Origin of the sequence: Janthinobacterium sp. GMG1 (assembly GCF_034427795.1) — a bacterium.
GTDB lineage: Bacteria > Pseudomonadota > Gammaproteobacteria > Burkholderiales > Burkholderiaceae_D > Janthinobacterium.
Genome location: NZ_JAXQNT010000004.1, coordinates 170,028 through 397,179 on the forward strand (window position 1 = coordinate 170,028; position 227,152 = coordinate 397,179).

The 227,152-nt window shown below is 61.1% G+C and carries 216 protein-coding genes, 2 tRNA genes and 2 pseudogenes (2 of these 220 only partly in view); 126 read left to right on the forward strand and 94 right to left on the reverse strand.

Going from position 1 to position 227,152, the window contains the following annotated elements; genetic code table 11:
- From rluB to SJI03_RS12645, 13 genes are all read left to right on the forward strand, one after another.
- Positions 1–1,372 carry the 3' portion of a 23S rRNA pseudouridine(2605) synthase RluB gene (gene rluB / locus SJI03_RS12585; protein ID WP_322427410.1) on the forward strand. It extends 719 nt beyond the left edge of the window, so the window shows 1,372 of its 2,091 coding nt (coding positions 720–2,091); the start codon falls outside the window, past its left edge; it ends in the stop codon at positions 1,370–1,372.
- 343 nt (positions 1,373–1,715) lie between these two features.
- A complete protein-coding gene (gene rimP, locus SJI03_RS12590) occupies positions 1,716–2,204 on the forward strand; it encodes a ribosome maturation factor RimP (RefSeq protein ID WP_034782527.1) in 489 nt (162 codons plus the stop codon).
- A complete protein-coding gene (nusA, locus tag SJI03_RS12595; protein ID WP_035825194.1) occupies positions 2,201–3,766 on the forward strand; it encodes a transcription termination factor NusA in 1,566 nt (521 codons plus the stop codon). Before rimP ends, nusA begins: the two co-directional genes overlap by 4 nt.
- Before the next feature lie 46 nt (positions 3,767–3,812).
- Positions 3,813–6,671, forward strand: a complete 2,859-nt coding sequence (infB, locus tag SJI03_RS12600; protein ID WP_034760145.1) for a translation initiation factor IF-2 — start codon at positions 3,813–3,815, stop codon at positions 6,669–6,671.
- Between the two features lie 114 nt (positions 6,672–6,785).
- On the forward strand, positions 6,786–7,202 hold the full coding sequence (rbfA, locus tag SJI03_RS12605; protein WP_035825200.1) for a 30S ribosome-binding factor RbfA: 417 nt from the start codon (positions 6,786–6,788) through the stop codon (positions 7,200–7,202).
- 2 nt (positions 7,203–7,204) lie between these two features.
- The gene (gene truB / locus SJI03_RS12610; protein WP_322427411.1) at positions 7,205–8,140 is read left to right on the forward strand and encodes a tRNA pseudouridine(55) synthase TruB; all 936 of its coding nucleotides are present in this window, start codon (positions 7,205–7,207) and stop codon (positions 8,138–8,140) included.
- Positions 8,141–8,347: 207 nt separating this feature from the next.
- On the forward strand, positions 8,348–10,180 hold the full coding sequence (gene typA / locus SJI03_RS12615; RefSeq protein WP_035825203.1) for a translational GTPase TypA: 1,833 nt from the start codon (positions 8,348–8,350) through the stop codon (positions 10,178–10,180).
- A gap of 119 nt (positions 10,181–10,299) precedes the next feature.
- Positions 10,300–11,295: a tRNA dihydrouridine(20/20a) synthase DusA gene (dusA, locus tag SJI03_RS12620; protein WP_322427412.1), complete on the forward strand. Its 996-nt coding sequence runs from the start codon at positions 10,300–10,302 to the stop codon at positions 11,293–11,295.
- Positions 11,295–11,759 (forward strand): hypothetical protein, encoded by a 465-nt coding sequence (locus SJI03_RS12625; protein ID WP_322427413.1) that lies wholly within the window; start codon positions 11,295–11,297, stop codon positions 11,757–11,759. The genes dusA and SJI03_RS12625 overlap by 1 nt, the downstream gene beginning before the upstream one ends.
- Positions 11,760–12,293: 534 nt before the next feature.
- A complete protein-coding gene (locus tag SJI03_RS12630) occupies positions 12,294–14,033 on the forward strand; it encodes a methyl-accepting chemotaxis protein (RefSeq protein WP_416208748.1) in 1,740 nt (579 codons plus the stop codon).
- Between the two features lie 60 nt (positions 14,034–14,093).
- Positions 14,094–14,441 (forward strand): energy transducer TonB, encoded by a 348-nt coding sequence (locus SJI03_RS12635; protein ID WP_233516259.1) that lies wholly within the window; start codon positions 14,094–14,096, stop codon positions 14,439–14,441.
- A 168-nt stretch (positions 14,442–14,609) separates the two neighbouring features.
- Complete coding sequence (locus SJI03_RS12640) at positions 14,610–15,182, forward strand: hypothetical protein (protein ID WP_322427415.1); 573 nt, start codon at positions 14,610–14,612, stop codon at positions 15,180–15,182.
- Positions 15,183–15,332: 150 nt separating this feature from the next.
- On the forward strand, positions 15,333–15,695 hold the full coding sequence (locus tag SJI03_RS12645; protein ID WP_322427416.1) for a hypothetical protein: 363 nt from the start codon (positions 15,333–15,335) through the stop codon (positions 15,693–15,695).
- A gap of 316 nt (positions 15,696–16,011) precedes the next feature.
- On the opposite strand, the gene SJI03_RS12650 is transcribed toward SJI03_RS12645, so the two are convergent.
- From SJI03_RS12650 to SJI03_RS12660, 3 genes are all read right to left on the reverse strand, one after another.
- The gene (locus SJI03_RS12650; RefSeq protein WP_322427417.1) at positions 16,012–16,461 is read right to left on the reverse strand and encodes a hypothetical protein; all 450 of its coding nucleotides are present in this window, start codon (positions 16,459–16,461) and stop codon (positions 16,012–16,014) included.
- 259 nt (positions 16,462–16,720) lie between these two features.
- Positions 16,721–17,380: an FxDxF family PEP-CTERM protein gene (locus SJI03_RS12655; RefSeq protein WP_099379544.1), complete on the reverse strand. Its 660-nt coding sequence runs from the start codon at positions 17,378–17,380 to the stop codon at positions 16,721–16,723.
- A 299-nt stretch (positions 17,381–17,679) separates the two neighbouring features.
- Positions 17,680–19,791 (reverse strand): TonB-dependent siderophore receptor, encoded by a 2,112-nt coding sequence (locus SJI03_RS12660; RefSeq protein ID WP_322427418.1) that lies wholly within the window; start codon positions 19,789–19,791, stop codon positions 17,680–17,682.
- A 288-nt stretch (positions 19,792–20,079) separates the two neighbouring features.
- On the opposite strand from SJI03_RS12660, the gene SJI03_RS12665 reads away from it, so the two are divergent.
- Positions 20,080–20,526, forward strand: coding sequence for a response regulator (locus SJI03_RS12665; protein ID WP_099379542.1), 447 nt, complete (start codon positions 20,080–20,082; stop codon positions 20,524–20,526).
- Between the two features lie 28 nt (positions 20,527–20,554).
- On the opposite strand, the gene SJI03_RS12670 is transcribed toward SJI03_RS12665, so the two are convergent.
- The 6 genes from SJI03_RS12670 to SJI03_RS12695 all read right to left on the reverse strand — a co-directional run bounded on the left by SJI03_RS12670 (position 20,555) and on the right by SJI03_RS12695 (position 24,724).
- Positions 20,555–20,851 carry an addiction module antidote protein gene (locus tag SJI03_RS12670; protein ID WP_322427419.1) on the reverse strand — a complete coding sequence of 99 codons (297 nt, stop codon included), beginning with the start codon at positions 20,849–20,851 and terminating at the stop codon, positions 20,555–20,557.
- Positions 20,851–21,150 carry a type II toxin-antitoxin system RelE/ParE family toxin gene (locus tag SJI03_RS12675; protein ID WP_322427420.1) on the reverse strand — a complete coding sequence of 100 codons (300 nt, stop codon included), beginning with the start codon at positions 21,148–21,150 and terminating at the stop codon, positions 20,851–20,853. Before SJI03_RS12675 ends, SJI03_RS12670 begins: the two co-directional genes overlap by 1 nt.
- A 206-nt stretch (positions 21,151–21,356) precedes the next feature.
- Positions 21,357–21,432, reverse strand: a tRNA-His gene (locus SJI03_RS12680).
- 142 nt (positions 21,433–21,574) lie between these two features.
- Positions 21,575–22,420 carry a glutamate racemase gene (gene murI, locus SJI03_RS12685; protein ID WP_322427421.1) on the reverse strand — a complete coding sequence of 282 codons (846 nt, stop codon included), beginning with the start codon at positions 22,418–22,420 and terminating at the stop codon, positions 21,575–21,577.
- Between the two features lie 67 nt (positions 22,421–22,487).
- A complete protein-coding gene (locus SJI03_RS12690) occupies positions 22,488–24,029 on the reverse strand; it encodes a fumarate hydratase (protein ID WP_086144995.1) in 1,542 nt (513 codons plus the stop codon).
- 77 nt (positions 24,030–24,106) lie between these two features.
- Positions 24,107–24,724, reverse strand: a complete 618-nt coding sequence (locus SJI03_RS12695) for a YqhA family protein (RefSeq protein ID WP_035825234.1) — start codon at positions 24,722–24,724, stop codon at positions 24,107–24,109.
- A gap of 308 nt (positions 24,725–25,032) precedes the next feature.
- Here SJI03_RS12695 and acs point away from each other — a divergent pair, with 308 nt between their 5' ends.
- The 5 genes from acs to SJI03_RS12720 all read left to right on the forward strand — a co-directional run bounded on the left by acs (position 25,033) and on the right by SJI03_RS12720 (position 31,182).
- Complete coding sequence (acs, locus tag SJI03_RS12700; RefSeq protein WP_322427422.1) at positions 25,033–27,039, forward strand: acetate--CoA ligase; 2,007 nt, start codon at positions 25,033–25,035, stop codon at positions 27,037–27,039.
- Positions 27,040–27,229: 190 nt separating this feature from the next.
- Positions 27,230–27,320: transfer RNA gene (locus SJI03_RS12705), tRNA-Ser, on the forward strand.
- A gap of 231 nt (positions 27,321–27,551) precedes the next feature.
- A complete protein-coding gene (locus SJI03_RS12710; protein ID WP_099379538.1) occupies positions 27,552–28,862 on the forward strand; it encodes a tyrosine-type recombinase/integrase in 1,311 nt (436 codons plus the stop codon).
- Positions 28,863–29,978: 1,116 nt separating this feature from the next.
- Positions 29,979–30,845 carry a phage integrase N-terminal domain-containing protein gene (locus SJI03_RS12715; protein WP_099379537.1) on the forward strand — a complete coding sequence of 289 codons (867 nt, stop codon included), beginning with the start codon at positions 29,979–29,981 and terminating at the stop codon, positions 30,843–30,845.
- Positions 30,846–30,981: 136 nt separating this feature from the next.
- Positions 30,982–31,182, forward strand: coding sequence for a helix-turn-helix transcriptional regulator (locus SJI03_RS12720; RefSeq protein WP_099379536.1), 201 nt, complete (start codon positions 30,982–30,984; stop codon positions 31,180–31,182).
- 169 nt (positions 31,183–31,351) lie between these two features.
- Here the strand turns inward: SJI03_RS12720 and SJI03_RS12725 are convergent, their stop codons facing one another.
- Positions 31,352–32,275 carry an AAA family ATPase gene (locus SJI03_RS12725; RefSeq protein WP_322427423.1) on the reverse strand — a complete coding sequence of 308 codons (924 nt, stop codon included), beginning with the start codon at positions 32,273–32,275 and terminating at the stop codon, positions 31,352–31,354.
- A 444-nt stretch (positions 32,276–32,719) separates the two neighbouring features.
- On the opposite strand from SJI03_RS12725, the gene SJI03_RS12730 reads away from it, so the two are divergent.
- On the forward strand, positions 32,720–33,724 hold the full coding sequence (locus tag SJI03_RS12730; protein WP_099379535.1) for a hypothetical protein: 1,005 nt from the start codon (positions 32,720–32,722) through the stop codon (positions 33,722–33,724).
- Between the two features lie 364 nt (positions 33,725–34,088).
- A complete protein-coding gene (locus SJI03_RS12735) occupies positions 34,089–34,808 on the forward strand; it encodes a hypothetical protein (protein ID WP_099379534.1) in 720 nt (239 codons plus the stop codon).
- A gap of 112 nt (positions 34,809–34,920) precedes the next feature.
- On the opposite strand, the gene SJI03_RS12740 is transcribed toward SJI03_RS12735, so the two are convergent.
- Both SJI03_RS12740 and SJI03_RS12745 read right to left on the reverse strand, forming a co-directional pair.
- Positions 34,921–36,318: a UvrD-helicase domain-containing protein gene (locus SJI03_RS12740; RefSeq protein ID WP_070291178.1), complete on the reverse strand. Its 1,398-nt coding sequence runs from the start codon at positions 36,316–36,318 to the stop codon at positions 34,921–34,923.
- Complete coding sequence (locus SJI03_RS12745) at positions 36,311–38,038, reverse strand: ATP-dependent nuclease (protein ID WP_099379533.1); 1,728 nt, start codon at positions 38,036–38,038, stop codon at positions 36,311–36,313. Before SJI03_RS12745 ends, SJI03_RS12740 begins: the two co-directional genes overlap by 8 nt.
- A 176-nt stretch (positions 38,039–38,214) precedes the next feature.
- Here SJI03_RS12745 and SJI03_RS12750 point away from each other — a divergent pair, with 176 nt between their 5' ends.
- Entirely contained in the window at positions 38,215–39,372 is a 1,158-nt protein-coding gene (locus tag SJI03_RS12750) for a hypothetical protein (RefSeq protein ID WP_233516270.1), read from the forward strand.
- Here the strand turns inward: SJI03_RS12750 and SJI03_RS12755 are convergent.
- The 9 genes and pseudogenes from SJI03_RS12755 to SJI03_RS12795 all read right to left on the reverse strand — a co-directional run bounded on the left by SJI03_RS12755 (position 39,346) and on the right by SJI03_RS12795 (position 51,320).
- A complete protein-coding gene (locus tag SJI03_RS12755) occupies positions 39,346–39,864 on the reverse strand; it encodes a hypothetical protein (RefSeq protein WP_099379532.1) in 519 nt (172 codons plus the stop codon). The two genes, SJI03_RS12750 and SJI03_RS12755, sit on opposite strands and share 27 nt — an antisense overlap.
- Positions 39,861–41,006 (reverse strand): ImmA/IrrE family metallo-endopeptidase, encoded by a 1,146-nt coding sequence (locus SJI03_RS12760; protein WP_099379531.1) that lies wholly within the window; start codon positions 41,004–41,006, stop codon positions 39,861–39,863. The genes SJI03_RS12755 and SJI03_RS12760 overlap by 4 nt, the downstream gene beginning before the upstream one ends.
- Positions 41,003–41,587, reverse strand: coding sequence for a hypothetical protein (locus SJI03_RS12765; RefSeq protein WP_070291182.1), 585 nt, complete (start codon positions 41,585–41,587; stop codon positions 41,003–41,005). The genes SJI03_RS12760 and SJI03_RS12765 overlap by 4 nt, the downstream gene beginning before the upstream one ends.
- Positions 41,588–43,504: 1,917 nt before the next feature.
- Positions 43,505–44,653, reverse strand: a complete 1,149-nt coding sequence (locus SJI03_RS12770; RefSeq protein WP_322427424.1) for a hypothetical protein — start codon at positions 44,651–44,653, stop codon at positions 43,505–43,507.
- An 857-nt stretch (positions 44,654–45,510) separates the two neighbouring features.
- Positions 45,511–46,914 carry a hypothetical protein gene (locus SJI03_RS12775; protein ID WP_322427425.1) on the reverse strand — a complete coding sequence of 468 codons (1,404 nt, stop codon included), beginning with the start codon at positions 46,912–46,914 and terminating at the stop codon, positions 45,511–45,513.
- Complete coding sequence (locus SJI03_RS12780) at positions 46,914–47,372, reverse strand: hypothetical protein (RefSeq protein ID WP_322427426.1); 459 nt, start codon at positions 47,370–47,372, stop codon at positions 46,914–46,916. Before SJI03_RS12780 ends, SJI03_RS12775 begins: the two co-directional genes overlap by 1 nt.
- A 274-nt stretch (positions 47,373–47,646) precedes the next feature.
- A pseudogene (locus SJI03_RS12785) lies at positions 47,647–47,871 on the reverse strand (integrase core domain-containing protein); the annotation flags it as partial.
- A gap of 117 nt (positions 47,872–47,988) precedes the next feature.
- Positions 47,989–49,569, reverse strand: a complete 1,581-nt coding sequence (locus tag SJI03_RS12790) for an isocitrate lyase (RefSeq protein ID WP_099379526.1) — start codon at positions 49,567–49,569, stop codon at positions 47,989–47,991.
- A gap of 443 nt (positions 49,570–50,012) precedes the next feature.
- Entirely contained in the window at positions 50,013–51,320 is a 1,308-nt protein-coding gene (locus tag SJI03_RS12795; RefSeq protein ID WP_322427427.1) for an MFS transporter, read from the reverse strand.
- A 151-nt stretch (positions 51,321–51,471) separates the two neighbouring features.
- On the opposite strand from SJI03_RS12795, the gene SJI03_RS12800 reads away from it, so the two are divergent.
- On the forward strand, positions 51,472–52,188 hold the full coding sequence (locus tag SJI03_RS12800; protein WP_322427428.1) for an SDR family oxidoreductase: 717 nt from the start codon (positions 51,472–51,474) through the stop codon (positions 52,186–52,188).
- A gap of 25 nt (positions 52,189–52,213) precedes the next feature.
- Here SJI03_RS12800 and SJI03_RS12805 read toward each other — a convergent pair whose 3' ends face one another.
- Together SJI03_RS12805 and SJI03_RS12810 are read right to left on the reverse strand one after the other, a co-directional pair.
- A complete protein-coding gene (locus tag SJI03_RS12805; protein WP_322427429.1) occupies positions 52,214–52,945 on the reverse strand; it encodes a hypothetical protein in 732 nt (243 codons plus the stop codon).
- Complete coding sequence (locus tag SJI03_RS12810; RefSeq protein WP_099379521.1) at positions 52,929–53,450, reverse strand: DUF1993 domain-containing protein; 522 nt, start codon at positions 53,448–53,450, stop codon at positions 52,929–52,931. The genes SJI03_RS12805 and SJI03_RS12810 overlap by 17 nt, the downstream gene beginning before the upstream one ends.
- A 134-nt stretch (positions 53,451–53,584) precedes the next feature.
- Between SJI03_RS12810 and SJI03_RS12815 the strand changes: the two genes are divergently transcribed.
- The 13 genes from SJI03_RS12815 (at position 53,585) to SJI03_RS12875 (ending at position 69,116) form a co-directional block, all read left to right on the forward strand.
- Entirely contained in the window at positions 53,585–54,010 is a 426-nt protein-coding gene (locus SJI03_RS12815; protein WP_099379520.1) for a hypothetical protein, read from the forward strand.
- Positions 54,011–54,037: 27 nt separating this feature from the next.
- The gene (locus SJI03_RS12820; protein WP_322427430.1) at positions 54,038–54,463 is read left to right on the forward strand and encodes a hypothetical protein; all 426 of its coding nucleotides are present in this window, start codon (positions 54,038–54,040) and stop codon (positions 54,461–54,463) included.
- 97 nt (positions 54,464–54,560) lie between these two features.
- The gene (locus SJI03_RS12825; protein ID WP_322427431.1) at positions 54,561–55,517 is read left to right on the forward strand and encodes a bifunctional helix-turn-helix transcriptional regulator/GNAT family N-acetyltransferase; all 957 of its coding nucleotides are present in this window, start codon (positions 54,561–54,563) and stop codon (positions 55,515–55,517) included.
- Between the two features lie 107 nt (positions 55,518–55,624).
- Complete coding sequence (locus tag SJI03_RS12830; protein WP_199534461.1) at positions 55,625–56,263, forward strand: TetR/AcrR family transcriptional regulator; 639 nt, start codon at positions 55,625–55,627, stop codon at positions 56,261–56,263.
- Between the two features lie 116 nt (positions 56,264–56,379).
- Positions 56,380–57,186, forward strand: coding sequence for an alpha/beta hydrolase (locus SJI03_RS12835; protein ID WP_322427432.1), 807 nt, complete (start codon positions 56,380–56,382; stop codon positions 57,184–57,186).
- A 148-nt stretch (positions 57,187–57,334) separates the two neighbouring features.
- The gene (locus tag SJI03_RS12840; RefSeq protein WP_199534460.1) at positions 57,335–59,545 is read left to right on the forward strand and encodes a TonB-dependent receptor; all 2,211 of its coding nucleotides are present in this window, start codon (positions 57,335–57,337) and stop codon (positions 59,543–59,545) included.
- 84 nt (positions 59,546–59,629) lie between these two features.
- Positions 59,630–60,625, forward strand: coding sequence for a PHB depolymerase family esterase (locus SJI03_RS12845; protein ID WP_322427433.1), 996 nt, complete (start codon positions 59,630–59,632; stop codon positions 60,623–60,625).
- Between the two features lie 199 nt (positions 60,626–60,824).
- Positions 60,825–63,620, forward strand: a complete 2,796-nt coding sequence (locus tag SJI03_RS12850; RefSeq protein WP_322427434.1) for a type VI secretion system Vgr family protein — start codon at positions 60,825–60,827, stop codon at positions 63,618–63,620.
- Positions 63,621–63,638: 18 nt separating this feature from the next.
- On the forward strand, positions 63,639–65,939 hold the full coding sequence (locus SJI03_RS12855) for an effector protein Tle3 domain-containing protein (protein ID WP_322427435.1): 2,301 nt from the start codon (positions 63,639–63,641) through the stop codon (positions 65,937–65,939).
- Positions 65,940–65,948: 9 nt separating this feature from the next.
- Positions 65,949–67,613, forward strand: coding sequence for a type VI lipase adapter Tla3 domain-containing protein (locus tag SJI03_RS12860; RefSeq protein WP_322427436.1), 1,665 nt, complete (start codon positions 65,949–65,951; stop codon positions 67,611–67,613).
- A 13-nt stretch (positions 67,614–67,626) separates the two neighbouring features.
- Positions 67,627–67,893, forward strand: coding sequence for a PAAR domain-containing protein (locus SJI03_RS12865; protein ID WP_099379511.1), 267 nt, complete (start codon positions 67,627–67,629; stop codon positions 67,891–67,893).
- Positions 67,894–67,977: 84 nt separating this feature from the next.
- Positions 67,978–68,637 (forward strand): hypothetical protein, encoded by a 660-nt coding sequence (locus tag SJI03_RS12870; protein ID WP_322427437.1) that lies wholly within the window; start codon positions 67,978–67,980, stop codon positions 68,635–68,637.
- A gap of 44 nt (positions 68,638–68,681) precedes the next feature.
- A complete protein-coding gene (locus tag SJI03_RS12875) occupies positions 68,682–69,116 on the forward strand; it encodes a DUF695 domain-containing protein (protein WP_099379509.1) in 435 nt (144 codons plus the stop codon).
- Here the strand turns inward: SJI03_RS12875 and bla are convergent, their stop codons facing one another.
- Positions 69,117–70,010, reverse strand: coding sequence for a class A beta-lactamase (gene bla / locus SJI03_RS12880; RefSeq protein ID WP_322427438.1), 894 nt, complete (start codon positions 70,008–70,010; stop codon positions 69,117–69,119). It abuts the gene before it with no gap.
- Positions 70,003–72,678, reverse strand: a complete 2,676-nt coding sequence (locus SJI03_RS12885; protein WP_322427439.1) for a PAS domain-containing protein — start codon at positions 72,676–72,678, stop codon at positions 70,003–70,005. Before SJI03_RS12885 ends, bla begins: the two co-directional genes overlap by 8 nt.
- A gap of 517 nt (positions 72,679–73,195) precedes the next feature.
- On the opposite strand from SJI03_RS12885, the gene SJI03_RS12890 reads away from it, so the two are divergent.
- Positions 73,196–75,421 (forward strand): TonB-dependent receptor, encoded by a 2,226-nt coding sequence (locus SJI03_RS12890; RefSeq protein WP_322427440.1) that lies wholly within the window; start codon positions 73,196–73,198, stop codon positions 75,419–75,421.
- A 206-nt stretch (positions 75,422–75,627) separates the two neighbouring features.
- On the opposite strand, the gene gluQRS is transcribed toward SJI03_RS12890, so the two are convergent.
- From gluQRS to SJI03_RS12955, 13 genes are all read right to left on the reverse strand, one after another.
- On the reverse strand, positions 75,628–76,557 hold the full coding sequence (gene gluQRS, locus SJI03_RS12895) for a tRNA glutamyl-Q(34) synthetase GluQRS (RefSeq protein WP_322427441.1): 930 nt from the start codon (positions 76,555–76,557) through the stop codon (positions 75,628–75,630).
- Positions 76,558–76,683: 126 nt separating this feature from the next.
- Positions 76,684–77,538 (reverse strand): hypothetical protein, encoded by an 855-nt coding sequence (locus SJI03_RS12900; RefSeq protein ID WP_322427442.1) that lies wholly within the window; start codon positions 77,536–77,538, stop codon positions 76,684–76,686.
- Between the two features lie 52 nt (positions 77,539–77,590).
- Complete coding sequence (locus SJI03_RS12905) at positions 77,591–77,980, reverse strand: VOC family protein (protein ID WP_099379504.1); 390 nt, start codon at positions 77,978–77,980, stop codon at positions 77,591–77,593.
- A 67-nt stretch (positions 77,981–78,047) separates the two neighbouring features.
- Complete coding sequence (locus SJI03_RS12910) at positions 78,048–78,275, reverse strand: hypothetical protein (protein ID WP_199534459.1); 228 nt, start codon at positions 78,273–78,275, stop codon at positions 78,048–78,050.
- A gap of 41 nt (positions 78,276–78,316) precedes the next feature.
- Positions 78,317–78,640 (reverse strand): hypothetical protein, encoded by a 324-nt coding sequence (locus SJI03_RS12915; protein ID WP_322427443.1) that lies wholly within the window; start codon positions 78,638–78,640, stop codon positions 78,317–78,319.
- Positions 78,641–79,057: 417 nt separating this feature from the next.
- Complete coding sequence (locus tag SJI03_RS12920; RefSeq protein WP_322427444.1) at positions 79,058–79,534, reverse strand: hypothetical protein; 477 nt, start codon at positions 79,532–79,534, stop codon at positions 79,058–79,060.
- Between the two features lie 76 nt (positions 79,535–79,610).
- Positions 79,611–80,219, reverse strand: a complete 609-nt coding sequence (locus SJI03_RS12925; protein WP_099379502.1) for a hypothetical protein — start codon at positions 80,217–80,219, stop codon at positions 79,611–79,613.
- Between the two features lie 37 nt (positions 80,220–80,256).
- Entirely contained in the window at positions 80,257–80,541 is a 285-nt protein-coding gene (locus SJI03_RS12930) for a hypothetical protein (RefSeq protein ID WP_158301293.1), read from the reverse strand.
- 514 nt (positions 80,542–81,055) lie between these two features.
- Entirely contained in the window at positions 81,056–81,193 is a 138-nt protein-coding gene (locus SJI03_RS12935; RefSeq protein ID WP_158301291.1) for a hypothetical protein, read from the reverse strand.
- 330 nt (positions 81,194–81,523) lie between these two features.
- Positions 81,524–81,874 carry a hypothetical protein gene (locus SJI03_RS12940; protein ID WP_199534458.1) on the reverse strand — a complete coding sequence of 117 codons (351 nt, stop codon included), beginning with the start codon at positions 81,872–81,874 and terminating at the stop codon, positions 81,524–81,526.
- 77 nt (positions 81,875–81,951) lie between these two features.
- Positions 81,952–82,998 (reverse strand): type VI secretion system baseplate subunit TssG, encoded by a 1,047-nt coding sequence (gene tssG / locus SJI03_RS12945; protein ID WP_099379500.1) that lies wholly within the window; start codon positions 82,996–82,998, stop codon positions 81,952–81,954.
- The gene (gene tssF, locus SJI03_RS12950) at positions 82,962–84,815 is read right to left on the reverse strand and encodes a type VI secretion system baseplate subunit TssF (RefSeq protein ID WP_322427445.1); all 1,854 of its coding nucleotides are present in this window, start codon (positions 84,813–84,815) and stop codon (positions 82,962–82,964) included. Before tssF ends, tssG begins: the two co-directional genes overlap by 37 nt.
- Positions 84,816–84,893: 78 nt before the next feature.
- Entirely contained in the window at positions 84,894–85,706 is an 813-nt protein-coding gene (locus tag SJI03_RS12955) for an outer envelope protein (protein ID WP_322427680.1), read from the reverse strand.
- Between the two features lie 440 nt (positions 85,707–86,146).
- Here SJI03_RS12955 and SJI03_RS12960 point away from each other — a divergent pair, with 440 nt between their 5' ends.
- From SJI03_RS12960 to SJI03_RS12985, 6 genes are all read left to right on the forward strand, one after another.
- The gene (locus SJI03_RS12960; RefSeq protein WP_322427446.1) at positions 86,147–87,661 is read left to right on the forward strand and encodes an ABC transporter ATP-binding protein; all 1,515 of its coding nucleotides are present in this window, start codon (positions 86,147–86,149) and stop codon (positions 87,659–87,661) included.
- Positions 87,654–88,730 (forward strand): ABC transporter permease, encoded by a 1,077-nt coding sequence (locus tag SJI03_RS12965; RefSeq protein ID WP_322427447.1) that lies wholly within the window; start codon positions 87,654–87,656, stop codon positions 88,728–88,730. The genes SJI03_RS12960 and SJI03_RS12965 overlap by 8 nt, the downstream gene beginning before the upstream one ends.
- Positions 88,723–89,652 (forward strand): ABC transporter permease, encoded by a 930-nt coding sequence (locus SJI03_RS12970; protein WP_322427448.1) that lies wholly within the window; start codon positions 88,723–88,725, stop codon positions 89,650–89,652. The genes SJI03_RS12965 and SJI03_RS12970 overlap by 8 nt, the downstream gene beginning before the upstream one ends.
- Positions 89,653–89,673: 21 nt before the next feature.
- Positions 89,674–90,750 (forward strand): BMP family ABC transporter substrate-binding protein, encoded by a 1,077-nt coding sequence (locus SJI03_RS12975; protein ID WP_322427449.1) that lies wholly within the window; start codon positions 89,674–89,676, stop codon positions 90,748–90,750.
- Between the two features lie 121 nt (positions 90,751–90,871).
- A complete protein-coding gene (locus SJI03_RS12980; protein WP_099379493.1) occupies positions 90,872–91,708 on the forward strand; it encodes an HDOD domain-containing protein in 837 nt (278 codons plus the stop codon).
- 137 nt (positions 91,709–91,845) lie between these two features.
- A complete protein-coding gene (locus SJI03_RS12985; RefSeq protein WP_322427450.1) occupies positions 91,846–93,474 on the forward strand; it encodes a M28 family peptidase in 1,629 nt (542 codons plus the stop codon).
- 50 nt (positions 93,475–93,524) lie between these two features.
- On the opposite strand, the gene SJI03_RS12990 is transcribed toward SJI03_RS12985, so the two are convergent.
- Both SJI03_RS12990 and SJI03_RS12995 read right to left on the reverse strand, forming a co-directional pair.
- Complete coding sequence (locus tag SJI03_RS12990; RefSeq protein ID WP_099379491.1) at positions 93,525–94,739, reverse strand: MFS transporter; 1,215 nt, start codon at positions 94,737–94,739, stop codon at positions 93,525–93,527.
- 316 nt (positions 94,740–95,055) lie between these two features.
- Positions 95,056–96,066: an LLM class flavin-dependent oxidoreductase gene (locus SJI03_RS12995; protein ID WP_322427451.1), complete on the reverse strand. Its 1,011-nt coding sequence runs from the start codon at positions 96,064–96,066 to the stop codon at positions 95,056–95,058.
- A gap of 214 nt (positions 96,067–96,280) precedes the next feature.
- Here SJI03_RS12995 and SJI03_RS13000 point away from each other — a divergent pair, with 214 nt between their 5' ends.
- Together SJI03_RS13000 and SJI03_RS13005 are read left to right on the forward strand one after the other, a co-directional pair.
- Positions 96,281–97,786, forward strand: a complete 1,506-nt coding sequence (locus SJI03_RS13000; RefSeq protein ID WP_322427452.1) for a dipeptidase — start codon at positions 96,281–96,283, stop codon at positions 97,784–97,786.
- A gap of 194 nt (positions 97,787–97,980) precedes the next feature.
- Entirely contained in the window at positions 97,981–99,108 is a 1,128-nt protein-coding gene (locus tag SJI03_RS13005; protein ID WP_322427453.1) for a peptidase M24, read from the forward strand.
- Between the two features lie 41 nt (positions 99,109–99,149).
- On the opposite strand, the gene SJI03_RS13010 is transcribed toward SJI03_RS13005, so the two are convergent.
- On the reverse strand, positions 99,150–99,632 hold the full coding sequence (locus tag SJI03_RS13010) for a hypothetical protein (RefSeq protein WP_322427454.1): 483 nt from the start codon (positions 99,630–99,632) through the stop codon (positions 99,150–99,152).
- Between the two features lie 221 nt (positions 99,633–99,853).
- Here SJI03_RS13010 and SJI03_RS13015 point away from each other — a divergent pair, with 221 nt between their 5' ends.
- Positions 99,854–100,132, forward strand: coding sequence for a hypothetical protein (locus SJI03_RS13015; protein ID WP_158301289.1), 279 nt, complete (start codon positions 99,854–99,856; stop codon positions 100,130–100,132).
- 19 nt (positions 100,133–100,151) lie between these two features.
- Here SJI03_RS13015 and SJI03_RS13020 read toward each other — a convergent pair whose 3' ends face one another.
- The 5 genes from SJI03_RS13020 to SJI03_RS13040 all read right to left on the reverse strand — a co-directional run bounded on the left by SJI03_RS13020 (position 100,152) and on the right by SJI03_RS13040 (position 103,950).
- Positions 100,152–100,577, reverse strand: a complete 426-nt coding sequence (locus SJI03_RS13020; RefSeq protein WP_233516266.1) for a VanZ family protein — start codon at positions 100,575–100,577, stop codon at positions 100,152–100,154.
- 548 nt (positions 100,578–101,125) lie between these two features.
- Positions 101,126–101,890 (reverse strand): SDR family oxidoreductase, encoded by a 765-nt coding sequence (locus tag SJI03_RS13025; protein ID WP_322427455.1) that lies wholly within the window; start codon positions 101,888–101,890, stop codon positions 101,126–101,128.
- 86 nt (positions 101,891–101,976) lie between these two features.
- Positions 101,977–102,498, reverse strand: coding sequence for a TPM domain-containing protein (locus tag SJI03_RS13030; RefSeq protein WP_099379483.1), 522 nt, complete (start codon positions 102,496–102,498; stop codon positions 101,977–101,979).
- Positions 102,498–103,334, reverse strand: coding sequence for a TPM domain-containing protein (locus tag SJI03_RS13035; protein ID WP_099379482.1), 837 nt, complete (start codon positions 103,332–103,334; stop codon positions 102,498–102,500). The genes SJI03_RS13030 and SJI03_RS13035 overlap by 1 nt, the downstream gene beginning before the upstream one ends.
- Before the next feature lies 1 nt (position 103,335).
- The gene (locus SJI03_RS13040; RefSeq protein ID WP_099379481.1) at positions 103,336–103,950 is read right to left on the reverse strand and encodes a LemA family protein; all 615 of its coding nucleotides are present in this window, start codon (positions 103,948–103,950) and stop codon (positions 103,336–103,338) included.
- A 156-nt stretch (positions 103,951–104,106) separates the two neighbouring features.
- On the opposite strand from SJI03_RS13040, the gene pyrF reads away from it, so the two are divergent.
- Positions 104,107–104,931: an orotidine-5'-phosphate decarboxylase gene (pyrF, locus tag SJI03_RS13045; RefSeq protein WP_322427456.1), complete on the forward strand. Its 825-nt coding sequence runs from the start codon at positions 104,107–104,109 to the stop codon at positions 104,929–104,931.
- 66 nt (positions 104,932–104,997) lie between these two features.
- Here pyrF and sbcB read toward each other — a convergent pair whose 3' ends face one another.
- Entirely contained in the window at positions 104,998–106,446 is a 1,449-nt protein-coding gene (sbcB, locus tag SJI03_RS13050) for an exodeoxyribonuclease I (protein ID WP_322427457.1), read from the reverse strand.
- A 147-nt stretch (positions 106,447–106,593) separates the two neighbouring features.
- Here sbcB and SJI03_RS13055 point away from each other — a divergent pair, with 147 nt between their 5' ends.
- Positions 106,594–107,223: a DUF5610 domain-containing protein gene (locus SJI03_RS13055; protein ID WP_322427458.1), complete on the forward strand. Its 630-nt coding sequence runs from the start codon at positions 106,594–106,596 to the stop codon at positions 107,221–107,223.
- A gap of 1 nt (position 107,224) precedes the next feature.
- Here SJI03_RS13055 and SJI03_RS13060 read toward each other — a convergent pair whose 3' ends face one another.
- The 5 genes from SJI03_RS13060 to SJI03_RS13080 all read right to left on the reverse strand — a co-directional run bounded on the left by SJI03_RS13060 (position 107,225) and on the right by SJI03_RS13080 (position 112,102).
- Positions 107,225–108,190, reverse strand: a complete 966-nt coding sequence (locus SJI03_RS13060; RefSeq protein ID WP_099379550.1) for a GGDEF domain-containing protein — start codon at positions 108,188–108,190, stop codon at positions 107,225–107,227.
- Between the two features lie 259 nt (positions 108,191–108,449).
- Positions 108,450–108,827 carry an HPF/RaiA family ribosome-associated protein gene (locus SJI03_RS13065; RefSeq protein ID WP_034781728.1) on the reverse strand — a complete coding sequence of 126 codons (378 nt, stop codon included), beginning with the start codon at positions 108,825–108,827 and terminating at the stop codon, positions 108,450–108,452.
- Between the two features lie 187 nt (positions 108,828–109,014).
- Positions 109,015–109,680 carry a DUF1345 domain-containing protein gene (locus SJI03_RS13070; protein WP_099379478.1) on the reverse strand — a complete coding sequence of 222 codons (666 nt, stop codon included), beginning with the start codon at positions 109,678–109,680 and terminating at the stop codon, positions 109,015–109,017.
- 38 nt (positions 109,681–109,718) lie between these two features.
- Complete coding sequence (locus SJI03_RS13075) at positions 109,719–110,990, reverse strand: MFS transporter (protein WP_322427459.1); 1,272 nt, start codon at positions 110,988–110,990, stop codon at positions 109,719–109,721.
- A gap of 86 nt (positions 110,991–111,076) precedes the next feature.
- Positions 111,077–112,102 (reverse strand): CDP-6-deoxy-delta-3,4-glucoseen reductase, encoded by a 1,026-nt coding sequence (locus SJI03_RS13080; RefSeq protein ID WP_322427460.1) that lies wholly within the window; start codon positions 112,100–112,102, stop codon positions 111,077–111,079.
- Between the two features lie 12 nt (positions 112,103–112,114).
- Here SJI03_RS13080 and SJI03_RS13085 point away from each other — a divergent pair, with 12 nt between their 5' ends.
- The 4 genes from SJI03_RS13085 to SJI03_RS13100 all read left to right on the forward strand — a co-directional run bounded on the left by SJI03_RS13085 (position 112,115) and on the right by SJI03_RS13100 (position 114,317).
- The gene (locus SJI03_RS13085) at positions 112,115–113,032 is read left to right on the forward strand and encodes an SDR family oxidoreductase (RefSeq protein ID WP_322427461.1); all 918 of its coding nucleotides are present in this window, start codon (positions 112,115–112,117) and stop codon (positions 113,030–113,032) included.
- An 83-nt stretch (positions 113,033–113,115) separates the two neighbouring features.
- Positions 113,116–113,376, forward strand: a complete 261-nt coding sequence (locus tag SJI03_RS13090) for a hypothetical protein (protein WP_035825355.1) — start codon at positions 113,116–113,118, stop codon at positions 113,374–113,376.
- A 189-nt stretch (positions 113,377–113,565) separates the two neighbouring features.
- Positions 113,566–113,835, forward strand: coding sequence for a hypothetical protein (locus SJI03_RS13095; protein ID WP_099379474.1), 270 nt, complete (start codon positions 113,566–113,568; stop codon positions 113,833–113,835).
- 242 nt (positions 113,836–114,077) lie between these two features.
- Complete coding sequence (locus SJI03_RS13100; RefSeq protein WP_029496207.1) at positions 114,078–114,317, forward strand: hypothetical protein; 240 nt, start codon at positions 114,078–114,080, stop codon at positions 114,315–114,317.
- An 87-nt stretch (positions 114,318–114,404) separates the two neighbouring features.
- Here SJI03_RS13100 and SJI03_RS13105 read toward each other — a convergent pair whose 3' ends face one another.
- The 3 genes from SJI03_RS13105 to SJI03_RS13115 form a co-directional block, all read right to left on the reverse strand.
- A complete protein-coding gene (locus tag SJI03_RS13105; protein ID WP_099379473.1) occupies positions 114,405–115,145 on the reverse strand; it encodes a glycine-rich domain-containing protein in 741 nt (246 codons plus the stop codon).
- A gap of 188 nt (positions 115,146–115,333) precedes the next feature.
- Positions 115,334–117,193, reverse strand: coding sequence for a CHASE domain-containing protein (locus SJI03_RS13110; RefSeq protein ID WP_233516264.1), 1,860 nt, complete (start codon positions 117,191–117,193; stop codon positions 115,334–115,336).
- 201 nt (positions 117,194–117,394) lie between these two features.
- Positions 117,395–119,161, reverse strand: coding sequence for a glutamine--tRNA ligase/YqeY domain fusion protein (locus tag SJI03_RS13115; protein ID WP_322427462.1), 1,767 nt, complete (start codon positions 119,159–119,161; stop codon positions 117,395–117,397).
- Positions 119,162–119,323: 162 nt separating this feature from the next.
- Between SJI03_RS13115 and SJI03_RS13120 the strand changes: the two genes are divergently transcribed.
- The 4 genes from SJI03_RS13120 to SJI03_RS13135 all read left to right on the forward strand — a co-directional run bounded on the left by SJI03_RS13120 (position 119,324) and on the right by SJI03_RS13135 (position 121,905).
- Positions 119,324–119,617: a DnaJ domain-containing protein gene (locus tag SJI03_RS13120; protein ID WP_010395442.1), complete on the forward strand. Its 294-nt coding sequence runs from the start codon at positions 119,324–119,326 to the stop codon at positions 119,615–119,617.
- Between the two features lie 105 nt (positions 119,618–119,722).
- A complete protein-coding gene (locus SJI03_RS13125; protein ID WP_034781751.1) occupies positions 119,723–120,235 on the forward strand; it encodes a hypothetical protein in 513 nt (170 codons plus the stop codon).
- A complete protein-coding gene (locus SJI03_RS13130; protein WP_099379471.1) occupies positions 120,225–121,013 on the forward strand; it encodes a hypothetical protein in 789 nt (262 codons plus the stop codon). Before SJI03_RS13125 ends, SJI03_RS13130 begins: the two co-directional genes overlap by 11 nt.
- A 19-nt stretch (positions 121,014–121,032) precedes the next feature.
- Positions 121,033–121,905 (forward strand): hypothetical protein, encoded by an 873-nt coding sequence (locus SJI03_RS13135; protein ID WP_099379470.1) that lies wholly within the window; start codon positions 121,033–121,035, stop codon positions 121,903–121,905.
- Between the two features lie 30 nt (positions 121,906–121,935).
- On the opposite strand, the gene SJI03_RS13140 is transcribed toward SJI03_RS13135, so the two are convergent.
- Positions 121,936–122,838 (reverse strand): LysR substrate-binding domain-containing protein, encoded by a 903-nt coding sequence (locus SJI03_RS13140; protein ID WP_322427463.1) that lies wholly within the window; start codon positions 122,836–122,838, stop codon positions 121,936–121,938.
- 103 nt (positions 122,839–122,941) lie between these two features.
- Here SJI03_RS13140 and SJI03_RS13145 point away from each other — a divergent pair, with 103 nt between their 5' ends.
- Positions 122,942–124,216 (forward strand): MFS transporter, encoded by a 1,275-nt coding sequence (locus SJI03_RS13145; RefSeq protein ID WP_322427464.1) that lies wholly within the window; start codon positions 122,942–122,944, stop codon positions 124,214–124,216.
- Between the two features lie 6 nt (positions 124,217–124,222).
- On the opposite strand, the gene SJI03_RS13150 is transcribed toward SJI03_RS13145, so the two are convergent.
- Entirely contained in the window at positions 124,223–124,876 is a 654-nt protein-coding gene (locus tag SJI03_RS13150) for a hypothetical protein (protein WP_322427465.1), read from the reverse strand.
- Between the two features lie 168 nt (positions 124,877–125,044).
- Here SJI03_RS13150 and SJI03_RS13155 point away from each other — a divergent pair, with 168 nt between their 5' ends.
- Positions 125,045–125,371: a hypothetical protein gene (locus tag SJI03_RS13155; RefSeq protein ID WP_070257487.1), complete on the forward strand. Its 327-nt coding sequence runs from the start codon at positions 125,045–125,047 to the stop codon at positions 125,369–125,371.
- Here the strand turns inward: SJI03_RS13155 and SJI03_RS13160 are convergent, their stop codons facing one another.
- The gene (locus tag SJI03_RS13160; protein ID WP_322427466.1) at positions 125,372–126,247 is read right to left on the reverse strand and encodes a LytTR family DNA-binding domain-containing protein; all 876 of its coding nucleotides are present in this window, start codon (positions 126,245–126,247) and stop codon (positions 125,372–125,374) included.
- Positions 126,244–127,347, reverse strand: coding sequence for a sensor histidine kinase (locus SJI03_RS13165; protein ID WP_322427467.1), 1,104 nt, complete (start codon positions 127,345–127,347; stop codon positions 126,244–126,246). The genes SJI03_RS13160 and SJI03_RS13165 overlap by 4 nt, the downstream gene beginning before the upstream one ends.
- 198 nt (positions 127,348–127,545) lie before the next feature.
- On the opposite strand from SJI03_RS13165, the gene ugpQ reads away from it, so the two are divergent.
- Positions 127,546–128,286 carry a glycerophosphodiester phosphodiesterase gene (gene ugpQ, locus SJI03_RS13170; protein ID WP_322427468.1) on the forward strand — a complete coding sequence of 247 codons (741 nt, stop codon included), beginning with the start codon at positions 127,546–127,548 and terminating at the stop codon, positions 128,284–128,286.
- Positions 128,287–128,424: 138 nt separating this feature from the next.
- On the opposite strand, the gene SJI03_RS13175 is transcribed toward ugpQ, so the two are convergent.
- Positions 128,425–130,482, reverse strand: a complete 2,058-nt coding sequence (locus SJI03_RS13175; protein WP_322427469.1) for a TonB-dependent receptor domain-containing protein — start codon at positions 130,480–130,482, stop codon at positions 128,425–128,427.
- A gap of 157 nt (positions 130,483–130,639) precedes the next feature.
- Here SJI03_RS13175 and SJI03_RS13180 point away from each other — a divergent pair, with 157 nt between their 5' ends.
- From SJI03_RS13180 to SJI03_RS13205, 6 genes are all read left to right on the forward strand, one after another.
- Positions 130,640–131,098: a Fur family transcriptional regulator gene (locus tag SJI03_RS13180; protein WP_099379462.1), complete on the forward strand. Its 459-nt coding sequence runs from the start codon at positions 130,640–130,642 to the stop codon at positions 131,096–131,098.
- A gap of 119 nt (positions 131,099–131,217) precedes the next feature.
- Entirely contained in the window at positions 131,218–133,830 is a 2,613-nt protein-coding gene (alaS, locus tag SJI03_RS13185) for an alanine--tRNA ligase (protein WP_322427471.1), read from the forward strand.
- 235 nt (positions 133,831–134,065) lie between these two features.
- A complete protein-coding gene (locus SJI03_RS13190) occupies positions 134,066–134,293 on the forward strand; it encodes a sulfurtransferase TusA family protein (protein WP_010395510.1) in 228 nt (75 codons plus the stop codon).
- A 243-nt stretch (positions 134,294–134,536) separates the two neighbouring features.
- Positions 134,537–135,286: an electron transfer flavoprotein subunit beta/FixA family protein gene (locus SJI03_RS13195; RefSeq protein WP_322427472.1), complete on the forward strand. Its 750-nt coding sequence runs from the start codon at positions 134,537–134,539 to the stop codon at positions 135,284–135,286.
- 40 nt (positions 135,287–135,326) lie between these two features.
- Positions 135,327–136,259, forward strand: coding sequence for an electron transfer flavoprotein subunit alpha/FixB family protein (locus SJI03_RS13200; RefSeq protein WP_086145064.1), 933 nt, complete (start codon positions 135,327–135,329; stop codon positions 136,257–136,259).
- 92 nt (positions 136,260–136,351) lie between these two features.
- Positions 136,352–138,142, forward strand: coding sequence for an acyl-CoA dehydrogenase (locus tag SJI03_RS13205; protein WP_322427473.1), 1,791 nt, complete (start codon positions 136,352–136,354; stop codon positions 138,140–138,142).
- An 87-nt stretch (positions 138,143–138,229) separates the two neighbouring features.
- On the opposite strand, the gene SJI03_RS13210 is transcribed toward SJI03_RS13205, so the two are convergent.
- Together SJI03_RS13210 and SJI03_RS13215 are read right to left on the reverse strand one after the other, a co-directional pair.
- Positions 138,230–138,856: a glycine zipper 2TM domain-containing protein gene (locus SJI03_RS13210; protein ID WP_099379458.1), complete on the reverse strand. Its 627-nt coding sequence runs from the start codon at positions 138,854–138,856 to the stop codon at positions 138,230–138,232.
- Between the two features lie 136 nt (positions 138,857–138,992).
- Positions 138,993–139,427, reverse strand: coding sequence for an NINE protein (locus tag SJI03_RS13215; protein WP_322427474.1), 435 nt, complete (start codon positions 139,425–139,427; stop codon positions 138,993–138,995).
- A 277-nt stretch (positions 139,428–139,704) separates the two neighbouring features.
- Here SJI03_RS13215 and rpsP point away from each other — a divergent pair, with 277 nt between their 5' ends.
- The 10 genes and pseudogenes from rpsP (at position 139,705) to SJI03_RS13260 (ending at position 146,840) form a co-directional block, all read left to right on the forward strand.
- Positions 139,705–139,956: a 30S ribosomal protein S16 gene (gene rpsP / locus SJI03_RS13220; RefSeq protein ID WP_010395524.1), complete on the forward strand. Its 252-nt coding sequence runs from the start codon at positions 139,705–139,707 to the stop codon at positions 139,954–139,956.
- 13 nt (positions 139,957–139,969) lie between these two features.
- A complete protein-coding gene (gene rimM / locus SJI03_RS13225; protein WP_058051091.1) occupies positions 139,970–140,527 on the forward strand; it encodes a ribosome maturation factor RimM in 558 nt (185 codons plus the stop codon).
- Positions 140,528–140,577: 50 nt separating this feature from the next.
- Positions 140,578–141,324, forward strand: coding sequence for a tRNA (guanosine(37)-N1)-methyltransferase TrmD (gene trmD, locus SJI03_RS13230; RefSeq protein WP_099379456.1), 747 nt, complete (start codon positions 140,578–140,580; stop codon positions 141,322–141,324).
- Between the two features lie 132 nt (positions 141,325–141,456).
- Complete coding sequence (gene rplS / locus SJI03_RS13235; protein ID WP_035825414.1) at positions 141,457–141,840, forward strand: 50S ribosomal protein L19; 384 nt, start codon at positions 141,457–141,459, stop codon at positions 141,838–141,840.
- 81 nt (positions 141,841–141,921) lie between these two features.
- Positions 141,922–142,581 carry a CoA pyrophosphatase gene (locus SJI03_RS13240; RefSeq protein WP_099379455.1) on the forward strand — a complete coding sequence of 220 codons (660 nt, stop codon included), beginning with the start codon at positions 141,922–141,924 and terminating at the stop codon, positions 142,579–142,581.
- Positions 142,582–142,678: 97 nt separating this feature from the next.
- Complete coding sequence (locus SJI03_RS13245; RefSeq protein WP_099379454.1) at positions 142,679–143,638, forward strand: CobD/CbiB family protein; 960 nt, start codon at positions 142,679–142,681, stop codon at positions 143,636–143,638.
- Between the two features lie 225 nt (positions 143,639–143,863).
- Positions 143,864–144,199, forward strand: a complete 336-nt coding sequence (locus SJI03_RS13250) for a DUF3579 domain-containing protein (RefSeq protein WP_029496213.1) — start codon at positions 143,864–143,866, stop codon at positions 144,197–144,199.
- 53 nt (positions 144,200–144,252) lie between these two features.
- Positions 144,253–144,402: pseudogene (locus tag SJI03_RS28945) on the forward strand (CBS domain-containing protein); the annotation flags it as partial.
- 159 nt (positions 144,403–144,561) lie between these two features.
- Entirely contained in the window at positions 144,562–145,380 is an 819-nt protein-coding gene (locus SJI03_RS13255; protein ID WP_416208749.1) for a GyrI-like domain-containing protein, read from the forward strand.
- A complete protein-coding gene (locus tag SJI03_RS13260) occupies positions 145,377–146,840 on the forward strand; it encodes a nitrilase-related carbon-nitrogen hydrolase (protein WP_322427476.1) in 1,464 nt (487 codons plus the stop codon). Before SJI03_RS13255 ends, SJI03_RS13260 begins: the two co-directional genes overlap by 4 nt.
- Positions 146,841–147,033: 193 nt before the next feature.
- Here SJI03_RS13260 and SJI03_RS13265 read toward each other — a convergent pair whose 3' ends face one another.
- A complete protein-coding gene (locus SJI03_RS13265) occupies positions 147,034–147,774 on the reverse strand; it encodes a GntR family transcriptional regulator (protein ID WP_077400572.1) in 741 nt (246 codons plus the stop codon).
- Positions 147,775–148,162: 388 nt separating this feature from the next.
- Between SJI03_RS13265 and SJI03_RS13270 the strand changes: the two genes are divergently transcribed.
- The 3 genes from SJI03_RS13270 (at position 148,163) to SJI03_RS13280 (ending at position 153,383) form a co-directional block, all read left to right on the forward strand.
- A complete protein-coding gene (locus tag SJI03_RS13270) occupies positions 148,163–150,838 on the forward strand; it encodes a TonB-dependent receptor (protein WP_322427477.1) in 2,676 nt (891 codons plus the stop codon).
- A 122-nt stretch (positions 150,839–150,960) separates the two neighbouring features.
- The gene (locus SJI03_RS13275; protein WP_322427478.1) at positions 150,961–152,274 is read left to right on the forward strand and encodes a glycoside hydrolase family 18 protein; all 1,314 of its coding nucleotides are present in this window, start codon (positions 150,961–150,963) and stop codon (positions 152,272–152,274) included.
- On the forward strand, positions 152,271–153,383 hold the full coding sequence (locus tag SJI03_RS13280; RefSeq protein WP_322427479.1) for an acyltransferase family protein: 1,113 nt from the start codon (positions 152,271–152,273) through the stop codon (positions 153,381–153,383). The genes SJI03_RS13275 and SJI03_RS13280 overlap by 4 nt, the downstream gene beginning before the upstream one ends.
- Here the strand turns inward: SJI03_RS13280 and SJI03_RS13285 are convergent.
- The 11 genes from SJI03_RS13285 to SJI03_RS13335 all read right to left on the reverse strand — a co-directional run bounded on the left by SJI03_RS13285 (position 153,380) and on the right by SJI03_RS13335 (position 165,484).
- A complete protein-coding gene (locus tag SJI03_RS13285) occupies positions 153,380–154,579 on the reverse strand; it encodes a DUF5009 domain-containing protein (RefSeq protein ID WP_322427480.1) in 1,200 nt (399 codons plus the stop codon). The two genes, SJI03_RS13280 and SJI03_RS13285, sit on opposite strands and share 4 nt — an antisense overlap.
- A gap of 81 nt (positions 154,580–154,660) precedes the next feature.
- A complete protein-coding gene (locus SJI03_RS13290; RefSeq protein ID WP_099379449.1) occupies positions 154,661–155,965 on the reverse strand; it encodes a hypothetical protein in 1,305 nt (434 codons plus the stop codon).
- A 160-nt stretch (positions 155,966–156,125) separates the two neighbouring features.
- Positions 156,126–157,259, reverse strand: a complete 1,134-nt coding sequence (locus tag SJI03_RS13295; RefSeq protein WP_099379448.1) for an ABC transporter ATP-binding protein — start codon at positions 157,257–157,259, stop codon at positions 156,126–156,128.
- Between the two features lie 14 nt (positions 157,260–157,273).
- On the reverse strand, positions 157,274–158,602 hold the full coding sequence (locus SJI03_RS13300; RefSeq protein ID WP_099379447.1) for an MFS transporter: 1,329 nt from the start codon (positions 158,600–158,602) through the stop codon (positions 157,274–157,276).
- Positions 158,603–158,628: 26 nt separating this feature from the next.
- Positions 158,629–159,477 (reverse strand): carbohydrate ABC transporter permease, encoded by an 849-nt coding sequence (locus tag SJI03_RS13305; protein WP_322427481.1) that lies wholly within the window; start codon positions 159,475–159,477, stop codon positions 158,629–158,631.
- Between the two features lie 13 nt (positions 159,478–159,490).
- Entirely contained in the window at positions 159,491–160,363 is an 873-nt protein-coding gene (locus tag SJI03_RS13310) for a carbohydrate ABC transporter permease (RefSeq protein ID WP_233516261.1), read from the reverse strand.
- A gap of 4 nt (positions 160,364–160,367) precedes the next feature.
- Positions 160,368–161,627, reverse strand: a complete 1,260-nt coding sequence (locus SJI03_RS13315; protein WP_322427482.1) for an ABC transporter substrate-binding protein — start codon at positions 161,625–161,627, stop codon at positions 160,368–160,370.
- A 135-nt stretch (positions 161,628–161,762) separates the two neighbouring features.
- Positions 161,763–162,776 carry an SIS domain-containing protein gene (locus tag SJI03_RS13320; protein WP_322427483.1) on the reverse strand — a complete coding sequence of 338 codons (1,014 nt, stop codon included), beginning with the start codon at positions 162,774–162,776 and terminating at the stop codon, positions 161,763–161,765.
- On the reverse strand, positions 162,766–163,878 hold the full coding sequence (nagA, locus tag SJI03_RS13325) for an N-acetylglucosamine-6-phosphate deacetylase (protein WP_322427484.1): 1,113 nt from the start codon (positions 163,876–163,878) through the stop codon (positions 162,766–162,768). Before nagA ends, SJI03_RS13320 begins: the two co-directional genes overlap by 11 nt.
- Positions 163,875–164,609 carry a GntR family transcriptional regulator gene (locus SJI03_RS13330; protein ID WP_070282815.1) on the reverse strand — a complete coding sequence of 245 codons (735 nt, stop codon included), beginning with the start codon at positions 164,607–164,609 and terminating at the stop codon, positions 163,875–163,877. Before SJI03_RS13330 ends, nagA begins: the two co-directional genes overlap by 4 nt.
- A gap of 2 nt (positions 164,610–164,611) precedes the next feature.
- A complete protein-coding gene (locus tag SJI03_RS13335) occupies positions 164,612–165,484 on the reverse strand; it encodes a BadF/BadG/BcrA/BcrD ATPase family protein (RefSeq protein ID WP_322427485.1) in 873 nt (290 codons plus the stop codon).
- Between the two features lie 348 nt (positions 165,485–165,832).
- Between SJI03_RS13335 and SJI03_RS13340 the strand changes: the two genes are divergently transcribed.
- The 9 genes from SJI03_RS13340 to SJI03_RS13380 all read left to right on the forward strand — a co-directional run bounded on the left by SJI03_RS13340 (position 165,833) and on the right by SJI03_RS13380 (position 173,930).
- Positions 165,833–166,120, forward strand: a complete 288-nt coding sequence (locus SJI03_RS13340) for a hypothetical protein (RefSeq protein ID WP_099379441.1) — start codon at positions 165,833–165,835, stop codon at positions 166,118–166,120.
- Positions 166,121–166,350: 230 nt separating this feature from the next.
- The gene (locus SJI03_RS13345; RefSeq protein ID WP_322427486.1) at positions 166,351–166,875 is read left to right on the forward strand and encodes a hypothetical protein; all 525 of its coding nucleotides are present in this window, start codon (positions 166,351–166,353) and stop codon (positions 166,873–166,875) included.
- A gap of 51 nt (positions 166,876–166,926) precedes the next feature.
- Positions 166,927–168,561, forward strand: a complete 1,635-nt coding sequence (locus SJI03_RS13350) for an AAA family ATPase (RefSeq protein ID WP_322427487.1) — start codon at positions 166,927–166,929, stop codon at positions 168,559–168,561.
- A gap of 1 nt (position 168,562) precedes the next feature.
- Positions 168,563–169,258, forward strand: coding sequence for a general secretion pathway protein GspB (locus SJI03_RS13355; protein ID WP_322427488.1), 696 nt, complete (start codon positions 168,563–168,565; stop codon positions 169,256–169,258).
- A gap of 100 nt (positions 169,259–169,358) precedes the next feature.
- A complete protein-coding gene (locus SJI03_RS13360) occupies positions 169,359–170,834 on the forward strand; it encodes an alkaline phosphatase family protein (RefSeq protein ID WP_322427489.1) in 1,476 nt (491 codons plus the stop codon).
- Positions 170,835–170,928: 94 nt separating this feature from the next.
- Complete coding sequence (gene mobB / locus SJI03_RS13365; protein WP_219133216.1) at positions 170,929–171,465, forward strand: molybdopterin-guanine dinucleotide biosynthesis protein B; 537 nt, start codon at positions 170,929–170,931, stop codon at positions 171,463–171,465.
- A 57-nt stretch (positions 171,466–171,522) separates the two neighbouring features.
- Positions 171,523–171,723 (forward strand): YjfB family protein, encoded by a 201-nt coding sequence (locus SJI03_RS13370; RefSeq protein WP_034781856.1) that lies wholly within the window; start codon positions 171,523–171,525, stop codon positions 171,721–171,723.
- A gap of 264 nt (positions 171,724–171,987) precedes the next feature.
- On the forward strand, positions 171,988–172,290 hold the full coding sequence (locus tag SJI03_RS13375) for a DUF2282 domain-containing protein (RefSeq protein WP_099379435.1): 303 nt from the start codon (positions 171,988–171,990) through the stop codon (positions 172,288–172,290).
- Between the two features lie 17 nt (positions 172,291–172,307).
- Entirely contained in the window at positions 172,308–173,930 is a 1,623-nt protein-coding gene (locus tag SJI03_RS13380; protein ID WP_322427490.1) for a DUF692 family multinuclear iron-containing protein, read from the forward strand.
- Positions 173,931–173,934: 4 nt separating this feature from the next.
- Here SJI03_RS13380 and SJI03_RS13385 read toward each other — a convergent pair whose 3' ends face one another.
- The 3 genes from SJI03_RS13385 to fumC all read right to left on the reverse strand — a co-directional run bounded on the left by SJI03_RS13385 (position 173,935) and on the right by fumC (position 176,055).
- On the reverse strand, positions 173,935–174,219 hold the full coding sequence (locus SJI03_RS13385; RefSeq protein WP_035825472.1) for a hypothetical protein: 285 nt from the start codon (positions 174,217–174,219) through the stop codon (positions 173,935–173,937).
- Between the two features lie 124 nt (positions 174,220–174,343).
- Positions 174,344–174,565 (reverse strand): RNA-binding S4 domain-containing protein, encoded by a 222-nt coding sequence (locus tag SJI03_RS13390; RefSeq protein ID WP_035825476.1) that lies wholly within the window; start codon positions 174,563–174,565, stop codon positions 174,344–174,346.
- Between the two features lie 95 nt (positions 174,566–174,660).
- Positions 174,661–176,055 carry a class II fumarate hydratase gene (gene fumC / locus SJI03_RS13395; RefSeq protein ID WP_322427492.1) on the reverse strand — a complete coding sequence of 465 codons (1,395 nt, stop codon included), beginning with the start codon at positions 176,053–176,055 and terminating at the stop codon, positions 174,661–174,663.
- Positions 176,056–176,227: 172 nt separating this feature from the next.
- On the opposite strand from fumC, the gene SJI03_RS13400 reads away from it, so the two are divergent.
- Positions 176,228–177,352: a hypothetical protein gene (locus tag SJI03_RS13400; RefSeq protein WP_322427493.1), complete on the forward strand. Its 1,125-nt coding sequence runs from the start codon at positions 176,228–176,230 to the stop codon at positions 177,350–177,352.
- 415 nt (positions 177,353–177,767) lie between these two features.
- On the opposite strand, the gene SJI03_RS13405 is transcribed toward SJI03_RS13400, so the two are convergent.
- Together SJI03_RS13405 and SJI03_RS13410 are read right to left on the reverse strand one after the other, a co-directional pair.
- Positions 177,768–178,019 carry a flagellar protein FliT gene (locus tag SJI03_RS13405; protein ID WP_322427494.1) on the reverse strand — a complete coding sequence of 84 codons (252 nt, stop codon included), beginning with the start codon at positions 178,017–178,019 and terminating at the stop codon, positions 177,768–177,770.
- A gap of 223 nt (positions 178,020–178,242) precedes the next feature.
- On the reverse strand, positions 178,243–179,070 hold the full coding sequence (locus tag SJI03_RS13410; RefSeq protein ID WP_322427681.1) for an HDOD domain-containing protein: 828 nt from the start codon (positions 179,068–179,070) through the stop codon (positions 178,243–178,245).
- 138 nt (positions 179,071–179,208) lie between these two features.
- Here SJI03_RS13410 and SJI03_RS13415 point away from each other — a divergent pair, with 138 nt between their 5' ends.
- The 3 genes from SJI03_RS13415 to SJI03_RS13425 all read left to right on the forward strand — a co-directional run bounded on the left by SJI03_RS13415 (position 179,209) and on the right by SJI03_RS13425 (position 182,329).
- Positions 179,209–181,269 carry a M13 family metallopeptidase gene (locus SJI03_RS13415; RefSeq protein WP_322427495.1) on the forward strand — a complete coding sequence of 687 codons (2,061 nt, stop codon included), beginning with the start codon at positions 179,209–179,211 and terminating at the stop codon, positions 181,267–181,269.
- Between the two features lie 69 nt (positions 181,270–181,338).
- Complete coding sequence (locus SJI03_RS13420; RefSeq protein ID WP_322427496.1) at positions 181,339–181,989, forward strand: class I SAM-dependent methyltransferase; 651 nt, start codon at positions 181,339–181,341, stop codon at positions 181,987–181,989.
- Positions 181,990–182,143: 154 nt separating this feature from the next.
- Positions 182,144–182,329 carry a CsbD family protein gene (locus tag SJI03_RS13425; RefSeq protein WP_035825486.1) on the forward strand — a complete coding sequence of 62 codons (186 nt, stop codon included), beginning with the start codon at positions 182,144–182,146 and terminating at the stop codon, positions 182,327–182,329.
- A gap of 78 nt (positions 182,330–182,407) precedes the next feature.
- Here the strand turns inward: SJI03_RS13425 and SJI03_RS13430 are convergent, their stop codons facing one another.
- Together SJI03_RS13430 and SJI03_RS13435 are read right to left on the reverse strand one after the other, a co-directional pair.
- Entirely contained in the window at positions 182,408–184,618 is a 2,211-nt protein-coding gene (locus tag SJI03_RS13430; RefSeq protein ID WP_322427497.1) for an alpha/beta fold hydrolase, read from the reverse strand.
- A gap of 215 nt (positions 184,619–184,833) precedes the next feature.
- Positions 184,834–186,228: an MATE family efflux transporter gene (locus SJI03_RS13435; RefSeq protein ID WP_099379427.1), complete on the reverse strand. Its 1,395-nt coding sequence runs from the start codon at positions 186,226–186,228 to the stop codon at positions 184,834–184,836.
- 190 nt (positions 186,229–186,418) lie between these two features.
- On the opposite strand from SJI03_RS13435, the gene SJI03_RS13440 reads away from it, so the two are divergent.
- The 7 genes from SJI03_RS13440 to SJI03_RS13470 all read left to right on the forward strand — a co-directional run bounded on the left by SJI03_RS13440 (position 186,419) and on the right by SJI03_RS13470 (position 192,456).
- Positions 186,419–187,072 carry a beta/gamma crystallin family protein gene (locus SJI03_RS13440; protein ID WP_099379426.1) on the forward strand — a complete coding sequence of 218 codons (654 nt, stop codon included), beginning with the start codon at positions 186,419–186,421 and terminating at the stop codon, positions 187,070–187,072.
- Positions 187,073–187,251: 179 nt separating this feature from the next.
- Positions 187,252–188,124: a beta/gamma crystallin-related protein gene (locus tag SJI03_RS13445; protein WP_158301288.1), complete on the forward strand. Its 873-nt coding sequence runs from the start codon at positions 187,252–187,254 to the stop codon at positions 188,122–188,124.
- Positions 188,125–188,225: 101 nt separating this feature from the next.
- Positions 188,226–189,215 (forward strand): beta/gamma crystallin-related protein, encoded by a 990-nt coding sequence (locus SJI03_RS13450; RefSeq protein WP_158301287.1) that lies wholly within the window; start codon positions 188,226–188,228, stop codon positions 189,213–189,215.
- Positions 189,216–189,370: 155 nt separating this feature from the next.
- Positions 189,371–190,339, forward strand: a complete 969-nt coding sequence (locus SJI03_RS13455) for an IS1595 family transposase (protein ID WP_322427498.1) — start codon at positions 189,371–189,373, stop codon at positions 190,337–190,339.
- 104 nt (positions 190,340–190,443) lie between these two features.
- Positions 190,444–191,124, forward strand: a complete 681-nt coding sequence (locus SJI03_RS13460) for a beta/gamma crystallin-related protein (RefSeq protein ID WP_322427499.1) — start codon at positions 190,444–190,446, stop codon at positions 191,122–191,124.
- 96 nt (positions 191,125–191,220) lie between these two features.
- The gene (locus SJI03_RS13465; RefSeq protein WP_322427500.1) at positions 191,221–192,141 is read left to right on the forward strand and encodes a DnaJ C-terminal domain-containing protein; all 921 of its coding nucleotides are present in this window, start codon (positions 191,221–191,223) and stop codon (positions 192,139–192,141) included.
- A 3-nt stretch (positions 192,142–192,144) separates the two neighbouring features.
- Positions 192,145–192,456: a MerR family transcriptional regulator gene (locus SJI03_RS13470; protein ID WP_034759737.1), complete on the forward strand. Its 312-nt coding sequence runs from the start codon at positions 192,145–192,147 to the stop codon at positions 192,454–192,456.
- Between the two features lie 13 nt (positions 192,457–192,469).
- Here SJI03_RS13470 and SJI03_RS13475 read toward each other — a convergent pair whose 3' ends face one another.
- A complete protein-coding gene (locus SJI03_RS13475) occupies positions 192,470–192,697 on the reverse strand; it encodes a hypothetical protein (RefSeq protein WP_099378844.1) in 228 nt (75 codons plus the stop codon).
- Between the two features lie 59 nt (positions 192,698–192,756).
- The gene (locus tag SJI03_RS13480) at positions 192,757–193,671 is read right to left on the reverse strand and encodes a LysR family transcriptional regulator (protein WP_322427501.1); all 915 of its coding nucleotides are present in this window, start codon (positions 193,669–193,671) and stop codon (positions 192,757–192,759) included.
- A 133-nt stretch (positions 193,672–193,804) separates the two neighbouring features.
- On the opposite strand from SJI03_RS13480, the gene SJI03_RS13485 reads away from it, so the two are divergent.
- Together SJI03_RS13485 and SJI03_RS13490 are read left to right on the forward strand one after the other, a co-directional pair.
- Positions 193,805–194,410: an FMN-dependent NADH-azoreductase gene (locus SJI03_RS13485; RefSeq protein WP_322427502.1), complete on the forward strand. Its 606-nt coding sequence runs from the start codon at positions 193,805–193,807 to the stop codon at positions 194,408–194,410.
- Between the two features lie 114 nt (positions 194,411–194,524).
- Entirely contained in the window at positions 194,525–195,079 is a 555-nt protein-coding gene (locus SJI03_RS13490; RefSeq protein WP_322427503.1) for a hypothetical protein, read from the forward strand.
- 17 nt (positions 195,080–195,096) lie between these two features.
- Here SJI03_RS13490 and SJI03_RS13495 read toward each other — a convergent pair whose 3' ends face one another.
- Positions 195,097–195,396: a hypothetical protein gene (locus SJI03_RS13495; RefSeq protein ID WP_322427504.1), complete on the reverse strand. Its 300-nt coding sequence runs from the start codon at positions 195,394–195,396 to the stop codon at positions 195,097–195,099.
- Between the two features lie 141 nt (positions 195,397–195,537).
- On the opposite strand from SJI03_RS13495, the gene SJI03_RS13500 reads away from it, so the two are divergent.
- From SJI03_RS13500 to pncB, 3 genes are all read left to right on the forward strand, one after another.
- On the forward strand, positions 195,538–195,792 hold the full coding sequence (locus SJI03_RS13500; protein ID WP_099378849.1) for a hypothetical protein: 255 nt from the start codon (positions 195,538–195,540) through the stop codon (positions 195,790–195,792).
- A gap of 128 nt (positions 195,793–195,920) precedes the next feature.
- Entirely contained in the window at positions 195,921–196,784 is an 864-nt protein-coding gene (locus SJI03_RS13505) for a cysteine hydrolase (protein WP_322427505.1), read from the forward strand.
- A gap of 78 nt (positions 196,785–196,862) precedes the next feature.
- Positions 196,863–198,053: a nicotinate phosphoribosyltransferase gene (pncB, locus tag SJI03_RS13510; protein ID WP_099378851.1), complete on the forward strand. Its 1,191-nt coding sequence runs from the start codon at positions 196,863–196,865 to the stop codon at positions 198,051–198,053.
- Between the two features lie 42 nt (positions 198,054–198,095).
- On the opposite strand, the gene SJI03_RS13515 is transcribed toward pncB, so the two are convergent.
- The gene (locus SJI03_RS13515) at positions 198,096–198,395 is read right to left on the reverse strand and encodes an antibiotic biosynthesis monooxygenase family protein (protein WP_099378852.1); all 300 of its coding nucleotides are present in this window, start codon (positions 198,393–198,395) and stop codon (positions 198,096–198,098) included.
- A gap of 66 nt (positions 198,396–198,461) precedes the next feature.
- Entirely contained in the window at positions 198,462–198,815 is a 354-nt protein-coding gene (locus SJI03_RS13520; RefSeq protein ID WP_322427506.1) for a hypothetical protein, read from the reverse strand.
- Positions 198,816–198,962: 147 nt separating this feature from the next.
- On the opposite strand from SJI03_RS13520, the gene SJI03_RS13525 reads away from it, so the two are divergent.
- The 4 genes from SJI03_RS13525 to SJI03_RS13540 all read left to right on the forward strand — a co-directional run bounded on the left by SJI03_RS13525 (position 198,963) and on the right by SJI03_RS13540 (position 202,372).
- Positions 198,963–199,544 carry a DJ-1/PfpI family protein gene (locus tag SJI03_RS13525; RefSeq protein WP_099378854.1) on the forward strand — a complete coding sequence of 194 codons (582 nt, stop codon included), beginning with the start codon at positions 198,963–198,965 and terminating at the stop codon, positions 199,542–199,544.
- A gap of 64 nt (positions 199,545–199,608) precedes the next feature.
- Positions 199,609–200,841: a GAF domain-containing sensor histidine kinase gene (locus SJI03_RS13530; RefSeq protein WP_322427507.1), complete on the forward strand. Its 1,233-nt coding sequence runs from the start codon at positions 199,609–199,611 to the stop codon at positions 200,839–200,841.
- 32 nt (positions 200,842–200,873) lie between these two features.
- A complete protein-coding gene (locus SJI03_RS13535; RefSeq protein ID WP_099378856.1) occupies positions 200,874–201,521 on the forward strand; it encodes a response regulator in 648 nt (215 codons plus the stop codon).
- Positions 201,522–201,676: 155 nt separating this feature from the next.
- Positions 201,677–202,372, forward strand: a complete 696-nt coding sequence (locus SJI03_RS13540) for a Crp/Fnr family transcriptional regulator (RefSeq protein ID WP_034781930.1) — start codon at positions 201,677–201,679, stop codon at positions 202,370–202,372.
- Positions 202,373–202,379: 7 nt separating this feature from the next.
- Here the strand turns inward: SJI03_RS13540 and SJI03_RS13545 are convergent, their stop codons facing one another.
- Positions 202,380–203,573, reverse strand: a complete 1,194-nt coding sequence (locus tag SJI03_RS13545; RefSeq protein ID WP_322427682.1) for an MFS transporter — start codon at positions 203,571–203,573, stop codon at positions 202,380–202,382.
- Positions 203,574–203,664: 91 nt separating this feature from the next.
- On the opposite strand from SJI03_RS13545, the gene SJI03_RS13550 reads away from it, so the two are divergent.
- The 4 genes from SJI03_RS13550 (at position 203,665) to SJI03_RS13565 (ending at position 207,121) form a co-directional block, all read left to right on the forward strand.
- Positions 203,665–204,117: a helix-turn-helix domain-containing protein gene (locus tag SJI03_RS13550; RefSeq protein WP_322427508.1), complete on the forward strand. Its 453-nt coding sequence runs from the start codon at positions 203,665–203,667 to the stop codon at positions 204,115–204,117.
- Complete coding sequence (locus SJI03_RS13555; protein ID WP_322427509.1) at positions 204,114–205,328, forward strand: D-amino acid dehydrogenase; 1,215 nt, start codon at positions 204,114–204,116, stop codon at positions 205,326–205,328. The genes SJI03_RS13550 and SJI03_RS13555 overlap by 4 nt, the downstream gene beginning before the upstream one ends.
- A gap of 3 nt (positions 205,329–205,331) precedes the next feature.
- Entirely contained in the window at positions 205,332–206,294 is a 963-nt protein-coding gene (locus tag SJI03_RS13560) for a GlxA family transcriptional regulator (protein WP_322427510.1), read from the forward strand.
- A 137-nt stretch (positions 206,295–206,431) separates the two neighbouring features.
- Positions 206,432–207,121 carry a M24 family metallopeptidase gene (locus tag SJI03_RS13565; RefSeq protein WP_322427511.1) on the forward strand — a complete coding sequence of 230 codons (690 nt, stop codon included), beginning with the start codon at positions 206,432–206,434 and terminating at the stop codon, positions 207,119–207,121.
- Here the strand turns inward: SJI03_RS13565 and SJI03_RS13570 are convergent.
- Both SJI03_RS13570 and SJI03_RS13575 read right to left on the reverse strand, forming a co-directional pair.
- Positions 207,118–208,197 carry a hypothetical protein gene (locus SJI03_RS13570; protein ID WP_322427512.1) on the reverse strand — a complete coding sequence of 360 codons (1,080 nt, stop codon included), beginning with the start codon at positions 208,195–208,197 and terminating at the stop codon, positions 207,118–207,120. The genes SJI03_RS13565 and SJI03_RS13570 overlap by 4 nt on opposite strands.
- A 66-nt stretch (positions 208,198–208,263) precedes the next feature.
- Positions 208,264–209,298, reverse strand: a complete 1,035-nt coding sequence (locus SJI03_RS13575) for a MerR family transcriptional regulator (RefSeq protein ID WP_322427513.1) — start codon at positions 209,296–209,298, stop codon at positions 208,264–208,266.
- A gap of 338 nt (positions 209,299–209,636) precedes the next feature.
- On the opposite strand from SJI03_RS13575, the gene SJI03_RS13580 reads away from it, so the two are divergent.
- The 13 genes from SJI03_RS13580 (at position 209,637) to SJI03_RS13640 (ending at position 221,875) form a co-directional block, all read left to right on the forward strand.
- Positions 209,637–210,647 carry a zinc-binding alcohol dehydrogenase family protein gene (locus tag SJI03_RS13580; RefSeq protein WP_322427683.1) on the forward strand — a complete coding sequence of 337 codons (1,011 nt, stop codon included), beginning with the start codon at positions 209,637–209,639 and terminating at the stop codon, positions 210,645–210,647.
- 1 nt (position 210,648) lies between these two features.
- Positions 210,649–211,785, forward strand: a complete 1,137-nt coding sequence (locus tag SJI03_RS13585) for a mannitol dehydrogenase family protein (RefSeq protein ID WP_322427514.1) — start codon at positions 210,649–210,651, stop codon at positions 211,783–211,785.
- A gap of 114 nt (positions 211,786–211,899) precedes the next feature.
- Positions 211,900–212,817: a GntR family transcriptional regulator gene (locus tag SJI03_RS13590; protein WP_099378864.1), complete on the forward strand. Its 918-nt coding sequence runs from the start codon at positions 211,900–211,902 to the stop codon at positions 212,815–212,817.
- A gap of 25 nt (positions 212,818–212,842) precedes the next feature.
- A complete protein-coding gene (locus tag SJI03_RS13595; RefSeq protein ID WP_322427515.1) occupies positions 212,843–213,178 on the forward strand; it encodes a UxaA family hydrolase in 336 nt (111 codons plus the stop codon).
- Positions 213,175–214,398: a UxaA family hydrolase gene (locus tag SJI03_RS13600; protein WP_322427516.1), complete on the forward strand. Its 1,224-nt coding sequence runs from the start codon at positions 213,175–213,177 to the stop codon at positions 214,396–214,398. Before SJI03_RS13595 ends, SJI03_RS13600 begins: the two co-directional genes overlap by 4 nt.
- An 11-nt stretch (positions 214,399–214,409) precedes the next feature.
- Positions 214,410–215,429: an aldo/keto reductase gene (locus SJI03_RS13605; RefSeq protein WP_322427517.1), complete on the forward strand. Its 1,020-nt coding sequence runs from the start codon at positions 214,410–214,412 to the stop codon at positions 215,427–215,429.
- Positions 215,426–216,268: an amidohydrolase family protein gene (locus SJI03_RS13610; protein WP_199534427.1), complete on the forward strand. Its 843-nt coding sequence runs from the start codon at positions 215,426–215,428 to the stop codon at positions 216,266–216,268. The genes SJI03_RS13605 and SJI03_RS13610 overlap by 4 nt, the downstream gene beginning before the upstream one ends.
- A complete protein-coding gene (locus tag SJI03_RS13615; protein WP_099378868.1) occupies positions 216,265–216,594 on the forward strand; it encodes an L-rhamnose mutarotase in 330 nt (109 codons plus the stop codon). Before SJI03_RS13610 ends, SJI03_RS13615 begins: the two co-directional genes overlap by 4 nt.
- 21 nt (positions 216,595–216,615) lie before the next feature.
- A complete protein-coding gene (locus SJI03_RS13620; RefSeq protein ID WP_322427518.1) occupies positions 216,616–217,371 on the forward strand; it encodes an SDR family oxidoreductase in 756 nt (251 codons plus the stop codon).
- A 21-nt stretch (positions 217,372–217,392) separates the two neighbouring features.
- Positions 217,393–218,259 (forward strand): fumarylacetoacetate hydrolase family protein, encoded by an 867-nt coding sequence (locus tag SJI03_RS13625; RefSeq protein WP_322427519.1) that lies wholly within the window; start codon positions 217,393–217,395, stop codon positions 218,257–218,259.
- An 81-nt stretch (positions 218,260–218,340) separates the two neighbouring features.
- A complete protein-coding gene (locus tag SJI03_RS13630) occupies positions 218,341–219,873 on the forward strand; it encodes a sugar ABC transporter ATP-binding protein (RefSeq protein WP_322427520.1) in 1,533 nt (510 codons plus the stop codon).
- A 19-nt stretch (positions 219,874–219,892) separates the two neighbouring features.
- Positions 219,893–220,867 carry an ABC transporter permease gene (locus tag SJI03_RS13635; RefSeq protein ID WP_070257549.1) on the forward strand — a complete coding sequence of 325 codons (975 nt, stop codon included), beginning with the start codon at positions 219,893–219,895 and terminating at the stop codon, positions 220,865–220,867.
- A gap of 54 nt (positions 220,868–220,921) precedes the next feature.
- Positions 220,922–221,875: an ABC transporter substrate-binding protein gene (locus SJI03_RS13640; protein WP_035825547.1), complete on the forward strand. Its 954-nt coding sequence runs from the start codon at positions 220,922–220,924 to the stop codon at positions 221,873–221,875.
- A 15-nt stretch (positions 221,876–221,890) separates the two neighbouring features.
- On the opposite strand, the gene SJI03_RS13645 is transcribed toward SJI03_RS13640, so the two are convergent.
- The gene (locus tag SJI03_RS13645; protein WP_322427521.1) at positions 221,891–222,790 is read right to left on the reverse strand and encodes a LysR family transcriptional regulator; all 900 of its coding nucleotides are present in this window, start codon (positions 222,788–222,790) and stop codon (positions 221,891–221,893) included.
- Between the two features lie 98 nt (positions 222,791–222,888).
- Here SJI03_RS13645 and SJI03_RS13650 point away from each other — a divergent pair, with 98 nt between their 5' ends.
- Positions 222,889–223,956, forward strand: a complete 1,068-nt coding sequence (locus SJI03_RS13650) for an SDR family oxidoreductase (RefSeq protein WP_322427522.1) — start codon at positions 222,889–222,891, stop codon at positions 223,954–223,956.
- Here the strand turns inward: SJI03_RS13650 and SJI03_RS13655 are convergent.
- The 3 genes from SJI03_RS13655 to SJI03_RS13665 form a co-directional block, all read right to left on the reverse strand.
- Entirely contained in the window at positions 223,943–224,959 is a 1,017-nt protein-coding gene (locus SJI03_RS13655) for an SMP-30/gluconolactonase/LRE family protein (RefSeq protein ID WP_322427523.1), read from the reverse strand. The genes SJI03_RS13650 and SJI03_RS13655 overlap by 14 nt on opposite strands.
- Positions 224,960–225,035: 76 nt before the next feature.
- Positions 225,036–225,278, reverse strand: a complete 243-nt coding sequence (locus SJI03_RS13660; protein WP_322427524.1) for a hypothetical protein — start codon at positions 225,276–225,278, stop codon at positions 225,036–225,038.
- Positions 225,279–225,283: 5 nt separating this feature from the next.
- Positions 225,284–226,033 (reverse strand): hypothetical protein, encoded by a 750-nt coding sequence (locus SJI03_RS13665; RefSeq protein WP_322427525.1) that lies wholly within the window; start codon positions 226,031–226,033, stop codon positions 225,284–225,286.
- Between the two features lie 274 nt (positions 226,034–226,307).
- On the opposite strand from SJI03_RS13665, the gene SJI03_RS13670 reads away from it, so the two are divergent.
- Complete coding sequence (locus tag SJI03_RS13670; protein WP_322427526.1) at positions 226,308–226,550, forward strand: hypothetical protein; 243 nt, start codon at positions 226,308–226,310, stop codon at positions 226,548–226,550.
- Positions 226,551–226,597: 47 nt separating this feature from the next.
- Here SJI03_RS13670 and SJI03_RS13675 read toward each other — a convergent pair whose 3' ends face one another.
- Positions 226,598–227,152 carry the final stretch of a sensor histidine kinase gene (locus tag SJI03_RS13675; protein ID WP_099400910.1) on the reverse strand. The gene runs 600 nt beyond the window's last position, so 555 of the gene's 1,155 nt are visible here — the last part of the coding sequence; the start codon falls outside the window, past its right edge; its stop codon occupies positions 226,598–226,600.

Sequence of the window (227,152 nt, forward strand, 5' to 3'; positions counted from 1 at the left end):
CGACAGCGAAGAGGGCGGCACGGGCCGCGTGCAGAAAGTGGCCGTGCGCCGCGACCTGACGTCCGACGACGACGCGCCGAAGCTGCACAAGGTGCTGGCAGAAGCCGGTCTCGGTTCGCGCCGCGACATGGAAGACCTGATCATTTCGGGCCGCGTGTCCGTGAATGGCGAGCCGGCCCACATCGGCCAGCGTATCTTGCCGAGCGACCACGTGCGCATCAACGGCAAACTGATCCAGCGCCGCGTCAGCAAGAAGCCGCCACGCGTATTGGTCTACCACAAGCCGGCAGGTGAAATCGTCAGCCATAATGACCCGGACGGCCGTCCATCCGTGTTCGACCGCCTGCCGACCATGAAAGCGGGCAAATGGCTGGCCGTTGGCCGCCTTGACTTCAACACGGAAGGCTTGTTGCTGTTTACTACCTCCGGTGACCTGGCCAACCGCCTGATGCACCCACGCTACGGCATCGACCGCGAGTACGCCGTGCGTACCCTGGGCGAGCTGGAAGAGGGCATGCGCCAGAAACTGCTGGCCGGCGTCGAGCTGGAAGACGGCCTGGCGCAGTTCTCGAAGATCGCCGATGGCGGCGGCGAAGGCATCAACAAGTGGTACCGCGTGGTGATCGGCGAAGGCCGTAACCGCGAAGTGCGCCGCATGTTCGAAGCGATCGGCCTGACCGTCTCGCGCCTGATCCGTACCCGCTACGGCGCCATGACCCTGCCGAGTGGCCTGAAACGCGGCCGCTGGGAAGAGATGGATGAAAACACTGTGCGCGACTTGCTGACCGCCTACGGTATCGAAAAGAAAATGCCGACATCGGGCGACCCCCGTGCCGCTGGCGCCGCCAAGGGCCGCGAAGCGCGCAAGGTCGAACGCAAGGACCGCGATGACGAGCCGAATGGCAACCGCATCGATGTGAGCAACCGCAACGCCGATCCGTTCCCGGTCGCGCCGCGCCGTGGCCAGCCGCAAGGCCAGTTTGCCCGTCCGCAAGGTCAGGGTCGTCCAGGCGGCGCCGGTCGTCCAGGCGAAGCGCGTGGTCCTGGCCGTGGTCAGCCGCAAGGTCCGTTTCAGGGTGGTCAGCCGCGCTCGTCGGCATCGTTCGAAGGCGCGCCGCAAGGCCAGGGCCGTCCGCCGCGTGCGGCAGGTCAGGGCCAGGGTCGTCCGGCCGGTGGCGGCGAAGGCCGCGCGCCGCAACGCGGTCCGCGCCAGCCTGATCCGCTGCAAACGGCCTTCGGCTTCGCCAACACGGGTCCGCGCCGCAATACGGGCGGTGGTGCCGGTGGGCAAGCGCGTTCCGGTGGCCAGCCGCGTGGCGGCATGGATCGTGGCGGCATGGATGGCATGCCGCGCCGCCGCAGCAAAGGTTAATCGAGAAGAGTTTCTTCTTGCCCGCCCGCCGATCTGCCGCGGGTGCGCGCTCTTGTAACTGTTGTAAGCCGGGCCGCTCCTTGTGTGCGGCATTGCGGCGAAGTTAATAAGAGGTTATAATCTGCAGCCTAATAAAAGTTCTCCGCAGGGTTGTTTGGTGGGGAGTGCTTTCATCTGGTTGGGAAAATACAAGAAGATGGGCAGATGCCCATTTTTTTTTTGTTGAACCGTTTGTAATGGCTCCGCAAGGGGCCATATATGACTTGAATGCGTGTTTTTGCATGTTGTCGGCGCTCAAATGGCGCTGTCATGCCGAAAACGGGCCTTATTTCTGGAGAATTTCTTGCAGCAGTTGGGATTAATTGAAAAGACAGTTATTGGTCTGGGCTATGAGCTCGTTGATGTCGAACGTGCCGAGCGCGGACTGCTGCGCGTCTTTATTGATTTCAGCGCCGCCGATGCCGCTGAAAAAGGTCCGATCACGGTCGAAGACTGTGCCACGGTGAGTCACCAGTTATCGCATGTGTTGACGGTAGAGAACGTTCCTTACGAGCGTCTCGAGATTTCTTCCCCGGGTCTTGATCGTCCGGTGCGCAAGCTGGAAGACTTTGTCCGTTTCGCAGGTCAGGAAATCATCGTCAAGCTGATGGTGGCGATGCCGGGTACGAACAACCGGAAATCGTTCCAGGGGATCTTGCAAGAACCCGTGGGCGATAAATTGTCGTTGGAATTTGAAGGTAAGGATGGTCCGGCGATGTTGGAGTTTACGCTCGCGGATGTGGATAAGGCACGCTTGGTGCCGCAGGTGGTTTTTAAGGGACGCAAAGCATGAGCCGCGAAGTTTTATTATTGGTTGACGCGCTGGCGCGCGAAAAAAACGTCGATAAAGATGTCGTCTTCGGCGCCCTCGAATTCGCGTTGGCGCAAGCCACGAAGAAACGGTATGAGGGTGAGGTAGACATCCGCGTTTCGATCGACCGCGAAACGGGCGAATTCGAATCGTTCCGCCGCTGGCACGTTGTGCCCGATGAAGCGGGCCTGCAATTGCCGGATCAGGAGATCCTGCATTTCGAGGCAAAAGAACAGATTTCCGATATCGAAGTCGATGACCACATCGAAGAACCGATCGAATCCGTCGAATTCGGCCGCCGTTTCGCCCAGGATACCAAACAGGTTGTCCTGCAGCGCGTGCGTGATGCCGAACGCGAACAGATCCTGGTCGACTTCCTGGAACGCGGCGACTCGCTCGTCACCGGCACCATCAAGCGCATGGAGCGCGGCGACGCCATCGTCGAATCGGGCAAGATCGAAGCACGTCTGCCACGCGACCAGATGATCCCGAAAGAGAATCTGCGTATCGGCGACCGTGTGCGTGCTTTCATCTTACGCATCGACCGCAATATGCGCGGCCCACAAGTGATTCTGTCGCGCACCGCGCCAGACTTCATCATGAAGCTGTTTGAGCTGGAAGTGCCGGAAATCGAGCAAGGCATGCTGGAAATCAAATCCGCGGCCCGCGATGCCGGCGTACGCGCCAAGATCGCCGTCTACACGGCCGACAAGCGCATCGACCCGATCGGTACTTGCGTCGGCATGCGCGGTTCGCGCGTGCAGGCTGTCACCGGTGAACTCGGTGGTGAACGTGTCGACATCGTGCTGTGGTCGGAAGATCCGGCGCAGTTCGTCATCGGCGCCCTGGCACCGGCGAACGTGTCGTCGATCATGGTCGATGAAGAAAAACACGCGATGGATGTCGTCGTGGACGAAGAAAACCTGGCAATCGCGATCGGCCGTTCCGGCCAGAACGTGCGCCTGGCCTCTGACCTGACCGGCTGGAAGATCAACATCATGACGGCCGAAGAATCGGCTGACAAAGCTGCCCAGGAAACGGCTGCCGTGCGCATCCTGTTCATGGAAAAGCTCGATGTCGACCAGGAAGTGGCCGATATTCTGGTGGAAGAAGGTTTCGCCAGTCTGGAAGAAATCGCTTACGTGCCAATTTCCGAAATGCTGGAAATCGAATCGTTTGACGAAGATACCGTCAATGAACTCCGTACCCGTGCGCGTGATGCGCTGGTTACCGAAGCGATTGCTTCGGAAGAGGGTCTGGAAGGCATGGACGAGGCGTTGGTGGGTCTGGAAGGCATGGACCGCATTACCGCCGGCAAGCTGGGTCTGGCTGGTATCAAGACCGTTGAAGCATTTGCAGCACTGGCATACGACGAATTTGGCGCAATCCTGGCCTTGTCTGCGGACCGTGCGCGTGAACTGATTACAAGTGAATTTAAAGATGTGACCGACGATGAGATGAAGTTGGTTGACTCGAAATACGACGATCGTGCCAAGGCGTTGCAAGCCAAGGCATGGAGTCTGGCCGAATCCGCAAAGGCTTAATTTGAGTATCTTTATCATCTCCGCGACACATAGAAAAGAGGACTGAATGGCGAGTAACAACGTAGCCCAATTTGCCACCGAACTGAAGATGCCTGCAGATTTGCTGCTGACGCAGCTGCGTTCTGCCGGCGTCGAGAAAAGTTCGACGTCAGATCCATTGTCGAAAGATGATAAGGACAAGCTTTTGGATCATCTGCGCCGCACACACGGCGCAGCGGCTGACACAGAAAAGAAAAAAATCACCGTGACCCGCAAGGAAACGACTGAAATCAAGCAAGCTGACGCAACCGGCAAATCGCGCACCATCCAGGTGGAAGTGCGCAAGAAACGCACTTTCGTTCAGCGTGACGAAGCTGCGCCGGTCGCAGCAGAACCGGTCGCGCCTGCCGCACCGGTGATCGATCCTGCCGACGTGGCGCGCCGTGAAGAAGAAGCCCGTAAACAGGCTGAACTGATCGCCCGCCAGGAAGCCGATCTGCGCGAAAAGCAAGAACGTCTGGCCAAGCTCGACGCGGAAAAAGAAGCCCAGGCGAAAGCCACGCAACAGGCTGAACTGGCTGCGAAGAAGGAAGCTGAAGCGGAAGCGAAGAAAGCCGCTGCCAAGGCTGCTGCCGCACCTGCCGCCAGCGCCGCTGCGCCTGTCGTTGACGACGCCGCCGCCGAAGCGAAAAAAGCTGCTGCCGCTGAAGAAGCGAAGAAGAAAGCGGCTGCCGCTGCTGTTGCCGCCAAGGAAGCCGCTGACAAAGCGGAAGCCACCGAGCGTGCACGCAAGGCCGTTGCCGACGAAGTCGCCCAGATCAAGGCCATGATGAATGCGCCACGCCGCGCCATCAAGGCACCGGAACCCGTACCGGTTCCCGTCAAGCCGAAGGCGCCGGAAGGCACCCTGCACAAGCCAGCTGACAAGAAACCTGGCGACAAGCCGGGCGACAAGAAGCCTGCTGTTGCAGACAAGAAATCCATCAAGTCGGCGAATGTGTCGTCCACCTGGTCCGATGACGCGAAAAAACGCGGCACCACCGGTGGTCCTAAGCCACGCGGCAACAGCGGCCCAGGCGGCCGTGACAGCTGGCGCGGTGGCGCGAAGGGCCGTCGCCCGACGCACCATGACGACCGTGAATCGAACTTCCAGGCTCCTACGGAAGCCGTCGTCAAAGACGTGCACGTACCGGAAACGATCACCGTGGCCGAATTGGCGCACAAAATGTCCGTCAAGGCATCCGAAGTCATCAAGCATTTGATGAAATTGGGCCAGATGTGCACGATCAACCAGGTGCTGGACCAGGAAACCGCCATGATTCTGGTGGAAGAAATGGGCCACAAGGCGTTCGCCGCCGAACTGGACGATCCGGAAGCGTTGCTGGCCGATGTGGGCGAACACGCGCACTTCGAAACCAAGCCACGCGCACCGGTGGTCACCGTCATGGGTCACGTCGATCACGGCAAGACCTCGTTGCTCGATTACATCCGTCGCGCCAAGGTTGCTTCCGGCGAAGCGGGCGGCATTACGCAGCATATCGGTGCTTACCACGTCGATACGCCACGCGGCATGATCACCTTCCTCGACACCCCGGGTCACGAAGCGTTTACCGCGATGCGTGCCCGTGGCGCCAAGGCAACCGACATCGTCATTCTGGTGGTTGCCGCCGACGATGGCGTGATGCCGCAAACGAAAGAAGCGATTGCCCATGCGAAAGCAGCCGGCGTACCGCTGGTAGTGGCGATCAACAAGGTCGACAAACCAGGCGGCAACGTTGACCGCGTGACGCAGGAACTGGTCGCCGAACAAGTCGTGCCGGAAGAATACGGTGGCGAATCGCCATTCGTGCCGGTCTCGGCCAAAACGGGTCAAGGTATCGACGACCTGCTGGAACAAGTGCTGTTGCAAGCCGAAGTGCTGGAACTGACGGCACCGGTCGATGCGCCTGCGCGCGGCCTGGTCGTCGAGGCACGTCTGGACAAGGGCCGTGGTCCTGTCGCGACGATCCTGGTGCAGTCCGGTACCTTGAAGCGCGGCGACGTGATTCTGGCGGGCTCTTCGTATGGCCGTGTTCGCGCCATGCTGGATGAGAACGGCAAATCCATCGCTGAAGCCGGTCCTTCGATTCCGGTCGAAATCCAGGGCTTGACGGAAGTGCCGGTTGCCGGTGAAGAAGTCGTCGTCATGGCTGACGAGCGCAAGGCGCGTGAAATCGGTCTGTTCCGTCAAGGTAAGTTCCGCGACGTGAAACTGGCGAAACAGCAAGCTGCGAAACTGGAAAACATGTTCGACCAGATGGCCGAAGGCGAAGTGAAAAACTTGCCGCTGATCATCAAAACCGACGTGCAAGGTTCGCAAGAAGCGCTGGTCGGTTCGTTGCAGAAACTGTCGACCTCCGAAGTGCGCGTACAAGTTGTTCACGCAGCCGTCGGCGGCATCACGGAATCGGACGTCAACCTGGCAGTCGCCTCGAAAGCGGTCATCATCGGCTTCAACGCCCGTGCTGATGCCCAGGCGCGCAAGCTGGCCGAGTCGAATGGCGTGGATATTCGCTACTACAACATCATTTACGATGCGATCGACGAGATCAAATCGGCGTTGTCGGGCATGTTGGCACCAGAGAAACGCGAAACCGTCATCGGCCAGGTCGAGATCCGCCAGGTTATCCTGGTCTCGAAAGTGGGCGCGATTGCCGGTTGCCTGGTCACCGATGGCGTGGTCAAGCGTGCTTCTTCCGTCCGCCTGTTGCGCAACAACATCGTGGTGTGGAGTGGCGAGATCGACTCCCTGAAACGCTTCAAGGACGATGCGAAAGAAGTTCGCGCCGGTCTGGAGTGCGGCCTGTCGCTGAAGAACTACAACGACATTCAGGTTGGCGACACCCTGGAAGTGTTCGAAGTCCAGGAAATCGCTCGTACCCTGTAATCACAGCAGTAATGGCGCGGACATATCGTTGTCCGCGCAAACACGTGGGGCGCATTGGTCAACGGGCAACCGTTTGACTCATGCGCCCTGCGGCACTTAGGACAGCATAAAATCATGGCTAAACATAGCAAAACCATGCCAGCGCGCGGCTTGCGCGTGGCCGACCAGATCCAACGCGATCTGGCTGAAATCGTCGCCTACGAATTGAAGGATCCACGCGTCGGCACGATGATCACCATCACCGAAGTGCAGATCACCCCCGATTACGCGCATGCCAAGGTGTTTTTCACGATGTTGAAAGACAGCAAGGAAGCCATCAAGAACACCACCGAAGGCCTGATGGCCGCATCTGGCTTCATCCGTGGCTTGCTGGGCAAGCGCCTGCACATCCACACCCTGCCGATGCTGCATTTCGTGCACGACAGCTCGACTTCGCGCGGCATGGAAATGTCGCTCCTGATCGACAAAGCCAACGCCACGCGCGCGGCTGACGCCGAGCCGGATGTCAAACCAGAAGCGGACGAGCAATAACAGTGGCGGGTCCGAAGAAACCGCCCGGCATCAAGCGGGTGCGCGACCTGGTCGACGGCGTCTTGCTGTTGGATAAGCCCGTGGGCTGGTCCAGCAATGACGCCCTGATCAAGGCCAAGCGCGTCCTGAACGCGAAAAAAGCGGGCCATACGGGCACGCTGGATCCGTTCGCCACGGGCTTGTTGCCGCTGTGCTTTGGCGAAGCGACGAAGTTCTCGCAGGACTTGCTGGAAGCCGATAAAACCTACGAAACCCTGGTACACCTGGGGCAGACGACGGATACGGGCGATACCGAGGGCGAAGTGCTGGAAACGCGCGATGTCAACGTCACGCAAGAGCAGATCGAAGCCGTGCTGGCGCAGTTCCGCGGGCCGATTTTGCAGACGCCGCCCATGTACTCGGCCTTGAAACGGGACGGCAAGCCCTTATATGAGTATGCAAGGGCAGGCATCACGCTGGAGCGCGAAGCGCGCCCGGTGACCATCCACAAGCTCGAGTTCCTCGGCTATGACGCCCCGTTCCTGAAATTGTCCGTGATGTGCAGCAAGGGCACTTATATCCGCGTGCTGGGCGAAGACATCGGCCATGCCCTTGGTTGCGGCGGCCATCTGAACGCCTTGCGCCGCACTCAGGTGGGCAACCTGACGCTGGACGGCGTCGTCACGCTCGATGAGTTGACGGCGCATGCCGCGCCGCTGAGCCTGCTGGCGCCCGTCGATGCATTATTGTCGAGTTTCCCCGCCGTCCAGCTGACGGAAGAATTGGCCAAGCGTTTCCTGCATGGCCAGCGCATCGCGCTGGGCAAGGAAGACGTTGCCGTGCCAGCCGAGCCGGGCAGGGTGCGCGTGTATCACGACAGCAAGCTGCTGGGCACGGGCCAGTTGCAGGAATACAGCATCCTGGCGCCGGAACGCTTGATTGCCACGGCGCATCAATAAGTCACAGCAACGTCATATTACCCAGCGACACTCGTTAAACAGTGTCGCTTTTTTAAACAAACCGTCCCCGACTGCGGGAGCCGCCAGCATTTTTAGATAGCGTTGCAACGCAACATGCTATACTACGCGGTTCCGGAAATAGATTAGCATTCGGGTATCTCGTACACCTTGTACGCACTCCGCAGTTTTTCAGTAACTACTACGACCATGTCAAATACAAAACGCGCAATTCGTAATATCGCCATTATCGCCCACGTTGACCACGGCAAAACCACGCTGGTGGATCAGCTGCTGCGCCAGTCCGGCACCTTCCGTGAAAACCAAGCGGTCGACACCCGAGTCATGGACTCGAACGACCTGGAAAAGGAGCGCGGCATTACGATTCTGTCGAAGAACTGCGCTGTTGAGTACGAAGGCACCCACATCAATATCGTCGACACCCCAGGCCACGCCGACTTCGGCGGCGAAGTGGAGCGTGTTCTGTCGATGGTGGACTCGGTTCTGCTGCTGGTCGATGCACAAGAAGGCCCGATGCCGCAAACCCGTTTCGTCACGCGCAAAGCGCTGGCACTGGGTCTGAAGCCTATCGTTATCGTCAACAAGGTCGACCGTCCAGGCGCGCGCCCGGACTGGGCCATCAACCAGACGTTCGAACTGTTCGACAAGCTGGGTGCGACCGACGAGCAACTGGATTTCCCTATCATTTACGCTTCGGGCCTGAACGGCTATGCCGGCCTGACCGAAGACGTGCGCAGCGGCGACATGAAGCCAATGTTTGACGCCATCCTGGAACACGTTCCAGTACGCGACGACAATCCTGAAGGCCCGCTGCAAATGCAGATCACCTCGCTGGACTACTCGTCGTACGTCGGCAAGATCGGCATTGGCCGCGTCAACCGCGGTACCGTCAAAGTTGGTCAAGACGTGCTGGTCATCAATGGTCCAGGCGCCACGCCTATCAAAGGCCGCATCAACCAGGTGCTGAACTTCAAGGGCCTGGAGCGCGTGCTGGTTGACGAAGCTGTTGCCGGCGACATCTGCCTGATCAACGGTATCGACGAAATCGGCATCGGTTCGACCCTGTGCGCAGTCGATACCCCGGACCCGCTGCCGATGCTGACCGTCGACGAGCCGACCCTGACCATGAACTTCATGGTCAACAACTCGCCACTGGCTGGCCGCGAAGGCAAGTTCGTTACCTCGCGCCAACTGCGTGACCGTCTGGACCGCGAACTGAAAGCCAACGTTGCTCTGCGCGTTTCGCCAACCGACGACGACACGATCTTTGAAGTGTCGGGCCGCGGCGAGCTGCACCTGACGATTCTGATCGAAAACATGCGTCGCGAAGGCTTCGAGCTGGCCGTATCGCGTCCACGCGTGGTCTTCAAAATGGTCGATGGCGTGCGCCACGAGCCGTTTGAAAACCTGTCGGTTGACGTTGAAGAAGTCAACCAGGGCGGCGTCATGGAAGAACTGGGCCGTCGTCGTGGCGACCTGCAAAACATGGAATCGGATGGCAAGGGCCGCGTGCGTCTCGAGTACCTGATCCCGGCGCGTGGCCTGATCGGCTTCCAGGGCGAATTCATGACCCTGACCCGCGGCACCGGCTTGATGAGCCACGTATTCCATGAATACGCGCCAGTCGACAACACCCGTGGCGAAATGGCTGGCCGTCGTAACGGCGTGCTGATCTCGCAAGATGACGGCGCCGCTGTTGCCTACGCGATCTGGAAACTGCAAGACCGCGGCCGCATGTTCGTGTCGCACAATGACCCAGTCTACGAAGGCATGGTCATCGGTATCCACTCGCGCGACAACGACCTGGTCGTCAACCCGATCAAGGGCAAGCAGCTGACCAACGTGCGTTCGTCGGGTACCGACGAAGCGGTGCGCCTGGTACCACCAATTCAGATGTCGCTGGAATACGCAGTCGAATTCATCGAGGACGACGAACTGGTGGAGATCACGCCTAAATCGATCCGTCTGCGCAAGCGCTTCCTGAAAGAGCACGAGCGTAAAAAAGCGTCGCGTGATGCGTAATCTGTTGTAGCGCATGGCCTGCGGGCCATGCCACGCTCAAGCCCGTTGCTCCGCCTTTCCTTCACCGGTGAGGCGCGCAGCGGGTTTGTCATTTGCAGCTCCTGTTTTTTGTAGACACCATGACTTCCTCTTCTTTGCCTTCCCGCCGCCTGTCCGTCGCCCCGATGATGGACTGGACCGACCGCCATTGCCGCAAGTTCCACCGCGAAATCACGCGCCATACCTGGCTCTACACCGAGATGGTGACGACGGGCGCGCTGGTCTACGGCGACGTGGAGCGCCATTTGCGCTTCAACGAGGAAGAGCATCCGGTGGCGCTGCAGCTGGGCGGCAGCGATCCGAAGGATCTGGCCACCAGCGCCAAGCTGGGCCAGCAGTGGGGCTACGACGAGGTCAACCTCAATTGCGGTTGCCCCTCCGAGCGCGTGCAAAAGGGTGCATTCGGCGCCTGCCTGATGGCCGAGCCGCAGCTGGTGGCCGACTGCGTGAAAGCCATGCGCGACGTGGTCGACATCGACGTCACAGTGAAACACCGCATCGGCATCGATGACAGCGAATCGTATGACTTCGTGCGCGATTTCGTCGGCACCGTGGCCGACGCCGGCTGCAAGACGTTTATCGTGCATGCGCGCAATGCCATCCTGAAAGGCCTGAGCCCGAAGGAAAACCGCGAAGTGCCGCCCCTGAAGTATGACTATGCCTACCGCTTGAAGCGTGATTTTCCGCAATTCGAGTTCATTATCAACGGCGGCATCAAGACGCTGGATGAAATCGACCTGCACCTGCAGCACCTCGATGGCGTCATGCTGGGCCGCGAGGCGTACCACAACCCGTATGTGATGGCGCAGTTCGACCAGCGCTATTACGGCGACGACACGCCTGTCAAAACGCGCGATCAGGTGCTCGAAGCGATGATTCCGTACATCAGCGCGCAGCTGGAGAAGGAAGCGGGGCGCTTGAAACTGAACAGCGTCACGCGCCACATGCTGGGCCTGATGCAAAACCTGCCCGGCGCGCGCGGCTTCCGCCAGACCTTGTCCGATTCCAAGAAGCTGGCGTCGGGTGATCCGCGCCTGCTGCTGGAAGCGGCGGCGCGCTTGTCGCTGCCTGCCTGATGCGCGGCGACGTCCACGTCCATGCACAGCAGTTGCATGGCTACCTGCAGGCCGTCACAGCATTGAAGGATGATGGCAGCCTGTTTCTGTGCGAGTATCTGGGGCCCGTCGCGCCGCAGGCATCGCTCGACGCGCTGTGCCGCACGCTGAAGCTGCAGCCGGATGGCATGCGCCTGCAGCCGATCGAGAGCATGGACTGCAGCGGCGCCTTGTGCACGCCGCGCCAGTGGCTGCTCGAGCGCCTGCTGCCGATGAGCGAGGCGGACCGCGAGCCGCTCGACGCCCGTTTATATGATGGTTTCGAGGCCGAACTGGCCGAAATGTTCGGTAGCGAGCCGCACTGGTATCAATTGGTGTCATCGAGTCAGGGCAGCCTGGCTGGTCGATTGGGTGCCATCTGGAGCATCTTTGTCTTCGGCACAGACGGCCACGCCTATGTGATGCGTTGCAGCTGGGACCGCTAATCCAACTTGTCTATACCGGTGCCCTTGCGCATTGGTATTGTCCGCACTACCCCCTCCTCTGAGTACCTCTCCAAAAACGATGCAATATGGCTACGCCATGTGTTGTAAATGCGCTGTTTCGGCGCACGCCCGCACTGTCGTGGGGCATTTCTATGGGGCAAGAAACGGCGTTGTTGCCATTTCCCCGAAGAAAGTTAATCAGCCATTTATTCAAGTACTTATTGCTTGCTTTGAGGCAAAATTTACACCTATAATTGATTATAGACAAATATTTCTCATATGAATGTTTGATGTTGATCTCGCATCATCGGTGTCAAAAATTCAGTATGTGGAACAAATTTGCATTCGCAGTCACTGGCGTTTTCAGGGCTGTTGTAGATCAGGAAGTATCCCAGGCTGCGTGCGGCCGGAGACCGCCAGCATACCAATGGGTAAGGGCGGATGCCGGTGTTGCGCAGCCTTCGTCTTGTCGTGCCGGGCAAAAATCCTTATCAATAGTTTCATTTACGAAGAGCCGAAATGAATTTAGCAAAAATGAAGGTTGGTACCCGCCTGGGCCTGGGTTTCGCCCTGGTACTGGTTCTGCTGGTGGCCGTGACCGTCCTCGGCATCGCGCGCATGGCGCAAATCCAGGAACGTCTCGATCACGTGATCAATGTCAACAACGTCGTCACCCGCCTGGTGATCGACATGCGTGGCAACGTCAGCGACCGCATCACCTCGCTGCGCATTCTGACCCTGATGACTGACGCGGGCGATATGGAACCTGAAATGGCGCGTATCAAGACGCAGACCAGTACCTATCAGGAAACGCAGAAGAAGCTCGAAGAGAAATTCGCCGTCGAGTCGACTCCTGAAGAAAAAGCCCTGCTGACCTCGATCAAGGAATACGAAGCGGCCGCCATGCCAGCCATCGCCAAGGCGTCCGCGCTGTGGATGGCCAACGATGCGGAAGGCGCCACGCGCGTGATGATCAAGGAAATCCGCCCGGTACAGAAAAAATGGATGGAAGCGCTGGAGCAACTGGCCGTGCTGGAAGACAAGCTTAACGAGCAGATGCAATCGGACGCCCGCAAGGCCTTCGACAGCGCGCGCCTGTTCATGATCATCCTCGGCGTACTGGCCGTGGCGATGGGCGTGGCGGCGGCACTGGTGATTACCCGCGGCTTGCTGAAACAGCTGGGCGGCGAGCCTGACTACACGGCATCGATCGCCGGCAGCATCGCCAATGGCGACCTGTCGATCGGCATCCACACGCAGCCTTCCGATACGTCCAGCCTGCTGGCGGAAATGAAGGAAATGCGCAACAGCCTGGTGGGCATCGTCGGCCAGGTGCGTGTCGGTACGGAAACCATCGGCACGGCCTCGCGCGAAATTGCCGACGGCAATATCGACCTGTCGTCGCGCACGGAAATGCAGGCCAGCGCGCTGGAAAAAACGGCGTCGGCCATGGAAGAGCTGACCTCGACCGTGAAACAGAATGCGGACAATGCGCGTGAAGCCAACAAGCTGGCCGCCACCGCTTCGGACGTGGCCCTGAAGGGCGGCTCCGTGGTGTCGCAAGTGGTTGACACCATGAGCTCGATCAATGAATCGGCGAAGAAGATTGTCGACATCATCGGCGTGATCGATGGCATCGCCTTCCAGACCAACATCCTGGCGCTGAACGCAGCTGTGGAAGCGGCACGTGCCGGCGAACAAGGCCGCGGCTTTGCCGTGGTGGCGTCGGAAGTGCGCAATCTGGCCCAGCGCTCCGCTGGCGCGGCGAAAGAAATCAAGATCCTCATCGACGATTCGGCCGAGAAGACGGAACGCGGTACGCGTCTGGTCGGCCAGGCTGGCGTGACGATGGGCGAAGTGGTCGACAGCGTGCGCCGCGTCACCGACATCATGAGCGAGATTGCCAGTGCCAGCCAGGAACAAAGTGCCGGCATCGAACAGGTCAACCTGTCGATCATCGAGATGGATGGCATGACGCAGCAAAATGCGGCCCTGGTCGAACAGGCAGCCGCCGCGGCGCAAAGCTTGCAGGACCAGGCGGCCGAACTGGCCCACGTGGTCAGCATCTTCAAACTGGTCGAAGGCGAAGAGAAGCCGGCGGCGTATGTGCCGGCCCCTGTTGCCGCCGCACCCGTTGCCGTGCGCAAGCCGGCACCGGCATTGCGTCCGGTCAAGTCGCTGACACGCAAGACCGAAGCGGCCGCTCCAGTGGCGGCTGCAGCGCCACGCAAGGCGGCAGGCGCCGGCAGCAATGACGAGTGGGAAGAGTTTTAAGCGCGGCCAACAGCGCACAGGAAGTTGTAATTACCGTATCTGATAATCATGGGGAAGCACATGTTTGAGAATAAGCGTTTGATGAGTGTTGCAGCAGCCTTGCTGGTGTCCGTTTCTTCCGCCGCCTTCGCGGCCGAGGTACCGGCATCGTTCGATGCCAAGAACTGCAAGGCCGACTATCCGAAAGCCTCGCTGATGAACGAAGAGCAGGGCACCGTGTCGATGTCCTTCCTGGTCAATGCCGATGGTAGCGTTGCCGATTCGAAAGTCGACAAGAGCAGCGGCTTCAAGAACCTGGACAAGGCCGCCATCAAGGCCCTGTCCGCATGCAAGTTCAAGCCGGGCACGAAGGATGGCGCCGCGGCGCAAACCTGGACCAAAGTCGATTACGCCTGGAAGCTGGACTGATCCACGTATCGCCGGGAGCCTGGCTCCCGGCATGGCCGACTCCGCTACGGGCGGCGCCTGCAAGGGTGCCGCCCGTACTGTTATGTGCGCCAGCCAACGGCACTGTCGCCGCCGATTCTGTTACCCTCGAAACATACCTTCGGGATCTCCCATTACAAGAGGCCTACCATGCAGCGCATCCTGACACTTTCCTTCCTGGCCGCCAGCGGCTTGCTGCTTTCCGCCTGCGCCTCGCTGGGCACGCCCGTGGGCTTGCAGGCGGGGCAGACAGTGGCCGTCGTGAATAGCCTGAGCTGGGACAATCCCCTGACGGGTAAGCGCGATGGCGTGCGCACCAGCTGGCCGATCAAGGATGGCAAGATTGCTCCTGAATATTTTCCGCTGGCGCAGCTGAAGCAATGCGAAGCGGGCGGCAAGCCTTGCGCCTGGGGCGTGATGCGGGCACAGCGCGGCGCGCCCACGCTGAGCTATGCGGACGGCGGCATCGATCTGGCCGTGAGCGTGGCCATTGACGTGGCGCGGCGGCAGGATGCACGCCAGGGAGAAACGCAAACGGCGATGGCGATTCCGCAGGATGTGGCCGCGCTGGCTGGCCGGCAACAGGTGCAATCCAGCTGGAAATTGAAGTATGGAAAGGTCGAGCAGGTCGAGCTCGATTACGGCGTGCGCTACCAGGTGTGCGTGCAGCGCTACGATGCGGCCGGCAAGGCCATCGATACCTGCGCGGTTCCGTTTATTTGAAGAAACATGCCATGCGGGCCGTTTGTGGCGGCCTTGCGACATTTCATGTTGCAGCGTGCGTCGGCGTGTAACAATCGGTAAAAGCACAGCAAAGCACCGCGTAATTTCTTATAGTACTTAATTAAGGTAGTACACATTAGGAGAATTGCGATGAAAACCCTGTTGGCAGTAATCTCGCTGGCCGCCCTGGGTGGCTGCGTCGTGGCGCCCCCCGGTCCTGCGTATTACGGTTCGCGCGCGCCGCAGGGAGCCTACAATCCATACGACTGGCATACGGTCTCGTCCGAGCCGGTGCAGTCGAGCCGCGTGATGAGCGCACCGCGCGTGGAATACACGAATGAACCCGTCTACGTGCAGCAGCCCGTGTATGTGCCGGCGCCCGTCTACGCGCCGCAACCGTATTATTACAATCCGCCCGTATCGATCGGGCTGGACTTCATGTTCGGCTTTGGGCGCTACGGTGGACACCGCGGCGGTTGGGGCGGGCATGGCCGTTACCACGGCCGCCGCTAGTATATTGTGCTTGCGTGCAGGACAAAGCCGGACAAGCGTTGCTTGCCCGGCTTTGTCATTTTACTAGTGGAAATAGACCGAACCCTGGTGCAGTACGTCCGCCGAGCACAGGATATACATCGCCGCCGCTGCCAGACCTATTTGCAAGGCGCCAAAGCTGATCGGGATGAGGCGGGACATGTCGTACTCCTGAGTGGTGTGAAATGTGGTCAGGCTTTCATCATAGGATGAGTTGATGCCTTTGGGCATCGGATGAATGTCCGCCACCGTGTAGGACAACACCTCGTGCCTGGCGCCCCGCCTCGCTCTGCGCCGCTTAGCGGTTTTTCCAGCGCACGACAGGCTCTTCCGGCGCTGTATCCGGCACGTTCGAGATCGCCAGCCAGTGCGTCAGGCGTTCCGGATGCTTGAGGTTGATGCCCATGCCATCGATGATGCCGATTTGTTCCAGCATGCGCGCATCGATTTTCGCCTTCGACACCGTGGGCGCGCCCATGACCATGCGGTCATACGCCTTGCGCGCCTTGTGTTCCCATTTGTACAGATTGCTTTCGTCGAAGCGGTTCGCTTCGAAATACACGGTCAGGGTGCCATCGAGGTTGCCGAAGCCGACAATGCCCGCGCCCTTGCGGATGGTGGTGGTGTTGTTGATGTCAAATTCCGCCGTGGGCACGAAAATGCCGGCGCGGCCGTCGACGTCGGGACGTCCCACGGGCGTTTCCTTGCCGTAGGAACTCGTTTCGGTAATGGTTTTTTCTGCGGACATGGTGCATGTGGTGGCCATGCCGGGAGCGCAATCGGGCCCGGCAGCGCCAGTCATCCTGTTCAAAAAATGCGTGCTGATGATCAGGGCGGGGTAGGGGCCCTGGCGGAGCGATGCTTGGCATTGCTTGATACCCCGCTATTGTAGCGTCAATTTAATTCTTCTTGGCAACATTTCCTGAAAATTATGCTCCCGTTTTGGCCGTGAAAAAAGCCGCCCGGCCATGGCGGCGGGGCGGCTGATGCGCGATGCTAGGTCAGGCTCAGGCGGCGTTCTTGCGGCGCGCCACGAAACCCAGCAAACCCAGGCCCAGCAGCATCATGGCGTAGGTTTCCGGTTCCGGCACGGCAGCCATCACCGAGACATTATCCAGGTAGGAACCATAGGTCGGCGCGGAGACGGGGCCGATCGATTCGAAGCGCAGCAGGCTCGACGAGCCGAGCGCCGTCACGTTCTGGCTGTAAGTTTGCCACACGCCGGTGGTGGTGCCGACCAGGGCCGTTGGCGTCAGCAGGGTCGAACCCCAGTAGACGTTCATCAGGCTGCTCGCGCCGCCTGGCGTATTCGGGCGGCCCGAGTAGGCGAACGACAGTGCATACGTGCCGCCGGCCGTGGTGGCGATCGATTGCGAGACGGAGGTCAGGCGCTCGGCATTGAGTTCCAGGTATTGCGTGCCAGCAGCGGCGACGGGGTTGAAACCGCTCTGGCCGCCTTGCGTGGCACCCTTCTGGATTTCAAAGGCCGTGTTGCCGCTGACGGACGAGGTCCAGCCCGTTACGGCGCTCAATTGCGCGAACGGCGTGCTGATGGCGTTGCTTTCGAAGCTGCCGTTGATGACCAGTTCGGTCGCGGCATTGGCGGCGCCGGCAGTGATCAGGGAGGTGAGTGCGGCGATCTTGAAGAAGGTGGCAGGCATGTTCATGTAAGGTCCGTTTTCTTATCTAATGATTAATTTAATTTCCTAAATGATATTAAAGAATATCACTAAAACTCACCGGAAGTAGAAGTTTTTCGCTAAAAATTTTGTAATTGTGAAATCATTTGTGTTTAAAATGAAAATAATTTCCGCTGTGAACTAATTGCGCGGCCTTCCACGGGGGCGCGGCCATGCTTCTGCTTGCATCACAGCATCTTTGTGACATCAGGGGCGAAAAAAAACCTGCATCGAAAACACAACGGTGCAGGTTTTTACAGGGGGCGCGCACCAGGCGCGCTGCCGGATCAGAATGCCAGGCGGCCCTGCAGGTAGACCATGCGCGGCGCGCCCACCAGCTTGCCCAGATTGCCGTCCGAGGTGCGCGTGAAGTAGCGCTTGTCGGCGAGGTTGTTGACGCCGGCGACCAGTTCCAGGCCGTTCTGGCCCGGTACTTTCCATTTCACTTGCGTGTTCCAGGTACGGAAGCCGGGAATCACGCCCAGGCTGCCTGCCGCGTTTTCCGCCACAGTGTTGGCTTCATCGGCGAACTGGCGGCTCTGGTGGCTGCTCGACAGGTCGAAGCCCCAGGCGCCCAGCTGGTAGTGGGCGCCGACGGTGTCCGTGGTGCGCGAATAGAAGGGCACGTCATTGCCCGCGTTCACACCATCCTGCAAGGTCGCCTTGGTGTAGGTGTAGGTGGCGTAGGCATTCAAGCCGGCCAGCGGGCCGGACTGGTCGAAGTGGTAATCGATGGCCGATTCCAGGCCCCGGTGGTGCGTGGCACCCACGTTGTAGAAGACGACGTTTTCGCCGCTGCCGACGGACTGGATCTGGTTGTCGAACTTGATGTTGAACAAGGTCGCCTCGGCCGACAACTGGCCGCTCTTCCAGCGCGCGCCCAGCTCGGCCGTCTTGGCCAGTTCCGGCTGCAGCGGGTTCTTGCTCGATTGCGCATTGAGCTGCGTATTTTGCACGGCGCCAAACGAGCTGTTGTAGTTGCCGAACAGGGTTACATTATTGTTGAGCAAGTAGGCCACGTTCAGCGAGGGCAGGGCCTTGTTGTTGAGCAACTCGATCTTTTGGTCGGTCGGCAAGTGGTTGAAGCGCACCGTCTTGATGTGTTCGTAGCGCACGCCCGGCGTGATGCGCCACGCGTCGATGGCGATCTTGTCATCGATATACACGGCTTGCGCATCGGTCGAATTGTCGGCGAAGCGCGTCGGCGCCTGCTGCACGCCGCTGGCGATGACGACGTTGTAGATGCTTTCATCGGCCCGTTCGACCAGGTAGCGGTAGCCGACGGTGACGTCCTGCGATACCTTGCCCGTGATGAAGCGCTGCGTGTAGCGCGGCTCGATGGCCGTCGTTTCATAGTTGCGCGGCTGGCGGCCCAGGCCCGTGCGGCCGGCGTTGATCAGGGTGCTTTCGCGCGAACTCTTGTTGTAATAGGCGCGCACCTCGAATTCCTGCGTGCTGGACAGGGCGTTCAGGTAGCCGATGTCGAAGGCCTTGCGCTCGCCGCTCCAGAAGTCTGTCGGGCGCGTGTTCTGGAACGGGTCCTGCTTGTATTGCGCGGCGGTCAGGCCGCCCGGCGTGCGCGACGTCACGTCGTAGTAGGACAGCTTGGCGTACACCTCGGCCGTCGGGCTCAGGTCGTAGCGGAATTTGAGGGCGAAGTCGTTGACCTTTTCATCGCTGCCCACGCGCCAGTCGCTGCCGCGAATGCCCGAGTACAGCACCGCCAGGCCCAGGCCGCTATCGAGCTGGGTGCCGGCAAAGACGCTGGCCTGCGTGTTGTGGCCCACTTCGCTGTACGAGTTGTAGCGCACGGTGGCGTCGCCCGTGATGCCTGCCGTGGTGGGCACGCGGCGCGTCTTGAAGTTGATGATGCCGCCCACGTTTTGCGGACCGAAGCGCACGGCGCCGCCGCCGCGCACCACGTCGACCGTCTCGACATTGGCCAGGCTGACGGGCGCGAACGACAGTTGCGGCTGGCCATATGGCGCCACCGACATCGGGATGCCATCGAGCAACACCGTGCTGCGCGGCGAATAGCGTCCGGCCAGGCCGCGCACGCCGATATTCAGGGAGATGGCGCTGCCGGCGCTGCCCGAGTTGTCGCTGATCTGCACGCCGGGAATGCGGCGCATCACGTCGCTGAGGCTGGTCGCGCCCGAGTTCTCGATGTCGTCCTTTTGCACTACCGTGCGCGCGCCGGCAAAATTTTTCGTGCTGGCGGCCATGCTGGTGCCCAGCAGGTTGCTGCTGACCTGGATGGATTCCAGGATGGGACCTGCGTTATCGGCAGTATTGGCTTGCTGTGCCTGCGCGGCGATGGGTGCGTTCAGGCAGGCGAGGGCGATGGCCAGCGCGCACGGGCGCAGCGAAAAGGGCAATGTGAAATGTGTGGCAGCCATGCATGGATCTCCGTAATGATAATGTTTGCGCGGGCAATCGGGCGGCGCGACAACATCGTGGCGTGGACATCCAGCGCAAGGGGATGGTAATGATAATGATTCTCATTTTATCCGTCAATTGCGCAAACTGCGTAGGGCCGGCTTTCGCCGAGAGAGAGCGGGGAAGTGTTGCTGGCGCGGTACAGCGGGCGGCTTCGATTGCTGCTAGGCACCATTGCTCGGGTGCGGCGGCATTGCGCGCGCTTCTTGTATACTCGCGTTTTTGCAGCCGTCAGATGTGAACGTACAATGAGCCAGACAACTGAAACGACACCAGGCAATCCCCCCGTGGAACGCCGCCAGGGCGACAAGCCAGTCACTGCGGCGCGCAAGCTCAACTTGCTGGTGGTCGACGACAACCAGGAAGTGGGCGAATCGCTGGCCATGCTGCTCGAAGCGCTGGGCCACCACGCCGTGGTGGTGCGCAACTGGCAGATGGCCGTCGAGCAAGTCAAGCTGTGCGTGCCCGACGCCGTCTACCTCGACATCGAAATGCCCGGCATCAGCGGCATCGAAATCGGCCGCCGCCTGCACCACCATCCCGAAACGGCCAACGCCGTGCTGATCGCCGTCACCGGCCACAGCCTGCCCATGTACATGGACGACGCGCTGGCCGTAGGCTTCCGCCACTTCCTCGTCAAGCCCGTGCGGCTGGAAGACCTGGCGACGACGGTGCAGTCGGTGCTGGCGGGGTAGGTTTTCCGCTGCCCTGGCTGATGGGTGGTCAGATGTTCAGTGCTGCGGCGCGGAACTGCAAGCCGAGTGCATGCGTCACCTTCAAAATGGTGTCGAAGCTTGGATTGCCTTCGCCGGACAAGGCCTTGTACAAGCTTTCCCGTCCCAGTCCGGTATCTTTGGCTAGCTGCGTCATGCCGCGCACCTTGGCAATGTTGCCGAGCGCTTTGGCGATGAAGGATGCGTCGTCGCCGGCTTCTTCCAGGCAAGCTTCAAAGTAGGCGACGATATCCTCTTCGGTTTTGAGGTGCTGCGCGCTATCCCACTTGCTGAGTTTTTGTACCATCAGACCTCCTGGAGTGTCTGCGCGAGCCGCTGCGCCGTTTTGATATCTTTCGCTTGCGTTGATTTGTCGCCGCCAGCGAGCAGGATGATTATTTCCATACCACGCTGGGTGAAATAAACGCGGTAACCGGGACCACAATCAATTCGCATTTCCGAAACGCCGCCACCGACAGGTTTGCAATCGCCAAAGTTGCCATCTTCGGCGCGATCAATGCGGGCCAGGATGCGGAAAAAAGCTTTCCGATCCTTCAGCTCGCTGAACCAGGCATCGAACGTGGCTGTGGTATGGATGCTTTTCACGCATACAAGTGTATTCTTTGGGATACGATAAATCAAGCGTATGCATCAAGTTTCATTGTTGTGCACCGACCAGTTTCGTTCGCTGATGCATTCGCCTGTCATGTGGCGGAAGGGGGAGGGCTGATGTTGCCTCATGCATCTGCGCGGGAATGAAAAAAGGGTTACAAGCCGAAGCATGTAACCCTATTTATTTACTGCTAATTCTGTGGGGTGGCTGATGGGGCTCGAACCCACGACAACAGGAATCACAATCCTGGACTCTACCAACTGAGCTACAGCCACCACTGTCTTACTTGCCTGTTTAGCTGTTTTGCTGAACAGGTGCCGAATTATACAAAGAACTCGGCAAAGTGGCAAATCTAAATGCAGTCTTTTTTAAAGAATCGAAAGATTGCATGAAAACGGTCGCTTTTGCTCACGCCGCTTACACGGACAGGTGTTCGACAGGCGGCTGCAAGTCCAGCAAGCCGGCGAAGGCTTGCGCCAGGGAGTCGACTTTGGCCGTCGTGTAGCCCTGCAGTCGTGGCACGTCATTGTTGATGCGGCGCAAGCCGGCCGCGTCGAGCAGACGGGCCAGCTGGCGTGCCACGGCTTCCCCGGTGTCAACCAGGGTGATGGGTTCTTGCGTATGCGCGCGTACCGTGCGTTCGATGGCGTCCTGCACGAAGGGGTAGTGGGTGCAGCCGAGCACCAGGGTGTCGACGCCTTGCGCCAGCATGGGGGCGATGTAGCGTTCCAGCATGGCGCTGGTGGCGTCCAGCGGGTCGTGGCCCAGCTCGCACTGTTCGATGCGGTCGGCCAGGCCGATGCAGGGCTGCAAGATGAACGTGGCGCCCGTGGCGGCGCTCACCTGTTCGCGCAGGGCCAGCAGCTTGTCGCCGCGCAAGGCGCGTTCCGTGGCCAGCACGGCGATCTTGCCATTGCGGCTGATGCTTGCCGCCGGTTTCAGGCCCGGTTCGACGCCGACGATGGGCAAGTCGGGATAGCGCGCGCGCAGCGCCTTGATGGCGGCGATGGTGGCCGTGTTGCACGCCACCACCAGTGCCTTCGCGCCTTGCTGCAATAAAAAGGCGGTGATCGCCAGCGAACGGTCGACCACTTGCTGTTCCGTCTTGTCGCCATACGGCGCATGGGCGGAATCGGCAAAGTAAATCAGGTCTTCCTGCGGCAGCTGCGCGCGGATATGGCGCAGCACCGAGAGGCCACCCACGCCGGAGTCAAAAATGCCGATGGGCGCGTCTGGGCGGGCTGTGCTTGCAGTAAAAGTCATAGGGAACCGTTGAAGATAAAAAAACGCCGCGCTGATGTTGCCGCGCGGCGTCCATGGTAGAGCTTGTTTAAGCAACCGTCACGGGAATCTTGCTGACGCTATTGAGTTGCTCGATCTTCGCCTGCCACTCTTTCGGACCCGTGTTGTGCACCGAAGTGCCTTTCGCATCCACGGCCACCGTCACCGGCATGTCGACCACGTCGAATTCGTAGATCGCTTCCATGCCCATGTCGGCAAAGCCCAGCACCTTGGCGTGTTTGATGGCTTTTGACACCAGGTAGGCGGCGCCGCCGACAGCCATCAGGTAGGCCGACTGGTGCTTCTGGATCGATTCGATGGCGACCGGGCCGCGCTCGGCCTTGCCGATCATGGCGATCAGACCCGTTTTTTCCAGCATCATGTCGGTGAATTTATCCATGCGCGTGGCGGTCGTCGGACCGGCCGGGCCGACGGCTTCGTCGCGCACCGGGTCGACCGGGCCGACGTAGTAGATCACGCGGTTCTTGAAATCGACCGGCAATTCTTCGCCCTTGGCCAGCATGTCCTGGATGCGCTTGTGCGCTGCGTCGCGGCCCGTCAGCATCTTGCCGTTCAACAGCAAGGTCTGCCCCGGCGTCCACGAAGCGACTTCTTCTTTCGTCAGGGTATTCAGGTCGACGCGCTTGGATTTTTCCGTGTCCGGCGTCCAGTGCACTTCCGGCCACGACGACAGCGATGGCGGCGTCATGTAGGCAGGGCCCGAGCCGTCGAGCACGAAGTGGCCGTGGCGCGTGGCGGCGCAGTTCGGGATCATGGCGACAGGCTTCGACGCGGCGTGCGTCGGGTGCATCATGATTTTCACGTCGAGCACGGTCGTCAGGCCACCCAGGCCTTGCGCGCCGATGCCCAGCGAGTTGATCTTGTCGCACAGCTCGATACGCAATTCTTCCAGCTTGTTCTGCGGGCCGCGTTGTTTCAGCTCAAACATGTCGATGTCTTCCATCAACACTTCCTTGGCCATCAGCATGGCTTTCTCGGCCGTGCCGCCGATGCCGATACCCAGCATGCCAGGCGGGCACCAGCCGGCGCCCATGGTTGGCACGGTTTTCATGACCCAGTCCACCAGCGAATCGGACGGATTCATCATGATCATCTTGGATTTGTTTTCCGAGCCGCCGCCCTTGGCTGCCACTTTCACGTCGACGGTATTGCCTTCGACCAATTCCATGTGCACGACGGCTGGCGTGTTGTCCTTGGTGTTCTTGCGGTCGAAATGCGGGTCGGCCACGATGGAGGCGCGCAGCTTGTTGTCGTCGAAGTTGTATGCGCGGCGCACGCCTTCGTTGACGGCGTCGGTGACGGTGCCGCTGAAGCCCTCGAAGCGCACGCCCATGCCGATTTTCAGGAAGACGTTGACGATACCCGTGTCCTGGCAGATAGGACGCTTGCCTTCCGCGCACATGCGCGAGTTGGTCAGGATTTGCGCGATCGCATCTTTTGCCGCCGGGCTTTGCTCGGCCGCGTAAGCGCGCGCCAGGTGCTCGATGTAATCAGCAGGGTGGTAGTAGCTAATGTACTGCAACGCTGCGGCGACGGATTCGATCAGGTCTTCTTGCTTTATGACAGTCATGGTGTTCTCGCGGTGGATAAGAAGGGTAAGACTTTGATGCTGTTTGCTGTTACTAATCAGTATAGGAGCGCCAGAACTTAGTGAGGCGCCCTGGCTTGGTTCTGCGTCACCGTCATGATGCGGTCGGTGTACGCAATGGCCATGGCCGAAATGATGAAGACCATGTGGATTACCGTTTGCGCAATGATCACTTCCATCTTGTAGGAATTGGCATTGATAAATGTCTTCAACAGGTGGATGGACGAGATGCCGATGATGGCCATCGCCAGTTTCGTCTTCAGCACGGACGCATTGACGTGCGACAACCATTCCGGCTGGTCTGGGTGGTCATCGAGGTGCATGCGCGAAACGAAGGTTTCGTAGCCGCCAATAATGACCATGATCAGCAGGTTCGAAATCATCACCACGTCGATCAGGCCTAATACCACCAGCATGATGGTCGCTTCGTTCAGCTTGGTCGGCAGGGCGCTGCCCGGCACGGCAACGGCCGTCAGCACGTGCTGCAGGGCTGCATCATTGCCGAACACGGCGCCGATCAGGTCGGACAATTCCACCCAGAAATGGAAGACATACACGCATTGTGCGAGGATCAGGCCCAGGTACAGCGGCAACTGCAGCCAGCGCGACATGAAGATGAAGGAGGACAGCGGGTGCAGCTTGGTATGTTTGGATGACGGTGGTAGGTGGTCGATCATGTGGGGTTTCCTGGGGGAGTAAATACCAATTTTTGGTATGCCCGACATTTTACACTTGCTGCTGATTACTGCGCATGGCCTTGCTTCTGATTATTAGGTTTGATGAAACACGAAGTGGTATTGAACCTTCGGTGCAGCGTGCATTTTCCCAGTGAAAATACTGTACGGCGTCCCCTTGACTCCTGTTGCCGAAGGCGCTTATGGTTAGCCTTGATAGGGGTAAATCGCTGCATAAACGCGACATGTAAGGCGTCCGTAAGACATGGGGCCTATCGTGTTAGCAAACAATTACTACACTGGAGACAAGCATGAGCGCTACAGAAAACCAAGGGCAGGGCACGGAACAGCAGGGACCAGGAGAGTCGCGCGTATTTGACCCATCGGCAGCGTTTGCCGCACAGGCAACGATTTCCGGCATGGACGCCTACCGCGCCATGGTGGCCGACGCCGAACGCGACTACGAAGGCTTCTGGGCCAAGCTGGCGCGCGAAAACCTGAGCTGGAAAAAGCCGTTCACCCGCACCCTGAACGAAGACAACGCGCCATTCTACAAATGGTTCGAAGACGGCCAGCTGAACGTGTCGTACAACTGCCTGGACCGCAATATCGAAAATGGCCTGGGCGACAAGACGGCCATCATCTTCGAAGCGGACGACGGCACCGTTACCAAGGCAACATATAAAGAGCTGCACGAAAAAGTCTGCAAGTTTGCCAATGGCCTGAAGGCCAAGGGCATCGCCAAGGGCGACCGCGTGATCATCTATATGTCGATGTCCGTCGAAGGCGTTGCCGCAATGCAAGCCTGCGCGCGCATCGGCGCCACGCACTCCGTCGTGTTCGGCGGCTTCTCGGCGAAATCGCTGCAGGAACGCATCATCGACGCGGGCGCCGTGGCCGTCATCACGGGCGACGAACAATTGCGCGGTGGCAAGAAGCTGCCATTGAAATCCATCGTCGACGAAGCGTTGGCGCTGGGCGGTTGCGACTGCGTGAAAAACGTCATCGTCTACAAACGCACGGGCAGCGACTTGCCGATGGTGGCCGGCCGCGACACATGGCTGCACGACCTGGTCGAAGGCCAGTCGGCGCAATGCGAGCCGGAATGGGTCGATGCCGAGCATCCATTGTTTATCTTGTACACCTCGGGTTCGACGGGCACGCCGAAGGGCGTGCAGCATTCGAGCGGCGGCTACCTGCTGTGGGCCGCGCTGACGATGAAGTGGAGCTTCGACATCAAGCCGGACGACGTATTCTGGTGCACGGCCGACATCGGCTGGGTGACGGGCCACAGCTACATCGCGTATGGCCCGATGGCCGTGGGCGCCACGCAAGTGGTGTTCGAAGGCATCCCGACCTATCCGAACGCGGGCCGTTTCTGGGAAACCATCAAGAAGCACAACGTCAGCATCTTCTACACGGCGCCGACGGCCATCCGTTCGCTGATCAAGGCCGCTGACGTGGACCCGAAAGTCCATCCAAGCAACTACGACCTGACCAGCTTGCGCCTGCTGGGCACGGTCGGCGAGCCGATCAATCCAGAAGCGTGGATGTGGTACTACAAAAACATCGGCGGCGAGAAATGCCCGATCGTCGACACCTTCTGGCAAACGGAAACGGGCGGTCACATGATCACCCCATTGCCAGGCGCCACGCCGATGGTGCCAGGTTCCTGCACCCTGCCATTGCCGGGCATCATGGCCGCCATCGTCGACGAAGCGGGCCAGGACGTGCCGAACGGCCAGGGCGGCATTCTGGTGGTGAAACGCCCATGGCCATCGATGATCCGCACGATCTGGAACAACCCCGAGCGTTTCAAGTCCAGCTATTTCCCGGAAGAACTGGGCGGCAAGATGTACCTGGCAGGCGACGGCGCCATCCGCAACAAGGACACGGGCTACTTCACGATCACGGGCCGCATCGATGACGTGCTGAACGTGTCGGGCCACCGCATGGGCACGATGGAAATCGAATCGGCCCTGGTGGCCAACCCGCTGGTGGCCGAGGCGGCCGTGGTGGGCCGTCCGGACGACACGACCGGCGAATCGATCTGCGCCTTTGTGGTGCTGAAGCAAGCGCGTCCGACCGGCGAGGAAGCCAAGAAGCTGGCGCTGGAGCTGCGCAACTGGGTCGGCAAGGAAATTGGCCCGATCGCGAAACCGAAGGAAATCCGTTTCGGTGACAACCTGCCAAAAACCCGCTCCGGCAAAATCATGCGCCGCCTGCTGCGCGTGCTGGCCAAGGGCGAGACGATCACGCAAGACGTATCGACCCTGGAAAACCCGGCCATCCTGGATCAGTTGAAGGAAGCGTCGTAATAGAGCTGCCAGCCCCTGCGGAAGGGGAGTGCGCGCCACCGGGGCGCATCCTTCCGCCGGGCCGGGCCAAACTTTTACCCCTGGGTAAATAACTTTGGCAGTCCGTGGATTCTTTGCTATAATCTGCGGCTTCGCGACAAGCGATATGCAGTACACAATGTGAGCAAGCAAGACGCGCGCATTGCCTTCAGGAGAGATGGCTGAGCGGCTGAAGGCGCACGCCTGGAAAGCGTGTATAGGGTAATACTCTATCGGGGGTTCGAATCCCCCTCTCTCCGCCACGGATAGTAATTAAGTAAGATCAGGACGTCTCAGGAAGTCCCTCAAAAACCGCTTAGAGCCTTGATTCTAAGCGGTTTTTTCGTTTTTCGGCGTCTCGAAATGTGCCAAGACGTTTCAGTACGTCTAACTTTTTTGAGGGAAGGCGTCGGGCCGCATTCCCCCATCCTTGACTACCATTCCCGCATAACTGTCCTATAGTGGTTTCAGACGCATTTGCGAAGGAGGCCACCATGGCAAAGCTCATCGTACCGCTGTCCGAACTTCAGGTCAAAAACGCCAAACCAAAGGATAAACCATACAAGCTATCCGACGGCGGCGGCCTGTTCGTAGAAGTCATGCCGAGCGGGTCTCGCATCTGGCGCTGGAAGTTTCGCCAGGCCAACGGCAAGGAGAACGCACTGACGTTTGGTCCTTATCCGGAAATTACGTTGCAGGATGCGCGTGAAAAGCGCTTGGCAGCGCGGCGCCTGGTGCTGCAAGGGATCGACCCGGCCAAGCATCGCGACGACGCCAAACGACTGTTGAAAGAGCGCGCCGCCAACACATTTGAAAAGATTGCCCGCGAGTGGCACGCCAACAAGGTGCCGACCTGGAGCGAGCGCACCGCCAAGAACGTCCTGCAACGGCTGGAGGCAGATATCTTCCCGGCCATCGGCCGCAGGCCCATCGATGAACTCAAGCACCTCGATGTAATCGCTGCACTGCGCAAGATCGAGGAGCGCGGCGCAAGCGAAATCGCCCATCGCCAGAAAGCGGTATGTGCGTCAATTTTCAGCTACGCGATTCAATGCGGATTCACAGAGAGTAATCTGGTCACCGATATGAAGGATGTGTTGAAGACCGTCCGCGCCGGACACTTCGCCGCCATCAATGCCGACGAACTGCCGCAGTTTCTCACCATTCTGGACCGCAACGAAGCACGCATGTTCGCGCCGACCCGCATTGCGCTGCGTCTGATGCTGCTGTGCTTTGTGCGCACCAGCGAGTTGATCGAGACGCCCTGGAGTGAAATCGACCTGGAGCGCGGCGAGTGGATCATTCCATGGCAGCGCATGAAGCGCGGCAAGCTGACCGTCAATCCGGATATGACCAACCATCACGTTTGCCTGTCGCGCCAGGCGCTGGAGCTGCTGCGCGAACTGCACGCGATTACGGGCCGCAGCAAGTACCTGTTCCCGAATCAGCGCGACCACGAAAAACCGATCAGCAATAACACGATACTGGTGGCGCTTGGACGCATGGGATACAAGGGCAAGATGACCGGTCACGGCTTCCGGGCGCTGGCCATGAGCACCATCAAGGAGCGCCTGGGCTACCGGCATGAAGTCGTGGACCGGCAACTTGCACATGCGCCGAAGGACAAGGTGGCCAGCGCCTATGACCGCGCCCAGTTCCTGGCGGAACGGCGCCGGATGATGCAGGATTGGGCCGACTATATCGATGCCGTCAGCGGCAAGGGAGCGCCGCCGCAGACGCCCAGATTAACGCTGGTCAGCGGCGAATTCAGCCGGGATGGCGGAACAGGAGGGCACCATGTCTGAGTATGTATTGCGCCTCACGGATGCGCTTATCAAGCAAGCCGCCCCCAAGGAAAAATTGCATAAACTAGCAATTTGAGCCTTTGTCCGGGCTGCAACGCTACCGGTCAATGCCAGTAACACCAGCCCAGTCCGCGCCGGTCGCAAATCTGTGTACTACGAAAAGCGCACTTGACGAAACGAACCGCTTGCAAACGTCAATATCAGGCATAGAATGAAGCTCTCTTATGTGGGAATCGCTCCCACGAGGGCATGCTTCGAGCATGTCCCTATGCTTAGCGGCATAGGCGTTGCGGTCGTTACCCGCCACCATGATACATAGCAGTTTCTGCTAGATATATCGCCGGGCCATGCAGAAGCATGCACATCTCGGCACGATAAAGCGCTGCCTTCAGCGCCTACATATCCCACAATCCGCAAGACGGATTGCCTGGATGATTGCGCCCGGTGGGCGCTTCTTCAAACAGGAGCAAGACTCCTGCCCCGATTGGTTCGCATACCCCGCGAGGTAGCGCACCCTATGAAGCACAGCATGGCTTTGCCGCAAGCCGCACCGTCAGCAGAAATGCCAGCGATGCGATGCCATCGCGGCCGCCGCCAGCGCATGTGCTTCAGAGCCGCCAGTATCGTCACCGCGAGTGCGATGCTGGCATGTATGCCGTCACATGCCATGGCTACGTGCGCGCGTCGTTACTGGCGGCGTGCTGCCAGTGACGACGCGCCGCCGACGGCATAGGCCCAGGCGGCAAGCACAGAGCGTCCGCGTGACGGTGCTCAGTGACGAGGCCAGATGCCTCTTCATCGCAGGCTAGCCTTGCGATTTCCTTTGCCCGCTACGGGCTGATTAGTAGAAGTTGATCCGTGCACGATGTGCACTCCATGGACCCTGGGTGATTGGTCCCCGCTGCGGCAGCTTCCCCCGGGAGCGCGCAGCGGTGCCACACGCGCATGCGGCGCGGGCAGGCAGTAACAGCAACCGCATACACGGGAGTGGTGTCCCGAGGCCCTTGATTCAACCTTTTCTGCCGAGGCAGTGAGGGTGGCCAGAAACACTTACCAGACAGGATTACACCACGCAACATCGATGTGGAAACCCAAGATCGAAGGGATGACTTTGCCATGCGCGACCTGAACTACCAGCTCAAGCAACTGTGTCACCGCAACCGGGATGGCAGCTTTGCGACGCAGGCCGACCGCGAGCGCCTATTAAACCTGTGCGCCAACGACCTGGCGGAGCGGGGCTTCCAGCATATGAGCGTGGACAGCCTGAAACCAAAGCATGTGGCGGCGCTGCTCGACAAGTGGAAGCAGGATGGCGTCAGTACCGGAACGATCAAGAATCGCATGAGCGCCCTGCGCTGGTGGGCCGAGAAGATCGGCAAGGAGAACATCATTGCGCGCACCAACGGCGAATACGGCATCGCGGAGCGGGTGTTTGTCACCAATGTCTCGAAGGCGAAGGTGCTCGACGCCGACACGCTCGCCCGCGTGAACGATCCTTGTACGCGCATGTCCCTGCAACTGCAGGCGGCGTTTGGTTTGCGGCGCGAGGAAAGCATCAAGATCAAGCCGGGATGGGCCGATGGCGGGAACATCCTGCGGCTGCAGGATAGCTGGACCAAGGGTGGCAAATACCGGGAGGTGCCGATTGCCACCATGCAGCAGCGCGCCGTACTTGATGCGGCCAAGGTGCTGGCGGGCAAAGGCAGCTTGATTCCGGCGCAGTTGCGCTATCGGGACCAGTTGAACCGCTTTCGTGCGCAGTGCGACAAGGCGGGTATCCATGGCGTGCATGGGCTGCGCCATGAGTACGCGCAGCGGCGCTATGCCGAGTTGACTGGCCGACCTAGTCCAGCCAGTGGCGGCGCGACCTCCAGACAGCTGGATGCTTCGCAAAAACTCGCAGATCAAGCTGCGCGGCTGAAGATTTCGACGGAGATGGGACATGGACGTGAGCAGGTCACTTCCATCTATCTGGGCAGATGACCGCCCGCTGGTATGAGGGCTGTAGCGCATGGAATAGACGAGATGCACAAGCGGCAGCCCTGGGGCTGCCGGAATGATCGCGGAGAGTCGGCATGACTCTCCATTGTTTGCTGTTCATCAATCGAAGGAGAATCGTATGACCACGACTAAAAAATTCCTCCGCTTGCCTGCGGTCATCGAGGCTACCGGCTGGTCCCGCGCCACAATCTGGCGCAAGGTGAAGGCGGGTGTGTTACCAGCGCCGATTCCCATCGGCCCCAAGTCCGTCGCCTGGGATGCAGAGGAGATCGCTCAATGGCAACAACGCTGTATTGACGCTAGGCGTGGAATCGCTTGAGTGGGAGTTAATAGTGGCTGAATTAGAAGCGCCCCACCTCGTAAAACGTCACGGGGTGGGCCTACCGGCCCTCCCCGAATCGTCCAACTGCTACCGCTGCGCGGCAGCACCGCGCGTTCGTGGTTCTAATTAGGTATCTACTGAGTATGCTTTTACGGCGTCCAATGCATCAGTCTGTGTCCGAATGGCGGATCTGACCCTGGCGGTGGCTGCTGCGGGCTTGGAGCTTGGCGGCGACGCCATCGAGCGCGGCTTGCTCCGTGCGGGCCGCTTCAAAGCCATTTAAAAGCTCCAGGCGCGTCAAACCAACGACAGCGGGCGACACGGCGTTGAGGATGCCTTCCAGCTCCTGCAGACGGCCTGGCGCATCGGCCGATCCAATGAGCGCTTTGAGTCCGGCGTAAGTCTTTCCCTCGGAATGTGTAAGAGCGAGCGCTTCCTCATCGTTCGCCAGGTCCAGCAAGGTTTGCGCCTCGCCATTGACCGTGGCTTGGTCGGAGGCCAGAGCGGTTCGTTTTCCCGTCAACGCAAGTTGCTTGGCGCCGGTCAGCGTGAGTTGCTGGTCGATGGACTCGTTGAAATGACCCACGAACTCGTTGAATTTCTCCATGCCGAATAGCGTGGCGATCAACTCCGTCCGTTGGCCCGGTGGCTTGGCCGCTATTCGGGAGAACGCGTCGATGCGATTTTTCTCTATGAAGCAGAATCGGAAGGTGTCAATGTTGGCTGCGACGGGCACCTCTCGATTATCGTGGCTGGTCGCTCGAAGAGCTGGCGGATCGAATCGGCGCGCGTGCGTATTGGTCAAGTAGACGCGAGCTTCGATGCGTTTGGTGTCTGCTTCCTCCACTGAGCCCAACAGGGCATATTCCAAGCCTTCGCAGAAGCTGGTTTTGCCACTCCCGTTGGGCCCATAGAATAGGATCACTCTCTTTTGAAGGTCGAACGGTTCGGGCGTTCGGAAGCCTCGGAACGGGCCGAGCGTCAAGCTCCGCAATCGGCGCCACGGCCATGCGCCATCGGCTACCGCTTGTTGGATGTCCGGTGGCCCGTCGGGTGTCTGCGCCCACGATTTGCGCGCGTAGTCGACCAAATAGAGGGAGCGCTGACTGCGTTGGCGCTATGTCTGCGCCAGGCCATCAAACTGGCTGAGCGCAAGGTTGGCCAAGCGGCGAACGTCTTGCGGGGCTTGTGTTTCTGGCCGATGGAGCCATGCCACGAACTGCTCGAAATCTCGCTTCAAAGACGCCATGCTGCTCCTTAGTGTGTTCATTGCCTGCGATAGCATCGCGAGCGTGTCACGCGAGGCATGAAGTTTAAATTTATTTTTAAACAATAGTAGTTTATAGTCGTGCTTTTGCGCAACAATTATTGAGCGCCGCACATTGGCTACCAAGAAGCAAGCTGCCTTGGGCGGGGCCAAAGCACGAATGGACGACGATGACCGATGCATGGCCTTCGTTGGAGCGCCGGAGGGCGCGGATTGCTGCAAGTTTCTGCACGAGCTGCTCAGCCATGCGTTGAGTCAGTCGTAGTGATGTTCAATCCAGAAAGGGGCAAAATGATACGGTGCGCAATTGTCGAACAGAAGGACTTTGAACCAAAAGGTCGTCCGAGGAAAACAAGCGACGAAATGAATGCGCGCTTTTCCTTTGAAGGAAGCGCTCAATTTGGTCCGGCGCTCACGCAGGCCGTTCGCCACTTATTCGGGAAAGAGGCGCATGATTCGGCGGAGAACGTGGTCAACTTGTTGGTCATACGCGCGCACGGAGAGGAGAGGACAGGAACCGAGTTAATCGCTGGAAATGGCGAAAGGATCAGCCTAGACTTATTCAGAGACCATTTCAAAACACTTCCGGAAAATCTTGTGATTTATTTGGATGTTTGCTGGGGGGCTTTCCCGGCGGCGGCATCAATGGTTGGCGGCATCGTCAGCAAAGGCCAAACGGGAGTCCCGATTGTGGTCGGCCCATTGGTCGCAGTTCGTGTCGACCACTCCGAAAAAATTCTAGCCGAGCTTCGAAGGACATTGGAAAATGGCGTCTCGTTGATTGCTATTCGTGCCCTTGCCCATACTTACAATGACAATCAACGCTACCGGGATTGTTATGGCGTGGATTTCATCATTGGCATCCATCAGCCAGATGGAACGTTTTATCCTCCGGACGCTATGAACCAGTTGGCTGCTCCTGTCCAGGCCAAGGAGTTTTTCGTTATTGAGTCCTTTCGCTCGCACAACGGATTGGCGAACGTCCACTGCGTTTTGCGAAGCCAAAAAAACCAAATTGAATATATCACCTCAACAGCTTGCTTGCTCATTCCCGGCGAGCTCAATATCAGTTTGAGTGAGTTCGACACTATCCCCTATATGCAACGTGTGGTTGGCAGCAAATATCAAATTGTTGATGAATCGCCGGAGAGGATGGGATATCGGGTGATAGTTCTCAACAATCCAAAATTTGAAAAGCCTCGTAATCAGGATGGAACGGTTGCGTTTAGGTCGCCTGCCGTCAACGTGGCTGCAGCCGACACGGAAACGTAGTTTCGAGGGCTGTTTCACCATCGCGGCGACTTTGGACACGCCTCCGATGTGATGAGCGTCCTTCACAAATTTTGTTGAACACCATGAGCAGCCATGACGATTGACTCTGCTCGCTCTGCCTGCCGTGATCTGCTCTAGTGATAGTCTCTTGCTGGCTGCGTAGTTCTTGCAAGACCTTTGCCAGCATCGCCGTGGCATGCCGAAAGCAATCGCTGACCTCAATCCAGCTAGATTTTGTTCAGGGGCCACCCGGCGATATTTCGTGAACGCATATTTTAAATTTGCCGAATGCTGGATTGTTTCATTGGCCGGCCTACGTCGTTGGGCCGTCCGCTTCATACAACGCTTTTTATTAAGGAATTCGATGACCTTCACCGACAAACTCTTCGATGCATTGGGCGCCTGGCAAAAAGGCTGGCGCGATGACAGGGTCCTGCGCTCAACGCTCGCAGCGAACCTTCAGTCATGCGCGGCGCAACTGCCCATGGAGTTCAGGTCGGTTGCTGAGGTCTGCTATCGGAAGCGATTCCTCCACAAGGGCGAGCTGGCCGAGATTATCTTGGCGGATAGCAAGGGTGAAGGTTTGGTAAGCTGGACGACAAAACGTCAGTTTGCTGAGCGCTTCAACGGAAAGTTCATGCCGGGGGCTGTCTCGGGCGCGATTTTTCGACATCGTCCGGAACCATCCGAGGTTGTATTGAACGTGTCTGCCCTTTGGGAGTGTGAGGCTTTTCGGATTGCCGCCGAGTCCTACCGCGATCGGTCTGGTGAGCATGCCTACGCCCTTTTCAACTTTACAGATGGGCAAGGGGAGGTGATGCTTGAAGCGCCGTTGCGAGGCTCGGAAATCGTTGCGCTCACTGGAGCGTCAAGCCCGTTCGATGAATTATGTGAGCAGGCTGGCATCCCGGAGTCGCAACGCGATGAACTATTCAAGAAAATGGTGAAGCAAGGGACCTACTTTGAGGAAGCTCGATATATTGATGAAGATGGCGCGCAGCGTGCTATTTACAATACATTGGTTTCGCTCCACAAAAGAATCAAGGAAGAGAAAGCAAAAAGGCTCTCAGAGAAGGCTATCTAGCAGGGCCTGCGCAATAATCGAGCCTCTTGTCTGGAACGTCCGGGCCTATGCGAACGGCGGCCTTTGCGTAGAGACTATTTTTTTACCAACTCTCATTTTAAAGTCGCCTTAATCAAACTTTTGGCTTAGGAAATTTCAAGAGCCGATTGGAGGACGCGATCGTTAGTGTTCTTGTTGCTCGTGAGATCGCCACGTAGAAAAGCTTTGCTTGGGCGGTGTCCTCGTTCGCAAAATGTGCTGCGTTCGGGATTACAACATGATCAAATTCCAGCCCTTTCAGCAGGAGTGGCGTGGAGACTGTTCGAGTTGGCAAGCGCCTGCCTGAATTGGTCATTCGTTGTCGAATATTGGCGGCGGCCTCGGCCATGGTTTCGCAGCGACTAGATTCCAGTTCGGCGATCGCTCGCTCTGTATCTCGCCAGATTTCACCGCGGAAGATTCTCCAGAGTGAACGCTTGCGCGCCAATCCGAACAACTTCCTCAGCGATACCGCTCCAGTTCCATCGCCGAGCGTTTTGGCGATGGCGTTCATCTCTGCGGCGACGGCTTCGTCTTCGAGATCGGGCGCATCTCCTTCCTTGGCTTGTTTTTTGTGGACGCATTCGTTGATCAAACTTTTGACTGCGGCCAGTCGTCCGGCGTTGTCTGGCGACGAATCCCAAGCCTCGGCGAAGCTTTGCAGCCTACCGGCCGCCATTTCTTCGATGGCTTGGAAGCCACCACTGGTCGCTCTAGCCAATTGGTAGCAGGTCCCTTTCCTGCAATGGATGGCGGCCTGCGTGCCGTCCCTGGCGTCGATGCCATCGAAGAACAGGCCCATGTCAAAGACATCGTCCGTTTGCCGGAATGTGATGGGGCCATCGGCCAGATCGATGGGCTCGCCCGCCATGAGCTTTTCACGAGTCTCCGCGATCCAAATGCCCAACTCAGGATTCTTTTCGTTCCAGCGGTGCGGAGTTTCCAAACTTCCGGCAAAGGGAAAGCTCCCATGGATTTGGCCTTCCCAGCTCAGCGTGGCGCCGGCAAACTCGAAAATCCCCTGCATCGGATCGCCAAAGATGAGCGTAGGGACGATGTCCGATAAGGCGACGGCGAGCTCATGCTGCAACAAATTGCAGTCTTGATACTCGTCGATCAGGATCTTGTCGTATGAGGAGGCAACGACGTCCCGCACCGCTTGCACCATGAGCGCCAAAATGGTCCCGCGATAAAGCTGATCCCATTCGCCTCCATTCTTTGGCATGCCTTCCGGTGGCTTTGCCACTCCAGGAAAGGCGTTGGCATACCGCATGCACCAGCCAGCGATGGTGTCGACCGCCATCGCATGATGGGAGATGCCCAGCCGCTTTAGGCGGCTGCGTATGGCATGCACGCCCGCATGGGTGTGCGTCAGGATCAAGGCGCGCCGGCCCAACGCCGCGACCTTGGCGATGATTTCTGTTTTTCCATGCCCGGCCGGCGCCACGACAGCGCCGATCTTCATGGCTGCCAGTTCGACCGGCTCAGGCATACAGCCAAGCCTCGACGGCCGCCAACGTCTTTGCGAGAGGAGACTCGGGATTGGCGACGGCGATGCCCCAAGCATGCGGAGCCAGTCCCCGGCCAATGCGTTGATCCTTGAACCATTTCTTGCGCGACGTGACCTCGGCGATGATCTCGCGCAGCTCCTGGCCTGACTTTCCGAATGTATCTTCCCACTCGCCAAAATCGATGCCGGCGTTGGTGCGGTCAAGGCCCGGGATCTTCGCAGCCAAGTTGTCGTTGACTGTATCGTCTCCTCGCTGCAGCCTGGCGTAGCCTAGCAAAGCCTGCACTGCGTCATCGTTGGCCACGCTGAATATGGCTTGCTCCGTGTTGAGCATGTCCCCATATTCAAATACTGGCACATCGGCATTCTCCAAGTCCGCGATGTTGTCGGCATTTAGAGCGACGTCGGAGTCGCGGAAGAGCGCGGTGGGATAGCCAAGGTTCGCCAACGCCAACGCGAGCGCGCAGGCTTGATTTCCATTGCCATCGGTGATTGCGGCGCCGAGCTGCTCGATCGGCTTGTTCTTATGGCGCGGCGGCCATTTCTCACGGATGCCCGTCATCATGCCCACCTCGGTCATGCCCTCGGTAACGAGAATGCGCCGTGCGAACATCGCGCGCGGCGTGTGGCGGAGCAGGGCATTGATCGGATCGGGCGTTCCAGGTGAAAGTAGAATGGTTTGGCGACCAGGGCGGGACATGTTGACTACATAAAGTCCAGAGCCGCCGGTTTCGCCCAACGCGATGTCGGAGTGGGTTGTCATCAGGACTTGGCCAATTGGATCTCCGAACACCATGGCGCTATCCTGATCTGACTTGAGTTGAGATATGGCGCCGATGATCCGGTGGGGCTCGAGGCCGTGCTCGATCTCGTCGATGAGGATGATCCCGCCTTCGGTAATGGCTGACCGTTGGATGCCCAAGGTCGCCAAGCGGCGCGTGCCCAACCCTGCCAAGCGCAACGGAACACCGTCATCGTGCAACGCGATCGATCCCGATGAGAGGCCCGAGCGTCCCAGCTCCAAACCGGGCTGGTATGCTCCATCGACATAGGCGCCCAACGCTTTGGCGTGGCGCTCGGCGGCGGCGGCTGTGTCGGCCAGCGATTTGATCTGGTCGAGTTGCGCGCTGTCGCGAGCCGCCCGATATGCCTCGGACAGTCGCGCCGCCGCTTCGCTGTTGTCGCCGGTGAGACGCGAAAGCACGGACCCTTGTCCCCATGCCAAATGGCGGGCGTCGTCGCCTGCGAGCCGCACCAAACCGAAAAGAGCGCGGTCGCGATTGGAAATCGTCCGGGGCGTCTCCATACGGTCGCAAACCATCTCCCATACAGGCTCAAGCGTGGCGTCGACAGTGAGCCGGACGGTGAGCACGGCCTCGTCACCGTCTTCCGGTTCGTCGCGCAGCGCTCCTTCTTCTGTCCAGCCGCGAATATATAGACCGAAGCGCTCATCGGATTTGAGTGCCTTCGACAGTTCGCCGACCGTCACTTCAATTTCGATAGTGTTGCTTGTATCGCACGCGAAAAAGTCAGATTCCGAAAATGAGAACCATCTGGAGTTCAGTGCTGCCTCGGCCGCGTCCAAGATCGTGGATTTGCCAGAGTCGCCTGCGCCAATGAGGCAGCAAAAGGGATCGCGCGGAGTCCAGAGCATGCGGGATACGCCGCGAAAATTATTGATTTTGAGATGCCTGATCTGCATGGCTGCTTTCAATGGATTTCGTCGATGTTTCTTTATAAACAATAGTAGTTTATATTGATGACAATCGGCAAGGACTGTTGAAAATGCCTAGAATTTTTAGAGTCCATCGGTGCGCTCCAGGTCGACGGAATTGTGGAGTTGGCATTTGGAGAATCGCGATGGGAAGGAATGACCATATGAACGATGACGACGAGGCTGGCAATCTTCATCCCGAGGCCTATAAGCGCGCCTACACCGGCCAACAGTGTGAGATCGTAAGTGTTGGCAAGCGGCGCGATGGCGGAACACGATACTGGTGTGTCGAACATCATGCCAACGCCACCGCAAAATACGGCAAGCCAGCGGAGAAATGTGTCGCGGCGGACGATGAACCGATCAGCAAAGAGGACACGCTTGATTTGAATCTGAGCGAGTTTCCCGGGGGCGTGGCCTTGTGGGGCTCAGTGCCGTCGGTGTTCGACACGACCGTGAAGCCAGTCGACCGTGGCATCCACGTGCATGCTCGATATGATCTCGATGGCGAGAAAATGATTGACTGGACTTATCGAAAGCTGAGGATACCGTTGGCGAGGGATTTGATATCGGGAAGCTGGACGGAGGTCGACGAGATCGATGCGATTAATTTTATGGTGTCGGGGGTATTCGGATTCAAGACGATTCCCGTGGAGTGTGGGCATTGTGGATTTGCGCACTTGGATCGCGATTGGTTCGCGGTGCACTATCATCAGCGCCATCAATGCCACGGTTGCGGAAAGCAGTTTTCGGACAAGGTTCCCGGGGTTGGAAACCCGGTGGCCTATTTGAAGATGATGATCGAGAAGGGGCCTTCCGTTCAGATTCCGGCGCCGCGAGAAATTCAGATAGATCAGCGCGATTTCCCCGGAGGCATTCAAATATGGGGCTCGAATGCCGCCATCCTTTGGACCTCCGACAAGCCGGAGGAGACCGGCGTTCATCTCCATTGCTTCAAGTCGCTCGACGCCGCCGTCCCGCAGATCGACAATACTTATTCCAAAGTGACGATCGATGGCAGGGAACTCAACGCCGAGCATGTTCGGACATACATGGCGCAGAGCGCGATGCCGCACCTGGACGGGAGGATTATATCAATCTGCTGTCCGGCATGTTCGATGGAACATTTCGATTCTGGGGCAGACGCCTATACTCCCCACGTCGAACATGTTTGCCACGGATGCGGCGCCATGTTCAAAACAAAGGGACAGCTGAAAAAAACCATCTGCAACCCGTTTGTCGCGCTGAGAGCCCAATTGGCTTCAAACTCGCCGAACCCCCTGCGCAATGACTCGCTAGGTTTGCGACCTGAGACAATCTAGGCCGGCAAACTCGTTAAAATGATCGGACGGCAATGGCGGAAGGTATCCGCCATGGGCGATCATCTTTGTGTAAGCGGCCATTGCCTCGTCCGACCTCAGAACGGCCGCCTTAACCGTCATCTGCAACAGCCCAATAGAGCCCATCACCTTGGCGGAGTCGAGCCGCTTCTTGGCGCAGTTCCGCGCGGCCCTATCGTCGCATGCGAAGTGGCAAGGAATGGCCTCTGCCGCCAAGATGCACTCTGTCTCTCCATCGCCCAAGTTCAATTCCGCCTTTGCTTTGGTGAAATCCGACATGGAGATCATTTCGCCATCCAAGAGATCTAAGAAGCCGGCCTTGATGGCGCCCTTTACAACCGATGCGATCGTCTTCGATTCGTCGACGACCATGCCGCTGATCAAAAAACGCGTCCCAGGCAAATGGAAGACGCGCAACAGCACTTCGCCGTTGACGAGGTTGATCAGCGTTGAGGCGTCGATGATTATTATCACGCCAAGTAGCCTCTGCTCGGGGAGGAAAAGCTTTCGTGGGCGGCGAATAGGACAGTGGCGGGCATGTTGAGCAACTCTGCGGCTTTGCCCATCGACATCGAACCGGATCTAATTTTTTTCACGGCATGCCGAAGCAAAACGGGAGACGGATCGATTCGAAGTTGATCCCTCGGCGGCAGCTCCAAAGCATCTGCCCGCTTTTCGGGGTTTCCAAATTCAGCGGTGAGTTTCTGATAGAGCGCTCTGGCTCCGTTTCGTGGGAGCAAGCCGAGTTGCTCGCATCGCCTAGCGGTGACTTCGAAGCCGAGATTGTAGAACCTGGCCAACCAAAGAATTTCGATGTCTCCTAGCGGGCCGGTGCTTTGTAGTTCGGACCTGACTGCGCTTAGGAAGCGTATGACTCCCTCCTTGGGAAGAAGCAGCGAGGAGGCGAAAGCGTCAGCGAATTTCTCCTCCTCCCTGCCCGACACACCCTCGATGGTGTTGCCATCGACCTCGGAGTCGAAAAGAGCGAAATTCTCGCCGGCCCGCGAATGATGAGCGACGAGATGGCCGAGCTCGTGACCAAGCGTGAACAGCATTCGGGGAGCAAAAGTTCTTGCGCCAATGAAAATGAACGCTCGGTTGTCAACGATGGCGGAGACGCCCTCGATGGTGGAGTCGCGACAAAAAAGAATGAAAATGCCAAGTTCAGCTGCGATCTGCGAGAGGTTCTGCAGCGGTTCGAGAGCGTCGGCCCGCGAGAAGAGCTTCCTAAAAACGGTGGCGAAGCTTTCCGCTGATGAGGTTCTGGGGTCCATTCCCCGAAACGCGTCCAACCAGCGCAAATCAGTGGGCAGGTCCGATGCGAAAGCCAGCACGTCCCTGATTTGAGCCGAAAGCAGCTCAACGGATGTCTGCTTGGCGACGTCCTGTTGCGCGAGGGTCTGCCGAAAAAGCATTTTGATGGGCTCTGGGGGAGCTTGCTCAGTGAACGCCGACAGGGGAACGCGGAGCACCTTTGCGATCAGCCTCATTTCTCCGAGCGTGGCCTGGGCGCCAGAGTCGACCTGCCGCAGCCGCTCGGACGACAGGCCGGATTTTTTGGCAGCAGCATCCCAAGTCATGCGACGGCTCGATAGATGCTCTGCGATGCTAATCACGATCGCGCCTCCCGTTTGAGATCGTCGAGGGCGGACCTGATGCGGTAGGCTTGGTCATCTGAAAGCTTTCTGAATCGCCCGATGATTTGTCGGATTGTGGTGGCCTCGGGCTTGTCAAAGACATTCGACAGTATTGAGACCGATCGCTCGCGGCCAAGTTCAATCTCTCGCGGAGTCTCCAATGCCACCGGATTTTTCCCGACCAAGTAATTTCTGATCCGCTTGTCAAAATTCCCGTGGCTATCGCGCGGGTCATGCAACCCTTCGGCGGTAACGATGATGTTGCCATGCCTCTGGCCGGACTCATCGAAGGTCAGGCGGTTCTCAGGAAACGCATCAAAGGCCGCGATCTGGTCTTCGAGCTTGCTGTCAATTTCAAGACCGCCAATGACATACTGATTGACACGCTTTCCCATGCTGCCGCTGATGACAAAGATATGGTCGCCCAGTTTCACCAATCGGCGCAGGTCAGGTCGGCAAGTCCCCATGGTGGGCCTGGCGCCGGCGCGCAAAATCGGGTCCGCCAGTGGCCGCCCCATGCCCGGATCAGAACCTGGCGAAATGAAAATGTAGCTGGACATGGCATCTCTCACTTTAACGAATAAGTGCTGTTATTTTGAACAGTATTCAAAATATTGCAAGCAAGCCGTCGAGAAAGTTGTCTATTGGCTACATGGGCATATTTAGCTTGGGATATTTCTCACCTAGTTGCCGGGAAACGGAGCAGCGCCGTCAGGTCAACATCCGGGTGGAGTGAACACTTGGATTTGTCCGATAGTCGCCTGAATGAGATTAATGCCGTACTCGCAGATGCCATTTGGGATACGGGGAAACGCGCTTGAAGTTCCAGAATGGTGACCGCCAATGTCGAGGTGTCGCGAAACCATTTGGGACCAGAAGGCCACTCAATATCGACAAGAAGGTGCCTTGGTCCGTTATGCTGCCCGACATTGGCATCCTTAAAGCTTCAGTTTGCGTACTTAGCGTGAACAAGTTTCGGTTCTAGCCAGGCGGCCAATATTTCGACTGCACATATGGCTTCTTCCAGCGACTGCCGGGTTATGTGCAGTGATGGGTTTATCAAATAGCCTCTATTCCAATCATCGTTGGACGGAAGCAACCATCTTAGCTCTTCCGGATTGATGAACAAGGGCCTCGGATATTTGTCCAACGTATTTTGGTCGTGCTGAATCGAAAGTGTCCCTATCATTTCTGGATGTTGCTCGCGATTGCGGGCAAATATCATCTGCTCAATGATTCCAGCGTCGGCGGGACATTCAACCCAGTTGAGATGGACCCCGTGTATCGAAAGGACACGACGAAATCGATCCAAGGGGCTCTCTCCCTTTTTGCCTTTGTCTTGGATGCCTAACTGCGCACTCCACGTGTTGAGGTACAGTTTAAAGGTATTGGACAGTAACGAAATGCAGGTCCGGCCGACGACCTGTATCGCTGTCTCTGCTTCAGACCATTTTGCCAAAAATGCTGGTTCCCCATCCTCACTATAAGGCGGAATAAAAGGATCTTCTTGAGCTCGTATTTTTCCCTGCTCTCAAATGGCGCGATTGCGACGTTGTGAAAGTTGCGAATGAACTTCGTATGGTCTTGCAGAAAGTACAGTACATCCATAGACACCTCCGCTTCAAGTGAGAGATGCATACCGATTGTGGAAAAGGCATCGGTTCAGAAATCGCCACATTCATACCAGCGCGAAATCAACGATGCCAATAGGGACAGTTAAGCTATCCTAGCAAGAATCATCGTCTACGTGGGTATTTGTGGCCGCTTGTGACACGGATCAGTGGCATGAGCAGGAGTCGGCGGCTTGCGGTATGAAGCAGGGACTAGAGTCGAGGCTTGAGTAGAAATTGGTGGCTCACGCAGGACTCGGTGCTAGCCGCATTGATATAGGAGCTAGTGGCCGTACTGGAGCAAGAATCGGTGGCCGTTCTGATGAGAATACGCACCGAACTGGCGAGCAAGAGCCCGCTTGAGGGACCACCGAGGAACATTTTGTGTCCCGCGAGAGATCGTCATAGAGCATTCCATTCCGGCGAGCACGATTTGCTGTACAGGCAGGACAACTAGTAGTGAGGAGTGCCATCCATTGTCTTTACTCTGGTTTTGGCCGAAGGGGCATGGTTGGGGGCATTCCGAAGTTCTGGACGATTGAGACGCGGTATTGGTGGGGCCTTTCCCGGATGATAGGAATCCCCCTCTCCCGCCAAAGACGAAAAAGAAAAAGCTACCCTCGGGTAGCTTTTTTTTCGTCTGTAGGCGGAGAGAAGCACGCCCCCTGCGGGGCGTGCGCCGGGGATTCGAAGGGTCGGGCCTACCGGCCCGGCCCTCTCCGAATCGACTGACTGCTGCCGCTGCGCGGCAGCCTCGCGCGCCTGCGGCGCGCGTTCGTGGCTCTAATTAGGTTTCGGCTGAGCTAGCTTCTACGGCGCCCAATGCATCAGCCCGTGTCCGAATAGCGGACCTGACCCTGCGCGTGATCAGTTAGAAATTTTCTTATATCTTTTCAAAAATAATCGCTTGATTTCGCGTCCGGTCGCTGGGACGGTTTCGATGCGTTCCTCGCAAGTAAACTCATAGATCGCATTTGTGATCACCATACCGCTCAGACTCAGGGAACTTTCTGGCAAAATTTCGCCGGAATAAGTTTCCAGATCATCTTCACTTATAATCTTCCAGTTTCCAGCTTTATCAGCGGCGAGATCAACGCGGCCATGTATCACCACTTCTTGAAACGTTAAATCAGTACGCTGGCGACACACGTCATAAAGTTGTCTAATTTCATCGATGTCTAAACGAGATTTGCTGGCTGAACTCATGGAGGGATTAGCCCACTCCATGTGAATTCCGGCCGAGTGTTCTGAGAGAAATCCCAGCATTTTTATCAATGAGGATGCTGTATGACCTTTAACGGTTTGTAGATATTCGATCGCAGCGGCTGTATTCAACGCAGATGCCAGGAACTTTTGCATCTGTGTCATTGCAGCGGTAAAAACGGGACTTTCACCATTAATATCACTGGGATAAGCGCTGCGAAACTTTATCTTGAATGAGCCTTGCGCAAAACCAAAAACATCGGCTGCGAAAGAGTCATCATCTCGCTTCAATGGTCTTTTAGCTGTACGGGCAGCTCCACGGGATAGATTTTTAACGATGGCTTGAAAAATAAAAAGGAAGCCTCCCAATGTTGCAGAGCGAATACGAGCGGAATGAGCAGCCTCGGGAACTTCGAGGGAGACGAAGGAAACGGTTGTGTTAAGTTCAGCCGCAGTTTGAGCTACTTCGTCGAAGTCAGTAAAGATCAGTCCGAGACCGGGCAGTGAGTCGACAGGAAACGTGGTGTAGTCTGCACGTTCCGTTACCATTACGCTGGCATCTTCGGCACAGATTTGAGCCAAGTGAAATTCCGGCATCTCAGGTGATTCAAATACAGTACGAAGCTCAATTTCCCCTGTTGTTAACATCATGGCACGTGTTGGTGAGACGGCCACACACGAATATATTGGACCACGTTTGGTGTCCTCGTCACTTATCATGCACACGTACATGCAGCCGACCTGATCCTTCGCAAGGAAGACCTGCGGGATGTCATAAAACAATAGAACGAGGTCTTGGGTGAGTATTTTCATCGTCAGCCTATACCACTTTTTCTAGAACTGGGTAGTCTGTGGCACGCCACCAAGAAAAATGGCTGGGAGCACCGTTCTTCTCGATCAATCCCGCCGTCGACTCAAGCTTTACAGGAGTGACGGCCTTGTGACGATGTCTAGGGAGTAGGAGCAATTTCTGAGCGGCCTGGAAGTCGTCAAATACCGATATAGCCATAGCCCGGCATTCAGAGGTATTGTATTTTTGGCTCGGATTCAGCTTACGATGCGACCAAAAATCTTCGCACGTCACGACTGAGCTATCCGTTACACGGTAATAGATGCCATTCGGGAGGCAGGCATTTGCTGGTGGGCACTGTTCAGGTAATGGTTCAAACCACATAGTAAAGGCAGGGGCGCTAATCTTGTCATCATAATACAGCGGGATTTACTAAAATGTAATGCAAATATCGCAGTTGAACCTAGTGTTGGATCTGCAACTATCACAACATTGTCGCGGGCGGCCTGCCACAAGGCTAAGCGTGGACGGCAGCAATAGGTCGAACACGAATGATCTCGGTTGTGTGGCTTCCTATTGCGATGCGGGGTCACGACGCGGGGTCCGGTTTGCCATTCGGACACGGGCTGATTCATTCAGCGCCGCAAAAGCCAGCTCAGTCAGAACCACGAAACCACGCCCTCGGCGGGCTGAGCTGCCTGTACCCGCACAGTGGGCAGGGTCGATTTGACGAGGACAGGGCTAGTAGATCAGACCCTTTGATTCCCCCTGAGGGCTATGCACTCATGTCGCTAAAGGCTTCTGCGGCACCCAAAGCATCAATCCGTGTCCAAATGACGGACCTGATCCAGGCGCCCGCCGGCGCCCGGCACGTACCAAGTCAAATGATGGGATCAAGGTTCATTGGTATCGCCTGAAACGCAATCCGGCGCAAGAGATCCGAAGCGTCGGCTGTACCAATCTGCATTTGCTTTTCGGTAGCGGCGAAACCCATGCGTGAAAGTTCAATGGCCGCAACACCAGACACTTCAGCAGGAACGATTCGTAAGAGACGGGCCATACCAGCACCAGCAATTGATGGTCGCTGTAGCAATCCAGTCAGCCATCTGTTGAGCCCATAGGCCTTCATACTATATGTGCATTGATCAACGAGTTGGATTTCAAGATCGACTTTGCGAACAACTTTAGCATACCAATTTGCGATCTCATTAGGCGCTATTTCAAGCAGTTTATCTATTTCTCGCTGATACAGTTGTTCCAATTCTTTGTACACGCACTGTTCTGTATAACCCCACATGAGAGTGCGGACTGCCTGATCTTCCGCAGACTGAATGCGGCCACACATTTGCGACCACCAGGCTTCGTGCCCGCTCACTGCCAAAATATTTCGGAGTTCGCTGATACATCGGTGGAGGTCATGCCAGGCATCGTCTAGAACAAATCGCAGCGCCTCCTGAAGTCCACCGTCGCCGGCACCAATAATGCGAACAACGCGGTTGCCTGAGAGAGCTTTGCTAATATCTACCTCCAGACCAGAATATGAAAAAAAATCTCTTGCCGCAGCGGTTTGTGCGCTACTCTTGTCTAAACCAAAACCAAGTGCGAAGACAACGATTTGTGATTTTAAATATTTCGCACTGAACTCATTGGTGACCTTGACTAGTACAGTCTTGCTCGCTGTATTCGAGCTGATGTCGCCCATGTCATCGATACGATGGTTGCATAAAACGTCGAGAGAACCAGCATACTTAACTTTATAGTTGCTAAGCTGATCAAGAAACGTTTTCCTTAGATCGCTTCCAACCATAGCTTTAGCCGGGAATCGTAATGCTGCTGCCGTTGACCGCAGATGGGCCGCCGTTACCTTGTCTCGCAGAGGGTCCATATAGGGAAATGCATGGTTTCCACTATGCTCGTGTGGCCAATCGTAAACTGTAGCGCTGAATAACCGATCACTGCCCAGGCCCAGTAGCGAAAAGCACTCGGAAGCGGCGTCCACAAGCTTTACTGATAACCCTAATTCACAGGCCATTAGGGCGGCAGAGACACCGCCGATTCCCCCGCCAATGACTATCACATTGGCTTCATCCGTTTTTGTCATCATTTTAGGACTGATGAGACCTGCGTGATGAGCTGCAAGGATGAGTGTTCGCCCCCTAATTAGCTGATCCTTCATACTGATGAATTTCATGTCGCGGTTCAGATCGAACTGAAGCGCTTGAACCTTGAATGCGAGGATTGCAAGCCCATCCTCGTCATCATTCATTGCATTGATAATAGTCATTAGAAACTTAACCCCTGCAACGCTTCCAAATCTACTTCAGCCAAACTGCGCTGGATCAAGAACTCGTCGCTAAGGGACAACGAAGCAACACTGTCAAATGGCAACGGAATATTCCGAGGTGCGACTGGAGATAGCACAGAAATATCGGACCCTCGCGGAATCGGTGATAAATCGACCGTACGCAGACGCTCAACCAGTGGGATTCGATTCGCTTGCTCAATTTGGGACCGCCCATCCGGCCAATACAGGTAGATGCCTGGACGCACTCGCTGGAGAATCTTCTCGTTGGCCAGTCGCCGGATGAATCGCCGAATTCCGTCCAGAATGTCCGATAAGAGGTTTCCACGTGACAGGAAGCCGGGTACCACGTCATTACGCAGCTTTTTTATTGTAACTATATTTCCTTCCCCGATTTGCGTCTTTAAATATTCTTTTACTGCCATTTCGAGTTCGTCCATGAAACCTCCATCTTCCGCGTTGGTCAAAGTACGAACCATAACGCCGCACGAGCCCTCCTAAAGGGAGGGCACACCATGTGAATCATCAATTCCAAGTATAAAGGCTTCCGAACCCTTCGACGATGTTTTTGCATGGGCTCAGTAAGTTGTTGAAATGTATCGATTCGAGCAAGACAGCATTTCAACTCTGCTTTATACGAAGATGATATTGAAATCGCCGATGATTTTGCCCCCATATTTAGACACAGCCAATCGTTTAGTTAGCGTCTCTTTCCTAAGCCCGGCGCGCCAGCTCCCTCCTTAAAATGCGAGGCGATTTCCATTTCAGCGAGGAATGCGAATGGACCTCGTTGAAGTGCATAAAGGAGTCTGGCAGCTGAGCCAGAAATATTTCTGCGCTGCTGCGCTCCATCAAGTTCAGATAGTCTCGTTTAAACGTGTTCACGAAGCTCTCAGCAATGCCGTTCGACTGTGAGTTGCCTATCGGCGTGTGCACCGGTCAATCCCATACGCATAATGTGTATCAATGTGTGTTCCAGGTCTGGCGATACGCAAGGTTCAGACGCAAAAAAGCCCGCCGAAGCGGGCTTTCTCACTCTACAGCCAAACCAAAATCTCAGAACTGGTTCATGGTGTTGTCTTTGCCAGCCGCCTTCAGCGCCGCTTCGCCGCTGAAGTAATCCTTGTGATCGTCGCCGATGTCCGAGCCGGACATGTTTTGATGTTTCACGCAGGCGATGCCCTGGCGGATTTCCTTGCGCTGCACGCCGGCCACGTAGCCCAGCATGCCTTGGTCGCCGAAGTATTCCTTGGCCAGGTTGTCGGTCGACAAGGCTGCCGTGTGGTAGGTCGGCAGGGTGATCAGGTGGTGGAAGATGCCGGCTTCGCGGGCCGAGTCGGCCTGGAAGGTGCGGATCTTCTCGTCGGCGGCGATCGCCAGTTCCGTCTGGTCATATTCCACGCTCATCAGCTGGGCGCGGTCGTAGGCGGACACGTCCTTGCCTGCCGCTTTCATGCCGTCAAAGATTTGCTGGCGGAAGTTCAGGGTCCAGTTGAACGACGGGCTGTTGTTGTACACCAGCTTGGCGTTCGGGATGACCTTGCGGATTTCGCTGACCATGCCGCCGATTTGCGCGATATGCGGTTTTTCCGTTTCGATCCACAGCAGGTCGGCGCCGTTTTGCAGCGAGGTGATGCAGTCGAGCACGCAACGCTCTTCGCCGGAACCGGCGCGGAACTGGAACAGGTTGCTCGGCAGGCGTTTTGGACGCAGCAGCTTGCCTTCGCGCTTGAGGATGACGTCGCCATTGCCCAGCGCGTCGGCCGACACTTCTTCGCAGTCGAGGAAGGAATTGTATTGGTCGCCCAGGTCGCCTGGTTCATTGGTGACGGCGATCTGCTTGGTCAGGCCGGCGCCCAAGGAGTCCGTGCGGGCGACGATGATGCCGTCGTCCACGCCCAGCTCCAGGAAGGCGTAGCGGATGGCGCGGATCTTGGCCAGGAAGTCTTCGTGCGGCACCGTGACTTTACCGTCCTGGTGGCCGCATTGTTTCTCGTCGGACACCTGGTTTTCGATCTGGATGCAGCAGGCGCCCGCTTCGATGAACTGTTTCGCCAGCAAATAGGTGGCTTCCGCATTGCCGAAACCGGCGTCGATGTCGGCGATGATGGGCACGACGTGGGTGACGTGGCCATCGATCTTGGCCTGGATGGCTTGCTTGGCATCACCTTGGGCTGCGTCCAGTTGGCGGAACAGGCCGCCCAGTTCGCGTGCATCGGCCTGGCGCAGGAAGGTGTACAGCTCGCGGATCAGGCTGGTGACGGCGGTTTTCTCGTGCATCGACTGGTCTGGCAGCGGGCCGAACTCGGAGCGCAGGGCGGCGACCATCCAGCCGGACAGGTAGAGGTAGCGGCGGTCGGTGCTGTTGAAGTGCTTCTTGATCGAGATCATCTTCTGTTGACCGATGAAACCGTGCCAGCAGCCCAGCGACTGGGTGTACTTGGATGGGTCCGCATCGTAGGCGGCCATGTCGTTGCGCATGATCTTCGCCGTGTAGCGGGCGATGTCCAGGCCCGTCTTGAACTTGTTCTGGGCGCGCATGCGGGCGGCGGACTCGGGATTGATGGCGTTCCAGGCGCTACCTTGTTGGTCTTTCAAACCGGCAACAGCCTTGATGTCGTCTTGATATTGGGACATGTGTATCTCCTAAAGAAAAACTAAGTTTGAGAAAATCGTCGAGTGCGCCGCCACGTCTTGTCGAAGCAAACTGCATGACTAAATAGTAGGCCGATTGGCGCTGATGTTCAAGTCTTATATAAGACATATAACTTAAATTAAGTCTTTGTTTTGCAAGGGATTAATTTATATTTTTCATGATATGAAATGAATTTTCAAAAAGTGAGAGAAGTAATTGCTGAGTCCGTCGCTTGAAATTCCGCGATGTGAAACGTCTTTTCAGAATTTGGTGCAGCGCGACAAATCGGGGCGAAAAAAAAGCCACCCGAAGGTGGCTTGGTATTCAAACACCTGACAAAACCGTAGCGAGCGGATGGGAGTTGTGGCTGAGAAGCGGAGCTGTGCTGTAGCACAGTGAGCATCGGAGGCCGCAAATCGCGACGCGCAGTAGGTTTTTTCAGGTGTTATTCACGGCCTACGGTTTGCCGCTGATCCCTGATAAACAGCGCCGTCAGCATGCCGACCACGCACACGCCGATCACGTAATAGGCGGGGCCCAGCACGTTGTTCTTCAACATCAGGGTCACGACCACGGGTGTCAGGCCACCGAAAATCGCGTACGACAAGTTGTAGGAAAACGACAGTCCCGAGAAGCGCACCTGCGCCGGAAACGCTTGCACCAGCACGTATGGCACGGCGCCGACGACTCCAACGAACAGGCCCGTCATTGCGTACAGGGGCAGCAGCAGGTCGGGACGGGTGCCGACGGTGGTGTAGAAGAGATACGTGGAAATGGCCAGCAGCACGGAACCGACAAAGATCACGCGCTTGCCGCCCAGGCGGTCGGCCAGCATGCCGGCGATGATGCAGCCGAAGGCCAGGCAGAGTGTTGCCACGGTATTGGCGACCAGGGTGGTGCGCGGCGCTATGTGGTGGATCTTTTGCAGCAGGGCCGGCGTCATCAGGATGACGACGACGATGCCGGCCGACAGCATCCACGTCAGCAGCATCGATACTACGACGGCGCCGCGGTGGCTGCGCAGCACGGATTTCAAAGGCATTTCCGTCGCCAGCGCCTTGCGCTGCTGCATTTCCGCAAACACCGGGGTTTCATGCAGCCAGCGGCGCAGATACATGGCGCCAAAACCAAAGATACCGCCCAGCAGGAACGGGTAGCGCCAGGCGCCCTCGGTGATTTCTGCCGGCGTATAGACGGTGTTCAAGCCCGTCGCGACGAGCGAACCGAGCAGGATACCGACCGTGAGGCCGGCCGTCAGCACGCCGCAGGCAAAGCCCGTGAAACGGCTCGGTACGTGTTCGGACACAAACACCCAGGCGCCCGGCACTTCGCCGCCCACGGCCGCGCCCTGGAAGATGCGCATCAACAGCAGCAGCAGCGGGGCGGCCAGGCCGATGGTGGCATACGTCGGCAGCAGGCCGATCAGCAAGGTCGGCACGGCCATCATCAGGATGGACAGCGTGAACATGCGCTTGCGGCCGAGCAAATCGCCGAAGTGGGCCATGACGATGCCGCCCAACGGACGCACCACGTAACCGGCGGCAAAGATGCCGAAGGTTTGCAGCAAGCGCAGCCATTCCGGCATTTCCGGCGGGAAGAACAACTGGCCGATGGCGTTGGCAAAGAAGACGAAGATGATGAAATCGTAGAACTCCAGCGCGCCGCCGAGGGCGGCCAGCGACAGGGTTTTATAGTCTTGTTGGGTGAGGGGGCGTGTTGCAGCGTTGCTTGCGGCGGTGTCGGAAGTAGGCATGTGTCTCGTTCTTGTGTGTTATCGGAGATTGCCAGACCTAGCATACGCATTTCCGCCGCGTGAGTAAATGCGGGGGGATGGGCAGTCGCCTCAGCTGTGCTTAATACAACGCCGCTATCATCAGCGTTGACTTCATTGGAAAGGACACAGTATGCACATCATGATCGTGGGCGCCAGCCGGGGCCTAGGACGCGCGCTGGTGGACGGTTTGCTCGCTGACGGTCATGCCGTCATCGGCGTATCGCGCCAGCAACCTGCCGACTTGCCTGCCGGCCAGGGTACCCAGCTGCAATGGATCGCGGCGGACCTGGCTGCACCGGCCGAGGCCGTCGAACGCATCGCGCGCGAAGCACCCGCCGCGCTGGACGCCGTGATCTACAACCTGGGCGTGTGGGAAGAAAAGGCCTTCAGCGACGACTACGCTTTCCTCTGCGATGCGGACGACACCATCGTCGACATGGTCAATACCAACATCACGGCGACGATATTGCTGCTCAAGCGCCTGGTGCCGCGCTTGCTGGCCAGCAGCAAGCCGCAGCTGATACTCACGGGGTCGACGTCCGGCCTGCGCCAGAGCGGTCGTCCGGAAGTGACGTTCAGCGCCTCGAAATTCGCCTTGAACGGCATCGCCGACGCCTTGCGCGAAGGTTTCCGTGTACAGGGGCTGGCCGTGACGGCGCTGCAGCTGGGCTACCTGAATACCTACGATGGCTTGTCCGTGCCGCTGGCGGATGCCGCCGCGCGGGGCGAAGGCGAGCTGATTCCCGTGCATGACGTCGTTGCCGTCGTGCGCATGCTGCTGAGCCTGTCGAATGCCTCGTTCGTGCGCGAACTGGTGATGCCGGCGCTGCGCGACGAGCGTTTCTAGAGTTTATGTGTCTTTGCCGTAGGCTTCAGGCAAACACTCTGCGCACGCAGCGTGCATAACCGTCAAACTCGCGCGCATTCTGATAGGCAACGCCCGTGTCAAAATCCTTGCACCAGGTTTCGCCGTCGATGTCGCCCGGCTCGCTCGACCAGTGCCAGTTGGGCCGGAATGCGTCTTTCAATGTCGCATACAGCAAGGTCTGCTCGCGCCGATCCGGCAGGCTGTGGCCGAGGCTGGCTGCCCAGGCCGATGCGGCTTGCCAAGAATGGTTCTCCAGCTCGCACTCGTCCGGTTGCAGCACCAGGTGGTAATCGGGCGCGCCATCCGTGCCGAGGATCAGGCCGGCGTAGCGTTCGCCCGGCTGCAGGGGGACGGGCGCCGCGGCCGCTGGCGCCAAGTTGACCCGTCGCACGGCGCAGGCGCGGCCTGGGTAAGTCTTGCGAAAGTTGTACTGGGTGCCGTTGTCGAAATCGTGGCTCCAGGCCATGCGGGGCAGGATGGCGTCCGCTTCCGACGACCAGTACCAGGCATCCGGGAAGGCGTGGCGCAAGTTGGCGTGCAGCAAGGCTAGTTCGCTGCGCGTCGGCAGGCAGGCGTCGCGCTCCGCGGCCCAGGCTAGCGCGTCTTGCCAGGGCAGGGCGCCGGCCTCGCCGGGCAGCAGGAACAGCTGGTAGCTGGCGCCGCCATCCTGGCCAGGCATGATGCCCGCGTAGAGTTCGCCGGCAACGGCGTCCTGGTCCTTATACCTGGCGTGCATAGGCAAACATATGTTGTACATACTCGGCCTTGCCGAGCGGCACGCCGTTATGGCGCAGGATGTTGTAGGCTGTCACCAGGTGAAAATAGAATTGCGGCGTGGCCCAGTTGACCGCGTATTCCTGGCCCGTCATGTCGAAGGTCAAGCCGCCGGCCAGGGTGATCGACACTGGCTGCTCTGCACCCGCGTCGATGGCTGCGCGGTCCGCCGCAGCGAGCAGTTCCAGGGTGTTCTCGATCAGCACCTTGGCTTCTCGCATGCTGGCGGGCGTGGCGAGCCGGGGCAGCGCCTGCTGCGTCAGCCGGCACACGGCTTCCTGCGCCTGGGTGCACGTGAATTCCACCTGCCGCGCCAGGGTGTGCATGTCGGGCGCCAGGCGCGCATCGAGCAGGTTTTGCGGATCGAAACCCAGCGCCTGGGCGCGTTCTTCGCCTTTAATTAACAGCGTCGTCAGGGAGCGCAGCATCTGCGCAAAGCAGGGGATGGTGATGGCGTAGACCGACATGGATTTCCTCAAGTAAAAAGGCGAGAGCAATACCGGCATTATGCCTATGCCAGCCGTGTTTCAGCGTGCCGCTTGAACATGCTACAGTCCGCCATTGCCGCCAAGCAGGAGCGGCGCCCTCTGGATCATGCTTGATGCCCACCTGGACTTCCCCGCCACAACTCGTCGTCCTTGCCGCCTTCTATGCGCAAGCGCAAGTCCATCCGGAAACGCTCAGTGATGCTGTCTTCCTGGAAAATGTGAAAAACGCCCACTGGCCCACCAATTGCTGGAGTTATGCGGAAGCATCGTTCGCCATCATCGCGCCCGCCTGTCTGCTTCGTCCGCATTTGACCGCTGAGCTGATCGCCATGCCCATCGCCGCCATGGTTGCGGGCGGGCTGGAAGATGCGGGACAAGTCATCGCGATTGGCCTGGCCTGCGCCACGCGCGACGCACCATATGTGGAGGTAAGCGCAGAGGGCAAGCGCTGGCTGACGCAGGTGTGGCCGGGACTGGGGGAGATGATCGAGGCCGTGTTTCAGGCCAGCTTGCAAGCGGCGCTGGCCGATGAAGATTAATGTAAATATAAACTGATAGGAATACACATGATTGCAGGAAATTTCTTCCCGCCCGACTATAAGACTTTTCCTTTCAAGCAAGGAGATCTGCTGCTTTCCCAAGACGAGGGCGGCAAATTTTCTGTTTCCAAGGTATTGATGATCGATGCGATCGAAGTCGGGTGCGGCGAGGCGATTTACTTGGGCGGCAAGGACATCGTAGCAACGGAGGACGATTACCTGCTGATCATCGGCTGTGCATACGGCGAATACGAGTTCGACACGGCCGAGGAGGCGCAGGCCGCTGCGCTGGATGGCAGCTGGACGGTCAGGATAGGCCACGCTCCAAATCGCAGTCCGGGCGCGGCGGAGGGGCAGTCATTGATTGGCCATGAACCCGTTCATGAAAGCGAACTGGAGGGCTACCATCTGTGGAAGCAAGCGTTTGATGCGGGCAAGGCTGGCGTGTTCTGACATCGACGTGGCCTGTTGCAGGGCGGTCGCTGCCTCTTGACCTGGAATGCAGGTTTGCGTTAGGGTATACGTAACTACTTACATATATCCCGATCTCATGTCCTCCAACTTGCAAACCTACGGCTCCCTGATGCTGGCCAGCCGCCTGCGCCGTCTTTCCGATCAACTGTATGCCGGCGTCGATACCAGCTATCTGGCGGCCGGCGTCGAGCTGACGTCGCGCTGCTTCCCCTTGTTATTGCTGCTGCGCGACAACGGTCCCACGGCGATCACGGCCCTGGCCGCGCAGATCGGCCAGACGCATCCGGTGGTGGTGCAACTGGGGCGCAAGCTGATCGATGCTGGCGTGGTGGTGGAGATGCCGGACGCCAAGGATGAGCGCCGCCGCCTGCTGGCGCTGTCCGACGCCGGGCAAGCGTTGCTGCGCAATATGGCACCCCTGTGGGACGATGTGCGCGCGGCCGTCGATAGCGTGTTCGAGCAGGGCACGCCGCAGCTGATGGCCAGTCTGGACCGGGCCGAAGCGCGCTTGCAGGCGCAAGGTTTCGGCGAGACGATCGCCGCCTGCCGGCGCCAGCGCGAGCGGGCCGCCGTGGAGATCATCGATTACGCCGCGCACTACGCGGCCGATTTCAAGCGCCTGAATATCGAATGGCTGGAACGCTATTTCTATGTCGAGGCGCTGGACGACAAGGTGCTGTCCGATCCGCAACGCTCGATTCTCGATGACGGCGGGCAGATTTTCCTCGCGCGCCTCGATGGCAAGATCGTTGGTACCTGCGCCCTGATCCGCGCCGGCGACGCCAGCATCGAGTTATCGAAGATGGCCGTCACGCCTGAGTGCCAGGGCTTGGGCATTGCGCGCCGGCTGATCGAACGCGCTTTCGATGCTTTCAAGGCCAGCGGTGCGCAACTGCTGTTCCTGGAGTCGAACAGCAAGCTGGCGCCGGCCCTCCGCCTGTATGAAAGCAGCGGTTTCAAGCACGTGGCGCGGCCGGCCGGCGATGCGCATTACCAGCGCGCCGACGTCTACATGGAGTGGCAGGGCAGGTAGCGCACGCCAGGGCGCCACGCGGTGCTCCCCATCGGCCGTCTCCCGCGTTACAATACGCGCACCCATAACGGAACTTAGGTTCCACTATTTCGAGACGCCGACGCCGCATGCCTTCCTTCCCGATGCCCTTCCCGCAGTTGATCGTTCCACCGGAGCCCACCCAGGCGCGCAGCAAGCTGGCCTTCGAGCGCTTGCTGCTGGTGGGTGAGCAGTTGCTGGCGGAAAACCGTTTCGATGAAATCGGCGTGGCCGACCTGGCCAGGCTGGCGGAAACCTCGGTGGGCACGTTTTACCGTTTGTTGGGCGACAAGGATACGTTGAGCCGCTTGCTGCTGCAGCGCTTTTTTTCCGACATGGTGGAGAAGGTCGAGACTCTGACGGAGCTGCGTCAGTGGGAAGGGCGTAGCCTGGAAGAGTTCATCCGCGCCATGGTGGCCATGTTCGTGGCCGTCAACACTGGCCGGCGCGGCGTGCTGCGCGCCCTGATCACGCGTTGCTCGCAGGATGCGCAATTCCGCGACAAGGTACACCAGATCAATCATCTGATCTCGCAACGCACGGTTGCCGTGCTGGCCAGCAAGTCGTCCAGCATCCGCCACCCGAACCCTACGCAGGCGATGATGGTGGTGCCGCCCGTGCTGCTGGGCATCCTGAACCAGCACGTGTTGTCGGGCTCGCTGTCCTTCCTGTCGGCGGCCGCACTCGAGGATGAGCTGGTGCGTGTTGCATTAAATTACCTGACTTGAACTATTTAGCGATTTAACTTGAAATCGGAATTCGGATTCCGTATTATGTTTTCCAACAGCAGGAAAATATATTCCTGCACCTGAACACAAAGCATGTTCAACAGCAAGGAGACAGAATGCGGCGTCACACGACATCCGATGTTCCATTGCATTACCTCGACCTGGGTTCCGGCACAGAGACGGGGCAGGGCGAGCCCGTGTTTCTGTTGCACGGCCTCGGCTCCTGCGCCGAGGACTGGCGTCCGCAGATTGACGCTCTCGGCAGCAGCTATCGCCTGATCGTGCCCGACCTGCGCGGCCATGGCGCCAGTCCGGCGCCCAACGGCGACTGGCAGATCGGCGACTTCGCCAATGACCTTTTCAATTTGATGGACCAGCTCGACGTGCCGCGCGCGCGCATCGTCGGCTTTTCCCTGGGCGGCATGGTGGGCCTGGAAATGGCCAACCGCGCGCCGGGCAGGGTGGCCAGCTTGTGCCTGATCAATTCCCAGCCATTCCAGGGCAGCAAACCGGCCGCGCTGCTGTTTGCCTACTGGCTGCGTCGCACGGTGATCGCCACCTTTGGTCTGAAAGCCATGGGCAAGATCATCGGCAAGAAACTGTTTCCCGATCCTGCACAGCAAGCGCTCGTCGAGCGCTTCGCCACGCAGATGGCGGGCATGGACAAGCGCGCCTACCTGGCCGCGCTGGACGCCATTTTCCACTGGGATATCGATATTCACTTCCAGGCCCTGGCCATGCCCGTCCTCATCATGGCGGCCGACCAGGATTACACGCCCGTCGCCAGCAAGCGGGCCTTTGCCGCACAGTTTCAGCAGTGCGAGATCGAGATCATCGCGAACTCGCGCCACGCCACGCCCCTGGACCAGGCGCAGCGTGTGAATACCTTGTTGCAGTCCTTCCTTACCATAAATTCAAAATAAACAGGCCACTCGCCGCACGGGCCGGGGGCCGGGAAACAGTCATCGCAGGGCAGGTGCTCGCATTGCGCGCGCGGGTACCGTTACGTCTTGCGATTCTGGAATCCGGCCGTCTTCCCTGGCGGTAAGCAAGCCTGACATTGGAGACGCTATGAAACTTGCTTTGAAATTGATGCCCGCCGCCCTCGCCGTTGCCGGCGCGTTTGCCACCCAGGCCCAGGCGCAGGAAACCAGCCCCGCTGCTGCCAATGCTGTCAGCGCCCAGGAAGCCAGCGATGCGAAAGAACGCATGGAAACCGTAACGGTCTCTGCCCGCCGCCGCGAAGAGCGCTTGCAGGACGTGCCGCTGGCCGTCACGGCGTTTTCCGCCAAGGCCCTGGAACGGGCGAATATCCAGAACCTGGCCGACTTGCAGGAGCGCGTGCCGAACCTGACCGTGTACGCCTCGCGCGGCACGAATACGACATTGACGGCCTTCATTCGCGGCGTGGGCCAGGCCGACCCTGTCTGGGGCGTGGACCCGGGTGTGGGCATTTATTTTGACGACGTCTACATGGCCAGGCCGCAAGGCGCGCTGCTCGACGTGTTCGACGTGCAGCGCATCGAAGTGCTGCGCGGTCCGCAAGGCACCCTGTACGGCAAGAACACCATCGGCGGCGCCATCAAATACATTTCGCGTCCGCTGGCGAAGGAAAACGGCGCGTCGGCGGAAGTGGGCATCGGTAACTATAACCAGCGCAACTTCAAGGCCGCCTTCAACCTGGCCAACGAAAGCGGCACCTGGCGCGCGCGCCTGGCCGCCGCCAAGCTGGACCGCGACGGTTTCGGCCGCAACACGTTTAATGGCGAACAGGTCAGCGACCAGGACAGCACGGCCGCGCGCCTGTCCGTCGGTTACTTTCCGCAGGATATCCCTTTGACCGTCGTGCTGAGCCTGGACGCCACGGACGACAAGTCGGGCGTGCGCGGTTTCCAGCGCATGGGCGTGAGCGCCTTCGATCCGCTCAAGCGGCCGGCCAGCAAGGATGCGTATGATATCCAGAGCGGCATGCCGGGCAACAATTTCACGCACAACCGGGGCGGCTCGCTGGTGGCCAATTACACCTTGTCGAATGACTGGTCTGTCAAAGTGATCGGCGCCAAGCGGCGCAGCACGTCCGAGCAAACCATTGACTTCGACGGCTTGCCGCAGCCCATCGCCGACGTGTTCGGCGACTCGCGCGACGAGCAGAAGAGCCTGGAATTGCAGGCGTCATACAGCGGCGACTATGGCGCCGGCGTGATCGGCCTGTACCGCTTCGAAGGCACGGCGGGCGGCGGCATCTACAACAACTTCCTGGGGCGCCAGTTCACGGCCGCCGTCAGCACGGTGGAAACGGACAGCACGGCGCTGTACACGGACTGGACCTGGCCGCTGGGCAAGGTGTGGAGCATTAATGCGGGCTTGCGCCATACGCGCGAGGAGAAACGCGCCATCGTGCTGAACCGCGCCTTTGCCGACGTGGGCTTTACGCGGCCCATCCAGACGGCGGCCGACTTCGACAAGTCCTTGTCGGTCAGCAATACCTCGCCGAAATTGTCCGTGCGCTACGAAGCGTCGAAGACGACGAATTTCTACAGCAACCTGTCGCGCGGCTTCAAGTCGGGCGGCTACAACGTACGTGCCAACAACCTGGTGGTGCCGGACTCGGCTCGGCCATACAAGGATGAAAAACTCGACGCGCTGGAAGTGGGCATGAAGTACGCGGCGCCAGACGACACGTTTGACGCCAACGTGGCCCTGTTCTACAACCGCTACAAGGATATCCAGTTGTCGGTATTCACCAGCTATGTGCAGCCGGGCGGCGTGCCGGGCTTCTATGGCGACTTCACGAACGCGGGCAAGGCGACCGTGAAAGGCGCCGAGTTCGAATTTTCGTGGCGGCCGAACCGCCAGTGGGAAGTCAACGGCTTCCTCGCGCTGCTCAATGCCCATTATGACGAGTTCATGAGCGGCGGCAAGAACATTGCGGATACGCAAAAGTTCAGCAATACGCCAGCCCGGCAAGTGGGCTTGAACCTGACGCGCACGGACCGCGACGTGTTCGGCGGCGCCTTGCGCAGCATGGTCGGCTATGGCTACCGCAGCAAGGTTTACCCGACCACGGACTTGAGCGAAACGCTGGCGCAGGGCGGCTACAGCATCTGGACGGCAGGCGTCGTGTGGGAAGCGCCGAAGAACTGGACCTTCAGCCTGCATGGCAGCAATCTGGGTAATAAGCGCTATCGCACGGATGGCTACAACATTCCGGCCGTGTTCATCCTCGACGGTTTCTATGGCCCGCCGCGCCAGATCATCGCCAAGGCAGGCTACAAATTTTAAGGGGTTGTAGAAGTGCCGGCTTGACGGGCGTCAAGCCGGTTCGTTGTCGCTGTTTTCGTCGTTAATAATAATCAGGAGACTGGCATGGCACATCTGAATCAGCAACTGCGTCACTTGTTATCTGCACTGATCGCCGCCTGCGGCTTGCTGGCCGCGCTGCCGGCCGCCGCCGGCCAATGGGACTTCGGCCTGTACGCGAGCCTGTGGGGCACGCGCGAATACCAGGTCTGGCTACCGAGCAATTACAATCCGAATACACCGCTGCCCGTCGTGCTGATGCTGCACGGCTGCGGTTCCGAGCCCAACAGCATGGCGGCCGTCAGCCGCTACAACCAGCTGGCCGACAGCGAAAACTTCATCGTCGTCTATCCGCGCCAGAACGCCACGGCCAACCCCATGCGCTGCTGGAATTTCATGTTGCCGCTGAACCAGGAACGGGGCACGGGCGAGCCGGCCGTGCTGATGGGCATCTTGAACAGGGTCAAGAGCAAGTATGCGGTGCAGGACAGCCGCGTGTACGTGACGGGCATCTCGGCCGGCGGCGCCATGGCCTCCATCATGGCCGCCTGTTATTCCGACGTGTTCGCCGCCGTGATGGTGCATTCGGGCGGCATGTACAAGGGCGCCATCGGCATGCTCACGGCCGCCGATTCGCTGTTCAACGGCAGCTCGTTCGACCCGAAAGTACGGGGCAAGGATGCCTGGCGCTGCTCCGGTTCGCCGCGCCGGCTGATGCCGACGATGGTGTTTCACGGCACTTCCGACATCGTCGTCAATCCCGTCAACGGCGAGCAAACCATCGAGCAATTCCTGCAGACCAGCGACTATGGCGACGATGGCCTCGACAATGACAGCGTGCGTTACCGTGCCGACAGCATCGTGCGCCAGACGGTGCCGTATGGCCGCAGTTACTCCATCGACACGTATCTGCACAACGGCGCCGTCATCGCGCAAAAGTACACCGTCGAGGGCATGAACCACGCGTGGAGCGGTGGCCCTCCGGGCTGGCCATTCAGCGATGAGCTGGGCCCGGACGCCACCGTGATCAGCTGGAATTTCTTCAAGAATTACCAGCGCTGATGGCGTGAGGAACTTGCAGCTTGGACAATGCACCCATTGTGCTGCTCAAGCCTCCGCCCTGCTGGCCAGGCGGCAAAGGTTGATGCAAGTAGTGGGAACCTTGGCGGGTTCTTACTAAATATCAAGTATTTCCCTGCCATCCCATGGCATTGTCGGTTCTCCAGCTTGATTCGATGCAAGTGCGAATGAGGAGAACGCCATGGACGGTGACGAGTCGATATCGGGTGCCGAGCGACCGCTGCGCCTGCGCCTGGGTGTTTCGCCCAAGGTGCCTGCCGGCGTGCTGATACCGCAGCGTATCGCCGGCAGCGAGGCCATCTGTGGCGGCATCGAATACCGCATCTTGTGTGTCTCGACGCATGCCGACTTGCCGCTCAGTAGTTTGATTGCCTTGCCTGCCGCTATCGATATTGTCACCGACCAGGGCCAGCTGCGCAGTATCTGCGGCCTGGTCACGCAAGCAAGTGCCGGCGACAGCGATGGCGCGCTGGTCAGCTACCAGCTGGTGCTGACGGACGCTTTCGCCATCATGGAAAAGCGCTGCAATACGCGTATCTTCCGGCGTTTATCCGATATCGAGATCGTCAAGACCTTGCTCGATGAATGGATACGCAGCAATACCGTGCTGGCGCATGCTTTCCAGTATGCGTTTGCCGATTTTTTCGAGGCGCAAACGTATCCGCAGCGTGAATTTGTCATGCAGCACAATGAGTCCGATGCAGCCTTCGTACGGCGCCTGCTCAAGCGTAGCGGCGTCGCCTGGTTTTTTCGTGCCGAGGGCAATACGGATGCACATGCCGAGCCGGCGCATACCCTGGTGCTATTCAACCATGCCGATGGCTTGCGGAAAAACATGGCTGATACCGTGCGTTATCACGCGGACCGCGCGACGGAACAGCGGGATACCCTGACGTCGTGGAGCGAAGTGCGCAAGCTGCAGGCGGGCAAGGTGACGCGCCATAGCTGGAATGAAGAACACCCGCGCGCGCGGCCGTTCATGACCGCCGATGCCTTGGGACGGGGGCAGCAGGGCATGCATGGCAATGCGATTGCCGCCACGCTTGATGATTACCGCGTGCTGCCGCCGCGCGCGGGCAACGATCATGAGGCCTTGTGCCAGCTGGGCATGCTGGCCATGCAGCAGCATGATTACGAGAGCCATTGCTTTCACGCCGAAGGCAGCGTGCGCGACCTGTGCCCGGGCGAGTACTTCGGTTTGGCCGAGCACCCGGACATCGGCGCCCTGCCAGCGGCCGAGCGCGACTTTGTCGTCACATCGCTGCAGGTGGCGGCGCAGAATAATTTACCCAGGGAGCTTGCCGCCAGGGTGGCCCGCCTGTTTGCGCGTAACCGCTGGCTGGCCGATGACGCATCGCTGCCGCAGCGCGAGCTGGCGGCGACAGTGGACGACGGCCCCTTGCGCATGCATATTGCACTGACTGCCGTGCGGCGCGGCGTGCCCATCGTTCCAGCCTATGACACGCGCATCGACCTGCCGCCAGTCACCATGCAAAGCGCCGTGGTGGTGGGGCCGGCGAATGAGGAAGTCCATTGCGACGCGATGGGTAGGGTCAAGGTCCGCTTTCCCGCCACGCGCAAGCTGGACCACGAGCATGCAGGCGGCACGGGCGCCTCCGACACGGATGCCGATTCGGCCTGGGTGCGGGTTGCGTCGAGCTGGGCGGGAAACGGTCACGGCAGCATGCAGCAATGCGGCTATCTGGGCTTGCCCCGCGTGGGCAGCGAAGTCTTGCTGGCCTTTCTTGGAGGTGACCCGGACCGGCCCATTATCGTGGGCCAGTTGTATAACGACAACGCGCAGCCGGTCGCCCTGAGCAAGGCAGGCGACTTGCCCGGCAACCGTTATTTGTCCGGCATGAAGAGCCGCGAAATCAAGGGCACGCGTGGCAACCAGCTGCGTTTTGACGATGTCCATGGGCAAATCAATGCCCAGCTTGCCAGCGATCACGGTTCCACACAGCTCAACCTGGGCTGGCTGACGCAGGACCGGCGCAACGGCCAGGGCGATGCGCGCGGCGAGGGCGCTGAATTGCGCACCGACGAGCAGTTGGCCATGCGGGCGGGTAAGGGCATGCTGATTTCGGCCTGGAAGCGCCTGAATGGCGATGGCGGCCATATGGCGCGCAGCGAATATCTGGGTCTGATGGAAAACTGTCTGGACTTGTTTCGCTCGCTGGGCAGCTATGCGGCGACGCATCAGGCGCTGGAGCAGGAAGACCAGGCGCAGCAGGAATTGCAACAAAGCTTGAAAGGCTGGGAGGGCGGCAGCAATACGCAGCCCCGTGCCGAACTGGGCGGTGCGGCGGCGATTGCCGTGACGGCGCCCGCCGGCATCAGCTTTGCCAGTTCGAAAGCCATCGTCAGTTATGCCGTCAGCAATATCGATACGGTCGCGCAGCAGCACTTGCAAGCCGTGGCAGGCCAGCGCTACAGCGTGAACGCGGGCAAGGGCATTTCGCTGTTTGCCCATGCGGATGGCATCCGTGCCATCGCCCACCATGGCAAGTTCCTGCTGCAAAGCCAGCATGACGACATGGACCTCAACGCGGCAAAAAACCTGAAGCTCACGGCCAGCGACGGCAAGCTGACGGGCATGGCCGATGAAATCGTGTTGATTTCCAAACATGGCGCTTTCATCCGCATCGCCGATGGCATCACCTTTGGCAGCAAGTCGCCGCTGAACTTCAATGCGCCCAACTTTGTATTCAACGACCCGCAAAGCATGGAGGTGCAATTGCCAAGCTTTGCCGAGGGCAAGGCCGACCAGCAATTCATCTTTCAGTACGAAGGCGATGACAGTCTCGTTGATGGCGTGTCGCCAACACCACAGCTGGCGCCGCAAGCGCACTTTGCCGTGAAACTGGGCGATGGTTCAGCGGCCGATGGACGCAGTGATGGGAGCGGCAAGACGGACGTGCTCGAGCGCGCCGCGATGCACCTGGCCGCCATCGAAGTATTCAATAACAAGGATTGATGACGCCAGGAGAGTGCGATGGGCAGCTATCCGAAAGTACCGTACGTCGTGGGCGAGGATGTTGCGATCCTGCATTGCGAACGCAGCGTGTGCAAAAAGGTGAAGGTACGCCGCAATCTGCCGGGCAATATCATCGTCATCCATGGCGTTAATGATGTGGGTGTCAGCTACAAGGCGGTGGAACATGGCTTGTGCGAAGGCTTGACGCAAAGGCTGGGGCGCGGCTTTACGCCAGCTTCTTACCGCATGCCCGTGGCGGCGGACAAGGACAAGCTGGAAGATGACCCAGATGCCGTCTTCTTCAAGCGCACGATAGCCAAGGATACCGATAGCCCCGTGATTCCGTTTTACTGGGGCTACCGTGAAGTGGAAGGTAAGAGTAGCACCATCAATGGTCAGTTTGTCGATCGCTACGGTAATCGCTTGGACAAGGATTTATCCAAGGAAGGCGGGCCGTTTGGCAACGCCACCAGCAGCTTGCCCGACATGTGGCGTCCGGGCATGTATGCGCCTGCGGACCCCATGGGCGATGCCTTGCGTCCGCTGAAGACGGCGCCCGGGCGCATGTATATGGTACTGGCGGCGCAGCGGCTGGCCGCGCTCATTTCCATGATCCGCGATTATGAAGCCCAGGACACCGTCAGCATCGTTGCGCACAGTCAGGGCTGTCTGTTGTCGTTGCTGGCGCAGGCCATGTTGATGGAAAAAGGGCTGGCACCGGCCGACAATTTGATACTCACGCATCCGCCATACAGCCTGGTGGACAGCCTGCCTCTGTTGATGCGAGGAGCCGCCTGGTTCGACGGCGGCGAAGATGCAGCGATGAAGCCCTATTACCATTTGCTCAGTGGCGCGCAGACGCTGGGTGCGCGCCTGAAGACCTTGGTGAATATCGTGGCCGGTGTGGCGAAAGGCAACGGCCAGGCTTGCCAGCCGCCGTTTGCCGACTTGAAAAAGGATGAGCATCGCGGCATGGTTGGCAGCCGTTGGCAGGGCGCCGAAGACCGCGACAACCGCCGCAAGGTTTATCTGTATTTTTGCCCTGAAGACATGACGGTGGCGCTCGATAACATCCAGGGAATAGGATGGGATGGCGTGCCCGATCATGCATTGGGAAGTGAATTGGTGGAAGAAGAGGAGACATCCAGTCTGGATGGGTACAGTATTTCCTCCGGACATACCAAGATGGTGGAACACAAGCAGGTTCGCGGCGCGCTGGCGGAACTGGGTGGCAGATTTTATCAGCGGGTATTCAGCAACAAGACCCGGCTGGATCCGGCCACGGGAAAGACTACGGTGTCGTTGGTAGGCAAGCCGCCCCCATTTGACTTCCCGTTGCGCCTGCCGACGGAAACCGAGCAGTCGCATGTGGAGGTTTCTCTGCGAAAACACCGCGCACAACATCAAGCGGTGGCCTGGCCTGTCAATACCAAGTTGAGCAAAGTGGAACAGCGTAATGGCGTACGTACCATCACTGGCGAAGCGTTGAAACAACCGGTACCGGCCGACTTGCGTGGCACCTCGCAAATTGATCCCGCCAATATTCCAGCAACGTCCATGATGAGAAACCGTACCGTGGCAGATCAGGGACCCGCAGAGGAAGTCGATCCTTGCGATGCGTCGGTGGCACCGACCAGCGGGAGCGGCATGCAGCTACGCAGCGAGTATCGCCCTGATCCGGGCGGTTATCAAAAGTTTCCCGAACGGGTGGAACACCTGAGTCTACGAGAGTTGGCATTGATGACGGCAAGCTACAACAAGGAAAAAGGACTGGACGTGAAAGACAAGCTCGATCAACGCGAAATTGTCTCGGCGCAACGCTACCCTGACAGCAATGTCGTGGCGAAAATTCAGGAAAGCCCGAACGAGGCGCGCTTGCGCTGGCAGCGGGAAGTCAGTGCCAGATCTTTCCACAGTTCGATTTTCGGTAGCGCGAAAAATCATAGCCAGGTGACCGCGTATGACGTGGCGATTGGCAGCGGCAAGGCGTCATCCGATCCACTATTCTATGCGTATCTATGTGCGGTGGCAGATTGGCGGGTGAAGGACCTGAAGAACGGCGATAAAGGGCGTAAGGGAATACGGATAAAAGAAAAGTTCATATTGGAGTTCGCGCCATATTTATCCGTAGAACCCGGATGGAGAAGTACTGCAATCAATGGCAGCATTGACTATTACAACACAGGAATCTTGCCTGTAGGATTGCCCTTGCTATCAGGGCCGTTGTGGAAAATTGTAGTGTCACAAACCAAAAATATAAAGGTAGTGAGTAGTGAGCGAAAAAGCAAAATAAATGAATTGTCGAAGCCTCGTCGGTAGCAACTTGCTTTGATTGATTATCGTTTCTCCGGGATTGCAGACCAAAAGGTGATGGCCATGATGACGCTTCGTTGGTTGGGAATGTCGATAGTTGTTGTAATTATATTTTTTGGTTTGTTGTGGCTCAATGCCTTATCGAAGAGTCAGGCGCGTGAAATAGCGTTACAGTTGCAGGCGAAACAGCCAAAGGTGCCTGTGGGGCCACGGCAAGAGTACGTGCTGGAGGTGATTGGACTTGGCGTTACCCTGGATAAGTATCGGCAAGGAAAGCTGTGGGATGTCTTACAAAAAGGCAGTCCTTACACCAGCATACGCGAACAAGACCCCAGGAAATATCCGTGGACGGGTGATGATAAGGATGGGGAAGGCGGCAGCAGGGCCTACGATGCGCTGGAAAATGGCATCAATTTCACTCCGATGTATTGGAACCTGCCTTCGTTTTATGCTGGAACGCCCATTCTTGACCCGACTGCACAACCGAGCTTGATAGAGCCGATGGCGGGACTTGTGGCTGGCGCTGGTACGGGGGGCATGCCCTTGCATCTATTTTCCGTGGCTTCATGGAAGCTGGATGAACATCCCGACCAATTGCTGATTGATGTGTTTGATTTTTTCGATAAGCATCCTGACGTACCTTACGTCGCCTTACACTCCGAGGATAGTGTTGGCACGCGAGACGGCAACCGGAAGCCAGGCACGGCAAGGAAATTGCTAAATGGATATTTCATCCCAGATATGCCTGATGCCACGGCGGTATTCATCCTGGCACGCCGCGAACGAATAGAACCGTTGCGCCCATTTGTTTGGGATGACCCTGCGAATAAATTCGTTAGGGAACAACTCCGCGCCATGTACAACGAACTGATGCAATCACTTCCCTCGCGCGCGAAACAGCAGCGACCTGAAGCCTTCAGCGAACGTCAACCCACCGTCGCCGAATGGCTCACCGCCGCCGCCGCCTTCGCCCAGCGGCCCGATATCCGCGGCGTGGGCTTGCATACGTTCGATAAACTCAATCCCTGGGAAAATCGCCCTCCGCGTGACTGGAAGCCGACGCCGTGGTTTCCCATTCCCTGGAACCGGGACCAGATGGAAACCTTCGACCGCTTGCCTTCGTTCGGTTTCGTGCACCGGCCCGTATTCGTCAAATTTGCGGATGAGGAGGGCAAGCCCGTCACGCGGCGTGACCAGCGCCAGAAGATGTTCAATGCGGGCTGGCAACAGGCGTTGCAGACCTTGCCGGTAGCCGAGCGCGGCAAGGGGCCGGCGCGCATCGTGGCCGGCACGGGAAATCAGCCGGAACAGTTGCTGATGCTCGAAGGCATGTTGCATGACTATGCCTCACAAGGCGGGCCGGAAATCGACAGCAGCAAGAGCGCACAGTTCATCAATACCGATCATCGGCTGGGCAATACCGGTGCGGCCACCTGGTTCATGCAGATGGCCATTGGCGTGATGGGCAGCTATCGCGATGGCGGCGCCACTGCCGCGATTAATTTGCGCGACGGCAATGAGGCCAGCATCATCTTCATCACGCCGCCATCGGACGCCAAACGCCAGCAGCAGGATGCCAATGGCGATATCTTCCGCAGCCGCGTCACCCCGTCCGTTGATCCGGGCAATTATGCGGCGCCATCGGTGGAAGCCATCCTGGAAAGCTCGGTGGGCAAGTAGAACGGGAGGCAGCATGCGTAAAGTCATCCGTTTGGGCGACGCCACGTCGCATGGCGGCAAGGTGCTCAGTTGTGCCGCCACGCATTTTACGGTCAATGGCATTGCCGTCGCCTGCGTCGGGGACTTGTGCAGCTGCCCCATCAAGGGGCATCAAGGCTGCAAGATCGCCAGCGGCTCGTCGCGGCACACCATCAACGGTATCGCTATCGCCTTTGAAGGCGATACCACCACCTGTGGCGCCAAGTTGCTCGCTGGCGGCGTCAACTTCCGCACCTCCTGACGCCGCGTCTGCCTGCCATTTCCTAGTAACTATATAATCTGCGCTTGGGCGATATCCGCCCTTGACTCCGATTGAAGGAATGCCATGCCAGCTTATTTCGTGCGCCCCTTGGCGCTGTGTGTCGTGTCGGCCGTGTGCCTGTCTGCCAGTGCCGCCGAGGCGGTGGTGGATGCGCAGCAGCGCGCGTCCTTGCTGGAATTTTATGCACAGCAATATCCGGGCGAGCCGGCTGCGCGCACCGTGTTCGAGAGCGTGCCCGTGGTGGGCGGCCGCGGCAGCGAAGTGGTGGGCAGCGTGGAAACGTCGCCGTATCGCGGCCATGGTGCGCTGTGCCGGACGCAGCGCACCAAGTTCGTGCTGCACGGCGAGGGCAAGCAGGCGCGCTGGCAAGAGGCGGGCATGGAGTATTACGCCTGGCTCGACCGTGGCACCTGCCGCGCGGTGGCCGAACCCGTGCGCATGCTGCAGCGCATTCCCGATGTGGAACTGGAAGGCGTGTTGTTGTACCAGAAGCCGTTGCTGGAGCGGGCGCGTTTATTGATGGCGGGCAATACTGCCTGCGCCCCCTTGCGGGCGCTGAAATTTTCGCTGGCGGCCGTCGACGTGGGCACGGCCGCACCGCGTGCCGAAGAGCGCTATGCGCTGGTGTTCAAGAGCGACCGCGACAGCTACGCCCGCGTCTGGCTACGCAAGAGCGGCGCCCAATATGACGCGTGGAATGTGACTTGCCCGCCAGTGCTGTAGACTGCTCGCCCTTTGCCCGATTTTACTTTTTGACTGTTGCAACCATGAACGAAAATTCCACTTCCGCCCGCAGCTGGGGCACCATCGTCACGCATAGCGACGAGATGGCCATCATCTACCGCTATGTCGACACTTTCCATGACGACTGGGACCTGTCGTCGCAGCCGGACCGCATCATCATCGCCTGGCGTTATGAGGACGAGACGGGCATGCCCGCGCCGAACGAGCGCGAGCACATGGAAGAGCTGGAAGCGGCGCTGGAACCCGTGGTGGAAGCGGATGGCTTCGCCACGCTGGCGCTGGTGTCCACCGGTGAGAACTTGCGCGAATGGATTTATTACACGCAGTCGGGCGAAGAATTTTTCAATCGCCTCAACACGGCGCTGGCGCCGCGTCCCAAATTCCCGATTGAAATCCGCAGCGCGGCTGACCCCGCTTGGTCGACATACGCCGGCTTCATGGCCGCACTGCCGAAATAATTACACCAATGCAGCCGTCACGATGCGCGTGGCGGCCGTGATGATGTCCTGGTTGGTGTCGGCTTTTTTCTGTTCGCGCGTGTAGTACACGGCGATCACCAGCGGCGCGCCGCTGGCAGGGTAGGCCACGCCGATGTCGTTGACGCTGCCATACGCGCCCGAGCCCGTTTTATCCGCCACCTGCCAGCCGGCAGGCACGCCGGCGCGGATACGCTTGTCGCCCGTCGTGTTGCCGCGCATCCAGGCATCGAGTTGCTGGCGCTGCGATGCCGGCAAGCTATTTCCCAGTAACAATTGCTGCAAGCTGTGCGCCATCGACGCGGGGCTGGCCGTGTCGCGCACTTCGCCCGGGATGGCGCTATTCAATTCCGTTTCCCAGCGTTCCAGCTGGAATGACGTATTGCCGATGCTGCGCGCAAACGCCGTCACGGCTTGCGGCCCGCCTAATAATGTCATCAAGAAATTGGCCGCGCTATTGTCGCTGTACTGCAAGGTGGCGGCGCATAGGTCGGCCACGTTCATGCCGTCGGCCAGATGCTTTTCCGTGATGGGCGAATAGGTGACCAATTCCTTTTTCTCGTAACGCACGTGCTGATCCAGCAAGCCCGGTTGGCTGACGCTGCGTGCCAGCACGGCGGCAGCCAGCATGGCCTTGAAGGTGCTGGCCAGGGGGAAGCGTTCGTCGGCGCGATAGGCAACGCGCAGCTCGCTGCCCTGGCGCCAGGCGGCAATGCCGAGGCGTCCGCCTGCGGCTTGTTCCAGCGCGGCCAGTTGCGTCTGGGCGGCGGCGATGCTGGTGGTGGGTGCGGCAAACAGCAGCGGTGTCGGGCACAGCAGGGCGGCGCTGCCGGCCAGCACGAGGTTGCGGCGGACGTGGTTCAGGGATTCAGTCATGGTCTGTCAGTGTTTTTGGGGTGGAAAGGGTAGCCAGCAGTTCGCCGATGGCGAGCAGGTTGGCCGGTTTGGTCAGATGGTGGTCGAAGCCGGCCGCGCTCGACTGGCTGCGGTCGTTTTCGGCGCCCCAACCCGTCAAGGCAACGAGCACGACGTTGGCGCCGGCCGGTATCCGGCGCAGCGCGCGCGCCACTTCGTAGCCGTTCATGCCGGGCAAGCCGATGTCGAGGAAGATGACGTTCGGCAAGAATTGCGGCGCCACGGCCAGGGCTTGCGCGCCGTCGTGGGCCACTTGCGTGGCGTGGCCCATCATGTCGAGCACGGCGGCGAGGGTGTCGGCCGCATCGATATTGTCGTCGACCACCAGCACGCGGAAATGCGGGCCGCCGTTGGCGCTGGCCGGTGCGGCCGGTGCGGCGGACGCTGTCACTTCCTCCTCCAGCAGCGGCAGGCGCACGCTGAAGGTGCTGCCCAGGCCGGTGCCGGGACTGGCCGCCGTGGCGCTGCCACCATGCAACTCGGCCAGGCGCCGCACCAGTGACAGGCCAATGCCCAGGCCGCCTTGCGCCCTGCCCATGTTTTGCCCCACCTGCGTAAACATGTCAAACACGGTGCTGATCGACTCGGCGGGGATGCCCACGCCGCTGTCCTTGACTTCGATCAATGCCTCGTTGCCATCGCGTAATGCGCGCAAGCTGATCCGCCCGCCGGCCGGCGTGTACTTGGCGGCATTGTTGAGCAAATTGCCCAGCACTTGCGCCAGGCGCGTGGGATCGGCTTCGAGCGGCAGCGCTTGCTCATCGAGTTGCACCTGCAATTGATGGCGGCTGGACTCGATCAGCGGCATGCTCGTTTCCACGGCGCTGGCAATGATGGTTTTCAGGTCCGCGCGTTCAAGCTTGAGTTCGATCTGGCCCCGCGTGATGCGGGCCACGTCCAGCAAATCATTGACCAGGTGCACCATCTGATTGACTTGCCGTTCCATCACGTCGCGCACCCGTGCCACGGTGGCGGGCTTGTCGGCGGCCAGGCGCATGATCTGCAAGCCGTTGCGGATGGGCGCCAGCGGGTTGCGCAGTTCGTGCGCCAGGGTGGCGAGGAATTCCGTCTTGCGCCGGTCCATTTCTGACAGGTTGTCGGCCAGCTGGCGCAATTGCTGCTCGGAGCGCTTGCGCTCGCTGATGTCGCTGAACAATACCGTCAGCAGGCGGCTGCCGGGGCCGCCCAGGCGCGCGGCGAAGACTTCGAACCAGCGCTCCATGGCCACGGCTTCGTTTTCGTAGCGCACGGGCTCGCCGGTCTTGACGACCTGGTCGTACATATCGAACCAGTGCTGGTCGTGGTCGGGCACGAAGCTGCGGATGGTCTTGCCGATGGCATTGTCGAGGCCTGACTGCTTGACGAAGGCGGGATTGCCTTCCAGGTAGCGGAAATCGATGGGGCGGCCTTGCTCGTCGTACAGCATTTCGATGACGCAAAAGGCCTGGTCCATCAGCTCGATCAGGGTGCGGTAGCGTTCCTCGCTGCGGCGCAGCGCATCTTCCACCTGTTTCTGGCGCGTGATGTCGAGCAGGACGCCGGGCAATTGCAAGGGTGTGCCGTCGGGCGCGTATTCCGCGCGGCCCCGCGCGATGACCGAGCGGTACTGGCCATCGCCGGCACCGACGCGGTAGCTGGCCTCGAACGGCGTGTGCGCCTGCAGCGCCTGGGCAATCTGCGCGCTGACTTGCTCGCGGTCATCGGGATGGATGATCTCCAGGTAGCGCGCCAGCGGCGCCGCCGTGGCCGCATCGGCATTGACGGGGAACAAGCGCGCCATATTGCTGTCGGCCGTGACCCGGTCGGCCACGATATCCCAGTTCCAGGTGGCCACTTCGCCGGCCGCCAGGGTCAGGCGCAGGGTTTCCTCGTTCTGCTTGCTGGTCGTCAGGTCGAGCGAGATGCCGGACAGGCCGATCACGTTGCCGGCGCCGTCGCTGGCGCAGGTGCCGCGCATGTGCGCCCAGTGCAGCGACCCATCGGGCCAGCGCACGCGGATATCGACTTCGAAATCGCTGGCGCTGGCGATGGCCGCGTGCACCACCGTCTGCCAGTGCTGCAGGTCGCCGTCGAGCATGGCGCCCGTCAACCGCGCGTAATCGATGTGGCTGTCAGGCGGCAGTCCCAGATTGGCCTTGAAGGCATCGGAGCCGGCCATGCTGCCGCTGCCCAGGTCGATTTCCCACGTGCCCATGCGGCCGCCCTGCATGGCCAGGCGCAGCCGCTGTTCCGTCTGCCGTTGCTGCGTCACGTCGCAATGCGAGCCCAGCCATTCAACGATGCTGCCGTCGGGCGCCAGCACGGGCAGCATGCGCACGAGCATGTTGCGGTAGGCGCCGCTGACGTGGCGCAGCCGGTATTCCGCTTCGAACACGCTGGTCAGGTGCGATGGCATGACGTAAGGCAAGTTGCGGTCGTCCGGATGCAGGGCATTGACCCAGCCGCGGCCCAGCAGTTCGGCCTCCGTCTGGCCCGTGAAGGCGCGCCATGATGGCTGGTCGGCATCGAACTGGCCGAAGGTTTTCGTGCTCCAGACGATGTCGCAATGGGCGCTCAGCAACAGATGCGCCGCCTGGGCGGCGACGGTGGAGGACGGGACGGCGTTGCTGGGCTGGCTGGGTTCTGGCATGGAGGCTATCGACGATGGTGCAGGGGGCCTCGCCGCACTGGAATGGGGCGGCCTGGCAACTTAATTCTGGCGATATTACAACTATTTTTGCCCTCTGGGCTGTCTTGCAGGATGCCCATTCCGCTTTCCCGAGTCTGGCGAAAAAATCGCGCCCTACGGCAGGTGATCGGAGGAAATAGCAAGGAAATAGCAAGACCGGGGCGCTATTGTGGCTGAATAACCACTAGTCGGCCCTTTATGTTGATGAATGAATATTTTACATAACAATATTCTTGCAGCGCATAAGGCGCTTGAATTAAATTGGCGCCTTACTTGAAAGTTGGTGTTCATCAGACATCCCAGAGATGCGGCCAGACCGCTGTCAGCTTGGACGACAGCCAGGGCAGAGCCAGTGACGCCAGGAGCGGAGAGACATCCGCTCGCGCTGCTGCACCGAGATGGTGCAGACGATCATCCAGCGCCGTACATAACCCGGAGACAGGTTTCGCAATTCTTTTTTAAACTTCTGGGAAACAACATGATCAAGATGTCCAAGATGCACAAGCGTTTGTGCGCCAAAAGCGCTGCTATGCTGGCACTGTCCGCTGCCTTGCCTATCGGCTCGGCTTATGCTGATGAAGTCGCTGCTGATACGACCCCTGCCGCCAGCCAGCTGGAAACCGTGACCGTGACGGCGCAGCGCCGCAAGGAAAATATCCGCGACGTGCCCGTCTCCGTGTCGCTGCTGCGCGACGAAAAGCTCGACGTGCTGGTATCCGGCGGACAAGACATTCGCGTGCTGGCCGGCAAAGTGCCGAGCCTGAACGTGGAGTCGTCGAACGGCCGCACCTTCCCCCGCTTCTACATCCGCGGCTATGGCAATACCGATTTCAATATCTTTGCATCGCAACCTGTTTCCCTGATTTACGACGATGTCGTGCAAGAAAATCCGATCCTCAAGGGCTATCCGATTTTCGACGTGGCTGGCGTGGAAGTGCTGCGCGGCCCGCAAGGCACCTTGTTCGGCCGCAACACGCCTGCTGGCGTGGTCAAGTTTGAATCCGTCAAGCCGAACCTGGACAAGGTTGAAGGCTATTACAACGTCTCCGCCGCCACGCACAACACGACCAATTTCGATGGCGCCGTCAACGTACCGCTGAGCAAAGAATGGGCCATGCGTGTCTCGACCTTGCGCCAGCACCGCGACGACTACGTCGACAACACGTTTACGGGCAAGAAAAACGCGCTGGACGGCTACAACGAACACGCCGAACGCGTGCAGTTGATGTATGCGCCGAACGGCACGTTCAACGCCCTGTTCAATGTGCATCAGCGCAGCACCACGGGCAGCGCGCGCGTGTTCTTCGCCAACGCCATCAAGCTTGGCACGAATGACCTGGTCGACGGTTTCAATCCGACCAAATCCTACACCGATGCCTTGAACTTCCAGGAGCTGCGCACCAATGGCGCCAGCGCTCGCCTGAGCTGGGAACTCGACGGCGTCAAGCTGTACTCGATCACCGGTTTCGAACGCGTGGGCAAGTATGTGTCGCATGGCGACATCGACGGTGGCGCACCAGGCATGGTGCCAGCGATTCCATTCCCGGTGGAAACTGCTGGCGGCATCAGCAGCGTGAAACAGTACTCGCAAGAATTCCGCGCTGAATCGAAAAATGCCGGTCCGCTGAATTGGCAGGCTGGCGTGTACTACTTCAATGAAGATGCCAACGGTTATACGGATAACTTCGGCGGTAGCGACCATGCGCTCGTTTCGCACCTGGCCAGCCGCCAGAAAAACACGGCCTGGGCCACCTTTGGTTCGGTCAACTATGCCGTCAACGATGACTTCATGCTGCGTGCCGGCTTGCGCTACACCAAGGACAAGAAGGATTTCAACACGGTAGTAGCGAACAACGTCCCGCAAATCAACCCGACCAGCGCCGATGTCAGCAAAGCCAAGGTCAACTGGGATCTGAGCGGTACCTACAAGTACAACAAGGACGTGAACTTCTACGGCCGTATCGCCACCGGTTTCCGCGCGCCAAGTATCGCGCCAGCCAGCAAGGATGTGTCCGTGACCGTGGCCGATGCGGAAACGATCACCTCGTTCGAAGCGGGCATCAAGGCCGACCTGTTCGAGCGCCGCGCCCGCGTCGCCTTCAGCCTGTACAACTACCAGGTGAAAAACCAGCAATTGACGGTCGTTGGCGGCACCTCGAACGTGACGCGTTTGATCAATGCAGCCAAGACGAATGGCCGCGGCGCGGAACTGGAACTGGAAGGTTTTGTCACGCCTAGCCTGAAGATGTCGTTGGGCGGCAGCTACAACTTCACGGAAATCAAGGATCCATCCCTGTCGGTAGCCACATGCCGCAGCTGCACCGTGACCGATCCGAAAAACGCCGCTGGCTTCGCCATCATCAATGGCAATGCGCTGCCGCAAGCGCCGAAGTGGACGGTCACCGCCACAGGCCGCTATTCGATCCCGATGGAAAACGGCGAATTCTTCGTCTTCACGGACTGGGCTTACCGCAGCAAGATCAACTTCTTCCTGTACGAGTCCACCGAGTTCACCGGCAAGCCGATGGTCGAAGGTGGCTTGCGCGTGGGCTACACCTGGGATGCTGGCAAGTATGAAATGGCCGTTTTTGGCCGCAACATCACCGACACCCAGCGTATCACGGGCGCCATCGACTTCAACAACCGCACGGGCTTCATCAATGAGCCACGTCAGTTTGGTGTGCAGTTCAAAGGCAACTTCTAAGAACACATAAGCAAACCTACTGCGCGTCGTGATTTGCGGCCTCCGATGCTCACTGCCTCGGCGGCCCCGTGCCAAGCACAGCTGCGCTTCTCAGCCGCAACTCACTGCCGCTCGCTACGGTTTTCTTAAGTGTTCGGTTCCAGGGCCGGCCCTAGCGGCTGGCGCTTGCATTCCAACCCGCCAACGGTTCGCCGCGGCGGGTTTTTTTATGCGTGTATCGGAAGTTGCGACAAGCGCTGCGCCCAGGCGGGAATCGCTTGCCGCCAGAAGTCTTCGACGTTCTCGGCGCGCACGTCGAGGCCGAGGAAGCGGGCCGCCGGCAACAACGCCGACGCCAGCAGTTCGGTGGTTTGTGTTCCTGTATCGAAGGCGATGGCGCCCGTCTGCTTGGACAGCTTTTCGCCGCTGTCGTTCATGACGACAGGCACGTGCAGGAAGCCGGGATGCGGCAAGCCCAGCACATCCTGCAGATACAGCTGGCGCGGCGTGGAATCGAGCAAGTCCGCGCCGCGCACCACTTGCGTGATCCCCTGCGCGCCATCGTCGACCACGACGGCCAGCTGATACGCCCAGTAACCGTCGCCGCGCAGCACGATGAAGTCGCCCACTTCGCTGGCCAGATCCTGCCGCTGCGGACCCGCCCAGCGGTCGGCAAAAGCGTACACCGCATCGGCCCCCTGCGGCACCCGCAGCCGCAAGGCCCGCGCCGCCTTGCCCGGCGCCAAGCCGTGGCGGCAGGTGCCCGGATACACGGCGGCCCCATTCTTCGGCGCGCCTGCCTGCAAGTTCGAATCCTGGATCTCCTTGCGCGAACAGCCGCACGCATACACGAGGCCATCGTCCTGCAATTGCTTGAGCGCCGCCTGGTACAGCGGCAGCCTCCGGCTCTGCCACGTCGCCTCGCCATCCCAGTGCATGCCGCAGCGCTGCAGGCTGGCCAGGATGCCGAGATCGGCGCCCTCGACATTGCGGTCATAGTCCAGGTCCTCGATACGCAGCAGCCACGTGCCGCGATGCACTTTCGCATCGAGATAACTGGCCATGGCGGCAACGAGCGAGCCCATGTGCAGGGGACCGGAGGGAGAGGGGGCGAAGCGGCCGATGTAGGGGGCGGTGGGAGAGTTCGGAGACGGCATGCTGTGAGTGTAGGCGGTGGTGACAGGCGCTGATGGTTGATTGCTCAGGGTGGGGAGCTTTGGCGACAGCGGCAAGTATCGTGCAGGGCGATGGGCAAGTCAAATCCTGGGCTGTTCCTGAATTGCCTAATTGATCATCAAGTGCGTAACGTTATCTTCAACATATGAAATTTCTTCTTTGCAGTAATGCGCGTCATTCAGCGCTCTGAAATGTAAATCCTTGTCGAATTCCTTAGTTCTGAACCTGTTACTGAGCAGTGCTACAACGCTCCCCTCATCTGGCCAGCCTGAAGAATGCAATGCTATCAATGTATTTTCAAAAGAAATTTCATTGATGAGACAGATTTTTAATTTTCGAGGTAGCTTCTTCAATAAATTCAGCCATCGTATCTCACTTGCTTTTGGAAAAAAGGTATCACTATTTTTTATGGATGCTACTATTCGTTGCTGCACTTCTACAGATTTATCTATATTGATATACGATACACAATGATCATTCATTTTCAATCTGATGGGTGATTTCCTGGCTGTTTTGTACTGCAAGATTATGCATGAGGAAGATATTTTTATGTCATGCTGTGCGATAACGCCTCCCCACGAAAATTGAAAGACTATTTCTGATAGTCCTTTCATTTTTCCGGCAATCCCAGACTTCCTTTGAAATTGTTTGACTAGCGATGATTCACTTACACCGTTGCCTACAGAATTATTTTCAAAGTAATGTATTATTATTATGTAATCTATTTCGGGGAAATTTTCTTTTACAATAATTAACTCGACAACGTATTCGTCTACCCATCCATTGATATCAAAAATATACATTCCAACCGCTGTTGTTGTAGGTATGGTATGGAATATATTGATAATACTATTTATAAAATCGGTTGCTGGAATTTTTTTCGATAATGCAATCTCTCCATTGACGATCAGTACTCCATCAATGAAATCAAAAATACAGCCTGGGATTTCAAATTTTTTCATTCTGTTATGTGAAATTTTGGATGAGGTATCTCGTATGAATTATTGCAATGATTCAGCACGGTTCGTAGAGGCAAATATTGTTCCCCATCGGATCTTCGACGTTCAGAAAACTTGCGTAGGGAGTCTCTACGTAACTGATGAAAAAAGCAGTTTTGTCCAGTCGCTCCTTGAGCGTGTCAATATTTTTCGTTGGTAAAGTGAATAGATTGAGCGTACCACCTTTGCTACCTACGCGATGTGCTTGCTCAATGTTTGAAGGAGGCATGAATTCTATTGAGAATTTTTTGTTGGACTCGTGCGCCATTGTCAGGCGGCGACTGGTGCCTGAATCACACTGAATGATGGTATCCATCGTAATAAAGAATCCGAGATTGTCAATGTAAAATTCTTTTGCTTCGTCAAAATTAAGGCAAAGTATTCCTATATTGATTGTGTTTAACATGTGATTTTCTGGATTTCATGGTTCTCTTGGGAAGATAGGATAAATACAAAAAAATATTACTTTCAAATTACATAAACCAGGATTTTATTATTAATAAAAAATTTTCACAGGCTTCATGTTCTTCTTTGAAAACGCGAAGCTCTGTCTTTATTCCTCGTTCATAGTAAAAAACTTCCCAACATCCTTTTTTTTCTCTGATGCACAGACTCTCATCCTGAGCCGGATCGCCAATCGAGAAAGCATTTGATGGAATTTTTAAAATTGACATCTCTTGTGCTGTATCTGAAATATTCATGCACATAGTTAGCTGAAAGTTAGCCGAATTTAATAGTGGTTTTATTGATAGGCACAAAAAACCGATGTGGTGTGATTGTGCGGGTCATGACATGCATCTATTTTCCCCCAAGGTCCTGATTGCGGCAGCGTGATAGCAAACTCATCTAGAAACCATCGTCTCAATCTTCTTGTATATTTTCCTTCGGGTTTAGACTGAAATCCGTCCATGCAATTTTCCGGACCAAAATCCCAGAATTTTATGAGGCCATCATCTTTCTCAAAAAAACAAATAACTATTATTTTCATTTTTTTTAGTTTGAAATTTGTTTTGTAGGCGATTGCCCCGTCTTCATGCTTTATCCATGCTTCCCAGTCATGATCCATCGAGTGTAGATCTTTTCTTTTCATTCCTTTAAATAGAATGATTGATTCGTTTGCGGAAAAATATCCATCTTCAAATATAACATAATGAATTATATTCATTGTAAATAATTTAAATTTTGTGAAATTTTATTAGTTTCTTATTTTCATCAATCAGGCTTACCCTATAGTTTTCTGATTGGGCATAAAAATAAGCGGAGAAGAAACTCGGATTTAGAAAAATGCAAAAAACATATTTCCAACTCTTTTCCTCTGAATTTTCATTGATCAGTAGATTGATTATTTTTGGCGTGATTAGTTTGCTATTCCAATCCTTGGACAGCTTAATGTGGATATCAGTTCCATTTCCAATTTCAAAATTCATACTTGATAAAAATTTCTTATGTGGATAAATAAGAATTTTCATTTTTGTCCTTTGATTTATTGCGTATGAAAATAGTGCATATTCCACGATATTCCAATTGATGCCATCGCTGATTGAAGAGATGCTGAAGCTGAAATTTTGCCCCATGAAAAATTAAATGCGGAGAATGTTTTCCTTATCTCATCAGGACCTTTTCCCAAGACTTCAGCAAGTAATTTGGCTAGTCGGTTTTTGTCGGCTATTAATTGGTACTCTGTCGTGTTATATCCATATTTTTTTGTATTTCCCCCATCCCACGATAGCCAAACACTCTTCATGCAATAATTTTTAAAAATAAAATTTATGCCAAACTCAAATTCATTCAATCTTCCGCAGGTTGATAAACTGTGCACATAAGTGTTTGTTTTATTGTCTTCTATCTCAATGTTATTTTCTTTTGCAATTTGAATAAATTCAGATTCGTTAAGTGGCGCCATCATGATGCCATCCAATAGGAAATAACCACTTTTTTTATCAAAGGATAATGTTTTCATTTTTTGAAACCTTGCCGGATGACCTGGTACGGAGTGGTAATACGATAATCTCCAGCCGGACAATATGCCTTGACCGCTATCGGATGAGATTTTCGCATATCCACTCTAGAGTTTTCGCATAGGAAATATTTCCTTGTTCCCGTTCTTGGGCCGCATCATGAAGAAAAGAGTTCTGTAGTTCCGGAGTTCTCTTTTGCGCGATCCACATGCAAATAGAATCAGCGATAGCATGATCTATATTTTCCTCATCAAGTATTTTTGCCATCATGTGCAAACCTTTCAAAACATGATTTTTCCACATGTGGAATTCGGCCACAATCATGCGCAGTCTCAGGGATTTGCTTTTTTCGAAGCGATCAAGAATTTTCTCTTGTTCATAGCTTGGTGAGTTTTGTAGGTAGTAACTAAATATAGCTTCAATATGGCTATTGAAAACATCGTCGTCGTCGGCAGATACATTGATGGCGATGATATTTTGTGCAATTTTTAACATGGCTGCGTTTGCAGGACTTTGCCATGCTATATCCCAGATGACCTGATGTAGTTCCGGGCTATAAAATTCGCGTTCGAGCAAGCTGGCAAAAAAATCAAGTTCGTTGCTTGTAAGTGGTGCAGTTTTTTTTGCGATAATTTTTCTTCGCAAATTTTTAAGATATTTTTCTTCCAGACGCAATTTTTTCATCATTAATTAGAGTGAACTCTATTTGATTGATAGTCTCATTTTATCTATGATAGTTTGAACTGATGATTTTTCTCGTCTTTTTTGAAATGGTATAAGTGACGGATCTTCCCATTGATGTTTTTCCACCTAGTATTTTTTCACCGGGTGCAAAATTTGGTACGAAGGTTATTTTAATATCTTCGTTGTTGTCTTGAATATATATTTCAAAATCTGAAATATTCCTTTGCTCTTTTCTGAATTCAACCAAAGCCACGAGCAATTTTTCAAGATTTTTTCCGGAAATTTTTTCTTCCAGGTTTTCCATTTTGGATATATGTTTTTTCATATCTCTATCGGGATAGGAAATGTTTGTTGGAGTACTCTGCTAGTTAATATTTATTTTCTTTATTATATATTTGTGTTTTTGCCATATATTATCATTGTCGAGCAAAGTGATGATTTTTGATCTGCCTTGATTAGTATGTATCCCCACGAGAAAGAAAAAAAATCCTCGTACTTTTTCGATATTTCCGCTGATTGACCTAGTGATTTTGAAACTAACTTACTAAGATATTTTTTTCATTGATCATGTCCGAGTGACTGGAGTTATAGCCAAGTCTGTTTGTGACTCCATCTGTCCAGAATATTTCAATAATGCAAAGAATTCCATTTTTAAGTCTTAAATTTACTCTTGTTTCCACATTGAGAAATTGAATATTTCGCATGCTATATGTTTCAAAGTCATTTATTTTTCCAAAATATTCAAGAAAATTTATGTTTTTTTATTTCTTTTGTTGATGTGTTTTTGTTTACGTGAAAATTCTCATTTATTTCGATATCTCCAGTATTTTTATTTATATTCATTTATGGCGTCGGAAATTTAAATATTTTTCATTAGCTTTGAGTTTTGATATATCTGAATCATCAATGAAATATTGATTTCCTCCTCCTGCGTCTGTAATGTATGTGCCAATAGCTCTTGCTTCCTTTGCTGCCATTCCTTAAGCGCATGGATGGTTTTTTTGCATCGATGACCCGTTGTGGAATGTGGTTGCTGGTAATTTTTAAGAAATTTTTATAAAAATATCTTGCTTTAAAGTAATTTAATGAAATTCATTTTTGATAATTTATTTTAATTATTGTCTTGTCTTTTTTTGAGATAAGATAAACCACCGTCCGACCCAGCGAGGTTTTTCCTCCTAGCATTGGACTCTCTCCCTTTGCAAGACTTGGGTGGAATGTTAACTCTATTTCATTATCATCATCTTTTATGTAGATAATGAAATCTTCAATATTTTTGTTTTTTTCAAAATCAATATAGGCAATTGTTATATATCTAAAGTATTATCCAGAAATTTTGTCATCAAATTTTCGGACTTTTTCCATAATTTTTTCTCCTTTAATTTCTTTGTTGGACTCAATATTTTGTGCGGATGATTTGTGTGTAAAAGTTCGATGGTCAGCACCTTGTCGAGCGCGATGCTGGCATCGTCGGACAGCATTTCCACCACATAGGAAAAGTCGCGCGACAGGCTTTCGCTGGCGGACAGGCTGTTGGCGAGGAAGCGGATGCCGGCGGGGCCGTCGCCATGCGGAAAGCGCAGGCGCAGCAGGCGCTGACCCTGCATGTCGCCCGTCAATGCCGCCCATGCCGTCGTCGTATCGGGGAACTCGCTCATCGCGCATCGCTTCACGGTAGGGATCGTTGGCCGACTGTAGCAATAGCGAACACAAGCGTTTTGCGCAGCCGCAAGGATCAATCGTTGAATGAGGGCATCAAGTGCATTTCGTAATGTTTGTCATCGCGGTGGCGCGGCGTTGCCGCATCGCCAAGGAAACTGTTGCAGCCGAGGCCGCCTTGTGGCGCTGCCGTCAACGTCGTCCCTTGCACATCGCTGGCGCGCAGCACCAGCACGATGTCGTAGCGCACGAGCGGCTGGCTGAACAGCATCAGCATGTGCCGCAGCGCTTGGCTGCCAGCGGCGCGCGGCAGGAAGCTGGCGTGCTGCTTGGCAGTGAGCGGACCGAGGCGCAGGCGCACGGCCAGGTCGGGGCGGCGGCAGCGCTCGCCGACGGTGGCGCGCTGGCCCAGCACGGCATTGGCCATGCCCAGCGCCGTCTGTTCGCGCGGCGCCAGCACGTCCCTGGCTCCCGTCGCCTCGTCGATATGGCAGGGCACGCCGAAGTGGTCGGCAAGGATGCGCGCCATGACGATGGACGAGAGGTTGCGCTGCTGCAGCAAGCCGCTGTACAGGCCGGCGGCGGCCTCGTCCTGGCCCTGGCCCGGCTGGCATGCGGCCAGAGCCAGCAGGCGCGACAGGAAGTCCCCGCTGTGGCCGGCTTGCTCGACGCGGTATTTTTGCCAGGCCTGATAAAACAGGGCCACGGCGCGGCTGGAAAACAGGTCGAGAAAGGCGCGCGGGCCGGTGACGCGTTCGCTGTGCTGGTGCGCGGCGATGCGCTCCGAATAGTGGCTGGGCAAGCTGCCCTGGCAACCCAGCAGGCCCATGAAGGCGGGCGTGAGGTGGATGGGCTTGCCGTGGCCGGACAGCAGCGCCAGCAGCAGGGCATCGGCATCCTCGATGCCGCCGGTCGCGAGCGCTTCGACCTGGCTGGCGGGAAAGCGCAGCGAGACGCTATTGTCGAAGCGCACGAGCTTTGCCAACGCCGTGTGTTCGTCGATGCCGTGTTCGGCCAGCCACGCCAGCAGCAGGCGCAGCGCCTGGAAGCACTCGAAGCGCTGCGGCGCGTCGAGCAATTGCTGGATCACGCTGGGGTGGCGTCGGCGCTGCGTTCCGGGCATCGCAGGAGTTCCTCGCCGCTGCGGTGCGACAGCAGCGTCAGTTGGCTAAAACAGTTGAGTTGGCTGTTCAGGGCGAAATAGCGCTGCAGCACCTGGGCAAAGATATGGATGCTGCAGCCGACGAAGGCTTGCTCATCGATGCCCAGGCGGATGGCGATGCCGGGCATCAGGGTGGGAAACGGCACGGTGGGCATCCACGCGCGCGTGCTGCCGTGTTCGAGCGTGACGATGCCGTGGATCAGGCGCTGCGTGGTGGGCGAGCGGGGCAGGTCGTACAGGCTGAGCATTTTCTGGAATTCGGCCAGGCCCGCTTGCGTCAGGCTGGAGTAATTGAGCGACAGGTGCGCAATCAGGCGCCAGTGCGTGTCCGCCAGGAAACGCAGGCTGGGCGTGGGCTTGCGCAGGAAGCGCGCAGGGATGCCGTCGGGCACGTCTTCGGCCAGCAGGTCGCCACCGGGCAAGCCGTAATGCAACTGCGTGGGCAAGTCGCGGTTGCTGCACAGCAGCTGCGTCGAGACGGTGGCGCAGGCCGCGCTGCCTGGTGAAAACTGCGGGTCGATCAGGCTCAGCCGCATTTCATGGCCGGGGCTGATGGCGGCCACGGCTTCGTCGCGGCGCGCCAGCCAGTATTGACCATGCTCCTGGCCCTGTTCTACCTGAGAACCCTGCAGCGAGGCATACAGTGGCAAGAAAGTGCTGAGGCGCTCGCCGGCCTGGTCCTTGCGCACCACGGTGACGGCCTCGATGTTGTGGATGTCGTAGGCAAACGCGTGCGTGGCATCGGCCACCAGCGCGTAATCGGGCTCGGTATGCGTGAGGCGGATCGGCACGCCGGACTTGGCGAACAGGTTGACGACGGGCGTGCAGCCGAGCAAGAGATTATCGGGGCTGACGCAGGACAAGAGCCGCGCCTCGTGGCTGTCGCTGCGCACGCCCATGAGCGGCAGGTGCAGGGTGAACTGGCGGCACTGTTTTGGCAGCAGGGCGGCCAGCAGGGACCATGCGATATCGATGAAATGGAATTTTTCCGGAAACGCAAAATACTCGGTCAGCAGGCGCAGGGCCGGGTGCGAACGGGCGGAAATGGGGATCAGCGCGTCGTCCTCCGCATAGCCGGCCGGCGCCAGCACGGTGCCGTCGACGGCCAGCCACGGGCCGTGTTCGTCCAGCGCCACGTACGCTCCCGCGCCGTGCAGGAACAGGGCGTCGAGCAGGGCCGCGCGCACGGACGGTTCGCCATCGGCAAACAGGCGCAGGCTGGCAAAGCCGGCCTGGTCCAGGTGGTACTGCTCGCTGCTGCTGGTGAACTGCATGCTGAGCAAGGCGCTGGCGCCGGCGGGCAGGCGCAGGCCGGGCGGCGCGTCGATGAGCGGCGAGAAATGCAGACGCGTAATGGCCAGCGGCGCCAGGGTCACGTCGTACGCGCTGGTGAACTTGCAGGCCACGCCCTGCACCGGATGCGAGCGCAGCACCGTGCCGCGCGCAATGTGCACAGGCTGGGCCAGCTGGCCGCCGCTCGGCGCTTCATCGGCGGCGATGCGCACGATGGAGCACGAGGGAAAGGGCCGCAGGTAGTGCGGGTACAGGGTTTCCAGCAAGGAGTTGGTAAATTGCGGATAGGCGTCGTCGAGGCGTTTTGACACGCGCGCCGTGAGCAGGGCAACAGACTGGATCAGGCGCTCGATGTGCGGGTCTTCGCACGTCTCGCCGGCGATCAGCAGGCGCCCGGCCGCCTTCGGATAGCGGCTGGAAAATTCGCGCGTGTACTGGCGGAACAGGCCCAGCTCACGCTCGTAATACGGCAGTAGTTGTTCCACGGTCGCGCTCTCCGCCAGCAGGAAAGCTTCATGCTGGCATCAGGCGCGAAGGTGGGTGTTGATGCGTAACAATGAATTTTAGAAATGGTACTCCGCGCGTATCATCGGCGTCTTCGCCGTTTGCCCCACGTTGCCCGTGGTGGCGGGCGAGTTGCCGAACTTGTTCTTCCAGTACTGGTATTCCAGGCCCACGCGGAAAGTGTTTTTCGGGCTGCCCAGGGCCGCGCCCACGTCGAACATCACTTGCATGTCGATATTCGTTTCCACCGCCGTCTTGCGGCCCACTTCATCGTTGCCTTTTGAATCGATGAGGTTAAAGAAACCTTCGAACGAGAATAGCGGCGACAGGGGGATGCCCCAGGCGCCCGTCAGCATGGCATGCGTCTTATACGTGTAGCGGCCCGTCACTTGCGAGATGGGCGGGAAGGCGCCGCTGGGGGCGTTGCTTTCGCGCAGCAACAGCAGGCTGGTGTTGAAGAAGCCGGGCACGTCCCACATCAGTGTCGGGCCGGCCACCAGCATGCGCTTGCGCGAGTTGTAGCCGACGTCATTTTTCGTGTTGACGTCGAAACCCAGGGTGAGGCCGACGCCGCGCACGGGGCCGAACTTGATGTCGCTGCCGCGCACCTTGCCGATGTCGATGGTGTTGCGGTACACCAGGTACGCTTCCTGCGCGCCGGACGTCTTGCCCAGCGCGCCAGGGTCATTGCTGTCGGAGATCAGGAAATCCAGGTTGACGAAGTTGCTGCCGTATTTGTAGCCGCTGGCGTGCGTGATGGCGAAGATGTTTTTCTTGATGTCGTCGGGATTGAACGGCTCGCGGTAGTCATTGCCGGCGCGCCAGCTCAGCGCGGTATCGCTCCATTCGGCAGCCTGGGCGGTTGCGCCCACGCCGAGGGTGGTAGTGAGGCAGAGCAACAGACACGGTATGGTTTTTGGCACTTTCGGCTCCTGATGGCGGTGTTGGGAAACGGGAAATGAAATAGCAGGGGGCGTAACCCGCACGATGCGCTGCGATGAGGCAACTTGCGCGCCGTTCAATCCATGATGCGAGAAGCGCCGCGTTGGGCGATATGTTTTATCTGCATACTTACTATCAGTTCTTGCATATAATCATCGCACCTTCTCGCCCTTGCGGGGCAAGGCGGCCGCTGTAAAGCTGATAATTTTTTTCAAAATTGTATACAGGTGTTGTTTTTTTGCGGAAATAGAAATGCGCGCCGCCACGCCATCCCCCAAGCGCCGCGGATGCCGATACGATAGAGACAAGAGCTTGAATTTCTCCACCGGCGCCAACGCCGGCGACCCTGCAGCGAGGCACGAAAAAAACAATGACGGCACGCCTGGAATTACTCGATATCAGCAAGCGCTATCCGGCCGTGGTGGCCAATGACGGCATCTGTCTCACCGTCGCGCCCGGACAAATCCACGCCGTGCTCGGTGAAAACGGCGCCGGCAAATCGACCTTGATGAAAATTATCTACGGCGCGGTGCAACCCGACGGCGGCCGCATCCGGTGGAATGGCCGCGAAGTCGAGATCGCCAACCCGTCGGCCGCGCGGGCGCTGGGCATCGCCATGGTGTTCCAGCACTTTTCCCTGTTCGACACCTTGACCGTGACGGAAAATATCGCCCTCGGTTTGCCCGCCGGCACCAACATGGCGGAGCTGGCGCAGCGCATCGAAGCGACGGCGCGCCAGTACGGCCTGGACCTGGAACCGCAGCGCCACGTGCACACCTTGTCCGTCGGCGAATGCCAGCGTGTGGAAATCGTGCGCGCCTTGCTGGCCAAGCCGCAACTGCTGATCCTCGATGAACCGACGTCCGTGCTGACGCCGGGCGCCGTGGAGAAACTGTTTACGACCTTGCGCCAACTGGCGGCCGAAGGCTGCAGCATCCTGTACATCAGCCACAAGCTCGACGAAATCCGCGCCCTGTGCCATACGTGCACGGTGGTGCGCGCCGGCAAGAATGCGGGCGTGTGCGACCCCTCGCAAGAGTCGGCGGCCAGCCTGTCGCGCATGATGATCGGCGCCGAGCCGCCTGCCGTCACGCGCGTGGCGCGCACGCCCGGTGCGGCCATGCTGAGCGTCAAGAATTTGAACTTGCCGAAGAGCCACCCGTTCGCCACGCAATTGATCGATATCAATTTCGACGTGCGCGCTGGCGAGATCGTCGGCATCGCGGGCGTGTCCGGCAATGGCCAGCAGGAATTGCTGGCCGCCCTGTCGGGCGAGGACATGCGCGCGCCCCCCGCCAGCATCGTGCTCAATGGCACGCCGGCGGGACGCTTGCCGCCAGGCCGCCGCCGCGCCCTGGGCTTCGGCTTCGTGCCGGAAGAAAGGCTGGGACGCGGCGCCGTGCCCGACATGGGGCTGGCCGACAACGTGCTGCTCAGTTTGCAGACACCGGCCACCATCCGCCACGGCTTCGTGCGGCATAACGTCATCGCGCAGCGGGCGGCCGCCATCATCGCCCGCTTCCAGGTGAAGGCGGGCGGGCCGCAGGCGCTGGCGCGCAGCCTGTCGGGCGGCAACTTGCAGAAATACATAGTCGGACGCGAAGTCATGCGCGAGCCCACCGTGCTGGTGGTGGCGCAGCCGACCTGGGGCGTGGACGTGGGTGCGGCCGCGCAAATCCGCGCGGAATTGCTGGCGCTGCGCGACGCCGGTTGCGCGCTGCTGGTCGTGTCGGAAGAGCTCGATGAATTGTTCGACATCAGCGACCGCTTGCTGGTAATGGCGAAGGGAAAAATCTCGCCATCGCTCGACGTGGCCGAGGCCAGCGTGGCGCAGGTGGGGCAGTGGATGAGCGGGCTGTGGCCGCAGGAGGCTGCCCATGGCTAACTTTGCCTTGCGCCTGGAAGCCCGGCCGACTCCTTCGCGCCTGATGTCGTGGCTGTCGCCCGTGCTGGCCGTGCTGCTGACCGTGCTGTGCGGCGCGCTGCTGTTTCTTGCGCTGGGACACGATCCGCTGGCGGGACTGGCCGTCTTCTTTGTCGAACCCTTGCGCGACGCGCACGGCTGGTCCGAGCTGGGCCTCAAGGTGGCACCGCTGCTGTTGATCGCCGTGGGCCTGGCCATCTGCTTTCGCGCCAACATCTATAACATCGGCGCGGAAGGGCAGCTGACCCTGGGCGCCATCTGCGGCGGCGCGGCCGCCCTGTACCTCGATGATGGCGTCGGTGGCGCGGCCATCATCGGCGTGTCCCTGCTGGCCGGCATGGCGGGCGGAATGGCGTGGGCGGGACTGGTGGCGTGGCTGCGCGACCGCTACAACGCCAGCGAAATCCTCGTCTCGCTGATGCTCGTCTACATCGCCCAATTGCTGCTCAGCTATCTCGTGTATGGCGTGCTGCGCGACCCGGAAGGGTTTAACTTTCCCCAGTCGAAACTGCTGTCGGACGGCTTGCTGTTGCCGATGGTGATCAGCGATACGCGCTTGCACGTGGGCATCGTGTTTGCCTTGCTGGCTTCGCTGGGCGGCTGGCTGTACCTATCCAGAAGCATTGCCGGCTTCCGCCTGCGCGTGGGCGGCATGGCGCCGGCCGCCGCCCGGTATGCGGGCTTTTCCTCGCGCAAGACCTTGTGGTCGTCCTTGCTGATTTGCGGCGCCCTGTCCGGCCTGGCGGGCGCCTGCGAAGTGCTGGGGCCGATGGGGCAGCTGACGCCCACGGTTTCGCCCGGCTACGGTTTTGCCGCCATCATCGTCGCCTTCGTCGGACGCTTGCATCCCGTGGGCGTGATTTTTTCCAGCTTCGTCATGGCCCTGTTTTATATCGGCGGCGAACTGGCGCAGTCGCGCCTCGGTCTGCCCAGCGCCATCACGGGCGTGTTCCAGGGCATCTTGCTGTTCGCCTTGCTCGCTTGCGACGTGCTGATTCAATACAAATTGCGCTGGAGAAAACATGGATAACCTGCTGCTGACCATCGCACCGCTGGTCGCCGCCAGCATCAATGCGGGCACGCCGCTGATGCTGGCCGCCCTCGGTTTATTGGTGAATGAAAAGGCAGGCGTGGTCAACCTGGGCGCGGAAGGCATGATGCTGGTCTCGGCCATCACGGGCTTTGCCGTGGCCGTCAACACGGGCAGTGCTACCCTGGGCTTTCTGGCGGGGGCGGGCGCCAGCATGGTGCTGTCTGGCTTCTTTGCCTGGCTGACCGTGTGGCTGGGCACGAACCAGTACGCGACGGGCCTGGCTTTATCTCTGTTCGGCGCCGGTGCCTCGACGTATATCGGCTTGAAGTATGTGGGCAACAGCTTGCAGAATGGCCGCTTCGGCATCCCTTTGCTGGAAGATATTCCCGTGCTGGGGCCGGCCCTGTTCCGCCAGCATCCGATGGTGTACTTGTCCTTGCTGCTGTGCCTGGCCATCGCCTGGTTTCTGTACCGCACGCGGGCGGGACTCGTGCTGCGCGCCGTGGGCGAATCGCCCGCGTCCGCGCATGCGCTCGGCTATCCCGTGCGCCGTATCCGCCTGGCGGCCGTGCTGTTCGGCGGCGCCTGCTGCGGCCTGGCCGGCGCGTTTTTATCGCTCGTGTACACGCCCCTGTGGGTCGAGGGCATGGTGGCGGGACGCGGATGGATCGCGCTGGCGTTGACCACGTTTGCCACCTGGCGCCCCGCGCGCGTGGTGGGTGGCGCTTACCTGTTTGGCGGCATCACCATTTTGACGTTTCACGCGCAGGCGCTGGGCGTACCCATCGCGTCGCAACTGCTGTCGATGCTGCCGTATGTGGCGGCCATCGTCGTGCTGGTGCTGATCTCCAGCAATGCCAATTACATCAAGCTCAACATGCCCGCTTCGTTGGGGAAAAATTTCAATCCCGGAAATTAATCACTCACCACAAGGAAAACCATGTCCAAGAAACTAGTATGCGCCGCCGTTTGCAGTGCGGTTTTGATGCCCGTCATGGCCGCCGCTCCCGCCACTGCGCCGCTGAATGTCGGCTTTGTTTACATCAGCCCTATCGGCGACGCGGGCTGGACCACGCAGCATGATCTGGCCCGCAAGGAAATGGAAAAGGCGCTGGGCAACAAGATCACCACCAAGTATGTGGAAAACGTACCGGAAAGCGCCGATGCGGAAAGGGTGATCCGCGACCTGGCGCAAACGGGCAGCAAGCTGGTCATCACGACCTCGTTCGGCTACATGAACCCCACCTTGAAAGTGGCGAAACAATTTCCTAATGTGAAGTTCATTCATTTGACGGGATACAAGACGGCCGTCAACGTGGCCAATACCAACGCGCGCTTCTACGAGGGCCGCTACCTGGCCGGCGTGTTGGCAGGCAAGATGAGCAAGACCCATGTGGCCGGTTATGTGGCGGCGTTTCCCATCCCGGAAGTGTTGCAGGGCGTGAACGCCTTCACGCGCGGCATGCGCAGCGTCGACCCCAAGGCGGAAGTGAAAGTGGTGTGGGTGAATAGCTGGTTCGATCCGGGCAAGGAGCGCGACGCGGCCATCACCCTGATCGGCCAGGGCGCCGACGTGGTCACCCACCACACGGACTCGACCGCCGTGGTGCAGGCGGCCGAAGAAAAGGGCAAGTATGCGATCGCCTACCACTCGGACATGAAAAAGTACGGCCCGAAGGCGCAGCTGGCCGCCGTCACCCACCATTGGGGCGACTACTATACGAAGCAGGCGCAGGCCGTGCTGGACGGCACGTGGAAGTCCAGCAGCACCTGGGGCGGCATCAAGGATGGCATGGTCAAGCTGGAAGGCATCAACGCCGCCGTGCCGGCCGACGTGAAACAGTTTGTATTGGCGCGAGAGAAAGACTTGGTTGCTGGCAAGCTCAATCCTTTCAGCGCGCCGATCAAGGATAACGACGGCAAGGTGCGCCTGGACAAAGGCGTGCTGGACGATGCGGCGCTGACGAAGATGGATTATTTTGTCGAAGGCGTGGCAGGGAAAGTTTCCGGAAAGTAATAGGTTTGAGTTTGAACTTGCTGTAATATTGCCGGAAACGGGAGCCAGGCCGGGGATACATGCGCATTCCCGGCCCATCCACACAGCAGAGCCTGAACAGGCCCGTACCGGAGATTGACCCATGGATAGACTGGAAGTATTCAAGATTATCGCGCTGCAAGCGAGCAAGGGCGAGCTGACGTTCCCCGCCAACGTCAAGGCCACCTTGAAGCTGCAGGAAGCGCTGGACGACCCCGATTGCCATATCGAAGCGGCTGCCCGCATGGTCATGGCCGAGCCGCTGCTGTCGGCCCGGGTGGTGGCCTTGGCCAACTCGGCCGCCTACAACCGTTCCGGCAATGAAATCGCCAATGTGCGCGCGGCTGTCTCGCGCCTGGGTTTTGCCACATTAAAGTCGATGGTGGCGTCCGTCATCGTGCGCCAGCTGGGCAGCCAGATTACCGACCCGCAATTGCGCGCCAAGGCGGCCAAGCTGTGGGAACACACGGCCCACGTGGCCGCGCTGAGCCAGGTGATCGCGCGGAAAGTCACGCACGTGGATGTGGAAACGGCCATGTTCGCCGCCATCGTGCACGAAGTGGGCGGCTTTTATCTGCTGTCGCGGGCCGAGGAATATCCGGGTTTGCTCGACGACAATACCGAAGACTGGATCGAATACGGCGAAAAGCTGATTGGCCGCGGCGTGCTGCGCCAGTTGCAAGTGCCGGACATGGTCTTGCAAGCCGTGGAAGGCATGTGGCATGGCGGCAGCCCGTTCCCGCCCCGCACCCTGGGCGCGACCCTGGTGCTGGCCAACGATCTGTCGCCCGTCGGTTCCCCTTTGCACCCGCCGGAAAGCGCCGCGCGGCGCCAGGCGGCGGCGAAGATCGACTTCGGCATCGGCGGCAGCACCTTGCACACCATCCTCGAGGAATCGGCCGAAGAGATCGAATCCCTGGCGGCCGCACTGCTGGTCTGAACGTTCTCCCTGCCAAATCCCCGCCCTTGCCGCGGGGATTTTTTTCGTCCGCATTTTGATCCATCTTTCCCCATGGCATACAATCGCCGGCTCGGCCATCCGCCGGACCGCTTTCCTCCTCTTACCCAAAGGATCTTATGCAGAAGCTGTTTTCTTCCCTGGCCGTCACGGCGCTCGCTTCCAGCCTGGCGCTGGCGTTTTCCGCCCACGCCGCGACCGGCATGCCCGTGGTGCAGGAAGCACCCTTGCGCGCCCACCTGGCCTTCCTGTCCAACGATTTGCTGGAAGGCCGCGGCACGGGCCAACGGGGGGCTGACCTGACGGTGGCCTACCTGGAAACCCAGGCGCAGATGGCCGGCTTGCAACCCGTGCGCGGCAACAGCTACCGCCAGAGCGTGCAGATCGCCGGCGTGAAATCCTTGCCAGCCGAGAGCAGCCTGCAGGCTGTGGCGGGCGGCAAGCCCGTACCGCTGGCGTTCGGCCCGGACTGGGTCTGGGCTACGGGCGACTCCGTTGGCGCCCACACCTTCGACGCGCCACTGGTATTTGTCGGCTACGGCATCACGGCCCCGGAAGAAGGCTGGAACGATTTCAAGGGTGTCGATGTCAAAAACAAGATCGTCGTCATGATGGTCAACGACCCGCAGCCGACCGCTGCCGAACCAAACCGTTTCGCTGGCAAGGCGCTGACTTACTACGGCCGCTGGACCTACAAATTCGAGGAAGCCAAACGCCAGGGCGCGGCTGGCGTGTTGCTGATCCACACGAAACCGTCCGCGTCGTACGACTGGAGCGTGGTGCAGAACAGCTGGAGCGGCAGCGAGCGCTTTCAATTGGCTGACCGCACTGCCGGCACGCCGCTGCAGGGCTGGATCGCGGAAGACGCGGCGCGCCGCCTGTTTGCTGCGGGTGGGCAGGATCTGGACGCCTTGCGCGCGCAAGCGGAAAGCAAGGACTTCAAGGCCGTCGCATTGAACGCCAAGCTGAGCGGCGAAATGAAGTCGGCCGTGCGCAAGGTGGAACAGTTCAATATCGCCGGCATGGTGCCGGGCACCGACCCGACACTGAAAGAGGAAGCCGTCATCTACAGCGGCCACTGGGACCACCTGGGCAAGCAAGGGGATAGTGGCGATACGATCTACAACGGCGCCGTCGACAACGCTTCCGGTACGGCTGGCTTGCTGGCCATGGCGCAGGAAGCCGTGAAAAAACCGGCGAAGCGCACGCAGATCTTCCTGTGGGTAGCGGCCGAGGAACAAGGCTTGCTGGGCAGCGCCGCGTATGCGGCCGACCCGCTGTGGCCCCTGAACAAGACGGCTGCCGCGCTGAACCTCGATAGCCTGAACTTTGTCGGTGCCACGCACGACATCGGCGCGCAGGGCAGCGAGCGCACGGAGCTGGGCGCCATGGCAGCCACGGTGGCCAAAGCCATGGGCATGCATATCGCGCAGGCGCGTCCCGACCTGGCGGGCGGCTATTTCCGCAGCGACCATTTCAGCTTTGCCAAGGCGGGCGTGCCCGCGTTTTCCATCAATGGCGGACGCGAGTACATCAAGGACGTGGCCGCGTCGAAAGCCAAGGCGGCGGCCTACGGCCCCCGCTACCATCAAGTCACCGATGAGTACGATGCCAGCTGGGATTTGTCCGGCATGACGCAGCAGGCGCAATTTACCTTGAACCTGGGGCAAGCCGTGGCCAACGCGGCCAGGATGCCGGCCTGGAAGGCGGGTGATGCGTTTGGCAAGGCGCGCGAGCAGGCGAAGTAACTGTCTCGGCATAAAAAAACCGCTCAATCTTGAGCGGTTTTTTTTACGTCTCAGCTCGCCTGTTCCAGTCTGCGCTGCGTGTGCCGGTACTTGCTCCACACCAGCAGCAGCAACAGCGGCATGGCGCCACCGACCATGCACAGGGCGGGCCAGCCGCCGGCGGCAAAGCTGGCGCTGGCCAGGGCCGAGCCAGCAGAGGCGCCGATGAAGCCGCCCGCGATAAAGACCGTGGTGACCCTTGCCCGCGCATGCGGCGCCAGTTTATAGATGATCGACTGGTGCGTTACTTGCAAGCCCATCACGCCCATGTCCAGCAGGACGATGCCGATCAATAGCAGTACCAGCGAATGGGCGCCAAAGCCGATCAAGGCCCAGCCCGCGATCGAGGCGACGGCCAGCAGCCAGGTGGCCTGGCGCGCATAGCCGCGGTCGGCCATGCGGCCCGCCGTATTCGCTGCAAACGCGCCCGTGGCGCCGGCCAGGCCGAACAGGCCGATCTGCATTTCCGAATAGTGATACGGCGCGCCGCTGAGCAAGAAGGTCAGGCCCGTCCAGAACACGCTGAAGGTGCCCAGGCCCAGGCCCGAGAACAGGGCGCGCTGGCGCAGCAACGGTTCCTGGCGGATGATGTCGGCCAAGGAAGCCAACAGCTTGCCGTATTGCAGCTTGCCGCGTGGCGCTTCGTTTGGCAGGATGCGGCGCAGCATGACGAGCAGGGCCGCGACGACGATGGCGGCCAGCACGTAGACGCTGCGCCAGCCGCCGCTGATCTGCGACACCGTGCCGGACACGGTACGCGCCAGCAAGATACCCAACAACAAGCCCGTCATGACGGTGCCCACCATGCGGCCCCGGCTGTGATCCGGCGCATATGAAGCCACCATGGCCGTGACAACCATTAATGCGCTGGATGTGATCCCCATCAAGACGCTGGCGATGGCAAAGACGATAATATTCTGGCTGGTAGCGGCCAGCAGCAGGGCGCCGATCTTGGCGATCAGCATCCACGTCAGCAACTGGCGGCGGTTCAGCACATCGCTGAGCGGCACCAGAAACACGATGCCCAGCACATAGCCGATCTGCGTGGCCGTGACCAGGTAGCCGGCTTGCGGCACGCTGACGCCAAACGAGGCGGCCAGCATGGAAGTGAGCGGTTGCACATAGTAGAGGCTGGCGACGAGCACGCCGGCGGACAGGGCAAACAGCAGGATGCGGGTCGACGTCAGCAGGGCGCCGGCGTCGATATTGGATGGTGCAGATTTCATGCGATGCAACTTTCTTGGAATGACGCTTTTGGATGAGCATGATAGCGGGGCTGCGCTTTTCTTGCCGGGCAGGGCCGATTTTGCGGCGGGGTGGAAGGAAACCCTGCAGGCAAAAACGCCAGGCAAAAAAATCCCGGCGATCGTTGCCGACGGCCGGGAAAAGGGTATAAGGAGATATACCGAGTGAGGAAGTTAAAACGTGTTCTAAACTTACTGCGCGTCGTTAGTCTCGGCCTGCGATGCTCACTGCCTCGGTGGCCCCGTGCATCCGCACAGCTCCGCGTCTCGTCCACAACTCACTTCCGCTCGCGACAGTTTAGAAAACGTTTTTATGACCGCGTGCCAGCTCCGCATGCACCTGCGCCGTGATTTCATACGAGCGCAGCCGGTGCTGGTGGTCGAAGATCTGCGACGTGATCATCAGTTCGTCGGCGCCCGTTTCGGCAATGAAGGCAGCCATTTTTGCCTTGACGGTGTCCGGCGCACCGATGGCCGTGCAGGACAGGACGGAATCGAGCATGGCGCGTTCCTGCGGACCCAGTTGCTCCAGGTAACCGGGCACGGGCGGCTGCAAACGCGACGGGCGACCCGTGCGCAGGTTGACGAACGCTTGCTGCATCGACGTGGCGCGCAAGTGCGCTTCCCCATCCGTGTCGGCGGCAAAGACGTTAAAGCCCAGCATCACATACGGTTTCTCCAATTGTTTCGAAGGCTTGAAGTGTTCGCGGTAATAGGCCACGGCTTGCATCATCATTTGCGGCGCGAAGTGCGAGGCAAACGCATACGGCAAACCCAGGTGGGCGGCCAGCTGGGCGCCGAACAGGCTGGATCCGAGTATCCACACGGGCACTTTCGCGCCCTTGCCGGGCACGGCCAGCACGCGCTGGCGCGGCTCGTCGGACATATAGTCGATCAATTCCAGCACGTCTTGCGGGAACTGTTCCGCATCGGACTGCAGGTCACGGCGCAGGGCGCGCGCCGTCGTCTGGTCGGAGCCGGGCGCGCGGCCCAGGCCCAGGTCGATGCGGCCCGGATGCAGCGCTTCCAGGGTGCCGAACTGTTCCGCGATGACGAGCGGCGAGTGGTTCGGCAGCATCACGCCGCCGGCCCCCACACGGATGGTTTTCGTACCGGCCGCCACATGGGCGATGACGACGGCCGTGGCGGCGCTGGCGATGCCCGGCATGCCGTGGTGTTCGGCCAGCCAGTAGCGGTTAAAGCCCCAGCGTTCGCCGTGCTGCGCCAGGTCGAGCGTGTTCTTGAACGACTGGCTGGCATCGCTGCCTTCGGCGATGGGGGCCAGGTCGAGTATGGAAAATGGAATCATGGTAGCGATATCGGGACGTGGTGGAAAATCACAATGGACGATTTGTCTATCCCCTGACGACAACAGGGTCGGCCTTGGAAACGGCAGGGATGACAGGCTGTGCACATGATAATGCGAATCGGGAATTTGCGTACTGATCGGTAAAAAACTCGTATCGATTGGAAATCGGTGCGGGCGATGCTAGAGTTGGCCTCCCTACTTTATGCGTCCCGCCATGTTCAAGAAACCCGTCCTGCTGACCCTGATTGGCCTGCTGCTGCAGCCCTCCGTTCACGCTGCGCCCGTCAGCCTGCAGGCGCAGGAGACGGCCCGCTACGCGCTGGCCACCTACCCCGAACCGCTGATCGCCAGCCTGGCAAAGATGGTCAGCTACAACACGGTGGCCGACCCGGCCGTGCCGTTTGCCGACAATCCCCAGCACACGGGTTTCAAGCGCTACCTGGCGGCCGAGGCGCAGCGCCTGGGCTTCGACTTCCAGGATCATGGCCACGTGCTGATCATCGGCATGGGCAGTGGCAGCGAACGGGTGGGCGTGATCACGCATGGCGACGTGCAGCCCGTGAACCCCGCCAAATGGGCCCGTTCGCCATTCGAGCTGGACCGCACCAGCGAACCTGGAAAATTGCTGGGACGGGGCACGGAAGACGACAAGGGGCCGATTGCCACGGCCCTGTACGCGATGAAAGCCATCCAGGATCAAAAGGTGCCGCTGAGCAAGCGCATCGAGTTGTACGTCTACATGGCCGAGGAATCGGACTGGGAACCGCTGAAACAGTTCCTGAAAAACCATACGCCGCCGCAAGTGAACATCACCATCGATGCGGAATACCCGGTGGTGACGGCCGAGAAGGGCTATGGTTCCATCAAGCTGACCTTGCCGCCGCGCACAGCCTTGCCGGCCGATGGCGGCCCCGTGCTGACGAGGCTGACGGGCGGCTTTTTCGGCAGTCAGATTCCGGAAGACGCCCAAGCCGTCATTGAGCGCGCGCCGGCCGCACTGGAAGCGGCCATCCGCGCCCGCGCGCAGCAGCAACAGGGCATGCGCTACACGTATGCGCGCGATGGCGGCACCTTGACGGTGACGGCGCTGGGCGTGTCGGCCCACTCGTCGAAACCGGAAGACGGCGTCAACGCCATCAGCATGCTGGCCGACGCGCTGGCCGTGCGGCCGTGGCAGGGCACGCAGGCGGCTGACATGCTGTCATTCCTGAATGAACTGGTGGGTACTGGAATCTACGGCGAACGCTTTGGCCAGATCGCTTACCGCGACGGCTTCATGGGGCCGATGACGGTAGCGCCGACGGTACTGAAACAGAACGGCGGCGCGCTGGAACTGAATATCAATGTGCGCCGTCCGCAAGGCAAGACGGCGGCCGTGTTGCAGCAGCAGATGACGGCTGCCTTCGACGGCTGGAAGGCGCGGCGCCACGTGCCGGCTACCCTGCAGGTGCAGATCGGCGAGCCGTGGCTGCAGACGGCGGCGCCGCAGATTCCCACCTTGCTGTCCGTCTTCGAACACTACACGGGCGTCATCAATCCGCAGCCGGTCGCCATCGGCGGCGGCACCAATTCGCGCCTGTTCCCGAATGCCGTCAGTTTCGGTCCGGCCATGCCGCACACCGTGTACACGGGGCATTCCGAACACGAGTTCATCACGGAAAAGCAGCTGCTGTTGAACTTGCAGATGTACACGGCCGTGCTGATCGAGCTGGCGAAATAGCGGCTTGTAAAAATGGACGGAAGTCATAGACTGCAAGCCTGAGACGAAGCCGGGCACTGAACTTTTTATGCGCGCGCCAGTCTTATGTTTCCATGTAGGAAGGGAGCAGCTATGCATGAACAAGACGAGGCCCGGCTGGCGCCAGGCAGGGCAGGCGGGGTAGCGCCGCGCCGGATTCCGCACGAGGGGAAGACATGAACTGGCCGCTGGAACTGGAAGTGGCGCACAAGCTGGCGCAGATGCGGGGCTGGCTGGAACAGGAGCGGGCGGGCGCCGTGCGTCTGCGCGGCGTGGACTGGTTTGCGTGGGCCACGGCGGGCGCGTCGAACAGCCACTACCATACGACCGAGTGCGGCTGCGCGGAAGTGCTGGTGACGCGCGACGCCGCCTACATCTTGACGGACGAAGCCGAAGCCATGCGCATGCGCGAGGAAGAAGTGCGCGGGCCATGGACGTGGCAGGTGTCGCCCTGGATGCAGCCGCAGCTGTATGAATTGCGCGAGCATTTCGTGCGGCATGTGGCCGGCGGCGCGCCTGTCCTGTCGGACCGGCCCGGCTTGCACGAACGCAGCCTGCCCGTGGCCCTGCGTGAAGAGCGTCTGGTGCTGCTGGAATCGGAGCAGTTGCGCTACCGGCAGGTGGGGCAGCTGGCAGCCAGCGCGGCTGCGGATGCGCTGCGCCAGGCCCGCCCCGACTGGAGCGAGCTGGAACTGGCTGCCGCGTGCGCGCGCGCGCTCTGGTTGCGGGGCTTGCAGGCCGTGCACGTGCTGGTCAGCGGGGCGGAGCGCCAACAGCGCTATCGGCGCGCACCGCCAGCGCAGGCGGTGCTGGGCACGCAAGCCGTACTGGCCCTGTGCGGACGGCGTTTCGGCCTGTGCGCCAGCCTCAGCCGTCAACGGCGCTTCGGCCCGGCGCAGCATCGTGCCGATGGCGCGGCGTTGGTCATGGACGATGCCGATGCGGCCATGCTGGCGCTGGAAGCGGTGGCGCTCGACGCTTGCGAAACGGGCCATGCGCTGAGCATGGTATATCACGCGCTCGACAGCGCCTACGCGTATGCAGGCCAGCCCGATACGGTGCGCACCAGCCGGCAGGGTGGCATCCATGGCTACCTGGCACCCGAAGTGGCGGCCGGCGCGCACACGGAAATCATCCTCAAGCGGGGCATGGCGCTGGCCTTCCACCCCAGCCTGCCCGGCAGCACGGTGGAAGACACGTTTCTGCTCGACGGCAGCCAACTGCACAACCTGACGCACGACCCGGCCTGGCCTTCGGCCGTGGTGCAGGGGCGCCGCCGGCCGCTAACCCTGGCGCTGGCCTGATGCGGTCAGTTGCGACCAGCCTCGGCCAGTGTCGGTAAATATCAATAGCGCTGCAGTACGCCTTTTTGTACGCTGACCCGGTCGCCGATCTGGAAGGCGGGCTGGGTGTTTTGCACAAAGGTGCGCGTCGTGCCGTCGTCCAGGCGCAAGGTGACGCGGTACAGCAGGTTGCCCGCCGCCCCCGAGGTGCTGCCGGCGGTGCCCGACGTGCCCGCCTGCATGTCGCCACTGCCTTGGTCCATGCTGCGCGGCACGGTTACGATCGATTGCACCGTGGCTGAACTGATGTTCATGGTGGACTGGCTCAGTTCGCTGCTCACGTCGCTGCTCATGTCGTTGCTGGTATCGGCGGCTGTACTGGCCGTGCTGCTGGCCGGCACGCTGCTTTGCGGCGTCGTGCCGGCCGGCGCGGCATAGGTTTCGCCGCTATTGCTGCGCGCCAGGCTGGTTTGGTCCGTGGAATGGCAAGCTGCCAGCAAGGCGCATGTCAGGCCGGTCAGCAGCAGGGTTGTTTTCGATCTCATCTTGGTCTCCTCATGGTCGCACACTCAGGATCGGCACCCGCGGTGATTGCGGATAGCGGCGATTGCTGCATGTAAGAGCATGGCGGAACAGGGATGTTCGGCGGCCATCGTTGCCGATTGAGCTAGATCAAGTGTCCAATTGCCGTGCTTGGTATAAAAGATGCTGGCAATTACCACTTCGTGCGGCTGCACGTTTCCTCACTGTTGAATCGGGAGAAAAAATGTCATCTGGCCCTACAGCAAAACTGATCGATGAGTTGGTGCTGGCCATCGGCGGCACTGCGCGCGATGCCCGTGCGCGCCATGTGCTGGCCCAGGCCTTGCACGGCCTGGTGCGGCTGGCGCGCTCGGAACAGTTGCTGGACATGCAGCGCGACGCGGCACGCGCCATGGGGGCCGGCAGCCGGCGCGAAACGCGCGCCCTGATGCGGCGCCTGGGCAAGCGCAGCCAGGGGCAGTTGCGGCTGGCATTGCAGGATGGCGAAGCGGATCGCGCCTGACGCGCGCGCCATCCCCCGTTCAGGCTTCGGGCAGCGGCGCGTCCTTGACCAGGGCGGCGGCGACCATTTTCGGCCAGAGGAAATACAGTGGCAGGCAGACCGCCGCGGCGGCCGTGATATCGACGACCCAATCGCTGACGGCGCCACGGCGGTAAGGCAGGAAACTCTGGATGAATTCGTCCAGCGCACCCATGGCCGCCACCATCAGCACCGACAGCAGCGCGCGGCGCGCCATGCTGCCTTTCGTGCCGCTGAACAGGATCAGGGCCAGCACGCCATAGCCGACGGAATGCAGCACGCCGCCCGACGCATATTGACCCACGTCCGCGCGCACGCCGGGAATGTCGCCGATCAGGATCACCAGAGCATAGAGCACCAGCGCCGTGCGGTAGCGCAGGCGTTCGTAGCGGTCGGCAAAACACAGTTCGGGCAAGGGTGCAGGCATGAGGCGTCAGGACAGGTGGAAAGGCCGTCACAATATCATGGGCAGGGCGGGCCACCGTGTTTTTGCGCAAGAGCTTGCCGTACAGGCAAAAAAAGGCCCGCGGGGACGCGGGCCAAAAACCCAAATGAAATGGGTCAAGAGTTGAGAGTTGCTCGGTACTCACCGTGTCGCGCGCCTTGCGGGCGCCCGCCACGGTCATGAAAGGGGAGTGGTGTGCCATCGCGGCACACCTGTCTGTAGTCAGGCATATCGGTTGCCTGTACAGCAGATGAAGCAAGTATAGGGGGCGAAGATGACGTGCTGATGACACGCCGCAACATTTTTTTGCGGCAGGCAGAAGGAGCGGGAAGATTGTGCATCATGGCAAGAATAGCCATGTTTCAGCAGTGACAGCGAAAAAAAAGCCCGCTGGTGAAAGCGGGCTTAAAACTATTTTCTTGGAGGAGAATAGTGGAGACAGGTGCATTATGCTGCGTCGCACGATATGTGTCTAATGGTCTTTTCAGATAACCATTATTATTTTTTGATATAACTATCTGCGTCTGTCTTCATTCCTTCACGGCCACCGTGTAATTGAGCGCCATGCGCCCGCCGTCGACATAGATGGTCTGGCCCGTCATGTAGGTGGCGTCGTCGCTGGCCAGGAAGGCGGCGATGCCGGCCACTTCCTCCGGCTCGCCGCAGCGGCCCAGCGGCGTGCGCGACAATATCGTGTGGCGCGCTTCCGGGCTCGACAGCACTGCCTGCTTGGCCAGTTCCGTCAGGATGGTGCCGGGACCGATGCCGTTCACGCGCACGCCATGCGGTGCCAGGTTCAAGGCCATGACCTTGGTCAGCTGATTGATGGCGCCCTTCGACACCACGTACGGCACCTGGTTAGGGATCGCCAGTTCCGCATTCACGCTGGACATATTGATGATGCAGCCGCTGTTGCGCTTGACCATCTCGCGCGCCACGGCCTGGCCGCACAGGAACATCGATTTCAGGTTGATGCGCATGACCCGGTCGAAATCGTCTTCGCAGACGTCGAGGAAATCGGCCGCGTGCGTGACGCCCGCATTGTTGACGAGAATATCGATGTGGCCGAACTGGGCCAGGGTTTCCTTCAGCATGGCGTCCACGTCCGCCTTCTGGCTGACGTCGGCGCAAAAGAAGCGCGCCTGCGGGCCGAGGGCGGCGGCCGCCTGCGCGCCTTCTTCCTTGATGTCGACCAGCATCACTTGCGCCCCTTCGGCGATCAGGCGGGTGGCGCAAGCCAGGCCGATGCCCTGCGTGGCGCCCGTCACGATGGCGGTTTTATGGATCAGTTTCATGTGTGCTCCTCGGCGGTAATAGGGGCCGCGCTGCCCAGGTCACCGGCCCGCGCGGCAATGGGCAGATTTTAATCCCTGGGCAGGAATCAGAGGAGGATCGGTTCGTTCGGCAACTGGTTGCCGCGCGTGCCGTTGGCGGGGAAGTGGCTCTGCAGCAAGGTATTCAGCTGCTGCAAGGCATCAAGCGTACTGTCGTGGTAATTGCCATCCTTGAACCCTTTCGTCATGGTGCGGCATACGGCTTGCCACTGCTCCGGCGTGACGCGCCGGCCCACGTTGCGGTCGGCGACGATATCGACCTGATGTTCGGCCAGGTTGATGTAGATCAGCACGCCTACGTTGTCTTCCGTATCCCACACGCCATACTGGGCGAACAGTTCGCGCGCCCGCTCGCGGTTGCTCACGCCCTGGTAAGCCATGCCCGGCGTCAGGGCCGCTTCGACGATCAGGCGCACTTCCGCCTGGTGCATCGCTTCACCGTCGGCAATCGCCGTCTCGATGGCTTTCAAGGTGCGCTCTGGAAACGCCTGGCGCGCCGTCGCCGGCGTGCCCCGCAAATGTTTCAAGGCCCGTCCGCAGCGTTGTCCGAATGTCAGTTGTTTCGTCATTACCAATCTCCCGAGGCGCCGCCGCCGTCAAAGCCGCCGCCGCCGCCACCGAAACCACCGCCGCCACCGCCACCGCCAAAACCACCGCCGCCACCGAAGCCTCCTCCGCCACCGCGGTTGTTCAGCGCCTGGCTGAGGATGCTGCCCAGCACGACGCCGGTGGCGCCGCTGGACCAGTTGCTGCCGCGCTGCAGCCGCGTGGGGCCGCCGCGCGAGCGGAACAGGGTCAGCACGACGAGGAAGCCGAAGAACAGCAGCGGCAGCCAGAAGGTCATGCCGCCCGCTTCCACGGTGGCTGGCGCCTTCTGCTGTGCCGGAGCGGGGAATTGCTCCTGGTTCAGCAAAGTGGCAATCGACCCCACGCCGGCCACCAGGCCGCCGTAATAGTCATTCTGCTTGAAATGGGGAGCGATCACGTCTTGCAGGATGCGTTTCGATTGCGCATCCGTCAGCACGCCCTGCACGCCACGGCCCGCTTCGATGCGCAGGCGGCGCAGGGACGAGGGATTGTCCTTCGCCACCATCAGCAGCACGCCGTCATCGACGCCCTTGCGGCCCAGCTTCCAGGCATCCGTCACGCGGATGCTGTATTGCTCGATGGCTTCCGGTTCCGTGCTCTTGACCAGCAGCACGGCGATCTGGCTGCCCGTCTTGGCTTCGTAATCGGCCAGCACGCCTTCCAGCGCCGCTTTCTGCTTGGCGTCCAGCATGCCGGCGTTGTCCGTCACGCGCGCGGCCAGCGGCGGCACGGGTTGCAAGCCCTGTGCGCCGGCTGGCGCCATCGTCCACAGCAGCAGCGCCGTCGCCAGCGCCGCGAGGTAGGACCAGGCTTTCATCTTATTTGCCAAAGTTGACGCTCGGTGCGGTCGAGATGGCTTTTTCATTTTCCACCGTGAACGATGGCTTGACCTTGTAGCCGAAGACCATGGCTGTCAGGTTGTTCGGGAAGCTGCGCGCATGCACGTTGTAATCCTGCACGGCCACGATGTAACGCTGGCGCGCCACGGTGATGCGGTTTTCCGTGCCTTCCAGTTGCGACTGCAGGTCGCGGAAGCTGGTGTCGGCTTTCAGGTCCGGGTATTTCTCGGACACCACCATCAGGCGCGACAGGGCCGACGACAGCTGGCCCTGCACTTGCTGGAATTTTTCGAACGCGGCCGGGTCGTTCAGCACTTCGGGCGTGATCTGGAAACTGGTGGCGGCGGCGCGCGCCTTGGTCACCGCTTCCAGGGTTTCGCGCTCGTGCGTGGCATAGCCCTTCACGGTGTTCACCAGGTTGGGGATCAGGTCGGCGCGGCGCTGGTACTGGTTGACCACTTCGCCCCAGGCGGCCTTGGTGGCTTCGTCCTTGCTCTGGAAGTCGTTGTAGCCGCAGCCCGTCAGGATGCCGGCCAGGACGGTGACGCTCAAGGCCAGGCGCAGCCATTTGGTGAATTGATTGGTGATTTGCATGATGGGTTCCGTGCGAGTAAGGGAGGTGAGGCAAATATACCTGAAACGGCCCGCCATGTCGGTTTAATAAGCGTTGGCCGCCACCACCGGCTGACTTGATAGGGCCGCGCCGCGTTACAATACGGGGTTTGCAACTGAATATAGAGAAGGTGTGCCGTGAATTTCATCAATAAATTATCCGCCGCATGGACGGCCAATAATTCCCTGCTGTGCGTGGGCCTGGACCCCGACCTGGCGAAACTGCCGGCCGAACTGCGCGATTTGCCTGATGGAATCACCACCTTTTGCACGCGCATCATCGATGCCACGGCCGACCTGGCTTGCGCCTTCAAGCCGCAGATCGCGTATTTTGGCGCGCTGGGTGCGGAAAAGCAGCTGGAAGACATCTGCCGCTACGTGCGCGAAAACTATCCGCACATCCCGCTGATCCTCGACGCGAAACGGGGCGACATCGGCGCGACGGCCACGCAATATGCGCGCGAAGCGTTCGAGCGCTACGGCGCCGACGCCGTCACCGTGAACCCGTACATGGGCGAGGATTCGCTCGACCCCTACCTGGCATGGCAAGACCGCGGCGTGATCATCCTGTGCCGCACCTCGAACCCGGGCGGCTCCGACCTGCAATTCCTCGATACGGACGGCGTGCCCCTGTACCAGCGCGTGGCGCGCCTGGTGGCCGAGAAATGGAACAAGAATGGCCAGTGCGCGCTCGTCGTCGGCGCCACCTTCCCTGAAGAGCTGGCGCAAGTGCGCGCCATCGTCGGTGACATGCCGCTGCTGGTGCCCGGCATCGGCGCCCAGGGCGGAGATATTGCCGCCACCGTCGGCGCGGGCCAGACGGCGAACGGCATGGGCATGATGATCAGCTCCTCGCGCGCCATCATCTACGCCACGCCGCAGGCTGGCGAAGACTTCGCCGCCGCGGCGCGGCGCGTGGCCATTGAAACGCGCGATGCGATCAATGCGCATCGTTCTGTATAAAACTATCTACAGTTAGCCGCACAGCGCCTAACCAAACCGACGCGCAGTAGGTTTGCTTAGGTGCGACTAATCGCGCTGGGGGGCGACAATCTCCGCGTAATCGTACAGTTCTCCCAGAATTTCCTCTCCCCGCTCATCGACCGATTCCGACAGCACATCGATCTCCGTAAACAGCATTTCGATGGTGCGGGCGCCGGCGTCGCCGTCGAACAGGCGGGCGGCGCGGTGCTGTTCCCAGCGCAGGCTTTCCGCTTCGCTCAGGGTTTGCGGGAAATTGCGGGCGCGGTAGCGGAACAGCAATTCCTGCAGGCGCTCGTCGGCAAACGAGGGGCGGGCCGTGGCCAGCTTGGCCGGTGTGTCGCGGCGCAAGGATTCGAGCAGGCGGCGGTCGTCGTTGCTGACGAAACCATTGTACAAATCCTCATCCACGTCCAGCGCGACATTTGCGCCCGGGCGCTGGAAGACTTCGGCCCAGATGGCATCCATGTTCGGCGCCGTCGCGGCCAGTTGCGCGTTGACCTTCGCCGCGTCCAGATCGATGCCCCATTGCGCGGCCATGGCCGGCGACAAAGTTTTCAGATTGCCGACCAGCATGGGCGATTTGTTCAGGTGTACGCTTTTCACGGGCAGGCGCGTCATGCCTTCCGGCATGGCATCCTTGCGTGTAAATAAACGCGTGCGGATGGTGTCGGCGTCCAGCGCGAACAGTTCGCGCGGGTCGTAGGCGCAATCCCAGACGAGGATCTCGTTTTTATTGCTCGGATGCGTGGCCAGCGGCCAGACGACGCCCAGGCAGCCCCGCTCGGCGGGGAACATGCCCGACACGTGCAGGAAAGGCTGGCGCTCGGCGGCTGCCAGGTGCATGCCCATTTCGCTGGCGACCCTGTCCTTCTTGTGCAGCGCCAGGCAGAATTCGAACAGTTTCGGCTGCTTTTCCTTGATCAGGCGCGCCAGGGCGATGGTGGCGCGCACGTCGGACAGCGCATCATGCGCCGCTTCGTGGGCCAGGCCATTGGCCTTGCTCAAGTGTTCCAGTTTAAAACTGGTCTGGCCATCGTCGCGTTTCGGCCATTGCATGCCTTCCGGGCGCAGCGCGTGCGTCATGCGCACGACGTCGAGGATGTCCCAGCGGCCGCAATGGTTCTTCCATTCGCGCGCATACGGGTCGATCAGGTTGCGCCAGAACAGGAAACGCGTGACTTCATCGTCGAAACGGATGGTGTTGTAGCCCACGCCGATGGTGCCCGGCTCCGAAAAGGCCGCTTCGATGGTGGCGGCGAACTGGTGCTCGGGCACGCCCAGCTGCAGACACTGCTGCGGCGTGATGCCCGTGATCAGGCACGATTGCGGGTCGGGCAGGAAATCATTGGCAGGCTGGCAATACAGCATGATCGGCTCGCCGATCTCGTTGAGGTCCGCATCCGTGCGGATGGCGGCGAACTGGGCCGGGCGGTCGCGGCGCGGCTGGGCGCCAAAGGTTTCGTAGTCGTGCCAAAGAAAGGTCTGGTTAGTCATTGATGGTCGTTGCTTGATTGGTTATCCGGGCCGCTAAAAGCAGCCGCTGCTACAGTTTTCTGAAAACCTGCCGATACTACACGAGAGGATGGTCATCATCGCGTTTTCCGCATGGTGGCATACATTGCCCGTTCAAGGAGGTCTATCGTGTCAATTCCCATCGCCGCAAGCGGCAATTCCAACCCTTCCGTGACTTCCGTCAGTACGGGTGTTGCCGGCAAGGACGATAAAGTCCAGCAAAAGGACGGTATCAACGCTGAAATGAGCGTCAATGACCGCACCAAGCTGCAGTTGAACGCTTCCATCATGCAGGCCTCGCTGAACGTGTCGATCGGTTCCGAGAACGAGCCGCTGGCGCTGCTGTACAAGACGGCCATCACCAACATCAATGAAGCGCTGAAGAGCCAGTACGGCGAGGACGCGATCCAGAATGCGGCTTCGCAGGATAACAGCGCCGAAGCGACGGCGAGCCGCATTGTATCGCTGTCAACGGGTTTTTTTGATGCGTTCAAGAAACAGAATCCCGGCATGGACGACGATACGGCCCTGACCAAGTTCATGGACACCATCAGCGGCGGCATGGAAAAAGGCTTCAAGGAAGCGCGCGACATCCTGGGCGGCTTGAAAGTACTGAATGGCGATATCGCCGGCAATATCGACAAGACGTATGAACTGGTGCAGAAGGGCTACGCCGACTTCATCGCCGCGCACAGCAGCAAGAAGGATGATGCTGCCAAGCCGGATGCAAGCAAGCCGGCCGACAGCAAGGCCGCCTGATCTATAGCATGACCCTGTTGCGGCCCGATGCTTTGGCGCGGTAGAGCGCCGCGTCGGCCGCGGCGATCAGCGCATGGTCGTCCTGTTCGGCCGCTAGGCTGGCCACGCCGAAGGAACCCGTGATGTGTGGCAGCGCGCTGCGCATGTCTGCAAAGATGACGGCGAGTTGCATGCGCTCGCACAGGCGCTCGGCCACCCGCAGGGCCACGTGTTCGTTGGTATCGGGCAAGATCACCATCATTTCCTCGCCACCGTAGCGCACGGCAAAATCCGTGGGCCGCAGGGCCGCGCCCAGCACTTGCGCGGCGATGCGCAGTGCCTGGTCGCCCGCCTGGTGGCCGTGCGTGTCGTTGAAGCGCTTGAAATGGTCGAGGTCGATCATCACCAGCGACAGGGGCGAGCCGCTGGCGTGGGCCGTGACGATCATGTTCGGCAGTAAATCCGTCAGCCAGGCGCGGTTGTACAAGCCCGTCAGGCTGTCGACCATCGACAGCTGGCGGTAGAATTCGCCTAGCTTTTGCCGGCGGCGCAGCAGGGCATTGGCGGCGCGGATGCGGAAGGACAGCAGCCGCAGCAGGTTGCGCGCCAGGCCGTTCGACTGTTCGATCAATTCCCAGACGATGGCCGCGTCGATCACCAGCAAATCGGTTTCTTCCAGGGCGGAAATGGCGGCCAGGTTGCTCGCTTCATCGAGCACCGACTGTTCGCCCACGCTTTCGCCGGGCAAGACCTTGCTGACGGTGCCGTCATCCATGCCCGTGTGGGTGTCGGCGGCCACGGCCAGCGAACCGCGCAGGACGATGTACAGGCTGGCGCCTTGCGTGTCGGAAATAGCTTCGCCCGCTTCGAGGCGCATGACGGGGCAGGGCGCCAGCATGGCGGCCGTCTGGCTATCCGCCCCATCGCGAAATAGCTGTAAATCGCCGATGTTGCAGCCTGAAGCGCCGAAGTTGCCGATCTGTTCCACAATCACACTTTCAAAAAGCCGGCGCGCGAGCAGGGGGCCGGTAGCTTCATGATAGCGTAAAGCAGCCTTGGCTGTAACGGCAAAGGCTTGCTTGAGGTCACTTACTGTGAGAAATACGACAATTATTTCATTGCCGCGTTAATACGCTGGAATGCTTGCGGTTTTGTTATGGATGTTGGCGCGCGCGAAAGGCGGGGCGGATGTGCAAAGGCAGCCTTGAACGGCTGCCTCAGTCTCTGGAAATCCTGCGGGTGGGGAGTTACTCGGCGGTTTCTTCCGCTTCGGCCGTATCGATCACGGCATTCTTGCCGGTGGCATGGCGCTTGCTGTCTTGCAGGCGGCCCAGGGCGCTATCGATGGCGCGTTTCAGTTTATCAGTGGCGCCGGCAACGGATTGATGCACGGTGGCGTTCTGTTCGGTCACTGCGATCGGTTGATAGCCAGCAACGCGTGCTTCCATGACGCAGCGGATATCGTCGGCGCCGCCTTTCGGGCCATTCGTGTCGCTGATGTGGACTTCGATGCGGGTCAGGTTGTCGCGGAAGCGGTTCAGTGCGCTTTCAAGTACGGATTGCACATGTTCGTTCAGTCCAGCGGTGTTGGCGATGGTGCTGTCGGTATGAATATTGATTTGCATATGCTTACTCCTGTCAATTCAAAAAAAACCCATCTCAGGCGTGCTGCGGCCTGGTTGCTGCCTCATGCACATGACCTCTGTGCATGGAACTTATCTTACTCCTCTTTCCAGTATTTCAAGAGGGTGCGCACGATTAAGATGCGCTTAACCCTTCAGCCAGGTCAAGTTTCCGCTACGAAATTATTTTTCAGCCATTGATGAGTCCAGCCGCGATATTGATCGACAGCCCCAGCACGACCAAGTTGAAGAAAAAGCTCAGCACGGATTGCCCCAGCACGATCTGCCGCATCATGCGCGTCTGCACGGAAACGTCCGACGTTTGCACGGCGACGGCGATGGTGAAGGCGAAATACAGAAAATCCCAGTAATCGGGCTCTTGCTCGTCGTCGGGAAACTTCAGGGGGCGCAGTGCGGGGTCGGCCTGGTAATACAGGTGGGCATAGTGGAAGCAGAACAGGGTGCCGACGAGGAACCACGAGCCGACCAGGGTGAGTATCGTCAGGCCATAATGCAGCGCGCGCTCGTCCGGCGCCATGTCTTTCATCGAGGACAGCTGCGAGACGATGGCCACCAGGCTCATCACGGATGCGACGGACAGGGCCGACAGGACGGTGGCCGCCCGCTCGTCCTGGCGCGCCGCCATGGCTTTGACCTTGTGGTGGTTGGCGCGCATCATCATCCAGGCCATCGTCGCCAGGTAGAACCAGACGGCGACATTCCACGCCGTCAGCAAGCGCGTCATCTGTTGCCAGGACGAGGGCAGCAACAGGCCGGCCGCCACGCCGATGGCCGTGGCCATGCTCAGGTGGGGGCGGCTGCGGATGAAGCTGTGGAATGGAAGCGTGATTTTCATGGTGCGGCTTGGTCAGTGGCGATAGCGCATCTTAGACCTTATGTGCTGGCCGTGGTGGCCGTCCTGGCGGCCGCTTCCTTCTCGTGGTGGGGGAAGCGGTCCATGCGCGACAGCACGGGGAACAGCACGGCCCAGATGCCCGTCACGGCCAGGGTGGCGGCGCCGCCGAAGAGCACGGCGCGTACGAGGCCGAACCAGCCGGCCGTCAAGCCCGATTCGAACTCGCCCAGCTCGTTCGAGGCGCCGATGAAGACGGCGTTGACGGCGCTGACCCGTCCGCGGATCTCGTCCGGTGTCTCGAACTGCACCAGCAAGTGGCGGATGTAGACGCTGACCATGTCGCCGGCGCCCATCAGGAACAGGGCCGCCAGGGCCAGCGGGAAATAACTGGTGCTGCCCAGCACCAGAGTACCCAGGCCGAAGACGGCCACGCCGCCGAACATCCACGCGCCCACGCGGCGCGTGATGGGAAAGATGGCCAGCGCGATCGAGCACAGGGCGGCGCCCGCGCCCGGCGCCGTGCGCAGCAAGCCCAGGCCGCTGGGGCCGATATGCAGCACGTCGTGCGCGAGCGCCGGCAGCAGGGCCGTGGCGCCGCCGAACAGCACGGCAAACAGGTCGAGCGAAATGGCGCCCAGCACGATGGGTTTCGACCAGACGAAGCGCAAGCCTTCGAGCAGGGTATGCCAGCTGACGGGTTCGCGCTTCACCACTTGCGGCGCGGGCGTGGTGGCGCGCATCAGCAGGACGGACACGACCAGCAGCGCGGACGAGATCAGGTACACGACCTTGGGGCCGAAGTAATACAGCAAGCCGCCCAGGGTGGGGCCGAGGATGATGGCGACGTGCGAACTCGATGAACTGAGTGCGACGGCCCGGCTGAAGTGTTGCGTGGGCACCATGTTGACCAGCACGGCTTGCGTGGCCGGCATCATGAAGGCGCGCGCGCTGCCGAACAGCACCAGCACGGCAAACACGGGCCAGACGATGGAAATATTGCTTAACGTAAACGCCAGCAGGGCCAGCGCGCAAGCCAGTTGTGCCGCCAGACACCAGGCGATGATATTGCGGCGGTTATAGCGGTCGGCCACGTGGCCGGCCGGCAAAATCAAGACGAGGAAAGGCGCGAATTGCGCCAGGCCGATCAGGCCCAGGTCGAACAGGCTGCCCGTGATCTGGTACACCTGCCAGCCGATGGCCACGCTTTGCATCTGCACGGCCACGGTGCCCAGCACGCGGGCGGACAGGTAAAAGGCGAAATTGCGGTGACGCAGGATACTGAAGCCGTTGCCGGCAGAGGCGAGAGACATGAATACTTTCCAGGGCACGACGGGGTGAGGCGGGTGGCGGCAGCGGATGCCGCGCCAGCAGCACCCCGCTGTCTGGAAGGTGACGCTTACTTGGCCAGGTCGGCTTCCGTGGTGAAGGCGTCCGCGTAAAATTCGTCGGCTGGCAGCTGACACAGTTGCACGAAATCGCGGTGGGCCGCATCCACCATCACGGGCGCGCCGCAGGCATACACCTGATACGCGGACATGTCCGGCAAGTCGGCGATGACGGCCTGGTGCACGAAGCCCGTGCGGCCTTCCCACGCGTCTTCCGGCAAGGCGTCCGAGACGACGGGCACATAGGTGAACTGCGGCAAGTCGGCGGCCCACTGGCGGCACAGCGCGTCCATGTACAGGTCGTGCGGACGGCGGCCGCCCCAGTACAGGGTGATCGGGCGCGGCGATTGCTCGTTGATCATGTGCTCGACGATGGCTTTCAATGGGGCAAAGCCCGTGCCCGAGGCCAGCAGCACGACGGGCTTGTCGGAATCTTCGCGCAGGAAGAAAGTGCCCATCGGGCCTTCGAAGCGCAGGATGTCGCGCTCTTTCATGCTGCCGAACACCTGGTCGGTGAACAGGCCGCCCGGCAGGTGGCGGATGTGCAGGCTCACGGGGCCGCCTTCGACGGGGGCGCTGGCCATGCTGTAGCTGCGGCGCTTGTTGTCGCGCAACAGGATTTCGATATACTGTCCGGCGCGGTAGTGCAGGCGCTCGCTGGCCGGCAATTGCAGGGTCAGCACGACGACGTCGGGGGCGACTTTCTCGATGGTGGTCACGCGCGACGGCATTTTCTTGATCGGGTAGTCGCTGCTGCCCGCCACTTCGCGCGCTTCGATAACGAGGTCGGCGTCCGTGGTGGCGCAGCAGAACAGGGAAAAGCCGGCCGCTTCCTCTTCCGGCGTCAGGGCGCGCTGCTGGTGCGCCTTGTGCTGGACGGTGCCGGAGAGCACTTTGCCCTTGCAGGAACCGCAGGCGCCATTTTTACAGCCATACGGCAAGCCCACGCCGGCGCGTATCGCCGCCGCCAGCACGGTTTCGTCCGCTTCGCAGCTGAACTGGTGGCCGCTGGGCTGAACAGTAACTTGAAAAGTCATACAATCCTTGAGATGAAAAATATGTTAATGCACTCTTTGCGCAAGCCGTCAGGCTTGCCGCGCTTGCTGATCCTGGGCTGCGGCGACGTCGGCATGCGTCTGTTGCCGCAGCTAGCGGCGCGCTTCCGCGTCTTTGCCGTCACCAGCCAGCCGGCGCGCTGCGCGCAGTTGCGGGCGGCCGGCGCCGTGCCCATCGTGGCCAACCTCGACGACCGCGCCAGCCTGAAACGGCTGGCGGGACTGGCGTCGATGATCGTGCACCTGGCGCCGCCCTTGTCGTCGGGCTTGCTGGACCGGCGCACGCGCAATCTGGCCGCCATTTTACCCGAGCATGCACGCATGGTGTATGTGAGCACCAGCGGCGTGTATGGAGATTGCGCCGGCGCCTGGGTCGATGAAACGCGGCCGACGGCGCCGGGCAATGCGCGCGCGAAGCGGCGCGTCGACGCCGAACAGGTCTTGCGCGGCTGGGGCGCGCGCCGCGGCGCCAAGGTGGCCATCCTGCGCGTGCCCGGCATTTATGCGGAGGATCGCTTGCCGTTGAAGCGCTTGCGCGAGGGCACGCCAGCCCTGGCCGCGGGCGACGATGTGTACACCAACCATATCCATGCCGATGACCTGGCGCGCATCATCGAGCGGGCCCTGTGGCGGGGCAAGCCGGGACGCGTGTATCACGCCAGCGATGACAGCGAACTCAAGATGGCCGAGTATTTCGACGCCGTGGCCGACACGTTCGGCTTGCCACGCCCGCCGCGCCTGCCGCGTGCCGAGTTGCAGCAAGTGGTCACGCCGATGCTGCTGTCGTTCATGTCCGAATCGCGCCGCCTGCACAATACGCGCCTCAAGCGCGAGCTGGGCGTGCGTCTGCGCTATGCGCGCGTGGCCGATGCCTTGCAGGCGCTGTCTGCCGATGGCGCCGGCATCGGGTAAAATGGCCGGTTATCTGCGCACTTTGCTGGGCCGGCGCGCAGCGCGCCGTTCCCGCGTTGCGCCACTCACTTAAGGACTACAGCATGAGCACCCTCACTTACGAAGAATACCTGGACGAGGTCACCACCGTCCTGACGGAACTGTACGACCTCGACGACGAGGCCGCCATCAAGCTGGTCGTGGCGGCGCAGGACGCCGAATTTTTTGTCCCGCACGATGCGCATGAGGAAATGCGTACCGCCGAGCAAGCCAAGAAAGATGCGGTCACCTTGTTCGAGCGCAAACAGAATCGCCAGCAAACGCAGGAAAAACAGCAGCAGCGCGTGCGCCAGCAAAAGAAATAAGGACGGAAGCCAGGCCGCTGGAGTCATGGCACAGTACAGGCTTCGGCGCAACGCCGGGGCCGTGCCTTTGACGCAGCGCAAACGCGTCATGGCGCGCTGGCGATATGGTGAGCAATGTCGTCACGCGTCTGGGCTCTTGTGGCGGGCTCTGAACAGCGTGACGCTGTTTCCCGTCAGCAGGAGCAAGCCATGCGAGCTACGAATCACCCCAGCAAGGAACAGGTACGCGCCTACATGCGTCGGCGCGAACGCGCGCTGCAGCCGCCGCCGCCGCCCGATGAAATCCGCCGGCAACTGGCCTGGTGCCGCGTGGATGCCCTCCCGGGCACTTGCCCGCTTGCCACCCCGGCCGGCGTGGCCGCGCAAGGCTGGCATTTATCTGCGGAAATGGCCCGCCTCAGCACCCTCATGGCCATAGTCTGGCTCATGCATAGCGGTGTTGCTCATCGTAAAAATTGATGACTTGCAGCAAATTTTTCCGATTTGAGTTATCCTCTAGCACATTCCAAGTGCGTCAATTCTCTTCAATTATCACAATTTTGCTTTAAGTTACGCAAAAATCAACAATAGCGTGTATTATATTGTTTGCGGCGTAAAAGCCGCATAAGTGATGGCGCTTTTTAGTGTGTTTACCCTGAATTATTGCAGAAGAGACATTCGGTTTCTTTTTGCTCTAATACAACAAGTACGGATTTTCGATCATGTCTCTCAAACAAATTACCTCTTTGCCTACCTACAACCCGAATCGCGTCCTCGATGCGATCATCGACAAGTTGCAACTGAAAAACGATGCCGCCTTGTCGCGAGCCCTGGAAGTGGCGCCACCGGTCATCAGCAAGATTCGTCACAATACCTTGCCGATCGGCGCCACGATCCTCATCCGCATGCATGAAATCAGCGATTTCAGCATTCGTGAACTGCGCGAGTTGATGGCTGCCTAAGAGCGCCTGACAGACGGCAAGCTGAGAGGTGCCGTCTGGGTAAGCCAGGCTTGCCGCGTGCGGCAGCCACATCTGTTTTCCGCTTTTCTATTGCGGGTCGCGGTTCAGCACCGGACGATCGACATAGAAACGCCCCATTTCCAGGCCAGTCGAGGACGACTTGACCACCGCCGCGGCCAGTGAGGCAGGGGCGCTGGAAAATGCGGTGTTGGCAGCCCCGGTCGCGCGGCCCGAATACGCCGTCGCCTGCACCGCCGCACTGGAAAACGCCGTCTGCACGGCCCGGCCCGAGTAAGCCGTCGCCTGTACCGCTGCACTGGAAAATGCTGTTTGGACAGCCCGTCCTGAATACGCAGCTTGCACTGCCCGTCCCGAATACGCAGCCTGTACCGCCCGTCCCGAATACGCCGCCTGTACGGCGCGCCCCGAATACGCCGTGTCTGCGCGGATATAATCTTCCCCGAACGTTTGTTCATACAACTGCTTCATGCGCTCGCCCACGCGATGGTGCGCCGCTTCGTCGTCTTCGCCGCGCAGGCCGATGTAGGGGAAGTGATGAAGGAAGTAACCGAACACCTGTTCGCAGTCCGCCGCATATTTCAGGGTGTCGAGGATGTGGTAGTGCCAGAAGGTGTCGACGTCCATCAAAGGCGCCGTTTCTTCTTCCGGAAACTGTTTCATCAGGATCAGGAAGCGGCGGTACTCGAATTCCACTGCATTCGCCTTCTCCAGACTCCATCCTTCGCCTGACTCCCGGTGCATCAGTTTGACCTTGATCGCGTCCAAATTCAAATCGGCAATTGCTTTGAAACTGTCGTTCGTATCCATGAATGTCCTTTGGTAAAGAGCGTTGTGGGAACTGCGGTGTAACAAGGAAAAGCGGTGCGTGTGTACTCCTGGCAAGTAGTCGAGGAATGCCTGGCCCATGGCGGGCGGGCGCTGAGTTGTTCTACATCAATATTGCATCTAATTACGAAATATGCAAGCTGAGCTTGCTTCGTGCGGGCGCGCGGCTGTCACCCGCTGGCCCGGCTTTCTTCCTGGTAGGGAAAGGCGGTGGCGTCCGCGCCCAGCGGCACGCTGACGTGTACGCTCATGCCGGCGCCGGGGCTGCTTTCGATGTAAAAAGTGCCGCCCAGCAATTTGATGCGTTCCTCGATGCCCACCAGGCCAAACGAGCCCAGCTTGTTGCGCCCGTCGATGGCCGCGCCCACGCCGTTGTCGCTGATGCTCATCGACACCGTATCGTGGCATTTTTCCAGCTTGACTTGCACGCGGCTGGCATTCGCATGCTGGGAAATATTGCTGAGCGACTCTTGCAGGATGCGGAACAGGGCCGTCGCGCATTGGTCGCTGAGGCAAATGTCGTCATGGCTTTCGCTCACTTCGCAGGCAATGCCCGTGCGCTGGCGAAACTGCGCCACCTGCCATTCGACGGCCGCATTCACGCCCAGGTCCAGCACGGTAGGGCGCAAGTCGTTGATGATCTGCCGCACGCTCTTGATGGTGGCGTCGATCTGCTCCAGAGTCGAGCGGGCGCGGGCGTTCAGGCGCGGGTGGCGGCGCTGCGTGCGCGAGGCCAGCATGTCGGCATCGATGCGCAAGACCAGCAGGTTCTGTCCCAGGTCGTCGTGGATTTCGCGCGCGATGCGCTTGCGCTCTTCTTCCTTGATCTGGTCGGCATGCGCTGCCAGGCGGCGCAGTTTCTGGTGCGACAGTTGCAATCGGATCTGGCTGGCGCGCAATTCCTCCGTCATGCCCGTCGCCATCTGGATGGCGCGCCGGCGCGACGACGCCAGGGTGTGGAACAGTACATACAGCAGCATGGTGCTGGCAAAGCCGATCAGCAGGGCCAGCCACGGCAGGAAGACGTCGAAGCGCGAATACAGGTCGCTCTTGCGCACGCTGAACAGCGCTTGCCAGGCGCGGCCATTGTGCTCGATCAGCAACGTGCTGCTCAGGTAGCGGCCCGAATTGCCGGGCTGCCACCATGGCGCATGCATGCCCGCCGCCGTGCTGTCGAAGATGGGACGCATGTCGTGCGGCAGCTGCAGCGGCACCTCCCGCTGTTCAAGCGCCTGCGGGCCGATATCGAACAGGGTCAGGCGGACGTTGCGTACCGGCATGTCGGCCAGCGCGCTGCGCATCATCGTCACCAGGTCGTAGCCGATGCCGACGGAGCCCTGGTAAGCCGCGCGCCTTTGCTCCAGCGTATCGACCGGCATGCCGAAGCGGTACACGGGCATGCGCATGGCCATGCCCGTCAATTGGGGGCGGCCGTCCATCGGCACGGGCACGCCGGAATTGCTGATCTGGCCGGAGTCGCGCGACAGCGCCAGCGCTTCGGCGATCAGCGGGCGCGCGGCGATGTCATAGCCATACTTTTCCGGAGCGCTGGCGATCGGCTCGATGTACACGAGCACGGAATACTCGGCGCGCGGGGCGGGCGGATGGATGGCAAACGCCGGATAGCCGTCGCGCCCGGGCGGATAGTCGCGCTGCATGGCCGCTTCGAAGGCGGCGCGCTGCGTCTCGTCGAGTTCCTGGCTGTAATTGAGATTCATCACGCCCGGGTAGTTCTGTTGCAGGGCGATGTTTGCCACGTAGCGGTGGAATTGCTCGCGGCTCACGTGTGCGTTGGCGCGGAACAGGCTGGCCGTGCCGCGCAGCAGGTTGGCATACGACTTGGTGCGCGATTCGATGCTTTTCTGGGTGTTGCGCGCCAGATTGTTGAATTGTTCGCTGGCATCGCTTTCGATCGATAGCGAGGCGGCCATGTAGAACAGCAGGCCCGCCATCATCGACACCACAACGCCGAGCAGCCACTGCGGTCTTTTTTCAGCAGCTAAGGGGTGTTCGCCGGCAGTAGAAGACATCGCCATCCGCATCAGGAAGAGGAATCGGGTGCCGCCTGGGCGGCGGAGGCTGGGCTGGGTTGTGCAAGCGCCATCGAAATTGCAAATTGCTCAATAGCTGCCTAATATACAAAATTATCGTGAATGTAGTCAACAGGCAATATTTCTCGTTGAAACGAAAAAAAACCGCCGCAGCGGTTTTTTTCGTGTGCCGTCCAGCCCTTATTTGGCGGGCTGCCAGCTGTCTTTCAGGGTGACGATGCGGTTGAAGACGGGCTTGCCAGGCTGGCTGTCAACCCGGTCGGCCGCGAAATAACCGTGGCGCTCGAACTGGAAGCGTTGTTCCGGCTGGGCCAGTTCCGCGCCCGGTTCCAGCCACGCTTGCACCACTTCCTTGGCCAGCGGATTCAAGGCCAGTTTGAAGTCCTTGCCGCCCGCGTCCGGCTGCGGGTCGGTAAACAGGCGGTCGTACAGGCGCACTTCGGCGGGAATGGCCGTCGGCGCGCTGACCCAGTGCATATTGCCCTTGACCTTGTAATTGGCGCTGCCTTCCGTGCCCGATTTGCTGTCGGGGAAGTAGGTGCAATGCACGGCGATGACCTTGCCGTCCGCATCCTTGTCGTAGCCCGTGCACTCGATCACGTAGCCGTAGCGCAAGCGCACACGGCTGCCCGGCTTGTCGTCGATCGGCGGATACAAACGGAAATAGCCTTTATTTGGCACTTCCATGAAGTCGTCTTCCTCGATCCACAGCTCGCGCGAGATGGGGAAGGTGCGCAGGCCGCGCTCCGGGAAGTGCGGGTGCACGGGCGCCGTGCATTCCACGCTCTCGCTCTCAGGGAAATTGTCGATGATCAGTTTCAATGGACGCAGCACGGCCACCGTACGGGGTGCTTTCGGATCCAGGTCTTCGCGCAAACAGCCTTCCAGCACGCTGTAGTCGATCCAGCCGTCGGATTTCGTCACGCCCGTGCGTTCGCACATCAGTTGAATCGCTTCCGGCGTGTAGCCGCGGCGGCGCATGCCTACCAGGGTCGGCATGCGGGGGTCGTCCCAGCCATCGACGATTTTTTCTTCCACCAGCTGGCGCAGCTTGCGCTTGCTGGTGACGATGTAGGTCAGGTTCAGGCGCGAGAATTCGAACTGGCGCGGCACCGGTTGCTGGAAGAAGCCGCCGGCCGACAGGGTTTCCAGCAGCCAGTCGTAGAACGGGCGGTGATCCTGGAATTCCAGCGTGCAGATCGAATGCGTGATGTTTTCCAGCGCGTCCGAGATCGGATGCGTGTAGTCGTACATCGGATAGATGCACCAGGCGTCGCCCGTGCGGTGGTGGTGCGCATGGCGGATGCGGTAGATGGCCGGGTCGCGCAAGTTCATGTTCGGCGAACTCATGGCATCTTCGCTCATCTTCGCGCGCAGGATGTGCTCGCCATCCTTGAATTCGCCCGCCTTCATGGCGCGGAACAGGGCCAGCGATTCGTCGCGCGGACGGTCGCGGAATGGCGAATTCTTGCCGGCCTGACCGAAATTGCCGCGGTTGGCGGCCATGTCTTCGGCGCTCTGGCTGTCGACATAGGCAAAGCCGGCCGTGATCAGGTACTCGGCCATCGCGTACAGCTGGTCGAAATAGTCGCTCGCGTAGTGCAGGTGGCTCTGGCCATCGGCATGCTTCGGCTCCCAGTCAAAGCCCAGCCATTTCACGCTGTCCATGATGGTGTCGACGTATTCCTGCTCTTCCTTCGCCGGATTGGTGTCGTCGAAGCGCAGGTTGCACTGGCCGGCATAATCGCGCGCCAGGCCGAAGTTGACGCAGATCGACTTGGCGTGGCCCACGTGCAGGTAGCCGTTCGGCTCCGGCGGGAAACGCGTGATCACCTGGGGCAGGCCGGGACGCACATGGGCGCCGGCAGCCAGGTCGGCTTCGATGATGTTACGCAAGAAATTGGGCGCCAGCGCTGGCGCGGCGGTATTCGGTTTATCGTTGCTCATTGATCAATGCGGAAGAGTGACAGTAAAAAGCATTTTACCGTACCACAAGCGCTTTATAAGCACGTATTTACCCCCATTTCCCGGCATGCAAGCGACGCCGACGCCGTTCTATAGGATAATTCGCCTTTAATTAGCAAACAAAACGTGACCCCGGAGCCATTTATGGAAAATTTATATAACGTCCTCGGTGTCGCGCCCAATGCCAGCGACGATGAAATCAAGAAGGTTTACCGTTCGCTGGCCATGCGCTTCCACCCCGACCGCAACCAGGCCCCCGGCGCCGAGGCGCGCTTCAAGAGCGTGACCAAGGCGTATGAAATCCTGGCCGACCCGGCCAAGCGCGCAGAATACGACCAGAGCGTGAACCACCGCATCATCATCGACCCGGAAGCGGAAGCCTATGCCCTGTGGTGCGGCGTGTTCCGCCTGCATGGCACGGTACTGCCGGCAGACTAAGCCTGCTGGCGGCCGCCCGGCCAGCCCGAATGATTTGAAAAACAACAAACAATGGTGCTTTTGCTTTTAAGTAAAAGTGCCGCGCATCACATTGGAAAGCACAGCATGAGAAGAGTACACCCTGAATTCGCGTACCAGTCGCGCGAGCTGGAAGGCCAGATCGAAGGCATCCTCGGCGACCCGCCGAACCGCAAGAACTACAAGAGCATGGTCGACGCCCTGGTGGGCGAATACGCGAGCGGCGGCGGCATCGAAGACGTGAACATGCTGGCCTTCGCGCTGGTCGACCACATCACGTTCAGCGACCCGAAAGGCTTGCTGGCCGAAAGCGAAGACTACGAATTCGGCGATACGGCCCGCGTGTTTTCCATGGCCGCGTGCGCCGCGCCGGAAGCGGCGAAGATGTACGCCGCGATTGAAGAAAGCTTCCCCGACCTGGCGCGCCAGGCCATCATCACGGCCTTTTTGCACAAGAATCCGCGCCTGTGGGACGACGACGACCAGTCGCTCGACCAGCTGGCCGCCAATGACGACGGCGACGACGAGCACGATGAAGACGAAGCCACCGACGATTTCGCCCAGATGTTTGACCAGGATGGAGATGACCATGGCCGATAACAATGAACAAAAGAGCAACTTGCCCGCGCTGACCAAGCAGGTCACTGAACTGGTGCTGTCCGGCTCGCTGGGCCACGCCGAGCAGGCGTTTGCCGACGCGGCCGACCAGTACGGCGATCTTGCCGTGGTGGAAGTGCTGAGCGCCATCCCGCCGCAAGTGACGGCCCTGCACCTGGCCGGCTTCGACGGCGGCAAGATGTCGCTGGCCACCCTGCTGGTGCCGCCGAAGGCCTGGGCCGACAGCCTGGCCTTCATCGCCGCCACCTGGAGCGACGACCAGATCGAGGACGATCCGGAACGCATCGCCGAATCGCTGTTCGCGCACATCCACGGCGTGGTGTTTTCCACCGACGACGCCGAGCGCCGCCGCGAGCTGCTGCTGGAAGCGTCCGCGACCGACTGGGGCGCCACGGCGTTCGCCATCCTGTTCTCGATGGCGCCGAAGGAAATCCTCGAAGTGGCGGGCGAGATCGTCATCAAGGGACCGTATGTGACGGGCGTGACCTCGTCCGACAACGACGTCGTGCCGCTGGCCATCGAGCTGGCGCAAGCGAATGAAGACGGCTGGGACCGCTCGTTGTTCGAGCTGTTCCCCGACTTCCGCCACAGCGCCGACCTGGCCGACGCGGAATACTCGGACGACCCGGACGAAGAGCCGACCATGTTGCAGCGGAGCACCAAGGAATTGCTGTACCGCCTGCGCAAACAAGTGCCGAGCACGCGCAGCGCGCCACGCTCCAGCACGCGCCGCAGCCTGGGCACGGGCATTTTCTCGTAATGAAAGCAGGGAACGTCTAATGCTGCCAGCAATTGTTGTAGAGAATCTTCCGCGCCTGGTGCGCGCCATCAAATTGTTGCCGAACGATCCGCGCGAGGACGCGGCGCTGGACCTGGCCGACGAATTGACGGGCATCACGGCCATGGTGGCCGAGAAGTTCACGAATGAACGCACGGCCGACGGCATCCAGAAAGCGCTGTACCTGACGGTGGGTGGCGTGTCGCTGGGCCTGGAGCAGGCCGTCACGCATGAAGGCGACCAGGCCGCGCTCGACTTCCTCGTCGAGCACGGTGCCGAGCACGCATTCCAGGTGGGCTTCCGCCTGATCAAGGAATTGTCGCAGCTGCCGGAAGACGCCCTGGTGGGTGAGTACGACCAGGACCCCGTTTACCTTGCGCGACGCCTGCGCGAGCTGTTCATCGATATTTGCCAGGCCGACCCGAACCAGAACTGGGCCGGCTATGAAAAGTATGCCGTGCAGTTGCAACAGCGCAAGGAAGTGCAAGCCGTCGTGCGCCTGGCCGGCTGGCTGCGCCGTCACCACGACAACGGCCCCGTCAGCGACAGCGACTTGAATGCCGAGGGCGTCATCGCCCTGGCCATCATCTTTGCCATCGAAGGCGGTGGGCGCATCATCGCGCGCACGGGTCAGAAGGAGTTTGAACGCTTTGTGCGTTCCGTGCGCAAGAACAAGCCCGACTTCGAGGAAGGCTGGGCCGCCCTGGTGGCCAAGGTGCCCGTGCAGCACCATCCCGTGTTGCTTGACCGCATCGCCTCGTACCGCCGCAGCTGCACTGTCGTGCATAAAATCCTCACGCGGGCCAGCATGAAGAGCCTGTTCGAGGATCTGGAAAACTATGCGGGTTCGGAGCTGGACGCCGACTACTCGTAAAGCAGTGCACGTAGGCCGGCGCCTGCTGGCCTACGCTCCCCCTTCCAGCGCCGCTTCCTCGGCCAGTTTCACGAATGCCGCCACCAGCGGCGACGTCTCTTCTTCCCGTTGTGCCAATAACAGACTGGTGGTCGCCTGCGGGTCTGCGATCGGGCGGTAGCACACGCCATCCATGCGGATGCGGTCGAACGAGGCGGGCAGCACGGAAATGCCGCAGCCGGCCGCCACCAGGCCGATGATGGTCGACGCTTCGCCCGCTTCCTGCGCCACCTGGGGCACGAAGCCGGCCGCCTTGCACAGGCGGAAGATCTGCGGATAAATTCCCGTGCCTGCATCCTTGGGGTACATGACAAAACCTTCGCCCGCCATGTCGGCAATGGCAATCGCATCCTTGGCCGCCAGCGCATGGGCGACGGGCAGCACGAGGAAGAGCGGATCTTTGCGCAACTCCGTCAGGCGGATATCGTCCGGATACGTCGTTTCCGGCGGGCGCACGAAACCCAGGTCCATGGTGCGGCCGCTGATCGCTTCCAGCTGATGCAGGGTCGCCATCTCGTGCAAGGTCAAGGTGACGTGCGGAAACTGCTGGCGGTAGCGGTTGATGACGGTGGCGAAATACGGCGTGAATGGCGTGGAAAAGGTAAAACCGATGCGCAACTCACCCGCTTCGCCCCGCTGGGCCCGGCGCGCCGTCACGGCTGCCTGTTCCGACAGGGCCAGGATGCGCCGCGCATCATCGAGAAACAGCGCACCCGCCTGCGTCAGCCGCACGGAGCGTTTGTTGCGTTCGAACAACTGCGCGCCCAATTCCGCTTCCAGCGCCTGGATCTGCTGGCTCAGCGGCGGCTGGCCGATGTGCAGGCGTTCAGCCGCGCGCGTAAAGTGCAGCTCTTCGGCGACGGCGACAAAGTAACGCAGGTGGCGCAGTTCCATATAAGTAATATTTTAAAAGTATGAGTTGGGCCTTGAATATATATTGGACGATATGAGTTGGCAATCCTAAGATGAAGACTCGCTCCTTCTTCGAAACACGGCCATGTCTGATTCATCGCTTGCCTTTGCCCCCGCTGCCCCATCCGCCATTCCGGTTTCTGCTCCAGTTCCCCGCACGGCCATCGCCAAGGGTTCCATTGAATTCAAGCGCAGCAACCGCGCCCTGTTCTTTGGCGGCTTTTCCACTTTCAGCTTGCTGTATTGCATCCAGCCCCTGTTCCCGCTGCTGTCACACCAGTTTCATCTGACGCCGGCGCAAAGCAGCTGGTCCTTGTCCGTGTCCAGTGGCTTGCTGGCCATTTCCTTGGTGCTGCTGAGCGCCGTCTCGGACAGGATCGGGCGCAAGCCGCTGATGGTGGCGTCGATGTTTTCCGCCGCGATTCTCACTATTTTGTCCGCGTTTGCGCAGGATTATGCGCAGCTGCTGGCGATCCGCGCCGCGCTGGGCGTGGCCTTGGGCGGCATGCCGGCCGTGGCCATGGCGTATCTGGGCGAGGAAATCGAGGGTCCGTCCCTGGGCCTGTCGATGGGGCTGTATATTGCCGGCAGCGCGTTTGGCGGCATGTCGGGACGGCTGGTGGCGTCCATGCTCAGCGATTTCCTGTCGTGGCGCTGGGCGCTGGGCGTGCTGGGCGTGGCCGGCGTGCTGGCGGCGGCGGAATTCTGGCGCAGCCTGCCCGCGTCGAAGAATTTCGTGCCCAGTACAAAAGGCTGGAATGCCTTGCCGCACGCGATAAAACAGCATTTTTCCGACCGGGGCTTGCCATGGCTGTTCTGCCTGGCGTTCGTGCTGATGGGCTGTTTCGTCAGCCTGTATAACTACATCGGCTACCGCCTGCTGGCCGCGCCGTTCGGCTTGCGCCAGAGCACGGTCGGCTTGCTGGCCTTCCTGTACCTGATCGGCATCTTCAGTTCCGTCTGGGCGGGCCGGCTGGTGGACCGGCTGGGGCGCCGGGGCGTGCTGTGGATCATGCTGTCGGTGATGCTGTCCGGCATTTTATTGACCCTGTTCGACTCGCTGCCGCTGATCGTCATCGGCATGGCGCTGGCCACTTTTGGCTTCTTTGCTTCGCACTCGATCGCCAGCAGCTGGGTCAGCCGCCGCGCCCGCGCTCCGCAGGCCCTGGCGTCGGCCTTCTACCTGCTGTTCTATTACCTGGGTTCGAGCCTGATCGGTTCCGCCTCGGGCATGATGTGGGGCTTCGACGGCTGGACGGGCGTGGTCATCATGCTGGGGCTGTGCCTGGGCGGCGGCGTGCTGATCGCCTTGCGCCTGCGCCATTTGCAGCCGCTGGGGGCGCGTGACGCGGTGGGCTGAGTGCGGCTATTTGGGGCACATGCCGATCATCGTTTCCCCCTGCTTGCCGGCGCGCGTGGTCACGCACAAGATGCCCAGCGCGCTGGTGATTTTATACGTGCGGCTGCCCTTGGCCTCATTGGCGCCGATCTCCTCGATCTTTGACGCCTCGTACCATTTCGGCGGCACGGCCGCGTAGGCTTCGGCAAAGCCCTGCTGCATGCGCTTGAAGCCCGTGTCCTCGAATTTCTCCCCGCCCCGCTGCGGGAATTCCTTGCGTAAATCCTTGTCGATCTTGCCCACGTCGCGTTTGGCTTGCGCCAGGATATCGGCTGCGCTCGGTGGCGTGATGGCCGTGATCGCTTCTGGCATTGCTGGCGCTGGCGCCTGCTCGGCGGCGGGCGGCGGCAAGGGGCGGCTGACGGGCGCCGCAACTGTTACCGGCAGGCGCGGCGGATGCGTGGCGGCTGGTGTTGCGCTTGGCAATGGCCGGGGCTTGGGCGGCGCAGGGAGCGTGTGGCGCAGCCAGGTGATGGCCGGGCCTTGCGGCAAGTTCTCGTCCGTGACGGCGCGCGGCCGCGATTGCAAGACAATATATGCCAGGCCCCCGTGCAGCAGGACGATCAGCAGCAGGCCGGGAGCGCGGCGGGGCAGGGGGGGCAGCGAGGTCATGGAGGACATGGTGGTTCAGGTACGCCAATGTATCTGAAGGATTTGATAATTATCTAATATGTCACAAGCGCTTACAAAAAAAGTGCCGCGTGGAAATTTCGATGCCATGGCCGCTGGCGGGGAACCCTGCGCCAGCTTCGCGATCCAACCCGGATACCACGCGAACAGGAGAGCATCATGATGCAAGTAAAGGAAGTGGCACGGCGCTTCGGCGCCATCGAACACGCGATCGGCCAGGCGGCCCAGTTGTGCGGCAAGCAGCAGGGCATGCCGATGGACTTGAAGGATTGCATCAACCAGCTGGACCAGCAAAAGAACGCCGTGCGGCAAGCCATCGACACGCAAGACGATGCGCGCATCCGGCAAGCCGTCGACCAGATGGAATCCTTGGGTGACCGCGCCAAGCGGGCCTGCGGCACGGCGGCCAGCGTCACGCCGGAAATGAAGAGCGCGGTGCTCAAGGTGCACGATGAATTGTCGGACCTGAAGCACCAGCTACATTAGCTACATCTGGCGGAACAAATGCGCATATAAAGGGCTGACGCGCAGTTGCGCCGGGTGCTGGCGCAGGGTCAGCGACAGCTTGCCGGCCTCGTCGCGCACGGCCGTGGCAATGGCGCTGGCGTTGACGATGGTGCCCCGGTGAATTTGCCAGAATTGTTGCGGATCCAGCTGGGGCAAGAGTTCCTTCAGGCTCGTGCGTATCAGCGCCTCGCTGTCCTGGCACACGACGTTGATGTATTTGTCCAGCGCTTCGAAATACACGACGTCGGCCAGCGCGATCATGCGCACGCTGTTGCCGACGGCCGCCCGTATCATTTGCAGGCGCGGGGCGGGCGGCAGCATGGCTTGCAGCTGGCTCAGCAGGCGAGCCATGTTGTCGTCGCTGGCGGATTCGGCTGCCTGCGGCGCTCGCGGCACCGGTTCGGCTGGCGCTGCTGTTGCCGTGGCTGCAGCAGTGCCGTTGCCAACGCTGCTGTCGCGCAAGCGCTGCTGCAGGCGTTCCACCGTCTTGCCCAGTCGTGCATCGTTGATGGGTTTTAAGACGTAATCGGCGGCTGCGTGCTCGAAGGCGGCCAGCGCATATTCGTCATAGGCGGTAACAAACACGATGTGGGGGAACGCAATGCCGTCCGGCCACTGTTCCGCCAGTTCCTCGGCCGCTTCCAGGCCCGTCTTGCCTGGCATCTTGATGTCGAGAAAGAGGATGTCGGGTTGCAGTGCCAGGCCTTGCCGCAAGGCTTCCACGCCATTGGGGCAGGTGGCAACGATGTCGAGCTCTGGCCACAGCCGCTGCAAGGCGTGCGCGAGGGCGGCGGCGAGTATCGGTTCGTCTTCGGCGATCAGGGCGCGTGGCGCGCGTGGGGTGTATTGGCTCATGCGAGTGGACTCGTGATGGTGGATGGAAGGGGGAATGTCAGGCGGGCGGTCGCGCCTGCCGGATGGTTGGCGATCAGCGACAGGCTGGCGGCATCGCCATGCATGCCGCGCAGGCGTTCGCGGATATTCGCCACGCCCAGGTGCGTGCCCTTGGTCTGGCCCGAATGGTCGAGGCCCAGGCCATCGTCGCTGACGGTGAGAATCAGCACGCCAGCGTCCGTGGATGCCTGCACATGGATATGGCCGCCTTCGATCTTCGGTTCCAGACCGTGCTGGATGGCGTTTTCCACCAGCGGCTGCAACAGCATGGGCGGCACCTTGACTTGGCGCAAGGCCTCGGGCAAGTCCAAGGTAAAGCGCAGGCGCGCGCCCATGCGGATCGACATCAGGCCCAGGTAGGCTTGCATCAGGGAAAATTCCTGCTCCAGGGTGGTGGACTCGGCGCGCGAGGAAGAGAGGGTGGCGCGCAGATACTGGATCAGCTGGTCGAGCAGCAACTGGGCGCGGTCCGGATCAAAGCTGATCAGGCCTTGCAGGTTGGCCAGGGTATTGAACAGCATGTGCGGTTCGATCTGCGCCTGCAGCAGTTGCAGCTGGGCCTGCATGGCCTGGCGCGCCACGGATTCGGCGCGGGCTTTTTCCTGGGCCGCCTCCATTTGCAGGCGGGCGATTTTTTCGCGGCTGCCAAAGAACAGGATGGCCGCTCCCGCCGCCGCCAAGGTGAACACCGTCATGCCGACATTGCGTGACGACATGGAGACGGGCGCGGGAACGTCGATATTGGCCAGCCAGCCGAACAGCATGGTGCCGCCTACCTGTGCTACGGCGGCGCTGACGATGATGAGGGCAGTGAAGGGCAGCCTTGGGGGGCGGCGTCCCTCGCCCCACCAAGCCAGGCGGATGCCGTCGATCAACAGGAAGGCGATGCCGCCTATGCACATGGATGCAAGCAGGTTGAGCCAGAAGCTTTGCCCACCGCTCAGCACGAAGGTAATGAAGAGAGCGCACAGGACATTGAGCATTAGCGCATAGCGGGCATCGCCCAGCAGGCGCCGGTAGGGAAAGCTCGTTTTGCGGGGGACGGTGTCGGTAGGATGCATGCGGGACAGCTTTCGGATGGGCGCTCGGGTTGGCAATGAAGCAATTATGGGCGGCTCTGCATGCGGGTGCAACGCCGCTGCGACGAAACAGGGCTGGCGTGGCGCCAATCGCCTGATCGCGTCCTTTACATGGTGGCGCTTGCACGCGATGATGGCAAGACGTCTTGATCGACAATCTCATCATCATAAAGGAACACCATGTGGCCCTATCCACGCACCCTGGCGCACCGCGGCGGCGGCACCCTGGCGCCTGAAAATACCCTGGCCGCCCTGCGCTGCGGCCTGGCCTACGGCTACCGCGCCGTGGAATTTGACGTCATGCTGGCGTCCGACGGCGTGCCCGTCGTCGTGCACGACCCCGAGCTGGGCCGCACCGTGGCCGGCAGCGGCCAGGTCAACGATTACACGGCTGCGCAGCTGGGAGCAATGGAGGCGGGCGCCTGGTTCGGCCCCCAGTTCGCGGGCGAAGGCGTACCCGCGTTCGAGGCCGTGGTGGACTATTGCAAGGCGCAGCGCATCTGGATGAATATCGAAATCAAGCCGGCGTCCGGCTTCGACGTGCCCACGGGCGAGACCGTGGCGCGCGCCACGCGCGAACACTTTGCGCAGGAAATCGCGGCTGGCGCATTGCTGCCGCTGCTGTCGTCGTTCAGCATTGACGCCTTGCAGGCGGCGCGCCAGGCGGCGCCGGAACTGGCGCGCGGCTGGCTGGTCGAACAGATACCTTCTGATTGGGCGGAAAAGGCAAAGGAACTGGGCGTGGTGGCGATCCATTGCGACCACCGGCAGCTGACGCCGGTACTGGCGCGAGAGGTCAAGGCGGCGGGATATGGACTGTTCTGCTACACCGTCAACACCCCGGAGCGGGCCAGCGAGCTGCTGGCCTGGGGCGTTGACGGGTTTTGTACGGACAGGATAGATTTGATCAAGGCAAGCTGACAACCTCCTGGCTTAACAACGCCTGACAGAAGCGTAGCGAGCGGAAGTGAGATATGGCCGAGAAGCGCAACTGTGCTATAGCACAGTGAGCATCGCAGGCCGTATATCACGACGCGCAGTAGCTTATGTCAGGTGTTACTAGAAAGTTACGCGCATGCCTACTGTCAAATTGCGCCCCATCAACGGTGCCGCATTCTTGATAAACGAGGTGTGGCTGTACGCCAGTTCATTTGTCAGGTTATTTGCCTTGATGTAGAACTGGGCTGGCGTCGTCCCGATGCGCGTGTCGTAATTGGCGGACAGGTTGAGCATGTTGTAGCCAGGCGTTGCCGTTTCGAACGCTGCCACTTTATCCTGCTTGCCCACGCGGTAGAGCTCGGCCACGCCGCTCCACGCCTGCCAGTTGGCGTCGAACTTCACACCAAAACGCTGGGCCGGGATGCGCGGCAAGTTGCCACCGCCGTCGGCCAGCTTGGCCCGCACGTAGTCGCCGAACACGCTGGCGCCGAACATGGGGTTCAGCTGCTGGCGGATCTGCCCTTCGACGCCCGTGAACGTGGCGTCGCGCTGGGCGTACTGGATCAGCTGGAAGCCATCGTGGTTGTCCAGGGTGGAGCCGAAGATGTAGTTGTCCACCTTGTTGCGGTAGGCGCTGGCCGAGAAGGTCGTGGCGCCCGCATATTTGCGCAAGGTCAAGTCGATATTGTTCGACGTTTCCTTGCCCAGGTTTTCATTGCCCAGCTCATACGTGGCCGTGGCCATGTGCACGCCGTGCGCATACAGTTCCTCGGCGCTGGGCAGGCGGTGCGTGCGCGAGATGGTCGAACCGAGCGAATATTGCGGCGCAAATTTCCACACGGCGCCCAGGGAAATCGAGGTGCCCTTGGCGCTGCGGTCTTGCAAGGTGGCGCTGTCGACCGTGATGTCTTGCCATTCGTGGCGCAAGCCCGCTTCGAAGCGCCATTGGTCGAGCTTGTATTCTTCCACCAGGAAGGCTGCGTGTTTCTTCGTGACCGTCGGCGCCACGTACGCTTCCTCGCCCAGGGCCGAGAAATCGCGCTTCGACGTTTGCAGGCCGACTACGCCGCGCCAGCCGAAGACGGGATGGTGTTCCATTTCCAGGCGCGCATCGTGGCCCTTGTTTTTAAACGTGGTGGCGATTTCCGTGCCTTCGATTTCATCGTGCTTGTAGTCGGTGAACGCGGCGCGCAGGCGCAGCTTGGCGAAGCCGGGCACGGGGTCGCGCAATTCGCCGCGCACATCCCAGCGTTCGCTCTTCAGTTTCACGTACGGCACGCTTTCGTGTTCATGCTCGTGCTCATGTTCTTCTTCGTCGCCATGGCCGTGGCCCTCGTGGCCGCCGCAATGCAGGTGCGTGCCGTGCGGGTGGCAGCTCTCGAATTCGTGGTTGTGGCCAGGCAAGCCGTATTCCGCGTTCTGGCTGGTGAAGGCCAGGCCCAGGAAGCCGCGCTGACCTACCCATGACACGCCCACGCTGCCCGTGTCCGTCTTGTTGTAGCTGCCGCCTACTGTCGAGCCGCCTTCCCAGCCGCTGCCGACCTTGTATTCTTTCGCGTCGCGCTTGACGCCTTCCGCGTGGAAGGCGATGTTGCCGGAGCCGCCAGTCACTTCAAAGGCGCCTGCCTTTTCACGCGCCGCCGAGTTGGCGCGCACTTCCGCGCTGCCTTCAAAGCCTTTTGCCGGCACGCGCGTGGGGATTTTCTTGTCGATTACATTGACCACGCCGCCGACAGCGCCGCCGCCGTAGGCCAGCGCGGACGGGCCGCGCAAGACTTCAATCTGTTCCGACAGCATCGGTTCGGCCGCGACAGCATGGTCGGGGCTGATGGTCGAAGCGTCCTGCACTTCGGCGCCATCGGACAGCACTTTCACGCGCGGACCATCCATGCCGCGGATGATGGGGCGGCTGGCGCCGGCGCCGAAATGGCTGGACGTGATGCCGGGCTGGCCGGCCAGCGTTTCGCCGAGGGTCGCTGCCCTTGCCAGCACCAGTGCCTCGCCTTCGAGTACGGTGACGGGCGTGCTCATGTCGTCGCTGCCCAGGGCCAGCGCGCTGGCCGAGACGGTGACGGCAGGCAAGGTTGTCGCCTGCTGCGCCAGGGCGCTGGCAGGGGCGGCAAAGGCCAGCATGATGGCCAGCGCGAGGGGAGTGGGTTGGTGAGGACGGACGGACATGGGCAAGATTTCCTTATCGGCTATCGGTGTTGGCAGGGTTGGGGCAGCGTGTGACAGGTAAATGCCTGCCCTAAGATGATAATGATAACCCATTATCATTACTGTGTGACAGTTTTTCCGGGCGGTAGATACAGGCGGATGGTGTATTCTGTCGGCTATGGAACGCACAACACGTCAAAAAACCGCTATTCAAGCCGCCATCGAGTCGGCCCAGCGCCCCCTGTCGGCGCAGGAAATCCTTGAACAGGCCAGCTTGCAAGTGACGCAACTGGGCATCGCCACCGTTTACCGCAACTTGAAGTCGCTGGTGCTGGAAGAGAAGGTGCACGTTGTGACCTTGCCGGGCGAAAACCCGCGCTACGAATCGAACGCTGTCGCCAATCACCACCACCACCATTTCCAGTGCACCACGTGCCAGCGCGTGTTCGACGTGCATGATTGCCCGGGCGACTTGAAGCGCATGGCGCCGCAAGGCTTTGTTGTCGAGCGCCACGAGTTGACCCTGTACGGCCGCTGCGCCGACTGCAATGCCGCCGCCGGCGCCACGGCCACAGCGGGGAGCGCCACCGTTGCCACCACTGGGCACGCCTGCGCCAGCCACCACGACCCGGCCTGAGCCGGCAGGCTGCCGATGTTGGCACGGGCGCAACAATGCCCTGGCCAGCCGTCATTGCCGCACCCCATATCACGTATAATCTTCCCTTTAAAGCTGCCGCCACTCTTTGCCAAAAAAACATGAAATCAACTGAAATCCGCGACAAGTTCCTCAAATTTTTCGAGTCCAAGGGCCATTCCATCGTCCGTTCCAGCTCCCTGGTGCCAGGCAACGATCCGACCTTGCTGTTGACGAACAGCGGCATGGTGCAATTCAAGGACGTGTTTACGGGTACGGACAGCCGTCCGTACACGCGCGCCACCTCGGTGCAGCGCTGCGTGCGCGCCGGCGGCAAGCACAATGATCTGGAAAACGTCGGCTACACGGCGCGCCACCATACCTTCTTTGAAATGCTGGGAAACTTCAGCTTCGGCGACTATTTCAAGCGCGACGCGATTCAATACGCGTGGGAACTGCTGACCAAGGTATATGGCTTGCCGGCTGACAAGCTGACCGTCACCGTCTACATCGAAGATGACGAAGCGTACGATATCTGGGCCAAGGAAATTGGCGTGCCCGTCGAGCGCATCATCCGCATCGGCGACAACAAGGGCTCGCGCTACGCGTCGGACAATTTCTGGCAGATGGCGGACACGGGCCCATGCGGTCCGTGCACGGAAATCTTCTACGACCACGGCGCCGACATTCCTGGCGGCCCGCCGGGTTCGCCTGACGAAGATGGCGACCGCTTCATTGAAATCTGGAATCTGGTGTTCATGCAGTTCAACCGCGACGAAGCGGGCGTCATGCACAAGTTGCCGAAGCCATGCGTCGACACGGGCATGGGCATGGAGCGCCTGGCCGCCGTGCTGCAGCACGTGCATTCGAACTATGAAATCGACCTGTTCCAGCACCTGATCAAGGCTGCCGCGCGCGAAACGGGCGCCACGGACCTGGAAAACAAGTCGCTGCGCGTGATCGCCGACCACATCCGCGCCGCCGCCTTCATGATCGTCGACGGCATCATTCCGGGCAGCGAAGGCCGCGCGTACGTCTTGCGCCGCATCATCCGCCGCGCCTTGCGCCATGGCCACAAGCTGGGCCAGACGAAGCCGTTCTTCTACAAGCTGGTGGCTGACCTCGCCATCGAGATGGGCGGCGCCTATCCGGAGCTGGAAGAAGCGAAAGACAATGTCGCCAACATGCTCAAAGCCGAGGAAGAACGTTTCGGCGAAACCCTGGAAACGGGCATGAAAGTACTGGAAGCGCAGCTGGCCAAGGATGCCACCGGCATCGACGGCGCCACCGCTTTTACCTTGTACGAAACCTACGGCTTCCCGCCTGACCTGACGGCCGACATTTGCCGCGAACGTGACATCACCTTTGACCAGGCCGGCTACGACGCGGCCCTGAAGGAAAGCCAGGAACTGTCGCGCAAGGGCGGCAAGACGCACAAGGACAGCAAGGTCGAGTACACGGGCGAGAAAAACACCTTCGTCGGCTACGATCAACTGACGTTCAGCAGCAAGGTCGTGGCGCTGTACGCAGCCGGCACGCCAGTACAGGAACTCAAGGCCGGTGAAGCGGGCATCGTCGTGCTCGACACGACGCCGTTCTACGCGGAATCGGGCGGCCAGGTGGGCGACCAGGGCGTGATCGCCTCGGGCGCGGGCAGCTTTGCCGTCAGCGACACGCTGAAAGTTCAGGCCGACGTGTTCGGCCACCATGGCGTGCTGGAATCGGGCACCTTGAGCGTGGGCGACGCCGTCTCGGCGCAAGTCGATACGGCCAAGCGCGCGCGCACCATCCGCAATCACTCGGCCACGCATTTGATGCACAAGGCCTTGCGCGAAGTGCTGGGCAGCCACGTGGCGCAAAAGGGCTCGCTGGTCGATCCGGACAAGACCCGTTTCGACTTCAGCCACAATGCACCGATGACGGCCGAGCAAATCGCCGCCGTGGAAACCATTGTCAATAAAGAGATCCTGGAAAACCGCGCCACGCAAGCCCATTTGATGTCGTTTGACGATGCCGTCAAGCATGGCGCGATGGCCTTGTTCGGCGAGAAATACGGCGACGAAGTGCGCGTGCTCGACATCGGCAGCTCGAAAGAGCTGTGCGGCGGCGTCCACGTGCAGCGCACGGGCGACATCGGCCTGTTCAAGATCATCGGCGAAAGCGGCGTGGCCGCCGGCATCCGCCGCGTGGAAGCCGTGACGGGTGAGGGCGCGCTGGCGCTGGTGCAAACCATCAACCGCCGCCTGGTCGAAGCGGCCAATGCCCTGAAGGCGCAGCCGGAAGAGCTGACTGCCCGCATCGTCCAGGTGCAGGACCACGTCAAGGCGCTGGAGAAGGAACTGGCCGCGCTGAAATCGAAACTGGCGTCGGGCCAGGGCGATGAACTGGTCACGCAAGCCGTCGATGTCAATGGCATCAAGGTGCTCGCTGCCGTGCTGGACGGCGCCGACGTGGCCCGCTTGCGCGAAACCATGGACAAGCTGAAGGACAAGCTGAAAACGGCCGCCATCGTGCTGGCCAGCGTGGCGGACGGCAAGGTCAGCCTGATCGCCGGCGTGACGGCGGACGCGACTTCCAAGGTCAAAGCGGGCGAGCTGGTGAACTTCGTTGCACAGCAAGTGGGCGGAAAAGGCGGCGGACGCCCCGATATGGCGCAAGCGGGCGGTACCGATCCGAGCGGCCTGGCGAACGCCCTGGCAGGCGTGCCGGCCTGGGTCGGCGAACGCGCAAAATAAGGCGTAAGCTAGGGGGCATGCGGGGTTTTCGCCCCACAGCCCCTTGAAAACGGCCCGCAGACACTGTTTGTGGGCCGTTTTGCCGTGTGGAATCTCGTTGTGACACCACAACAGCCGATGAACTATTTTGGTGCAGCGCGTCAATGCCCCTGATTTAGAGTAGTATGTCGAAAATCAGTACAACAAAAATGGCGGGATATTGATGATGAGCGACACACTACTTGATACCGAGATTATGGAATTTCACAAAGAACTCGACGCGCGGGGCTTGAATTGCCCCTTGCCGATTCTGAAGGCGAAAAAGGCTTTGTCAGAGCTGCAGAGTGGGGAAGTGCTGCGCATCATGGCAACCGATCCCGGTTCCGTGCGCGACTTCCAGGCTTTCGCCAAGCAAACGGGCAACGCCCTGCTGTCGCACGTGCAGACGGGCACCGAATTCGTCTTCCTGATGCAACGCAAATAATTCTGCCAGCCGGGGCCGCCGTGGCGCGGCCTGGTTTTCCTTTCCATGCCGGCTCTTTTGCTGCCCTGCAGCGTAGCGGCGGACTCCCCTGAAATCCTCAAAGCCGGACAGTTTAGATGGATTGCTCTAACAAAAAATCGCACGATCGTGCTTAAATTCGGTTCAGGATTCAAATTTCTCTTATAATCGAACGCACAATCAGCACTTGATCCGTCATTTTTATAATTTCCCAAAGGCATAGCTATGAAAGTCTTGGTACCCGTCAAACGCGTGGTCGACTATAACGTCAAAGTCCGCGTCAAGAGTGACGGCACTGGCGTCGATACCGCCAACGTCAAAATGTCGATGAACCCTTTCGATGAGATCGCACTGGAAGAAGCGATGCGCCTGAAAGAAGCCGGCAAGGTCACTGAAGTGGTCGCCATCTCCTGCGGCGTGACGCAGTGCCAGGAAACCCTGCGCACGGCCATGGCCATTGGCGCCGACCGCGGCATCCTGGTGGAAACGACGACCGAACTGGAACCGCTGGCCGTCGCCAAGCTGGTGAAAGCCCTGGCCGAGAAAGAGCAGCCGCAACTGATCATCCTGGGCAAGCAAGCCATCGATGACGACAGCAACCAGACCGGCCAGATGCTGGCAGCCCTGCTGGGTTGGCCGCAAGCCACGTTCGCTTCGAAAGTCGTGCTGGAAGACGGTAAAGTCACCGTTACCCGCGAAGTCGACGGCGGCCTGGAAACCCTGGCATTGACCTTGCCAGCAATCATCACCACCGACCTGCGCTTGAACGAGCCACGCTATGTGACCTTGCCGAACATCATGAAGGCAAAGAAAAAGCCGCTCGAGACCGTCAAGCCGGAAGACCTGGGCGTCGATGTTGCGCCACGCCTGCAGACCCTGAAAGTCGTCGAGCCAGCCAAGCGCTCGGCGGGCATCAAGGTCCCGGACGTCGCTACCCTGGTCGCCAAGCTGCGTACCGAAGCCAAAGTCATCTAAGCGGCTTTGCCGTCTATCCAGAACAATTACAGGACATATCATGGTCGCATTAGTTATTGCTGAACACGACAACGCTACCTTAAAGGGCAGCACCCACCACACCGTGACCGCGGCTGCCCAGTGCGGCGGCGACGTGCACGTACTGGTCGCAGGTTCGAATGCATCGGCTGCCGCTGCTGCTGCCGCGCAAATCGCCGGCGTGACGAAAGTCATCGTTGCCGACGCGCCATATTTTGCCGACGGCCTGGCCGAAAACGTGGCCGAGCAAGTGCTGGCCATCGCCGGCAACTACAGCCACATCCTGGCGCCAGCCACCGCCTACGGCAAGAACATCCTGCCGCGCGTGGCCGCCAAGCTGGACGTGGCGCAAATCTCGGAAATCACCAAGGTCGACTCGCCTGACACCTTCGAGCGCCCGATCTACGCCGGTAACGCCATTGCCACCGTGCAATCTGGCGACAAGGTCAAGGTCATCACCGTGCGCACCACCGGTTTCGACGCCGCTGCCGCCACCGGCGGTTCGGCTGCCACGGAAACCGTCGCCGCCGTTGCCGACAATGGCAAATCGGCCTTCGTGGGTCGCGAACTGGCCAAGTCCGACCGTCCTGAACTGACCGCCGCGAAAATCATCGTGTCGGGCGGCCGTGGCATGGGTTCGGCTGAAAACTTCCACATCCTGGAGCCGCTGGCCGACAAGCTGGGCGCCGCCATGGGTGCTTCGCGTGCCGCCGTCGACGCCGGCTTCGTGCCGAACGACTGGCAAGTGGGCCAGACGGGCAAGATCGTCGCCCCATCGCTGTACATCGCCGTCGGCATCTCGGGCGCGATCCAGCATCTGGCCGGCATGAAAGACTCGAAAACCATCGTCGCCATCAACAAGGATCCGGAAGCGCCGATCTTTGCCGTGGCCGACTACGGCATCGTGGGCGATCTGTTCGAGATCGTGCCGCAACTGGTCAAAGAACTGGGTTAAGTCACACCCCTTCCGGTTTTGTTACTGACAAAGCCACGCCGGCCCGCCCCACACGGCGAGCCGCGCGTGGCTTTTTTCTTGGAGAAAAGAAGATGAGCTATCAAGCCCCGTTGAAAGACATGTTGTTCGTGATGAACGAACTGGCCGGCCTGGCCGAAATCCATACGCTACCTGGCTGCGAAGACGCAACGCCCGACACGGCTGAAGCCGTGCTGGAAGAGAACGCCAAGTTCTGCGGCGGCGTGGTGGCCCCCTTGAACGGCCCCAGCGACAAGGAACCGAGTTTTTGGCACGACGGGCAAGTGACCACCTCGAAAGGCTTCAAGGAAGCCTTTAAGGCGTATGGCGAAGCGGGCTGGCAGGGCGTGCAGCATCCGACGGAGTTCGGCGGCCAGGGCTTGCCCAAGCTGCTGGCCACGCCCTGCATTGAAATGCTCAACTCGGCCAGCATCTCGTTCGCCCTGGTGGCCCTGCTGTCGGACGGCGCCATCGAAGCGCTGCTGACGGCTGGCAGCGACGAGCAAAAGGCTGTGTACCTGGAAAATCTGGTGTCGGGCAAGTGGACGGGCACCATGAACCTGACGGAGCCGCAGGCCGGTTCCGACCTGGCCGCCGTGCGCACGCGCGCCGTGCCGCAGGAAGATGGCACGTATAAAGTGTTCGGCACGAAGATTTTCATCACGTACGGCGAACACGACATGGCGGAAAACATCGTCCACCTGGTGCTGGCCCGCACGCCGGATGCGCCCGCTGGCGTGAAAGGCATCTCGCTGTTCATCGTGCCGAAATTCCTCGTCAATGCCGATGGCAGCCTGGGCGCGCGCAACGACGCCCATTGCGTGTCGATCGAACACAAGCTGGGCATCAAGGCCAGCCCGACGGCCGTATTGCAATTTGGCGACCACGGCGGCGCCATCGGCACCCTGGTGGGCGAGGAAAACCGCGGCCTCGAATACATGTTCATCATGATGAACGCGGCCCGCTTCGGCGTCGGCCTGCAAGGCATCGGCCTGGCCGAGCGCGCTTACCAGCAGGCCGTGGCGTTCGCCAAGGACCGCGTGCAGTCGCGCGACCTGGCCGGTTCACCCGGCCCCGTCTCCATCATCCACCACCCGGACGTGCGCCGCATGCTGATGTCCATGCGCTCGCACACGGAGGCGGCGCGCGCGCTGGCCTACGTGGGCGCGGCCATCAGCGACGTGGCGCACCACCATCCGGACGCGGACGTGCGCGCGGAAAGCCTGGCGACCTATGAATACCTGGTACCCGTCATCAAGGGCTGGGCCACGGAAATGTCGCAGGACGTCACGCGCGACGGCGTGCAAGTGCATGGCGGCATGGGTTTCATTGAGGAAACAGGTGCCGCCCAGCATTACCGCGACGCCAAGATTCTGACCATCTACGAAGGCACGACGGCCATCCAGGCCAACGACCTCGTGGGCCGCAAGACGGTACGCGACGGCGGTGCCGTGGCGAAAGCCATCATTGCCCAGGTGCGCGCCACGGAAGCCCAGTTGGGCGAACTCTCCGGTGCCGACTTCCAGGCCTTGCAACGCCACCTGGCCGAAGGCAGCGCCGCGCTCGAAGCGGTAGTTGAGTACGTAGTGGCGAACATGAAGACGGACATCAAGGCCGTGTTTGCGGGCAGCGTGCCGTATCTGAAACTGGCCGGCATCGTGCTGGGCGGCTGGCAAATGGCGCGCGCGGCCGTGGTGGCGCAGCAAAGGCTGGGAGAAGGCAGCGGCGACGCGGCGTTCTACAAGGCAAAAATCGCCACGGCACGCTTCTTTGCCGACCACATCCTGTCGCAAGCGCCAGGACTGCGCGCCACCATCATCGACGGCAGCGCCGGCGTGATGGCGCTGTCGGAAGAGCAGTTTTAAGTGGCATCCTGGCCGGTGAAAGCCGGCAGCATGTAAAAAAAGCGCTGGAGAGTGATCTCCAGCGCTTTTTTATTTAGTTCTGCGTTCTTAGCGGCGGGCGATGCCGTTGCCGGAATTACGCACGAGGTCGCCAGCTGCCAGGCCTGGATCCTGGTCAAAAGCGAAGTCAGCCTTGGCGCCCGTTTCATATTGCACGGTGACGGTCCACACCTTGCTGTTTTTCATGTGGCCTTCGACTTGCTTGCCCGCGAAAGCGCCGCCTGCTGCGCCGGCCAGGGTGGCCAGATCCTTGCCGCGTCCGCCGCCGACCTGGCGGCCCAGCAGGGCGCCGGCCACGCCGCCGCCGATCATGCCCAGGGCGCCACCTTCACCGGCTTTTTCAGCGACGTTGACTGCCAGCACCTTGCCGCAATCGGCGCAGATCTGCTGTTGAGCTGGCTTGTTGTTCTGGCCTGCATACGAGTTGCCGGCTTTTTGCGCGGCCTTGGCGTTGATGATGGCCTGGTCGTATTCGCCCTTGGCATCGCGCAGGCATTGCATGCGGGCTTTCGAGCTGCTTTCTTCTGCGCACAGTTTCTTGTCGTCCGCGTAGCGCGTGTTCGCTTGCTTCGTGTCGTAGGCGTATTGCGCCTTCGGCGACAGGTTTTGCGCGAAGGCTGAGGTGCTGAACAGGGCCGTGACGGCGACTGCGAGGATGAGTGGGCGACGAATCATGATCTTCTCCTAGGGGGTGTTGAATGTGCCAGTAATGTCGGCATTGTGAATGCAGTATAGAGGAAAATCATGATTGCTTACCAACACTTACATGTGCGTGCGGGGCGTGGCAAATGATGGCATTTCCATGCGGAAATTAACCGTAGGCACCGCCTGTATACAGCAAGTCGAACAGGCGCGCCATGGTGGCGATCAGCACGCCTGCGCCTAGCATCAAGGTAGCGACCAGCACCACGGCCAGGGGCCAGCCCGTGTCCGACAGGTGGTCGGAGGCGGCGTTGTAGCGCGCATCCCACTTGTCGTCCGGCATCAGGCCCAGTACCAGCGCTTCCAGGAAACCGCCCAGGGCGGACAGGGTCAGCGGCAATATCTGGTAAAACCAGTCGGCTTCGGGAAGCAGCTGGCGCAGCAGCAGGGAGGCGGGCAGGGCGGCCAGGTGCAGCCATCCCCACCGGTCCTTGGCGCCATGCAGGTAGAAGCGGTGGGCGCCCAGCATGCCCAGCAGGAAGGCCAGTAGTGTCGTGAAAGCCTTGTTCTTGTGCGACTGTTGCAAAATGGTAGCGGTGGTCATGGGACTCCAGAGTTGCTCATCGGTAAAGATTGCCAGTATCGGTCATCCTCTCGCACAACGATAGCACTTTCCTGTGGCGTTTATGTAATGATTTCGCCTGATTTCAAGCCATGGTCGGCACGATAGGCGCACGCGCCTATTGCGTCTTCGGCCATGACTGGTCATAATGTTTGATTAGCCCAAATTACACGCCCGTCATCATAACGCTTGCTGCCTGGCGGTAAAGCGCGCTATAATTTGCGGCTTTTTCCGCCTCAGCACACTTTTTGGAAATATTATGGTCGTTATTCGTTTAGCTCGTGGAGGCGCCAAGAAGCGCCCGTTCTTCAACATCGTCGCTACTGATTCGCGCAATCGCCGCGATGGTCGCTTCATTGAGCGTATCGGTTTTTACAACCCGATGGCGCAAGGTGGCGAAGTTCCACTGCGTATCACCGCAGACCGTCTGGCCTACTGGCAAGGCGTTGGCGCACAATTGTCGCCAACCGTTGCTCGCCTGGTAGCTAGCAACAACAAAGCAGCAGCTTAATTAGATCACTGGTTTGACGGTCAAGACTGCATCCGGGGTGAAAGTCCCCGATGACCTGGTACAGGTAGGCTATGTCTCCGGTGCTTATGGCATTGCTGGCGGGGTCAGGATCACTCCTTTCTCCGACGACGCGGATGCATTATTAAGCGTCAAAACCTGGTGGTTTGATAAACCGACCTTGCATGATGTTCAAGTCAGGCAAGCGAAGTTACACGGCGGCGACGTCGTGGCCCAGCTGGTGGGTGTGGTCGGGCGGGATGCCGCAGAAGCGCTGAAAGGCGTCTCTGTGCAAATTCCGCGTAGCCATTTCCCGACGCTGACGGCCGATGAATTTTATTGGTCCGATCTGATCGGACTGACAGTCGAGAATTTGCAAGGCGAGTGCCTCGGCACAGTGCACGACATGATGAGCAATGGTCCGCAGTCGATCTTGCGCGTTACGCCCGTCGCCACTGCCGATGAGACCGTTGAAAAGGCGCCTGAGCGCCTGATCCCGTTTGTTGGCCAGTTTGTCATTAACGTTGACAAGGCTGCCAACAAGATCACGGTCGACTGGGGCCTCGATTATTAAACCGCCTGCGCTTAACAATGCGCCGGGCAAACGTTGCAGGATGGTGAGCGATGCAATTTGATGTCGTGACCCTGTTCCCGGAAATGTTTGCCGCGCTGACGCAGTCGGGTGTGACCCGGCGCGCCTTCGAGCAGGGGAAATGTGGCTTGTCGCTGTGGAATCCCCGTGATTTCACCACCGACAATCACCGTACCGTGGATGACCGCCCGTATGGCGGCGGCCCCGGCATGGTGATGATGGCCCGTCCCCTTGAAGCGACAATTCATGCCGCGAAGCAACGCCAGACCGAATTGGGCCTGGCGGCGCCCCGCGTGGTGTTCATGTCGCCGCAAGGCCGTCCGCTGACGCACGAGCGCGTCACGCAGCTGAAAGCCGAACCTGGTTTGGTGATCCTGTGTGGCCGCTATGAAGCCGTGGACCAGCGTTTGCTGGACCGTTGTGTCGATGAAGAAATCAGCGTCGGCGACTTCGTTCTGTCTGGCGGTGAATTGCCTGCCATGGCGCTGATGGATGCGGTGATCCGCTTGTTGCCGGGTGTCTTGAACACCGAGGCATCGGCCATCGAGGATAGCTTCGTCAATGGCTTGCTCGATTCGCCGCACTACACGCGGCCGGAAACATATGAAGGCATGGCCGTACCGCCCGTCTTGATGGGTGGCAATCATGCCGAGATCGTCAAGTGGCGCCGCCAGCGCATGCTGGAAGCGACTGCGACAAAGCGGCCTGACCTGCTGGTCAGTGCGCGCGCCGCCGGCTTGCTCAGCAAGACCGACGAAAAATTCCTGGCCAGCCTGTAAGCCGTCTTCGGATGGCGGGCAGGGTGGCTTTGCAGTGCCGGGCATGTTGCCCAAATTGGTAATACCCATCCTCTACCGGGCGGATACTTGCTATCCACAGTGCGCCGGCATGATGGTTTTCGGAGTTATAAAATGGACTTGATTCAACAATTAGAGCAAGAAGAGATCGCCCGTCTGGGTAAATCGATTCCTGACTTCGCACCAGGCGATACCGTTATCGTCAGCGTCAACGTAGTCGAAGGTACGCGCAAGCGCGCCCAGGCTTACGAAGGCGTCGTTATCTCCCGTCGTAACCGTGGCCTGAACTCGAACTTCATCGTTCGCAAGATCTCGTCCGGCGAAGGCGTTGAGCGTACGTTCCAACTGTACTCGCCGCTGATCGCTTCGATCGAAGTGAAACGCCGTGGTGATGTTCGCCGCGCCAAGCTGTACTATCTGCGTGAGCGTTCGGGTAAATCGGCGCGTATCAAAGAAAAATTGCCAAATCGCCGCGTTGTGGCGAAAGCAAGCGCGTAATATCAGCGTCTGCGTTGGGAAAAGGGGTGCCTCTGATGGTGCCCCTTTTTTTATTCTGAATTGCTATTGAGGCAAGCTGCCATGGCCACTATCGCATTTGATCCAAAACAACTCGCCATCGATTCGATCGCCGGCGAGGCGGCGCTGGACGCCGTGCGCCTGACGCCCGGCTGGCTGCGCCAGCGCCTGGCCGAACAGCCCGACTGGCAGCCCGAGATTACCCAGGATTTCCTTTCCGCCCGCGCCGTGCCCGTACGCGCCGCCGTGCTCATTCCCCTCGTGCAACGGCCGCAGGGCTTGACCATCCTGCTGACCATGCGCACCGATCACCTGAGCAGCCATGCGGGCCAGGTCAGCTTTCCCGGCGGGCGCAGCGAAGCTGTCGATGCGTCGCCCATCGCCACGGCCTTGCGCGAAACGGAAGAAGAAGTGGGCCTGGCGCGCGAGCACATCGAAGTGCTGGGCTGCCTGCCCGACTACCTGACGGGCACCGGCTACCAGGTCACGCCCGTGGTGGGCCTGGTGACGCCGCCGTTCGAGCTGCGCGCCGACCCGTCCGAAGTGGCGGAAATTTTCGAAGTGCCGCTGGCCTTCCTCATGGATGGCCTGAACCACCAGCGCCTGTCGGTGGAATTGCCCGGCGGGCGGCGCTCGTTCTACGCCATGCCCTACGAACGCTTCTATATTTGGGGCGCCACCGCCGGCATGCTGCGCAATCTGTTTCACCTCTTGCGCGCGTAAAATGATGCCCCGCACGTAATAAGTTTGATTCCAGCACTGCACTGCGCTATCGTAGCGGGCATTGCGGTATTGCTGAAAAAGACAAAAAGGACGTTTGATGACATTTCTCTCCATACTTTGCGCATTGCTGATCGAGCAGCTCAAACCTTTGCGCGCGGACAATCCGATCTACGCCGAAATCAAGAGCCTGGCAATGCGCATGGAGACCTGGTTCAATGCCGGCCACGCCAACCATGGCCGCATGGGCTGGTTCCTCATGATCGGCGTGCTGATGGTGCCGACGGCAGGCATTTACTGGCTCTTGCAGCATTATCAGCTGACCCTGCTGGCCTTTGCCTGGAACGTCCTCATCGTCTACCTGACCCTGGGCTTCCGTCACTACAGCCATTACTTTACCTCGATCCAGCTGGCCCTGAGCGCCGGCGACGAAGCGACCGCGCGCACCTTGCTGGCCGAGTGGACCAAGCTCGACACAGTGGGCATGGAAGCGAGCGAGATCGCCCGCATCGCCGTGGAAAAAGCCCTGGTCACCACGCATCGCAATGTGTTTGGCGTGTTCTTCTGGTTCCTCATGCCGCTGGGCCCTGCCTGCGCCGTGATGTACCGCGTGGCCGAATACCTGGCGCGCGCCTGGAACGAACCTGAACACATGCGTAATGAAGCATTCGGCCAGTTCGCCGCGCGCGCCTTTTACTGGATCGACTGGATTCCCGTGCGCCTGACGGCCGTGGCGTTTGCCGTGGTGGGCAATTTCGAGGATGCCATCTATGCCTGGCGCAATTTCGCCCAGCGCTGGCAGGACGAGGCCATCGGCATCATCCTGACGGCCGGCGGCGGCGCCATGGGTGTACGCCTGGGCACGCCAGCGGAAACGGCGGCCCGCGTGGTCGTCACGCCGGACATGGCCGTCGATGACAGCGACAGCGAAAGCGATATCCTTCCGGGCGAAGAGCCGGGCGCGCGCGCCTTGCAGAGCACGGTCGGCCTCGTGTGGCGCGCCTTGCTGCTGTGGATGCTGCTGCTGCTGTTGATGTCGGGCGCCGTTTTCCTCGGCTGACGCGGGCGCACATGCGCCATCCATGCGCCTTGCGCGTGGAACAAGGTTAAAATAGGGGCTGGCGCGCTAGGCGTGCCGGCCCCTGTTTGCATCGCCAGGGCAGATCGAGGTAGAACCCAAGTCTTCTATAAGATATAATACTGGCTTACCGCAGCAAACGTAGTTGAATTACCAGCCCGGCTTACCCGCCGGGGCCATTCACGCAATCCAGTCCCGACAAGCCACATGGCCGAGTTATCTCAAAAAACAGGGGAACTCTCAGACGAGTTCTTCATCCTTGGTCTCACCAGCAATGGCAAGCAATTCCGACCCAGCGATTGGGCCGAGCGCCTTTGTGGAGTGATGTCCTGTTTCAATCCCGAAGGTGGCGGGCGCAACGCGCACCTCCAGTATTCGCCGTACGTGCGCCCGACCGTCGTCAATGGCGTCAAGTCGGTGGTGGTCAACACCAAGTTGCGCGAGATCGAGCCGATGGCGTTTCACTTCGTGCGCGAATTTGCCAAGGATAACGACCTGCAAATCGTCGAAGCCTGCTTCCTGCCGCCTCCCGAAGAAAAGTAAGACTAGTTTCATTGATGTGCCTCAAACCTGCCAGCCTGCTGGTGGGAGACATCATGAGCGCGCAACTGCTGACGGCCAGCGAAGACGAAGACGAAGACGTCTACGACATCATCGAACGCATGCGCGTCAACGGCATCCGCCGTCTGCCCGTGGTCAACAATCTGGGCGCGCGTTCCGGCGTCGTCAGCCTCGACGACCTGCTCGCCTTCCTGGCCCAGAAGATGGCCGAACTGGCCCGTATCAGCAGCGGCCAGCTGGTGTACGAAAAGCGCACTAGAAAATATGCCCGTATTGCGCAATTTCAGTCAAATCCCCGTCACCCGAAAATGCTACAGTCGCTGCTCGTTCAACGGGAAGCGCGCATGCACTATCTGGCCAAGGCACTCTGGTATATCGAATCGCATTATGCGGAGAATATCTCGCTCGGCGATATCGCCCACGTGGGCGGCGCTTCGCCGTGTCACCTGACGCGCGCGTTTGGCCTGGCCACGGGCCACTCCGTGATGCGCTATGTGCGGGCGCGCCGGCTCAGCGAGGCGGCCCGCGCGCTGGCGCAGGGCGCGCAAGACATCCTCGCCGTCGCCCTGCAGGCCGGCTACAGTTCCCACGAGGCATTTACGCGGGCCTTCCGCGAGCAGTTCCAGCTCACGCCGGAAAAGGTGCGGGCCCAGCGCCACGTCGCCAACCTCGCGCTGGTGGACGCCATCAAACTGGATGTGGCGCCGGGCGTGGCCCTGGAAGCGCCCCGTTTCGAGCAGGGTCCCGCCTTGCTGCTGGCGGGCCTCGTCGAACGTTATCGCGCAGAAACGGTTGCCGGCATCCCCGCCCTGTGGCAGCGCTTTCTGCCCCATGCGGCGCCCGGTCAGGTGCTGTATGGCGTGTGCTGCAATAATGACGATGCGGGCAATTTCGATTACCTGTGCGCCATGCCGGTGAGCGACTTTTCCCAGGCCCCCGAGGGCTGGATGCGGCTGCGTATCGCGCCGCGGCGCTATGCCGTGTTTCACCACCGCGGCCACATTTCCACCATCCGCGCCACCTGGCATACGGTGTGGAACGAGTGGCTGCCCCAGTCCGGCCTGGAAGTGGCCGACGCGCCCGATTTTGAACGCTACGACCAGCATTTCGACCCCGTCAGCGGTAGCGGCGGCGTGGAAATCTGGCTCCCCTTGAAAGCATGACCATGCTCAATACCTTGTCTGCGCCGATCCTGTTTGCGGGCGGCACCGCGCTGCGCCAGCGCCTGTTGCAAATCGCCGCGGCGCTGGCGGCGGGCCTGCCCCTGTACTGGGTGCTGGGGCCGCAGCCGCTGGGCGCGCTGGCCTGGTGCGCGCCGCTGCCCGTGCTGTGGCTGGCCCTGCGCTCGTCGCCCCGCGATGCGGCCTGGATGACGTTCCTGGCTGCCATGCTGGGCCTGTCATCGAACGTTGACTATTTCCGCCTGCTCATGCCCTTGCCGGCCGTGCTGGCCGCGATCGCCGTCAAGGCACTGCTATGGCTGCTGGTGGTGCTGGCCACGCGGCGCCTCGTGCTGCGCTACCGGGCAAGCTGGACGGTGCTGGTGTATCCCGTGCTGTGGGTGGCTATCGATACGCTGATGGCGGCCTTGCTGCCGGACGGCAACTGGGGCAGCCTCGCGTATTCGCAAGCGGATAACCTTGCCGTGCTGCAGCTGGCGGCCTTGGCGGGCGTGCCTGGCCTGCTGTTCATGTTGTGCCTGGCGCCATCCGCGCTGGCCCTGTTGCTGGCCGGTGGCCGTGTGTATGCGCCAGTGGCGGGCGTGACCGTGTTGCTGCTGGCGGCCGCGTTCGCCGGTGGCGCCTGGCGGGTGCACGGTACCCCGACTCCTTCCGGGCCGCTGGCGGGACTGGTGGCCATCGATGACTTTATCGGCCCGGCCACGCCGCCGGCGCGCGCGCAAGCCATCTGGGACCAGTACGCGCGCCACGTCGAAGCGCTGGCCGGACAGGGCGCCACGCTGGTGCTGCAGCCGGAAAAGATAGCCGTGCTGGAACCCGCGCAGGCGGACGCCGTGCGGCAGCGTTTCCAGGCGCTGGCGCGTAGCACGGGCGCGTGGATCACCTTGGGGCTAGGCGTGCAGGACGCTGCCGGCCGGCGCAACCTGGCCTGGCTGTTCGCGCCCGATGGCACCGCGCCCGTCAGCTATCAGAAACATCATCTGGCGCCGCCCGAGCGCGAGTTTCTTGCTGGCAGCGCGTACGCCGTGCAGCTGGTGGCGGGGCAGACCATGGGCCTGGCCATCTGCAAGGACATGCATTTCGCGCCCCTGGGGCAGGCGTATGGCGCGGCCGGGGCGCAGGCGATGCTGGTGCCGGCCTGGGATTTCCAGCTGGACGCCTGGATGGGCGCGCGCATGACCGTCATGCGCGGCGTGGAAAACGGCTATGCCGTGCTGCGCGCGGCGCGCGAGGGGATGCTGACGGTCAGCGACGCGTATGGACGCGTGCTGGCGGAGCGGGCCAGCAGTGCCATGCCGGGCAGCACCTTGCTGGCGCCGCTGCCGGCGCACCGGTCTGCCTCCCCTTCGGCTGGATGGCTGGGGCCGCTGTTCGGCTGGCTGTGCGTGGCGCTGGGCGTGATTTTGCTATGCATGGGCCGCCGCGCCGCGTCCGCGGCCTGACGCATCACGCCACGTTTTGCTGCAATGCGCAAAACCGTATCGCACGGCCTTCCTTTATATTCTCCGTACATAGCAACATAATCGCCGCCGATGATTGCACCATTGCCGTGCATATATTCGGCGTGATACCGGCATATATATTGCACTGCAATAAGTGGTGTTATCTGGTATTGAGAAATTCGGGCAGCTGGTATTAATTGGTACTTAATTCGGCCACGAAGTCATACATATCGCCGCGGAAGTAGGAGCGGCAAAATTCCACGGCGCGGCCATCGCGCAAAAAGCCCAGTCTTTCCACCGACAAGCCCGCGTCACCTTCCTCCGCCTGCAACAGGCTGGCCTGCTCCCCCGTCAACAACAAGGCGCTGAGGCGCTGCAAGGCGCGCACGGGCCGGTTGCCCGCCTGTTCCAGCGCGTCATACATGGAGATATCGACGGCGTCGAGGTCTGGCAGGCAACTGGCGACGATGGTCGCGTACTCCAGGCACATCGGCACCTCGTCCGCATAGCGGATGCGGTGGAAACGGTACACGGGCGCGCCCGGCGACAGCCGCAGGCGCAAGGCCTCTTCCGGCGTGACGGTGCCCTCTGCGCGCTTGAGCCACACGCTGCGCGGCGTGCGTCCGCGCGCCCGCATGTCCTCGGAAAACGAGGTCAGCTTGGCGAAATTTTTCTCGATGCGCGTATTGATGAAATTGCCCGAGCCGGGGCGCCGCACCAGCAAGCCCTCGTTGACGAGGCCATCGATGGCCTTGCGCACGGTGATGCGCGAGACGGACAGGTCGCTGGCCAGCTGTCGCTCGGCCGGCAAGGCTTCCTCGGGGCCGAGGATGCGCTTGTCGATCGCTTCGCGCAGCGCGCGCTGCAGTTGCTGGTACAGGGGCAGGCTACTCGTCTGCCCCAGGCCTTGCATGATGTGAGCCAGGGTTGTCATACGCTGAGGGTCTCCGTTACGGCGCGTTGCAGACGCGCTCTGTATCTGTTTTGTGTCGCTGGATAATACCAAAAAAGGCCGTTATAAAACCAATTTGAATTATCAGGCCAGCAATTTATGCCTGGCCTCGCAGGTATTTAGCCTGCTCATACGGGCTACAGATTGATTTGGATAAAGTGGTCTGTGTGATTCAAACAACGTTATAAAAAAAAAGTTGCAACTGGTAGTGTTCTGGTATTGGATAGTAGTATATTGGCGTTGAATTGGTTTTGTAAGTGGTTGTGCCGAAGGGTCTGCAGCATGCCGGCGAGAATGGGCGGGCTGGAAAGAAGACCTACATTAAAAATGAAAAGGTTCCAATCCTGGAGCCTAAATCAAGGGGGAGTACATGAAACGCAATTTGACAGCTAGCGGTGTAACGCGCCTGACGCCTATCGCGGCAGCCGTGGGGTTGATGGTATTGGGTGCGAGTTTTGCCGCCCAGGCGCAGGAAGCAGTGCAACCGGATTCAAGTGTCGTGGTGGTGACCGGCGTGCGCGCCGCAATGGCCCAGTCGCTCAATCAAAAGCGTAATTCCGACTCCCTGGTCGAAGTCGTCACGGCCGAAGACGTAGGCAAGATGCCGGACAAGAGCGTGGCCGATTCGCTGCAGCGCATTCCTGGCGTGTCCGTCGCCACGGCAGGCGGCTCCGAAGGTGGCTTTGGCGACAATGACCGCGTCAGCCTCAAAGGCACGCCATCGAACCTGACCTTGACCACCCTTAACGGCCACACCGTCTCGAGCGGCGACTGGTATATCTCGAATATCACGGGCGGCGGTCGCAGCGTCAGCTATAGTATGTTCCCGTCCGAGTTGATCGGCCGCGTGACTGTTCACAAGAGCTCGCAAGCCGACCTGATCGAAGGCGGCGCCGCTGGCAATGTCAATATCGAAACCCGCAAACCCTTGAGCTTCAAGAAAAACCTGACCTTGATGGGTTCGATCGAAGGCGCTTACACGGAATCGGCCAAGAAAACCGACGTGCAAGTCAGCGGCTTGATCAACTGGAAAAACGAAGCCAACGACCTGGGTATCTTGCTGCAGGTGTTTGACGAGAAACGCACCTTGCGCCGCCAGGGCCAGGAATTCCTGTGGTGGGAAAAGCTTGACAACACGAATGCAAAAGCCTGGATTGCCGCCAATCCCGAAGTCGCAGGCAAGACTTTGTCGTTCCTGACGGGTTCTTCGCTGTTCGAGCAAAAGCGCGAGCGCAAGGGCGGCTCGCTGGACATCGAATACAAGGTGTCGAACGACCTGAGCTTCAACGTCAACGGTTTCTACACCCGTCTCGATGCGGACAACGTCAATACCAACTTCATGCTGGCGCCGTATCAAGTCCTGTCGAATAACTGGAGCAACGTGGGCGGCGCCATCCCGTCGTCCTACACGCTCAAGGGCAACACGATTACTTCGATCGCCTTCCCGTCGAAGTGCCCGGTCGCCGATTGCTCGGCAATGGGCGCTTCGGTGCAAGACATCATTGCCCGTCCAGGTTCTTACAGCGATTCGAAATTTGTCGACTTTAACTTCAAGTACCGCGCCAACGCCAATCTGAAGTTTACTGGCCAGGTTGGTACCACGCGCGGCACGGGTCACGCCCGCGACTACGCGTATGAAGGCTGGCTGGCCTATTCGGGCAGCAGTCTGACCATGCATGGCATCGATGCGCCAGCCAATGTCGTCATCGACAATGCCTCGACGTTGAATCCGCGCACCGGCGCCCCATTCTTCACCGGTTGGGCAACGGACGTCACCACGCGTGACAAGGAAAACTATGGCCAGGTCGACGGCACCTACAGCACTGTATGGGACGCCGTGCCGAACATTCGTTTTGGCCTGCGCACCGCCAAGCATGACCGTTCCCTGACCTGGCTCGAAGGCAGCTATCCAGCGGCCGCCGGCCTGCTGGAGAATGCGCCGAAAGGGTTGACGCGTTATCCGACCAGTCCCTTGTCTAACGTGCTGCAGAATCCCTGGACCTTCAGCGGTTCCTCGATGAAGGAGTGGGGCGAAAAGTACGCGACGTATAACAAGCATGCTTACCAAAGCGAATTCCAGATGACGGAAAAAGCAAATGCCGCCTACGTCATGGGTGACCTGAACTTTGCCGACGTGCAAGGTAACTTCGGTGTGCGTTATGTCAAGACCCAGATTGACGTGGCCAATGCATCGCCGAACGACGTGTGGAAACCGACCCTCAGCTCGAATACCTACAATAACTTCCTGCCGAGCGTGAACTTGCGCACGGACCTGGCGAAGGATGTCGTGTTGCGCGGCGCGGCCAGCCGCACCATGGCGCGTCCTGACTTTGGCGCCCTGGGTGCCTTGAGCCTGAACGACTTGACGATGTCCGGTTCCGGCGGCAATCCGAACCTGAAGCCGATCATGTCGAACAACGTCGATGCGGGCGTGGAATGGTATTTCATGCCGAAGTCGCTGATCGCGGTGAACCTGTATCAGATGAAACTGGCTTCGTATGTCACCTACGGTTCGTCGGTGGCGCAGTTCTACAACGCGACTCTGGGCCGCGTAACGGATTACAACATGAGCGCCGCCATCAATACCAAGGCGCGTGTGCGTGGCGTGGAACTGCAGTACACCCAGGACCTGAGTAATGGTTTCGGCTTCAGCGCCAACTACACCTATGCCGACGGCAAGGAAACGCAAGCGGCGCCAAAATCGGCTTGCGCCGATGAAGGCAACTGCGATATGGTCGGCACGTCGAAGAACTCGTACAACCTGTCGGGCTTCTTTGAAAACGCCAAATGGAGCGCGCGCCTGAACTACAGCTTCCGTTCCGCCTTCCTGAACGGACTGGATCGCAAGAGCGCCATTTACCAGGATGACGTCGGCACCGTTTCGGCTTCCATCAACTACAACATCAACGAGTTCCTGACCCTGTCGCTGGAAGGCAAGGACCTGAACGATCCGCTGTTGAAGTCGTATGCGTCGACCAAAGACCAGCCGCGCGCGTTCTACAAGAACGGCCGCCAGGTATTCTTTGGCCTGCGTGGCAAGATGTAAGACGTTTTACTTGGTTAATGCCTCCCGGCGGACACCCGGGATGGCATGACAATGGCGGAGCGCAGCTGGCTCCGCCATTTTTTTATTGCAAGATGGATTTTTTATAGGGTGGGATACCTCCGATGACATTACACGCAATGCTGGCTTGCTTCGCCTGCGCGCTGCCACTGGCCGCCTCCGCCACTCCCGCCGCGCCGGCCTTCGCGCCGGAAGTGGTGGCGTATTATCCCGGCTGGAAATCGGCCGATTTTCCCGTTAACGAGCACAATATTCGCGCTGGCAATGTCAGCCTGATCCAGTACGCGTTCGCCGACATCTGCTGGGATGGCGAACATGGCAACCCGGCGCCCGAGGGCGGCGGCGTGAGCGCCTGCCTGGATGCGCAGGGCCAGCCGTCCCGGCCGGCCAATGGCAGCATCGTGCTGCCGGCGCCGCAAGCCGATGCCGATAACTTGCGCAAGCTCAATGCGCTCAAGCAAAGTAATCCGCGCCTGCGCGTCCTGCTGTCGGTAGGCGGCTGGATCTGGTCGAACCGCTTTTCGGACGTGGCCGCCACGCCGGCCGCGCGCCAGGCATTCATCGCTTCCGCGCTGGAACTGGTGCGCCGGCATGGCCTCGATGGCGTCGATATCGACTGGGAACATCCGGCTATGGGGGGCATTCCCTGTATCGGAGGCAAGGTCTGCCACCGCAGCGACGACAAGGAAAACTATGTGCGCCTGGCTGCCGAATTGCGCAGCGCCTTCGAGCAGGCGGGCAAGCAAGATGCCGGTCGCCATTACCTGATCACCATCGCCGCCGGCGCGCATGCCAGCCTGAGCGATGACAGCGATGCCGCGCCCGGCTGGCTGACCCGCCTGGCGGCGCAGCTGGACTGGATCAACCTGATGACGTATGACTACCGCGGCGTATGGGATGCCGAGAGTGGCCAGCTGGCGCCCCTGTATGCCGATCCCGCCGATCCGCAGCACGACAAGGCCCTGCATGCGGACGCCACCGTGACGCGCTTCCTGCGCGCCGGCGTGCCTGCCGCCAAGCTGGTGCTGGGCGTGCCCTTCTATGGCTATGGCTGGAAGCAGTGCGCTGCCGGTCCCCAAGGCGATGGCCTGTACCAGCCTTGCCAGGGCGCGGCCAGCGGCAATGACGGTACGCCGACATTTACTTACCGGTATCTGCTCGAGCAAGGCTACCTGGCCGAGGGCAAGGGCGCGCGCGGCTTCCAGCGCCATTGGAATGCCGCGTCGCAAGTACCGTATCTGTACAACCGCGACAGCGGCGTGTTCATCAGCTATGAAGATGCGCAATCGGTAGCCCACAAGGTGCGCTATATCCGCGACAAGGGCTTGCGCGGTGGCATGTTCTGGGAATTGAGCGGCGATGCGCGACAGGAGCTGGGCACGGCCCTGGCACCTATCTTGACGGAGAAACAACCATGAACCAGCGCTATCTCGCCCTCGACGTCTTGCGCGGCCTGACCGTGGCCCTGATGATCGTCGTCAATACGCCCGGCGACTGGGGCAGCGTGTATGCCCCGTTCCTGCATGCCGAATGGCATGGTTTTACCCTCACGGACCTGGTTTTTCCCAGCTTTTTGTTTGTCGTCGGCAATGCGCTGGCCTTTGCACTGGGGAAATATGAGCACCTGGGCCATGGCGCCGTGCTGGCCAAGCTGTGCAGGCGCAGCGCGCTGATCTTCCTGCTGGGCTTCCTGCTGTACTGGTTCCCCTTCTTCAAGCTCGACGACGCGGGCCAGTTCGCCTGGTCGCCGCTGTCGCACACGCGCATTCCCGGCGTGCTGCAGCGCATCGCCGTGTGCTACCTGGCCGCCGCCCTGATCCTGCATTACTGGAAGACGCGCGGCGCGCTGGTGTTCAGTGCCTGCGCCTTGCTCGGCTACTGGGCCATCCTGGCGACCTGGGGCGATTACAGCCTGCACGGCAATGCGCCGGCCAAGCTGGACCTGATCCTGCTGGGCGACAGCCATTTGTACCACGGCGAAGGCATCGCCTTCGATCCGGAAGGCATCCTCGGCACCTTGCCGGCTATTGTCAATGTGATCGCCGGCTATCTGGCGGGCAGTTTCCTGCGCCAGGCGGCGCCGGCGCAATTGCGTTCGAGCCTGTATCAGCTGGCCGTGGCCGGCGCCATTTGCGTGGCGGTGGCCCTGTGCTGGAATGAAGTGTTTCCGATCAACAAGAAGCTGTGGACCAGCTCTTACGTGATGCTGGGCATCGGCCTGGACTTGCTGCTGCTGGCGCTGCTGATGTTCATCATTGACGTACGTCAAATGACGGGCTGGACCTACTTCTTTGAAGTCTTCGGCAAGAACACCCTGTTTATCTACCTGGTGTCGGAAGTACTGGTGATCATCGCGTTTACCGTGCATATCGGCAGCGGCAACCTGTACCAGTGGCTGTACCAGCAGTGGTTTATGGGCTGGGCGCCGGCGCGCGTGGGGTCCATGCTGTTTGCTATCAGCTTCATGTTGCTGTGCTGGCTGATTGCCTACGGCATGGACAAGCGCAAGATCTATATCAAGGTCTAGAACTTCAGCTTCAGGCCGTAACGCGTGGCCAGGGCAGTGAAGAGCAGCATCAGGGCGGTGACGGCGGCGGCATTCCACAGGCCGGCCGCGCCGCCCGTTTCAAGATACGGCCACCAGAAGCGCGGCAGGTGCAGCACGGCCGCCAGTTGCTGCCACAGGTCGGGCACGATGTAGGCGAACAGGGCATTGGTTCCGGCGGGCAACAGCACCACCGCCCAGGCGCGCCAGCGCCACACGTCGATCACGACATAAAACACGAGGAACAGGGCCAGGATGATGGCGCTGCACACGAGCGTATAGGATTCCGTTGCCGCGATCTTGTTGATGTGGTGATACGGCCGCAGCAGCAGGCCGGCAGCGAACAGTCCCAGCGCGAACCACGCCATGAAACGGATGCGTTGCCCATGGCTCAGGGCGGCGCCGCGCAGGAACAGCTGGCCCACCAGGGTGCCGGCCAGCACATTGGCCGCCGTCGAACCGAGCACTTGCGGCACGTTGACAAACCCGTTGATACCCGCCGGCAGGAAATCCAGGCTGCCCGCCGTGCCGCCCATGTACAGCGTGATCAGCAGGGCAAACACGCCCATCAGCGCCGTGCCGCTGCCCTGGCACGCCAGGTACAGCAGGCTGCACAGCAGATACGCCCAGCCGATCATGCCGAGGATGCCCCACCATGACGGTTGCAGCCAGGTGCTGGAAAACTCCGCATTCAATTCGCCGCGGAACGTCGCCAGCAGGAACAGCATCAGGGCGCCGCCTGCGGCCAGTTCCAGCTTGCCCGCGCCCTGGCGCCACAGCAGGATCATGGCCATATAAAACAAGAGGAAATAGACGGCCTGCGGCAGCAGCGCCGCCTGCGCATCGTAGCGGTAGACATTCGCCAGCACCACGCCGGCCAGCATCAGGCTGGCGGAGCGCCACAGCAGGCGCCCCAGCAAGGCTGGCGTGACGTTGCCGCAATGGCGCTGCAAGGCCAGCGGAATGGCCATGCCGACCATGAACAGGAATCCGGGAAAGACCAGGTCGGGCACGGTGATGCCGTCGGCGCGCGGCCCCGCATGTTCGAGCCACCAGGCAATGCCGGGCATGCCTGCCAGGTAGTTGACCCAGATCATGGTGACGATCACGAAGCCGCGAAAGGCGTCCAGGCTGGTCAATCGTTCAGGTGCAGGTGCGGGGGAGGTGGCTGGCGGCATGGAAGGAGGAAAAAAGGTCGAAAAAAAAGCAGCCCCGGCCTGAGCCGGGAACCGCTTTGCGTGTGCTGCCGGGAGCGGGAATTACTGCGCCGCTGCTGCCGGTGCTGCCGCTGCCGTGGCAGGACGGTTCAGCCACAGGATCCAGTAGCGGGCCAGGTCGCCCACGCCGTCGCCGCCCTTGACCGTTTCCAGGACCTTGATGGCGTCGTCTTTCTTGCCGGCCATGGCGTAGGAATAGCCGAGGCGCAGCTTGGCGTCCTCAACGCGCTTCAGGCCGCCCTTGGCGATGCCTTTCTGGATCAGGTCGATACCTTTGTCGAACTGGTCCATCGTCACGAAGGCGTAACCGAGGTTGATCAAGCCCGTGCCATCCTTGCTCTTCATGGCCGAGGCTTCGCCGCTGGCGATGTTTTTCGCATCGTCGGCGGCAGCCTTGCTGGCCTGGTCGCGCAGTTTCTTGTGCTTGGCGGCATTTGCGCCCGTGCCCAGCACGCCTTTGGCAAAGCCGGCGTCGAGGACTTTTTTCGCTTCCGTCGGGAAGGCGTTCTGCAAGGCGATTTCAGCCATGTCGCTGTAGTCCTGTGGCGGCATGGTGTCGACGGCCTTGAATTGCAGGCGCAGCACGTCCAGCGCGAAGCGGTCCGAATAGCCGGCCTTGCCTTGCAGGCGGCCCAGCAGGTCGCTCCAGTAGTCGTCCGACGGGTAATAGCGCACCAGGTTTTCCATGGCGATCAGGTAGGTGGCTGGATCCTTGCTTTTCGAACCTGTGTTGGCCAGCAATTGCAGCTCTTCGATGCTCGGCGTCTTGCCCGCTTGCTGCTTGGCCGTCACGTCGGCCATCAGTTCCTGCTTGGCGCGCGCGAAATCATTGCTGAAGTAATAGGAGCGGATGATGTAGGGACGCACGGTGGCCACGTCGCCCGTTGCCGTCTGGTAACGGGTGAACCATTTGATGGCGTTCGGGTAATCCTTGGCGTTGTAGTGGTAGTTCGCCAGTGCCTGGATGAAGTCGCCTTCCGATTTCTTGTCCAGCTTGCCCGATTCGATCACCGCTTCCAGCGCCGTCATGGCCATCGGCGCATTGTTGGTGGTCGAGGCCAGCGCCACGCGCAGGCGGTTCAGCACGAACGTTTCATACGGCGTCAGGGCCGGAATGGCGGCAGCCTGGTCGATGCGGCTTTGCACGTCGGCGTAGTTCTTGGCATCCATCGATGCCTTCACGGCGGTCGGATCGAGCAGCTTGAACACTTCAGGGCGCACCGAGTCGGCCGGAGCGGCAGCAGCGGCGGCTGGCTTGGCATCCTGCGCGTGCGACAGGGATGGCAGGACATTGAGGCCGATGGCGGCCAGGAGCAGGCTAAGACGGGCAAGACGGAATTGGGACATGGGTTATCCTTCAATCAATAACAAAAATACGCACCTGCACTGGCAGCCGCAACATCGTGCATTGGCATTGCCAGAGGGGCAAGGAAGCTCGAAAAAACATCATTCTGCCAGTCTGCCTGCATAAGTCAAACAGAAGCGGCATGATACAGAGCGGCTATTGTCACATAAACGGCTGAGCGGGTGCGGCAAACGTGCGCGCCAGGGCTTGCCCTTTGGCATCGAACAGCAGGCAGCGCTGCGCCGGCAGATGCAGGCGCATGGCGTCGCCCGCCTGGCGCAAGCCTTCCTCGGCCGGCAGCTTGACGGACAGCATCTCGGCCACAGCTGGCATGCTGGCGTACACGATGGCCACGTCGCCCAGGTATTCGACATGGCTGACGGCCGCGTCGACGACGTTGTCGCCTGCATCGTTCGCGTGCCGCAGGCTGACATGCTCGGCGCGCACGCCCAGGGTCAGCTGGTCGCCCGGCGCCACGTTCTGCCCCTGCGCTTCGACGTCGATGACGGCGCCGCCGGGCAGGCGCACGGCCACCGAGCCGGGGCCGCTGGCGATGGCCTCGCAAGCGACGAAGTTCATCTTCGGCGCACCGAGGAAGCCGGCTACGAACAGGTTGCCGGGATTGTTATACAACTCGTGCGGACTGCCTACCTGCTCGATGCGTCCGCCGTTGAAGACGACGATGCGCTCGCCCAGGGTCATCGCCTCGACCTGGTCGTGCGTGACGTAGATCATGGTGGTTTTCAGTTCCTGGTGCAGGCGCGAAATCTCCACGCGCATCTGTACGCGCAAGGAAGCATCGAGGTTCGACAACGGTTCGTCGAACAGGAACACCTTGGGTTTGCGCACGATGGCGCGGCCGATGGCCACGCGCTGGCGCTGGCCGCCCGACAGGTCCTTCGGCTTGCGCTTGAGCAAAGGCGTGATCTGCAGAATCTCGGCCGCGCGCTCGACGGCGGCGCGCACCTCTGCCTTCTTGTGCCCCGCCAGGCTCAGGGCGAAGGCCATGTTTTCGTACACCGTCATGTGCGGATACAGGGCGTAGCTCTGGAAGACCATGGCCAGGCCCCGCTCGGCCGGCGCGATATCGTTGGCCAGCTTGCCGCCGATATGCAGCTCGCCATCCGTGATGTCTTCCAGCCCGGCGATCATGCGCAGCAGGGTTGATTTGCCGCAACCGGATGGCCCCACGAAGACGACGAATTCGCCGTCGCGGATATCGAGGTCGATGCCGTGGATGACCGGGTGCTTGTCGTCATACAGCTTGACGATGTTCTTTAATGCGATATGTGCCATGGACTGTGCGATTCCTAGCTTGCGCTGGCCGGCGCGGACGTGGCGCCGGCGTCAGATTGGTCGGAGGTATCCTTGGGGCCGATGCGCATGAAGCGCGACAGGATCAGGACGGGCACGGCCGACACCAGCACCCACAGGAAAAAGGTCTTGTAGCCGAGCGCCGTCTGGATGTCGCCGCTGATCATCTTGAACAGCACGAAGCCGAGCTGCATCACGCCGGTGGCGAACGCATAGTGGGCCGTCTGGTATTTGCCGACGGAAACCACTTGCATCATGAACAGGATCAGGCCGACGAAGCCGAAGCCGTAACCGAACATCTCCACGCTGAGCGCGGCCGTGATCAGGGTCAGGTCGGTCGGCATGCTGTGGCTCAGGTAATAGAACACCAGGTTTGGCAAGTTCATGGCCAGGATCAGAAAGAACATGGCGCGCTTCAGGCCCAGCCACGACGTGAAGTAGCCGCCGCCGATGCTGCCCAGCAGGAACGCGACGGTGCCGGCCGTGCCGTACACGGCGCCCACTTCCGTCGTCGACAGGCCCAGGCCGCCCAGTTCGCGCGCTTCGCGCAGGAACAGCGGGCCGATGGTCTGCACTTGCGCCTCGCCGGCGCGGAACAGGATGATGAAGGCGATCATGCCCCAGATGCCGGGCTTTTTCAGGAAATCGACCAGCACGTCCCACAGGGTGCGGCTGATGCCAGCCACGCTCTTGTCGGCCACGGCCGCGTTGCGCACCTGCGGCAGGGCCCACAGGTGGTAGGCGGCCAGCGACAGCATCATGGCGCCGATGATCAGGAAGATCACCGACCAGGCGGGCTTGATGCCGATTTTTTTCTCCAGGTAGCCGGCCAGGATCACCAGGCCGCCCAGCGAGATGAATTTGCCCGCGTTGAAGAAGGCGCCTTGCCAGCCCGCGTAGGCGGCCTGCTGCTTGTCCGACAGGCTGGCAATATACAGGCCGTCGCACACGATGTCGTGCGTCGACGAGGCCAGCGCGGCGACGAACAGCACGGCGATGCAGGCGGCAAACCACAGCGGCGTTTGCAGGGCCAGCGCGATCAGGCCCAGGCTCAGGCCACCGAGGAACTGGAATAGCACCACCATGGTCTTCTTGCTCGATGCCAGCTCCAGGAAGGGACTCCACAGCGACTTGAAGACCCAGGCAAAGCCGATCAGGCCCGTCCAGCGGGCGATCTGGTCGTTCGGCACGCCCATGCTCTTGAACATCAGGCCGGCCACCAGGGCCACGGCGTAGAACGGCAGGCCCTGGGCGAAGTACAAGGTGGGCACCCAGGAAATCGGACTGCGTGCTTTCTTGCTGATGCTGATGCGCTGGTCGTGCATGGAGGCTTCCTTATCGAGAGACGTTTTCATTTGACTGCGCCGTCCATGCCGCGCATGAAGAAGCGTTGGGTAAACAGGAAGGCGAGCAGGGTTGGCACGATGGTGATCAGGGTGCCGGCCGCGATCACGCGCGTGCTGCTGCCGAAGGTGCCGCGCAAGTACAGCACGCCCACCGACAGGGGGAATTCATCGGGTTTGCTCATGACGATGGAGGGCCAGATGTATTCATTCCACGATTCGACGGCCGTCAGGATGCCGACAGTGGCCAGCCATGGCGTGATCAAAGGCAGCATGATGCGGCTGAAGATCACCCACTCGGAGGCGCCATCGACGCGCGCCGCGTCGATCAGGTCTTGCGGCACTTCCTCGAACGCCTGCTTGAGCAGCAAAATGGCCACGGCCGTCACCACGTTGGGCAGGATCACGCCCGTGTAGGTGTCGACCAGGCTCATTTGCGTGATGGTGATGAAGTTGACGAGGAAGTTCACTTCCGATGGCAGCACCAGCGTGGCCAGGATCAGGCCGAACACGAGTTTGCGGCCGCGGAATTTCAGGCGCGCCAGCGGATACGCGGCCAGTGAGCACAGCAGCAGTTTCCAGAACACGGTGAACACGGCGATCAGCACGGAGTTCCTGAAGAACGACCAGATGGGGATCGCGTTGAACACTTCGATGAAGTTGTCGAAGGAGGGCGCCTTCGGCCAGAAGGTGGGCGGGAAGGCGAAGATATTGCCTTCCGTAGAAATGGCCGTCACCAGGGTCCACCAGAACGGGAAGACGCAGACGACGGCGATCGCGCACAGCACGGCATAGTGGCCCGCATATTGGCCAAACAGCTGCAAGCGGGTTTGCAGGGAGCGGGAGCGGTTTTTCATGGACATGCCCCTGTCAGCGGTGCTTGGGTTTGAGGTAGCGCAGGCACAGCAGGGCGATGCCGATGCAAAATAGGGACACGACGAAGCTGGCGGCCAGCGCGCGCGGCAGTTTCAAGTGTTTGAGACCCTGGTCATACGCGTAGTACAGCGCCGTGAAGGTGGAATTCATCGGCCCGCCCTGGGTCAGGACGTCGACTTCCTGGTATGCCTTCAGGGCCGCCAGCACGGACAGGATGGAGCACAGCATGATGGTCGGGCGCAGCATCGGTACGGTGATCTTCCAGAAGCGCTGCCAGCGGTTGGCGCCATCGAGCATGGCCGCTTCCTGCATGTCTGACGGGATAGCTTGCAGCGCCGCCAGATACATCACCATGTACCAGCCCAGGCCGCGCCACAGGGTGACGAACATGACGGCAAACAGGGCCAGGCTGTCGTTCGACAGCCAGCCCACGGGCGCATTCACCAGTTTTAACGTCATCATCACGTAGTTCAGCGCGCCCTGTTCGTGGAACATGAAGCCCCACATGATGCCGACCACGGAAACGGTGGTCACCACCGGCACGTAGAAGGCGGCGCGGAAGAGACGGATGCCGGGCAGGCGGTTGTTCACCAGCACGGCCAGCGTGATGGCGCCCACCTGCACGAAGGGCACCATCAGCAAGAACATCAGCGAGTTTTTCAGGCCCGAGACAAACATCTCGTTGTTGAAGATATAGCGGAAGTTATCGAGGCCGACGAAGCGCGTCTCGCGTATCAGGCTGTAGTCGGTAAACGCCAGCACGGAGCCGTAGCCGACGGGCCAGAAGGAAAAGGCGGCCAGCAGCAGCAGGGCGGGGGCGAGGAACAGCCAGGCTTGCACGGTATGGCGGTGGGCGGGTTTCATCATGTCCTCAGTGGCGCGGCAGGGTGGCCAGCTTGCGGTTCCAGATGGCGACGGCCTGGTCCAGCGCCTGTTTCACATCCTGCTTGCCCGTCACGCCCGCTTCGACGGCTTTCACCAGCGAGCGGCGCAATTCGTCGTAGTCGTCGATGCCGGCCACGTACAGGGTGCGCGAGTGGCCCATCGACAGGGCGCCGGCGGCCACCGCCTTTTCGGCCGCGCCCGCGTTCTTCGGCGTGGCGAGGAAGAACGGGTCGGCCGCCGCTTTCACCGTGGTGGGGAAGACGCTGGCCTGGCGCGCGAAGGCCAGCTGGTTTTCGTCGTTTGTCAGGAAGCGCGCGAACTTGCCCACCGATGGCAACTGGCGCGCCGGCACGCCTTTCGGAATGGCGAAGTGCACCAGCCAGCCGCCGTCGGCGATGCCGGTGGGGCCCAGCGGCGCGGGCGCCACATCGGTGATGGCGTAGATATCTTTCGCATCGCCACGGATGCGCTGCATGGCCGTGGGCGGCGCCAGCAACATGCCCAGGCGGCCGCCCTTGTAGGCGTCGATCACGGCCGGAAAATTGTCTTCGGCGAACAGGCTTTCCTTCAGCAGGCCGCCCACTTTATAGGTGTCGGCCAGCTTTTGCACCAGCGCCACGTGCTGCGGCGAATTGAAGACGGCGCGGTTGTCGGTGATCACGGCCAGGCCCTGCTGCATGAACAGGCCGTCGATTTTCGACAGGGCGGGGGCGATGCCGGCCTTGCCTGTGCGTTGCGCGATCTGGCGCGCAAACGCCAGCTGTTCATCGAGGCTGGCAGGGCCGCGCGTGAGTCCCGCCTGCTTGAAAATGGCGGTATTGAAGGCGATCACCGCGACATTGCTGTACATGGGAAAACCGTAGGTGTCGCCCTTGAAGCGCAAGTCTGCCAGGGCGCTGGGAATGTAGCTGGCGCGCGCCTCCGCGATCAGGCCATCGACTTGTGTGAGCAAGCCGTCGCGCGCAAATTCGTCGGCCCAGGGCACGTTCAGGCTGACCAGTGCGGGCGGCGTGCCGGCCACGATGCGCGTGACCAGCTTGGTCTGGATGACGTCCCACGGGAAGTCGATCCATTCGATCTTGACACCGGGATTCTGCGCCTCATAGCGCGCCACCACCGTATTGAAATACGGCGTGAACTTGGGCTTCATGCTGAAGGTCCAGAATTCGATTTTTTCGGCAGCCCATGCCTGCGGCGCGAGCATCCCCGCGCAGGCAACAACCGCCAACAGTCTCTTGATCGTCATTTTTATCCTGGAGCGCGAGGCTCCAATGTCCATGAGTCCGCGGCGCGGGTACATGCCCTTGCCGTCGCTTATATTCGGGTGCTGCTGCCGGCAGCCACGCCCCGTGCCGGGCGCGGGACTGCCGGGTACTGCCTGTTAATTCGTCTTGGTGACCTTGCTCAGGTGACGCGGCGCATCCGGGTCCATGCCGCGCGCGGCAGACAGCTTGGCCGCCATCACGTAGAAGGACTGGATGGCGACGATCGGATCGAGATCCGGCGTGGCCGCCACGGGCAGGGTCAGGTCGCGTTCGGCCACGTTGGCGGGGGCCGCCAGCAAGACCTTGGCGCCGCGGCCGCGCATCTCTGTGGCCAGTTGCAGCAGGCCGGCCTGGGTCGGGCCGCGCGTTGCAAAGATCAGCAGCGGGTAGCCGTCTTCGATCAGGGCCATCGGACCGTGCTTGATTTCGGCGCCGCTGAACGCTTCCGCCTGCAGGGCCGAGGTTTCCTTGAATTTCAGTGCCGCTTCCAGCGCCACGGGGAAGCTGATGCCGCGTCCCACGACCATGATGTTGCGGGCCGGAGCCAGCACGTCGATGGCGGGCGACCAGTCGACGCGGGTCGCTTCGAGCAGCGCTTCGGGCAGCGCTTCCAGGCCCGCCTGCAGCTCGGGGTCGTTCTGCCACTGGGCCACCATGCGCGCGCCGGCGACCAGGCTGGTGATGAAGCTCTTGGTGGCGGCGACGCTTTGTTCCTTGCCGGCGCGCAGGGGCATGGCCCATTCGGCGGCGTGCGCCAGCGGCGAATCGATGTCGTTGACGAGGGCCACGGTGGTGGCACCGCCGTCGCGGAAGTAGCGGATCGGCTCGACCACGTCCGGGCTCTGGCCCGATTGCGAGATCGAGATGGCCAAGGTGTCGCGCGTCACCAGCGGCGACTTGTTCAGCGTCACCAGCGACATCGGCAGGGACGCGACGACGCGGCCCAGGCGCGCCATGATCAGGTAAGCGACGTAGTTGCAGGCGTGGTCCGAGCTGCCGCGCGCGATGGTCAGCGCGGTCGAGAACGAGGTGCTCCTCAATTTGCGGCCCAGTTCCGCGTAGCGTTCCGTGTCGCTGGCCAGTTGCAGGGCGACGCATTCGGCGGCGGAAATGGCTTCTTTAAGCATCATTGAGGTCACAGATTTCTCCTTCTATATACACAGCTTTGAGTTTGAGATCGCGATCGAGTACCACCAGATCGGCGTAAGTACCGGGGGCCAGCCGGCCACGTTCTTCCAGGCCCAGGTAATCGGCGGCGTTGGTCGACACGCGCTTGGACGCATCGGCCAGGTCCAGTCCCAGTCCCACCAGGTTGCGCAGCGCCTGGTCCAGGGTCAGGGTGCTGCCCGCCAGGGTGCCGTCGGGCAGGCGCACGCCGCCCATGCATTTCTGCACGGCGTGGCGGCCCAGCATGTATTCGCCGTCCGGCATGCCGGTGGCGGCGGTGGAATCGGTGACGCAGTACAGGCGCGGGATGGCGCGCAGGGCCACCTTGATGGCGCCCGGATGCACGTGCAGCAGGTCGGGGATCAGTTCCGCGTATTCGGCGTGCGCCAGGGCGGCGCCGACCATGCCCGGCTCGCGGTGGTGCAGGCCGCTCATGGCGTTGAACAGATGCGTGAAACCCATGGCGCCGTGTTCCAGCGCGGCCACGCCGTCTTCATAGGAGCCGAGCGTGTGGCCGATCTGCACGCGCACGCCGGCATCGGCCAGTGCGCGCACCAGGTCCAGGTGGCCGGCGATTTCCGGCGCCACGGTGATGACGCGCAGCTTGGCCAGCGTTTGCAGGCGCTCGATCTCTGCCAGGTTGGCGGCGCGCGCATAGTTGGGCTGCGCACCGAGCTTGCCGGCATTGATGTATGGGCCTTCCAGGTGGGCGCCCAGCACGCGCGCCGTGTTCGGGCGGCGGTTGTTGGCGGCGATGCCGATGGCCGTCAGGGCCATGTCGATATCTTCCGGCGGCGCCGTCATGGTGGTGGCCAGCAGGCTGGTGGTGCCGTGGCGCGCGTGGATGGCCGCGATGGTGTAGACGGCTTCACCGCCTTCCATGATGTCCTTGCCGGCGCCGCCATGCACGTGCAGGTCGATAAAGCCGGGCAAAATATAGTCGTCGCTGTTGTTCGACGGGTGGAGGGAATCGCCCGTGATGCTGTCGACCCGCTCGCCGAAGGCGATGGCGCCGTGGATCCAGCCGCCGGGGGTAAGGATATTGCCTTTGATAGTGCTGCTCATCTGCGCGACTCCGCTACGAATTCATAATAATCACTGCGGCAATACGAGTGGGTCAGTTCCACCGCTGCGCCGTTGTCGAGATAACTGACACGGGTGATGTGCAGCATGGCTTCACCCGTCTTGATATTGGCCAGCTTGGCCTGTTCCGCCGTCGCGTTGACGGCGCGGATATGCTGCAGCGCGCGCATCGGGATGGTGCCGCGCGACTCCAGGTAGCCGTACAGCGAATCGGTGACCTGCTGCGGATCCGGCATGTACAGGGCGGGGATGGTGGTCGTTTCGATCGCCATCACCACTTCGTCGGCCGTGCGCAGGCGGCGCAGGCGCGCCACCGGCATGTGCGGCGACAGGCCCAGCGACAGCAATTCCAGCGGCGCGGCCGCGCCGATGTCGCGCTGCAGCCAGCGCGAGCCGGCCGTAAAGCCACGTTGGCGCAATTCTTCCGAAAAGCTCGTCAGGCGCGACAGCGGCTGTTCCAGCTTCGGCGTGATGTAGGTGCCCGAGCCGCGCTTGCGCGTCAGCATGCCCCGGTCGCACAGCATGTCGATGGCCTTGCGCGCCGTGACGCGCGAGATTTCCAGGATGTCCGACAGCACGCGCTCGGAAGGCAAGGCCTGGTTGGCGCGCCAGTCGCCGCTGGCGATGCCGTCCGACAGCATGTTCGCCAGCTGCATGTAGAGCGGCGTGTCGCTGGCCGGATTGGGTTTGAAGGCGGACAGTTTGGCCAGCATGGTCATTGCTCCTGCAAGTGCTTGCGTATCAGGCGCAGACCGCCTGCGGCCGAGTCGCCCTGTGCCGGCACGACCAGTTTTAACAGTTCCTCCGGCAGGTAGCCCGACAAGGGCGCGGCCAGGCCGCCGCACAGGGCCACGGGCAAGGCGCCTGCCGGGTCGAGCGCCCTGGCGATGAGGGCGATCTGCTGGCCCGCAGCCGTCAGGATGCTGCGCGCCACGCCATTGCTGGCCGCGTGTTCGAGCACCAGGCGCGCCAGTTGCGCGAAATTGGTCTGGCTGGCGGCCGCCAGCCACACTTGCATGGCGTCGCGCTGGCCGCCGCAGGCATCGATGATGGCCGTGGCGAAGGCGCTGCCGGGCACGCGCCCGTCAACCACTTGCTGCGCGTGGTTGATGGCGCGCATGCCGATCCAGGCGCCGCCCGCTTCGTCACCGGAGGGGAAGCCCCAGCCGCCCACTTCATGGCGGCTGCCGTCCGCGTGCAGCACTTCGCCCACGCTGCCCGTGCCGATGGCCACGATGGCGCCCGGCTGGCCCGCATGCGCGCCCAGCAGGGTGGTCAGGGCGTCCGATTCGAGCGCCACCAAGGCATAGCCGGGATTGTGTTCGACGAAGCTGGCGGCCCACTGCTTGTTGTGCACGCCGGCCAGGCCCAGGCCGATGGCCATGCGCTGCAACGATGGCTGTTCCAGTCCGGCGGCGCGGAAGGCCAGGGTGACGGCGTGCGCCACGGAGGTCCAGGCCCGTTCGATGCCCAGTCCCAGGCCGGATGGGCCGCTTTGTCCCTGCGCCAGTTCCTCGCCATCGAGGCGCGCCAGGCGTACGCGGGTTCCGCTGCCCCCGCCGTCGACGCCGATTATGTATTCGATCATGTTGTGCAGTCCCGCGTTTGGTTGAATGCGCCTGTCTCGGTTCTTTTATTTGTCGGGCGGCGAAAAAGCTGAAGGCACTATATTGTCGCCCAGATGGCTTGTCAACAGGTATTTAAGTGGTATTAACAAATGCGTTGCGCGATGCCGTGCCATGCCCGAGGGTGTGATTGCAAGTTGTTGTTAATAAAAGGATTTTTATGTGGGGCGAATGGTATTGAAATTGGCCTTGTTTAATGCCAATTTTTTCGGACTGGTCTGCGCCGCGCGCTGTGGTGTTGCTTGTGTGCATGCTTGGCAAGGGGCGCCATGAAGAGTAAAGTCCGCCTTTTACACCTGAGTTGGAAGAGCATGATGAACGACAAGGCAGCAAAGAGCGAGTACTGGGACGACTGGCAGCAAGAGGCGCTGGCCGCCGGCGTGTCGGCGCCGCTGGCTAAGCTGGGCATGGAAATGATGCGCACGCACCGCAAGAACCGCTGGCCGAAGGATTTCCTGGGCCGCGAAAGCGATGGTCCGGTCATGATCGAAATGTGCCTGGAAGACGAGGCCGAAACGGAATTGTTCTTTATCGAGAACCTGTATCCCTACGATACGGAGCTGATCGAAAAGACGCGCCGCCGCCTGTGCCTGCACTGAGTGTGCGCTGACGCGTGACTGGAACGGCCGCCCTGTGCGGCCGTTTTGCTTTTCGGGTGGCATTTTCATGGGGGAGTGTCATAATGGCCCAGGCATTTTCGCCCAGGTATGGAGTAGATAATGAGCAAGGCACAGGACAGCAAGAAGGAAGCCAAGAAGGAACCGGCCAAGACCATGAAGGAAAAGAAGGAAGCCAAGAAGGTCAAGAAAGAAGAGCGCAAGCGCTGATCATGCGCCTGCGTCGCTTACTGTCGCGCCCGTGGCGTGCGCCGGCCCTGCTGGCGGCGTTCGCCCTGCTGGCCCTGGGTACGCCCATGTCCGGCGTGCTGGCGCAGCAAAAGCCGCCGCCGTCCACGTTCGGGCAAGTGGTGGGCAATGCCGTGCTGTGCATCGACCAGATCGACAACAAGGCCTTTTATGCCTATCTGCTGACGGCTTTCGGCCCCGCCTACAAGCATGAAGGGGGCGCCTACTGGTTCCGCACGGACGCCACCTTGTGGGGCGCGCCGATTACCGACGTCATCGTCAGCGACGACACCAGTCCCCTCGTCTTCATGGGCGTGGTGGCGGACTCGACACCGGAAAAGCTGGAGCCGGCCATCCGCGGCGTGTCGGGCCTGCGTTTCAATAAACTCGACAATTCCGCCTTTCCTGTCCGTGGTTCCGTGCCTGGCAGTAAAATCGTCTACTTTCGCAGCAAGGCGAAAGTGTATTGCGCCAAATACAAGCCGTTGCCGCCCGCCCGCACCCGATGAGGGGTTCGGCTTGCCGCCGCGCATTTTGATCGTTTCATCCGCAGGGTCTCCATGTACACGCATTATTTCCAGCTCAAGCAATCGCCGTTCTCGATCGCCCCCGATCCGCGCTACCTGTTCATGAGCGAACGCCACCGCGAAGCGCTGGCGCATTTGCTGTATGGCGTGGGCAGCGGCGGCGGCTTCGTGCTGCTGACGGGGGAAATCGGCGCCGGCAAGACCACCGTGTGCCGCTGCTTCATGGAGCAGATTCCGGAAAACTGCCAGCTCGCGTATATCTTCAATCCGAAACTGTCCGTCGAGGAATTGCTGCTGTCGATCTGCGAGGAGTTCCGCATCGCCCTGGCGCCCGGCGTGGTCAGCGTGAAAGGCTATGTCGACGCCATCAATGCGCACTTGCTGTCCAGCCATGCGCAGGGCAAGAACAATGTGCTGATCATTGACGAAGCGCAAAACCTGTCCGCCGCCGTGCTGGAGCAATTGCGCTTGCTGACCAACCTGGAGACGAGCGAACGCAAGTTGCTGCAGATCATCCTCATCGGCCAGCCGGAATTGCGCGCCATGCTGGCCCGGCCCGAGCTGGAGCAGCTGGCGCAGCGCGTGATCGCCCGTTATCACCTCGGTTCGCTGACGGCGGACGAGACGGCCAGCTATATCCGCCACCGCCTGGCCGTGGCGGGCAGCACGGCGCAGACACCGTTCGCGCCCCGTTTGATGGCGCATATCCATGCCTTGAGCAAGGGAGTGCCGCGCCGCATCAACCTGTTGTGCGACCGCGCGCTGCTGGGCGCCTACGTGGAAAACCAGCCGCAGGTGACGCGCCAGATCCTGCGCCGCGCCGCCGAGGAAGTGTTTGCGGAAGAGGGCACGCCGGTTGCCGGACGGGGCCTGCGCTGGCCGCACGTGGCCGGTGGCGTGCTGGCCGGCGCGCTGGTCACGGCCGCGCTGGCCTGGCATTTCATGCCGTCCCCGTCCGCCGTGCCTGCTGTACCTGTCTTGGCCGCCTCCGTGCCGGCCGCCTCCGCCGTGGTGGCTGCCGCCGCATCCGTGCCCGCACCGGTCAGCGTGCCGGACCGCAACGCCGTGCTGCGCCAGCTGGCCGCCCTGTGGGGCGAGCAGTTGCCGGCCGGCGACGCTTGCCAGGCGGGCGCCCGCGCCGGCCTGCGCTGCCTGCACAGCCGGGGCGGCATCGCCGAGCTGCGCGTGCTGGACCGTCCCGCCCTGCTGACCCTGCGCGACGGGGAGGGGCGGGAACAGCTGGCGCTGCTGACGCGCTTGCAGGACGAAATGGCCACCTTGATGCTGGACGGCAAGCAGCAAAGCCTGCCGCTGGCCCAGCTGGCGCAGCGCAGCGATGGCGGTTTCACGACCTTCTGGCGGGCCCCGCGCAGCTGGCGCGACGAGGTGCCGCTGGGCGCACGCGGCGCCGACGTGGACTGGCTGGCGCAGCGCCTGGCGCAACAGCGGGGCTTGCCTGCGCCGGCCGCCAATCTGCCGCTTGATGCCGAGATGCAAGGCCAGCTGCGGGCTTTCCAGCAAAGCCAGAACCTGCGGGCCGATGGCCTGGCGGGCCCGAAAACGTACATACGCCTGATGCAGCTGGGCGATAACACGGAGCCGCGCCTGAGCAGCGCAGCTCCTGCCGTGGCGGCGCCCGCTGCGACGGCGATGGTGGCGGGGAAATAAGATGTCCTACATACTTGAAGCACTGAAAAAATCGCAAGCCGAGCGCCAGCTGGGCGAGCTGCCGTCGATCCACGCACCGCAAGTGCAGCTGCATGATGCCGCCGCGTCCGGCGCGTCGCGGCGCGCCCCCGTCTGGCTGGCGCTGGGCGGCGTGACGGTAGTCGTGGCGGCCGCATTGCTGCTGTGGCAGCCTTGGCAGGCTGCGGCCACGGCACCTGCGGCGATTGCTGTCGTTCCAGCCGTGCTGGCCCAGGCTGTGCCCGCGCCGATGCCAGCAGCTGCACCACCGGCGGCCCCCGCACCTGCGCCGCATCCTGTTGCGCAAGTCACGCCCGTGCCGCCGGCGGCCACCGCCGCGCCCGTGCACCATGCCAGGCCCGTGCCGGAACCGAAGCAGGAGTCGCCCGGTCAGGCCGCGCCGTCTGTCCCCGCTCCGGCTCCTGCCGTACCTGCGCCTGCAGCGGAAGAGAGCGTGCCCGGCATGCGCGACTTGCCCGAGCCGATACAGCGGCAAATCCCCGCGGTCGCCATCGGCGGCTATATCTATTCGAAGAATCCGGCCGACCGACTGCTGCTGATCGACAAGGTCTTGCGCCACGAAGGCGAGGAGCTGGCGCCCGGCCTGGTACTGGAAAAGTTGCAGCCGAAAGCGGCTATCTTCAGTTTCAAGGGCTACCGCTACCGCGTGCCGTATTGAGTTGTTGCGTATCAAGGTCATGCCGCCATAGCTGAACCATACTGGCGGGGCCTGGTCGAACCAGGGTCGCTGCGACCGTGTGCGCGGCCGGGGAGGTCCGATGATTGCTGCCGCTGCTGCTGGCGAGGGTGTGCTTGATGCGCATGGCTTGGGGAACCTGGCGCGCATCGACCATATCGTCGTGCTGATGATGGAAAACCGCTCGTTCGACCACATGCTTGGCTACCTGAGCCTGGAAGGCGGGCGCGCCGACATCGACGGCTTGCAGGCCAGCCATGCCAACGTGCATGCGGGCGTCAGTTACCCCGTGCACCATTTGCGGCGCACGGCCTTTGGCCCGCAGCAAGACCCGTCGCATACGGGCATGTCGGTGGCGCAGCAATTGCAAAACAATAACGGCGGCTTCATCGACGACTATGCGCAAACGCATCCGGGCGACCCCGACATCGACCTGGTGATGGGCTACTACAATGGGGCCGACTTGCCCATGTATGATTTCCTGGCGCGGGAGTTCTGTGTCTGCGACCGCTGCTACAGCTCCGTGCCGGGCGCCACCTGGCCCAACCGCCTGTATGCCATCAGCGGCAAGGCGGCCGGCAGCAAGGATAGCAAGCGCGTGCCCCTGTATGCGAACAAATCGTTCGTGCGCCACCTCGAGCGTGCCCAGGTGAGCTGGAAATTTTATTCCGCCTGGAAGCCCTGGAGCCTGGCGCTGACGGACGACCATTACCGTTCGTCGGAAATGTACGAACCGTTCGGCTCCAGCGCCCGCCGCTATGGCTTCATCGGCGATGCGCTGGCGGGCGCCTTGCCCTCCGTCAGCTGGATCGATCCGCATTTCTTTGACAATGACGACCACCCGCCGGCCGATATTCGCGCCGGCCAGGCGCTGGTGGCGCAGGTTTACCTGGCCCTGTCGCGCGGCCCGGCCTGGGCGCGCACCTTGCTCATCCTCAGCTATGACGAACACGGCGGCTTTTTCGACCATGTGCCGCCGCCCGCCGCTGTGGACGACGACCCCGCGTTTCGCCGCTACGGCGTGCGCGTGCCCATGCTGCTGGTGTCGCCGCTGATCGCGCCGGGCAGCGTCAGCCACGAGGTGGTCGATCACACGTCGATCATCAAAACCATACTGCAGCGCTTTTGCCGCGCCGCCGATGGCGCCTTGCCCCAGATGGGCGCGCGCGTGGCGGCCGCCAGCGGCCTGGGCGCCGTGCTGACCCTGGCGCAAGCGCGCGCGGCGCCCGCCGTGCCCGCTGCTGTGCTGGCGCAGCGGGCCGCATGGGAGGCGGAGGTGCGGGCGCAGGATTTTTCCCCGCTGGCGTCCGCCTGCCCGCCCGATGGCGAGCTGGCCGCCGCTGCTGCCATCCCTTTCCAGTCCGATGCGGAGGCGGGCGCGATCGCCGCGCACCGGCAAGTGGCGCGTAGGGCCAGGAATGCGCAGGCGGTGAATAATAAAACGGCGAATAAAACCGCGGGAACGACAGCGCCGAAGTCCACAGGCCGGCGCCGGCGGCAGGGCGCCAAGCCGGCGCCCTTTGGTGACCGGAATGGGGGAAAACCCGGCAGCGCTTGACTTGGGTGATGAGCTGGGCAATGTGCGGCGCTGCGCCAGGCGGTCGCGCCCGTGGGGCTGCGTATAATCATTCCTTCTCAATCAAGGAGTGACCATGCACGATGCGATGCCCGCACACCCGGTACTCGGTGTGATCGGCCGTTCCGGTAGCGGCAAGACGACCCTGCTGGAATTTGTGGTGAAGGAACTGGCGGCGCGCGGCTTGCGCGTCAACCTGGTCAAGCACAGCCACCATGACCTGGCGCTGGAACCGCCGCAAAAAGACAGCGCCCGCCTGCGCCTGGCCGGGGCGGCGGAAGTGCTGGTGGCGTCGCCGTACCGTTTTGCCATCGTGCATGAGCTGCGCGGGGCGCCGGAACCGAGCCTGGCGCAGCAATTGTCCCGCATGGGGCCGGCAGACCTGACCCTAGTCGAAGGTTTCAAGACGGACCCCATCCCCAAGCTGGAAGTGTTCCGCCCGGAAGTGGGGCAGGCACCCCTGTATCCGCATGACCCGCATGTGATCGCCGTGGCGTCCGACAGCCCGGCGCCGGCCGATTTGCGCGAGGGCGTGCAATGGCTGGACTTGAATGCGCGCGAGCACGTGCTGGCCTGGCTGCTGCTGCAGTTGGAAAATAAGCTGGAAAAATAAGTTAAAGGTTTGCCGGCGGCATCCGTTAACAAGGGTAGAACCTCATTGGAGAAACGTATGGACGTCGGAAGCATTGCTCAACTGTCAACCACGATGGCGGAGACAGGCACGCGGCAAGCCGTCGGCTTGACTGTCCTGAAAAAAGCCCAGGATATCCAAAGCTCGACTGCCACGGCCTTGCTGGCGGCGTTGCCACCGGTACAGTCGGCACCCAGCCTGCCGGCTCACCTCGGCAACCGCATCAACACGACCGCCTGAGCGCAGTCCCGCGGCGCCAGCCTGGCGCTCGCACTACTTACGCCCACACCACCGTCATCGACGGTGGCAAGTGGGCGTTTTTGTCTGCCTTTTTGCTTCCTTTTCGCCTTCCTTCCCTCCTGTGCCAAGTTGATTAATTGACCATGGTTCGCCATGGCGCGGCCGATTCAGTAAAATGATGCCCATGACCTCGCGTTGCCCATGGCGCAGCATGGGGCGTGCCGTGACTTATCGATTACTTTGACCCAAGCAAGAGGAATCACCATGAACAAACGCCAAGCTCTCATCGCCGCCGCCCTCGCGGGCCTTTGCGCCGGCACTACCATCAACGCGGCCGCGCACGATGGTCCCGCCCCTGGCGACAAGGAAAAATGCTATGGCGTGGCCAAGGCAGGGCAGAACGATTGCGCTTCGTCCGATGGCGCGCATTCCTGCGCAGGCCAGGCGGAGGCGGATAACCTGCCGACCGAATGGACTTATGTTGCCAAGGGCACGTGCGAGCAGGCGGGCGGCTCCGTCAAGCCCATCAAGGCCGGCAAGGCTGCAAAACCGGCCACGCAGCCCTAAGCGTCCGCCGCCTGCCCATGCCGCCGCCCATCCAGGCGCTTGCCGGCATCGGCCTGCGCGCCGCGCACTACCGCGACTTCCTGGCGCGCCGTCCCAAGGTGGGCTGGCTGGAAGTGCACACTGAAAATTATCTGCAGTCGTCGGGCTGGGATAGCCATGTGCTGCAAGCCCTGCGCCAGGATTACCCTATCAGCCTGCATGGCGTGGGCCTGGGCCTGGGTTCCGCGCGCGGCTTTTCCGAAGCCCATTTGCAGCGCGTGCGCGCCGTGGCCGAGCGCATCGAGCCGGCCCTCGTGTCGGAACACCTGAGCTGGGGCGCCGTGGCGCAGCAGCAACTCAATGATCTGTTGCCGCTGGCCTTGAATGGCGCCGCCCTGGATTTGCTGTGCGCAAGAGTCGGGAGGGTGCAGGATGTGCTGAAAAGGCCGATCTTGCTGGAAAATGTCTCCACTTACTTGCGTTTTGCCGACGATGCCATGAGCGAGGCGCAATTCCTGGCGGAGCTGGCGCGCCGCAGCGGCTGTGGCCTGCTGCTCGATATCAATAATCTGTATGTGAACCAGTGCAACCACGGCGAAGACGCCTTGACGGCCATGCAGTCCATTGCACCGGGCAGCGTGGGCGAGCTGCACCTGGGTGGCCACCTGCAGACGCCGCATGCCGTGATCGACCACCATGGCGCCGCCGTGGCCGAGCCCGTCTGGGATTTATATGCGGCCGCCTTGCAGCGCTTTGGCGCCATGCCTACCCTGGTCGAATGGGATACGGATTTGCCCACCCTCGATATCCTTCTGGGCGAAGCGGACAAGGCGCAAGCCATGCTGGCGCGCCATGCGCCGCAAGCGCCATGGCAGGGAGCGATGCTGCCGTCCCCGCCGCCGCCCGTGTCGTTTGACGCGCTGGCGGCCGGCCAGCAAGCATTTGCCACGGCCTTGCTGGATGCTGAGGCCACATTGCCAGCGTTCGCGGGAGAATCGGTGCCGCAGCATTTTTCACTGTACCGCGGCAATGCGAGTGCCACCTGGCGCCGCACCCTGGGCTACGCCTATCCCGTCGTGCTGGCGCTGGTGGGCGAGGCATTCTTTGCTGGCCTGGCGCGCGCGTATGGCCGCCAGTATCCGTCCGATAGCGCTGATTTGAATGAGTTTGGCGCCCGTTTCGCCGATTTTCTGACCAGTTTTCCGCCTGTGGCCGACTTGCCGTATCTGCCGGACATGGCGCGCCTGGAATGGGCCGTGCACCTGGCGCATTACGCGGCCGATGCGCAGGGCCTGGCCCCCGAGTCGCTGGCCGCCCTGCATCCCGATCAGCTGGAAGCGCGGCGTTTCCGCTTGCATCCCGCTTGCGCCTTGCTGGCGTCCAGCTGGCAAGTGGCGGCCCTGTGGCAGGCGCATCAGGAAGGTGAGGGGCAGGGGATGTTTCCGCAGGAGTTGCAGGTGGCCAGCCATGCGCTGGCATGCAGGACGCGCTGGAAGACGCAGGTGCTCGTACTGGATGCGGCCGCGCATGCGGCCTTGGTCATGTTGCAGCAGGGCCAGACGTTTGGCGCCGCGCTCGATGCGGCGTTCGAGCTGGATCCGGCATTCGACCTGGCCGCCCACTTGCGTCAGTGGCTGGCGCATGCGGTGTTGACGGCGTGACAGTTTACTCGAAGGCCCGCAGCAGGCGCGCTTCGCCCGTCTGATCGCGGTACAGGGCATTCGCGGCCAGGGTGGCATCCATCATGCGCGTGACTTGCTCTTCTTCAAAGCGGGCCAGCTCGGCCGTGGCCGCGACGAGGGCCAGTTCCAGCCTGGCGCGCGCGCTCTGGTACAGGCTGCTGGTGTATTTGTCTGTGTTACGCAGCAATTCTTCCGCGTTTTCTATTACCTGGCGCAAGTCGCCGATCAGGCGTTCCTGGCTGCGCGTACCTTGTTCGGGCTGGTCCATGGCGCTCCCCTTCTGCAATCGATATTTATCTGACAATAACGACATGTTGCAGCTTGATCCAGGCAGCCGGCTGGCAGCGGTGCTGGCTGGACGCATGGGGCCGCTTTCGCGCCCCATGCCGGCATCACACGGGAGCGACGACCGTGATACGGATATCGCCCACGCTGACGACCTGGCCGGCGCGGATCTTGGCGGTCTTGCGCAATTCCTTCTTGCCATCGACCTTCACCACGCCGCTATCGACCATGACCTTGCCTGCGCCACCGCTGTCGCACAGGCCGACCAGCTTCAACAGCTGGTTCAGCTCGACGAACTCGGATGTTAAATCAAAGCTTACTTTTTGCATTGTATCCCTTATTGCAATGATGTGTTTTCAACACTTGATGACGACCTCAACTAACTCATAGTTTACCTGAAGCCGCCAGCAATGCAGGGTGGAAGTCAGCTTTTGTTGGGCCGCGTCATCTCCATGGGCACGATCCACGCACCGAATTGCTCTTCCGTCACAAAGCCCAGGGCCAGCGCCGCTTCCTTCAAGGTCGTGCCTTCGTGCTGGGCCTGCTTGGCGATTTGCGCCGCCTTGTCGTAGCCGATGTGCGGCGCCAGCGCCGTGACCAGCATCAAGGAACGCTCCATCAGGTCGGCGATGCGACCACGGTTCGGTTCGATGCCGTGCGCGCAATGCTCGTCGAAGCTGCGCATGCCGTCGCCCAGCAGGCGCGCGCTTTGCAGGAAGTTGTGTGCAATCAATGGCTTGAAGACGTTCAGCTCGAAATTGCCCGAGGCGCCGCCCACCGTGATGGCGACGTCATTGCCGAACACCTGGCAGCACAGCATGGTCAGCGCTTCGCACTGGGTAGGATTGACCTTGCCCGGCATGATGGAGCTGCCCGGCTCGTTTTCGGGGATGGTGATCTCACCGAGGCCGGAACGGGGGCCGGACGCCATCCAGCGCACGTCGTTGGCGATTTTCATCAGCGCCGTGGCCAGGGTTTTCAGCGCGCCATGGGCGGCCACCAGCGCATCGTGGGCGGCCAGGGCGGCAAACTTGTTGCTGGCTGTCTCAAACGGCTGGCCCGTCAGGCGTGCCAGTTCCGCGGCGATGCGGTCCGCAAATTCCACGTGGGCATTCAAACCCGTACCGACGGCCGTGCCGCCGGCGGCCAGTTGCAGCAGCGGCGGCAACGATGCGGTGATGATGTGTTCGGCAAAGTCCAGCTGTGCCACGTAGCCGGAAAATTCCTGGCCCAGGGTCAACGGCGTCGCATCCTGCAAATGGGTGCGGCCGATCTTGACGATATCGGCAAATTCCGTGGCTTTCGCATCGAGCGTGGCGCGCAGCTGGCGCAGCGGCGGCAAGACCGTGTTGGCGACGGCCAGGGCGGCGGCCACGTGTATGGCGGTGGGAAAGATATCGTTCGAGGACTGGCCCAGGTTGACGTCGTCGTTCGGGTGCAGCAGGCGCTCGGCGCCCCGCAAGCCGCCGATCAGCTCGGAACCGCGGTTGGCCAGCACTTCGTTCATGTTCATATTGCTTTGCGTGCCAGAACCCGTCTGCCAGACGGCCAGCGGGAATTCTTCGGCGTGCTTGCCGGCCAGCACTTCGTCGGCGGCCTGCGTGATGGCAACGGCCTTCTTGCCGTCTAGTAAGCCCAAGTCCAGGTTGACGTGGGCGGCCGCGCGCTTGACGGTGGCCAGGGCGGCGATCAGTTCGGGCGGCATCTTTTCCGTGGAGATATGGAAGTGCTCAAGCGAGCGCTGCGTTTGCGCTCCCCACAGCCGGTCGGTGGGTACGTCGATCGGGCCGAAACTGTCGCGTTCGATTCTGCTACTCATGACATCCCTTTCATCGATAGAGGTGGATCGAGTGTACTCCAGGCGCAAAAAAGGCACAGGATGATGCTGTATTGCATCATTTTTGCCGTAGCCCATCTATATTTTTGCGATTTCCTGCCGTTAAAGACAGGCGAGTTCCCCTTATTTATCTTGTTATCAAAGCGATCAGTCCATGCAGAGCAGCATCTTTCCCCGTTGGTCCCTGATCGCGTGCGCCGCCGCCAGCCTGGCCTTGCCGCCTGTCATGGCGGCCGAACTGGGTGACATGGCCGTGCTGTCGCATGTGGGTCAACCCCTGCTGGCTGAAATCGAACTGACGGCCTTGGCGCCCGAGGAAGTCAACGGCGTGGCCGTGCGCCTGGCCTCGCCCGATGTGTACCGCGGTGGCGGCATCGGCATGGATCCGGCCCTGCAGGGATTGACGATCAGCCCGCTGGAGCGCGGTGGACGCCATTATGTGCGCGTGACTACGCGGCAAGCGATCCAGGCGGGCCACGTGCATCTGTATTTGTTGCTGGGCAATGGCAATGGCGCCGTGGTGCGCCTGGGCACCGTGTGGCTGACGCCGGCGCCGCCTGCTGCCGCTGCCGTCAGTGCGCCAGCCAGGCCCGCCGTTCCGGTACCCATGCCCATGCCTGTCCCCGCGCCGTTGCCACGTGCAGTGGCCGGCGCACCATCGCCCGATGCCGCCGTGCTGGCGGCCCGCGCGCGTGCCGAGGGCCTGGTGCGCCCGGCGCGCGTGTTCGTGCCGCCGCCTGCCGCACCCAAGCCGCCTGCTCCCGCGCTGCGTGCGCAGCCGCTGCGCCGTGCCATGGCGCCCGTCGCCGCCTGCGCACCCCAGGCGGATGCCGGGCAGGCGCAAGCGTGCGTGGCGCTGGATGAGAAAAGCGCGGCCCTGAATGACAAGCTCGGCGAATTGGAAGGCAAGATCGGCGCCTTGCAAAAAGCACTGGCTCAGCCCGCCACCGCTGCGCCGGCTGCCGCGCCGGCCGAGGTGCCGGTGCCGCATGCCAAGCCCAAGCCCCTGGTGCCGCCAGCCGTCGAGAAGGAAAAGAAGGCGGGCGGCAACGGCTTGCTGTGGCTCGGTATCGGCACCGTGGCCTTCCTGCTGCTGACGGCGCTCATCGTGTATGTCGTGCGCAAGCGCAGGCAGGCGGCAGGGCCGGGTGCGCCGTCGAAATACTGGGTCTTGCTGCGCAAGCCGTTCCGCCGCAAGAAAAAGGATGTGCCCGTGCTGACGGAGGCGGTGGAGGACGGGGCGGCAGCCGAGCCGGAACCGGAGCCGTTCTCGCGTTAATCATGCTGCAAGGCTGCGCTATAATTTGATATAAAAAAAGATATTGAAAAAAGACATGGATATGCTTGCCAATCGCGTTGTCTATTTCTTAAAGATGGTGTTATGATTAATTCAGTGGACTTGCTCTACGACAAAACAGCCCCAGCCTGGCGCAGTCACCAACGATAGTGTGGCGCGGCAAACAGGTGTAGCGTTGCATAAACGCCTGGGTCTGGAAGCGGTTCGCGATGCCGACGATGTGCTCGCGAACGCCGGATGCAACCGGCAGCGAGGCGACGCCAGGAGATACCTGGGGCTCGCCTTCCAAATTTCCCCTCCTTGTTCCTGAGCGCCGCAACTGCCGCGCTTCTTGCCAGGGAATAGATGTAAAAAAAGCACCCGCGGGTGCTTTTGTCGTTTCTGGTGCTGTAACTTCTTACATGCGCGCGCGCGCGCCCTGCATGGCGTTCGGCAGCTGCGTCATCCACGGTTCCGTAATGGTGCGGATTTCGCGGTCGTTTGCCAGGATTTGCTTGAGCAAGTCGATCTTGCGCAGGCGCGAGGCACCGGCCAGGGCAGGCACCTTGCCCGTCATGGTCGCGCTGGCGGCGCTGGCGCACTGGTTTTCCAGGGCATCCAAGTCATTCCAGTCGCTCGAACGTGCGGCCACGACCATTTTATTGGTCATTCCTGCAATATTTTCATACATCGAGAGAACGTCGTTGGAGGTCATGAGCACACCCGTAACTAGTGAATGGATTACCGCTTGTCTAGATTAACGGCGTGCTTATCCGGAACTTGAGGGTGTTTTTGAAAAAAAAGTGAAAATAATTTGGATAGTTTTGGCGGGCCGCCGGAATCGCCCGCCAAGCCGCATGGATGCTGGGCCGACGATGCCGGCGCTGATGGATTTATTTGACGAGTTCTTCCAATCCTGCGCTCAGTTCGGCAGGCGGCGGCATCTTGTCCACGAGAACCGAGGGTGGCAAACCGAGCGCTTCAGCCACGTTGCTGGGGTAGCAAGCGATGATTTCTTCATTGCTCAGCGCGTTTTCATCAATACGGGCGCGCCAGGCTGCCAGGTGGATGATGGCGGCCAGGCGGTTCAGGGGCGCCTTGGCCAAGGGATCGGGAAAGGCGGCGATGGCGTCGGCAAAGGCAGGGGGGAACTTCCAGCGGCGCGCCAGTTCGGCGCCCACCTGCGCATAGTCATAGCCCAGGGAAACCCGCTCCGCGTCGAGCCGGCGCGCATCGAGCGGCGGGGCGATCTTGTCGAGCTGCATGGCTTGCTCGGGCATGGCGGCATGGATCACCAGTTGTCCGATCGCATGCATCATGCCGATGGTGAAGGCCAGGTCCTGGTTGTCGCCCGTCTGTCTGGCGATCCAGCGGGCCGACACGGCGCTGTGCAGGCTGTAACGCCAGAATTGCGGCAGATTCAGTCCTGGCACGGCCTTGTAGCCGCTGACCAGGCCCGAGCTGATGACAAGCGTGCGCACGGTTACAAAGCCGAGCATCAGCACGGCGTCTTCCACCGTGCCGATGCTGCGCGAGACGTGGTAATACGCCGAGTTGGCCAGCCGCAGCAGCTTGGCGCTCAAGGCCGGATCCGCTCCCAGCTGGCGCGCGATGTCTTCGGTGGCAATGGCGGGGTTGTCGAAACTGCGCACCAGTTCATCGACGATCTTCGGGGCGGCAGGCAGGGCGTGGGGTTGCTGAAACAGCGCTTCCAGTTGCATGGCAATCTCCTTGGCGTACACGCGGCGCGGGGTCGTGAAACTATAGGCCGATTTTTTGTCCGTATGCAAAAAAGTTCCGGGACGCTTTTTTCATGGGAAACAGGCTATGATTTTGACTATTCCATTGAAAGGATCGCCATGCACGGTTTGCGTTTTTCCTGGTCCCGGACGCCAGTCCAGGCCGCCATCATCCTCGCCCTGGCCGGCGTTTCGCTGGCCGGCTTGCCCGCCCAGGCGCATGCCCAGCCAGCGGCGGCCGATGTTGCTGTCCCCGCTGCCTTGCCCGGCGACGATTTCTACGATTACGTGAATGGCGACTGGCTGCGCGGCACGGAGATTCCCGCCGACCGCAGCAGCTGGGGCTCGTTCGCCATCCTCGCCAACGCCACCAACGAGCGCATCATCGGCCTCGTCGAAAGCCTGGCGGCGGCGCCGCAGGCGGATGCCTCCGCGCGCCAGGTCAGCGATTTTTACCGTTCCTGGATGGATGAATCGGCTATCGAAGCGAAAGGCTGGGCGCCGATCAAGCCCTTGTTGACAAAGATCAATGGCATACGCGACCAGGCAGGGCTGGCCCGTGCGCTGGGCGAGAGCCTGCGCGCCGATGTCGACCCGCTCAATTCCACCAATTTTTATACGGAAAACCTGTTCGGCCTGTGGGTGGCGCAAGACTTGAACGACACCACGCGCAATGTCGCCTACCTGCTGCAGGGCGGGCTGGGCTTGCCTGACCGCGCGTTTTACCAGGGCGACAGCGCCCGCATGCAGGGCTTGCGCGCGGGCTACCAGGCGCATATCGCGGCCATGCTCAAGCAGGCCGGCTACAGCGATGCGCCGGCCCGCGCTGCGCGCGTGTTTGCGCTGGAGCAGAAAATTGCCGCCAGCCACGCCAGCCGCGAGGATTCGGCCGATGTCGCCAAGGGCAATAACGCGTGGCGCGCCGCCGACTTCCCCAGTAAGGCGCCGGGCCTGGACTGGAAAGCCTTCTTCCAGGCGGCCGGCCTGGGCCAGCAAACGGATTTCATCGTCTGGCACCCGACGGCCATGACGGGCAGCGCGGCCCTGGTGGCAAGCGTGCCGCTGGCCGCGTGGAAGGATTTCCTCGCCTTCCACGCCATCAACCATTTCAGCACCACCTTGCCGAAGGCGGCCGCCGACCAGCGCTTCGCCTTCTATGGCAGCGCCCTGAGCGGCACGCCGCAGCAGTCGCCGCGCAGCAAGCGCGCGCTGGCGGCAACCAACGCTGCCCTGAGCGACGCCGTCGGCAAGCTGTACGTGGAGCGCTATTTCCCGCCGGAATCGAAAGCCCGCGTGCAGGACATGGTGACGAATATCGTGGCCGCCTTCTCGCGCCGCATCGACAAGCTGGACTGGATGGCGCCGGCCACCAAGGCGCAGGCGCAGGAAAAGCTCAAGACCCTGTACGTGGGCGTAGGCTATCCGGAGCGCTGGGACAGCTACGCGGGCTTGCGCGTGGTACGCGGCGACGCGCTGGGCAATGTGCAGCGGGCGGAACAGTTCCACTATCGCCAGGAGCTGGCCAAGCTGGGCCAGTCGCCCGACCGCAAGGCCTGGGCCATGCCGGCCCAGCTGGTCAACGCCGTCAACTTGCCGCTGCAAAATGCGCTGAACTTCCCGGCCGCCATCCTGCAGCCGCCGTTCTTCGACCCGCAGGCATCCGATGCGGCCAACTATGGCGGCATCGGCGCCACCATTGGCCACGAAATCAGCCACAGTTTTGACGACCAGGGCGCGCAGTTCGACGCCCAGGGCAAGTTGCGCGACTGGTGGACGCCGGCCGACCTGGCGCATTTCCAGACGGCATCCAAGCAATTGGTGGCGCAGTTCGCGGCCTACAAGCCATTCCCCGACCTGGCCGTGAATGGCCAGCTGACCCTGAGTGAAAACCTGGCGGACCTGGCCGGCGTGGCGGCCGCGCATGACGCGTTCACCCTGTCGCAGCAAGGCAAGCCGGTGCAGGCGGGCGCGGACCGCGATTTCTTCACGGGCTATGGCGTCAGCTGGCGCAGCAAGGCGCGCGAAGCGGCGGCGCGCCAGCAAATCCTCACGGATGGCCATGCGCCGGCGCAATACCGCGCCGCCACCGTGCGCAACCTCGACGCCTGGTATCCGGCCTTCGACGTCAAGCCGGGGCAGCAGTTGTACCTGGCGCCGGAACAGCGCGTGCGCGTCTGGTAAGAGTGCTGACGCTGCCGGCCGGGGAGCCGGTCGGCAGCGTAAAATGCGCCCATCGATGACAGGAGCGCCATGAAGCCGACCCCACCGCAAGATCCGCAAGACCCCATCCACGCCATCACCGGACGCACCCTGGCCCATTACGACGCCAGCGCCGAGCAGTTTTTCGAAGGCACGCGCGACCACGACGTCAGCCAGAATATCAGCGCACTGCTGGCCGCCATCGGCAAGCCGGCACCGCTGGCGATCCTCGACCTCGGTTGCGGCCCTGGCCGCGACCTGAAGGCGTTCACGGCCATGGGCCATCACGCCACGGGCGTCGATGGCTGTCCCCGCTTCGTCGAGATGGCGCGCGCCTACAGCGGCTGCACTGTCTGGCAGCAGGATTTTGTCGACCTCGCTTTGCCTGCAGGGCACTTCGACGGCGTGTTCGCCAATGCCGTGCTGTTCCACGTGCCCAGCGCCGCCTTGCCCGGCGTGCTGCACGCTTTGTACGCGTGCCTGAAGCCCGGTGGCGTGCTGTTCAGCTCGAACCCGCGCGGGCAAAACCAGGAAGGCTGGAATGGCGCCCGCTACGGCAGCTATCACGACGAAGCGACCTGGGCCGCTTACGTGCAGGCGGCCGGTTTTACCTTGATCGAGCAGTACTACCGTCCGCCCGGCTTGCCGCGCGACCAGCAGCCGTGGCTGGCGACGGTCTGGCGCAAGGGCGCGCAGGCGTAATTGATGATGTCGGCGCTGTGTTAGGAACCGTACAGAGCCTTTGATCCCCACTGCGTACTATGGACACATCGACACGCAACAAGCAGCGTGTGAGCCGCAGTACCGGCCCTTCGGGGCAGGACAACAGATGTACCAACTACAGTGAGGATCCATCATGAACAAAGATCAAGTCGAAGGTAAACTGAAGGAAGTCGGCGGTAAAATCCAGGAACAAGCTGGCAAACTGGTCGGCAGCGAAGAACAGCAAGCCAAGGGCCTGGCAAACCAGGTCGAAGGCAAAGTGCAGAAGAAAGTTGGCGATGTGAAAGATGCGGTCGAAACTGTGACTCGCAAGCCATAATTCTGGCAGCAAGAATGTAAAAAAAACCGCCGCCTGTCGCGAGACAGGCGGCGGTTTTTTATCTGATGCAGCGCAATCTTACTGTGCTGGCTTCATCAGGTTCTGCTTGAAGAACATCTCGATTTTCTTGTACACGTGGCGCTGGCCCGCGCGCGACGAGATGCCGTGCTTGGCGCCCGGATACGTCATCAGGTCGAATTGCACGCCACGGTTCACCAGCGCGTCGATCAGTCGCGTGCTGTTGCTGAACAAAACGTTATCGTCGGCCATGCCGTGTACCAGCAGCAGCGGCGACTTCAGGCCGTCGAGGTGGGCGAACACGGTGCTGGCCTTGTAGCCATCCACGTTTTCCTTCGGCATGCCGAGGAATTGCTCCGTGTAGTGGGTGTCGTACAGCGACCAGTCGGTGACGGGTGCCACGGAAACACCCATGGCGATCTTGTCGGACGCAGCCGACAGCAGACGCAGGGTCATGAAGCCGCCGTAGCTCCAGCCGAACACGCCGATGCGTTTCGCATCGACGAAGCTTTGCTTGCCCAGCCAGTCGATGCCGACCAGCTGGTCCGCCACTTCGGCCGCGCCCAGCTTGTGATAGATGGCGTCCGTGAACGCGCGCTCGCGGCGCGACGAACCCCGGTTATCGAGGCGGAAGACGACAAAGCCCTGCTGCGCCATGTACTGGTCGAAGTTGTTGCCCCAGCGGCGCGCCACGTGCTGCGAGTGCGGGCCGCCATACGTCGACAGGTAGACAGGATAGCGTTTGCTGGCGTCGAAGTTCGACGGCTTGACGATGGAGTAGTACAGCGTCTGGCCATCGTTGGCCTTCAGGGTGCCGTATTCCGTCGGCAGGTGGTCCGCCTTGTACTTGGCGTACGGGTGGCTGGCGTTCAGCGCATTTTCTTCCAGCCAGCCCACCATGGCGCCGTCCGGGCGGCGGATGCTCACTTGCGGCGGCGTGGCCGGGTCGGAGTACGTGTCGACGAAGACTTCGCCATTGCGCGAGAACGTCGTGTCGTGCCAGCCATCGGCCTTCGTTACGCGCTGCGGCTTGTCGGCCGTGCTGCCATCGAGGGCCAGGGCGTAGGTCTGCTTGTCGATGACGGCGTCGCGGTTCGACGCGACGAACACTTTACCCGTCTTCTGGTTCACGGCCAGCACGCTGTCAATGCCCCATGCGCCGGAAGTGACCGGGTGCAGCAGCTTGCCGCTCATGTCGTACAGGTACAAATGGTTGCGGCCCGTGCGCTCGGACGACCAGAGGAAGGTGCCGTTCGACAGGAAGCGCAGGTCGTCATGGATGCTGACCCAGGTTGTCGACGCTTCCGTCAGCAGGGTGCGCTGCGCCAACGTGCTTGCATCGACGGCCACCAGGTCGAGGGTCTTCTGGTCGCGCGACTGGCGCTGGTACACGAGAGACTTGCTGTCCGCGCTCCAGTCGGCGCGCACCAGGTAGATGTCGGGGTTCGTGCCCAGGTCCACCTGGCGCTGCGCGCCCGTTTCCGGCGAGACGATCAGCAGCTGCACCAGCACGTTCGGGTCGCCGGCAGCCGGGTAGCGCTGCTCGACGACGTCGGTGCGGTCGGCGAAGATTTCGAAGCGGCGCACGACGGGCACGGGCGCTTCGTCATAGCGCTTATAGGCGATGGCGGAATCGTCGGGGGCCCAGTAGTAGCCGGTGCGCTGACCCATTTCTTCCTGCGCCACGAATTCGGCTTCGCCGTTGCGGATGGCGCCCTTGCCATCGGTCGTCAACTGGCGTTCCTTGTCCGTCTTGAGATCGATCACATAGATGTTTTGATCGCGCACAAACGAGACATAGCGGCCTTTCGGCGAAATTTTCGGATCCAGCACATTGCCCTTGGCGACCAGGCGCGCCTTGTCCGGGTGGGCCGCGTCGACCAGGTACAGGTTGCCGGCCAGCGGCACCAGCAGCTGCTTGCCATCGGGCGACCAGCTGTAGCTGAGAATGCCGTTCAGGCTGGCCGTGCGCTCGCGTTCGCGGCGCGCCTGCTCTTCGGGCGAAATCGTTTCATTCGGCACCAGCGCCTTCGAGTCGATCAGGCGGTGCGTGCTCTTGTCCTTCAGCTTGAATTCCCACAGGTCGAGCTGGAACTGGTTGTCCGCGCGGCCGCGCAGGAACGTGACGCGCTCGCCATCGGGCGAGACCTTCAGGTAGCGCACGCCGGGGCCGGCCAGCGCCGGATCGGCGTGAATGCGTTCCAGGGTCAGCTTTTCAGCCGATGCGGGAACGCTGGCCATCGCGGCCAGAAAACAAAGAATAAAACGCATGGATGTCTCGGTGATTGTAAAGGGATGTCAAGAAGATGCTTGACAGCAAACGATACCAGAGCACGGCGTTTAATGCGATAGGGCCAGCCACGGAATAATCCGGCAATTGCCTTCTTTACTTTGGCGGAAAGAGTCGGGCGGTGGGGCTTTGTATGGCGAAGCAAGGAGAGCGGGGCGCATAAATTGCGCGCCGCCCTGGGTTCAATGCACTGTGTTCAATGCGCCGCGTGCAGGCGCTGCAGCGACAGCCGGTTCAAATACCAGGTCAGCAGCACGGCCGCCACCGTCAGGCCTGTGACGAGGCCGATCCAGAAGCCGGCGGCGGCCATCGGTTCTGCCGGCGACCAGGGGAAGCCTGCCGGCGCGAGACCCAGCACATAGCCGATCGGCAGCGAGAAGCCCCAGAAGGCCAGCAGCTGGATCAGCATCGGCTGGCGCGTCACCTTGTAGCCGCGGATGGCGCAGGACGTGGCCACCTGCGTCGCGTCGGACAGCTGGAACAGGGCGGCGAACAGCAGCAGCTGCGCGCACAGGGCCTGCACTTGCGGATCGGACGTATAGGCTTGCGCGATCTGGTGGCGGAAGACGGTGATGACGGTGGCCGAGACGATGGCCGCCGTCAGCGACATGGCCACGCCTACCCATGAAATGAAGCGGGCCTTGCGCAAATTGGCTTCGCCCACGGCATGGCCCACGCGCGTGACCAGCGCGATGCCGAAGGTGAGCGGCACCATGAAGACGACGGACGAGAAATTCAGGGCGATCTGGTGCGCCGACACCTGGATCACGCCGAAGCGCGCCACCAGCAGGCTGATGACGCCAAACGCGCTCACTTCGGCAAAGTAGGTCACGCCGATGGGCAGGCCCAGGCGCAGCATGGGGCCGATGGACGACAACTGCGGCCCTTCCCAGTGCGTGAACGGATACGTGGCGCGGTAGGCAGGCGCGATTTTGATCCAGGCCAGCATGGCCAGCAGCATCATCCACACGCAGCAGGTAGTGGCCACGGCGCAGCCCACGCCGCCCATCTTCGGCATGCCCCAGTGGCCGTAGATCAGCAGGTAGTTGACGAGGATATTGAGGCCCAGCGCGGCCAGCGCGATCACCATCACGGGCTTGGTCTGGTTGATGCTGGTGCTGTAGCCGTACAGCGCGCGGTAAGCGGCGAACGGCGGCAGCGCGCAGCTGATGATGTGCACGAACAGCTTGGCCTTGGATGCCACGGCGGGTTCCAGCATCAGGTGGTCGAATACCAGCGCCGCCATGTTCGTCAGCAGGCAAGCCACCAGGCCCACGAGCAGCGCCTTCCACAGCGACTGGCGCACGATGTGCGGCACCTTGTCGTGGCGCGCGGCGCCGATCTCATGCGCCACCAAAGTATTGATCGCCATCATGATGCCGCTCACGGTGACAAGCACGATGGACCAGATGGCCGCGCCCAGCGAGACGGCCGCCAGTTCCTCGGGATTCGTATGACCCGTCATCGCCACGTCGGCCGCGCCCATGCCGACGGTGGCCAGCTGGCCGATCAGGATAGGCCAGGCCAGCTTCCACAGTGAAGAAATTTCAGTACGGACGGCGGGCAGGGTGAACGAGGTAGTGTGTGGCATGGGCGGCAAGCTTGACTAAACACAAGATTCTACCGGCATTCGCCGTGCTTGTCCGCCGTGGCACCCGGAGGAGGCCGGGCGCGGTAATCATTTGTTACAGCTAAGCGGGCCAGTCGCGGATAGACTGCGCGCTCTATTTGGCAAAATGACCAAATAGTCAACCGCAGTACCCTGACTATGGAGCAAGACCATGCTGAGACACACCCTGAACTGCGCCCTGCTGCTGGGCGCCGCCATGACGGCCGAACTGGCCGGCGCCGGCGAACTGACCTTGTATTCGCGCGACGATTATCACGGCCGCTCGCAGACCGTGCGCGACGCCGTCGCCGACCTGGAAGACGTCCGTTTCAACGACACGACGCAAAGCATCCGCGTGCGCTCGGGCCGCTGGGAAGCGTGCGAGGAAGCCGATTTCCGCGGCGATTGCTTCCTGCTCGAGGCGGGCGAGTATCCGTCGCTCGATGGCCATGCCAATAAAATCACCTCGCTGCGCGAAGTGCGCGGCGGCTGGGGTGGTCATCCGGGCCGCGATCGTGACCGGGATCGTCACTGGGAGCGCGACCGGGAGCGTGGCCATTTGCCTGGGCGCTCGCTGGGCGGCGAACTGACCTTCTATACGCGCGACGATTTCGCCGGCCGCAGTTTGAGCGTGCGCAATGCCTCGGCCGATTTGCGCGAGCGCGATTTCAATGACACGGTGCAAAGCGTGCGCGTGCGCTCCGGCTATTGGGAAGTGTGCGAGGACGTGGATTTCCGCGGCCGCTGCCGCACCCTGGAACCCGGTGAATACGCGAGCCTGGAGCGCCTGAGCAACCGCATTTCGTCGGTGCGCGAAGTGCGCTGATAAGGTAAATGGCAATGTAAATGGCAATGACGGGCTCCTGCGCGAGCCTGTTATTGCTTTTGGTAACAATTTGTTGTCCTTTTTTCATACTTTGTTACACCGTTTTTTCCACGGATGGCTACACTGACATCAGTTGTCATGTCGATCACTCAGCTTTGCCGCCACCGGAGACCGCCCCCATGAATCGCCCGTTCGCCCTCGCCCTGCTGTGCGCCAGTTCGCTGTTTGTCCACCTCGGGGCGCAGGCCGGCGAAATCCGCCTGTACACCGATGACAATTTCAAGGGACGCGTAGTCGTCTTGCGCGATACGACGGATGACCTGTCGCGCGTCAGTTTCAATGACACCGTGTCGAGCATCCAGGTCGATTCGGGCAGTTGGGAAGTGTGCACGAACGCCGATTTCAAGGGCGATTGCAAGACGCTGGAACGGGGCGACTACCGCTCGCTGCCGGGCATGAACGACAAGATATCGTCCGTGCGCGAAATCGGCGGCGGACAGGGGAGCGGCAGCAGCGGCGGCCGCCGCGCGGCGCTGGAACTGTATGCCGACGGCGGCCAGCGCGGCGCATCGGCCGGCGTGAATGCGGACCGCGACGATCTGGTCGACATCAGCTTCAATGACCGCGCCAGCAGCGCGCGCATCGAGCATGGCTACTGGCAGCTGTGCAGCGATTCCAACTACCGTGGCAGTTGCCGCGTGTTCGGGCCTGGCAGCCATGATGACCTGGGCAGCCTGAATGGGCGCGTGTCGTCGGCGCGCCTGGTCGATCCGCGCGAAGAGAACCGGCCGCAAAACGACGAAGGCCTGGTGGTGCTGTACGGTCGCGCCTTCCTGAAGGGCCCGGGGCTGCAGGTGAACCGCGACGTCAGCGACCTGGTGCGCCTGAATTTCAACGACCAGGCCGGCTCCATGGCCATCAATGAAGGCACCTGGGAAGTGTGCACGGACTCGCAGTTCAATGGCACCTGCGAGCGCATGGGCCCGGGCAAGTATGAAATCCTGGACGCGCAGCTCGACAAGCGCATTTCTTCGCTGCGCCGCCTGTATTGACGCGTCACCGGGCCGTCCACGCGGCCTTGTATTTGTTACACTAGCATCCTGGCGCAATCGCCAGGCAAATCATCACCAAAGAATGAAGAATGGAGTTAATCATGACGGGCCCTTTCAAACATGCTGCGGCATGCACCGCAACCTTGCTGCTGTCGCTGGCGGCCCACGCCGGCGCCCATGCGGGCGAAATCACCCTGTTCGAGGATGACAATTTCCGCGGCCGCGCCGTGACGCTGCGCGAGACGACGGACGATCTGTCGCGCATGGGCTTCAACGACAAGACGTCCAGCATCATGGTGCGTTCGGGTACCTGGGATGTGTGCACGGATTCCGGTTTTCGCGGCAATTGCCGCAGCCTGGGGCCAGGCGAATACCGCTCGATGCCTGGCATGAACGACGCCATCACCTCGGTGCGCGAAACGGGGCGCGGCGATGGCTACAATCCGGGGCGCCCGGGGCGTGATCCAGACCGTGGCAATGGCGGCTATGGGCGCGGCGGCACCCTGGAAGTGTATTCGGGCGCGGGCCAGAATGGCGGTTCGGCGCGCCTGAACCGCGATACGGACGATTTCGTCAACATCGGTTTCAACGACCGCACCACCAGCATCGTCATCCATAACGGCTACTGGCAGTTGTGCAGCGATTCGAATTACCAGGGCACTTGCCGCATTTTCGGCCCCGGCCGCCACGATGACCTGGGACGGGGCCTCGATGGCCGCGTGTCGTCGGCGCGCATGGTCGACGAGCGCGAAGCGCGCCGCCAGCAGCAGTACGAGAATCAGTACCAGCGGCCGCAGTACGAGCAGCAGTATCCGCAATACCAGCAGCCGCAGTACCAGCAGCGCGGCGCCGTCCTGCTGTTCCCCGAGGCGGGCATGCGCGGCGAACCGCTGGCGCTGGACCGCAGCACGGAAGACCTGGTGCGTCTCAATTTCAATGACCGCGCCTCGTCCATCGTCGTCAACGAGGGCCAGTGGGAAGTGTGCAGCGATTCGAACTTCCGCGGCCGCTGCGAAGTGATCGGGCCGGGCGAATATGGCCGCCTGAATGGCATGGAAAACCAGATTTCCTCGCTGCGCCGCGTGCGCTGACCGCGTCCTGACGCCGTGCTGACAGGCCGCCTGCCGGGAATGCCCCGCCAGGCGGCTTTTATATTGGCTCTGTCATCGGTAAATAGGGGAACTGCCGGAATCTTCCCTTGGCATTGCTGTCTGACTCTGCATACTTACCACATAGGGAGCAGATCATGCAGCCAGCCGAATGGATCCGTTTTATCGCCCAGTTTGCTCACTTGAACCGACGCCAGCGGCAGACAGGCATGGCCCTGCTGCGTGGCAACGCACCGCAAGATGCGACCGTCGCGTTGCTGGAAAGCGTGGCGCAGCCGCGATTGGCCTGTCCCGCCTGCCGCTCGCCTCACCTGCACCGGCATGGCCATGCGCACAGCTTGCAGCGCTACCGCTGCGTGCCTTGCGGGCGCACTTTCAATGCCTTGACGGGCACGCCGCTGGCCCGCTTGCGTCACAAGGCGCTATGGATCGCGTATGCCGATTGCCTGCTCGACTCCGCCTCGGTGCGCCAGGCCGCTCAGCAGCTGGGATTACACCGCAACACCACGTTTCGCTGGCGCCACCGCTTTCTCAGCGTGGCGAAGACGGACCGGCCGCATGGCCTGCATGGCATCGCCGAGGCCGATGAACTCTACGTGCTGGAATCGGAAAAGGGATCGAGGCAGATGACGCGGCCGGCTCGCCGCCGGGGCGGCCATGCCTTTAAACGCGGTATCTCGAATGAGCAAGTCTGCATCCTGGTGGCGCGCGACCGCACGGGCCAGACCCTTGATTTCGTCACGGGCAAAGGCGCGTTGACGAAGGCGCAGCTGCACCGATGTTTGTTGCCCGTTATCGACAAGGATGTTCTGCTGGTAACGGATGGCCATGCGGCCTACCGGGCGTTTGCGAGGGAAGCGGGCATCAGCCACGAGGCCGTCAACTTGCGCGCCGGCATCCGTGTGCAGGGCGCCGCGCATGTGCAGAACGTCAATGCGTATCACAGCCGCTTGCGGCAATGGCTGCGTCCGTTTCACGGCGTGGCGACGCGCTACCTGCCAAATTACCTGGGCTGGCGCTGGATACTCGACGCCAGACGCATCCGTTCACCAGAAACGTTATTGAAAGCAACCCTGGGAGTATTCCCACACTTGATTGTGACATAGCCTTTACATTCCCAGCCGTGTGCTGACATTTGCTTGCCCTTTGTTACACTCGCCGCCTGCCGCCTGGACTACACTGGCGAAAATGTCTCAGTATTGGAGTTGTCATGGTTCGATCTTTCCGGCCCGCGCTGCTGTGCGCCGCTACCTTCCTCGCCCCCCTTGCCGCATCGGCGGGCGAAATCACCCTGTTCGAGGATGCCGGTTTTCGCGGCCGTCCCGTCACCCTGCGCTCCGACGCGGGCGATTTGTCGCGCATGGGCTTTAACGACAAGACCTCCAGCGTGATCGTGCGCTCGGGCACCTGGGAAGTGTGCAAGGACGCCAATTACAGGGGCAACTGCCGCACCCTCGGACCTGGCCGCTACGGCAGCATGCCGGGCATGAACGACGCCATCTCTTCGGTGCGCGAAGTGGGCCGGCCAGGCCATGGCGGCGGCGATCACCGTCCCTACCCTCCGCGTCCGGAGCCGGAGCGTCCTTATCCCGGCTATCCAGGTTATCCCGGCCACGGCGGCGGCCACCGTCCCGACATGAATGGCGCCGTGCTGATGTTCCCCGATGCGGGCATGCGCGGCCGGCCCGTGCGCCTGGACCGCGAAGTGCATGACTTGAGCCGCTATGGCTTCAACGACCGCGCCGAATCGATCATCGTCAATTACGGCCGCTGGGAATTCTGCGTCGACGCCAACTTCCGCGGCCGCTGCGTGGTGATGGGGCCGGGCAGCTACGGCCGCCTGCACAATGGCCTGGATCGCCGCATATCCTCGCTGCGCCGCGTGCGCTGATTTCGCCGCCGGGCAGCGTTGTATTGTGCACACGCTGTCCGGCGACTAATTCGTGTACTCTTTCCATAGGCAGTTCAACCATGGGGAGCAGGCACGGTGGAATACAAGGACTACTACAAGGAGCTTGGCGTCGAAAAGACGGCGACCGAGGCCGAGATCAAGAAGGCGTACCGCAAACTGGTACGCAAATACCACCCCGACGTGAGCAAGGAGCCGGACGCCGACAAGCGCACCAAGGCCCTCAACGAAGCTTATGGCGTGCTGGGCGACGCGGAAAAGCGCGCCGCCTACGATGAACTGGGCCGTAACCAGGGCGCGCAGGGTCAGCCTTTCCGCCCGCCGCCGGACTGGGGTTCGGGCTACGAATCCTCGGGCGCCGACGACAGCGACTTCTTTGCCGACCTGTTCGCCCACGTGGGCGGGCGGCGCCGCGCCAACAGCACGTTCCAGATGCAGGGCGACGACAGCCATGCCGCCATCACCATCGACCTGCAGGACAGTTACCAGGGCGCCAAGCGCCACATCGTCATGCGCGTGCCCGAAGCGGATGCGCAAGGCCACGTGGTGACGCGCGAACGCACGCTGGAAGTGACGATACCGAAAGGCGTCACGGAAGGACAGCAGCTGCGCATGAAGGGGCAGGGCAATCCCGGTAGCGGCGGCGCGCCCGCCGGCGATCTGTACCTGGAAATCCGCTTCCGGCCCGATGCGCGCTACAAGGTGGAGGGGCGCGACGTCTTCGAGACGGTACCCGTCACGCCGTGGGAAGCGGCGCTGGGCGGCGCAATCGACGTGCCCACGCCATCGGGCACGGTGTCCGTCACGGTGCCGCCCAATTCGCAGACGGGGCGCAAGCTGCGCCTGAAGGGACGCGGCATTCCCGCCGCCCAGCCGGGCGACCTGTACCTGCTGCTCGAAGTGGTGCTGCCGCCGGCGAACGATGACAAGGCGCGCGAACTGTATGCAACCATGGCGCGCGAAATGGCTTTCAATCCGCGCCAGAAGCTGGGAGGGTAAATCATGACTAACAAGGTAATTGGCGAATTGCTCGAAGACCGTGCCCTGAGCCTGGAAGAACTGGCGCGCGCCTGCGCCGTGGAGCCGGACTGGGTGGTGCAGCATGTGCAGACGGGCGTGCTGCTGCAGGACGGCCCGCCGGCGGGGCAACTGACAGCCTGGCGCTTCACGAGCCTGGACCTGGTGCGTGCGCGCCGCCTGCACGAAATCGAATCCGTGTTCGACGCGAACGCGGAACTGGCCGCGCTGGTGGTCGATCTATCGGAGGAAGTGGCGCGCCTGCGCCGCCGCCTGCACGTGCTGGGCGTCGAGTAGGCTGGAGTCGCCGTTATGCCGGCTCGCCGTGCCGCTGCACGGTGAGCCGGCCGATATAGAATTGCCCATCGATGACGACCCGGTGCGGGATGCCGGCCACGTCGAAGCCGGGACCGCCGTCTTCCATCCACTCCTGCGCCAGCGAGTCGAATTGCTGCGGCGTCATGCGCAGCATCTGCGCCGTGATGACGAAGCGCGCGCCCGGTTTTTGTTTGTTGACGAAGTCGTCGATGCCGGCCATGGTGGTTCCTTTTGATGCTGATCAATGTATGCGCGCATGATACCTGCGCGCGCGTGCTTCTAGAAGACTTGTTCCAGCAGTGGCAACTGCTCCGCAAACCGTTCCGTCAGCCACTTGCCCGCCTGGCCAGGCGGCGTGTCGGCGAGCTGGATCAAATAAATCGGGTAATTCTCGCCATTGTCGACGGCCAGCGGCAGGTGCACCAGGCGGCCTTCCGCCAAGTCGTCGCGCACCATCGCCTCGGGCATGTTGCCCCAGCCCAGGCCAGCGCGCAGCAGCGCATGCTTGGAACCGAGGTCGCCCAGGCGCCAGTTGCGCAAGCCCAGCACACCGAAATCCTGGCCCTGCGTCAGCACGCTGCGGTCGCTGAGCACCAGTTGCACGTGTTCGCGCGCCACGTTGGAGGCGATCGGGCCTGTCAGTTGCGCCAGCGCGTGGCTGGGGGCGGCCACGGGAATCAGGCGCACGTGACCGACGGCCAAGCGCTCGAAGACGCTGGCCGTGGACGTCATCCAGCCACCGAGGCCGATGTGGCAGCTGCCATCCATCACCAGTTGCGCCACGGCGCCCATCGCCTCGATGCGCAAGCGCAGGGCGACGGTGGGGAACTGCGCCTGGAACGCCTCGAGCACGCGCACCAGCACGCAGGTGGGAAACATCACGTCGACCACCACCGACACTTCCGCCTCCAGCCCGCCAGCCAGCGCCTTGGCGCGCGCGCGCATGCCATCGACCTTCAGGGCCACGGCGCGCGCGTCGGCCAGCAGGGCCTTGCCCGCGTCCGTCAGGGTGGGCTTGCGCTTGCCGCGGTCGAGCAGCACCACATTCAATTGTTCTTCCAGGTTGGCGATGGTGTAGCTGATGACGGACTGCGTGCGGTGCAGCTGGCGCGCCGCGTGGGCGAAGCCGCCCGCGTCGATGACGGCGACGAACACGCGCAACTGGTCAAGCGAAGGCTGGCCCGGTTCTCTCATGGTGACTCCATATCTAAAAATTCGATGCTAATCATTTATATTTATACGGTTTCATCGATGGTAGACCCGAACTATGCTGTGTGCAAGGGCCGCGATGCGGCATTCCAGTCTACCGTTTTCGAAGGAGCACTTCATGAGCAAGGTCTTGTATATCAATAGCAGCGTGCGTAACAGCGGATCCCTGTCGCGCCAATTGTCCGGTGAATTCGTCGCCAAACTGGCCGCGCAAGGCGCCAGCGTCGTCGAACGCGACCTGGCGGCGCAGCCCGTGCCGCACCTGACGGAAGAGGTGATGGGCGCCTTCTTCACGCCGGCCGAGCAGCGCAGCGCGCAGGCGGCAGCGGCCGTGCAATTGTCCGATACTCTGGTCGATGAATTGCTGGCCGCCGACGTGCTGGTGCTGGCCGCACCCATGTACAACTTTTCCGTGCCCTCGACCCTGAAGGCGTGGATCGATCACGTGGCACGCGCGGGCCGCACGTTCCAGTACACGGCGACGGGCCCGGTCGGCCTGGCCACGGGCAAGAAAGCGGTGATCTTCACGGCCAGCGGCGGCGTCTATAGCGAAGGTCCGGGCGCCGCATATGACTACCTGAGCACCTATCTGCGCACGACGCTGGGCTTCATCGGCATCACCGATATCGAATTCGTGCAAGCCGAAGGCGTGGCCATGGGCGAGGATGCCGTCAGCAGCGCGATCGCCAAGGGCCGCGCTTCGATCGAGGCCCTGGCTGCCTGAGTTTGCTTCCACCCTAGTTCCAATGGGGGATTGCCAATCTGCCATGGTTGACATAAGCTTGCCGGCGGCACGCCCCGTGCCAGGCCGGCGAGCCGTTCGCCATGAAAGTCCCCCATGCACAAGTTGGCAAGCGCAGTACTGTTCGGATGTTCTTTGTTTTCCGCAGGCATGGCGCTGGCGCAGACTGCGCCCCCTGCATCCCCTGCGCCATCCCACGTGGGCCGCCACGGCTCCACGCCTGAAGATATCCGCGCCATTGAAAAAGTCGTCGCCGATTTCCAGGCGGCGCTGATCGCCAAGGATGTCAAGCTGCTGTCGTCGCTGATGCTGCACACCAACATCCTGTTCGCCTCGCCGGCCGACGACGGTTTCATCAAGAAAATGCGCGACACGACGGACGTCCACTTCGATGGCGTCGCGATGGGCGGCTATATCGCATTCGCCAACTTCATCAAGCGCGAACCCTTGCGCACGGAAGAAAAATTCTACAACGTCAAGATCACCCAGGACCGTCATGTGGCGTGGGTCAACTTCGACTACGAATTCCTCGTCGACAATAAATTGTCCAACTATGGCGTGGAAGCGTGGCAAATGGTCAAGCGCGATGGCGCATGGAAAATCCTCAGTGTCGTGTGGTCCATGCATGCCGCGGCCGAGGCCGGGAAATAGGGGCCAGTGACGCCGCGTCAGTCGCGCGGCAGCTCGCGAATTTCCACCGTTCCCCCTGCGTTCAGTACGGGGTTTCCGATTAACAATTTTTTAGCATCGTCTATACTTTCAGCTTGTACACGTAGATAGCCTGACAAGTGTGACGTAACCGGTTTGGCCTGGCCGGACCGGTGCACGCAGATCCCGGAACCGATGGAGCTGCCACCGCAGAAGCGGCCGCTGGCCCTGAGCATGGCGAAGTAGTCTTCCCAGGCCGAGGTGGCGACGTCCATCGGTGTTTCCGTGTCGTCATGCATGAAGATGAGATAGTCATTCATTCATTTTCTCCTGTGCCGCGTGATAAAAACAAACAGCCGCATCGGGTATCCCGAGCAGGCGTGAACGCATGGTTTTACCCTTTTACCGCGTCAGTCCGTAGAGACAAGCTGTCCGGCCATGTCATTTTTGGAGCGAACATCGTGCCGATAAAGTATGTTGATTTTTATGAGGTGAATTACACGGCGGAACCCTTGCGGGGCTGCAAGCTATGGGGCGCCTACGTCGCCATCTATGCCCCGTCGCGCAACCCCATGCACCGGGTCAACCTGGTGAAAAAGCGCCGGGTGTCGGCCGATCACCAGTTTACAACGGAAGCGGACGCCGTGGCGGAGGCGGGCGAGGCTGCCGTCAAGCTGGTCGAGCGGCGCCAGCGCCGTTATGTCTTCCACCCCTGACCAGGCTTGTTCAGACGCAAGTTATTGCGAATGAGCACAGTCCTGGCGTCGACGGGGTAGGCGCGCCAGCGAAGTTGCCCGTATTATGCAAGATATCAGGCGAGATATCGCCACGCCAGAGGAGCGCCATGAAACGCCAGTTGCACCTGCTTGTCATCGACCCGCAAAACGATTTTTGCGATTTGCCTCCCGCCTGGTTGCCGCAGGATGCGGCGCCGGCGCTGGCCGTGCCTGGCGCCCATGCCGACATGCTGCGCGTGGCGCAGCTGATACGCGAAGGGGGCGGCGGTTTGACGCAGATCAGCGTGACGCTCGATGCCCACCACCGCTACGATATCGCCCACCCCGCCTTCTGGCGTACGGGCGATGGCGGCGCCGTGCCGCCGTTTACGCAGATCAGCGCGCAGCATGTGCGCGACCGATTGTTCCTGCCCGCCGCCAGCGGCGCCTTGCCGCGTGCGCTGGCTTACCTCGATGCCTTGCAGCAAGCGGGGCGTTACCAGCTGATGGTGTGGCCCGTGCATTGCGAGATCGGCAGCTGGGGCCAGAATATCCACGCGGCCGTGCGCGCCGCCTACAACGGCTGGGAAGTAGCCAACCTGCAAGTGGTGGCCAAGCTGAGCAAGGGTTCCAACCCATGGACCGAGCATTACTCGGCCGTCATGGCGGAAGTGCCCGACGCGCAGGATGCGGCCACCCAGCTGAACCTGGATTTCCTCGCCACTTTGCTGCCGGCGCAGCAGATTTATGTCACCGGCGAGGCGGGCAGCCATTGCGTAAAAGCCAGTACCGAGCACATCGCGGACTACCTGGAAGCGCAGCAAGGCAAAGCGGCCCTGTCGCGCCTGGTCTTGCTGACGGACTGCATGAGTCCCGTCACGGGCTTTGCCGCGCAGCAGCGCGACTTCCTTGTCGCCATGCAGGCGCGCGGCGCGCGGCTGGCGACTGCCGCCGACGTCTTGCCTGAATTGTTGGCCAACGCGGCTGCCTGAGCCGTTTGTTAAACGTGTCCTGCTGAAATGCTTGCGGTGGCGTACTATTCTGGCTTCAGGAAGTTGGAGAAAACACACATGACCCCGATAGTGCGCAGTTTGCTGGAAACCGATCTGTATAAATTTACAATGTGGCAAGCATTGCTGCACGGTCATCCGAATACCCATACCGAATACGAATTTGTCTGCCGCAACGCCACCGCCTTTCCCCTGGCCGAACTGAAGGGCGAGCTGGAAGAACAGCTCGATCACCTGTGCTCGATGTCGTTTGCCGACGACGAGCTGGCCTATCTGCGCACCTTGCGCTTCATGAAGAGCGATTTCGTCGACTTTTTGACGGTGTTCCGCTTCCAGCGCAAATTCATCGACGTCAGCACGGATGGCGACACCTTGCTCGTGCACGCGGCCGGGCCGCAAGTGCACGTGATGGGCTTCGAGATTTTCGTGCTGTACATCATCAACGAACTGTATTTCCGCCGCTTCGACCTCGATGCGGCCATGCGCGAAGGGCGGCACCGCCTGGGCTTGAAAGTGGAAGCCGTCAAGGAATTCGGCAAGCTGCCACGGCGCAAGCATCCGTTCGAGTTTTCCGACTTTGGCGTGCGCCGGCGTTTTTCCGGCGCCTGGCATGACGAAGTGGTGCAACGGCTGGCGCGCGACGTGCCCGAGTACTTCAAGGGTACGTCGAATGTCTACCTGGCGAAAAAGCTGGGCATCGTGCCGATCGGCACCATGGCGCATGAATACATGCAATCGTTCCAGTCGTTTGGCGTGCGCCTGCGCGACTTTCAAAAGGCGGCACTGGAAGACTGGGTGCAGGAATACCGGGGCGACCTGGGCATTGCCCTGACGGACGTGGTCGGCATGGATGCCTTCCTGGCCGATTTCGACCTGTATTTCGCCAAGCTGTTCGACGGCTTGCGTCACGATTCGGGCGACCCCGTCGAGTGGGGCGAGAAGGCGCTGGCCCATTATGCGACCCTGCGCATCGACGCCAATACCAAGCGCCTCGTGTTTTCCGACGGCCTGGACCTGGACAAGGCGTTCGCCCTGTACCAGCACTTCGCCGACCGCATCATGACGGGCTTTGGCATCGGCACCAATCTCACCAACGACGTCGGTTTGACGCCGCTCAATATTGTCATGAAACTGGTGCGTTGCAATGGCCAGTCCGTGGCGAAACTGTCGGATTCGCCGGGCAAGACCCTGTGCAAGGATGAAACTTTCCTTGCTTACCTGCGGCAGGTGTTTCACCATCCTGCCGTTTAAGGCGCCGGCACGGGCATTCACAGCCCGTGCCGATTGCCAATATTAAAACCCGGCCACCACCGTGTTCATGTGCTCCACTTGCGGCGGGGCGGCAAAGAATTCACCCACCAGGCCGCGCCAGGCCTGGAAGTCGTCGCTGCCGCGGAAATGCACGGTATGGTCTTCCAGGGTGGCCCAGCCCACCACCAGGCGGTAGGCATCGCCGTTTTCGATCGAGCGCTCCAGGCGCATCGATTCGCAGCCGCGCGCGCGCTGGAACAGGGGGATGGCTTTCGTCACGGCCGCTTCGAAGGCAGCATGCGTGGCTGATTTGATCTGGATGTGGGCAATTTCAAAAATCATGGCAAGTTCCACTGTGGAATGAAGGAAGCTGGATCTTGCCATAATTTGGCCGCGCAAGGGAGACCGTCAGCCTGCCTGCGCGTGCGCGCCCGTGCGCCGGCCGCCCGCGTGGCTGGCCGTGCGCTGTTCGATGTCGCAGCCATTGCAGGCCTGCACGATGGCGTGCGCCCGTTGCCGTTCCTGCGCATTGCCGATGGTCACGACGAGGCGGAACATGCCGCGCCACGCGGCCTTGCCCTGTATGGGGACGGCTTCGTCGTCGACCGTGTCGAGCTGCACGGCGTGCGCGGGGAAGCCATCATCGAGCAGGGCGCTGCGGGCCTGCTGCGCATCGGCAAAGTGGTCGAAGATACGGATCAGGGCGGGTGAAACAAGGGGGCTGGTGGCGGTGTGCATGGCCAGGCTTTCGAATAGGGGCATCCGGGTTTGACCTGCCAGCCTGCAAATAATTCTGCCTCAGCCTGTAAAATCCTCGATCAAGGCGCAAAAGTTTGATAAATATCCAGTATGGTTGCCAAGTCGCGCTAAGATACGCCTTGCGGTATCAATCTTTCATAGGAGAACTAAATGGCAGCGAAGAAAATTCTGTTTTTGACCGGCGATTTTGCAGAAGATTATGAAACGATGGTGCCGTTCCAGGCCCTGCTGATGCTGGGCCATACCGTGCATGCCGTTTGTCCCGGCAAGAAAAGCGGCGAGACGATCAAGACGGCCATCCACGATTTCGAGGGCGACCAGACTTACACGGAAAAGCCGGGCCATCTGTTTACCCTGAACGCCAGCTTCGACGAGATCGACCCGGCCGACTATGACGCCGTGATGATTGCCGGCGGCCGCGCGCCCGAATATCTGCGCCTGAACGAAAAAGTCATCGCCGCCGTGCGTCACTTCGCCGAGGCGGGCAAGCCTGTCGCGGCCGTCTGCCACGGCGCGCAATTGCTTGCCGCCGCCGATGTCATCCGTGGCAAGCGCATTTCCGCCTATCCTGCGTGCGCGCCGGAAGTGAAACTGGCGGGCGGCACGTATGCCGACATCGCCGTCACGGACGCCGTCACCGATGGCCAGTTCGTCACGGCGCCGGCCTGGCCTGCGCATCCAGCCTGGCTGGCGCAGTTCGTCAAGCTGCTGGGCACCGAGATCCGTTTGTAACCTTTACCAGCCCGGCAGGCCGCAGCGTTTGCCGGGCGCACCACTTTTCAGATTCGAGTTCTTCATGCATGCGCCGCGCAGTCAACCTTCCCGCAAACAACTTCCAGCGTCGCGCTGGCGCCAGCGCCGCCTGGCGCAAGCCGAATCGGGCCTGAGCGCCGCGCAGGAGCGCCAGCTGGCCACCCTGCACGAGATTTCCACCTTGCTGGCGGGACAGCACGCCATCGATGCGCTGTGCCGTGGCTTCCTGCGCCACGTGATGCAGTTCGCGCAAGCCGAAGGCGGCACCGTGCGCATCCTCGATCCGCAGCAGGACACCGTGCACATCATCGTGCACGAGGGTATTTCCGACGCCATGGTGGAAGAGGAACACTGCATCCGCAACAACGATTGCCTGTGCGGCGCGGCCGTGGCGCAGGGCGTGATCCAGATCCGTGATTTCCGCCAGGTCGATGCGCTGCAGCGTTACCGTTGCCAGGACGAAGGTTTTATCGCCATCGCCGTCTTCCCCATCCTCGCGCGCGACCAGGTGGTGGGCAGTTTTTCGCTGCACTTTGCGCGCCCGCAAGCGGTGCATGCGCAGCAGCAGGGCTGGCTGGAAACCCTGGGCCAGAGCCTGGGCATCGCCATCGAAAACCAGCGCCTGATCGCGCGCGAAAAGGAATTCGCCGTGGCGCGCGAACGCAGCCTGCTGGCCGAAGGCTTGCATGACAGCATCGCGCAAAGCCTGAACTTCATCAGCCTGCAAGTGCAGATGCTCGACGATTCCGTGCGCCGGGGCCAGCTCGACGAAGCGGCCGAAGTGTTGCCGCTGATGCGCATGGGTGTCGAGCAAAGCTATCAGGACGTGCGCGAATTGCTCGTCAATTTCCGCACGCGCTGGCATGGCAGCGACCTCGAAAGCAAACTCAGCGAAGTACTGGCCAAGTTCGAACTGCAGACGGGCGTCGTCGGCACCCTGGACATGAGCGGCAACGGCGCGCCACTGGCGCCCGAGCAGCAGCTGCAGATATTGTTCATCGTGCAGGAAGCGCTGTCGAATATCCGCAAGCACGCGCAAGCGAGCAACGTGGCCCTGCGCGTGGAAAACGGGCGCGATTTTGCGCTGCAGGTGCGCGACGATGGCGAAGGATTTGCTGCCAACCTGCGCGACAAGAAAACGGAATTGCAGATCGGCTTGCGTATCATGCAGGAACGGGCCGAGCGGCTCGGTGCGCAATTTTCCATCGACAGCACGCCCGGCGGCGGCACGACGATCTCGCTGGCCTTGCCGGCAGCCCGGCGCCAGGCCGCGTAACAGATGAATCATCCTTATCAGGCAACAAACACGTGAACGCACCAATCAAAATCCTGCTGGTCGACGACCACACCTTGCTGCGCAGCGGCGTCAAGCTGCTGTTGCAGCGCAATCCTCAATTCCAGGTGGTGGGCGAGGCATCGAACGGGCTCGACGGCGTGCGCCTGACGGCCGAACTGCAGCCCGACGTGGTGCTGATGGACTTGAACATGCCTGGCGTGTCCGGCGTCGAGGCGCTGCAGCTGATCCTGCAGGCCCTGCCGCAGATGGTCGTGCTGATGCTGACCGTGTCGGAAAACGCAGCCGACCTGGGCGCGGCCCTGCGCGCCGGTGCGCGCGGCTATTTGCTGAAAAATATCGAGGCCGAGCAGCTGGGCCAGGCCATTTGCCGCGCCGCCGCCGGCGAATCCGTGATTGCCGACGCCATGACGGCCAAGCTCGTGTCGCAGTTCCGCGCGGGGCAGAACGCGCCCCAGGCCGACTATGACAAACTGACGCCGCGCGAACGCGAAGCCATGGCCTGCCTGGCGCAAGGACTGAGCAACAAGGAAATCGCGCGCCAGCTCGACGTGGCCGAAAGCACGGTGAAAATCCACGTGCAAAACATCCTCAAGAAGCTTAAGCTCAGCAGCCGCGTGCAGATCGCCGTCTACGCGGTCGAGCGCGAATTGAGCAAATAAAGATCAAACAAAGTGCAAATAGTGCGCAAGCAATCCGCGATTGTTTGATCTGCATGGCGTTCCGGCCTAGACAACCCTAGTTCCTTTGACGTATGGCCTTGACCGTGCCGGCCCATTACACTCTTAGTCATTCGCTAATCTAATAAGAGAGTGTCATGCATAAGGTCAACGTCGATGGCTTGCTATCGAGCCAGGCTCTGTTCCGCCATATTTCCCCTTCGCAATTAGAGCAATTGCGCCAGGATGTCGTGCGTGTTGAAGTGGAAAAAGGCAAAGTGCTGTTCCGCAAGGGCGAAGTGGCGGAAGGCGCCTATGTGGTGGTCTTCGGCCTCGTCAAGCTCAGCGTGTTTTCCATGGAAGGTACGGACAAGGTACTGGAACTGATCCGTCCGGGTCAGAGTTTCGGCGAAGCCATGATTTTCCTCGATGAACCGTATCCGTTCTGCGCCGAAGCGCTCGAGCACTGCTTGCTGCTGCGCATCCCGCCGCACGCGCTGCTGCGTCTGCTGGACCAGTCGCCGCGCATTGCGCGCCAGATGATGAACAGCCTGTCGCATCATCTGATGGGTTTCATCCGCAACGTGGAGCGCTGCTCCGTGCAGAACGCCACCCAGCGCGTGGTCGAGTATTTGCTGCAGGCATCGGACCAGCAGCGCTCGAACGAGGTCAAGCTGGACCTGAAGAAAAGTCTGTTGGCATCGTTCCTGAACCTGGCACCCGCCACCCTGTCGCGCGTGCTGCACCAGCTGACGGACTTGCATTTGATTAAAGTCAGCGGTTCGCTGATCCAGATCCAACCCGATGCACTGAAGACGTATCGCCATGGTTCCACTGCGGCCATGCTGAATTAAGCGTTTATCACTCAGCTTTTTCAGTAGGCAAGGTCAGCCGCCAGAACAGCAGGGCGAGCAAGCTGACCGCCGCGCCCAGCGCGCATACCCCATGCCAGCCCGCCAGCGCATACACGCTGGTGGCGGCAATCGCACCGAGTCCGCTTCCCACCGCATAAAACAGCATGTAGCACGCCACCAGGCGGCTGTGCGCGTCGCTGTCGTCCTTGAAGATCAGGCTCTGGTTCGTCACGTGGATGGCCTGGCCCGCCAGGTCCAGCCCGATGATGCCGACGATTAACGGCCACAGGGCCGCGCCTGCAAAACTGAGCGGCAGCCATGAGGCCAGCAGCAACAGCAGGGCCGCGCCCGTCGTCCACTGCGCGCGGCCCTTGTCGGCCAATGCTCCCGCCCGCGCCGCGCCCAGCGCCCCGATCACGCCGACGAGGCCAAACGCGCCGATGGCTGCATGGCTATAGCCTTGCGCCGTCAAGGGCAGCACCAGGGCGCTCCAGAAAATATTGAAGACGGCAAACATCAGCAGGGCCAGCATGCCGCGTACGCGCAGCACCTTGTTGTGCAGCAGCATCTCCACCATGGAAGCGAGCAGGGCGCCGTAGGCCAGTTTTTGATTGGATGGCTGCGCCGGCGGCAGCTTGCGCCACAGCAGCAACAGCAGGGTGCAGGCGATGGCCGCCGAGACAACATACACGGCGCGCCAGTCGGCCAGGTCCGCCACCACGCCGGACAGGGTGCGCGCCAGCAGCAAGCCGATCACCACGCCGCCCTGTGCCATGCCGACGACTCTTCCCCGTTCATGGCTGGCCGCCGCGCTGGCCGCATAGGCGATCAAGCCCTGCGTCATGGCCGTGCCCAGCAAGCCCACCAGCAGCATGCCGCCCAGCAAGGCGGCCGTGGAACGGGCGCAGCCCAGCGCCGCCAGGGTGATGGCAAGCAAGCCCAACTGGAACAGGGTCAGGCGGCGCCGGTTCAGCATGTCACCGAGGGGAACCAGCAGCAGCAGGGCCAGCGCACAGCCGAGCTGTGTGGCCGTGATGACCATGCCGCTGGCGGCCTCCGTCATGCCGAATTCGTGCGCCAGTGTGGCCAGCAAGGGCTGGGCGTAATACACATTGGCCACGCTGAGGCCGGCCGCCGTGGCAAACAGCCAGACGAGGGAAGGGGGAAGTGCTGTCGTGATGGAAGTTGTCGTATCGCGCATGGTCTTGTAGGTGGGTGGTTTCAAATTAAAACCACTTGGAGTCTACGCCGGGAAGTTTTAAAATGCAACCACTCAATCCTGGAGCATGACGATGGCCAAGCGCAAGAGCCTGAAAACCGACCCCTGTCCCGTGGCGCGCGCGCTCGACGTGATCGGCGAGCGCTGGTCGCTGCTGATCGTGCGCGACGCCTTTGACGGCATGCGCCGGTTCGGAGAGTTCCAGAAAAGCCTGGGCGTGGCGAAGAACATCCTGGCCGACCGCCTGCACACCCTGGTGGAAGAGGGTATTTTTACGGTCGCGCCCGCCTCGGACGGCACGGCGTACCAGGAATACGTGCTGACGCAAAAGGGGCTGACCCTGTTTCCCGTCGTCGTCGGCTTGCGCCAGTGGAGCGAGGCGCAATTGTTCGAAGCGGGCGAGGCGCATTCGACCTTGCTGCAGCGTGGCTCAGGCTTGCCCGTGCGCAGGATGGACGTGCTGGCGCCCGATGGCCGCGTGTTGCAGGCGGGCGACACCGTCGTGCACAAGGTCGTGGCGCCATGAGCCGCACGGTGGCAGTCATCGGCGGCGGCATCACGGGCGTCACCACCGCTTACGCGCTGGCGCAACGGGGCGTCAATGTCACCCTGATCGAGCGCCACCGCTATGCGGCCATGGAAACGTCGTATGCGAACGGCGGGCAATTGTCGGCCTCACATGCGGAGGTGTGGAACCACAAGGCAACGATACTGAACGCCCTGAAATGGATGGCGCGGCGCGATGCACCCTTGCTGCTCCATCCCTGGCCCAGCTGGCACAAGCTGAGCTGGTTTGCGGAGTTTCTCGCCGCCATGCCCGCCTACGAACGCAATACCATCGCCACGGCCCGCATGGCGATCGCCGCGCGCGAACATTTGTTTGCGTGGGCGCAAGCTGAAAACATCGATTTCGATCACCGCCGCGCCGGCATCCTGCACGTCTACCGTGACCAGCGCGGTTTCGAGCGGGCGGCCGGCGTGTCGCGCCTGCTGGCGCAAGGGGGCTTGCAGCGGCGCGCCGTGACCTTGGCGGAAATGCGCGCCATCGAGCCGGCGCTGCAAGGTAATTTTTACGGCGGCTACTACACGGACAGCGATTCCACGGGCGACATCCACAAATTCACCAGCGGCCTGGCCGACGCCTGCGTCCGCCTGGGGGGGGCGTGCCGCTACGGCGCACAGGTCACGGCGCTGGCGCGCGAACATGGCAAGGTGCGCGTCTCCATGGATGGGGACAGCACCGTGTTTGACGCCGTCGTCATTTGCGCGGGCACGGCCAGCCGCGCCATGGCGGCCATGCTGGGCGACCATGTCAACGTGTATCCCGTGAAAGGCTATTCGATTACCGTGCAATTGGATGACGCCGCCAGCCGCGCGGCCGCGCCGAAGGTCAGCCTGCTCGACGACGCGACCAAGCTGGTCAGCAGCCGCCTGGGCGAAGACCGGCTCAGGGTGGCGGGCACGGCGGAATTCAACGGCGTCAACCACGACATCCGCGCCGACCGCATCCGCCCGCTGCTGCAATGGGTGGAGCAATGCTTTCCAGGCGTGAATACGCGCAAGGTGATCCCGTGGGCCGGCTTGCGCCCCATGCTGCCTGCCATGCTGCCGAAAGTGGGGCCGGGCAAGGCGCCGGGCGTGTATTACAACACGGGCCACGGCCATCTGGGCTGGACCCTGGCGGCCGCGACGGCGGAGATGGTGGCGCAGCAAGTGGCTGCCATGGCGCAGGATTGAAGCATGCCAACGATTGCCATCCTGATCTTTCCCGGCGTGCAGGCGCTCGACGTCAGCGGGCCCATGGACGTGTTTGCCGAAGCGAACAGCTTTTTGCCACCCGAACGGCATTACGTGATCGAAGTGTTGGGCACGCAGGAAGGCTTGCTGCGCTGCTCCAACGGGCTATGTCTGGCTGCGCACCGGCATTATGCGCAGGTGCACGACGCCTATGACCTGTTGCTGGTGGCGGGCGGTCCCGGCTTGCCGGTGCAAGCGCGTGACGCGGACCTGAGCGCCTGGCTGGCCAGCGCGGCCGGCAAGGCGCGCCGCCACGGCTCCATCTGCAATGGCGCGTTCTTGCTGGGCCATGCGGGCTTGCTCGATGGAAAAAAGGTTGCCACGCACTGGAACGATGCGGCGGCGCTGGCCGCCTGTTTTCCGTTGGCGCAAGTCGATGCGGACAGTATTTATCTGCATGACTGCAAGCTGGTCAGCTCGGCGGGCGTGACGGCGGGCATCGACCTGTCGCTATCCTTGCTAGCAGACGACTGTGGAGCGCAACTGGCGTTGCAGGTGGCGCGGCGGCTGGTGGTGTACACGCAGCGCCAGGGCGGGCAGTCGCAGTTCAGTCCGTACCTGACCCCGGTCGTCGATGCTTCCTCGCCCGTGGCGCAGGCGCAGCAATACGTGCTGGCACACCTTGGCGCGGCGCTCGACGTGGACAGCCTGGCGCGCCAGGTGGCGATGAGTCCGCGCAACTTTGCCCGCGTCTTCGCGCGCGAGCTGGGCGTGACGCCGGCATACTTCATTGAAAGCGCCCGGCTCGATGCGGCGCGCGCCCTGCTCGAAGCGGGTAGCGAGCCGCTGAAAACCGTCGCCTGGCGCTGCGGCTTTGGCACGGCCGACCAGCTGCGCACGGTGTTCCTGCGGCGCCTGGGCGTATCGGCCAAGCAGTATCGGCTACACTTTTTCAGCGGCCGCTAGGCGCGAACTGGGGATGGCAGGAATCCCCGCCATGCTGTCCGGAAAGCACGGCAGCCAGCACCCCCGCCCATCACGCCGCAAACCTATACTTTTCCTGCTGGCGCGCCACTTCGGCGCGCCCTTGAGGAAAGTCAAACATGCACACCACACTGGACGCCGAGCGGGTCGGCCCCGCCTATACTGAGGACGGCATGCTGCTGGCGCGCCGCAAGACGCGCGAGGCGATCGCCGCCATTGCCGCGCGCATCCGCCCCGGCATGCTGGAAGAAGACGCCGTCGCCATGGCGAAGCAGGTGCTGCTGGACATGGGCCTGGCCCTGAGCTGGCATCCCACGCGCGTGCGCTTCGGCCGCAACACGCTCAAACCGATGAAGCGGGCCTCCGAGCCTGGCGTGATCCTGCAAGAGGACGATATTTTCTTCCTCGATATCGCCCCCCGTGTGCAGGCGTGGGAGGGCGATGGCGGCGCCACGTTTACGGTGGGCGCCAGCGCGCAGCAGGCGGACTATGCGCGCTGCGCGCGCGATGCCGAATGCCTGTTCCACCAGGTGCGCGCCGTGTGGCAGCGCGACAGGCTGACGGGACAAGCGCTGTATGCCTACGCAGAGGAGGAAGCGCGCAAGCTGGGCTGGGTGCTGAACTTTGACCTGGGCGGCCACCGCGTGTCCGATTTCCCGCACGCGACGATCTACGCGGGCGCGCTGGCCGACGCGGATTTTTCTCCGTCACCGATGCGCTGGATACTGGAAATCCATTTGCGCCATCCGACCTCGCCGTATGGCGCTTTTTTCGAGGACATGCTGCTCGATGATAACTACTATGCTTAATTCTTCGGCAGCAAATCGCTGAGCGCAGCGCGGCCCTTGACGGTGAGGAAGGGGCCGACCTTGCTGTAGGGCAGTAAAAAGTCATTTTCGCAGCCGCTGCCGTTCGAGTCTTCCCAGAAGGACACGCCTTCCGGCTTCAGGGACAGGTGGAAGCGGCCGCGGCCGTCGTAATCCGTGCCCTTGCACTCGGCGTCGATCTTGACGTCCTTGAAGAGGGCCTGGCGCAGGCGGTCCGGCAATTCGGCCTTGTCGTCGCCATCGCTGGCGCTGGCGCCAAACCAGTTCCACACGTCCGTTTCCTGGCCCGTTTTCACGTCCCAGGTGCGGAACTTGATGGAGATGCCGCTGGCGCCATAGCCGGCCGCCCAGCGGTAGAATTTGATCGTCACCCAGCGCGGCGACCAGTAAGTGGGCTCCGCATACACTTCGTCTTCCGTCGTGAAACCGTTGCGGCCCAGGTATTCGCGCCGCGTCGCATAGAAGTCTTCCAGGTCCTTCTTGTTCTTCGCCAGCACGGCGCGCAGCTGCGTATTGATTTTCGCCACGCCGTCGCCGGGCGCGATCAGTTCCACCGTGATGGTGTCGCCCACTTGCAGGTTGCGGTATTGCCTGCCTTCAAAGGTAAGGGGTTTACTTACCTTGGTGCTGGGAAACGCTTCCAGCGCCAGGTTGTAGGCATCGCTGGCGCACGATGGATGGTCGCGGTCGCCCGCCGCTTCCAGCAGGGTCAAGGCCACGGGCAGGGTCTTGCCGCTTTTCGGGTCCGTCCATGTGCCGGTGACCTTGTCGTTTTGCGGGGTATCGAGGCTCCACGTGCCTGTCGTGTCGCCCTTGGCGTCGAGTTCCTGCCACAGCGCCTTGCCGTTCGGCTTGGAGAGCATGATCGGCGTCTTGTAGCGCGTGTAGTAATAATTGCCGCTGCGGTCAGACCCTTGCGTGGGGCTAAGCTGGTTGAAGCAGGCGACGATACTGGCCTTGCCCACGGTGCCCTGCCATACCCCTTGCACGGGCGCATCGCCAGCCATGGCGAGGTTCAGGGTGGGCAGGGTCAGGCAAGCAAACAGAAAGCGGCGCATCGGTTAATCCTCTCGTGGGCGAAGGCCGATTCTACATGGCCGCGCCCACGAGATGCCACACGTCAACTATGGGCGTGGAGGTTCCTGCGCCACGACGGCCATTGCCGCGCCCAGGTATTGCAGCATGGCTGCGTTGACAAAGCTGCCTTCCATCAGACGCGGTTCCTGCTGGTGCGCCTGGCGGAACTTCAGCTGCGTGGCCGGGTCCGTGCCCGCGTAGGAGCGGAACAGTTCCAGCCACTGCCGCGCCAGTTGCAGCACGGCCGGGTCGGTGGGCGGCATGCGCGCATCCATGGCGGCGCGCACGGCGGCGATCAGGGCTGGCCACTCGCCCGATCGCTTGCCGTAGTTGGCCACCAGGTGTGCGTACTCCTGCTCATTGAGGAAGGGCCGGTACAGCGCCATGCGCGCTGCATTGAAGGCGGCCAGGATGAACTGCATCAAGTCCGCATCGATGCTGGTCGTCGCTTGCATCGAGGGTTCCTGCGCATGCATGTCGTTCAGGCGCGCGAACAGGCCCGGATGGGCGCCCGTGTCGCGCACCAGTTTGACCATCCATTCCGTGGCCAGCGCCTGCGCCCGTGCATCGTCGGGACCAGCGCCCGTCGCCTGCAGCGCGCGTACCCTGGCGACGAGCGCCTTCCATTCCTGTTCCACGGCCGCATCGGACAGCAGCGGCAGTTGTTGCAATTCTTCGTGACTAAAGTATTTGTCGTACATGGTCATCAACTCCATAGTGGTGAGCCACTCGCCCAGTTCCGGCGCCTGCCCCTGCGCCAGTTGCGCTTGCAGGCTGCGCAGGCGTTCGCGCAAGGTGGAAGCTTGCGCGATCTGGCGTTCCAGCATGGCGATTTGCTGCGCCACGATGGAATGCAAAGGCAGATCCGGGCCGGCGAGGGCGTTGGCGATATCGGCCAGCGACAGCCCGAACTTGCGCAGCGCCATGATCCGGTGCAGCCGGTCCATGTCGCCGTGCTGGTACAGGCGGTAGCCAGCTTGCGTGCGCGCCGAAGGCGAGAGCAGGCCGATGCTGTCGTAATGGTGCAGGGTGCGGATAGTCAGGCCCGTGAGCCTGGCCAGTTCCCCGATTTTTAACAGCATCGTCTCTCCTTGTCTTCAGTGCGTGCAACCACGATGGCGCCTGACGTAACGTCAGGGTCAAGCAAGAATGTAGCAGAAGAGCCAAAAAAACCCGTAAAAGAATCCGTTGACCTTCATTTTTTTGTACGGTATATTTATAAAACCGAATAGCAACTACAGCAAAAGAAACAGGTTCGGGCCAGGTGGCATGATGGAGTAATCGTTGTGCGGCGCAGCAAGAAGCGCCATTGGCAGGGCTGGAAAGACAATCCGCACAGACGGATTTTTTTCACAGTTGGTTTGTACGTTAAATATAATATGCCACCGGCAAGATCCGGGAGGCGAGAGGGACGACCATGATGAAAAGTATCGTTTGCGATACGCCCGGCAGTTTGCGCATGGAGCAGCGCCCCGTGCCCGTGCCCGGCGAGGGTGAAGTGCTGCTGCGCATACGCCGCGTCGGCATCTGCGGTACCGACATGCATATCTTCCGCGGCACCCAGCCTTTCCTCAGCTATCCGCGCGTGATGGGCCATGAATTGTCCGGCCATATCGACAGCGCGCCAGCCGGCTCGCGCCTGGCCGTGGGCGACCAGGTATACGTGATGCCCTACCTGTCATGCGGTACTTGCGTGGCCTGCCGTCAGGGCAAGACCAACTGCTGCACCCGCATCGAAGTGCTGGGCGTGCACCGCGACGGCGGCATGACCGAATACCTGGCGCTGCCCGAGCGCTTTGTCTTCAAGACGGAAGGCATCTCGCTCGACGACGCGGCCATGATCGAATTTCTCGCCATCGGCGCGCACGCCGTCAAGCGCGGCGCGGTCGATGCCGGCAAGCGCGTGCTGGTGGTGGGCGCCGGCCCGATCGGCATGGCCGTGATGCTGTTCGCGTCCTTGAAAGGCGCCGACGTGACGGTGCTCGATGGCCGCGCCGACCGCCTGCAGTTCTGCCGCGACGCGCTGGGCATTACCCGCACGGTGGCGCTGGGCGAGGGCGACAAGGAGCAGCTGTCGGACGCCACCGGCGGTGAATTCTTCGACGTGGTGTTTGACGCCACCGGCAATATCGCCGCCATGGAGCGGGGCCTCGACTTCGTCGCCCACGGCGGCAGCTATGTGCTGGTGTCCATCGTGCGCGACCGCCTGTCCTTTTCCGACCCCGAATTCCACAAGCGCGAAACGACCTTGCTGGGCAGCCGCAACGCCACCGTTGACGATTTCGAGGAAGTGGTGGCGGCCATGAAGGCGGGCAAAGTACCCACCGCGCTGCTCAATACCCACCGCACCACGCTCGATGAATTTACCGGCGTGCTCGATCGCTGGATGCAGCCCGAGGCGGGCGTCATCAAGGCCATCGTCGAGGTCTGAGATGAGCGATCTCAACCCCATACTGCAATTTGGCACCAGCCGCTTCCTGCAGGCGCACGCCGACCTGTTCGTCAGCGAAGCGGCCAAGGCAGGCGAGGCGCTGGGCCATATCACCATCGTGCAGACCACGCACAGCGCGCAGGGCGCGGCGCGGGTGGCGGCGTTTCGCCAGGCCGGCGGCTACCCGGTGCGCATCCGCGGCTGGCAGGACGGCGCGCAAGTCGATGAAGAGCGCCGTGCCGACGCCGTCACGCAAGCGTGGCAAGCCGGCAGCGACTGGCGGCAGGTGCGCGATGCGGCCGTGGCCGCGCGCGTGATCATCTCGAATACGGGCGACACGGGCTACCAGCTCGATGACGCCGACCACGCCGGCATGCTCGACGGCGCAGCCGTTCCCGCCAGCTTTCCCGCCAAGCTGCTGGTGCTGCTGCACGGTCGCTTCCTGGCCGGCGCCGCGCCCCTCTCGATTTTTCCATGCGAACTGGTGGCCGACAACGGTCATGTACTGCGCCAGGTGATCGTGGCATTGGCGCGGCAGTGGCAAGTCTCGCCAGACGCCATCGCCTATCTGGAAACGGGCTGTTTGTGGATCAATTCCCTCGTCGACCGCATCGTTTCCGAAGCGATTGAACCGATAGGCGCGGTGGCCGAGCCCTATGCGCTGTGGGCCATCGAGGCACAGGAAGGCATGCTGCTGCCGTGCCGCCACCCGCAACTGGTGGTGACGGGCAGCCTGCGCGACTATGAACAGCGCAAACTGTTTTTGCTTAACCTGGGTCATACCTATCTGGCGCAACTGTGGCTGGAACGGGGTAGTCCGGCCGGCATGACGGTGCGCGAGGCGATGGACGATGGCGCCATGCGCGCCGCGCTGGAAGCCCTGTGGGACGAGGAAGTGCTGCCCGTGTTTGCGGTCATGGGGGTGCAGCACGGTGACGCCGCGCTGGCCTATGTGGCGCAGGTCAGGGAACGCTTCGGCAATCCCTTCCTCGCGCACCGCCTGGCAGACATCGCCCAGCATCACGCCGGCAAGATCGCGCGCCGCATGGCGCCCGTGGCGGCGCTGGCGCGGCAACTGTGTCCCGCCCTGGCGCAGCCGCGCCTGCGCGCCATGCTGGCGCCGGGAGCGCAGCCATGAACGCCCCGGTCAACGCAGTTGTTTCTTTTTCGGCATGCCGATCCAATCCGATATCGACTAAAATGGCCCACTCATCCACTTTCCCTTTCGCTGGCATAGCGCGTTCATTCATCCATGTCCAAACCCGCCACCGTCTTCAAGCGCAGTACCAATCTGCTGTTGCAATTTCTCGCCGAGAATGTCGCAGTGGGCGAGATGCTGCCGACGGAGCAGTTCCTGACCACCATCTGCCAGGGCAGCCGCACGGCGATCCGCAGCGCGATCGCCTACTTGTCGACGCGGCGGCTGATCGCCAGCCCGGCGGACCGGCGCTTGCTGCGCAAACCCATACCGGGCGACTACTTCGATATCTCCGAATTGCAGTCGGGGGCGGAGCGCATCCAGCAAGTGCTGATGGAACGCGTGTACCAGCGCGACATGCCGCCCGGCGCGGAATTTTCGGAAGCGGAGCTGGCGCGCGAGGCGGGCGCCAGTACCGTCAGCGTGCGCGAATTCCTGATCGGTTTTTCGCGCTTCGGCCTGATCGAAAAGAAACCGCGCGGCGGCTGGCGCCTGTGCGCGTTCGACCGCTCGTTTGCCACCGAACTGGCAGACATGCGGCGCATGTTCGAGATGGCGGCCGTGGAGCAATTTGCGCACCTGCCGCATGGCGATCCCGCGTATGCGGAACTGGCGCGGCTGATCAAGCAGCACGAGAAGCTGGCGGCCAGGATAGACACGCGCCACAACGCCTTTCCGGCGCTGGACCGCGAGTTCCACACCTTTCTCATCGGCTTGCTGAACAACCGCTTCGCGCAGGGCTTCTACGATATCGTCTCGTTTGTCTTCCACTATCACTACCAGTGGGACAAGGGCGAGGAAAAGGGCCGCAATCAGTACGCGGTGCAGGAGCACCTGGCGATTCTGCGCGCGCTGGCGGAGCACGACATACCGAAGGCGCTCGAGGGCATGCGCTCGCACCTCGATTCCTCGCGCCGCACCATGCTGTCGTCGATCGGCACGCGCGAAAAACTGAGCCAGCCGGGCGCCTAGCCATCTTTGCCGGGGAGGGTGCGCCATGAGCCTCGCTTCCCGGCCTGCCAGCCTGCTCCTGATGTCGCCCGAAGATAACTGCCTGATCGCCAGGACAGCCTTGGTCTGCGGCGACGTGGTCGCCATCGATGGCTTGCCCGTCACCCTGGCGCAAAACATCCAGATCGGCCACAAGGTGGCGCGCCGCGCGCTGGCCGTGGGCGACAAGGTGCTGCGCTACGGCGCCCTGATCGGCAGCATCACGGCCCCCGTTGCCATCGGCGAGCATATCCACACGCACAACCTGGCAAGCGATTACATCCCCACGTTTACCCTGGGCCAGGACGGCCACCACTTCCTGGACAAGGACGACCAAGCATGAACGCTCCCGTGACGACACCCGCCCTGTCGGGCTATCTGCGCGCCGATGGCCGCAAGGGCATCCGCAATATCGTGGTGGTGGCCTATATGGTCGAATGCGCGCACCACGTGGCGCGCCTGATGGTCAACGCCTTTCCCGGCCAGCCCGTGCACCTGATCGGCTTTACGGGCTGCTTCCCCAATGAATATGCGGACCAGGTGATGCGCCGCCTGCTGACGCACCCGAACGTGGGCGCCGTGCTGCTGGTGTCCCTGGGCTGCGAAGGCTTCAACAAGTATGGCCTCTCCAGCGCCGTGGCCGATAGCGACCGCCCCGTGCATACGATTACCATCCAGGAAAACAGCGGCACGCGCCCCAGCGTGAGCAGTGGTACGGAATGGATAGGCTGGGCGCTCGAGCACCTGGCGCAGCAGGAGCGCGTGCCGATGGGGATCGATGAACTGGTCGTCGCCACCATCTGCGGCGGTTCCGACAGCACCAGCGGCATCAGCGCCAACCCGGCCGTCGGCGTGGCATTCGACACCCTGATCGCGGCCGGCAGCCCCTGCATCTTCGAGGAGACGGGTGAGCTGGTGGGCTGCGAATACCACATGCAGCGGCGCGCCGTCAGCCCCGACCTGGGCAATGCCATCGTCGAAACCGTGGCCAAGGCGGCCCGCTATTACACCATCATGGGCCATGGCAGCTTCTCGCCGGGGAACGCCGATGGAGGCCTTACGACCCAGGAAGAAAAGTCGCTGGGCGCCTACGCCAAGAGCGGTTCCTCGCCCATCGTCGGCATTTTGAAACCGGGCGACCAGCCGGCCGGCGGCGGCCTGTACCTGCTCGACGTGGTGCCGGACGGCGAGCCGCGCTTCGGTTTTCCGAACGTGTCGGACAACGCGGAAATCGTCGAACTCATTTCCTGCGGCGCCCACATCACCTTGTTCACTACCGGCCGCGGCTCCGTCGTGGGTTCGGCGATTTCACCCGTCATCAAGGTGTGCGCCAACCCGCAAACCTTCGAGCGCCTGGCCGACGACATGGATATCAACGCCGGCAAGATACTCACGGGCGAAGCCACCTTGGAAGAAGTGGGCGCGGAGATCGTCGCCGCCGTGCTGAACGTGGCCAACGGAGAACTGAGCCGCTCGGAAGACCTGGGGCACCAGGAATTCGTGCTGACCTATAAACAATTCGACGCGGTGGGGCCAGGCTGTTTCCCATTGCGCGCAGCGTGAGGGCCGGGTTCATGGATGCCACACAAATGCGTACCCTGCCGCGCGGCGGCTTGTCGCTGCCCTGCATCGGCATGGGCTGCGCGCCGCTGGGCGGCTTGTACCAGGCGGTCAGCGATGCGCAGGCGCGCGCCACCCTCGATGGCGCCTGGGATGCGGGCGTGCGCTTCTACGACACGGCGCCGTTCTACGGCTACACCCAGTCCGAACACCGTCTCGGCGCGGCGCTGCGCGAGCGGCCCCGCAACGAGTTCGTGATCAGCACCAAGGTCGGACGGCTGATGCGGCCCGACGCCAGCGTGCGCCCCGGCGACGATGGTTTTGCCGCGCCGCTGCCGTTCCGTCCCCATTACGACTACACGTATGACGGCGTGCTGCGTTCGCACGACGACAGCCTGCAGCGGTTGGGGCTCGAGCGCATCGACATTCTGTTCGTGCACGATATCGGCAAAGCCACGCATGGCGAACACGATCAGCAATACTGGCGCCAGTTGACGGACGGCGGCGGCTTTCGCGCGCTGGACCAGCTGCGCGCCAGCGGCCAGGTGAAGGCCGTGGGCCTCGGTGTCAATGAATGCGAGATCGTGCTGCGGGCCATGGCCGAATTCGACCTCGATTGCACCCTGCTGGCCGGCCGCTACACCTTGCTGGAGCAGGCCTCGCTGTCGCCATTGCTGGACCTGTGCGTGGAACGCGGCAACGCCATCGTCATCGGCGGCCCGTTCAACTCGGGCGTGCTGGCCGGGAACGGTAAATTCAATTACACCGATGCGCCGGCCGCGATACTCAAGCGCGTGGCGTGCCTGGACGCCGTCTGCCGTGACTTTGGCGTGCCCTTGCAAGCCGCGGCCCTGCAGTTTCCACTTGCCCATCCGGCCGTCGCTTCCTGCATCCCGGGCGGCCAGAACCTGGCGCAGCTGCGGCAAAATCTGGACTGGTTCGCCACGCCGCTGCCCGACGCCCTGTGGCTGGCGCTGCGGGACGCGGACTTGCTCGATGCGCGCGCGCCGCTGCCTGCGGGAGTGGCCGCATGATGCGCATCGACGCCCACCAGCACTTCTGGCAGCTGGCCGCGCGCGCCGGCAGCTGGCCACCGCCATCGCTGGCCGCCATCCACCGCGATTTTGCGCCCGCCGACCTGGCGCCCTTGCTGGCCGCGCACGGTATCGCTGGAACGGTGCTGGTGCAGTCGCTGCCCTCGGTTGCCGATACCGACTACCTGCTGGCGCTGGCGGAACAGAACAGTTTTATCCGCGCCGTCGTGGGATGGAGCGATTTGCTGGCGCCTGACGCAGCGGCTGCGATTGCCCGCCTGGCATCGCAGCCGAAGCTCAAAGGCTTGCGGCCCATGCTGCAGGATCTCGAAGACGATGCCTGGATCGCCAATCCGGCGCTGGCGCCAGCTTTGAAGGCCATGGTGGAACACGGTCTGCGGCTCGATGCGCTGGTGCTGCCGCGTCACTTGCCCGCGCTGCTGCATTGCGCGCGCGATTATCCGCTGCTGCCCATCGTGATCGACCATGCAGCCAAGCCGCCGATCGCCGATGCCGCCTTCGGCACATGGCGCGAAGACATGGCGCAGCTGGCCACGCTGCCGAACGTGCACTGCAAGCTGTCGGGACTGGTGACGGAAGCGAAACCCGGCTGTAACGTGGACGACTTGCGCCCCTATGTCGCACATGTGCTGGAAGTATTCGGCCCCCGGCGCGTGATCTGGGGCAGCGACTGGCCTGTGGTGGATCTGGCCGGCGGCTATGCGGCGTGGCTGGCGGCCAGCGAGGCGCTGCTGGCGCATCTGGGGCAAGAGGACAGGGATGATATTTTCGGCCTCAACGCATTGCGCTTTTACGGCATCAGTCAGGAAACGCCATGAAAAAAATGGGCATGGTCATCGGCATCGCGCCGGAGCGCATCGCGGAATACAAGACCCTGCATGCCGCCGTCTGGCCGCAGGTGCTGGCAAGGCTGGCAGCCGCGCATGTCAGTAATTATTCGATCTTCCTGCGCCAGCCGGAAAACCTGCTGTTCGGCTACTGGGAATACCACGGCGAGGATTTCGAAGCCGACATGGCGGCCATTGCCGCCGACCCGGAAACGCAGCGCTGGTGGACCTTTTGCGCACCGTGCCAGGAGCCGCTGGCCTCGCGCGCCGAAGGCGAGCACTGGGCGATGATGGAACACGTATTTCATATGGCTTAGGCCCTAAAAAAAGGAGACAACATGACCGCCAGACTACAAGGCAAAATCGCCCTGCTCACCGCCGCCGGCCAGGGCATCGGCCGCGCCACGGCCGAAGCGTTCGTGCGCGAAGGCGCTACGGTAATCGCCACCGATATCAACCAGGCCCAGCTCGACGTGCTGAAAGAGGCGACGGGCTGCGCCATCCGCCGGCTCGACGTGACCGATGGCGCGGCAATCACCGCGCTGGCCGACGAGATCGGCCCCGTCGATATCCTGTTCAACTGCGCCGGCTTCGTCGACGGCGGCACCATCCTCGACTGCGACGATGCGGCGTGGGACCGTTCCTTCGACATCAACGCGCGCTCCATGTACCGGCTGATGCGTGCCGTGCTGCCTGGCATGCTGGCCAGGGGCGCCGGCTCCATCGTCAATATGTCGTCGGTGGCGTCGAGCGTGAAGGGCGCGCCGAACCGTTTTATCTACGGCACCTCGAAGGCGGCCGTGGTAGGCATGACGAAATCGGTGGCGGCCGATTTCGTCACGCGCGGCATCCGCTGCAATGCGATCTGTCCCGGCACCATCGAGTCGCCGTCGCTGAAGGAACGCATTGCCGCGCAGGCGGCGGCGACGGGCTTGAGCGTCGATGAAGTGCAGGCCGCGTTTGTCGCCCGCCAGCCGATGGGCAGAGTGGGCAGGGCGGAGGAAATCGCCGCGCTGGCCGTCTACCTGGCTTCCGACGAATCCGCTTTCACCACCGGCATGACTCACGTCATCGATGGTGGCTGGTCCAATTAATTACAACAACGAGAGACACACATGAAACTGATGCGTTATGGCGCCAAGGGCGCTGAAAAACCTGCACTGATCGATGCTGACGGCGCCGTGCGCGACCTCTCCGGCGTGCTGTCCGATATCACGGGCGAGACCCTGGGCAAGGATGGCCTGGCAACCCTGGCCGCCATCGATATCGCCAGCCTGCCGGTGGTGGACCATCCCGGCCGCATCGCGCCGCCGTGGAAGGGCGTGGGCAAGTTTCTCTGCGTGGGACTGAACTATGCTGACCATGCGGCCGAATCGGGCATGGCCGTGCCGGCCGAGCCAGTGCTGTTCATGAAGGCCACCAGCGCCATCATCGGCGCCAACGATGCCGTGGTGATGCCGCAGGACTCGAAGAAAAGCGACTGGGAAGTGGAGCTGGGCGTGGTGATCGGCACCACCGCGCGCTATGTGAGCGAAGCCGATGCGCTGTCGTACGTGGCCGGCTACTGCGTTGTCAATGACTTGTCCGAACGCGAGTACCAGCTGGAGCGCGGCGGCCAGTGGGACAAGGGCAAGGGCTGCGATACCTTCGGCCCGATCGGCCCCTGGTTGGTCACAAGCGACGAAGTGGCAGACCCCCAAAACCTGGGCCTGTGGCTGGAAGTGAACGGCAAGCGCGTCCAGGATGGCAATACGAGAACCATGGTCTTCGGTGTGGCCAACCTGGTCAGCTATATCAGCCGTTTCATGACCTTGTACCCGGGCGACATCATCAGTACCGGCACGCCACCGGGCGTGGGCATGGGGCAGAAACCATCGGCCGTGTACCTGAAGCCGGGCGACACCATGCGCCTGGGGATCGAAGGCCTCGGTGAGCAGAAGCAGACCGTGCATGCGTGGAATCCGCAACTGATCGACGGTTAAACCAGTAGCAGACCGGCGTGCCGCCAAGGTGCTCAGACATCGGCGCGCCGGCCTATGGCAGTGGAGTGGAGGAGACACACCATGAATCAATCCGAAGAGATACTGGCGCTGAACAAGGTCAGCAAGCGCTTTCCCGGCGTGCTGGCGCTCGATAACGTCAGCTTCAGCCTGCGCAAGGGCGAGGCGCATGCGCTGTGCGGCGAAAACGGCGCCGGCAAGTCCACCCTGATGAAGGTGATGAGCGGCGTGTACCAGGCCGACGAGGGAGAACTCGTCTACAAGGGCAAGGTGTGCAGTTTTTCCTGCAGCGTGGATGCGGAGGCGGCCGGCATCGCCATCATCCACCAGGAACTGAACCTGATCCCGCACCTGAGCGTGGCGGAGAATATTTTCCTGGCGCGCGAACCGGTGCGCGGCATTTTTATCGACCGTAAAAAAATGCGTCTTGATGCACAGGCGCTGCTGGACCGGCTCAAGCTGCGCATCGATCCGCGCCAGCTGGTCAAGAACCTGTCCTGCGCGCAGCAGCAGATGGTGGAAATCGCCAAGGCCCTGTCGCTCAATACGGAAGTGCTGATCATGGACGAACCGACGTCCTCGCTGACGGAAAGCGAGACGGGCCAGCTGTTTGACATCATCAATGAACTCAAGCGCAATGGCGTGAGCGTGGTCTACATCTCGCACCGGCTGGAAGAGATGCAGCACATTATCGACAGAGTGACGGTGCTGCGCGACGGGAAATTCGTCTGCACCGACGATTTTGCCGCCACCACCCTGGACGCCATCGTGGCAAAGATGGTGGGCCGCACGCTCGATGAAAAATTTCCCGACCGCGTCTCGACACCGACCGCCGACGTGCTGCTGCGCGTGACCGATTTGCACCGCAAGGATGTCTTCGGCCCGTTGAGCTTTGATTTACGGCGCGGCGAGATCCTCGGCTTTTCCGGCCTGATGGGCGCGGGGCGCACGGAAGTGGCGCGCGCCATCTTTGGCGCCGATCCCCTCACCAGCGGCGCGATCCACCTGGGCGACATGGCGGTGACGATCACCAGTCCCATCGACGCCATCGGCCACGGCATCGCCTATCTGTCGGAAGACCGCAAGAGCCACGGCCTGGCGATCCGCATGTCGGTGGCGGCCAACCTGACCCTGACGAATGTATCGGGGCTGGCGAACCGGTTCGGCTTCATCGATTTCGCCAGGGAAGAGGCGGTGGCGCAGCAGTACATCGCGGCGCTGGGCATCAAGACGCCGACCTCGAAACAGATCGCGCGCAACCTCTCCGGCGGCAACCAGCAAAAGATCGTCATCAGCAAATGGCTGTACCGCGAATCGAAAATCATCTTCTTCGACGAACCCACGCGCGGCATCGACGTGGGCGCCAAGTTCGCCATTTACCAGCTGCTCGACAAGCTCGCGTCGGAAGGCATCGGCGTGGTGCTGATCACGTCCGAGCTGCCCGAGATCATGGGCATGACGGACCGGGTGGCCGTGTTCCATGAAGGGCGCATCAGCGGCATCGTCAATACGCGCGAGTCGTCGCAGGAAGAGATCATGCAGTTGGCGTCGGGGCGCGTAGTCAGTCCCACTCCTGGCCAGGTGGCAGCCCATTAAAAACAGAAAGCTTAAAAAAATGAACAAAGAACTGATCCAAAAATTCGCCGCGCTGGGCAGCCTGTCGCTGTTGCTGCTGGTGTTCTCCCTGACCAGCAACGCCTTTTTCTCCGTCAGCAACGGCATGAGCGTGGCCTTGCAAGTGACGTCGATCGCCTACCTGGGCATTGCCGCCACCTGCGTCATCATCACGGGCGGCATCGACCTCAGTTCCGGCTCCGTGCTGGCGCTGGCCGGCGTGGCCGCCGCGCTGCTGGTGAAAAGCGGCGTGCCCGTGCCGGTCGCCATGCTGGGCGGCGTCGTGGTGGGCGCCATGTGCGGCGCCGTCAACGGCTTTTGCATCACGCAATTGAAACTGCCGCCCTTCATCGCCACCCTGGGCATGATGCTGATCGCGCGCGGCCTGGCGCTGCAGGTGACGGGCGCGCGCGCCATTTCCGGCCTGGGCGATTCGTTCGGTGAACTGGGTAACGGCGTGCTGTGGCGCATCGAGCGCGACACGGGCGGCACCTTTCCCGAAGTCGTCTTCCCCGGCATTCCGTATCCGGTGGTGCTGATGGTGGTGATCGCCGTGGCCGTCTCCATCATGCTCAGCCGCACCACCTTTGGCCGGCATATCTATGCCGTCGGCTCGAATGCGGAAGCGGCGCGCCTGTCGGGCGTGAAGGTGGGCCGCGTGACCCTGCTCGTGTACACCCTGTCCGGCGCCTTGTCGGGCCTGACGGGCTGCGTGCTGATGTCGCGCCTGGTGACGGCGCAGCCGAACGAAGGCGTGATGTACGAACTCGATGCGATCGCCAGCGCCGTGATCGGCGGCGCCTCGCTGATCGGCGGCATCGGCACCATTTCCGGCACCGTCATCGGTTCCTTCGTCATCGGCATCTTGCGCAACGGCTTGAACATGAACGGGGTATCGAGCTTTATCCAGCAAATCATTATCGGACTGGTCATCTTGCTGACCGTCTGGATCGATCAGAAGCGCAACCGCGCCTGAAGCAGCAGCTGAAAGTAGTCACACCCATAAATCTATAATTAAATGAGGACGACAATGAACACCATCAAAGCCATGTCACTCGGTCTGTTGACCGCAGCATTTGCCCTGAGCTCCAGCGCCGCCTTCGCCGCCCCGGGCGAGATCGCCGTGATCGTCAAGACGACCAATTCCAACTACTGGCAAAACGTCAAGAAGGGCGCCACGGCCAGCGCCGCCGATGCCAAGGGCTACAGCCTGACCTTCCAGGGGCCGGCCTCGGAATCGGCCATCGCCGACCAGGTCAGCATGGTGGAAAACGCCGTCACGCGCAAAGTGGCCGGCATCGTGCTGGCCGCGTCGGACCCGGACGCGCTGGTGCCGGCCCTGAAGAAGGCATGGGAAGCGAAGATTCCCGTGGTGCTGATCGATTCGCTGGTGGCCGACAGCGGCAAGCGCTATTACCAGTCCTTCCTGTCGACCGACAATGAAGCGGCCGGCGAGCAAAGCGCCAAGGCCCTCATTTCGCAGGTCGGCAAGACGGGCAAGATCGCCGTGATGTCGTACGTGGCGGGCGCCGGTTCCGAGACGGGCAGGGTGGGCGGCTTCAAGCGCTATATCGAAAAGAACTCGCAGCTGCAGATCGTCGGCACGTATTACTCGCAGTCGCAGATGGCCACGGCGCTGAACCAGACGACCGACGTGCTGGCATCAAATCCTGACTTGAAGGGTATCTTCGGCGCCAACGAGCCGACGGCCGTGGGCATGGGCCGCGCCATCGCGCAGGCGGGCAAGGCCGGCAAGGTGATCGCCGTCGGCTTCGATGGCAATGAAGACTTGAAAAACTTCGTCAAGGACGGCACCCTGTACGCGACCGCCGTGCAAGGTTCGTACTCGATGGGCGCACTGGGCGTGAAAACCCTCGTCAGCCTGATCGAAGGCAAGAAGGTCGCGCCGTTCGTCAACACGGGCGTGGTGATCGTCACCAAGGCCAATGTCGATCAGCCGGAAGCGAAGAACGTTTTATATTGAGTTGCATATTGAGTATCAGCTGATCGTCAGGCGCTGCTTCAATTCGTTGAGCAGCGTGCCGGTCTTGGTGGTCAGCTGGCGCGCCAGCGGCCACGCGAGGGACAGCGGCAAGCCTGGCGTGGCGCAGGCCGGCAATACTTCGACGATGGCGCCGCTGGCCAGGTGTTCCTGCACCAGCCAGGTCGCCTGCTGCGTGATGCCCAGGCCGGCCAGCACGGCGGCCGTCTGCGCTTCGGCGTCCCCCACCGTCAGGCGCGGATGGACCGCGCGCCGTTCCACCCCGTTCTCGCCGGCAAACAGCCACGGCGCCGCCGTGCCGTCGCCCCGGCCATACGCGATGCAGTCGTGGCCATCGAGATCCGCGATGGCCACCGGCGTGCCGCGCCGCGCCAGGTAGGCGGGTGCTGCGCAAAAGATCAGGCGCTCTTCGCCCAAGGGCATCTGCCCCAGCGTTGGCGGCCAGCTGCCGGGCGCGCCGATGCGCACGGCGATATCGATGCGCTCTTCGAACAGGTCGGCAAAGCGGTCGCTGAAGCTGATCGACGGTTGCAGCTGCGGATATTTTTCGCACAGTTCAATCAGCGCCGGCATCACGCGCATGCGGCCATACGAAGCGGGCACGCCGATGCGCACCTTGCCTGCAAGTTCGCCATCCTGCTCGGCCAGCACGTTTTCCGCATCGACCAGTTCCTGCAGCACGCGCTTGCAGGTGGCGTAATAGGCATGCCCCGCGCTGCTCAACTGCAAACGCCGCGTGCTGCGCTCGAACAGGATCACGCCCAGGCGTGCTTCCAGGCGCGCCACGCTCTTGCTCACGGCCGAGCTGCTCAGGTGCAGCCGTGCGGCCGCCCTGGTGAAGCTGCCGGCGTCGGCGGTGGCAAGAAACGGCGCGATGCCTTTCAAGTGTTCGGACATGATTGAGGAATATTTTTCATGAATAAGGCGAAATACTATCGCAGATAAGAATTTCTGTCCGCTATATCATGGTGTTTCACACAGGTATGGGAGTACGCATGAACAAGCACGCATTGATTATCGGCGCCAGCGGCGTTATCGGCAGCAATCTGGCCACGCACTTGCTGGCGCAGGGCTGGCAGGTGACGGGCGTCTCGCGCGGCCGCACGCCCGTGCCTGCCGGCTGCGCGGCCCTGTCGCTCGACGCGACGGATGGCGCTGCCGTCGCCGCCGCGCTGGCTGGCCTGGACGCCAGCCACGTCTTCTTCACAGCCTGGGCGCGCCAGGCAAACGAGCAGGAAAACATCCGCGTCAATGGCGCCATGGTCTTCAATGTGCTGGCTGCCCTGGGCCCCACTGGCCATTTGCGCCATGCGGCGCTGGTGACGGGCCTCAAGCACTACCTGGGACCGTTCGATGCGTATGGCAAGGGAGCCGTGCCCGTCACGCCGTTCCGCGAGGAGCAGGGCCGTCAGGACGTGGAGAACTTTTACTATGCACAGGAAGACCGGCTGTTCGAAGCGGCCGCGCAGTATGGTTTTACGTGGAGCGTGCACCGCCCGCACACCATCATCGGTTACGCGCTGGGTAATGCCATGAACATGGGCCTGACCCTGGCCGTGTATGCCAACTTGTGCAAGGCCGGCGGCCAGCCCTTCGTCTTTCCCGGTTCAAGCGCCCAATGGCACGGCTTGTCCGACATGACGGACGCGGGCCAGATCGCCCGCCACCTGGCGTGGGCAGCCGACAGCCCCGCCGCGCGCAACGAGGATTTCAATATCGTCAATGGCGACGTATTCCGCTGGAAGTGGCTGTGGCCGCGCCTGGCCGCGTATTTCGGTGTCGAGGCGGCGGACTTGCCCGAGGCGATGGCGCCGCTGGCCGACCGCATGCAGGACGCGCCCGCGCAGTGGCGCGCCATCGCGCAGCAGCATGGCCTGGTGGAGCTGGATGTCAGCCGCCTCGCTTCCTGGTGGCATACGGATGCCGACCTGGGGCGGCCGATGGAAGTGATGACGGACATGGGCAAGAGCCGCAAGGCGGGCTTTCTCGATTATCAGGATACGCCCGATGCCTTCTTCAATCTGTTCGAGAAGTTGAAGGCGGAGCGCGTCATTCCGCGCTGACGGGTTCCGTGGCGACCGGTGGCGGGGCTGCTGCTGCTGCTGCTGCTGCTGCTGCTGCCGCCGCATTTGCCTTATGCTGCTGCGCCCGCTGCCATTCCAGGCCAGGGCGGTCGACGCGGAATTGCAGCAGCCGTCCCTGCACTACTTCCGTCACATACGCCGTGCGGCCATCGGGGCCGCCGAAGGTGATGTTGCTGGGCTTGGCGCCGGGCACGCTGATTTCGCGCAGGATGCGTCCCTGCGGCGACAGTTTCACGACGCTGCCCTTGCCGTAGCGCGTCACGTACAGGTTGCCGTCGACGTCCACGCGCATGCCGTCCATGCCGAAATCGTCGAACTTGATCAGCAGGCGCTTGCCGCTCAGGCTGCCATTGGCGGCGATGTCATACATCCAGATATTGCGCTGCACGCTTTCATTCACATACAAGATCTTGCCGTCGGGACTGACCTCGATGCCGTTGGCCGTGCCCATGGTGTCGAGCGCCAGGGTCACCGTGCCGTCCTTTGCGATGCGCCACACGCGGCCCGTATTTTCCTTCCAGTTCGGGTCGCTCGCATACAGCACGTCATCGGCCGTGATGGCGATGTCGTTCGGCTGCGTCATGCGCGGTTCGCGCGCGTGGATGGTCAGCGCGCGCGTGGCCGGGTCGACCAGGTAGATCGTGTGTTCCATGTAGTCGGCAAGGTACATCTGCCCGCGGCTGCCGAAGCGGATGCCGTTGGCGATGCTGGTGCCGGGCAGGGTCAGGTACACCTCGCCAATGCCGCCGGGGCTGACCTTGCCGATGGTTTGCTGGCGCGCAAAGTTGACGGCATAGATATTGCCATCCGCATCCACGGCCGGGCCTTCGATGCCCTTGGTAAAGGAATGCGCGGGCGTGAGCGTGGTGGCGAGGAACAGCGTTTCGTGCGCGGGCTGGCTGGCGCAGGCGGACAGGCTGGCCAGCGCGGCGGCCAGCACGGCCGTGCGCAGCGATGGCAGGGCATATCGGGATTGGTGCATCAGTGTTCTCTGTATGGCAAAGGTGGCGTATGTTACCCGACACGCGCAGACGGAGGCGCCGGGCTAGGCGGCCACCCTAGGCAGCCACCACAACGAGATCGGGGAAGTCGTCCTGCCAGCCATCCCACTCGTCTTGCAGATGGGCGTGCATGCCGGTCCGGTCTTGCGCCTGCTCAAACGTGTCCGCGCTGGCCAGCAGGAAGCGGGCGATGGCGCGCAAGGTGGCCGGGTCGGCCTGGATGGTCACGTCGGAACAACGTTTGGGACGTTCTGCGGCCTCGTCTTGCAGATAGCAGTGCAGCGATAAATGTGTGGTCATGAGGTTCAGTTGTTGATGTAGGCGCCCAGCATGGCGTGTGTGTTCAGTGCGGCGCGGGCCGCTTCCAATTCCCCGGGCTGCAGGTGCCAGAAGATCCAGCCGGCATGCTCTTCGCAGCGGCCATACGCCTGCATTGCGTCGCGCAGGGCTTGTCGGCGCTCGGGCGGCAGCGCATCCAGTCTGGCTTGCGTAAAACCATTGATGGGATATACATCGCGCAGGTGCGAGTCTTGCAGTCCGCGCCGCTTGATGGCGGCCCAGTTATTTGCGGGGCAAGGAATGCCAAAGGTCATCGGGTGGGCCTCGTCGAGCTGCCGGTAGCCGAGTGCGTAGCCGGTGCCATAGCCCTGCGTTTCAGCGTAGCAGTACACATATTCGCAATGCTCGAATAGACCGGGTATGGCCCGCGCAGCGTCGAACAAGGGCGCCAGCGCAAGCTTGCTGGCACGTATGGCCAGCACGAACAACGAGCCCGATGAATACACGACAAGCGCGTCGCAGTTGGTGGTCTCGTCGGCTTCGTCGGGCGGCACGATGCGCGGTGAAAACAGCTCGATGCTGTCGGTCTCTGGCGCAAACAGCATCTTCTCGTAATTTCGCTGTGAGAACTTGACGACCTTGCCGCGCTTGTTGCCATAGCGCTCGACGGGTTCGCCGATGTATGCGAACCAGGCAAACAGCTGCGCGCTTGCCGCGGCGGCGATGAAGGGGCTATCTTTCTTGAATTCGCCTACCAGGAAGTGATATTGATCCATGTGTCGTCAGAGTAAATGGGCAACGCGCATGATGCCATGCGCGGCCCCCCTGTGCCTAGCGCGCACGCGAGGAATGGTGCTGGCCATGGATGCATGGTGGCGGTGCCGCGCGGGCGAGATGGAAAAAGATGCGCGACTGGACGGCGCAATGGCCGGGTTGAGGCGTATGATGGAAATACAGATGTGGTTGCCGCAAGGCCGTGCGACCGGCACCGGCCGCACATCTTGCAGGTTTTTTTCGTGGTTTTGGCAGCAATGACAACGAGGAGACATCATGGACAAACCCGAATTCATCCTGGCCGCCAAGGCCATGGAAACGCTGGAGATGTATCAAATCTTTTACGGCCACTCCAGCGAATACCAGGCGCACCAGCAGGAAGTGCTGAAACTGCTGCGCCACAAGGGCGCCTCCCTGCTCGTTTCCGAGCATGGCCCGGCGAAATTTTTACTGGCCTTTGCCGATGCGCTGGAAGCGGCCAGCTTGCCGGGCGAGTATGTGCCGCTCAGCCGCAGGTAGGGCGGGCCTGTCCCGGCAGAGGATGAATATCTCTGCCGGGATAGCGCCTAGCCGCCGTTCCCTCTGTCGTTCAGCGATACCCTGGGCAGGCGCACGGTAAATATCGTGCCGCTTTCCAGGCTGGACTCGGCGCCGATGGTGCCGCCGTGCGCGCTGGCGATTTCACGTGCGATAAACAGGCCCAGGCCGATACTGGTGGCATTGGGCGCCTTGTGGTCGTCGGAAATGGCAAGCTGGACCAGTGGATCGAAAATGCTCTTCAGCGACGCTTCCGGGATCTGGCGGCCGAAATTCTTCACTTGCACCACGGCCGTATCGGCATCGCCGCAGGCCGTGATGGTCACCGGCTGATCATCGGTCCGGTATTGCGCGGCATTGTTGAGCAAATTGGAAAACAGCTGGGCCAGGCGGGCCGCATCGAAGTCGCCGATCATCTCGCCCGTGGTACTCAGTTCGAACTTGCATTGCGGGTGAGCTGCCGAGGCATCCTCGACGGCCGTCTTGCAGATTTCCCCCAGGTCGCCCAAGGCGGGCGAAATGGGCATGTGTCCGCCCAGCTGCGTCCTGGCGAACTCCAGCAGATCGTTCACCATGGTTGTCAT

Excerpts from the sequence above, each read along its gene's own strand:
- nusA (WP_035825194.1), top strand. The coding sequence starts at position 2,201 with ATGAGCCGCGAAGTTTTATTATTGGTTGACGCGCTGGCGCGCGAAAAA.
- infB (WP_034760145.1), top strand. The coding sequence starts at position 3,813 with ATGGCGAGTAACAACGTAGCCCAATTTGCCACCGAACTGAAGATGCCT.
- rbfA (WP_035825200.1), top strand. The coding sequence starts at position 6,786 with ATGGCTAAACATAGCAAAACCATGCCAGCGCGCGGCTTGCGCGTGGCC.
- typA (WP_035825203.1), top strand. The coding sequence starts at position 8,348 with ATGTCAAATACAAAACGCGCAATTCGTAATATCGCCATTATCGCCCAC.
- dusA (WP_322427412.1), top strand. The coding sequence starts at position 10,300 with ATGACTTCCTCTTCTTTGCCTTCCCGCCGCCTGTCCGTCGCCCCGATG.
- SJI03_RS12625 (WP_322427413.1), top strand. The coding sequence starts at position 11,295 with ATGCGCGGCGACGTCCACGTCCATGCACAGCAGTTGCATGGCTACCTG.
- SJI03_RS12630 (WP_416208748.1), top strand. The coding sequence starts at position 12,294 with ATGAAGGTTGGTACCCGCCTGGGCCTGGGTTTCGCCCTGGTACTGGTT.
- SJI03_RS12635 (WP_233516259.1), top strand. The coding sequence starts at position 14,094 with ATGTTTGAGAATAAGCGTTTGATGAGTGTTGCAGCAGCCTTGCTGGTG.
- SJI03_RS12640 (WP_322427415.1), top strand. The coding sequence starts at position 14,610 with ATGCAGCGCATCCTGACACTTTCCTTCCTGGCCGCCAGCGGCTTGCTG.
- SJI03_RS12645 (WP_322427416.1), top strand. The coding sequence starts at position 15,333 with ATGAAAACCCTGTTGGCAGTAATCTCGCTGGCCGCCCTGGGTGGCTGC.
- SJI03_RS12650 (WP_322427417.1), bottom strand. The coding sequence starts at position 16,461 with ATGTCCGCAGAAAAAACCATTACCGAAACGAGTTCCTACGGCAAGGAA.
- SJI03_RS12655 (WP_099379544.1), bottom strand. The coding sequence starts at position 17,380 with ATGAACATGCCTGCCACCTTCTTCAAGATCGCCGCACTCACCTCCCTG.
- SJI03_RS12660 (WP_322427418.1), bottom strand. The coding sequence starts at position 19,791 with ATGGCTGCCACACATTTCACATTGCCCTTTTCGCTGCGCCCGTGCGCG.
- SJI03_RS12665 (WP_099379542.1), top strand. The coding sequence starts at position 20,080 with ATGAGCCAGACAACTGAAACGACACCAGGCAATCCCCCCGTGGAACGC.
- SJI03_RS12670 (WP_322427419.1), bottom strand. The coding sequence starts at position 20,851 with ATGGTACAAAAACTCAGCAAGTGGGATAGCGCGCAGCACCTCAAAACC.
- murI (WP_322427421.1), bottom strand. The coding sequence starts at position 22,420 with ATGACTTTTACTGCAAGCACAGCCCGCCCAGACGCGCCCATCGGCATT.
- SJI03_RS12690 (WP_086144995.1), bottom strand. The coding sequence starts at position 24,029 with ATGACTGTCATAAAGCAAGAAGACCTGATCGAATCCGTCGCCGCAGCG.
- SJI03_RS12695 (WP_035825234.1), bottom strand. The coding sequence starts at position 24,724 with ATGATCGACCACCTACCACCGTCATCCAAACATACCAAGCTGCACCCG.
- acs (WP_322427422.1), top strand. The coding sequence starts at position 25,033 with ATGAGCGCTACAGAAAACCAAGGGCAGGGCACGGAACAGCAGGGACCA.
- SJI03_RS12710 (WP_099379538.1), top strand. The coding sequence starts at position 27,552 with ATGGCAAAGCTCATCGTACCGCTGTCCGAACTTCAGGTCAAAAACGCC.
- SJI03_RS12715 (WP_099379537.1), top strand. The coding sequence starts at position 29,979 with ATGCGCGACCTGAACTACCAGCTCAAGCAACTGTGTCACCGCAACCGG.
- SJI03_RS12720 (WP_099379536.1), top strand. The coding sequence starts at position 30,982 with ATGACCACGACTAAAAAATTCCTCCGCTTGCCTGCGGTCATCGAGGCT.
- SJI03_RS12730 (WP_099379535.1), top strand. The coding sequence starts at position 32,720 with ATGTTCAATCCAGAAAGGGGCAAAATGATACGGTGCGCAATTGTCGAA.
- SJI03_RS12735 (WP_099379534.1), top strand. The coding sequence starts at position 34,089 with ATGACCTTCACCGACAAACTCTTCGATGCATTGGGCGCCTGGCAAAAA.
- SJI03_RS12740 (WP_070291178.1), bottom strand. The coding sequence starts at position 36,318 with ATGCCTGAGCCGGTCGAACTGGCAGCCATGAAGATCGGCGCTGTCGTG.
- SJI03_RS12745 (WP_099379533.1), bottom strand. The coding sequence starts at position 38,038 with ATGCAGATCAGGCATCTCAAAATCAATAATTTTCGCGGCGTATCCCGC.
- SJI03_RS12750 (WP_233516270.1), top strand. The coding sequence starts at position 38,215 with ATGAACGATGACGACGAGGCTGGCAATCTTCATCCCGAGGCCTATAAG.
- SJI03_RS12765 (WP_070291182.1), bottom strand. The coding sequence starts at position 41,587 with ATGTCCAGCTACATTTTCATTTCGCCAGGTTCTGATCCGGGCATGGGG.
- SJI03_RS12770 (WP_322427424.1), bottom strand. The coding sequence starts at position 44,653 with ATGAAAATACTCACCCAAGACCTCGTTCTATTGTTTTATGACATCCCG.
- SJI03_RS12775 (WP_322427425.1), bottom strand. The coding sequence starts at position 46,914 with ATGACTATTATCAATGCAATGAATGATGACGAGGATGGGCTTGCAATC.
- SJI03_RS12780 (WP_322427426.1), bottom strand. The coding sequence starts at position 47,372 with ATGGACGAACTCGAAATGGCAGTAAAAGAATATTTAAAGACGCAAATC.
- SJI03_RS12790 (WP_099379526.1), bottom strand. The coding sequence starts at position 49,569 with ATGTCCCAATATCAAGACGACATCAAGGCTGTTGCCGGTTTGAAAGAC.
- SJI03_RS12795 (WP_322427427.1), bottom strand. The coding sequence starts at position 51,320 with ATGCCTACTTCCGACACCGCCGCAAGCAACGCTGCAACACGCCCCCTC.
- SJI03_RS12800 (WP_322427428.1), top strand. The coding sequence starts at position 51,472 with ATGCACATCATGATCGTGGGCGCCAGCCGGGGCCTAGGACGCGCGCTG.
- SJI03_RS12805 (WP_322427429.1), bottom strand. The coding sequence starts at position 52,945 with ATGCACGCCAGGTATAAGGACCAGGACGCCGTTGCCGGCGAACTCTAC.
- SJI03_RS12810 (WP_099379521.1), bottom strand. The coding sequence starts at position 53,450 with ATGTCGGTCTACGCCATCACCATCCCCTGCTTTGCGCAGATGCTGCGC.
- SJI03_RS12815 (WP_099379520.1), top strand. The coding sequence starts at position 53,585 with ATGCCCACCTGGACTTCCCCGCCACAACTCGTCGTCCTTGCCGCCTTC.
- SJI03_RS12820 (WP_322427430.1), top strand. The coding sequence starts at position 54,038 with ATGATTGCAGGAAATTTCTTCCCGCCCGACTATAAGACTTTTCCTTTC.
- SJI03_RS12825 (WP_322427431.1), top strand. The coding sequence starts at position 54,561 with ATGTCCTCCAACTTGCAAACCTACGGCTCCCTGATGCTGGCCAGCCGC.
- SJI03_RS12830 (WP_199534461.1), top strand. The coding sequence starts at position 55,625 with ATGCCTTCCTTCCCGATGCCCTTCCCGCAGTTGATCGTTCCACCGGAG.
- SJI03_RS12835 (WP_322427432.1), top strand. The coding sequence starts at position 56,380 with ATGCGGCGTCACACGACATCCGATGTTCCATTGCATTACCTCGACCTG.
- SJI03_RS12840 (WP_199534460.1), top strand. The coding sequence starts at position 57,335 with ATGAAACTTGCTTTGAAATTGATGCCCGCCGCCCTCGCCGTTGCCGGC.
- SJI03_RS12845 (WP_322427433.1), top strand. The coding sequence starts at position 59,630 with ATGGCACATCTGAATCAGCAACTGCGTCACTTGTTATCTGCACTGATC.
- SJI03_RS12850 (WP_322427434.1), top strand. The coding sequence starts at position 60,825 with ATGGACGGTGACGAGTCGATATCGGGTGCCGAGCGACCGCTGCGCCTG.
- SJI03_RS12855 (WP_322427435.1), top strand. The coding sequence starts at position 63,639 with ATGGGCAGCTATCCGAAAGTACCGTACGTCGTGGGCGAGGATGTTGCG.
- SJI03_RS12865 (WP_099379511.1), top strand. The coding sequence starts at position 67,627 with ATGCGTAAAGTCATCCGTTTGGGCGACGCCACGTCGCATGGCGGCAAG.
- SJI03_RS12870 (WP_322427437.1), top strand. The coding sequence starts at position 67,978 with ATGCCAGCTTATTTCGTGCGCCCCTTGGCGCTGTGTGTCGTGTCGGCC.
- SJI03_RS12875 (WP_099379509.1), top strand. The coding sequence starts at position 68,682 with ATGAACGAAAATTCCACTTCCGCCCGCAGCTGGGGCACCATCGTCACG.
- bla (WP_322427438.1), bottom strand. The coding sequence starts at position 70,010 with ATGACTGAATCCCTGAACCACGTCCGCCGCAACCTCGTGCTGGCCGGC.
- SJI03_RS12885 (WP_322427439.1), bottom strand. The coding sequence starts at position 72,678 with ATGCCAGAACCCAGCCAGCCCAGCAACGCCGTCCCGTCCTCCACCGTC.
- SJI03_RS12890 (WP_322427440.1), top strand. The coding sequence starts at position 73,196 with ATGATCAAGATGTCCAAGATGCACAAGCGTTTGTGCGCCAAAAGCGCT.
- gluQRS (WP_322427441.1), bottom strand. The coding sequence starts at position 76,557 with ATGCCGTCTCCGAACTCTCCCACCGCCCCCTACATCGGCCGCTTCGCC.
- SJI03_RS12900 (WP_322427442.1), bottom strand. The coding sequence starts at position 77,538 with ATGAAAAAATTTGAAATCCCAGGCTGTATTTTTGATTTCATTGATGGA.
- SJI03_RS12905 (WP_099379504.1), bottom strand. The coding sequence starts at position 77,980 with ATGTTAAACACAATCAATATAGGAATACTTTGCCTTAATTTTGACGAA.
- SJI03_RS12910 (WP_199534459.1), bottom strand. The coding sequence starts at position 78,275 with ATGAATATTTCAGATACAGCACAAGAGATGTCAATTTTAAAAATTCCA.
- SJI03_RS12915 (WP_322427443.1), bottom strand. The coding sequence starts at position 78,640 with ATGGATCATGACTGGGAAGCATGGATAAAGCATGAAGACGGGGCAATC.
- SJI03_RS12920 (WP_322427444.1), bottom strand. The coding sequence starts at position 79,534 with ATGAAAACATTATCCTTTGATAAAAAAAGTGGTTATTTCCTATTGGAT.
- SJI03_RS12925 (WP_099379502.1), bottom strand. The coding sequence starts at position 80,219 with ATGATGAAAAAATTGCGTCTGGAAGAAAAATATCTTAAAAATTTGCGA.
- SJI03_RS12930 (WP_158301293.1), bottom strand. The coding sequence starts at position 80,541 with ATGAAAAAACATATATCCAAAATGGAAAACCTGGAAGAAAAAATTTCC.
- SJI03_RS12935 (WP_158301291.1), bottom strand. The coding sequence starts at position 81,193 with ATGGCAGCAAAGGAAGCAAGAGCTATTGGCACATACATTACAGACGCA.
- SJI03_RS12940 (WP_199534458.1), bottom strand. The coding sequence starts at position 81,874 with ATGAGCGAGTTCCCCGATACGACGACGGCATGGGCGGCATTGACGGGC.
- tssG (WP_099379500.1), bottom strand. The coding sequence starts at position 82,998 with ATGCCCGGAACGCAGCGCCGACGCCACCCCAGCGTGATCCAGCAATTG.
- SJI03_RS12960 (WP_322427446.1), top strand. The coding sequence starts at position 86,147 with ATGACGGCACGCCTGGAATTACTCGATATCAGCAAGCGCTATCCGGCC.
- SJI03_RS12965 (WP_322427447.1), top strand. The coding sequence starts at position 87,654 with ATGGCTAACTTTGCCTTGCGCCTGGAAGCCCGGCCGACTCCTTCGCGC.
- SJI03_RS12970 (WP_322427448.1), top strand. The coding sequence starts at position 88,723 with ATGGATAACCTGCTGCTGACCATCGCACCGCTGGTCGCCGCCAGCATC.
- SJI03_RS12975 (WP_322427449.1), top strand. The coding sequence starts at position 89,674 with ATGTCCAAGAAACTAGTATGCGCCGCCGTTTGCAGTGCGGTTTTGATG.
- SJI03_RS12980 (WP_099379493.1), top strand. The coding sequence starts at position 90,872 with ATGGATAGACTGGAAGTATTCAAGATTATCGCGCTGCAAGCGAGCAAG.
- SJI03_RS12985 (WP_322427450.1), top strand. The coding sequence starts at position 91,846 with ATGCAGAAGCTGTTTTCTTCCCTGGCCGTCACGGCGCTCGCTTCCAGC.
- SJI03_RS12990 (WP_099379491.1), bottom strand. The coding sequence starts at position 94,739 with ATGAAATCTGCACCATCCAATATCGACGCCGGCGCCCTGCTGACGTCG.
- SJI03_RS12995 (WP_322427451.1), bottom strand. The coding sequence starts at position 96,066 with ATGATTCCATTTTCCATACTCGACCTGGCCCCCATCGCCGAAGGCAGC.
- SJI03_RS13000 (WP_322427452.1), top strand. The coding sequence starts at position 96,281 with ATGTTCAAGAAACCCGTCCTGCTGACCCTGATTGGCCTGCTGCTGCAG.
- SJI03_RS13005 (WP_322427453.1), top strand. The coding sequence starts at position 97,981 with ATGAACTGGCCGCTGGAACTGGAAGTGGCGCACAAGCTGGCGCAGATG.
- SJI03_RS13010 (WP_322427454.1), bottom strand. The coding sequence starts at position 99,632 with ATGAGATCGAAAACAACCCTGCTGCTGACCGGCCTGACATGCGCCTTG.
- SJI03_RS13015 (WP_158301289.1), top strand. The coding sequence starts at position 99,854 with ATGTCATCTGGCCCTACAGCAAAACTGATCGATGAGTTGGTGCTGGCC.
- SJI03_RS13020 (WP_233516266.1), bottom strand. The coding sequence starts at position 100,577 with ATGCCTGCACCCTTGCCCGAACTGTGTTTTGCCGACCGCTACGAACGC.
- SJI03_RS13025 (WP_322427455.1), bottom strand. The coding sequence starts at position 101,890 with ATGAAACTGATCCATAAAACCGCCATCGTGACGGGCGCCACGCAGGGC.
- SJI03_RS13030 (WP_099379483.1), bottom strand. The coding sequence starts at position 102,498 with ATGACGAAACAACTGACATTCGGACAACGCTGCGGACGGGCCTTGAAA.
- SJI03_RS13035 (WP_099379482.1), bottom strand. The coding sequence starts at position 103,334 with ATGAAAGCCTGGTCCTACCTCGCGGCGCTGGCGACGGCGCTGCTGCTG.
- SJI03_RS13040 (WP_099379481.1), bottom strand. The coding sequence starts at position 103,950 with ATGCAAATCACCAATCAATTCACCAAATGGCTGCGCCTGGCCTTGAGC.
- sbcB (WP_322427457.1), bottom strand. The coding sequence starts at position 106,446 with ATGACTAACCAGACCTTTCTTTGGCACGACTACGAAACCTTTGGCGCC.
- SJI03_RS13065 (WP_034781728.1), bottom strand. The coding sequence starts at position 108,827 with ATGCAAATCAATATTCATACCGACAGCACCATCGCCAACACCGCTGGA.
- SJI03_RS13070 (WP_099379478.1), bottom strand. The coding sequence starts at position 109,680 with ATGAAAATCACGCTTCCATTCCACAGCTTCATCCGCAGCCGCCCCCAC.
- SJI03_RS13075 (WP_322427459.1), bottom strand. The coding sequence starts at position 110,990 with ATGTCTCTCGCCTCTGCCGGCAACGGCTTCAGTATCCTGCGTCACCGC.
- SJI03_RS13080 (WP_322427460.1), bottom strand. The coding sequence starts at position 112,102 with ATGACTTTTCAAGTTACTGTTCAGCCCAGCGGCCACCAGTTCAGCTGC.
- SJI03_RS13085 (WP_322427461.1), top strand. The coding sequence starts at position 112,115 with ATGAAAAATATGTTAATGCACTCTTTGCGCAAGCCGTCAGGCTTGCCG.
- SJI03_RS13090 (WP_035825355.1), top strand. The coding sequence starts at position 113,116 with ATGAGCACCCTCACTTACGAAGAATACCTGGACGAGGTCACCACCGTC.
- SJI03_RS13095 (WP_099379474.1), top strand. The coding sequence starts at position 113,566 with ATGCGAGCTACGAATCACCCCAGCAAGGAACAGGTACGCGCCTACATG.
- SJI03_RS13100 (WP_029496207.1), top strand. The coding sequence starts at position 114,078 with ATGTCTCTCAAACAAATTACCTCTTTGCCTACCTACAACCCGAATCGC.
- SJI03_RS13105 (WP_099379473.1), bottom strand. The coding sequence starts at position 115,145 with ATGGATACGAACGACAGTTTCAAAGCAATTGCCGATTTGAATTTGGAC.
- SJI03_RS13110 (WP_233516264.1), bottom strand. The coding sequence starts at position 117,193 with ATGTCTTCTACTGCCGGCGAACACCCCTTAGCTGCTGAAAAAAGACCG.
- SJI03_RS13115 (WP_322427462.1), bottom strand. The coding sequence starts at position 119,161 with ATGAGCAACGATAAACCGAATACCGCCGCGCCAGCGCTGGCGCCCAAT.
- SJI03_RS13120 (WP_010395442.1), top strand. The coding sequence starts at position 119,324 with ATGGAAAATTTATATAACGTCCTCGGTGTCGCGCCCAATGCCAGCGAC.
- SJI03_RS13125 (WP_034781751.1), top strand. The coding sequence starts at position 119,723 with ATGAGAAGAGTACACCCTGAATTCGCGTACCAGTCGCGCGAGCTGGAA.
- SJI03_RS13130 (WP_099379471.1), top strand. The coding sequence starts at position 120,225 with ATGGCCGATAACAATGAACAAAAGAGCAACTTGCCCGCGCTGACCAAG.
- SJI03_RS13135 (WP_099379470.1), top strand. The coding sequence starts at position 121,033 with ATGCTGCCAGCAATTGTTGTAGAGAATCTTCCGCGCCTGGTGCGCGCC.
- SJI03_RS13140 (WP_322427463.1), bottom strand. The coding sequence starts at position 122,838 with ATGGAACTGCGCCACCTGCGTTACTTTGTCGCCGTCGCCGAAGAGCTG.
- SJI03_RS13145 (WP_322427464.1), top strand. The coding sequence starts at position 122,942 with ATGTCTGATTCATCGCTTGCCTTTGCCCCCGCTGCCCCATCCGCCATT.
- SJI03_RS13150 (WP_322427465.1), bottom strand. The coding sequence starts at position 124,876 with ATGTCCTCCATGACCTCGCTGCCCCCCCTGCCCCGCCGCGCTCCCGGC.
- SJI03_RS13155 (WP_070257487.1), top strand. The coding sequence starts at position 125,045 with ATGATGCAAGTAAAGGAAGTGGCACGGCGCTTCGGCGCCATCGAACAC.
- SJI03_RS13160 (WP_322427466.1), bottom strand. The coding sequence starts at position 126,247 with ATGAGCCAATACACCCCACGCGCGCCACGCGCCCTGATCGCCGAAGAC.
- SJI03_RS13165 (WP_322427467.1), bottom strand. The coding sequence starts at position 127,347 with ATGCATCCTACCGACACCGTCCCCCGCAAAACGAGCTTTCCCTACCGG.
- ugpQ (WP_322427468.1), top strand. The coding sequence starts at position 127,546 with ATGTGGCCCTATCCACGCACCCTGGCGCACCGCGGCGGCGGCACCCTG.
- SJI03_RS13175 (WP_322427469.1), bottom strand. The coding sequence starts at position 130,482 with ATGTCCGTCCGTCCTCACCAACCCACTCCCCTCGCGCTGGCCATCATG.
- SJI03_RS13180 (WP_099379462.1), top strand. The coding sequence starts at position 130,640 with ATGGAACGCACAACACGTCAAAAAACCGCTATTCAAGCCGCCATCGAG.
- alaS (WP_322427471.1), top strand. The coding sequence starts at position 131,218 with ATGAAATCAACTGAAATCCGCGACAAGTTCCTCAAATTTTTCGAGTCC.
- SJI03_RS13190 (WP_010395510.1), top strand. The coding sequence starts at position 134,066 with ATGGAATTTCACAAAGAACTCGACGCGCGGGGCTTGAATTGCCCCTTG.
- SJI03_RS13195 (WP_322427472.1), top strand. The coding sequence starts at position 134,537 with ATGAAAGTCTTGGTACCCGTCAAACGCGTGGTCGACTATAACGTCAAA.
- SJI03_RS13200 (WP_086145064.1), top strand. The coding sequence starts at position 135,327 with ATGGTCGCATTAGTTATTGCTGAACACGACAACGCTACCTTAAAGGGC.
- SJI03_RS13205 (WP_322427473.1), top strand. The coding sequence starts at position 136,352 with ATGAGCTATCAAGCCCCGTTGAAAGACATGTTGTTCGTGATGAACGAA.
- SJI03_RS13210 (WP_099379458.1), bottom strand. The coding sequence starts at position 138,856 with ATGATTCGTCGCCCACTCATCCTCGCAGTCGCCGTCACGGCCCTGTTC.
- SJI03_RS13215 (WP_322427474.1), bottom strand. The coding sequence starts at position 139,427 with ATGACCACCGCTACCATTTTGCAACAGTCGCACAAGAACAAGGCTTTC.
- rpsP (WP_010395524.1), top strand. The coding sequence starts at position 139,705 with ATGGTCGTTATTCGTTTAGCTCGTGGAGGCGCCAAGAAGCGCCCGTTC.
- trmD (WP_099379456.1), top strand. The coding sequence starts at position 140,578 with ATGCAATTTGATGTCGTGACCCTGTTCCCGGAAATGTTTGCCGCGCTG.
- rplS (WP_035825414.1), top strand. The coding sequence starts at position 141,457 with ATGGACTTGATTCAACAATTAGAGCAAGAAGAGATCGCCCGTCTGGGT.
- SJI03_RS13240 (WP_099379455.1), top strand. The coding sequence starts at position 141,922 with ATGGCCACTATCGCATTTGATCCAAAACAACTCGCCATCGATTCGATC.
- SJI03_RS13245 (WP_099379454.1), top strand. The coding sequence starts at position 142,679 with ATGACATTTCTCTCCATACTTTGCGCATTGCTGATCGAGCAGCTCAAA.
- SJI03_RS13250 (WP_029496213.1), top strand. The coding sequence starts at position 143,864 with ATGGCCGAGTTATCTCAAAAAACAGGGGAACTCTCAGACGAGTTCTTC.
- SJI03_RS13255 (WP_416208749.1), top strand. The coding sequence starts at position 144,562 with ATGCACTATCTGGCCAAGGCACTCTGGTATATCGAATCGCATTATGCG.
- SJI03_RS13260 (WP_322427476.1), top strand. The coding sequence starts at position 145,377 with ATGACCATGCTCAATACCTTGTCTGCGCCGATCCTGTTTGCGGGCGGC.
- SJI03_RS13265 (WP_077400572.1), bottom strand. The coding sequence starts at position 147,774 with ATGACAACCCTGGCTCACATCATGCAAGGCCTGGGGCAGACGAGTAGC.
- SJI03_RS13270 (WP_322427477.1), top strand. The coding sequence starts at position 148,163 with ATGAAACGCAATTTGACAGCTAGCGGTGTAACGCGCCTGACGCCTATC.
- SJI03_RS13275 (WP_322427478.1), top strand. The coding sequence starts at position 150,961 with ATGACATTACACGCAATGCTGGCTTGCTTCGCCTGCGCGCTGCCACTG.
- SJI03_RS13280 (WP_322427479.1), top strand. The coding sequence starts at position 152,271 with ATGAACCAGCGCTATCTCGCCCTCGACGTCTTGCGCGGCCTGACCGTG.
- SJI03_RS13285 (WP_322427480.1), bottom strand. The coding sequence starts at position 154,579 with ATGCCGCCAGCCACCTCCCCCGCACCTGCACCTGAACGATTGACCAGC.
- SJI03_RS13290 (WP_099379449.1), bottom strand. The coding sequence starts at position 155,965 with ATGTCCCAATTCCGTCTTGCCCGTCTTAGCCTGCTCCTGGCCGCCATC.
- SJI03_RS13295 (WP_099379448.1), bottom strand. The coding sequence starts at position 157,259 with ATGGCACATATCGCATTAAAGAACATCGTCAAGCTGTATGACGACAAG.
- SJI03_RS13300 (WP_099379447.1), bottom strand. The coding sequence starts at position 158,602 with ATGCACGACCAGCGCATCAGCATCAGCAAGAAAGCACGCAGTCCGATT.
- SJI03_RS13305 (WP_322427481.1), bottom strand. The coding sequence starts at position 159,477 with ATGAAAAACCGCTCCCGCTCCCTGCAAACCCGCTTGCAGCTGTTTGGC.
- SJI03_RS13310 (WP_233516261.1), bottom strand. The coding sequence starts at position 160,363 with ATGATGAAACCCGCCCACCGCCATACCGTGCAAGCCTGGCTGTTCCTC.
- SJI03_RS13315 (WP_322427482.1), bottom strand. The coding sequence starts at position 161,627 with ATGACGATCAAGAGACTGTTGGCGGTTGTTGCCTGCGCGGGGATGCTC.
- SJI03_RS13320 (WP_322427483.1), bottom strand. The coding sequence starts at position 162,776 with ATGATGCTTAAAGAAGCCATTTCCGCCGCCGAATGCGTCGCCCTGCAA.
- nagA (WP_322427484.1), bottom strand. The coding sequence starts at position 163,878 with ATGAGCAGCACTATCAAAGGCAATATCCTTACCCCCGGCGGCTGGATC.
- SJI03_RS13330 (WP_070282815.1), bottom strand. The coding sequence starts at position 164,609 with ATGCTGGCCAAACTGTCCGCCTTCAAACCCAATCCGGCCAGCGACACG.
- SJI03_RS13335 (WP_322427485.1), bottom strand. The coding sequence starts at position 165,484 with ATGATCGAATACATAATCGGCGTCGACGGCGGGGGCAGCGGAACCCGC.
- SJI03_RS13340 (WP_099379441.1), top strand. The coding sequence starts at position 165,833 with ATGATGAACGACAAGGCAGCAAAGAGCGAGTACTGGGACGACTGGCAG.
- SJI03_RS13345 (WP_322427486.1), top strand. The coding sequence starts at position 166,351 with ATGCGCCTGCGTCGCTTACTGTCGCGCCCGTGGCGTGCGCCGGCCCTG.
- SJI03_RS13350 (WP_322427487.1), top strand. The coding sequence starts at position 166,927 with ATGTACACGCATTATTTCCAGCTCAAGCAATCGCCGTTCTCGATCGCC.
- SJI03_RS13355 (WP_322427488.1), top strand. The coding sequence starts at position 168,563 with ATGTCCTACATACTTGAAGCACTGAAAAAATCGCAAGCCGAGCGCCAG.
- SJI03_RS13360 (WP_322427489.1), top strand. The coding sequence starts at position 169,359 with ATGATTGCTGCCGCTGCTGCTGGCGAGGGTGTGCTTGATGCGCATGGC.
- mobB (WP_219133216.1), top strand. The coding sequence starts at position 170,929 with ATGCACGATGCGATGCCCGCACACCCGGTACTCGGTGTGATCGGCCGT.
- SJI03_RS13370 (WP_034781856.1), top strand. The coding sequence starts at position 171,523 with ATGGACGTCGGAAGCATTGCTCAACTGTCAACCACGATGGCGGAGACA.
- SJI03_RS13375 (WP_099379435.1), top strand. The coding sequence starts at position 171,988 with ATGAACAAACGCCAAGCTCTCATCGCCGCCGCCCTCGCGGGCCTTTGC.
- SJI03_RS13380 (WP_322427490.1), top strand. The coding sequence starts at position 172,308 with ATGCCGCCGCCCATCCAGGCGCTTGCCGGCATCGGCCTGCGCGCCGCG.
- SJI03_RS13385 (WP_035825472.1), bottom strand. The coding sequence starts at position 174,219 with ATGGACCAGCCCGAACAAGGTACGCGCAGCCAGGAACGCCTGATCGGC.
- SJI03_RS13390 (WP_035825476.1), bottom strand. The coding sequence starts at position 174,565 with ATGCAAAAAGTAAGCTTTGATTTAACATCCGAGTTCGTCGAGCTGAAC.
- fumC (WP_322427492.1), bottom strand. The coding sequence starts at position 176,055 with ATGAGTAGCAGAATCGAACGCGACAGTTTCGGCCCGATCGACGTACCC.
- SJI03_RS13400 (WP_322427493.1), top strand. The coding sequence starts at position 176,228 with ATGCAGAGCAGCATCTTTCCCCGTTGGTCCCTGATCGCGTGCGCCGCC.
- SJI03_RS13405 (WP_322427494.1), bottom strand. The coding sequence starts at position 178,019 with ATGACCAATAAAATGGTCGTGGCCGCACGTTCGAGCGACTGGAATGAC.
- SJI03_RS13410 (WP_322427681.1), bottom strand. The coding sequence starts at position 179,070 with ATGCAACTGGAAGCGCTGTTTCAGCAACCCCACGCCCTGCCTGCCGCC.
- SJI03_RS13415 (WP_322427495.1), top strand. The coding sequence starts at position 179,209 with ATGCACGGTTTGCGTTTTTCCTGGTCCCGGACGCCAGTCCAGGCCGCC.
- SJI03_RS13420 (WP_322427496.1), top strand. The coding sequence starts at position 181,339 with ATGAAGCCGACCCCACCGCAAGATCCGCAAGACCCCATCCACGCCATC.
- SJI03_RS13425 (WP_035825486.1), top strand. The coding sequence starts at position 182,144 with ATGAACAAAGATCAAGTCGAAGGTAAACTGAAGGAAGTCGGCGGTAAA.
- SJI03_RS13430 (WP_322427497.1), bottom strand. The coding sequence starts at position 184,618 with ATGCGTTTTATTCTTTGTTTTCTGGCCGCGATGGCCAGCGTTCCCGCA.
- SJI03_RS13435 (WP_099379427.1), bottom strand. The coding sequence starts at position 186,228 with ATGCCACACACTACCTCGTTCACCCTGCCCGCCGTCCGTACTGAAATT.
- SJI03_RS13440 (WP_099379426.1), top strand. The coding sequence starts at position 186,419 with ATGCTGAGACACACCCTGAACTGCGCCCTGCTGCTGGGCGCCGCCATG.
- SJI03_RS13445 (WP_158301288.1), top strand. The coding sequence starts at position 187,252 with ATGAATCGCCCGTTCGCCCTCGCCCTGCTGTGCGCCAGTTCGCTGTTT.
- SJI03_RS13450 (WP_158301287.1), top strand. The coding sequence starts at position 188,226 with ATGACGGGCCCTTTCAAACATGCTGCGGCATGCACCGCAACCTTGCTG.
- SJI03_RS13455 (WP_322427498.1), top strand. The coding sequence starts at position 189,371 with ATGCAGCCAGCCGAATGGATCCGTTTTATCGCCCAGTTTGCTCACTTG.
- SJI03_RS13460 (WP_322427499.1), top strand. The coding sequence starts at position 190,444 with ATGGTTCGATCTTTCCGGCCCGCGCTGCTGTGCGCCGCTACCTTCCTC.
- SJI03_RS13470 (WP_034759737.1), top strand. The coding sequence starts at position 192,145 with ATGACTAACAAGGTAATTGGCGAATTGCTCGAAGACCGTGCCCTGAGC.
- SJI03_RS13475 (WP_099378844.1), bottom strand. The coding sequence starts at position 192,697 with ATGGCCGGCATCGACGACTTCGTCAACAAACAAAAACCGGGCGCGCGC.
- SJI03_RS13480 (WP_322427501.1), bottom strand. The coding sequence starts at position 193,671 with ATGAGAGAACCGGGCCAGCCTTCGCTTGACCAGTTGCGCGTGTTCGTC.
- SJI03_RS13485 (WP_322427502.1), top strand. The coding sequence starts at position 193,805 with ATGAGCAAGGTCTTGTATATCAATAGCAGCGTGCGTAACAGCGGATCC.
- SJI03_RS13490 (WP_322427503.1), top strand. The coding sequence starts at position 194,525 with ATGCACAAGTTGGCAAGCGCAGTACTGTTCGGATGTTCTTTGTTTTCC.
- SJI03_RS13495 (WP_322427504.1), bottom strand. The coding sequence starts at position 195,396 with ATGAATGACTATCTCATCTTCATGCATGACGACACGGAAACACCGATG.
- SJI03_RS13505 (WP_322427505.1), top strand. The coding sequence starts at position 195,921 with ATGAAACGCCAGTTGCACCTGCTTGTCATCGACCCGCAAAACGATTTT.
- pncB (WP_099378851.1), top strand. The coding sequence starts at position 196,863 with ATGACCCCGATAGTGCGCAGTTTGCTGGAAACCGATCTGTATAAATTT.
- SJI03_RS13515 (WP_099378852.1), bottom strand. The coding sequence starts at position 198,395 with ATGATTTTTGAAATTGCCCACATCCAGATCAAATCAGCCACGCATGCT.
- SJI03_RS13520 (WP_322427506.1), bottom strand. The coding sequence starts at position 198,815 with ATGCCCCTATTCGAAAGCCTGGCCATGCACACCGCCACCAGCCCCCTT.
- SJI03_RS13525 (WP_099378854.1), top strand. The coding sequence starts at position 198,963 with ATGGCAGCGAAGAAAATTCTGTTTTTGACCGGCGATTTTGCAGAAGAT.
- SJI03_RS13530 (WP_322427507.1), top strand. The coding sequence starts at position 199,609 with ATGCATGCGCCGCGCAGTCAACCTTCCCGCAAACAACTTCCAGCGTCG.
- SJI03_RS13540 (WP_034781930.1), top strand. The coding sequence starts at position 201,677 with ATGCATAAGGTCAACGTCGATGGCTTGCTATCGAGCCAGGCTCTGTTC.
- SJI03_RS13545 (WP_322427682.1), bottom strand. The coding sequence starts at position 203,573 with ATGCGCGATACGACAACTTCCATCACGACAGCACTTCCCCCTTCCCTC.
- SJI03_RS13550 (WP_322427508.1), top strand. The coding sequence starts at position 203,665 with ATGGCCAAGCGCAAGAGCCTGAAAACCGACCCCTGTCCCGTGGCGCGC.
- SJI03_RS13555 (WP_322427509.1), top strand. The coding sequence starts at position 204,114 with ATGAGCCGCACGGTGGCAGTCATCGGCGGCGGCATCACGGGCGTCACC.
- SJI03_RS13560 (WP_322427510.1), top strand. The coding sequence starts at position 205,332 with ATGCCAACGATTGCCATCCTGATCTTTCCCGGCGTGCAGGCGCTCGAC.
- SJI03_RS13565 (WP_322427511.1), top strand. The coding sequence starts at position 206,432 with ATGCACACCACACTGGACGCCGAGCGGGTCGGCCCCGCCTATACTGAG.
- SJI03_RS13570 (WP_322427512.1), bottom strand. The coding sequence starts at position 208,197 with ATGCGCCGCTTTCTGTTTGCTTGCCTGACCCTGCCCACCCTGAACCTC.
- SJI03_RS13575 (WP_322427513.1), bottom strand. The coding sequence starts at position 209,298 with ATGCTGTTAAAAATCGGGGAACTGGCCAGGCTCACGGGCCTGACTATC.
- SJI03_RS13580 (WP_322427683.1), top strand. The coding sequence starts at position 209,637 with ATGAAAAGTATCGTTTGCGATACGCCCGGCAGTTTGCGCATGGAGCAG.
- SJI03_RS13585 (WP_322427514.1), top strand. The coding sequence starts at position 210,649 with ATGAGCGATCTCAACCCCATACTGCAATTTGGCACCAGCCGCTTCCTG.
- SJI03_RS13590 (WP_099378864.1), top strand. The coding sequence starts at position 211,900 with ATGTCCAAACCCGCCACCGTCTTCAAGCGCAGTACCAATCTGCTGTTG.
- SJI03_RS13595 (WP_322427515.1), top strand. The coding sequence starts at position 212,843 with ATGAGCCTCGCTTCCCGGCCTGCCAGCCTGCTCCTGATGTCGCCCGAA.
- SJI03_RS13600 (WP_322427516.1), top strand. The coding sequence starts at position 213,175 with ATGAACGCTCCCGTGACGACACCCGCCCTGTCGGGCTATCTGCGCGCC.
- SJI03_RS13605 (WP_322427517.1), top strand. The coding sequence starts at position 214,410 with ATGGATGCCACACAAATGCGTACCCTGCCGCGCGGCGGCTTGTCGCTG.
- SJI03_RS13610 (WP_199534427.1), top strand. The coding sequence starts at position 215,426 with ATGATGCGCATCGACGCCCACCAGCACTTCTGGCAGCTGGCCGCGCGC.
- SJI03_RS13615 (WP_099378868.1), top strand. The coding sequence starts at position 216,265 with ATGAAAAAAATGGGCATGGTCATCGGCATCGCGCCGGAGCGCATCGCG.
- SJI03_RS13620 (WP_322427518.1), top strand. The coding sequence starts at position 216,616 with ATGACCGCCAGACTACAAGGCAAAATCGCCCTGCTCACCGCCGCCGGC.
- SJI03_RS13625 (WP_322427519.1), top strand. The coding sequence starts at position 217,393 with ATGAAACTGATGCGTTATGGCGCCAAGGGCGCTGAAAAACCTGCACTG.
- SJI03_RS13630 (WP_322427520.1), top strand. The coding sequence starts at position 218,341 with ATGAATCAATCCGAAGAGATACTGGCGCTGAACAAGGTCAGCAAGCGC.
- SJI03_RS13635 (WP_070257549.1), top strand. The coding sequence starts at position 219,893 with ATGAACAAAGAACTGATCCAAAAATTCGCCGCGCTGGGCAGCCTGTCG.
- SJI03_RS13640 (WP_035825547.1), top strand. The coding sequence starts at position 220,922 with ATGAACACCATCAAAGCCATGTCACTCGGTCTGTTGACCGCAGCATTT.
- SJI03_RS13645 (WP_322427521.1), bottom strand. The coding sequence starts at position 222,790 with ATGTCCGAACACTTGAAAGGCATCGCGCCGTTTCTTGCCACCGCCGAC.
- SJI03_RS13650 (WP_322427522.1), top strand. The coding sequence starts at position 222,889 with ATGAACAAGCACGCATTGATTATCGGCGCCAGCGGCGTTATCGGCAGC.
- SJI03_RS13655 (WP_322427523.1), bottom strand. The coding sequence starts at position 224,959 with ATGCACCAATCCCGATATGCCCTGCCATCGCTGCGCACGGCCGTGCTG.
- SJI03_RS13660 (WP_322427524.1), bottom strand. The coding sequence starts at position 225,278 with ATGACCACACATTTATCGCTGCACTGCTATCTGCAAGACGAGGCCGCA.
- SJI03_RS13665 (WP_322427525.1), bottom strand. The coding sequence starts at position 226,033 with ATGGATCAATATCACTTCCTGGTAGGCGAATTCAAGAAAGATAGCCCC.
- SJI03_RS13670 (WP_322427526.1), top strand. The coding sequence starts at position 226,308 with ATGGACAAACCCGAATTCATCCTGGCCGCCAAGGCCATGGAAACGCTG.